This window comes from Micromonospora kangleipakensis (assembly GCF_004217615.1).
Classification (GTDB): Bacteria; Actinomycetota; Actinomycetes; order Mycobacteriales; family Micromonosporaceae; genus Micromonospora; species Micromonospora kangleipakensis.
This window is the reverse complement of sequence record NZ_SHLD01000001.1, coordinates 2,023,924-2,253,083: the sequence shown is the minus strand read 5'-3', so window position 1 is coordinate 2,253,083 and position 229,160 is coordinate 2,023,924. Positions and strand designations below refer to the sequence as shown.

General features: G+C 71.1%; 206 protein-coding genes, 3 tRNA genes, 4 pseudogenes and 1 riboswitch (1 of these 214 running past the window's edge). Of the genes and pseudogenes, 92 read left to right on the top strand and 121 right to left on the bottom strand.

The window, feature by feature from the left end; all coding sequences use genetic code 11:
- The 3 genes and pseudogenes from EV384_RS10950 to EV384_RS10940 form a co-directional block, all read left to right on the top strand.
- Positions 1–1,750 carry the 3' portion of an ABC transporter permease gene (locus EV384_RS10950; RefSeq protein WP_130332585.1) on the top strand. 413 nt of this gene lie to the left of the window's left edge, so 1,750 of the gene's 2,163 nt are visible here — the last part of the coding sequence; the start codon falls outside the window, past its left edge; it ends in the stop codon at positions 1,748–1,750.
- A gap of 481 nt (positions 1,751–2,231) precedes the next feature.
- Positions 2,232–2,900: pseudogene (locus tag EV384_RS37215) on the top strand (transposase); the annotation flags it as partial.
- Between the two features lie 680 nt (positions 2,901–3,580).
- Positions 3,581–4,615: a hypothetical protein gene (locus EV384_RS10940; RefSeq protein WP_130332583.1), complete on the top strand. Its 1,035-nt coding sequence runs from the start codon at positions 3,581–3,583 to the stop codon at positions 4,613–4,615.
- 407 nt (positions 4,616–5,022) lie between these two features.
- On the opposite strand, the gene EV384_RS10935 is transcribed toward EV384_RS10940, so the two are convergent.
- From EV384_RS10935 to EV384_RS10925, 3 genes are all read right to left on the bottom strand, one after another.
- Positions 5,023–5,631 carry a DinB family protein gene (locus tag EV384_RS10935; RefSeq protein WP_130332581.1) on the bottom strand — a complete coding sequence of 203 codons (609 nt, stop codon included), beginning with the start codon at positions 5,629–5,631 and terminating at the stop codon, positions 5,023–5,025.
- A gap of 1,184 nt (positions 5,632–6,815) precedes the next feature.
- Positions 6,816–7,502: a TetR/AcrR family transcriptional regulator gene (locus EV384_RS10930; RefSeq protein ID WP_130332579.1), complete on the bottom strand. Its 687-nt coding sequence runs from the start codon at positions 7,500–7,502 to the stop codon at positions 6,816–6,818.
- Between the two features lie 115 nt (positions 7,503–7,617).
- Positions 7,618–8,400: an SDR family oxidoreductase gene (locus EV384_RS10925; protein WP_130332577.1), complete on the bottom strand. Its 783-nt coding sequence runs from the start codon at positions 8,398–8,400 to the stop codon at positions 7,618–7,620.
- A 276-nt stretch (positions 8,401–8,676) separates the two neighbouring features.
- Here EV384_RS10925 and EV384_RS10920 point away from each other — a divergent pair, with 276 nt between their 5' ends.
- Complete coding sequence (locus EV384_RS10920; RefSeq protein ID WP_130332575.1) at positions 8,677–8,895, top strand: hypothetical protein; 219 nt, start codon at positions 8,677–8,679, stop codon at positions 8,893–8,895.
- A gap of 26 nt (positions 8,896–8,921) precedes the next feature.
- Here the strand turns inward: EV384_RS10920 and EV384_RS10915 are convergent, their stop codons facing one another.
- A complete protein-coding gene (locus EV384_RS10915; RefSeq protein WP_130332573.1) occupies positions 8,922–9,170 on the bottom strand; it encodes a hypothetical protein in 249 nt (82 codons plus the stop codon).
- A gap of 46 nt (positions 9,171–9,216) precedes the next feature.
- Here EV384_RS10915 and EV384_RS10910 point away from each other — a divergent pair, with 46 nt between their 5' ends.
- A complete protein-coding gene (locus EV384_RS10910) occupies positions 9,217–9,783 on the top strand; it encodes a tyrosine-type recombinase/integrase (RefSeq protein ID WP_130332571.1) in 567 nt (188 codons plus the stop codon).
- A 62-nt stretch (positions 9,784–9,845) separates the two neighbouring features.
- Here the strand turns inward: EV384_RS10910 and EV384_RS10905 are convergent.
- Positions 9,846–9,921, bottom strand: a tRNA-Lys gene (locus EV384_RS10905).
- 187 nt (positions 9,922–10,108) lie between these two features.
- Here EV384_RS10905 and EV384_RS10900 point away from each other — a divergent pair.
- Together EV384_RS10900 and EV384_RS10895 are read left to right on the top strand one after the other, a co-directional pair.
- The gene (locus EV384_RS10900; RefSeq protein ID WP_130332569.1) at positions 10,109–11,374 is read left to right on the top strand and encodes a L,D-transpeptidase; all 1,266 of its coding nucleotides are present in this window, start codon (positions 10,109–10,111) and stop codon (positions 11,372–11,374) included.
- Positions 11,375–11,597: 223 nt separating this feature from the next.
- Complete coding sequence (locus EV384_RS10895; RefSeq protein ID WP_130332567.1) at positions 11,598–12,902, top strand: L,D-transpeptidase; 1,305 nt, start codon at positions 11,598–11,600, stop codon at positions 12,900–12,902.
- Positions 12,903–13,053: 151 nt separating this feature from the next.
- Here EV384_RS10895 and EV384_RS10890 read toward each other — a convergent pair.
- Both EV384_RS10890 and orn read right to left on the bottom strand, forming a co-directional pair.
- Positions 13,054–13,126 (bottom strand) — tRNA-His (locus EV384_RS10890).
- 133 nt (positions 13,127–13,259) lie between these two features.
- Positions 13,260–13,850: an oligoribonuclease gene (gene orn / locus EV384_RS10885; protein ID WP_130332565.1), complete on the bottom strand. Its 591-nt coding sequence runs from the start codon at positions 13,848–13,850 to the stop codon at positions 13,260–13,262.
- 175 nt (positions 13,851–14,025) lie between these two features.
- Between orn and EV384_RS10880 the strand changes: the two genes are divergently transcribed.
- Together EV384_RS10880 and EV384_RS10875 are read left to right on the top strand one after the other, a co-directional pair.
- Positions 14,026–15,420, top strand: coding sequence for an RNA-guided endonuclease InsQ/TnpB family protein (locus EV384_RS10880; protein WP_165439916.1), 1,395 nt, complete (start codon positions 14,026–14,028; stop codon positions 15,418–15,420).
- A 9-nt stretch (positions 15,421–15,429) separates the two neighbouring features.
- Complete coding sequence (locus tag EV384_RS10875; RefSeq protein ID WP_130332561.1) at positions 15,430–16,692, top strand: glycosyltransferase 87 family protein; 1,263 nt, start codon at positions 15,430–15,432, stop codon at positions 16,690–16,692.
- A 155-nt stretch (positions 16,693–16,847) separates the two neighbouring features.
- On the opposite strand, the gene EV384_RS37210 is transcribed toward EV384_RS10875, so the two are convergent.
- The 4 genes from EV384_RS37210 to EV384_RS10855 form a co-directional block, all read right to left on the bottom strand.
- Positions 16,848–17,846: a hypothetical protein gene (locus EV384_RS37210; RefSeq protein WP_130332559.1), complete on the bottom strand. Its 999-nt coding sequence runs from the start codon at positions 17,844–17,846 to the stop codon at positions 16,848–16,850.
- Positions 17,847–17,995: 149 nt separating this feature from the next.
- Positions 17,996–18,730, bottom strand: a complete 735-nt coding sequence (locus EV384_RS10865) for a YcnI family copper-binding membrane protein (protein ID WP_130332557.1) — start codon at positions 18,728–18,730, stop codon at positions 17,996–17,998.
- Between the two features lie 18 nt (positions 18,731–18,748).
- Positions 18,749–20,431, bottom strand: coding sequence for a copper resistance CopC/CopD family protein (locus EV384_RS10860; protein ID WP_130332555.1), 1,683 nt, complete (start codon positions 20,429–20,431; stop codon positions 18,749–18,751).
- A gap of 44 nt (positions 20,432–20,475) precedes the next feature.
- Positions 20,476–21,120 carry a zf-HC2 domain-containing protein gene (locus EV384_RS10855; protein ID WP_130332553.1) on the bottom strand — a complete coding sequence of 215 codons (645 nt, stop codon included), beginning with the start codon at positions 21,118–21,120 and terminating at the stop codon, positions 20,476–20,478.
- Between the two features lie 108 nt (positions 21,121–21,228).
- Between EV384_RS10855 and EV384_RS10850 the strand changes: the two genes are divergently transcribed.
- From EV384_RS10850 to EV384_RS10835, 4 genes are read left to right on the top strand one after another with little or no spacing between them, the layout of a single operon-like run.
- A complete protein-coding gene (locus EV384_RS10850) occupies positions 21,229–21,816 on the top strand; it encodes a sigma-70 family RNA polymerase sigma factor (RefSeq protein WP_130332551.1) in 588 nt (195 codons plus the stop codon).
- Between the two features lie 31 nt (positions 21,817–21,847).
- Entirely contained in the window at positions 21,848–22,372 is a 525-nt protein-coding gene (locus EV384_RS10845) for a DoxX family protein (RefSeq protein WP_130332549.1), read from the top strand.
- Entirely contained in the window at positions 22,365–23,081 is a 717-nt protein-coding gene (locus EV384_RS10840; RefSeq protein WP_130332547.1) for a DsbA family protein, read from the top strand. Before EV384_RS10845 ends, EV384_RS10840 begins: the two co-directional genes overlap by 8 nt.
- Positions 23,078–24,163: a hypothetical protein gene (locus EV384_RS10835; RefSeq protein WP_242624010.1), complete on the top strand. Its 1,086-nt coding sequence runs from the start codon at positions 23,078–23,080 to the stop codon at positions 24,161–24,163. Before EV384_RS10840 ends, EV384_RS10835 begins: the two co-directional genes overlap by 4 nt.
- A 125-nt stretch (positions 24,164–24,288) precedes the next feature.
- Here EV384_RS10835 and EV384_RS10830 read toward each other — a convergent pair whose 3' ends face one another.
- The 4 genes from EV384_RS10830 to EV384_RS10815 are packed head-to-tail and all read right to left on the bottom strand — an operon-like array spanning position 24,289 to position 26,991.
- Positions 24,289–25,050, bottom strand: coding sequence for an energy-coupling factor ABC transporter ATP-binding protein (locus EV384_RS10830; protein WP_130332545.1), 762 nt, complete (start codon positions 25,048–25,050; stop codon positions 24,289–24,291).
- A complete protein-coding gene (gene cbiQ, locus EV384_RS10825) occupies positions 25,047–25,817 on the bottom strand; it encodes a cobalt ECF transporter T component CbiQ (protein ID WP_130332543.1) in 771 nt (256 codons plus the stop codon). The genes EV384_RS10830 and cbiQ overlap by 4 nt, the downstream gene beginning before the upstream one ends.
- A 14-nt stretch (positions 25,818–25,831) precedes the next feature.
- Positions 25,832–26,275: a PDGLE domain-containing protein gene (locus EV384_RS10820; protein WP_130332541.1), complete on the bottom strand. Its 444-nt coding sequence runs from the start codon at positions 26,273–26,275 to the stop codon at positions 25,832–25,834.
- Positions 26,272–26,991 carry an energy-coupling factor ABC transporter permease gene (locus tag EV384_RS10815; RefSeq protein WP_130332539.1) on the bottom strand — a complete coding sequence of 240 codons (720 nt, stop codon included), beginning with the start codon at positions 26,989–26,991 and terminating at the stop codon, positions 26,272–26,274. The genes EV384_RS10820 and EV384_RS10815 overlap by 4 nt, the downstream gene beginning before the upstream one ends.
- Before the next feature lie 161 nt (positions 26,992–27,152).
- On the opposite strand from EV384_RS10815, the gene bcp reads away from it, so the two are divergent.
- The 4 genes from bcp (at position 27,153) to EV384_RS10795 (ending at position 29,117) form a co-directional block, all read left to right on the top strand.
- Entirely contained in the window at positions 27,153–27,623 is a 471-nt protein-coding gene (bcp, locus tag EV384_RS10810) for a thioredoxin-dependent thiol peroxidase (RefSeq protein ID WP_130332537.1), read from the top strand.
- 31 nt (positions 27,624–27,654) lie between these two features.
- Positions 27,655–28,317: an HNH endonuclease signature motif containing protein gene (locus tag EV384_RS10805; protein ID WP_207232291.1), complete on the top strand. Its 663-nt coding sequence runs from the start codon at positions 27,655–27,657 to the stop codon at positions 28,315–28,317.
- Positions 28,318–28,435: 118 nt separating this feature from the next.
- Positions 28,436–28,521 (top strand) — tRNA-Leu (locus tag EV384_RS10800).
- 56 nt (positions 28,522–28,577) lie between these two features.
- Positions 28,578–29,117, top strand: coding sequence for a GNAT family N-acetyltransferase (locus tag EV384_RS10795; RefSeq protein WP_130340430.1), 540 nt, complete (start codon positions 28,578–28,580; stop codon positions 29,115–29,117).
- A gap of 352 nt (positions 29,118–29,469) precedes the next feature.
- Here EV384_RS10795 and EV384_RS10790 read toward each other — a convergent pair.
- Both EV384_RS10790 and EV384_RS10785 read right to left on the bottom strand, forming a co-directional pair.
- A pseudogene (locus EV384_RS10790) lies at positions 29,470–30,275 on the bottom strand (MOSC domain-containing protein).
- Positions 30,272–31,105 carry an O-methyltransferase gene (locus EV384_RS10785; RefSeq protein ID WP_130332535.1) on the bottom strand — a complete coding sequence of 278 codons (834 nt, stop codon included), beginning with the start codon at positions 31,103–31,105 and terminating at the stop codon, positions 30,272–30,274. The pseudogene EV384_RS10790 and the gene EV384_RS10785 overlap by 4 nt, the downstream one beginning before the upstream one ends.
- A gap of 111 nt (positions 31,106–31,216) precedes the next feature.
- Here EV384_RS10785 and EV384_RS10780 point away from each other — a divergent pair, with 111 nt between their 5' ends.
- Positions 31,217–32,290, top strand: a complete 1,074-nt coding sequence (locus EV384_RS10780) for an LCP family protein (protein WP_130332533.1) — start codon at positions 31,217–31,219, stop codon at positions 32,288–32,290.
- 72 nt (positions 32,291–32,362) lie between these two features.
- On the opposite strand, the gene EV384_RS10775 is transcribed toward EV384_RS10780, so the two are convergent.
- The 4 genes from EV384_RS10775 to EV384_RS10760 form a co-directional block, all read right to left on the bottom strand.
- Positions 32,363–33,796: a sugar transferase gene (locus tag EV384_RS10775; RefSeq protein WP_242624456.1), complete on the bottom strand. Its 1,434-nt coding sequence runs from the start codon at positions 33,794–33,796 to the stop codon at positions 32,363–32,365.
- A 287-nt stretch (positions 33,797–34,083) separates the two neighbouring features.
- Complete coding sequence (locus EV384_RS10770) at positions 34,084–35,001, bottom strand: glycosyltransferase family 2 protein (protein ID WP_207232290.1); 918 nt, start codon at positions 34,999–35,001, stop codon at positions 34,084–34,086.
- A 259-nt stretch (positions 35,002–35,260) separates the two neighbouring features.
- On the bottom strand, positions 35,261–36,799 hold the full coding sequence (locus tag EV384_RS10765; protein WP_165439915.1) for an O-antigen ligase family protein: 1,539 nt from the start codon (positions 36,797–36,799) through the stop codon (positions 35,261–35,263).
- Positions 36,800–36,891: 92 nt separating this feature from the next.
- Positions 36,892–38,760, bottom strand: coding sequence for a trypsin-like peptidase domain-containing protein (locus tag EV384_RS10760; protein ID WP_130332527.1), 1,869 nt, complete (start codon positions 38,758–38,760; stop codon positions 36,892–36,894).
- A gap of 255 nt (positions 38,761–39,015) precedes the next feature.
- Here EV384_RS10760 and EV384_RS10755 point away from each other — a divergent pair, with 255 nt between their 5' ends.
- The 8 genes from EV384_RS10755 to EV384_RS10720 are packed head-to-tail and all read left to right on the top strand — an operon-like array spanning position 39,016 to position 47,417.
- Positions 39,016–39,870, top strand: a complete 855-nt coding sequence (locus tag EV384_RS10755) for a MurR/RpiR family transcriptional regulator (RefSeq protein ID WP_130332525.1) — start codon at positions 39,016–39,018, stop codon at positions 39,868–39,870.
- A 12-nt stretch (positions 39,871–39,882) separates the two neighbouring features.
- Positions 39,883–41,538: a urocanate hydratase gene (gene hutU / locus EV384_RS10750; protein WP_130332523.1), complete on the top strand. Its 1,656-nt coding sequence runs from the start codon at positions 39,883–39,885 to the stop codon at positions 41,536–41,538.
- Positions 41,535–42,734, top strand: a complete 1,200-nt coding sequence (locus tag EV384_RS10745) for an allantoate amidohydrolase (RefSeq protein WP_130332521.1) — start codon at positions 41,535–41,537, stop codon at positions 42,732–42,734. Before hutU ends, EV384_RS10745 begins: the two co-directional genes overlap by 4 nt.
- Positions 42,731–44,083 (top strand): formimidoylglutamate deiminase, encoded by a 1,353-nt coding sequence (locus EV384_RS10740; RefSeq protein WP_130340425.1) that lies wholly within the window; start codon positions 42,731–42,733, stop codon positions 44,081–44,083. Before EV384_RS10745 ends, EV384_RS10740 begins: the two co-directional genes overlap by 4 nt.
- Positions 44,080–45,258, top strand: coding sequence for an imidazolonepropionase (gene hutI, locus EV384_RS10735; RefSeq protein WP_130332519.1), 1,179 nt, complete (start codon positions 44,080–44,082; stop codon positions 45,256–45,258). Before EV384_RS10740 ends, hutI begins: the two co-directional genes overlap by 4 nt.
- Positions 45,246–46,784: a histidine ammonia-lyase gene (hutH, locus tag EV384_RS10730; protein WP_130332517.1), complete on the top strand. Its 1,539-nt coding sequence runs from the start codon at positions 45,246–45,248 to the stop codon at positions 46,782–46,784. The genes hutI and hutH overlap by 13 nt, the downstream gene beginning before the upstream one ends.
- Positions 46,785–46,818: 34 nt before the next feature.
- The gene (locus EV384_RS10725; protein ID WP_130332515.1) at positions 46,819–47,217 is read left to right on the top strand and encodes a hypothetical protein; all 399 of its coding nucleotides are present in this window, start codon (positions 46,819–46,821) and stop codon (positions 47,215–47,217) included.
- On the top strand, positions 47,214–47,417 hold the full coding sequence (locus EV384_RS10720; RefSeq protein WP_130332513.1) for a DUF6186 family protein: 204 nt from the start codon (positions 47,214–47,216) through the stop codon (positions 47,415–47,417). The genes EV384_RS10725 and EV384_RS10720 overlap by 4 nt, the downstream gene beginning before the upstream one ends.
- 29 nt (positions 47,418–47,446) lie before the next feature.
- On the opposite strand, the gene EV384_RS10715 is transcribed toward EV384_RS10720, so the two are convergent.
- From EV384_RS10715 to EV384_RS10635, 17 genes are all read right to left on the bottom strand, one after another.
- Positions 47,447–48,598: a polysaccharide pyruvyl transferase family protein gene (locus tag EV384_RS10715; RefSeq protein WP_130332511.1), complete on the bottom strand. Its 1,152-nt coding sequence runs from the start codon at positions 48,596–48,598 to the stop codon at positions 47,447–47,449.
- A 2-nt stretch (positions 48,599–48,600) separates the two neighbouring features.
- Positions 48,601–49,977, bottom strand: a complete 1,377-nt coding sequence (locus EV384_RS10710) for an oligosaccharide flippase family protein (RefSeq protein ID WP_165439914.1) — start codon at positions 49,975–49,977, stop codon at positions 48,601–48,603.
- Positions 49,974–50,930 carry a glycosyltransferase gene (locus tag EV384_RS10705; protein WP_130332507.1) on the bottom strand — a complete coding sequence of 319 codons (957 nt, stop codon included), beginning with the start codon at positions 50,928–50,930 and terminating at the stop codon, positions 49,974–49,976. Before EV384_RS10705 ends, EV384_RS10710 begins: the two co-directional genes overlap by 4 nt.
- Positions 50,927–52,336 carry a hypothetical protein gene (locus tag EV384_RS10700; RefSeq protein WP_130332505.1) on the bottom strand — a complete coding sequence of 470 codons (1,410 nt, stop codon included), beginning with the start codon at positions 52,334–52,336 and terminating at the stop codon, positions 50,927–50,929. Before EV384_RS10700 ends, EV384_RS10705 begins: the two co-directional genes overlap by 4 nt.
- A 199-nt stretch (positions 52,337–52,535) precedes the next feature.
- Complete coding sequence (locus EV384_RS10695) at positions 52,536–54,581, bottom strand: acyltransferase family protein (protein WP_165439913.1); 2,046 nt, start codon at positions 54,579–54,581, stop codon at positions 52,536–52,538.
- A gap of 113 nt (positions 54,582–54,694) precedes the next feature.
- A complete protein-coding gene (locus EV384_RS10690) occupies positions 54,695–55,960 on the bottom strand; it encodes an alginate lyase family protein (RefSeq protein WP_130332502.1) in 1,266 nt (421 codons plus the stop codon).
- 214 nt (positions 55,961–56,174) lie between these two features.
- Positions 56,175–56,792, bottom strand: a complete 618-nt coding sequence (gene rdgB / locus EV384_RS10685) for an RdgB/HAM1 family non-canonical purine NTP pyrophosphatase (RefSeq protein ID WP_130332500.1) — start codon at positions 56,790–56,792, stop codon at positions 56,175–56,177.
- Positions 56,789–57,517: a ribonuclease PH gene (rph, locus tag EV384_RS10680; protein WP_130332498.1), complete on the bottom strand. Its 729-nt coding sequence runs from the start codon at positions 57,515–57,517 to the stop codon at positions 56,789–56,791. The genes rdgB and rph overlap by 4 nt, the downstream gene beginning before the upstream one ends.
- 187 nt (positions 57,518–57,704) lie before the next feature.
- The gene (locus EV384_RS10675) at positions 57,705–58,874 is read right to left on the bottom strand and encodes a glycosyltransferase (RefSeq protein WP_130332496.1); all 1,170 of its coding nucleotides are present in this window, start codon (positions 58,872–58,874) and stop codon (positions 57,705–57,707) included.
- Positions 58,871–60,013, bottom strand: a complete 1,143-nt coding sequence (locus EV384_RS10670) for a glycosyltransferase family 4 protein (RefSeq protein WP_130332494.1) — start codon at positions 60,011–60,013, stop codon at positions 58,871–58,873. The genes EV384_RS10675 and EV384_RS10670 overlap by 4 nt, the downstream gene beginning before the upstream one ends.
- A 90-nt stretch (positions 60,014–60,103) precedes the next feature.
- Positions 60,104–60,850: an MBL fold metallo-hydrolase gene (locus EV384_RS10665; protein WP_130332492.1), complete on the bottom strand. Its 747-nt coding sequence runs from the start codon at positions 60,848–60,850 to the stop codon at positions 60,104–60,106.
- A gap of 222 nt (positions 60,851–61,072) precedes the next feature.
- On the bottom strand, positions 61,073–62,038 hold the full coding sequence (locus EV384_RS10660; protein WP_130332490.1) for a PLP-dependent cysteine synthase family protein: 966 nt from the start codon (positions 62,036–62,038) through the stop codon (positions 61,073–61,075).
- Between the two features lie 12 nt (positions 62,039–62,050).
- Positions 62,051–62,386 carry a MoaD family protein gene (locus EV384_RS10655; RefSeq protein ID WP_130332488.1) on the bottom strand — a complete coding sequence of 112 codons (336 nt, stop codon included), beginning with the start codon at positions 62,384–62,386 and terminating at the stop codon, positions 62,051–62,053.
- A 68-nt stretch (positions 62,387–62,454) separates the two neighbouring features.
- Entirely contained in the window at positions 62,455–62,943 is a 489-nt protein-coding gene (locus EV384_RS10650) for a M67 family metallopeptidase (RefSeq protein ID WP_130332486.1), read from the bottom strand.
- A gap of 55 nt (positions 62,944–62,998) precedes the next feature.
- Positions 62,999–63,499: a DUF2017 domain-containing protein gene (locus EV384_RS10645; protein WP_207232576.1), complete on the bottom strand. Its 501-nt coding sequence runs from the start codon at positions 63,497–63,499 to the stop codon at positions 62,999–63,001.
- A gap of 2 nt (positions 63,500–63,501) precedes the next feature.
- A complete protein-coding gene (clpS, locus tag EV384_RS10640) occupies positions 63,502–63,792 on the bottom strand; it encodes an ATP-dependent Clp protease adapter ClpS (RefSeq protein WP_130332482.1) in 291 nt (96 codons plus the stop codon).
- 103 nt (positions 63,793–63,895) lie between these two features.
- Positions 63,896–65,392, bottom strand: coding sequence for a P-loop NTPase family protein (locus tag EV384_RS10635; RefSeq protein ID WP_242624009.1), 1,497 nt, complete (start codon positions 65,390–65,392; stop codon positions 63,896–63,898).
- A gap of 277 nt (positions 65,393–65,669) precedes the next feature.
- On the opposite strand from EV384_RS10635, the gene EV384_RS10630 reads away from it, so the two are divergent.
- From EV384_RS10630 to EV384_RS10615, 4 genes are read left to right on the top strand one after another with little or no spacing between them, the layout of a single operon-like run.
- A complete protein-coding gene (locus EV384_RS10630; RefSeq protein ID WP_130332478.1) occupies positions 65,670–68,348 on the top strand; it encodes a LuxR C-terminal-related transcriptional regulator in 2,679 nt (892 codons plus the stop codon).
- Between the two features lie 16 nt (positions 68,349–68,364).
- The gene (locus EV384_RS10625) at positions 68,365–69,651 is read left to right on the top strand and encodes a nicotinate phosphoribosyltransferase (protein ID WP_130332476.1); all 1,287 of its coding nucleotides are present in this window, start codon (positions 68,365–68,367) and stop codon (positions 69,649–69,651) included.
- A 22-nt stretch (positions 69,652–69,673) separates the two neighbouring features.
- Positions 69,674–70,255 (top strand): isochorismatase family protein, encoded by a 582-nt coding sequence (locus EV384_RS10620; protein WP_130332473.1) that lies wholly within the window; start codon positions 69,674–69,676, stop codon positions 70,253–70,255.
- Positions 70,256–70,294: 39 nt separating this feature from the next.
- Positions 70,295–71,533, top strand: a complete 1,239-nt coding sequence (locus tag EV384_RS10615) for an MFS transporter (protein WP_130340423.1) — start codon at positions 70,295–70,297, stop codon at positions 71,531–71,533.
- Positions 71,534–72,006: 473 nt separating this feature from the next.
- Here EV384_RS10615 and ctaD read toward each other — a convergent pair whose 3' ends face one another.
- The 3 genes from ctaD to EV384_RS10600 form a co-directional block, all read right to left on the bottom strand.
- Positions 72,007–73,764: an aa3-type cytochrome oxidase subunit I gene (ctaD, locus tag EV384_RS10610; protein WP_130332471.1), complete on the bottom strand. Its 1,758-nt coding sequence runs from the start codon at positions 73,762–73,764 to the stop codon at positions 72,007–72,009.
- 138 nt (positions 73,765–73,902) lie between these two features.
- Positions 73,903–75,009, bottom strand: coding sequence for an FAD-dependent monooxygenase (locus tag EV384_RS10605; protein WP_130332469.1), 1,107 nt, complete (start codon positions 75,007–75,009; stop codon positions 73,903–73,905).
- 290 nt (positions 75,010–75,299) lie between these two features.
- Complete coding sequence (locus tag EV384_RS10600; RefSeq protein WP_130332467.1) at positions 75,300–76,085, bottom strand: aldo/keto reductase; 786 nt, start codon at positions 76,083–76,085, stop codon at positions 75,300–75,302.
- A gap of 188 nt (positions 76,086–76,273) precedes the next feature.
- On the opposite strand from EV384_RS10600, the gene EV384_RS10595 reads away from it, so the two are divergent.
- Both EV384_RS10595 and EV384_RS10590 read left to right on the top strand, forming a co-directional pair.
- Complete coding sequence (locus EV384_RS10595) at positions 76,274–77,311, top strand: DNA polymerase ligase N-terminal domain-containing protein (RefSeq protein ID WP_130332465.1); 1,038 nt, start codon at positions 76,274–76,276, stop codon at positions 77,309–77,311.
- 8 nt (positions 77,312–77,319) lie between these two features.
- Positions 77,320–78,507 carry a threonine synthase gene (locus EV384_RS10590; RefSeq protein WP_130332463.1) on the top strand — a complete coding sequence of 396 codons (1,188 nt, stop codon included), beginning with the start codon at positions 77,320–77,322 and terminating at the stop codon, positions 78,505–78,507.
- Between the two features lie 33 nt (positions 78,508–78,540).
- Here EV384_RS10590 and EV384_RS10585 read toward each other — a convergent pair whose 3' ends face one another.
- Both EV384_RS10585 and EV384_RS10580 read right to left on the bottom strand, forming a co-directional pair.
- Positions 78,541–80,325, bottom strand: coding sequence for a glycoside hydrolase family 15 protein (locus EV384_RS10585; protein ID WP_130332461.1), 1,785 nt, complete (start codon positions 80,323–80,325; stop codon positions 78,541–78,543).
- 41 nt (positions 80,326–80,366) lie between these two features.
- Positions 80,367–80,759 (bottom strand): cupin domain-containing protein, encoded by a 393-nt coding sequence (locus tag EV384_RS10580; protein WP_130332459.1) that lies wholly within the window; start codon positions 80,757–80,759, stop codon positions 80,367–80,369.
- 410 nt (positions 80,760–81,169) lie between these two features.
- Between EV384_RS10580 and EV384_RS34760 the strand changes: the two genes are divergently transcribed.
- Positions 81,170–81,310 carry a hypothetical protein gene (locus EV384_RS34760; protein WP_165439912.1) on the top strand — a complete coding sequence of 47 codons (141 nt, stop codon included), beginning with the start codon at positions 81,170–81,172 and terminating at the stop codon, positions 81,308–81,310.
- A gap of 183 nt (positions 81,311–81,493) precedes the next feature.
- The gene (locus EV384_RS10575; RefSeq protein WP_130332457.1) at positions 81,494–82,597 is read left to right on the top strand and encodes a beta family protein; all 1,104 of its coding nucleotides are present in this window, start codon (positions 81,494–81,496) and stop codon (positions 82,595–82,597) included.
- Positions 82,598–82,607: 10 nt separating this feature from the next.
- Here EV384_RS10575 and EV384_RS10570 read toward each other — a convergent pair whose 3' ends face one another.
- Positions 82,608–82,889: an iron-sulfur cluster biosynthesis family protein gene (locus EV384_RS10570; RefSeq protein ID WP_130332455.1), complete on the bottom strand. Its 282-nt coding sequence runs from the start codon at positions 82,887–82,889 to the stop codon at positions 82,608–82,610.
- Positions 82,890–83,319: 430 nt separating this feature from the next.
- On the opposite strand from EV384_RS10570, the gene dacB reads away from it, so the two are divergent.
- The gene (dacB, locus tag EV384_RS10565; RefSeq protein ID WP_130332453.1) at positions 83,320–84,900 is read left to right on the top strand and encodes a D-alanyl-D-alanine carboxypeptidase/D-alanyl-D-alanine endopeptidase; all 1,581 of its coding nucleotides are present in this window, start codon (positions 83,320–83,322) and stop codon (positions 84,898–84,900) included.
- Between the two features lie 48 nt (positions 84,901–84,948).
- On the opposite strand, the gene EV384_RS10560 is transcribed toward dacB, so the two are convergent.
- From EV384_RS10560 to EV384_RS10535, 6 genes are all read right to left on the bottom strand, one after another.
- Positions 84,949–85,173: a hypothetical protein gene (locus tag EV384_RS10560; RefSeq protein ID WP_242624008.1), complete on the bottom strand. Its 225-nt coding sequence runs from the start codon at positions 85,171–85,173 to the stop codon at positions 84,949–84,951.
- A 180-nt stretch (positions 85,174–85,353) separates the two neighbouring features.
- Entirely contained in the window at positions 85,354–85,704 is a 351-nt protein-coding gene (locus EV384_RS10555; RefSeq protein WP_130332449.1) for a DUF1330 domain-containing protein, read from the bottom strand.
- A gap of 103 nt (positions 85,705–85,807) precedes the next feature.
- Positions 85,808–86,245, bottom strand: a complete 438-nt coding sequence (locus EV384_RS10550; protein ID WP_130332447.1) for a nitroreductase family deazaflavin-dependent oxidoreductase — start codon at positions 86,243–86,245, stop codon at positions 85,808–85,810.
- A 78-nt stretch (positions 86,246–86,323) separates the two neighbouring features.
- The gene (locus EV384_RS10545) at positions 86,324–87,217 is read right to left on the bottom strand and encodes a hypothetical protein (protein ID WP_242624007.1); all 894 of its coding nucleotides are present in this window, start codon (positions 87,215–87,217) and stop codon (positions 86,324–86,326) included.
- Between the two features lie 156 nt (positions 87,218–87,373).
- Positions 87,374–87,826, bottom strand: coding sequence for a pyridoxamine 5'-phosphate oxidase family protein (locus tag EV384_RS10540; RefSeq protein ID WP_130332445.1), 453 nt, complete (start codon positions 87,824–87,826; stop codon positions 87,374–87,376).
- Positions 87,827–87,881: 55 nt separating this feature from the next.
- Entirely contained in the window at positions 87,882–88,475 is a 594-nt protein-coding gene (locus EV384_RS10535) for a pentapeptide repeat-containing protein (protein WP_130332443.1), read from the bottom strand.
- Between the two features lie 65 nt (positions 88,476–88,540).
- Between EV384_RS10535 and EV384_RS10530 the strand changes: the two genes are divergently transcribed.
- On the top strand, positions 88,541–89,773 hold the full coding sequence (locus EV384_RS10530; protein ID WP_130332441.1) for a serine hydrolase domain-containing protein: 1,233 nt from the start codon (positions 88,541–88,543) through the stop codon (positions 89,771–89,773).
- Positions 89,774–90,060: 287 nt separating this feature from the next.
- A complete protein-coding gene (locus EV384_RS10525) occupies positions 90,061–90,702 on the top strand; it encodes an NAD(P)-dependent oxidoreductase (RefSeq protein ID WP_130332439.1) in 642 nt (213 codons plus the stop codon).
- Here the strand turns inward: EV384_RS10525 and EV384_RS10520 are convergent.
- On the bottom strand, positions 90,699–91,163 hold the full coding sequence (locus EV384_RS10520) for a PPOX class F420-dependent oxidoreductase (protein ID WP_130332437.1): 465 nt from the start codon (positions 91,161–91,163) through the stop codon (positions 90,699–90,701). The genes EV384_RS10525 and EV384_RS10520 overlap by 4 nt on opposite strands.
- 62 nt (positions 91,164–91,225) lie before the next feature.
- On the bottom strand, positions 91,226–91,867 hold the full coding sequence (locus EV384_RS10515) for a DUF6642 family protein (protein WP_130332435.1): 642 nt from the start codon (positions 91,865–91,867) through the stop codon (positions 91,226–91,228).
- Positions 91,868–92,111: 244 nt separating this feature from the next.
- Here EV384_RS10515 and EV384_RS10510 point away from each other — a divergent pair, with 244 nt between their 5' ends.
- Positions 92,112–92,888 (top strand): M15 family metallopeptidase, encoded by a 777-nt coding sequence (locus EV384_RS10510; protein WP_130332433.1) that lies wholly within the window; start codon positions 92,112–92,114, stop codon positions 92,886–92,888.
- 108 nt (positions 92,889–92,996) lie between these two features.
- Here EV384_RS10510 and EV384_RS10505 read toward each other — a convergent pair whose 3' ends face one another.
- Positions 92,997–93,455, bottom strand: a complete 459-nt coding sequence (locus tag EV384_RS10505) for a hypothetical protein (protein ID WP_130332431.1) — start codon at positions 93,453–93,455, stop codon at positions 92,997–92,999.
- A gap of 158 nt (positions 93,456–93,613) precedes the next feature.
- Here EV384_RS10505 and EV384_RS10500 point away from each other — a divergent pair, with 158 nt between their 5' ends.
- Positions 93,614–94,177 carry an SOUL family heme-binding protein gene (locus tag EV384_RS10500; RefSeq protein WP_130332429.1) on the top strand — a complete coding sequence of 188 codons (564 nt, stop codon included), beginning with the start codon at positions 93,614–93,616 and terminating at the stop codon, positions 94,175–94,177.
- A 74-nt stretch (positions 94,178–94,251) separates the two neighbouring features.
- Positions 94,252–94,749, top strand: a complete 498-nt coding sequence (locus EV384_RS10495) for a hypothetical protein (RefSeq protein WP_130332427.1) — start codon at positions 94,252–94,254, stop codon at positions 94,747–94,749.
- Positions 94,750–94,902: 153 nt separating this feature from the next.
- Here EV384_RS10495 and EV384_RS10490 read toward each other — a convergent pair whose 3' ends face one another.
- Entirely contained in the window at positions 94,903–97,026 is a 2,124-nt protein-coding gene (locus EV384_RS10490; RefSeq protein WP_130332425.1) for a M6 family metallopeptidase, read from the bottom strand.
- Positions 97,027–97,302: 276 nt separating this feature from the next.
- Between EV384_RS10490 and EV384_RS10485 the strand changes: the two genes are divergently transcribed.
- Both EV384_RS10485 and EV384_RS10480 read left to right on the top strand, forming a co-directional pair.
- Positions 97,303–98,235 (top strand): ParA family protein, encoded by a 933-nt coding sequence (locus tag EV384_RS10485; protein ID WP_130332423.1) that lies wholly within the window; start codon positions 97,303–97,305, stop codon positions 98,233–98,235.
- Positions 98,232–98,690, top strand: coding sequence for a hypothetical protein (locus EV384_RS10480; RefSeq protein ID WP_130332421.1), 459 nt, complete (start codon positions 98,232–98,234; stop codon positions 98,688–98,690). The genes EV384_RS10485 and EV384_RS10480 overlap by 4 nt, the downstream gene beginning before the upstream one ends.
- Before the next feature lie 101 nt (positions 98,691–98,791).
- Here the strand turns inward: EV384_RS10480 and EV384_RS10475 are convergent, their stop codons facing one another.
- Positions 98,792–99,805, bottom strand: coding sequence for an acetamidase/formamidase family protein (locus tag EV384_RS10475; RefSeq protein ID WP_130332419.1), 1,014 nt, complete (start codon positions 99,803–99,805; stop codon positions 98,792–98,794).
- Positions 99,802–101,235, bottom strand: a complete 1,434-nt coding sequence (locus EV384_RS10470) for an APC family permease (protein ID WP_165439911.1) — start codon at positions 101,233–101,235, stop codon at positions 99,802–99,804. Before EV384_RS10470 ends, EV384_RS10475 begins: the two co-directional genes overlap by 4 nt.
- A gap of 172 nt (positions 101,236–101,407) precedes the next feature.
- Here EV384_RS10470 and EV384_RS10465 point away from each other — a divergent pair, with 172 nt between their 5' ends.
- Positions 101,408–101,968 (top strand): DUF1697 domain-containing protein, encoded by a 561-nt coding sequence (locus tag EV384_RS10465; RefSeq protein ID WP_242624006.1) that lies wholly within the window; start codon positions 101,408–101,410, stop codon positions 101,966–101,968.
- A 104-nt stretch (positions 101,969–102,072) separates the two neighbouring features.
- The gene (locus EV384_RS10460; RefSeq protein ID WP_130332417.1) at positions 102,073–102,300 is read left to right on the top strand and encodes a TM2 domain-containing protein; all 228 of its coding nucleotides are present in this window, start codon (positions 102,073–102,075) and stop codon (positions 102,298–102,300) included.
- A 51-nt stretch (positions 102,301–102,351) separates the two neighbouring features.
- Here EV384_RS10460 and EV384_RS10455 read toward each other — a convergent pair whose 3' ends face one another.
- The 4 genes from EV384_RS10455 to EV384_RS10440 all read right to left on the bottom strand — a co-directional run bounded on the left by EV384_RS10455 (position 102,352) and on the right by EV384_RS10440 (position 106,419).
- Positions 102,352–103,353: an MBL fold metallo-hydrolase gene (locus EV384_RS10455; protein ID WP_130332415.1), complete on the bottom strand. Its 1,002-nt coding sequence runs from the start codon at positions 103,351–103,353 to the stop codon at positions 102,352–102,354.
- Between the two features lie 152 nt (positions 103,354–103,505).
- Complete coding sequence (locus EV384_RS10450) at positions 103,506–104,396, bottom strand: serine hydrolase (protein WP_130332413.1); 891 nt, start codon at positions 104,394–104,396, stop codon at positions 103,506–103,508.
- A 167-nt stretch (positions 104,397–104,563) separates the two neighbouring features.
- Positions 104,564–105,916, bottom strand: coding sequence for a hypothetical protein (locus EV384_RS10445; RefSeq protein ID WP_130332411.1), 1,353 nt, complete (start codon positions 105,914–105,916; stop codon positions 104,564–104,566).
- On the bottom strand, positions 105,913–106,419 hold the full coding sequence (locus EV384_RS10440; protein ID WP_130332409.1) for a SigE family RNA polymerase sigma factor: 507 nt from the start codon (positions 106,417–106,419) through the stop codon (positions 105,913–105,915). Before EV384_RS10440 ends, EV384_RS10445 begins: the two co-directional genes overlap by 4 nt.
- 74 nt (positions 106,420–106,493) lie before the next feature.
- Between EV384_RS10440 and EV384_RS10435 the strand changes: the two genes are divergently transcribed.
- The 3 genes from EV384_RS10435 to EV384_RS10425 all read left to right on the top strand — a co-directional run bounded on the left by EV384_RS10435 (position 106,494) and on the right by EV384_RS10425 (position 109,258).
- A complete protein-coding gene (locus EV384_RS10435; protein ID WP_130332407.1) occupies positions 106,494–107,462 on the top strand; it encodes a LysR family transcriptional regulator in 969 nt (322 codons plus the stop codon).
- Between the two features lie 153 nt (positions 107,463–107,615).
- A complete protein-coding gene (locus tag EV384_RS10430) occupies positions 107,616–108,467 on the top strand; it encodes an aldo/keto reductase (RefSeq protein WP_130332405.1) in 852 nt (283 codons plus the stop codon).
- 89 nt (positions 108,468–108,556) lie between these two features.
- Positions 108,557–109,258, top strand: coding sequence for a hypothetical protein (locus EV384_RS10425; RefSeq protein WP_130332403.1), 702 nt, complete (start codon positions 108,557–108,559; stop codon positions 109,256–109,258).
- Between the two features lie 43 nt (positions 109,259–109,301).
- Here the strand turns inward: EV384_RS10425 and EV384_RS10420 are convergent, their stop codons facing one another.
- Complete coding sequence (locus tag EV384_RS10420; protein ID WP_130332401.1) at positions 109,302–110,138, bottom strand: helix-turn-helix transcriptional regulator; 837 nt, start codon at positions 110,136–110,138, stop codon at positions 109,302–109,304.
- A gap of 102 nt (positions 110,139–110,240) precedes the next feature.
- Between EV384_RS10420 and EV384_RS10415 the strand changes: the two genes are divergently transcribed.
- Positions 110,241–110,993 (top strand): SDR family oxidoreductase, encoded by a 753-nt coding sequence (locus EV384_RS10415; RefSeq protein WP_130332399.1) that lies wholly within the window; start codon positions 110,241–110,243, stop codon positions 110,991–110,993.
- 72 nt (positions 110,994–111,065) lie between these two features.
- Positions 111,066–112,049, top strand: a complete 984-nt coding sequence (locus EV384_RS10410) for an aldo/keto reductase (protein WP_130332397.1) — start codon at positions 111,066–111,068, stop codon at positions 112,047–112,049.
- 28 nt (positions 112,050–112,077) lie between these two features.
- Here the strand turns inward: EV384_RS10410 and EV384_RS10405 are convergent, their stop codons facing one another.
- The 3 genes from EV384_RS10405 to EV384_RS10395 form a co-directional block, all read right to left on the bottom strand.
- A complete protein-coding gene (locus EV384_RS10405) occupies positions 112,078–112,494 on the bottom strand; it encodes a hypothetical protein (protein WP_130332395.1) in 417 nt (138 codons plus the stop codon).
- 23 nt (positions 112,495–112,517) lie between these two features.
- Positions 112,518–114,287, bottom strand: a complete 1,770-nt coding sequence (locus EV384_RS10400; protein ID WP_130332393.1) for a hypothetical protein — start codon at positions 114,285–114,287, stop codon at positions 112,518–112,520.
- 423 nt (positions 114,288–114,710) lie between these two features.
- Positions 114,711–115,241, bottom strand: a complete 531-nt coding sequence (locus EV384_RS10395) for a GNAT family N-acetyltransferase (RefSeq protein WP_130332391.1) — start codon at positions 115,239–115,241, stop codon at positions 114,711–114,713.
- 165 nt (positions 115,242–115,406) lie between these two features.
- On the opposite strand from EV384_RS10395, the gene EV384_RS10390 reads away from it, so the two are divergent.
- Genes EV384_RS10390 through EV384_RS10380 form a run of 3 tightly spaced genes read left to right on the top strand, consistent with a single transcriptional unit; the run spans position 115,407 to position 117,850 of the window.
- Positions 115,407–115,961, top strand: coding sequence for an NADPH-dependent FMN reductase (locus EV384_RS10390; RefSeq protein ID WP_130332389.1), 555 nt, complete (start codon positions 115,407–115,409; stop codon positions 115,959–115,961).
- Positions 115,962–115,985: 24 nt separating this feature from the next.
- Positions 115,986–116,999: an ATP-binding cassette domain-containing protein gene (locus EV384_RS10385; RefSeq protein ID WP_130332387.1), complete on the top strand. Its 1,014-nt coding sequence runs from the start codon at positions 115,986–115,988 to the stop codon at positions 116,997–116,999.
- A complete protein-coding gene (locus EV384_RS10380) occupies positions 116,996–117,850 on the top strand; it encodes an ABC transporter permease (RefSeq protein ID WP_130332385.1) in 855 nt (284 codons plus the stop codon). Before EV384_RS10385 ends, EV384_RS10380 begins: the two co-directional genes overlap by 4 nt.
- Before the next feature lie 70 nt (positions 117,851–117,920).
- Here EV384_RS10380 and EV384_RS10375 read toward each other — a convergent pair whose 3' ends face one another.
- Positions 117,921–121,193 carry an ATP-binding protein gene (locus EV384_RS10375; protein ID WP_130332383.1) on the bottom strand — a complete coding sequence of 1,091 codons (3,273 nt, stop codon included), beginning with the start codon at positions 121,191–121,193 and terminating at the stop codon, positions 117,921–117,923.
- Between the two features lie 220 nt (positions 121,194–121,413).
- On the opposite strand from EV384_RS10375, the gene EV384_RS10370 reads away from it, so the two are divergent.
- The 6 genes from EV384_RS10370 (at position 121,414) to EV384_RS10345 (ending at position 125,046) form a co-directional block, all read left to right on the top strand.
- Positions 121,414–122,013, top strand: a complete 600-nt coding sequence (locus EV384_RS10370) for an SUKH-3 domain-containing protein (RefSeq protein ID WP_130332381.1) — start codon at positions 121,414–121,416, stop codon at positions 122,011–122,013.
- Positions 122,014–122,172: 159 nt separating this feature from the next.
- Complete coding sequence (locus EV384_RS10365) at positions 122,173–122,511, top strand: ArsR/SmtB family transcription factor (RefSeq protein WP_130332379.1); 339 nt, start codon at positions 122,173–122,175, stop codon at positions 122,509–122,511.
- Entirely contained in the window at positions 122,508–122,963 is a 456-nt protein-coding gene (locus EV384_RS10360; RefSeq protein ID WP_130332377.1) for an SRPBCC family protein, read from the top strand. Before EV384_RS10365 ends, EV384_RS10360 begins: the two co-directional genes overlap by 4 nt.
- Positions 122,960–123,550 carry a dihydrofolate reductase family protein gene (locus EV384_RS10355; RefSeq protein ID WP_207232289.1) on the top strand — a complete coding sequence of 197 codons (591 nt, stop codon included), beginning with the start codon at positions 122,960–122,962 and terminating at the stop codon, positions 123,548–123,550. Before EV384_RS10360 ends, EV384_RS10355 begins: the two co-directional genes overlap by 4 nt.
- A 323-nt stretch (positions 123,551–123,873) precedes the next feature.
- Complete coding sequence (locus tag EV384_RS10350) at positions 123,874–124,239, top strand: GYD domain-containing protein (protein ID WP_242624005.1); 366 nt, start codon at positions 123,874–123,876, stop codon at positions 124,237–124,239.
- A 21-nt stretch (positions 124,240–124,260) separates the two neighbouring features.
- Entirely contained in the window at positions 124,261–125,046 is a 786-nt protein-coding gene (locus EV384_RS10345; protein ID WP_130332375.1) for an SDR family oxidoreductase, read from the top strand.
- Here EV384_RS10345 and EV384_RS10340 read toward each other — a convergent pair.
- Positions 125,039–126,565 carry a hypothetical protein gene (locus EV384_RS10340; protein ID WP_130332373.1) on the bottom strand — a complete coding sequence of 509 codons (1,527 nt, stop codon included), beginning with the start codon at positions 126,563–126,565 and terminating at the stop codon, positions 125,039–125,041. The two genes, EV384_RS10345 and EV384_RS10340, sit on opposite strands and share 8 nt — an antisense overlap.
- A gap of 311 nt (positions 126,566–126,876) precedes the next feature.
- Positions 126,877–127,027: riboswitch (cyclic di-AMP (ydaO/yuaA leader) on the top strand.
- Positions 127,028–127,077: 50 nt separating this feature from the next.
- On the opposite strand from EV384_RS10340, the gene EV384_RS10335 reads away from it, so the two are divergent.
- Positions 127,078–128,178: a C40 family peptidase gene (locus EV384_RS10335; protein WP_242624455.1), complete on the top strand. Its 1,101-nt coding sequence runs from the start codon at positions 127,078–127,080 to the stop codon at positions 128,176–128,178.
- A 316-nt stretch (positions 128,179–128,494) separates the two neighbouring features.
- Here the strand turns inward: EV384_RS10335 and EV384_RS10330 are convergent, their stop codons facing one another.
- Genes EV384_RS10330 through EV384_RS10315 form a run of 4 tightly spaced genes read right to left on the bottom strand, consistent with a single transcriptional unit; the run spans position 128,495 to position 131,300 of the window.
- On the bottom strand, positions 128,495–129,574 hold the full coding sequence (locus EV384_RS10330; protein ID WP_130332369.1) for a sensor histidine kinase: 1,080 nt from the start codon (positions 129,572–129,574) through the stop codon (positions 128,495–128,497).
- Positions 129,567–130,283 (bottom strand): response regulator transcription factor, encoded by a 717-nt coding sequence (locus tag EV384_RS10325; protein ID WP_130332367.1) that lies wholly within the window; start codon positions 130,281–130,283, stop codon positions 129,567–129,569. Before EV384_RS10325 ends, EV384_RS10330 begins: the two co-directional genes overlap by 8 nt.
- Positions 130,284–130,341: 58 nt before the next feature.
- Positions 130,342–131,046 (bottom strand): VanZ family protein, encoded by a 705-nt coding sequence (locus tag EV384_RS10320; RefSeq protein ID WP_130332365.1) that lies wholly within the window; start codon positions 131,044–131,046, stop codon positions 130,342–130,344.
- Positions 131,043–131,300 (bottom strand): hypothetical protein, encoded by a 258-nt coding sequence (locus tag EV384_RS10315; RefSeq protein WP_130332363.1) that lies wholly within the window; start codon positions 131,298–131,300, stop codon positions 131,043–131,045. Before EV384_RS10315 ends, EV384_RS10320 begins: the two co-directional genes overlap by 4 nt.
- A 92-nt stretch (positions 131,301–131,392) precedes the next feature.
- Here EV384_RS10315 and EV384_RS10310 point away from each other — a divergent pair, with 92 nt between their 5' ends.
- The gene (locus EV384_RS10310) at positions 131,393–132,091 is read left to right on the top strand and encodes an NACHT domain-containing protein (RefSeq protein ID WP_341273625.1); all 699 of its coding nucleotides are present in this window, start codon (positions 131,393–131,395) and stop codon (positions 132,089–132,091) included.
- Positions 132,092–132,288: 197 nt separating this feature from the next.
- Here EV384_RS10310 and EV384_RS10305 read toward each other — a convergent pair whose 3' ends face one another.
- A complete protein-coding gene (locus tag EV384_RS10305) occupies positions 132,289–132,843 on the bottom strand; it encodes a hypothetical protein (RefSeq protein ID WP_130332359.1) in 555 nt (184 codons plus the stop codon).
- An 822-nt stretch (positions 132,844–133,665) separates the two neighbouring features.
- Between EV384_RS10305 and EV384_RS10300 the strand changes: the two genes are divergently transcribed.
- Positions 133,666–134,280, top strand: a complete 615-nt coding sequence (locus tag EV384_RS10300; protein WP_130332357.1) for a hypothetical protein — start codon at positions 133,666–133,668, stop codon at positions 134,278–134,280.
- Positions 134,281–134,595: 315 nt separating this feature from the next.
- Entirely contained in the window at positions 134,596–135,459 is an 864-nt protein-coding gene (locus tag EV384_RS10295; protein WP_130332355.1) for a hypothetical protein, read from the top strand.
- A 294-nt stretch (positions 135,460–135,753) separates the two neighbouring features.
- On the opposite strand, the gene EV384_RS10290 is transcribed toward EV384_RS10295, so the two are convergent.
- Together EV384_RS10290 and EV384_RS10285 are read right to left on the bottom strand one after the other, a co-directional pair.
- Positions 135,754–137,118, bottom strand: a complete 1,365-nt coding sequence (locus EV384_RS10290) for an HNH endonuclease (protein ID WP_130332353.1) — start codon at positions 137,116–137,118, stop codon at positions 135,754–135,756.
- A gap of 276 nt (positions 137,119–137,394) precedes the next feature.
- Positions 137,395–138,708, bottom strand: a complete 1,314-nt coding sequence (locus tag EV384_RS10285) for an AAA domain-containing protein (RefSeq protein ID WP_130332351.1) — start codon at positions 138,706–138,708, stop codon at positions 137,395–137,397.
- 174 nt (positions 138,709–138,882) lie between these two features.
- Between EV384_RS10285 and EV384_RS10280 the strand changes: the two genes are divergently transcribed.
- Positions 138,883–142,227 (top strand): NACHT domain-containing protein, encoded by a 3,345-nt coding sequence (locus EV384_RS10280; RefSeq protein ID WP_130332349.1) that lies wholly within the window; start codon positions 138,883–138,885, stop codon positions 142,225–142,227.
- A 203-nt stretch (positions 142,228–142,430) separates the two neighbouring features.
- On the top strand, positions 142,431–142,847 hold the full coding sequence (locus EV384_RS10275) for a DUF5709 domain-containing protein (RefSeq protein WP_242624004.1): 417 nt from the start codon (positions 142,431–142,433) through the stop codon (positions 142,845–142,847).
- Between the two features lie 134 nt (positions 142,848–142,981).
- Here the strand turns inward: EV384_RS10275 and EV384_RS10270 are convergent, their stop codons facing one another.
- Together EV384_RS10270 and EV384_RS10265 are read right to left on the bottom strand one after the other, a co-directional pair.
- Positions 142,982–144,583: a DHA2 family efflux MFS transporter permease subunit gene (locus EV384_RS10270; protein ID WP_130332344.1), complete on the bottom strand. Its 1,602-nt coding sequence runs from the start codon at positions 144,581–144,583 to the stop codon at positions 142,982–142,984.
- 319 nt (positions 144,584–144,902) lie between these two features.
- A complete protein-coding gene (locus tag EV384_RS10265) occupies positions 144,903–145,199 on the bottom strand; it encodes a hypothetical protein (RefSeq protein ID WP_130332342.1) in 297 nt (98 codons plus the stop codon).
- Between the two features lie 29 nt (positions 145,200–145,228).
- On the opposite strand from EV384_RS10265, the gene EV384_RS10260 reads away from it, so the two are divergent.
- Both EV384_RS10260 and EV384_RS10255 read left to right on the top strand, forming a co-directional pair.
- The gene (locus EV384_RS10260) at positions 145,229–145,903 is read left to right on the top strand and encodes an SMI1/KNR4 family protein (protein WP_130332340.1); all 675 of its coding nucleotides are present in this window, start codon (positions 145,229–145,231) and stop codon (positions 145,901–145,903) included.
- A gap of 52 nt (positions 145,904–145,955) precedes the next feature.
- Positions 145,956–146,630 (top strand): hypothetical protein, encoded by a 675-nt coding sequence (locus EV384_RS10255; RefSeq protein ID WP_130332338.1) that lies wholly within the window; start codon positions 145,956–145,958, stop codon positions 146,628–146,630.
- 19 nt (positions 146,631–146,649) lie between these two features.
- On the opposite strand, the gene EV384_RS10250 is transcribed toward EV384_RS10255, so the two are convergent.
- From EV384_RS10250 to EV384_RS10215, 8 genes are all read right to left on the bottom strand, one after another.
- Entirely contained in the window at positions 146,650–147,198 is a 549-nt protein-coding gene (locus EV384_RS10250) for a hypothetical protein (RefSeq protein WP_130332336.1), read from the bottom strand.
- 133 nt (positions 147,199–147,331) lie between these two features.
- Positions 147,332–148,144, bottom strand: a complete 813-nt coding sequence (locus tag EV384_RS10245; protein WP_130332334.1) for a hypothetical protein — start codon at positions 148,142–148,144, stop codon at positions 147,332–147,334.
- Positions 148,141–149,496 (bottom strand): hypothetical protein, encoded by a 1,356-nt coding sequence (locus EV384_RS10240; protein ID WP_130332332.1) that lies wholly within the window; start codon positions 149,494–149,496, stop codon positions 148,141–148,143. Before EV384_RS10240 ends, EV384_RS10245 begins: the two co-directional genes overlap by 4 nt.
- A 12-nt stretch (positions 149,497–149,508) precedes the next feature.
- Positions 149,509–150,927 carry an RNA-guided endonuclease TnpB family protein gene (locus EV384_RS10235; RefSeq protein WP_130332330.1) on the bottom strand — a complete coding sequence of 473 codons (1,419 nt, stop codon included), beginning with the start codon at positions 150,925–150,927 and terminating at the stop codon, positions 149,509–149,511.
- 921 nt (positions 150,928–151,848) lie between these two features.
- The gene (locus EV384_RS10230; protein WP_165439908.1) at positions 151,849–153,024 is read right to left on the bottom strand and encodes a Wadjet anti-phage system protein JetD domain-containing protein; all 1,176 of its coding nucleotides are present in this window, start codon (positions 153,022–153,024) and stop codon (positions 151,849–151,851) included.
- 2 nt (positions 153,025–153,026) lie between these two features.
- Positions 153,027–156,425 carry an ATP-binding protein gene (locus EV384_RS10225; RefSeq protein ID WP_130332326.1) on the bottom strand — a complete coding sequence of 1,133 codons (3,399 nt, stop codon included), beginning with the start codon at positions 156,423–156,425 and terminating at the stop codon, positions 153,027–153,029.
- Positions 156,422–157,021: a DUF4194 domain-containing protein gene (locus tag EV384_RS10220; protein WP_197699041.1), complete on the bottom strand. Its 600-nt coding sequence runs from the start codon at positions 157,019–157,021 to the stop codon at positions 156,422–156,424. Before EV384_RS10220 ends, EV384_RS10225 begins: the two co-directional genes overlap by 4 nt.
- A complete protein-coding gene (locus EV384_RS10215; protein WP_130332324.1) occupies positions 157,021–158,472 on the bottom strand; it encodes a DUF3375 domain-containing protein in 1,452 nt (483 codons plus the stop codon). The genes EV384_RS10220 and EV384_RS10215 overlap by 1 nt, the downstream gene beginning before the upstream one ends.
- Positions 158,473–158,655: 183 nt before the next feature.
- On the opposite strand from EV384_RS10215, the gene EV384_RS10210 reads away from it, so the two are divergent.
- On the top strand, positions 158,656–159,012 hold the full coding sequence (locus EV384_RS10210; protein WP_165439907.1) for an STAS domain-containing protein: 357 nt from the start codon (positions 158,656–158,658) through the stop codon (positions 159,010–159,012).
- Here EV384_RS10210 and EV384_RS10205 read toward each other — a convergent pair.
- The gene (locus EV384_RS10205; protein WP_130332320.1) at positions 158,926–159,903 is read right to left on the bottom strand and encodes a sigma-70 family RNA polymerase sigma factor; all 978 of its coding nucleotides are present in this window, start codon (positions 159,901–159,903) and stop codon (positions 158,926–158,928) included. The genes EV384_RS10210 and EV384_RS10205 overlap by 87 nt on opposite strands.
- Positions 159,904–160,071: 168 nt before the next feature.
- On the opposite strand from EV384_RS10205, the gene EV384_RS10200 reads away from it, so the two are divergent.
- Positions 160,072–160,863, top strand: coding sequence for an alpha/beta fold hydrolase (locus tag EV384_RS10200; protein WP_207232574.1), 792 nt, complete (start codon positions 160,072–160,074; stop codon positions 160,861–160,863).
- Between the two features lie 71 nt (positions 160,864–160,934).
- Here the strand turns inward: EV384_RS10200 and EV384_RS10195 are convergent, their stop codons facing one another.
- A complete protein-coding gene (locus tag EV384_RS10195; RefSeq protein ID WP_423202949.1) occupies positions 160,935–162,179 on the bottom strand; it encodes a phosphodiester glycosidase family protein in 1,245 nt (414 codons plus the stop codon).
- Between the two features lie 145 nt (positions 162,180–162,324).
- Here EV384_RS10195 and EV384_RS10190 point away from each other — a divergent pair, with 145 nt between their 5' ends.
- The gene (locus tag EV384_RS10190) at positions 162,325–162,783 is read left to right on the top strand and encodes a MarR family winged helix-turn-helix transcriptional regulator (RefSeq protein ID WP_130332314.1); all 459 of its coding nucleotides are present in this window, start codon (positions 162,325–162,327) and stop codon (positions 162,781–162,783) included.
- Positions 162,784–162,828: 45 nt separating this feature from the next.
- On the opposite strand, the gene EV384_RS10185 is transcribed toward EV384_RS10190, so the two are convergent.
- The 4 genes from EV384_RS10185 to EV384_RS10170 are packed head-to-tail and all read right to left on the bottom strand — an operon-like array spanning position 162,829 to position 163,999.
- On the bottom strand, positions 162,829–163,212 hold the full coding sequence (locus EV384_RS10185) for a GIY-YIG nuclease family protein (RefSeq protein ID WP_130332312.1): 384 nt from the start codon (positions 163,210–163,212) through the stop codon (positions 162,829–162,831).
- An 18-nt stretch (positions 163,213–163,230) separates the two neighbouring features.
- Complete coding sequence (locus tag EV384_RS10180; RefSeq protein WP_341273624.1) at positions 163,231–163,494, bottom strand: hypothetical protein; 264 nt, start codon at positions 163,492–163,494, stop codon at positions 163,231–163,233.
- Positions 163,482–163,748 (bottom strand): DivIVA domain-containing protein, encoded by a 267-nt coding sequence (locus tag EV384_RS10175; protein ID WP_130332308.1) that lies wholly within the window; start codon positions 163,746–163,748, stop codon positions 163,482–163,484. Before EV384_RS10175 ends, EV384_RS10180 begins: the two co-directional genes overlap by 13 nt.
- Complete coding sequence (locus EV384_RS10170; RefSeq protein ID WP_130332306.1) at positions 163,745–163,999, bottom strand: hypothetical protein; 255 nt, start codon at positions 163,997–163,999, stop codon at positions 163,745–163,747. Before EV384_RS10170 ends, EV384_RS10175 begins: the two co-directional genes overlap by 4 nt.
- 419 nt (positions 164,000–164,418) lie before the next feature.
- Between EV384_RS10170 and EV384_RS10165 the strand changes: the two genes are divergently transcribed.
- Positions 164,419–164,673, top strand: coding sequence for a GntR family transcriptional regulator (locus EV384_RS10165; protein ID WP_130332304.1), 255 nt, complete (start codon positions 164,419–164,421; stop codon positions 164,671–164,673).
- A gap of 127 nt (positions 164,674–164,800) precedes the next feature.
- Here the strand turns inward: EV384_RS10165 and EV384_RS37035 are convergent, their stop codons facing one another.
- On the bottom strand, positions 164,801–165,097 hold the full coding sequence (locus tag EV384_RS37035; protein WP_341273623.1) for a ferredoxin reductase domain-containing protein: 297 nt from the start codon (positions 165,095–165,097) through the stop codon (positions 164,801–164,803).
- Positions 165,098–165,349: 252 nt separating this feature from the next.
- Between EV384_RS37035 and EV384_RS10155 the strand changes: the two genes are divergently transcribed.
- From EV384_RS10155 to EV384_RS10130, 6 genes are all read left to right on the top strand, one after another.
- Positions 165,350–166,873: an ATP-binding protein gene (locus EV384_RS10155; protein ID WP_130332300.1), complete on the top strand. Its 1,524-nt coding sequence runs from the start codon at positions 165,350–165,352 to the stop codon at positions 166,871–166,873.
- The gene (locus EV384_RS10150) at positions 166,870–167,850 is read left to right on the top strand and encodes a PD-(D/E)XK motif protein (protein ID WP_130332298.1); all 981 of its coding nucleotides are present in this window, start codon (positions 166,870–166,872) and stop codon (positions 167,848–167,850) included. The genes EV384_RS10155 and EV384_RS10150 overlap by 4 nt, the downstream gene beginning before the upstream one ends.
- A 2-nt stretch (positions 167,851–167,852) precedes the next feature.
- Complete coding sequence (locus EV384_RS10145) at positions 167,853–170,870, top strand: Z1 domain-containing protein (protein ID WP_130332296.1); 3,018 nt, start codon at positions 167,853–167,855, stop codon at positions 170,868–170,870.
- 199 nt (positions 170,871–171,069) lie between these two features.
- On the top strand, positions 171,070–171,837 hold the full coding sequence (locus tag EV384_RS10140; protein WP_130332294.1) for a hypothetical protein: 768 nt from the start codon (positions 171,070–171,072) through the stop codon (positions 171,835–171,837).
- Between the two features lie 692 nt (positions 171,838–172,529).
- Complete coding sequence (locus tag EV384_RS10135; RefSeq protein ID WP_130330970.1) at positions 172,530–173,423, top strand: IS982 family transposase; 894 nt, start codon at positions 172,530–172,532, stop codon at positions 173,421–173,423.
- A 332-nt stretch (positions 173,424–173,755) separates the two neighbouring features.
- Positions 173,756–174,865, top strand: coding sequence for a DNA cytosine methyltransferase (locus tag EV384_RS10130; RefSeq protein WP_130332292.1), 1,110 nt, complete (start codon positions 173,756–173,758; stop codon positions 174,863–174,865).
- A gap of 5 nt (positions 174,866–174,870) precedes the next feature.
- Here the strand turns inward: EV384_RS10130 and EV384_RS10125 are convergent, their stop codons facing one another.
- The 10 genes and pseudogenes from EV384_RS10125 to EV384_RS10080 form a co-directional block, all read right to left on the bottom strand.
- Complete coding sequence (locus tag EV384_RS10125; protein ID WP_242624454.1) at positions 174,871–175,254, bottom strand: very short patch repair endonuclease; 384 nt, start codon at positions 175,252–175,254, stop codon at positions 174,871–174,873.
- A gap of 196 nt (positions 175,255–175,450) precedes the next feature.
- Positions 175,451–176,113 carry a hypothetical protein gene (locus tag EV384_RS10120; protein ID WP_130332290.1) on the bottom strand — a complete coding sequence of 221 codons (663 nt, stop codon included), beginning with the start codon at positions 176,111–176,113 and terminating at the stop codon, positions 175,451–175,453.
- Positions 176,114–176,152: 39 nt separating this feature from the next.
- Positions 176,153–178,228: a DEAD/DEAH box helicase gene (locus EV384_RS10115; protein WP_130332288.1), complete on the bottom strand. Its 2,076-nt coding sequence runs from the start codon at positions 178,226–178,228 to the stop codon at positions 176,153–176,155.
- Positions 178,225–180,030, bottom strand: coding sequence for a DUF1998 domain-containing protein (drmB, locus tag EV384_RS10110; RefSeq protein ID WP_242624453.1), 1,806 nt, complete (start codon positions 180,028–180,030; stop codon positions 178,225–178,227). The genes EV384_RS10115 and drmB overlap by 4 nt, the downstream gene beginning before the upstream one ends.
- 20 nt (positions 180,031–180,050) lie before the next feature.
- The gene (locus tag EV384_RS10105) at positions 180,051–183,188 is read right to left on the bottom strand and encodes a helicase-related protein (RefSeq protein ID WP_130332284.1); all 3,138 of its coding nucleotides are present in this window, start codon (positions 183,186–183,188) and stop codon (positions 180,051–180,053) included.
- A complete protein-coding gene (locus tag EV384_RS10100) occupies positions 183,188–184,771 on the bottom strand; it encodes a nuclease-related domain-containing DEAD/DEAH box helicase (protein ID WP_130332282.1) in 1,584 nt (527 codons plus the stop codon). The genes EV384_RS10105 and EV384_RS10100 overlap by 1 nt, the downstream gene beginning before the upstream one ends.
- Positions 184,768–189,423: a sacsin N-terminal ATP-binding-like domain-containing protein gene (locus EV384_RS10095; protein WP_130332280.1), complete on the bottom strand. Its 4,656-nt coding sequence runs from the start codon at positions 189,421–189,423 to the stop codon at positions 184,768–184,770. The genes EV384_RS10100 and EV384_RS10095 overlap by 4 nt, the downstream gene beginning before the upstream one ends.
- 129 nt (positions 189,424–189,552) lie before the next feature.
- Positions 189,553–190,410, bottom strand: a pseudogene (locus EV384_RS37205) (hypothetical protein).
- A gap of 425 nt (positions 190,411–190,835) precedes the next feature.
- Positions 190,836–191,480: a LuxR C-terminal-related transcriptional regulator gene (locus EV384_RS10085; RefSeq protein ID WP_130332278.1), complete on the bottom strand. Its 645-nt coding sequence runs from the start codon at positions 191,478–191,480 to the stop codon at positions 190,836–190,838.
- Positions 191,432–192,736: a sensor histidine kinase gene (locus tag EV384_RS10080; RefSeq protein ID WP_242624003.1), complete on the bottom strand. Its 1,305-nt coding sequence runs from the start codon at positions 192,734–192,736 to the stop codon at positions 191,432–191,434. The genes EV384_RS10085 and EV384_RS10080 overlap by 49 nt, the downstream gene beginning before the upstream one ends.
- A gap of 109 nt (positions 192,737–192,845) precedes the next feature.
- On the opposite strand from EV384_RS10080, the gene EV384_RS10075 reads away from it, so the two are divergent.
- Positions 192,846–194,978, top strand: coding sequence for an MMPL family transporter (locus tag EV384_RS10075; RefSeq protein WP_130332274.1), 2,133 nt, complete (start codon positions 192,846–192,848; stop codon positions 194,976–194,978).
- 147 nt (positions 194,979–195,125) lie between these two features.
- Here the strand turns inward: EV384_RS10075 and EV384_RS10070 are convergent, their stop codons facing one another.
- The 4 genes from EV384_RS10070 to EV384_RS34755 all read right to left on the bottom strand — a co-directional run bounded on the left by EV384_RS10070 (position 195,126) and on the right by EV384_RS34755 (position 200,877).
- The gene (locus tag EV384_RS10070) at positions 195,126–197,234 is read right to left on the bottom strand and encodes an MMPL family transporter (protein ID WP_242624002.1); all 2,109 of its coding nucleotides are present in this window, start codon (positions 197,232–197,234) and stop codon (positions 195,126–195,128) included.
- 233 nt (positions 197,235–197,467) lie between these two features.
- Positions 197,468–198,997 (bottom strand): M1 family metallopeptidase, encoded by a 1,530-nt coding sequence (locus EV384_RS10065; RefSeq protein ID WP_130332270.1) that lies wholly within the window; start codon positions 198,995–198,997, stop codon positions 197,468–197,470.
- Positions 198,998–199,160: 163 nt separating this feature from the next.
- The gene (locus EV384_RS10060; protein WP_130332268.1) at positions 199,161–200,489 is read right to left on the bottom strand and encodes a hypothetical protein; all 1,329 of its coding nucleotides are present in this window, start codon (positions 200,487–200,489) and stop codon (positions 199,161–199,163) included.
- Between the two features lie 250 nt (positions 200,490–200,739).
- Complete coding sequence (locus tag EV384_RS34755; RefSeq protein WP_165439905.1) at positions 200,740–200,877, bottom strand: hypothetical protein; 138 nt, start codon at positions 200,875–200,877, stop codon at positions 200,740–200,742.
- Between the two features lie 186 nt (positions 200,878–201,063).
- Here EV384_RS34755 and EV384_RS10055 point away from each other — a divergent pair, with 186 nt between their 5' ends.
- Complete coding sequence (locus EV384_RS10055; protein WP_130332266.1) at positions 201,064–201,417, top strand: nitroreductase/quinone reductase family protein; 354 nt, start codon at positions 201,064–201,066, stop codon at positions 201,415–201,417.
- Positions 201,418–201,434: 17 nt separating this feature from the next.
- Here EV384_RS10055 and EV384_RS10050 read toward each other — a convergent pair whose 3' ends face one another.
- The 5 genes from EV384_RS10050 to EV384_RS10030 all read right to left on the bottom strand — a co-directional run bounded on the left by EV384_RS10050 (position 201,435) and on the right by EV384_RS10030 (position 205,641).
- Entirely contained in the window at positions 201,435–202,328 is an 894-nt protein-coding gene (locus tag EV384_RS10050) for a hypothetical protein (RefSeq protein ID WP_130332264.1), read from the bottom strand.
- Positions 202,329–202,334: 6 nt separating this feature from the next.
- Positions 202,335–203,168, bottom strand: coding sequence for a PPOX class F420-dependent oxidoreductase (locus tag EV384_RS10045; RefSeq protein ID WP_207232287.1), 834 nt, complete (start codon positions 203,166–203,168; stop codon positions 202,335–202,337).
- A 101-nt stretch (positions 203,169–203,269) separates the two neighbouring features.
- Positions 203,270–203,641 carry a YciI family protein gene (locus EV384_RS10040; RefSeq protein WP_130332260.1) on the bottom strand — a complete coding sequence of 124 codons (372 nt, stop codon included), beginning with the start codon at positions 203,639–203,641 and terminating at the stop codon, positions 203,270–203,272.
- Between the two features lies 1 nt (position 203,642).
- Entirely contained in the window at positions 203,643–204,305 is a 663-nt protein-coding gene (locus tag EV384_RS10035) for a DUF998 domain-containing protein (protein ID WP_130332258.1), read from the bottom strand.
- 67 nt (positions 204,306–204,372) lie between these two features.
- Positions 204,373–205,641 (bottom strand): RNA polymerase sigma factor, encoded by a 1,269-nt coding sequence (locus EV384_RS10030; protein WP_130332256.1) that lies wholly within the window; start codon positions 205,639–205,641, stop codon positions 204,373–204,375.
- A 117-nt stretch (positions 205,642–205,758) separates the two neighbouring features.
- Here EV384_RS10030 and EV384_RS10025 point away from each other — a divergent pair, with 117 nt between their 5' ends.
- From EV384_RS10025 to EV384_RS10015, 3 genes are read left to right on the top strand one after another with little or no spacing between them, the layout of a single operon-like run.
- A complete protein-coding gene (locus EV384_RS10025) occupies positions 205,759–206,187 on the top strand; it encodes a hypothetical protein (protein ID WP_130332254.1) in 429 nt (142 codons plus the stop codon).
- On the top strand, positions 206,181–206,405 hold the full coding sequence (locus tag EV384_RS10020; RefSeq protein WP_130332252.1) for a helix-turn-helix transcriptional regulator: 225 nt from the start codon (positions 206,181–206,183) through the stop codon (positions 206,403–206,405). Before EV384_RS10025 ends, EV384_RS10020 begins: the two co-directional genes overlap by 7 nt.
- The gene (locus EV384_RS10015) at positions 206,402–207,367 is read left to right on the top strand and encodes an NAD(P)-dependent alcohol dehydrogenase (protein ID WP_207232286.1); all 966 of its coding nucleotides are present in this window, start codon (positions 206,402–206,404) and stop codon (positions 207,365–207,367) included. Before EV384_RS10020 ends, EV384_RS10015 begins: the two co-directional genes overlap by 4 nt.
- Positions 207,368–207,528: 161 nt before the next feature.
- On the opposite strand, the gene EV384_RS10010 is transcribed toward EV384_RS10015, so the two are convergent.
- Both EV384_RS10010 and EV384_RS10005 read right to left on the bottom strand, forming a co-directional pair.
- Entirely contained in the window at positions 207,529–207,876 is a 348-nt protein-coding gene (locus EV384_RS10010) for an ArsR/SmtB family transcription factor (RefSeq protein ID WP_130332250.1), read from the bottom strand.
- On the bottom strand, positions 207,873–209,057 hold the full coding sequence (locus EV384_RS10005; protein ID WP_130332248.1) for an NAD(P)-dependent malic enzyme: 1,185 nt from the start codon (positions 209,055–209,057) through the stop codon (positions 207,873–207,875). Before EV384_RS10005 ends, EV384_RS10010 begins: the two co-directional genes overlap by 4 nt.
- Before the next feature lie 423 nt (positions 209,058–209,480).
- Between EV384_RS10005 and EV384_RS10000 the strand changes: the two genes are divergently transcribed.
- Positions 209,481–209,690, top strand: a complete 210-nt coding sequence (locus tag EV384_RS10000) for a DUF2795 domain-containing protein (protein ID WP_165439904.1) — start codon at positions 209,481–209,483, stop codon at positions 209,688–209,690.
- Between the two features lie 104 nt (positions 209,691–209,794).
- Here the strand turns inward: EV384_RS10000 and EV384_RS09995 are convergent, their stop codons facing one another.
- From EV384_RS09995 to EV384_RS09975, 4 genes are all read right to left on the bottom strand, one after another.
- Positions 209,795–210,112, bottom strand: coding sequence for a hypothetical protein (locus tag EV384_RS09995; RefSeq protein ID WP_130332244.1), 318 nt, complete (start codon positions 210,110–210,112; stop codon positions 209,795–209,797).
- 30 nt (positions 210,113–210,142) lie between these two features.
- Entirely contained in the window at positions 210,143–211,783 is a 1,641-nt protein-coding gene (locus EV384_RS09990) for a SulP family inorganic anion transporter (RefSeq protein WP_242624452.1), read from the bottom strand.
- 74 nt (positions 211,784–211,857) lie between these two features.
- Positions 211,858–212,223 carry an ArsR/SmtB family transcription factor gene (locus EV384_RS09985; protein ID WP_130332242.1) on the bottom strand — a complete coding sequence of 122 codons (366 nt, stop codon included), beginning with the start codon at positions 212,221–212,223 and terminating at the stop codon, positions 211,858–211,860.
- A 519-nt stretch (positions 212,224–212,742) separates the two neighbouring features.
- Positions 212,743–213,636: an IS982 family transposase gene (locus EV384_RS09975; protein ID WP_130330970.1), complete on the bottom strand. Its 894-nt coding sequence runs from the start codon at positions 213,634–213,636 to the stop codon at positions 212,743–212,745.
- A gap of 262 nt (positions 213,637–213,898) precedes the next feature.
- Here EV384_RS09975 and EV384_RS09970 point away from each other — a divergent pair, with 262 nt between their 5' ends.
- Positions 213,899–214,231, top strand: coding sequence for an NIPSNAP family protein (locus tag EV384_RS09970; RefSeq protein ID WP_130332240.1), 333 nt, complete (start codon positions 213,899–213,901; stop codon positions 214,229–214,231).
- A gap of 691 nt (positions 214,232–214,922) precedes the next feature.
- Here the strand turns inward: EV384_RS09970 and EV384_RS09965 are convergent.
- A complete protein-coding gene (locus EV384_RS09965; RefSeq protein WP_130340404.1) occupies positions 214,923–215,639 on the bottom strand; it encodes an IS6 family transposase in 717 nt (238 codons plus the stop codon).
- Positions 215,640–215,993: 354 nt separating this feature from the next.
- Between EV384_RS09965 and EV384_RS09960 the strand changes: the two genes are divergently transcribed.
- Together EV384_RS09960 and EV384_RS09955 are read left to right on the top strand one after the other, a co-directional pair.
- On the top strand, positions 215,994–216,773 hold the full coding sequence (locus tag EV384_RS09960; RefSeq protein ID WP_130332238.1) for a DUF427 domain-containing protein: 780 nt from the start codon (positions 215,994–215,996) through the stop codon (positions 216,771–216,773).
- Positions 216,774–217,299: 526 nt separating this feature from the next.
- Positions 217,300–219,024 carry a substrate-binding domain-containing protein gene (locus tag EV384_RS09955; RefSeq protein WP_242624000.1) on the top strand — a complete coding sequence of 575 codons (1,725 nt, stop codon included), beginning with the start codon at positions 217,300–217,302 and terminating at the stop codon, positions 219,022–219,024.
- Positions 219,025–219,120: 96 nt separating this feature from the next.
- Here EV384_RS09955 and EV384_RS09950 read toward each other — a convergent pair whose 3' ends face one another.
- Positions 219,121–220,080 carry a VWA domain-containing protein gene (locus tag EV384_RS09950; RefSeq protein ID WP_130332236.1) on the bottom strand — a complete coding sequence of 320 codons (960 nt, stop codon included), beginning with the start codon at positions 220,078–220,080 and terminating at the stop codon, positions 219,121–219,123.
- A gap of 228 nt (positions 220,081–220,308) precedes the next feature.
- Here EV384_RS09950 and EV384_RS09945 point away from each other — a divergent pair, with 228 nt between their 5' ends.
- Positions 220,309–221,121 (top strand): hypothetical protein, encoded by an 813-nt coding sequence (locus EV384_RS09945; RefSeq protein WP_130332234.1) that lies wholly within the window; start codon positions 220,309–220,311, stop codon positions 221,119–221,121.
- Positions 221,122–221,437: 316 nt separating this feature from the next.
- Positions 221,438–222,583, top strand: coding sequence for a magnesium and cobalt transport protein CorA (locus EV384_RS09940; RefSeq protein WP_130332232.1), 1,146 nt, complete (start codon positions 221,438–221,440; stop codon positions 222,581–222,583).
- 61 nt (positions 222,584–222,644) lie between these two features.
- Here the strand turns inward: EV384_RS09940 and EV384_RS09935 are convergent, their stop codons facing one another.
- Complete coding sequence (locus EV384_RS09935; RefSeq protein ID WP_207232572.1) at positions 222,645–223,700, bottom strand: magnesium and cobalt transport protein CorA; 1,056 nt, start codon at positions 223,698–223,700, stop codon at positions 222,645–222,647.
- A gap of 267 nt (positions 223,701–223,967) precedes the next feature.
- Positions 223,968–224,288 (bottom strand): annotated as a pseudogene (locus EV384_RS34750) (cation efflux transmembrane domain-containing protein); the annotation flags it as partial.
- Here EV384_RS34750 and EV384_RS37200 point away from each other — a divergent pair.
- The 3 genes from EV384_RS37200 to EV384_RS09920 all read left to right on the top strand — a co-directional run bounded on the left by EV384_RS37200 (position 224,229) and on the right by EV384_RS09920 (position 225,932).
- Complete coding sequence (locus EV384_RS37200) at positions 224,229–224,543, top strand: ATP-binding protein (RefSeq protein WP_423202948.1); 315 nt, start codon at positions 224,229–224,231, stop codon at positions 224,541–224,543. The pseudogene EV384_RS34750 and the gene EV384_RS37200 overlap by 60 nt on opposite strands.
- A 399-nt stretch (positions 224,544–224,942) precedes the next feature.
- Positions 224,943–225,332 (top strand): heavy metal-responsive transcriptional regulator, encoded by a 390-nt coding sequence (locus EV384_RS09925; protein WP_130332226.1) that lies wholly within the window; start codon positions 224,943–224,945, stop codon positions 225,330–225,332.
- A gap of 27 nt (positions 225,333–225,359) precedes the next feature.
- Positions 225,360–225,932: a bleomycin resistance protein gene (locus tag EV384_RS09920; RefSeq protein WP_165439903.1), complete on the top strand. Its 573-nt coding sequence runs from the start codon at positions 225,360–225,362 to the stop codon at positions 225,930–225,932.
- 141 nt (positions 225,933–226,073) lie between these two features.
- Here EV384_RS09920 and EV384_RS09915 read toward each other — a convergent pair whose 3' ends face one another.
- Positions 226,074–226,886, bottom strand: a complete 813-nt coding sequence (locus tag EV384_RS09915) for an ABC transporter permease (protein ID WP_130332222.1) — start codon at positions 226,884–226,886, stop codon at positions 226,074–226,076.
- Complete coding sequence (locus EV384_RS09910) at positions 226,883–227,872, bottom strand: ATP-binding cassette domain-containing protein (protein ID WP_130332220.1); 990 nt, start codon at positions 227,870–227,872, stop codon at positions 226,883–226,885. Before EV384_RS09910 ends, EV384_RS09915 begins: the two co-directional genes overlap by 4 nt.
- A gap of 90 nt (positions 227,873–227,962) precedes the next feature.
- On the opposite strand from EV384_RS09910, the gene EV384_RS09905 reads away from it, so the two are divergent.
- Both EV384_RS09905 and EV384_RS09900 read left to right on the top strand, forming a co-directional pair.
- Entirely contained in the window at positions 227,963–228,301 is a 339-nt protein-coding gene (locus tag EV384_RS09905) for a PadR family transcriptional regulator (RefSeq protein WP_130340400.1), read from the top strand.
- Positions 228,283–228,858, top strand: coding sequence for a permease prefix domain 1-containing protein (locus EV384_RS09900; protein ID WP_130332218.1), 576 nt, complete (start codon positions 228,283–228,285; stop codon positions 228,856–228,858). Before EV384_RS09905 ends, EV384_RS09900 begins: the two co-directional genes overlap by 19 nt.
- Positions 228,859–229,160 lie beyond the last annotated feature (302 nt).

Below are 229,160 nucleotides of genomic sequence, written 5' to 3'. Positions count from 1 at the left end.
CGGTCGGGCGGCGCTGGCATCGCCGGACACCCTGCTCGTCATCGTCGGCGGAACCCCCGACACGGTCGCGAAGCTGCCTCGGGCACGGCAGATCTCCAGCATCGGCGACAACACTCCGGCACTCCCCGAGACCGTGGTGGACCTGATCCTGGGCGTGATAGCCGGCGGACTGCTGTTCCCCGTACTGATCTTCATCGGCACCGCCACCCGGCTCAGCGCCGCCCGCCGGGAGCAGCGGTTCGCGGCGATGCGCCTGGTCGGCGCGACACCGAAACAGATCTCGCTGATCGCGGCGGTCGAGGCGGCCGCGGCGGCCGTCGCCGGTACCGCGATCGGCTTCATCCTGTTCTTCGCGTTCCGCGGTTGGCTCGCGAACATCCCCTTCACCGGCATGCGGTTCTTCACCAGTGACATGTTCCTCAGACCGCTGGACGTCCTGGTGGTCGCGCTCGGCGTTCCGGCCGGCGCGGCGCTGGCGGCGCGGGTCTCGCTCCGGCGCGTTCGGATCTCCCCGCTCGGCGTCACCCGGCGGGTCACCCCCCGCCCCCCGCGCGCGTACCGCCTGATCCCGCTCGTGCTCGGCGTCGCCGTACTGGCATTCGCCCTGGTCTACCGGCCCCCCACGTCGGACGGCCAGACCGCCATCTTCCTGCCCGGGCTGCTGCTGATCATGACCGGCCTGATCCTCGCCGGTCCCTGGCTCACCATGATCGGCGCCCGGGTCATGGCGCGGCGCGCCAGCCGGCCCGCCACGCTCATCGCCGCGCGGCGCCTCGCCGACAACCCGAAGGCCGGCTTCCGGGCGATCAGCGGCATCATGCTCGCCCTCTTCGTCACAAGCGTGGCCGTCGGCGTGATCACCACGATCGTCGCCAACCGCGGCCCGGCGCCGATCGGATCGACCGGTGCCGGCACGATGTCCACCGTTTTCACCGAGAACCCGCCGTCGGTGCCCGACACGGTGCTGACCGACCTGCGCGCGATCCCCGGCGTGCGCAGCGCGACGGTGGTCCGCGAGAACCCGGTCCGCGGCAACGACCGCGATGGGTGGGTGGTCGCGTGCACCGATCTCCCGGCGGCGTACGGCCGGTGCGCCGACGGCGCCACCGTTGCCGAGGTGCCGATGAGCCTCATGCCCTTCGAGCAACGGGCATCGTCCACGAGGGTCTGGCCCGCCGCATCTGTCACGGTCGGCGACCTCCAGCGGTTGCCGGTGGCATCGATCGTCGTCGGAACCGACGCTTCGGTCGCCGCGCTGGAACGCTCGCGCACCGTCCTCGAGGTTGCCTACCCGACGGATTTCTGGGTGGCCCCGAACGTGCCCGGCGACTTCGAGTCGGACTTCGCCAACACGCTGCGCGGCTGGAAACAGCTGGCCAACGTCATCATCGTCGCCAGCCTCGCACTCGCCGGCTGCAGCCTCGCGGTCAGCGTGGTCGGCGGACTGAGCGAACGCAAGCGCCCGTTCAGCCTGCTGCGACTCAGCGGCGTGCAGGTGCGGGTCCTGCGCCGCGTGGTCGCCCTGGAAAGCGCCGTACCGATGCTCGCCGTCGCCGTTGTCGCGATCGGCATGGGCTTCCTCGCCGCACAGCTGTTCCTCAAGGCGCAGATGGACTACACGCTCACCGCGCCGGGCGTCGGGTTCTACGCGATCGTCATCGTCGGCCTGGCCGCCTGCCTCGCCATCATCGCCTCCACCCTGCCGTTGCTGGAGCGCATCACCGGCCCGGAGACCGCACGCAGCGAATGATTGGGCCATTCCGCGTAACGACCGGTGCTCGGTAACCGATCGCGCTTCGGTGCGGCAACACGCCGGATCCGTTGTAGTCCAACGCAAAGACGCAGAACCCCGGTATCAAGGTGGTCCTCCAACATTGGCCCTGCGCTCATCCTCAACCAGCCCTCGCCCAAAATACCCAAAAAGCTACAAAAACCTCGAAATCCCCATGGATGTGACAGCGCCGATTTCTTCGGGCAGGCGAACAGCTTGGCCGCGGTCAGGGCAGGTGAGGGCGCAGCCCGACGCCGTTCCGTGGGAAGTTCGACGTGTGGGGCCGGATGGGACGGCGCGACACCTGGCTGATGTTTGACGGGGAGCGCTGGATCGTACGTGCCGCCTCGGAGGCGACGAGGGCCAGGAGGTGAGCCATGGGTTCGACGACGAGGACCGCGCGCCATGGTCAAGCGCATGATGGGGTTGTCCGCCGGCAGGTGGAGAAGCATGCTCGACCCCCGACCCCGCGTCGGCGGCCCGGCTGACCACTCCGCAGATCACCGCCGCGCTGAAACGGGCCCGCCGCCGCGACGTGCCGGCCAAGGCCGAGAAGCTGCGGCATTGCGCAGCCAGCAGCTGGGCCAGGCGCCGGTAGTGACTGCGGCTTACGCGGCCACCGTCCGCGCCCAGGTAGCGATCCTGACCACGCTGCACATCCAGATCAAGGCAATGGAAGAGCAGGTCGAGGCGCATTTTGGGCAGCACCCGGACGCTGAGATCTACCTCAGCCAGCCCGGCCTGGGCCGAATCCTCGGCGCCCGGGTGCTTGCCGAGTTCGGCGACGACCCCACCCGATACGCCGAGCCAAAGCCCGCCGCAACTACGCCGGAACCAGCCCCATCACCCGCCAGCCCGGCAAGAAGATCGTGCTGGCCCGCTACGTGCACAACGACCGACTCATCGACGCCCTTGGCCGGCAGGCCTTCGCCGCCCTGAAAGCCTCCCCCGGCGCCCGCGCCTACTACGACCAGCAACGCCACCGCGGCATCGGCCACCACGCCGCACTACGCCAACTCGGCAACCGCCTCGTCGGCATCCTCCACGGCTGCCTCAAAACCGGCACCACTACGACGAAGCCACCGCCTGGCACCACCGCGAAGAGCACCACCAAGACGCCGCCGCTTGACCGCAGCGCTCATGGGATGTCTGTCAGGACCCCCGGAAACGACATCTGGGCACCCACCCGGAAGGGTGAATGCCCAGATGATTGCTGGTGCGCCGCCAGGGACTCGAACCCCGAACCCGCGGATTAAGAGGACACCCGCCTCCCCTTGACCAACCGTCGTCACCTCGGCAGCAGTCCCCGGCTAGTTTGGCTCAGCGTGCTGTTCTAGCGTCGCGTTGGGGTCATGCAGGGGTCATTCTCGGTGCCCGGGATCTGGATCCCTACCACAGCGAGGACCCCTTGTGGAAAGAGCCGGTGACCCCTTCACCCCCAGACCTCGGCAGTGCGGTTGAATGAGATCGAGTACGAGGTCGCGCCGCATTCATCGGGCCTGGTTCGGCCCCTTGCGGTCGGCCGCGTTGCTGTATATCCCTGCTGTACCTACCTACTCCCACGCTGCCAGGCTCCGGCCGGGCAAGCCGGCGGCCTGACCCTGCAGGTCATGGTGGTCGCTGAGGTTGTCCGCGGTCCGCGCGGTTAGGCCCGTTGGCATCCGCCACCCTAGGTGCCCGTCCCGTAGACCTTGCGGCGTACAAGGCTCGTCGATTTTCCAAAATCTTGTCCACCACGCGTCAACTACGACATGAGTCGCTAGCCTTCCGGTCCTTCCCCGCATCGGCGGGTGGTCTTACTTTGGGCATGTGACGGTGCGTCGGCGGGCGCTGCCGATGTGGCTAACCGCCGTGTTGATGTTTGCAGTTGCTGGTTGCGGGACCGGCACGTCGCACAAACACGAGCAGGTTGAGGAGCGCCTCAGCGAGATCGCCGCCGAGGCCGAACGGCCGATCTACTACCTCGGCCCGCGGTTCCGTGATTGGCCGCTGACCGAGGTGGGCGCGGACAACACCGGCCGGGTCGACGCGATCTACGGGACATGTCTCGCGGTCGTCGACGGGTGTTCGCCCCCGCTCGAGGTCATCAATCAGCCGCTCGACTTCTCAGCGTGGAGCATGGCCGTCGGTTGCAGGCGCCTGCCGCCGGTCCGTGGCGTCCCAGCCGTGCATTTCGGCGGTGCGCTCGTCCTGCTCACCGGTGACTCGCTGGTCACCGTCGCCTTCACCAGTGATGACACGGCGACCGCCGCCGCCGCGGCGGAGCAGCTGCGGGAGGTAGGTGCGGAGCTTTCCCGTGCGGCGCTTCCGCCGCCGGACACCGTTGCCCTGCAGGTCATCGAAGCTGCCTGCGGGAAGAACCCGGGCGACACCGGTCGCATGGAACCCGACGAGGGACCGGAACCGGTCGGGGAAATGCAGGTGCCTGACTTCACCGTGGGCCGGCTCGGCGGTGGTGAGCTCCGTTGGGCGGCGTACCTCGGCAAGCCCGTGGTGGTCGTGGTCGGTGACGTGCCGCACGTGCTCACAGGGATTCAGCGCGTCCTCGCGTTGACCACGAATCCCCGGCCGGCCGTCATCGGCCTGGTATGGAAGCCGTTCGGGTCCAAAGACGCCCCGGCACCAATCGCGGAGATCGAGCAGGAGGCCGGCCAAGTTACCGTTCCAGTCGGTTATGCCGCGATCCCCCGGCCGGCAGTCTGGTTCTTCGACATGGCAGAGGTCGACGCGGCGCACTCAGGCGTGATCGCGTTCGTCAACGCCGACGGCACCGTCATCCGCCATGTCCGAACGGACGCGCCCGACGACGCCATTGCCGCCGCTCTGGACAGGCTCGCACGCTGACCGGCGATGCTTGCCCATCGCACATGGGTTGCAAGCCTGTCTTGCCGTAGAGGCCCTGCGACACACGGTCTAGGAACGGGATAGCGCTCGTCGGCCGGACCGGTCTCCTACCAGGACAGATGCCTGATCACTCGCTCGCCTTCCCGCTGATCATTCCGCGCATATTCCGGATCTTGCCCGTCTCGTCCAGCCCCCTCGGAGCTGGTGGGCTCTGCTTGGTTTGAACCAGTGACCCCTTCGGTGTGAACAAGGTCAGGTCGGGGCCCGACATGCATCGACAACTATTTGCGCTGCTTCGAGTGGGGGCAGTCGTCGGCATGCTTGGGTGCGGACGGGTCTCGCTAGCAAGATCGTCTCCCAGATTTCTCCCGACGACCATCGTGGCGCAGCAGCTCTACGATGCGGCACTATGCACCATGCGTGTCGGACAGGCCGGCATGACGCGAGCCGCCCGCCCCTTCCTGCGCAGCCCGCTCGATCTTCGCCCGGTACGCCTCGCGGGCCGCCGTGTCGATCTGCTCCTCGTACTCAGGCCTCACCCCGGTGCGGCCATCGAGTTGCTCACGCAGGATGTCGGCGTGTCCGGCATGCCGGGTGGTCTCCTGAAGGACGTGGATCATGATGGCGAACAGCTTGACGTCCGACCGCGACCACCACGGCACGTGGCCGGGCGCGTCGAGGGGAAGCGCTTGAATCGTCGCGTCCGCATGCCCCCAGGCACGCTGATAGAAGTCGATGATCTGTTCGCGGGTCTCGCCCGGGGTCACCCACAGGTCGCTGCCGTCCGCGTCCTGCCATCGCCCCAGCGCATCCGGGGAAGGGCGGCCGAAGACCTCACCGAAATACCAGGCCTCCAACGTCGCCATGTGCTTCACCAGGCCGAGGAGGTTGGTCCCCGTCGCTGTCAGGGGACGCCGGATGTCGTACTCGGACAGGCCGTCGAGCTTCCAGACCAGTGCCTCCCGGATCCCCTTGAGCCGGCCATGCAGGCAGTCCTTCGCGAAATCATCGATCATGGGACACGAGCTTGCCATCCGACAGCGAGCGGAGCTATTCGGGGACCTCACAGCGCCGTGGTTCGTAACTCGCCGACACGAATCCGACGACGATCTGCAGTGCCAGGCCCGAGGTTCAACTTGTGTCCGAAGCCGCGGAGAACCCCATACGACAGGCATTCGGACAGTCTGCTAACCGACGTCACCACCGAGGAGCTTACGAGGGTGGGTCCCAAAGACATGACCACAGAAATCGGCGAACGAGACCTGGGCCCGAAATCCACGCCCAGACGGGGCCCTCACTCGCGCTCAGAGCCAGGCAACGTATCAACACAAATTTGACACGAACGAGCCGAAGATTGGCACCTCCCAAACGCCGCGCACGTCCCGTCTGCCGTCGACCCGTACCGGCGGGTGGAGCGGGTCCCCGCCCCGCGGGCCACGTCAAGCGGACCTTGACAGTCGGGCGGCGGCTGGCCCGCCGGGCGGGGGTCTGCTCGGCTTGCACGGGTCGGTGGCAGACGGGCCCGGCAGTAACGACTCACGGCCCGGCGGCTGCCGACGGATCTTCCGGCCCGGAGCCCGAGCGTCCCCGCCGGAGGCGCAGTAGCCGCAATCACCCCAGGCGCCGGCACTCGACAACGAACGCCGCGCGCGGCGACCAGGCCGCGCGTCCCGGCCGGCTGCCGGCTCCCGATGAAACACAAACCAACGCTCTCGTTCTTCGGCGGTCCCGACTCCGTAGATGCGCCCCAGCCGCGGGCATTGGCGTGCCCGCCGCGTGCGACAGCTAAGCGGCGGGTGCGCGCCCTGGCGGCGGCGCGAGCGGCCCGTTTTCGGGCCGCCTTGAAGACGTACAGAAGCTTTGAACAACCAGCCGGCAGCGGCAACGCCGGCAGCCGGCTGCCAGGCTCCAGTTTGATGCGTGACACGACGGCTCCACATGATGCGTGACGGCTTCCCGCACGATGGGCTGCCGCTGTTACATCGAGTTACTAGTCAGCCGGGCGTCGGGCGGACTCGACAACCCGTCAGAGGCGCGCGGTCAGCGGCAGATCCGCGCACCGCGTGCTGGCATGGTTGACTCAGCGAGACGCCGACCGCCCATTGCAGCCCAAGCCGTCGCCCGCGCGGTCGCTGGCGGACGACTTGCCTAAACACGCCTACTACCGACGCAGGCTAAGAAGGCATTCTGCGTGTCTATCTCAGAGGGGATCGAACCAGGCACGTAGCGTCGCCATGTCGAGCACGACCGAGCCCGTGGGGAGGCCCAGGATCCGCTCGAAGGCCCCGGTGTAGGCGACGACGGTGCGCTCCATGGCCGCCATGTCCACGGCACCGGCCTGGTAGGCGAAGAAGTGGTCCGCGAGGTCATCGTTGAGGTCTTGGATCAGGGTCGCCAGGACCCGGCTGGTCATGGTCGGGTCGGAGACCTCGAACGCGCCCTCGCGCATGCCTTGGGCGATGATGGTCTGGAGCAGGCGTGTGAGCCGGTCGATGATCCCCACGCGGGCCTTCTGGCGAACCCTGACGTTGCCGTCGGAGTACCAGACCCGCAGTGTGTGTACGAGCATGTCGCGCTGCTGGTCCTTGCGGGCTGCCAGTTCTGCGAAAACCTCACGCAACTTGTCCAGTGCGGACAGGTCGGGATCACTCACGATCGGCTCAAGGACCGACGCCAGGGCCTGCCCGAACCGGTCGACCACGGCTGAAAGCAACTCCTGCTTCGATCCGTAGTAGTGGTAGAAGGCGCCTCTGGACGCGCCCGCCTCGTTCAGCACGTCTTGGATGCTCATCTGCTCGTAACCTTTGGTTTCGATCAGTTGCTGAGCAGCGTCCAGGAACTCGTCACGGCGGCGAGCATGGGCCGCCTCGTCTACCGTTCGCGGCATCCGACCACGACCGCAGTGTTTGTCACCACAGGTTTCACCTTCCTTGCATTCCTTCCCACCTGCCCGGTGGCGGCGCCGCCGCGGCGGCTTCCGGCGCCGTCGACTAGCGGTACGGTTAGCCGAGAACGCCGTCGGAGGCGATACGGGCGTGCAAGTAGTCGGCGAACGTTACCGTGCCGCGGTCACCATCGGTGAGCAGGTGGCCGCCAACGCCGAGCGCGGCGCCCAGCCTGCCCCACAGCGGAAGCCCGATGATCGGGCGGCGGCGCGAAACAGCGACCAGATACGAGCGCATCAGGTCGGCCATGGACTCGACCCTCGGACCGCCGAGCTCGGGAACACGGCCGGCCGCAGGCCCTGTGACAAGCTCCGTCATCCGTTCCGCGACCTCGCCCACGTCAACCGGTTGGAGCAGCGACCTCCGCGCGACCACTGCAACCGGGCCCTTGGAGAGCCGCATCAAGTACATCAGCATCAGATCATGGAACTGCGTGGCCCGCAGGACCGTCCACGGCACCCCGGAGTCTTCGACGAGGCGTTCGGCGTCCAGCTTGGCCTGGTAAAACGCGAACGGTATCCGGTCCACCCCGACGATCGAGACATACACCAGGTGCGGCCGCGCACCGCGTACCGCGTCGAGCAGCTGCCGGGTCTGCGTCACGTCACGCTGCGGCCGCCAGTAGTCGGCCGCGCTCGCACAGTGGGCGATCACATCCACACCTTCCACCGCTGCGGCCAGGCCCTCGCCCGTTTCAAGATCGCCCCGGACGAAGCCAGGCCCCTGGGGTGGACGACGGCTCAACACCCGCACCTCGGCCCGATCCTGTAGCCGACGGACCAGCTCGCGCCCCAGCACACCGGTACCACCAGTGACGAGCACCCGTTCTGGACGTGTCATAGCTCCTTCTTTCCGCTGGCGCTGCTCAAGGGCGAGGCATTCGTCCGGAATGCCTCGCCCTTGAGCCTGCGGCGGTGTGGGATCCCGAGCACGTTGAGGAACGACTTCGTGACCACTTCAACCGTCGGTCGAACCGATGGGTCGAGTCCCTACGCAAGCCATAATTTCTCCGCAATCGAAGCTATCCGGTCGAGATGGCATTCGAGTCCCCTCACCCGCCCGTGCTCGCTCATCGGCTAGAAAGCGGATAGGCCAGCCCTCTCCGGGCGCCCCGCGATGACCGCCCGGCGGGACATCTGGCTGGTCTCCGACGGCCGGCTCTGGCGGGTACGCGGCCGCGTCGGCGGTGACGGAGGCCAGGAGGTCTCGTACGACTTCCCGGACGAAGCATCCGCCCGGTCAATGGTCGACCGGATGATGAAGACCTCGTCCGGCACCTGGCGCGACCTCACGGAGGCGGTCCGGCAGGAGGCCAACCGCAGGCAGACTCACTAACCATGCCGGCCGCTGGCCGGTAGCGCTCAGCGGCAGGCGTCTGCCCTGACGTGCACACCGCACCACTCCGGCAGATCGGCTGCCCACACCCGCCAGCCGCCGGCGTCTCGCCGGGTCTCGAATCGCCAGGGGTGGGCGGTGCCGCTCAAGCTGGTCGGCCCGTTCCACCAGATCGGCCGGACTTGCGCGGTCACCGTCGCGCGGTCATCGCCCTGGTCCTCGACGTCGATCGGTCCCACCGTCTCGAGCTTCGACGGAGCCTTGGCGCGTTCCATCTCGCCGCGGTACTGACGCCACTGCCGAAGCAGCTCGTCGTGACGCCTGGCGACCAGTACCCGCGACAGCCCGAGCTGCTCGCCGCTACTCGGCCTCCGCCGGGGAGAAGCACTCGGGCTCCGATGGGAAGACGTCGACCTGGTCGAGGGCATCATCTTCGTCCGGCAGACGCTTCAACGTCTCGGCGGCCAGCTCGTCTTCGGCCCGGTCAAGTCCGACGAGTCCGAGCGGATCATCGCCCTGCCAGTTCCCTGTCTGACCGCGCTCCGACAACACCGGGTCGCCCAAGACGCTGAACGCAAGATCGCCGGGAAGGACTGGAAGGACTCCGGGTTGATCTTCACCACCGGCATTGGCACTCCGATCGAACCCCGCAACCTCAACCGTCACTTTGGCCGCCTCCTGGACCGAGCAGGCCTACGCAGGATCAGGTCCCATGATCTACGCCACTCCTGCGCCACACTCCTCTACGAGCAGGGCGTGCCCATCGAGAAGATCCAGGACATCCTGGGCCACAGTTCCCCGACCATCACCAAGCTCATCTACGTTGAGGTCACCCGGCAGTCCCAGCGGTCGTCCGTGGACAAGCTCGGCTTTCTCTTCGACGCCTGACGTTGGGGTCGAGAAAAGGGGTCAGGCCCGGTCCATGAGGACCGGGCCTGATGTGTTCCTGCTGGTGCGCCGCCAGGGACTCGAACCCCGAACCCGCGGATTAAGAGTCCGCTGCTCTGCCAGTTGAGCTAGCGGCGCTCGCTGGCAACGGAGAAGACATTAGCACGGCCTCCGACCCGGGCTCCAATCCGATCCCCGGCTCCCCTCTTCGGTCGAGCTTAAGGAGCAAACCATCACAAGCTGCCCGGGCCGCCGAGCGAGGGGACCGAGGTGACGGCGCTCATGGGGCACGATGTCCGCCAGGCATGCGAGAACAGAGGTGGGGATGGGCAGGTTCGCGCGGAGCGGGGCGATGGTGGGCGCCCTGGTCCTCACGGCGTCGCTGGCACTGACCGGGTGCAACGACGACCAGAAGAAGCCGGCGTTCGTCAGCGGCGGTCAGCCGGCCAGCGTCTCGGCGGCCGAGGGAGACTCAAGCGGCGAGGCCTCGCCGCAGCCGGTCGCCGCGGCGCTAAAGGTGAGTCCGGCCGACGGGGCGGACGGCCGACCGGTCAGCACCGAAATCAGCGCCAAGATCCCGGGCGGGGGGAAGGTGTCGAAGGTCGTGCTCACGGCCACGAACGGCGCGACGGTCGAGGGTCGGCTGCGCCGCGACGGCTCGTCGTGGGTGCCGTCCACCCCGCTGAAGTACGCCACCCGGTACACCGCGACCGTCTCCGGAACGGGTACGGACGGTCAGACCCACGAGGGCACCAGTACCTTCACCACGATGGCCAAGCCGAAGGCGATGATCGGCTCGGGCCTGTACATGTTCGACGGCAAGACCTACGGGGTCGGCATGCCGGTGGTGGCCGAGTTCTCCCCGGGCATCCCGAAGAAGGACCGCGCGGCCGTGCAGAAGCGGATGTTCGTCCGCACCGACCCGCCGCAGCCGGGCGCGTGGCACTGGCTCTACAACGGCACCCAGGCGTACTACCGGGCGCCGGAGTACTGGAAGCCGGGCACCACGATCTCCGTACGGCTGGCCCTGGCCGGCATCCCGCTGAGCAATGGCCGCTACGGCAACGTCGACCGGACCGCGACCGCCAAGATCGGCCGCGCCTTCGAGATGAAGGTCGACAACGCCAGCAAGAAGATGAGCGTGTACCAGAACGGCGCGCTGATCCGCACCGTGCCGGTGAGCCTCGGCAAGAAGGACACCCCCTCCTCCAGCGGCACCATGGTGGTGATGGAGAAGAAGGAGTCGACGGTCTTCGACACCCGGGACGAGCCGGACCCGGACAACCAGTACGTCACGAAGATCGACTTCGCCCAGCGGATCACCTGGGGTGGCGAGTACATCCACGCCGCTCCCTGGTCCGAAGGGGTGCAGGGCCGGGTGAACGTCTCGCACGGCTGCGTGAACGTCTCCATGGCGAACGGCAAGTGGCTCTTCGACCGGACCCTGGTCGGTGACCCGATCACGGTCCGCGGGACAACCCGGAAGCTGGTACCGGGCAACGGTTGGACGGCGTGGAGCATGAGCTGGTCGGAGTTCGTCGCGGGGAGCGCGCTCCCGGTGCCGGAGGGCGGTGCGGGCCCGGCCTTCTGAACGGGGATACCGTTGCCCGGCAGATCCGTCGGGCAACGGTCCGTGACGAAGAATGCGCCTGCCGCCGCCGTCGATGGAGACGAGCCTCACTCGCGAAGCGCCATAGCATACCAAATCGGTACATCATGGTCGGGGTGTTCCGGTTCACTAGCGGGAACGGGTACCTGTATTCCTGCGTCAGTAGGGGACGATGGCACCCGGGGACCATGACTGTGAGGGAATCATGCGAGCTAGCCAGGACGAGCTGATCCGGCGCGGGGCCGCCGGGCGCGGCGGTCGGCGCCGGGGGTTCGCGGCGCTGGTGCTCGCCGCCGCCATGGCGCTGACCTCCGCCTGCACGAGCGACGGCGGCAAGCCGTCGAGCTGGCAGGGCGGCGGGGAGAGCAAGCCGAAGGCGGCGGCCACCATCACCGAGCCGCAGGCCGACGCCGCCGACGTGCCGGCCTCCACCGCCATCACCTTCACCACGAAGGACGCCCAGGAGACCACCGTCGAGCTCACGGACTCGGCCGGCAAGACCGTCGAGGGCGAGCTCTCCGCGGACGGGAAGAGCTGGCTCCCCGACGGCGCCCTGGAGTACGGCGAGAAGTACACGGCGACGGTGACCGCGACCGGTGACGACGGCAAGCCGGCGACCGCGACCAGCACCTTCACCACCATGGCCCGGCCCGCCAAGCAGATCCGGGTGAGCAGCTTCCTCGGCGACAACCAGGTGGTCGGCGTGGCCATGCCGCTGATCATCCGGTTCAGTCGGGCCATCCCCGAGGACTACCGGGACGACATCCAGCGCCGGATGACGGTGACCGCGAAGCCGGCCCAGGAGGGCGTCTGGCACTGGGTCAGCCCCACCGAGGTCCGCTACCGGCCGAAGATGTTCTGGCAGGCCAACACCACGGTGTCGTACCGGGTGCAGGCGGGTGGCCTGCCCCTTGGCGACGGCTGGTACGGCCGCTCGGACCTCGCCGTGGACGTAAAGATCGGCCCGTCGTTCGTGATGACCGTCGAAAACCGCACCAAGCGGATGACGGTCACCAAGGACGGCAAGGTGATCAAGACGATCCTGGTCAGCCTGGGCAAGAAGACCACCCCGTCGTCCAGCGGCACCATGGTAGTGATCGAGAAGCTCCGCAAGACGGTCTTCGACACCATGGAGGAGCTGGGGCCCGAGGAGGGCTACCGCACGAAGATCGACTACGCCCAGCGGTTGACCTGGGGCGGCGAGTTCATCCACGCGGCGCCCTGGTCCGAGGGGCAGCAGGGCTCGGTGAACGTCTCGCACGGCTGTGTGAACGTCTCGATGGCCGACGGCGCCTGGCTCTTCGCCAACACCCGGATGGGCGACCCGATCACGGTCAAGGGCACCGAGCGGCGGCTCCAGAACGGCAACGGCTGGACCGACTGGAACCTGAGCTGGGACGAGTACATCAAGGGCAGCGCCCTCCCGTACGAGCCGCCGGCGCAGCCGGCCGACGAGGTCAGCGCCGAGCCCGGCACGGGGGACGACCCGAGCACCGAGCCGACGCCCTGACCGAGCACGCCTGACCGGGCAAGGATCAACCGGAGCCCTCTCCCCCACGGGAGGGGGCTCCGCCATTTCCCGGACGCCGGGCACGGCGGCTGCGGGGCACGGCGGCAGAGTGACGGAAGCCCCCTCCCGAGGGAGGGGGCTTCCGTAACCGGGTGACTGATGGGAATTGAACCCACGACAACCGGGACCACAACCCGGTGCTCTGCCAACTGAGCTACAGCCACCATGCTCTCCGCGCCGGTCGACCCGGGCGGGGCGCGGACTAATAATAGCCACACCCGTGCCGGCCGCGTCCACCGGGTTCCGGCCCGACCGCCGGAAGCGCCCCGCGCGCCGGGGCCGCCGGGGGCGGACCGGTCAGAGCTGGGCGGCGACGGCCTTGGCGCTCTCCACGTCCGGCCCCGGCAGCGGTACGAAGATCGTCCGCCGGTAGTACTCCAGCTCGCGGATGCTCTCCCGGATGTCGGCGAGGGCCCGGTGGGCCAGCCCCTTCTGCGGCTGCCCGAAGTACACCCGCGGGTACCAGCGCCGGCAGAGCTCCTTGATCGAGGAGACGTCGATCATGCGGTAGTGCAGGTGGGCGTCGAGGCGCGGCATGTCCCGGGCGATGAAGCCCCGGTCGGTGGCGATCGAGTTGCCGCAGAGCGGCGCGTTGCGCTGGTCCTTCACGTGCGTGGTGACGTAGTCGAGCACCATGTCCTCGGCCTCGGCCAGGGTGACGGCGGAGCGCCTGACCTCCTCGGTCAGCCCGGACTTGCCGTGCATCGTGCGGACGATCTCCGGCATCCCGTCCAGTGCCGCCTCGTCGGCGTGGATGACCACGTCGACGCCCTCACCCAGCACGTTCAGGTCGGGGTCGGTGACGAGCGCCGCGACCTCGATCAGCGCGTCGCGCCCGAGGTCCAGCCCGGTCATCTCACAGTCGATCCAGACGAGAAGATCAGCCACCGCACTAGACTACGCGCAGCCCATCTGCCCGCGCCTCGGCACCGTGGCCGGAACGGACCGCTCGTGCGGCGTCCGCCAACGTTGGCAGGGCTGGTCGGGGTTTGAGGAAAGTGTCGTACGGGTGGTGTTGGCCACGGTTCGTGCCTCGCCATCGGGTCCCGCCGGCCCGCGCGTCGTGCATCGCACCGCATGCGTCGCGTTGCGGGTGACGCCCGGCCAGCGACGGCCGCGCTTCGGGCTGCTGCGCTCGGCCGGTGATGTGTGGCCGTGTGTGCTGGAGGCCAACGCGTGGCGGCGCCGCCGCCACGACGCGCCGCTGGTCGCCTATCAACAGCTGTGCCGGGAGTTGGCCGCATCCGGGCCGGGCACGTTCGCCGAACTGGACACCACCGGCGCCCGGTCGGTGTTGCGCCGGTTCTCCGATGCGTGGTTCGCGGCGGCGAAACGCCGCAGCGCCGGTGACCTGTCGGCGCGGTTCCCCCGTCGCCGGCGAGGGCTGGTGTCGGTGCGCTGGTATCACGGCACGTTCACGGTCGACGGGTGCCGGGTGCGGATCCCGACCGCCAGAGGCACGTCGCCGTTGTGGGTGCGTCTGGCGCGGGAGGTGCCGTATCCGGCCGAACAGGTCCGCTCGGTCACCCTGCTGTGTGAGGGCGGGCGTCTGTTCCTCGCCGTGACCGCCGAGGTGCCGGTGACCGTCTACCCGCCCGGCGAGGAGCCGGACCCGGCCCGGGTGGCCGGGGTGGACCTGGGGATCATCCACCCGTACGCGGTGGCCGGCCCGGACGGCGAAGGGTTGCTGGTGTCCGGGCGGGCGATCCGCGCCGAGCACCGCATGCACCTGGCCGACACCAAATCCCGCCGCCGTGCCGTCGCCCACAGGGCGCCGAAGCCTGGCCAGAAGGGATCCCGGCGGTGGCGGCAGTACCGCCGCCGGACACGCCTGGTGGAGGGCCGGCACCGGCGCAGGGTCCGTCAGGCCCAGCACGAAGCCGCCCGCACGGTCGTCTCCTGGGCGGTGCGGCAGCGGGTCGGTGTGCTGCACGTCGGTGACCCCCGCGGGGTGCTCGCTATTCCTGCTGGGCGGCACAACCTGCGGCTGCGGCAGTGGCAGATCGGCCGGCTCCTGCAGGTCCTCACCGACAAGGCCACCCTCGCCGGGATCACCGTTCGGCTGGTCGACGAACGCGGCACCTCGTCGACCTGCCCCGCCTGCCGCGGGCGGGTGCCGAAGCCTCGTGGGCGGACCTTGTCCTGCCCGCACTGCGCATTCTCCGGGCACCGCGACCTGGTCGCGGCCGCCAGCATCGCCACCCGTGTTCCGGGCGGCGGATCCACCACCCCGGCAGCCGTTGTGCTGCCGCAGGTGGTCACGCACCGTCGAGCCGGCCGGCACCTGCCCGGTGCCGGCCGGTCCCGACGTGACCCCCGCCGCCCACCCCTGGCGGCGCGAGGGTCAGTTGGCCCGCGGTGGCCCACCCCACCTATCGGTGGGGAGTCGCTCGCCCAACAGGCGAGGATCCGCGACACCTACCGGACACCCGGTGAACGTCAGTGGAAACCGCACTAGGGTTTCTCCGTGCCAGCCGAACCCGTCGCGCCGCCCGCCGTCACCGAGGACGACCCGGGCGGTCGCACGGTCCGCCGGCTCGTCACGGTGGTAGCGCTCGCGGCGGTGCTGCCGGCGCTGTACCTGCCGGGGCTGGTGCACGACTTCTTCGACCTGAAGATCTACATGCGGGCGATGGACTGGTGGGCGGCCGGCCATCCGCTCTACGACTACGTCCAGCCGGACCGGGTGCAGGGCGCGCTCTACTTCACCTACCCGCCGTTGAGCGCGTTGCTGCTGCGGCCGTTCGCGCTGCTGCCGCTCGGCGCAACGGTGGCGATCTTCACGATCCTCACCGGGATCGGCGTGATGGTGACGACGCGCTGGCTGGTGCTGCCGGTCGTGGAGCGGCACCACCTGCCGCGGCTGTTCAGCCTCACGGTCGCCGTCCTGCTGATCTTCGCCGTGGAGAGCACCCGGGAGACGATCACCTTCGGTCAGATCAACATGCTGCTGGTGGTGCTGATCCTGGCCGACCTGCTGTTCGCCGTACCGCAGGGGCGGCGCTGGGCCGGCGTGGGCGTGGGGCTGGCGACGGCGCTGAAGCTCTTCCCGGGCATCTTCATCCTCTACCTGCTGGCCACCCGGCGCTGGCGGGCGGCGGCGGTGGCCGCCGCGACCGCGACGGTTGCCACCCTGCTGGCGGCGGCGGTCGCGCCGGCCGACTCGTGGCGGTTCTGGACCCACGAGCTCTGGGCGACCGACCGGGTGGGGCGCACCGACTACACCGGCAACCAATCGCTCTTCGGCCTGCTCAGCCGGATCACCGCGCCGGAGAAGCCGAGCCAGATCCCGTGGCTGCTGCTGGTCGTTGTGGTCGCCGGGTACGGGCTGTGGCGGGCCGCCCGCGCCGCCCGGGCCGGCGACGCGCTCGCCGGCCTTACCCTGACCGGGCTGGTCGGCGGGCTGGTCAGCCCGATCACCTGGACCCACCACCTGTATTGGTTCATCCCGGCGGTGGTGGTGCTGGTCGGCGCCGCCCTGGACATGGACCGGGGCACGGCCGAGGGGGTCCGGCAGCGCCGCTGGCTGCTCACCCTGGCGATCGGCACCGCGTTCGTGATCATCTACGGGGTGGTGTCCTTCCAGGACTGGGGCGTCGCCCCGGCGCGGACCGACAACCTCGGCGAGTTCGTCGCCCGCAACGCGTATGTGCTGCTCAGCCTGCTGTTGTTGGTGGTGCTGCCGGCTCGGCCCACGCGTCGGTCCGCCGCATCGCCGGCTGCACGCTGAAACTTGCACCAAATGGACAGGACGTACCGACCGGCCGTGTTCGGCGTTAATCTGGTCCCAACTACCTCAAGTTTCTCTTAGGTAGCACCGATCCCCCGGTGACGGTGGCCCTCCGCGTCGGCAGCGCGGAGGGCCATCCGTCGTTCCGGCGGCCCTCAGCCGGCGGCGCCGGGGGCCTTGGGTGGCGCCGGCCGGCCCGGGCGGTCCGCCGGAACCGGGCGTTCCGTCTGCTCGGTGGCGGGCGGCCAGGACCAGGTCGTCGTCATGCCCGGACTGGCCGGCGAGTCGGCGAGGGTCTCCGGCCGGCGGGCGGGGACCGGGCCGATCGCGGCCCGGGAGCGCCCGGCGTGGGCCGGGCCGACCGAGACCAGTTGCCGGTCGGCCAACGGCGGTCGCCCCTCGGCGGTCTTCTGCGCGCCTAGGCCGCTGAGCGAGGTCACGCCGAGCCGGCCGGCGAGCACCGGGACCTGGTCCGGCTCGACCACGAAGACCACCTCGCGCGGGCGGACCGGGCGCAGCAGCAGCGCCACGGCCAGCACCACCAGCAGGATCCCGCCGGCGAGCAGCCCCCACATCGCGCCCGGGAACCACCCCGCGCGCAGCTCGGCGCGCACCTCCAGGGCGAGGTCGGCCCGGCCGTCGGGGCGCATCACCACCAGGCTCAGCGACCGACCGGCCAGCTCGCCGGGGCCCCACTCCAGCGCGCCGATCCCCTCGCGTACCCAGAAGTCCTGGTCGAGCGGGGCGGCGGCGACGGTGCCGGCGGCGGCCGGTCCGGCCGGGTCGAGCCGGACCGGCAGCGGACCCCGGGCCAGCGCGACCCGGCCGACGGTGGCGTGCGGGACGGGGTCGAGCCAACGCCGCACCTGGTCGCTGGGCGCCAGGCCGAGGAAGGCCGGGCCGTCGGCGGTCCGGGCGGTCAGCCGGAGCCGGGCCTGCCCGGTCCGGACGAACGGCGCCTCGGCGCGCAGCAGACCGTCCACGTCGGTGACCACGATCGCCTGGCCGGGGGTGCGGGCCGTCTCGAGGCGGGCGGCGAAGCCACCGTCGGGCTCGGCGTGCCGGGCGACGGTCCAGAGGCCCCCGCCGGCCAGGAGCGCCGGAATTCCCATGGTCAACAGCAGCATGCCGGCGATCGTTCGCACGAATCGCATTCGCGTCGTCCCCCTCGGTAGCCAACTACCCGGCCGACCTTACCGACGCGAACCGCACAATCACCGGATATCCACGGCAAGCATCCCAGGGACCGCAGAAAGGCCGGTGGCCCGCCGGAAGATCCGACGGGCCACCACAACGACGCGGCTCAGGCCTTGGGCGTGGGCTCCCGTCGGGTCCGCAGGAAGGCCAGGCCACCCAGGATCAGACCGGCCAACCCGGCCACCAGACCGGCGACGCCGAGCGCGGTGCCGGCGCCGTCGGAGTCGTCGTCGGAGTCGTCGTCACCGGCCGGGGCGGCCGCGCCCGCGCTTCCGCTCGGCGCTGCGGACGGCGAGGCGGCGGTCAGGGTGAGCACCGGGGCCGGGTTCTCCGGCTCCTCCCCGCCCGGCGTCGGCTCCTCGATCCAGCGGGCGACGTTGCCGTCCGAGTAGGTCTGGAGCACCTTGAACACCATCCGGTCGACCTGCGGCAGCGGGCCCATCGAGACCGGGAACTCCTGGAACTCGCCCGGCTTGACCCCGGCGTTCGCCGCGGCCGTCCAGGTCAGCTTGGCGACGGCCTCGGTGAGCTGGCTGCCGTGCACGTCGATCGGCGGGTCGACCTTGCGCTTCTCCACCGCCACCGTCCAGCCCGGCACCGGCATGGTGGAGACCGAGCCGACCGGGGCGTTCTCCGGCAGCGTCACCTCGACCTTCGTGGTCGAGGCGGTGTCGCTCTCGTTCGGCACCCGGAACGCGAACCGGCCGTAGCCGCCCTGGGGCGCCTCCTTCGGGTTGACCGTGACGTGCGCCGAGGCGGGCCCGGCGAGGCCGAGCACGGCGGTGGCGACGGCGGTGAGCGCGAGCGCGGCGGCGGTTACGGGACGCCGGAGACGGATCATGTGTCTGAGAGCCTTCCGTTACTTGATCGGCACGGTGGCGGTCACCGTGGCCTGGTCGATCTCGGTCGTGCGAACGGTGATGCGGAGCTGCCACTCCCCTGCGGCCGGGAGGTTGATCTCCCCGGTCGTGTGGTTGTCGGTCAGCGGCAGCAGCGGGATCTCGATCGGCTCGATCCCCGCCGACGGCAGGGCGGCGGTCGCCTTCCACTCCTGCACCGGCTGCGGCCGGTTGTCCTTCGTGTACGCGTAGAGGTGTACGGAGTTGTTGCCCCGCTCGGCCGGGTCCAGCTCCACCTGGACCGAGGCGACCGGACTGGACAGGGTGGTGGAGAAGTAGCCGGTGGGCGTACCGGCCACGTCGGTGGCGGCGGTCCGGGCCGGGGTGGTCTGCACCAGGGTCGCCGAGACGCCGAGCACCACCGCCGTGATCGCCAGCTCCACCCAGATCACCCGGCGCATCCGCCCCGGGCGCTGCGCCGCGGTCCGCCGCCGCACCAGCGAGCGGGAGTACGCCGCCACCCCGACCACCAGCGCGAACAGCAGGATCTTGGCGAGCAGCAGCCGCCCGTACGTGGTGTCCACCAGGGCCTTCGGGGTGGCCACCTCGATCAGCCCCTGCACGGTGCCGGCGAGCAGCAGCGCCGCCACGGCGAGGGCCGCCCAGCGGGACCAGATAGGCAGGATCGCCCCGAGCTCGCGTTCGTCGGCCCGGGGCAGCAGGAAGACCGCGAGCATCACCAGGCCGCCCAGCCAGACCGCCATGCTGCCCAGGTGCACCGCGTCCACCACCACGGAGACGGCCGGCGCGGGCGAGGCGGCCGGGTGGCCGGCCAGCGGCCAGGTGAACAGCGCCGCCCCGCCGAGGACGGCCAGGATGATGCCGTCGGTCCGGCCGACCGGCCCGGCGAAGAGCGGCCGGAGCAGGAACGCCGCCGCGGCGAGCAGCCCCAGCCGGACCAGGTGGGCGGTGCCGAAGGCGCTGCCCAGCACGTCGCCCAGGCCCGAACCGGTCACGTCGAAGAGCCCGCCACCCGCCGTGTACGGCACCTGCAGCCACAGGTCGGCGACGGTGGCCAGGACCAGCAGACCCAGCCCCGCCCAGGCCAGCCGGGCCGGTCCGCGCCGGGGCAGCCGACGCGGCCAGAGCGCGGCCAGCACCAGCGCCGGGCCGACCAGCAGCAGCAGCCCCGCGTAGCCGAGGTACTTCGCCACCTTCACCGCGGTCCCCACCACCGGGTCGGCGCGGTTGTCCGAGCCGGTGTCGACGGGCGGCGGCGACGGCGCGCCCACCGAGTAGGTGAACGCTCCGGAGACCGGGTGGCTGTCGGCGGAGATCACCCGGTAGCTCACCAGGTAGGTGCCCCGGGCGCCGGAGGGGTCGACCGGGATCGTCACCACCGCGCCGGAGAAGGACGGCTCACCCCGGTCGGCCCGGGAGCCGTCCGGCGCGATGACCCGGATCTTGCCGGGCACCTTGCGGACCCCCTCGCTGAAGGTCAGCGCCACCTCGGCGGGCCCGCTCGGCACCACCGCCGAGGCCGCCGGGCTGCTGCTGACCAGCACGGCGTGGGCGCTCGCCGGGGTGGCCGGGGCGAGCAGCAGGACGACGAGGGCAACCAGCAGACCGGCGGCGGCACCCACCCGGGCGGCCCATCGACGGTCGGCGACGGCCTTGGGCCGGCGGCGTACGGCAGCAGTCATGACCATCATGCTCGCCGACCGGGCCCGTGCGCGGCGACCCGGCCTCACCCGCGCCCCGGCGCGAGCGAGGTGGGCAGCCGGCGTTGCGGCTCCCCGCTGACCCGGCCCAACGCCCAGAGCAGGCCCGCCTGCACCACGGCGGACAGGTGGCCCAGCTCGTGCACCAGCGCCGTGCTCGACCGGGCGACGTCCACCGCGCTGGTGCCGGCCAGGCAGGCCGCGAGCACCAGCGCCACCGGCAGGAACGCCCGGGCCCGCTCCGGCCGCCAGGCGGCCAGCGCGAACCCGACCGCGAGGGCCGCGTCGAAGGAGGCCATCTCGCGGCTGGTGTGCGGGTCGGCCTCCACACCGAAGCCGGCGAGCAGGATCGGCAGCGCGATGGCGAGCTGCGCCACCGCCGCCACCGCCACGGCCACCCGCAGCACCTGGCGCCGGGCCCGCACGGTGGCGGCGGCGTCGTCCCGCGCCGCGGCCCGGTCCGCCGCGACCGCGGCCAGCACGGGGGCGGTCAGATCGGGTACGTCGACCGCCTGGAGCCGGGTGAGCCGGGTCACCCGTTCGGCGCGCGCCAGCCAGGAGCGGCACCCGGGGCAGGCGTCGGTGTGCGCCTCCAGCGCCGCCGCCGGCGCCTGCGGGTCCTCGCCGTCCAGCCGCGCCGACAGCGCCACGCGTACGTCGTCGCAGTTCATAAGGAGGTAGTCGGGGGCGGGGCCGGAAAAGTTCCCGACGTGGCCCGAGCCATAGAAAGGGCCGAAGGGCCCTGCCCCACCCAGGTACGCCGCGTAACCTCGTCTGTCGTGATCCCCGCCCCGCGCGACACCACCGCCGGCCGCCCCGAGGCGCCCGGCGAGGCCGCGCGGGACGCGGCGACGGAGTGGGCGCTGGCCGCCCGGGAGGGCGACCGGGTCGCGCAGGCCGCCTTCGTCCGGGCCACCCAGGCCGAGGTGTGGCGGTTCGCCGCCGCGCTGGTCGACGCGGACAGCGCCGACGACCTCACCCAGGAGACGTACCTGCGGGCGTTCCGCGCGCTGCCCGGGTTCGAGGGCCGCTCCAGCGCGCGTACCTGGCTGCTGGGCATCGCCCGCCGCGCCTGCGCCGACCACCTGCGTACCGTGGTGCGCCGCCGCCGGCTCGACGAACGGCTCGCCGCGCACGCCCACACCGACCGGCCGTACCCCGACCCGGCCGGGCACCTCGGCGCCACCGACCTGGTCCGCCGCCTCCCCGCCGACCGGCGCGAGGCTTTCGTGCTCACCCAGCTGCTCGGCCTGTCGTACGCCGAGGCCGCCGCCGTGGCGGGAGTGCCGGTGGGCACCATCCGTTCCCGCGTCGCCCGGGCCCGCTGCGACCTGGTCGAGGCCGTCGGCGACGCGCTCGCCGGATGACGCGGAACTTTCCTCGGATCCGGGACGACAAATGACCGTGACCGCACCGAGCACCCGGGCCGCCCGCTGGCCCGCCGTCCGACCCTGGCTCGGCACCGCCGCCCGACTCGGGCTGGCCGCCGTCTGGCTGATCGCCGGCGGCGCGAAGGTCGACGACCTGGCCGCCTCCGGCCGGGCCGTCAACGCCTACCAGGTCATGCCATACGACGCGGCGACCGTGATCGGCGCCGCGCTGCCCTTCGTGGAGCTGGCACTCGGCGTGCTGCTGCTGATCGGGCTGGCCACCCGACTGGCCGCCGGGATCTCCGCGGCGCTGCTGGTGGTCTTCATCACCGGCATCGCCTCGGCCTGGAGCCGCGGCCTGGCCATCGACTGCGGGTGCTTCGGCAGCGGCGGCCAGCTCGCCGCCGGGCGGGCCCCGAGCTACCTCCCGGAGATCCTCCGGGACCTGGGATTCCTGGCGCTGGCCGGATTCCTGCTGATCTGGCCCCGCACCCCCGTCTCGGTCGACGGCTGGCTGGCGGGCGAACCTCCCGTGGAGGACGAGGATGAGTAGTCGCAAGGACCGCAAGGACGCGGCCCGGGTGGTCCGCGAGCAGATCGCCCGGGAGAAGCGACGCCGGCGGACGCTCTGGACGTCGATCGCCGCCGTGGCGGTGCTGGTGATCGCCGGCCTGATCGGCTGGTCGGTCTTCCGGAGCCAGCAGTCCGACACCTTCACCGCCCCGCCCGGCGCCAACGACGCGGGCACCGGCGTCGTCCTCGGCAGCGGGCCGGTCACCATCGACCTCTACGAGGACTACCTCTGCCCGGCCTGCAAGCAGTTCCAGCAGACCAGCGGCCCGACGATCGACCAGCTGATCAGCGAGGGCAAGGCCAAGGTGGTCTTCCACCCGGTGGCCTTCCTGAACCGCTTCTCCACCACCGAGTACTCCACCCGCTCGTCGGCCGCCGCCGGCTGCGCCGCCAAGGGCGGGAAGTTCAAGGAGTTCACCGACGCGCTCTTCGCCAGGCAGCCGGCCGAGGGCAGCGCCGGGCTCAGCAACGACGAGCTGATCGACATCGGCGCGGGCGTCGGGCTGAACCGCGACGACTTCGGCTCCTGCGTGAAGGACGGCACGTACAAGCCGTGGACGGAGCACGTCACCGACGAGGCGAGCAAGGCCGGGGTCACCGGCACCCCGACCATCAAGGTCAACGGTAGGGACGTCGAGGATCGCTCCCCGGAGGGGATCACCGCGGCGGTGGCGGCGGCCGGCAAGTGATCCTCGTACGGCTGCGGCGGGCGGCGGTGGTCGTCATGGCCGCGCTCGCCGCCCTCCTCGCCCTGGCCGCGCCGGCCGCCGCGCACGGCGCGGACGCCCCCGACGGCACGGACTACCGGGCTGCGGCCACCGCGCTCGCCCCCGCCCGGCCCGGGCTCACCGTCCGGGTCGTCGAGGCGGGCGCCCGGCTGGAACTGATCAACCGCACCGGGCGGGACGTCGAGGTGCTCGGCTACTCCGGCGAGCCGTACCTGCGGGTGGGACCGGGCGGGGTGTACGAGAACAGCCGCTCCCCGGCCACGTACCTCAACCGGACCATCGCCGGCGACACCAGCCTCCCGCCCGAGGCCGACCCGGCCGCCACCCCGACCTGGCAGCGGGTCGACCGGGGGCAGTCGGTGCGCTGGCACGACCAGCGGGCGCTCTGGCTCGAGTCGTCGCCGCCCGCGCAGGTGAGGGCCGACCCGGGGCGCCCGCATCGGGTCCGGGACTGGGTGGTCCCGCTGCGCGACGGCGACCAGACCGTCGAGGTCCGCGGCACCCTGGACTGGGTGCCGCCGCCGGACGCGTACCCCTGGTGGGTCGCCACCACCCTCGCTTTCCTCGCCATCGCGGCGGCCGGGCTCGCGCCGGCCGGCACCGCCACCGGCGTACGGGCGCTGCGCGCGGTGGGCGCCCTGCTCGCCCTCGGCGGGCTGGCCACGGTGGCGTTCACCGTCGGCCGGGAACTGGACGCCGGAGCCGACGGGCTCGGCGGGATTCTGCTCGGCCTGGTCAACGGCCAGATCTGGACGCTGCTCACCGGGCTCGGCGCCGTCGCCGCCGGCGGGTACGCGCTGGCCCGCCGGGAGGCCGCCGACTTCGCGCTCGCCCTCGCCGGGGCGTGCCTGACGATCTTCGCCGGCTTCGCCAACGTCGCCGTCCTCTCCCGCTCCGTGGTGCCGGTGGTGTGGCCGGCCACCGCGGCCCGGGTGCTCGTGGTGCTCATCCTCGCCACCGGCGCCGGCGCGCTCGGCGCCGGCATCCTCCGCCTGCACGCCGCCGCCCGCCACGCCCGCACCCCCACCCCCGTCCCCCGCTGACCGATCCCCTCCCCTCCCGCTGCGGCGATCTTGCACTTGGGGCCCACGACATGCGGCTTACGTCCCCGATATCCGGGCACAAAGTGCAAGATCGCGGGAAGGAGACGGGGCAGGGGCGGGCGGGGTCAGGAGGGGCGGGGGGTGAAGCCGTAGGGGAGTTCCAGGCGGTGGCGGGCTAGGAGGGGCTCGTTGGTGAGGAGGTCGATGGTGGGGGCGTCGGCGACGATGCGGCCGGCGTCCAGGATCACCGAGCGGTCGCAGAGCTCCGCCGCGTACGGCAGGTCGTGGGTGACCATCAGGAGGGTCACCGGGAGGGCCCGCAGGATCTCCGCCAGCTCCCGCCGGGCGGCCGGATCGAGGTTGGACGACGGCTCGTCGAGGACCAGGATCTCCGGGCGCATGGCGAGCACGGTGGCCACCGCCACCCGGCGGCGCTGACCGAAGGAGAGGTGGTGCGGCGCCCGGTCCCGGTGCTCGCTCATCCCGACCGCGGCGAGCGCCTCGTCGACCCGGGCGGCCAGCTCCGCCCCGCGCAGCCCCAGGTTGGCCGGGCCGAACGCGACGTCCTCGGCGACCGTGGGCAGGAAGAGCTGGTCGTCCGGGTCCTGGAAGACGATGCCCACCCGGCGGCGGATCTCGGCGAGGGTGTCCCGGTCCCGGCTGACCGTGAGCCCGCCGACGCTGACCGTCCCCTCGGTCGCGGTGAGGATGCCGTTGAGGTGCAGCACCAGGGTGGTCTTGCCGGCGCCGTTCGGGCCGAGCAGCGCCACCCGGTCCCCGCGCGGCACGGTCAGGTCGACCCCGTGCAGGGCGACGTGACCGTCCGGATACGCGTACCGGACGCCGCGCGCGTCCAGGGAGGGAGCCGTCTGCACGTACCCGATCATGTCAGCACGACCGCGGCGGCGGCGATCGCGGCGGCCGCCAGCGGCACCGTCGCGGCGGCCGCCCACTGGCCGGCGGTGGCGGCGCCGGCGCCCTGCCAGACCGCCGGCATCCGGCCCGAGTAGCCGCGCGACACCATGGCCAGGTAGACCCGCTCGCCGCGCTCGAACGCACGCAGGAACAGCGCGCCGATCCCGGCGGCGAAGCCGCGCAGCTGCCAGAGGAAGCGCGGGTCGTCGCCCCGGGAGACCCGGGCCACCCGCATCCGCCGGGCTTCGCCGACCAGCACGTCCAGGTAGCGCAGCATGAAGGTGGCGATCTGGGTGAGGACCTGCGGGCAGCGCAGCCGGTCCAGGCCGACGATCAGGTCCCGCGTCGTCGTGGTCGCGGCGAGCAGGAGCGACGCCAGTACGCCCAGCGTCCCCTTGGCCAGGATGTTCCAGCCGCCCAGCAGGCCGTCCACGGAGAGGCTCAGCCCGGCCACCTCGACCCGCTCCCCCGTCCCGAGGAACGGCAGCGCGAACGCGAAGAGCACGAACGGCAGCTCGATCAGCGCCCGGCCGAGCAGCCAGCGCGGGCCCACCCGGGCCAGCGCCGCCACACCGGCGACCAGCAGCGCGTACCCGCCGAAGGCCCAGTACGCCTCGCGGGGCGTGGCGACCACGGCGATGGTGAAGAGCACCATCGCGGCGATCTTCACCTCGGGCGGGAGGCGGTGCACCGGGGAGGTGGACTCGCGGTAGAGCACGTGCGCGTGTCCCGCGCCCATGTCGACGTACCCCCTCAGCCGGCGCGGGCCGCGCGCTGCCCGGCGTCGGCCGGGTCGGAGTCGCCGGCCGGATCGTCGCCCGACGCTCCGGCGCCGGCGGAGTCCGACCCGGCGGAAGCCGCGGGGGCGTGCCGGCGGGCCAGCCAGAAGAGGCCGCCGCCGAGGGCGAAGGTGAGCAGCACGCCCAGCACGCCGGAGAGGCCGGTGGAGAGGAACCGGTTGTCCACGCCCCGGATGCCGTAGTCGGCCAGCGGGCTGTCGGCGAGCTCGTGGTCCCTCGTTCGCTGGGCCGGGCAGCTGCCGCCGGTGATCTCGCCGTCGGCGTTCACCGTGCAGCCCTTGAGCAGGGACGAGTCCAGCCCGTCCGGGTGCGCCGAGGCGTAGTTGCTGACCACCCCGGCGAGCAGCAGGACGACCAGCAGGCCGCCGAGGACGAAGCCCCAGTTGCGCTTCCTCACCGGGCACCCCCGGCGACCGGGACGGCGGCGGCCGGCGCGGCCGGCTTCAGGGCGCGCAGCGCGTACACCAGGTCGGGGCGGACCTTCGCGACGGTGACCACCGTGGTGGCGGTGATCAGGCCCTCGCCGACGCCGATCAGCAGGTGGACGCCGGCCATCGTGCCGGCCAGCCCGGCGAGGTTGCCGCCCAGATCGGTGGTGCCACCCAGCCAGTACTGCAGGACGAAGCCCTGACTGGCGACGAGCACGCTGACCAGGCCCGACACGAACGCGGTGACACCGAGCCCGGCCGGGGTACGCGGCAGCACCCGCAGCAGCAGCGCGATCAGCAGGTACGCCGCAACGGTGCCGAGGATCGCCATGTTGGTGATGTTGAGGCCGAGCATGGCCACCCCGCCGTCGCCGAAGACCAGCGCCTGCACGACCAGGACCACGGCCACGCAGAGCGCGCCCACCCACGGGCCGACCAGCAGCGCGGCGAGCGCGCCACCGAGCAGGTGACCGCTCACCCCGGCGGTGAAGATCGGGAAGTTGAGCATCTGCACGGCGAAGATGAACGCGGCCACCAGGCCCGCCATCGGGGCCAGCCGATCGTCCAGGTCGCGGCGGGCGCGCAGCACGCAGAGGGTGAGCACGGCGAACGCGAAGGCGGCGAAGACCGCGGCGACGGGACCGTCGATGATCCCGTTCGAGATGTGCATCGCCAGGGTTTCCACTCGACCTCCCAGGGCGCGGCGGGCGGGCCCACACCGACGGGCTCAGCTTATTTGCGCCGACTCTTTGTTGCCAATATCTTGCAACAAGCCATGGTGTTGATCACGGTCGGCCGCGCGTCGCCACCGTCGGCCGGTCGCACGACGGCGGTATCGTCTGCGCCATGACCGACCGCCTCAATCCCGGCGACCCCGCGCCCGAGTTCACCCTCCCCACCGACACCGGCGGGACGCTCTCCCTGGCCGACCTCCGTGGCCGCAAGGTCATCCTGTACGCCTACCCGGCCGCCATGACCCCCGGCTGCACCAAGCAGGCCTGCGACTTCCGCGACTCGCTCGCCTCCCTCCAGACCGCCGGCTACGAGGTGGTCGGCATCTCCCCCGACAAGCCGGAGAAGCTGGCCAAGTTCCGGGAGCGCGACGCCATCACCTTCCCGCTGGTCGCCGACACCGACAAGGCGGTGCTGACCGCGTACGGCGCGTACGGCGAGAAGCAGATGTACGGCAAGACCGTCACCGGCGTGATCCGCTCGACCTTCGTCATCGACGAGGACGGGAAGATCGAGCGCGCGTTCTACAACGTCAAGGCCACGGGGCACGTCGCCAAGCTCCGCCGGGACCTCGGGCTGGACTGATCCTGTCGTACGCCGCCGCTACGGTGCGCGTGTGGTTCGGTACAAGTACACGCCTGAGGTGCTCGCCGAGGCCGCCGCGAGCGAGCACAGCATTGCCGGGGTGATGCGGGCGCTCGGTGTGCGGATCAGCGGCGGGTCGCACGCGCACATCAGCCGACAGTTGAAGCGCTTCGGCATCGACACCTCGCACTTCACCGGCAGTGCGCACAACAAGGGGCAACGCGGCCCACGACGGACCAGCTCGTCGCAGTTGCTGCTACGTCTGCCGACCGGGTTCCGCCGCACACCTGGCACTCGTTTGAGATGGGCACTGCACGACATCGGCGTCCCAGAGGAGTGCGAGGAGTGCGGCGTCGGACCGACCTGGCGTGGGCGGGCACTCACCCTGCACGTGGATCACGTGAATGGCGACTTCCTCGACAACCGGCCACCCAACTTGCGGATACTCTGTCCGAACTGTCACAGCCAGACCGATACCTACGCCGGTCGGAACAAGAGCGGTCGTTCTCCGGGCGACCAAGGCTCAGCCACCCCATCGGACCTCGCCCGCAGTTCGCCCGCCGCTTCCGGTGGACCAGGTGGAGGATCTGATCGCTCCGCAGGCTTTCAGATCAACCTCGAACTTCCCGCACGCCGAGACCGTCATCCGTCATGCCCTGGCGAACCCAGAGCTCGGTCCGCGGAATTTCGCTGACGTCGTCAAGGCAGCCTCCGCCGGGGAGTGCGTCGTCAGCCATGGGACGGTGTCCAACATCCTGCGGCGGGCGGGACTACACACCGCCTCCGCGAGACGCTCTAAACTCATCGCGTCGGCGGGAGTGGCGGAACGGCAGACGCGCAGGCCTTAGGAGCCTGTGTCCGAGAGGACGTGGGGGTTCGAAACCCCTCTCCCGCACCATCGGTGGTGTCATGAACGTCACTGTCGGGGCCGCCCGCCCCCGGTCTTCCAGCAGGATGTCGCAGGTGAGCCTGCGTTTCACACTGGATCCCGATCTCACCCCCGCGCTGCGCGAGCAGATCGTCTCCCTCTGGGTGGACGTCACCAACGCCGGCGGCGCGGTGGGCTTCGTCGCCCCGGTGACCGCGGCCGAGGTACGGCCGATGGCCGAGGCCACCTTCGCCGACATCGCCGACGGGCCGGACCGGCTGCTGGTCGGCTACGAGGGCGACCGGCCGGTCGGCATCCTGGTGATCTGCGACAACCGGTTCCATCTCAAGACGCACTACCGGGTGCTCAAGCGGGTGATGGTCCACCCCGACACCCAGGGCCACGGGTACGGCGCCGCGCTGATGCGCGAGGCCGAGCGGCTCGGTCATGAACTGGGCCTGGCGGGGCTGCACGTGACCGTCCGGGGCGGGCTCGGCCTGGAGTCGTTCTACGACCGGCTCGGCTACCGGGAGGTGGGCCGGCTGCCCGGCGCGCTGCGGCTCGCTCCCGGCGACGACCGGGACGAGGTCTTCATGTGGCTCGACCTGCACCGCCCGGCGGCCTGACGCCCGGGCCCCGGGTTTCCCGGGACGTGATCATCGAGTCCCGGCCGATCCGTCGGTCGCTGGCGTCGTGCGCCTCGGCAGCAGGCGGGCGACGGCCCGCCGGAGGACCTTCTGCCGTGGGGCAAGCCGGCGGGTGGACGCTCCAAAGGTCCTACGAAGCTGATGTCGTGGATGAATCGCCACCGTCGACGGGGGCTCGCCGCCCTGCGTCCCGCTCTGATTCGTTCACGTCATCAGCTTCGTAGCGCGCGACCAGGACACCCCACCGGACATCCGGGCCTCGGTCGCCGGAGCGGGCGCGCGCCAGGTCAACCACCGCAGACGGCCGGGCCGGCGGTGTCACGCGACGTGGTCAGTCGAGCAGGGTCACCGGATCGCCGACGTGCACCTCACCCGGCCCGTCGGGGACCAGGTGGAGGCCGAAGAGGAGCTTCTGGCCGATGTTGCGGTGCCGGGCGAGGGTGCGCAGCGGCTCCTTGCCGCGTACCCCGGTCTCCTGGTCGGTGGTGGTGACCAGGCAGCGGTCGCAGGGCCCGGCGGCGCGGAGGACGGCCGATCCGACGCGGAGCCGGCGGCCGGCCCACCCGTCCTCCGCCCAGGCCTCGGCCCCCTCGACCACCAGGTTGGGGCCATCGGCACCGGCGGCTCGCCCGCCTCGGCCAGCCAGCCGTTGAGCGCGTCGAGCGAGGCCGTGCCGGCCAGCAGCAGCGGGTACTCGTCGGCGAAGCTGACCTGGTCGCCGGTGTCGTGGTCCCGCTCGCCGGGGTTCATGTGCCGGGTGGGCTCGCCCAACCAGACCAGCCGCACCGGCCGGCCGAGCAGCGCGCCGAGCCAGTCGTCCGCGGCCGGCCCGGCGGGCAGCGCGGGCACCGGCAGCCGGCTGCGGAACACCCGCACCAGGACCGGCTCGGCCGTGGCCGGCTCGGGCACGTCCAGGTCGGGGCGGTCCGGGGCGCGCAGCACCAGCCCGCCGTCGCGCGGGACGGCGCGCAGGGTGACCAGCTCGGTGGCCTCCCGCTGGGTGACGCCGACGCCGTGCTCGTCGAGCACCATCCAGCGCCGGTCGCCGGCCAGGCCCCACGGTTCGACCCGGGCGCCGTCGTGGTCGAGCCGGTGGCAGCCCTTGATCGGGTACGTGTGGACGGCGGCGAGCCTCACCAGGCCACCCCGATCCCGTCGCCCGGATACCAGTGCCGGGCCGGTGTCTCGCGGTAGGCGAGGAAGCGTCGCCCGGTCCGTTCGGCGTGCTCGGCGAGGACGTTGGTGACGGTGACGTTGTCGGTGAGCAGCATCGCGCCGGGGGCGAGCTTCGCCTCCACGGCCTCGAACTCGCTCTTCTCGTGCACCCGGCTGTGGTCGCTGTCGTGCAGGAACAGGTCGACCGGGCGGTCCAGCGCGCCGATCGAGGCGACCGAGTCCCCGATCACCAGGTCGACCACGTCGGCCCAGGGCGTCGCCCGGGCCAGGTAGCCGGCCTCGGGGTTGATGTCCAGCGAGGTGAGCCGGCCGGGGTGCCCCTCGGCGGTGTTGCGCAGCAGCGCGGCGGCCAGCACGCAGCTGCCCAGCCCCTTGTCCACGCCGGTCTCGACGACGTGTGCGGGCTTGCGGGCGCGGACGATGGCGTACCAGCCGATCCGACGGGCGTACCGGACGTGCTTGTCGGCCAGGCCGCGGCGGGACGCGGCGGCGGTGGCCCGCTCGATGTGCCCGCGCAGCTCCTCGTCGGTCTCGATCTCGTTGAGGTAGGCCCGGACCTGCTTGACCGGGACGTCGCAGACGACGCTGACGAACCAGGCGAGGTGGTGCCGGCTCAGCTTGGTCAGCTCGTACGTGTAGTTGTGGTGCTCACGCGAGGTGACCAGCCAGCGGGCGGAGGTGCGCAGCACCTTGGCGTCGTGCCGGGCGACCCGGGCCAGCCGCTTCGGGAAGGCGGCGACCGGAGCCAACGGGGTACGGGCGATGGCCCGCCGGAGTTTCGTTGCGTCCACGGGAGGGTTCTATCAGGCGGAGGGGGTCGCTGACGATGAAAAGTTCTTTGCCACCCGGCCGTCCGGCGGAGCGGGTACGCGGGCGGCTCGGGCGCTCAGTAGCATCGCGGCATGTCGTATCGCGGTCAGTACGTCGATCCTCAGCCTTTTCACCATCCGCTGGACCAGGTCGACGGTCCGTCTCAGTTGGAACCGGGTGAGCGGCAACGACCCCGGCGCCGGTGGAAGCGGATCGTCCTGATCACCGCGTTGGTGGTGGCGCTACTTGGAGGCGGCGGCCTGGTCGCCGGAGGGATCTATCTGAAGTCCGTCGAGTCCGGCATCGATCGGGTCGACGCCTTCGCTGGCGTGCCCGAGGAGGGGCGCCCGGTGGCCGGGGCCCAGGGCGCACAGAACATCCTGATGCTGGGCAGCGACTCCCGTGACCCGGAGAAGACCTCGGGGTCGCGGACGGACACGATCATCGTGGCCCACCTTCCCGCCGACCGGAAGAGCGCTCAGCTGATCTCCATCCCCCGGGACACCTGGGTGCCGGTGCCGCGATCGGCGGACGGTCAGCACGGCGGGCGGGACGCGAAGATCAACGCTGCCTTCGCCTGGGCCGGCGTCCCGCTCATGGTGCAGACGGTGGAGAAGTTCACGGGGGTCCGGATCGACCACGTGGCGATGATCGACTTCGCCGGCTTCAAGGACATCATCGACGCCCTCGGCGGCGTGGAGGTCAACGTGGAGAAGTCGTTCACCTCGATCCACCCGCCGTACCGTTCCTTCACGGCCGGGCTGCAGCAGCTCGACGGCGAGGCGGCGCTGGACTACTCCCGCCAGCGCAAGCAGTTCGCGGACGGGGACTTCGCCCGAATCCGGCACCAGCAGCAGGTGATCAAGGCGATCCTGGACAAGGCCGCCTCCGGTGGCATCCTCACCAACCCGGCGAAGCTGAACTCCTTCGTCAAGGCGACGTCGAACTCGGTGTCGGTGGACAAGAACATGTCGTTGCTGGACATGGCGAACCAAATGCGCGGGGTTCGCGGCAGCAACCTGTCCTTCCTCACCAGCCCGACGAAGGGCACCGGCCGGCGGGGCAGCGAGAGCGTGGTGCTGGCCGACCCCGAGCGGGTTGATGCCTGCTACGACGCGGTACGCCGGGACGCGGTCGAGGAGATCAAGCAGTACGCCCGTAAGTGACCCGGGTACGCCGCCCCGGCGGCCGGCAGGTGCCGGCGGCCGGGGCGGCGGGCTGTCCGGGGTCCGACGTGTCTAGTAGGCGCCGCGCCGGGCCAGCACCACGCTCACCGTGCGCCACAGGATCCCGAGGTCGTAGGCCAGGGACCAGTTGTCGACGTAGTGCAGGTCCAGGCGCACCGCGTCGTCCCAGCTGAGGTCGGACCGGCCGGAGATCTGCCAGAGCCCGGTGATGCCGGGGCGGACCAGCAGTCGCCGCCGCACGTCCCCCTGGTAGTCGTCGTCGTCGGTGGGCAGCGGCCGCGGGCCGACCAGCGACATCTGGCCGGTCAGCACGTTGATCAGCTGAGGCAGCTCGTCCAGCGACAGCGCGCGCAGGTGCTTGCCGATCGGGGTGACCCGTGGATCGTCACGGATCTTGAAGAGCAGCCCGTCGCTCTCGTTCTGCTCCTTCAGCGCCTCCAGCCGCTGCTCCGCGTCGGTGTACATGGTGCGGAACTTCCAGACCTTGAATGCCTTGCCCTTGTGCCCGATGCGGGTCTGCCGGAACATCACCGGCCCCGGGTCGGTCAGCTTGATGGTGAGCGCGATGCCGAGCAGCACCGGGCTCAGCAGGATCAGACCGACCAGCGCGGTGATCCGGTCGAGTGTCGCCTTGGCCACCAGCGACAGGCCGGACAGGGTCGGTTCCTCCACGGTCAGCAGCGGCAGGCCGTCGATCGGGCGGACGTGGATGCGGGGACCGGTGACGTCGGTGACCTGGGGCACCACGACCAGGTCCAGGCCCGTGCCCTCGATCTGCCAGGCCAGCTTGCGCAGCTCGTACGACTCCAGGCTGGCCGGCCCGCAGACGGCGATGGTGTCCGCGCCGATCTCCTGCACGAGCGGCACCAGCTCCCAGCCCACATAGACCGGGACGGGCGCGGTGACCGCCTCGCCGGGGCGCGGATGATGCGGCAGGTGGATGGCGATCGGACGCAGCCCGGCCCCGGGGTTGCGGACGGCCACGTCGTAGAGGGCCAGCGCGTCGGAGAGCTTCCCCACCAGCAGGATCTTCTGCGACGCGTGCGGCCCGGTCCGGCGCAAATGGTGCAGCACGCAGCGGGCCACGAACCGACCCAGCAGCGTGTAGAGCAGGGCGGCCAGGACGACGAGGAGCACCGTCAAGCGGGACAGGTCCTTCTTGAAGCCGAGCGCCAGCAGGGACACGGTGGCGGCCATCGCGATGTCGGCCCGCACCACCCGCTTGAGCTCCTCGGTGCCGATGCCCAGCGCCCGGCGGTCGTACGCGCCGCAGGCGGCCAGCAGCAACAGCCATCCAACCGGGATGCCAAGGTTGGCCACCAGCACGAAGACCCCGTCGACCCTGCCGGGTGCGGCCGGGTCACGGAATCCGGCATCGGCCTCTTCGAGCAGGCTGACCGCGGTCCGGCTGGCGGCGAGGGCGGCGAGCAGGTCGAGCAGGAGCAGCCAGAGGACGTACGGCCGGTGCCAGGTCACCCGGGGGATGGCCGGACGCCCGAAGGCGGACCGGGCGAAGCCGTTCGACGGTGTGATGACACCGGCGTCGTGGTGGCCCGCCGCCCCCGGCCGGGCGGAGTGTTGCGCGGGCACCCTGGTGTGCAGAGACACGATCGTCCTTCCTGCGTCAGCCCCCGTGGGAGATCGCGACGTGCACCTTAAGCGGAGAGAGGGCTTCTGACCAGTGGCGTTTCGGTCGGTCGTGCGTCGTGCAGCAGGATGCACGGGCAGGCCAGGCTAGGAACTCCGACCGGAATCGAGCGAGGCGTTCGGCCTCACTTGTCGAGAGCAGTGACCAGCGACTTGCCCAGTTCGCTCACCGCGCGGACCGACACCATGGTCAGCGCCAGGCCTGGGATTCGTGGGCGGCTGTAGGTGTTGATCAGCCGGTACCAGACCGCCAGGCCAGCGAGACGCTTGCGGCTGATGTTGCCGCCGTGCCGGTGGAACTGCACCACGGGGTGCGCCAGGTGGGTCAGGTGGACCCCATTTGCCAGGGCACGCAGTACCAGTTCCACATCCACCTTGATGGGGGTGCCCTCGTCGTACCCGCCGAGCCCGACCAGCAGCTCCCGCTCCATCGTCATCCCCGAGTGCTTGAACGGCAGGCGGGGCCGGATCAGCACCGACCAGAGCATCCGCCGGGGGGACGGGTAGGACGGCAGCCGGATGACCCGGCCGGAGGCGCTGGCGAGCTCCTCGTAGTCGGTGTAGATCCAGCGGGCTCGGGTGCGGGTGAGGAACTCGTGGATCCGGCTCAGGCCGTCCTGGGCAAGCTCGTCGTCGGAGTCGAGAACGGTGACGTACCGGCCACGGGCGACCCTCAGCGCGGTGTTGCGGGCGGCGCTGATGCCCGAGGGCCGCTGCCGTACCAGCCGGATCCGCTCGTCGGCGAGCAGGCCCGCCTCCGCCAGCCCCTCCTGCACCGGCACGGAGGAGCCGTCGTCCACGATGACCACCTCGTAGTCGGCGAACCCGCCAGCGAGGATGCTGCGCACGGACTTGACCAGCAGGGCCGGGCGGTCGCGGACGGCGATGCAGACCGAGATTGCGGGTGCAACGCGGCGGACCGGCTCGGCCAGACCGACGGTGGGCGCGTCGATTCCCGGTAGGGGCGGTATGTGCCCGTACGGCAGGGGACGCCGCACGGCGCCACCCAGCGACTCGGCCGGGATGGCGGGGGGAAGGGCCATCATCGACGGTCGACGCTTGCTCCAGCCGGCGTCAGCACGACCTCGTCGTCCTGGCCCGGCACCTGACCTGGTACTCCCATACCTTCCGCCACCCCCGTGTGCGTCTGCCGCAGCAAGGTCGTACCGACCACCTGCCGCGGACGTGCTCCGCGTGATGCATGCCGGTCACGTGCCGTCGCATGGCAAGACGGATTGTACGCAGCCGGCCGATCGCCGCACTACCACCGAAGAGATGAGCTACCGGTGTGACTTCGGGTGGTCACCGTCCGTCGGTCCGCCGCCGTGCCCGCAGGGCGAGGGCCAGGATCTCGTCGGTGGCGAGGATTCGGGTGTCGATGTCGCTGACGTCCGACCGGTCGCGGACGACCGGCAGCATGGCGGTCTCCGCGGTGTAGACCGACGCCTCCTCCTCCCGGGAACGGCGCCAGGCCCACCAGGCAACACCGAGGATCGTCCAGAACAGGGGCGGCAGAAGTGCCCCCTCGAAGGCGGGCGAGAGGGTGGCGACGATGCAGGCGAAGACCATCGCGGCGACGCCCCACACCGCCGCCACGGGCGGCGTACGGGTGGTACGCCTGGGGCCGCGGGCCGTCCGGGGCAGCAGCGGGCGGACAACGAAGAAAAGCCAGATCACGTACGCGATCAGCCCGATGACGCCGGCCTCCATGACGAGGTGCAGCCAGAACGAGTCAACCTGCGGTGCCGGAACGCCGGCGGGGCTCAGGACGTCCGGGCCGAACTTCGGGTTCCTGTGCCAGTCGGGGTTGCTCTTCTCGGCGACGAGGCCGCCGAACTGGCCGATGCCGAACCCGAGGAGTGGCTGGCGGGGCAGGATGTCGGCGGCCTGCTGCACGTCGAGCACCCGGATCTCCCGCTCCAGGGCCGGGGCTCCACTGGGCATGGGCGCGGACCCGGTCGCCGGCGGGCTCGTCCGGCCTGCGACGCCGAGCTGGTGGTAGCTGCCGGAGAAGGCACTGCCCAGCCGCCGTTCCCATCCGGCGTGGTCGTCCGTGGTCGCGACGATGTGCGCCACGGTACAGAGCACCACGATGAGGCAGACGCCGAGTACCCGGCGCCGGTTCCCCTTCACGAGGACGGCGATCAGCGTCCCTGCGACGAGCACACCCAGCAGCGACTCACCGGACTGGCTGGCCGACAGCGCCAGCGCCACCAGGGCCGCCACCGCCCACCAGCCGAAGCGGACCCGCGGGTGCACCGCCACCCAGGCGACGAAGCCGAGCAGGGCGAGTCCGAGCAGATGTCCGAGGTAGTCCGGGTGGGGTTGCAGGCCCTGGGCCCTGCCCTGGTCCGCCCAGGCCATGTCCGCCACGCCGACGGCGCGGTATGCCGGCTGACCCAGCAGCATCTGCATCAGCGCGAGCAGCACGTTGAGTCCGACGACGAAGGCCGCCACGAGCAGCACCCGACGGATCATGACGCGGTCGAGGTCGGCCGCCCGGAATGCGTAGAAGACCAGCACACCGCGGAAGTAGACGAGGATCCCTTGGCCGATCAGACCCACCGAGGAGTCGTTGACGACACCGGCCAGCACCATCACCAGACCGAGCACGAGCAGAGCGAGGTCCGCCCCGGTACGGAACCGTGCCCACTGCCGGTCCATGGCGACCTTCACCAGCGTGATCACGGCGAGCGCCAGGTAGAGAACGTTCCTGAGCTGCTCGAGCCATGCGGCCCCGCTCTCGACGTGGCCCCGGACGTCCTCGCTGCCCGGTCCGCTGAGGACCTGCACCCAGGTTTCGAGAAGCACCTGCACCAGCAGGACGCCGACGATCGCCACGATGGCGACCGAGAGCGGGCGCGAGACGGACCGTGGCCGGGAGTTTGCGCCTACCGGGCGGCGTCCGGCCGGCGACGCGGTGGCGTCGGCGCTCATCGGTACCGCCGACCCAGTGTCGCGACCAGCAGCACAAGCAAGATCAGCAGGGCACCGCCCGCTCCCGCGAGCAGCCACCAGGCCCAGGCGGGCGCGCTGGCCGGGACGGCCTCCATCTGCTGCCGGTTGAGGGCGTTCTCCCGGTACGCCTGCGCCAGCGGGTTGCCGGGCTCCCGCTCGACGACCGTCCCGAGCTGAGCGACGGCGGTCGGGTACCGGCCGGTGAAGTACGCGTCGAGCCCGCTGCGGTAGAGCCTGTCCGGCTCGCCCAGGGCACCGGTCACCCCGGCGTCGCCCATCACGCCGGTGAAGGCTGACGCCGGTACCACCACTCGGTTCGCTCGGTCGGGTCGCGTCAGGTCCTGGTCGAGCATGCCGATGACGCGGCCGGCCGGGTCTATCGCGATGCCGCCGTGAGAGGCGCGACCGAGATCGTCTCCGATCCGCCACGTCGACAGGCTGCCCCGCCGCCCCACACCGGCGATCTTCGCCATCTTCGCTCGGGGCGTGTAGGTGGCGTTGCGGGACCCGCTGTCGTCCGTGCCGAACCCGGCGATCAGCAGGGAACCGGCGTCGGTGACCGTCGCCGAAGGGTTGAACTCTGCTGCGGGCAGGTTCTGCCGGCCCAGCTTCACCAGCGCGACGTTGCCCGTGTCGGCCGCCTGCGCCTTGACCAGCTCGCCTGGGGCGGCCGGGTCGCCGATGACGTTGCCCTTGGCGTTGTTGAACTGTACGGAGAGCTGGATGCTCGGCTCGGCGGTCGCGTCGATCCCGGTGAATCGGGTCTTCGCGAGGTTGGCCGAGATGTAGCCCGGCACTGCACCGGCATCGAGCTTCCTCTCCCGCACCAGTGCCTGGGCGACCGCGTCGAGGGCGACCTGCCGCGCGACCTCCTCTGACGGCTTCACGCAGGAACTGCTCGTGAGGACGTAGCCGTCCGGGTTTATCACGAACCCAGTACACCGACGGTTGAAGACGGTCGGGGACGTGCGCACGAGGGCGTTGGTCGTCCGGTCGCGCAGGTAGCCGGTGACCACCGCCTCGATGAAAACCAGCGACGGCCCGGCGACTGCGAGTGCGCGCTCCTGCGGGCTCGACGGCGTGAATTGCCCCCAGGGCCGGAGCCCGGCGGCAGCCGGGGCGTCGGTCGGAAAGACCGCGGGCACCGCCGCGGACGGAGTCGTCCCGCCGCGGCCCCCGGCCCAGGCGGAGACGCCACCGAACGCGGCGACTATCCCCAGGACGAGAGCGGTGACCGTGAGCCACAGCCCGGTGCCGCGCCCGGCTGTCCCGGAAGGCTCGATGCGGCGTACCGGCGCTGGGAAGGGGTCGGCCGGCGGGGAGTCGGTGGACTTCGCGGCCGGGGCGGGCGACGTCGGGACGGCCTCCGGGCCCTGTTGCTGCGGGACCACGGCGGCGTGCATCGCCCACGGGACGTGGGGTGGGCCCAAGGTCGGGTCCGGCGGGCCGGAGACCGACAGCGGCGCCCCGGCGACCGGCTGCGACGGCGCGGAAACCGTGCCGGTCGCCGGGATCAGGACGTCGGCGCGCGACTCCAAGGGGTGCAGGTCCATGCCGAGGGTCTGGAAGAGGCGCTGGGCACCTATCCCCTCCTCTGAGGGGTACGCCACCCAGGGGTGGGCGGCGGCGAGGTCGGCGTTGACGTAGCGTTGCCCGCCCGGCGCCTGGGCCATCGCGTTCGCCGCGTTGGCGAACGCCTCCCGCCAGGGCGGGTCGGCCGCCGCGGCGCCCTCGAGCATGGCCACCGTCACCAGCCGATCCTGCCCGTCGACGGCCCACCACGCCGTGCCCACCTGGCAGACGCCGAGCGCCTCGGTGAACCTGTACGGACCAACCGGCTGCATGCCCCAACTCCTCTGCTCACCCGCCGTGCGGATAGTACAGAGAAGCCGCCCGTCGCTCCGCCCGCCGGTCAGCGTCCCGATAGCTGCCGGGACGGTGGCCAACCAGCGGTCAGCCGACGGCGGTGGCCGGGTCCGGATCCGGCGACCAGGTAACCCGCCGGGATTCCCTGTGGACCCCCCTCGCTGCACAGGTCGGCGGGCCGTCCGGCCGAGGTCGTGATTGCCTTTGAAAGTTTTGATGCATAGAGTCACGCCATGAATGAAAGCGCTGTCGTCGCAGCGCCGACCGATCGGGTACTGGACCTCTTCCATGGGGTCCGGCTCACCCCCACCCAGCGCCGGATCGCGCACTGCCTGGTGCAGCACGCCGGGGCGGTGGCGTACCTGTCGGCGGCGGAGGTCGCCGAGCTGGCCGGGGTCAGCCAGCCGTCGGTGACCCGGTTCGCGATGACGCTCGGCCACGACGGCTACCCGGCGCTGCGCCGCCGCCTGCGGGAGCTGACCGCCGCCGCGGCCGTCGACCCGGCCGACGCCGGCAACGAGCTCCAGCGGGCCGTCCGCGCCGAGATCGGCAACCTCGACCGGCTGGCCGGGCAGCTCGCCGACCGGGAGCGGATCGCCGCGGTCGGCCAGCAGCTGGCCGCCAGCCGCCCGCTGCCGGTGCTCGGGCTGCGCGCCGCCGCCCCGCTGGCCGCGTACTTCGCCTACTTCGCCGCGAAGGTGCACCCGGACGTCCGGGTGCTGGACGACGGCGGCAGCCTGCTCACCGACCGCCTCGAGCAGGCCGCGGCGGCCGGCGCGACCGCGCTGCTCGCCTTCGTGCTGCCCCGCTACCCGCGCGAGACCCTCGACGCGCTGCGCGAGGCCCGGGACGCCGGACTGACGGTGGTGGCGATCACCGACTCCCCGGTCAGCCCCGCCACCGAGCACGCCGAGGTGGTGCTCCCCGCCGCCGTCGGCACCGATCTGGTTTTCGACCTGCACACCGCCCCGATGACCCTGGCCATGGTGGTGCTCCAGGCGATCTGCGACGCCGCCCCGGCCGACACCCAGGCCCGGCTCGAGGCGTTCGAGTCGTCCGCCGCCCGTCGTCAGTTGTTCCTCGGCTGAGAGGAGTACGAGATGCACCAGCCCGTCCGCGCCGCCCGCGGCACCGCACGTACCGCGAAGGGGTGGCCGCAGGAGGCCGCCCTGCGGATGCTGATGAACAACCTCGACCCGGAGGTGGCCGAACGCCCCGACGACCTGGTCGTCTACGGCGGCACCGGGAAGGCCGCGCGGGACTGGCCGTCGTACCACGCCCTGGTGCGGACGCTGACCGACCTGCGCGACGACGAGACGATGCTGGTGCAGTCCGGCCGCCCGGTGGGGGTCATGCGGACCCACGAGTGGGCGCCCCGGGTGCTGCTGGCCAACTCGAACCTGGTCGGCGACTGGGCCACCTGGCCGGAGTTCCGCCGCCTGGAGCAGCTCGGCCTGACCATGTACGGGCAGATGACCGCCGGCTCGTGGATCTACATCGGCACCCAGGGCATCCTCCAGGGCACCTACGAGACGTTCGCCGCCGTCGCCGCGAAGCGGTTCGCCGGCACCCTGGCGGGGACGCTGACCCTGACCGCCGGCTGCGGCGGGATGGGCGGGGCGCAGCCCCTGGCGGTCACCATGAACGGTGGCGCCTGTCTGATCGTGGACGTGGACCGGACCCGGCTGGACCGCCGGGTGCACGACCGGTACCTGGACGAGGTCGCCGACTCCCTCGACGACGCCGTCGAGCGGGTGCTGGCCGCGAAGCGGGAGCGCCGGGCGCTGAGCGTCGGCGTGGTCGGCAACGCGGCGACGGTCTTCCCGGAGCTGCTGCGCCGGGGCGTGGAGATCGACATCGTCACCGACCAGACCAGCGCGCACGACCCGCTGTCGTACGTGCCGGAGGGGGTGGAGCTGGCCGACGCCCGGGACTACGCGGCGGCGAAGCCGGCCGACTTCACCGACCGGGCCCGGGCCTCGATGGCGAAGCACGTCGAGGCGATGGTCGGCTTCCTCGACGCGGGCGCGGAGGTCTTCGACTACGGCAACTCGATCCGCGGCGAGGCGAAGCTCGGCGGGTACGAGCGGGCCTTCGACTTCCCCGGCTTCGTGCCGGCGTACATCCGGCCGCTGTTCTGCGAGGGCAAGGGCCCGTTCCGGTGGGCGGCGCTCTCCGGCGACCCGAAGGACATCGCCGCCACCGACCGGGCCATCCTCGACCTGTTCCCGGAGAACGAGTCCCTTGCCCGGTGGATGCGGATGGCCGGCGAGCGGGTCGCCTTCCAGGGCCTGCCGGCGCGGATCTGCTGGCTGGGCTACGGCGAGCGGGACAAGGCGGGGGTGCGGTTCAACGAGATGGTCGCCTCCGGCGAGCTGTCCGCGCCCGTGGTGATCGGCCGCGACCACCTGGACTGCGGCAGCGTGGCCAGCCCCTACCGGGAGACCGAGGCGATGGCCGACGGCTCCGACGCGATCGCCGACTGGCCGCTGCTCAACGCGCTGGTCAACACGGCCAGCGGGGCGTCCTGGGTCTCCATCCACCACGGCGGCGGGGTCGGCATCGGCCGGTCCATCCACGCCGGCCAGGTCTGCGTCGCCGACGGCAGCGCCCTGGCCGGGCAGAAGATCGAGCGGGTGCTCACCAACGACCCGGCGATGGGCGTGATCCGGCACGTCGACGCCGGCTACGACACCGCCCGCGAGGTCGCCGAGCGGACCGGCGTGCGGGTGCCGATGGCGGAGGGCCCGGCGTGACCGACCTGGCCGGCCGGTTCCGCCGGCTCTGGGACGAGATCGCCCCGGTCGGGCGGGACGCCGGCAGCGGCGGCTACCTGCGCTACGCCCTCACCGAACCGGAGGTGTGGCTGCGGGAGTGGTTCCGTGAGCAGGCCGACCGGCGGGGCATGCCGGTGCACTCCGACGGCAACGGCAATCTCTTCGCCTGGTGGGGCGACCCGGCTGCCGGCGAGGCCGTGCTCACCGGCAGCCACTTCGACTCGGTGCCGCACGGCGGAGCGTACGACGGGCCGCTCGGCATCGTCAGCGCGTTCCTCGCCGTCGACGAGCTGCGGGCCGCCGGGGTCACCCCGGTCCGGCCGGTGGTGGTCGGCGCGTTCGTCGAGGAGGAGGGGGCCCGCTTCGGCGTACCGTGCCTGGGGTCGCGGCTGCTCACCGGGGAGATCGCGGTGGAGCGCGCGGCCGGGCTGCGCGACGCGGCCGGGGTGAGCTTCGCCGACGCGCTGGGTGACCGGCCGGCGGGCGCCGACCCGGCGCTGCTCGGCCGCTTCGCGGCCTTCGTGGAACTGCACGTCGAGCAGGGCCGCGCGCTGGTCGAGCAGGATGCGCCGGTCGCGGTGGCGAGCGCGATCTGGCCGCACGGCCGCTGGCGCTTCGACTTCCACGGCGAGGGCAACCACGCCGGTACGACCCGGATGGTCGACCGCCGCGACCCGATGCTCACGTACGCCTTCACCGTGCTGGCGGCGAACAAGGAGGCCCGGCTGCGCGACGCGCACGCCACCGTGGCCCGGGTGGCGGTGGAGCCGAACGCCACCAACGCCATCCCGTCGAGGGTGACCGGCTGGCTGGACGCCCGGGCGGCCGAGCCGGAGACGCTGCACGGCCTGGTCGAGGCGGTCCGCGCCAAGGCCGCCGAGCGGGCGAGGCGGGACGGCACCGAGCTGGCCCTGACCGAGGAGTCGGCGACGCCGCTGGTAGCGTTCGACGGCGGGCTGGCGAAGCGGCTGGCCACGCTGCTCGACGCGCCGGTGCTGCCGACCGGGGCCGGGCACGACGCCGGGGTGCTGGCCGCGCACCTGCCCACCGCGATGCTCTTCGTGCGCAACCCGACCGGGGTGTCGCACTCCCCGGCCGAGTCCGCCACCGACGCCGACTGCGCGGCCGGGGTGACCGCCCTGGCCCGGGTGCTGGAGGAGCTGGCATGCCGCTGACCCGCTGGCTCGCCGAGTACGCCTGGCTGCCCGACCACGCCGAACCCACCGCCGACGTGCTGATCGAGGCGGAGGACGGCCGGATCACCGCCGTGACGCCGCTGGTCGGCGGCGGCGCCCCGGCCACCGGGGTCGAGGTGCTCCGCGACGCGGTCCGGCTGCCCGGGCTCACCCTGCCCGGGCTGGCCAACGCGCACTCGCACGCCTTCCACCGGGCGCTGCGCGGCCGGACCCACGGCGGCCGGGGCGACTTCTGGACCTGGCGGGACCGGATGTACGACGTCGCGGCCCGCCTGGACCCGGACTCCTACCTGGCCCTGGCCCGGGCCGCGTACGCCGAGATGGCGCTCGCCGGGATCACCTGCGTCGGCGAGTTCCACTACCTGCACCACGGCCCCGACGGACAGCCGTACGCCGACCCGAACGCGATGTCCGCCGCGCTGGTCGAGGCGGCCGCCCACGCCGGCATCCGGCTCACCCTGCTCGACGCTTGTTATCTCACCGCCACCGTGGACGGCGCGCCGCTGGCCGGGCCGCAGCGGCGGTTCGGCGACGGGGACGCGCTGCGCTGGGCGGAGCGGGTCGGCGCCTTCCGGCCGGAGAACGACCACACGCGTGTCGGGGCGGCGATCCACTCGGTCCGCGCGGTGCCGGCCGACCAGCTCGCCACCGTCGCCAATCTGGCCGACCGCGCCGGCGTGCCGCTGCACGTGCACCTCTCCGAGCAGCCCGCCGAGAACGACGCCTGCCGCGCGCTGCACGGCTGCACCCCGACCCGGCTGCTCGCGGACCACGGCGTCCTCGGCCCGGGGACCACCGCCGTGCACGCCACCCACCCCACCAGCGCCGACCTGGCGCTGCTCGGGGAGAGCCGGACCGGCATCTGCCTCTGCCCCACCACCGAACGGGACCTGGCCGACGGGATCGGGCCGGCCCGGCAGATGGCCGAGGCGGGCAGCCCGCTCAGCCTGGGCAGCGACAGCCACGCCGTGGTCGACCTCTTCGAGGAGGCCCGCGCGGTGGAGCTGGACGAACGGCTGCGGACCCGGCGGCGCGGCCACTTCAGCCCCGTCGAGCTGCTGACCGCCGCCACCGTCGCCGGGCACGCCGCGCTGGGCTGGGCGGACGCCGGCCGGCTCGCCGTGGGCGACCGCGCCGACCTGGTCACCGTACGGCTGGACAGCGCCCGCACGGCCGGCGTGCCGCCGGTCGGGGCGTTCTTCGCCGCCACCGCGGCCGACGTCAGCCACGTCGTGGTGGACGGGCGCGTGGTGGTCGCCGACGGACGGCACCTGACGGTGGACGTGCCGGCGGAGCTGCGCGCCGCCATCGGGGAGGTCACCGCATGAGCAGCGTGCTGATCGACGACATCGGCGAGCTGGTCACCAACTCCCCCGGCGAGGGTGAGGCCGGCCCGCTGGGCATCCGCCGGAACGTCGCCCTGCTGGTCGAGGAGGGGCGGGTGGCCTGGATCGGGCCGACCCGGGACGCCCCGGCCGCCGACCGGCGGATCGACGCCGAGGGGGCCGCGGTGCTGCCCGGCTTCGTGGACAGCCACGCCCACCTGGTCTTCGCCGGGGACCGGGCCGCGGAGTTCGCCGCCCGGATGGCCGGGCAGCCGTACACCGGCGGCGGCATCCGTACCACGGTCGGCGCCACCCGGGCCGCCTCGGACGACGAGCTGCGGGCCACCGTGCGCCGGCTCCGCGCCGAGGCGATGCGGCAGGGCACCACCACCATGGAGACCAAGAGCGGGTACGGCCTCACCGTCGCCGACGAGGCCCGCTCGCTGCGGATCGCCGCCGAGGTGACCGAGGAGACCACCTTCCTCGGCGCGCACGTCGTACCCGCCGAGTACGCCGACCGCCCCGACGACTACGTCGGCATGGTGTGCGGGCCGATGCTCGCCGCCGCCGCCCCGTACGCGCGCTGGATCGACGTCTTCTGCGAGCGGGGCGCCTTCGGCGTCAACCACGCCCGGGCCATCCTCGCCTGCGGCCAGGCCGTCGGGCTGGGCGTGCGGGTGCACGCCAACCAGCTCGGCCCCGGGCCGGGCGTCCGGCTCGGGGTGGAGCTCGGCGCGGCCAGCGTCGACCACTGCACCCATCTCAGCGACGCCGACGTCAACGCGCTGGCCGGCTCGCCGACCGTCGCCACGCTGCTGCCCGGGGCGGAGTTCTCCACCCGGTCGCCGTACCCGGACGCCCGCCGGCTGCTCGACGCGGGCGTGACCGTGGCGCTGGCCACCGACTGCAACCCTGGGTCGTCGTACACCTCGTCGATGCCGTTCTGCGTCGCGCTCGCCGTACGCGAGATGCGGATGACCCCGGGGGAGGCGGTCTGGGCCGCGACCGCCGGCGGGGCCGCGGCGCTGCGCCGCGACGACATCGGCCGGCTGCGGCCCGGCGCCCGGGCCGACCTGATGATCCTCGACGCCCCGTCCCACCTGCACCTGGCCTACCGGCCCGGTGTGCCACTGATCCGCCAGGTTCTGCACAACGGAGTCCCGCAATGTCGACCGTAACCATCCAGCCCACCGGAATCTCCCCCGCCGACGTGCTCGCCGTCGCGCGCGGCACCGCCAAGGTCGTCCTCGACCCGTCCACGGTGGACGCGATGGCGACCAGCCGCGCGATCGTGGACGGCATCGAGGCCGCCGGCCGCCCCGTCTACGGCGTCTCCACCGGTTTCGGGGCGCTCGCCAACACCTTCGTCGCGCCCGAGCGGCGGGCCGAACTCCAGCACGCGCTGATCCGTTCGCACGCCGCCGGGGTGGGCGCGCCGATGCCCCGCGAGGTGGTCCGGGCGATGATGCTGCTCCGGGTCCGCTCGCTGGCGCTGGGCCGCTCCGGGGTCCGCCCGCTGGTCGCCGAGGCCCTGGTCGACCTGCTCAACCACGAGGTCACCCCGTGGGTGCCGGAGCACGGCTCGCTGGGCGCCTCCGGCGACCTGGCCCCGCTCGCCCACTGCGCGCTGGTGCTGCTCGGCGAGGGCTGGGTGCTCGGGCCGGCCGGCGAGCGGCTCGACGCGGCCGAGGCACTGCGCCGGGTCGGGCTGGCGCCGATCGAGCTGGCCGCCAAGGAGGGGCTGGCGCTGATCAACGGCACCGACGGCATGCTCGGCATGCTGCTGCTGGCCGTCCACGACGCCCGGCACCTGTTCGCCATGGCCGACGTCACCGCCGCCCTGGCCATCGAGGCGATGCTCGGCTCGGAGCGGCCGTTCCTGCCCGAGCTGCACGCCATCCGGCCGCACCCCGGGCAGGCCACGTCGGCGGCGAACATCCACCGGCTGCTCCAGGACTCGCGGGTGATGGACTCGCACCGGGACGACCTGGCGCACGCCGTGCAGGACGCGTACTCGATGCGCTGCGCGCCGCAGGTGGCCGGCGCGGCCCGGGACACCCTCGACTTCGTCGAGACGGTCGCCGGGCGGGAGCTGCGCTCGGTGGTGGACAACCCGGTGGTGCTGCCGGACGGGCGGGTCGAGTCGACCGGGAACTTCCACGGCGCGCCGCTCGGCTTCGCCGCCGACTACCTGGCCATCGCCGCCGCCGAGGTGGGCGCGATCGCCGAACGCCGGGTCGACCGGCTGCTCGACGTCACCCGCAACCGGGAGTTGCCCGCCTTCCTCTCCCCCGACGCCGGGGTCAACTCCGGCCTGATGATCGCCCAGTACACGGCGGCCGGGATCGTCGCGGAGAACCGCCGGCTCGCCGCCCCCGCCTCGGTGGACTCGCTGCCCACCAGCGGCATGCAGGAGGACCACGTCTCCATGGGCTGGGCGGCGGCCAAGAAGCTGCGCACGGTGCTGGACAACCTGACCAGCCTGCTCGCCGTGGAGCTGCTGGCGGCCGTACGCGGGCTCCAGCTCCGTGCCCCGCTGGAGCCCTCGCCGGCCGGCCGGGCCGCGGTGGCGGCGCTGGGCGGGAGCGCCGGCGAGCCGGGCCCGGACGTCTTCCTCGCCCCGGTGATGGAGGCGGCCCGGGCGGTGCTGGCCGGGCCGGAGCTGCGCGCGGCGATCGAACGCGAGGTCGGCCCACTCGGCTGACCGGTTCCGGAGCCGGGCGATCCACACTGGAGGGGTGGAGCCGACGACCCAACCGTTCGACGTGCCGGCGCCCCTCCGGCGGGGCCGGCTGCTCTGGCCCGCCCTCGTGGGATACGTCCTGGTGGCGGCGAGCGCCCGACCGCTCACCGGTCCCGCCGCCGTCGCCGTCCTGCTGCCCGGCTGCGCGCTGCTCGGGGTCGGCCTCCGGCGGACACCGGCCCGGCAGCGGGCCGTGGGCCGGCGGACCGCCGCCACCTGGCTCGGTCTCGGGGTGCTCTTCTGCCTGTGGGAGCTGGGCGCCTTCCTGGCTGGCAACGACGAGGCGCACCCGACGTTCAGCATCCTCGCCGATCCGCTGCTTGCCACCTACCCGGGGCGGGTCGCCGGCTACCTGCTCTGGCTCGGCACCGGCGCCTGGCTGGTGACCCGGTGACCACGCGGGCCGTGATCACCGCCGGCTTCGCGGCGATCATCCTGACGATGGTGGTCGTGGACGCGGCGGGACGGCGGGGTGTCGGCCGGGCCCGCGCGCCGCTGGGCGACGCGCTGACCGCGGCGCTGCGCACCACCGCCGGCCGGGCTGTCGTGCTCGCGGTCTGGCTCTGGCTGGGCTGGCACTTCCTGGCACGCTGACGGCCACCGGCCTCGCCACCGGCGGCCCGTCAGGCGCGGGCCCAGGGTGCCCGGGTGAAGTTGAGCCGGGCACTGTCGGCGAACTCCGCCAGGTCGAGCCGGGGGCTCGCACCGTCGGTGACCAGCCGTCCCAGCAACTTGTGCACCTCGACCGGATCGTCCGGCTCGACCGGGAGCAGCCGGGTGGCCGGCTGCCCGATTTCGTCCAGGAAGTCGGCGCACTTGCGGTGGTACGGCACCAGCGCGAACGGCACGCCCGCCACGTACGAGAAGATCCCGCCGTGCATCCGCATGTGCAGGCCGGCATCGCAGGCCCGCATCTCGCTGAAGACCGCCGTTACCCCGTCGTCGGCGGTGACCACGCGCAGATCGCACCGGTCCTGGAGGCTTGAGCGGAGCCGTTCGCTCGGCGCGACGTCACCCCGCAGGGGGTGAGTGTTGAAGACGAAGATCGTCACATCGACCGGCTCGGCGTCGACGAAGGAGCGGATGCCGGCGATCAGCACCTCCTCCCGCCGGCGCTGCTCCCGCTCGGGCAGGTCGGTGTCGGAGCCGAGCAGGGTGACGCCGAGCCGGATCCGCCCGGGTGTCCGCGCGATCGGCGCTGGGGCGGCATCGCCGAGCGCCTCCGGTAGCAGCCCCGCGAGGTCACCGGCGGGCACCACGAGGCCCGGGTAGTCGAGGTCGCGCAGCCGCTCCACGGAGGCGGCGTCGCGGACCCCGATGTAGTCGATGTGCCGGAACACCTCGCCGAGTCGCTGCGCCGCCGCCGCCGTGACGAACGGGCCCACCGACACACCGACCGCCGCGATAGGCCGGCGGGAAACCCGGGACCAGGCGGCGAATATCTTCTTCTCGCTGAACGGGCCCATGTCCCGGAAGACCGAGCCGCCGCCGAACACGAGCATGGACGCCCCGCCCAGCATGGTGGCCTTTGTGAGCAGCTTGCCGGCCCGGCTCACCGGGTCCGCCGACTCGAACAGCGACTGGCTCATCGCGGCGCGGGCGTCCGGCAGGTCCACCAGCGGCGGCGCCGCGAAGACGGGCTCCTCGGTGTCCCAGTAGCGCTTCATGGCCCAGTCGACGATGACGCAGAACGCGTTGTCGCCGACGTTGCGCATGCCGTAGTAGCCGACGACGAGCGGCCGGCGGGCGGGGTTCCGCTGTTCCTTCGGACTCACCGTCACTCCTTCGTCAGCCGTCGGCCGATCTCCGACCAGGACGGAAGTCGGGCGTCGCCGACTACGTTACGTTTCACGCACGACCAGAACAGCACGAGCAGCAGCGCCTCGGAGAGGACCGTCGCCACGGCCACCCCGTACAGGCCAAACGACGGGATGGCGAAGGCCAGGGTGGCCAGGTACGCCACCGAGCCGATGCCCTGGTAGAGCACCTTTCGGCGGACCAGCCCGCCGCTGGTGAGCAGCGAGGCGACGCTGGCCGAGCCGAAGCGGAGCGGGATCGCGAGCGCCAGCAGGGCCATCACGACGGCGGACTCGTCGTACGCCGAGCCGAACACCAGGGGGATGGCGTACCGGCCGCCGGCCGCGACGACCGCGGCGATCAGCAACCCGACGGCAATCATCCCGACCGTGCCCGCCCGATAGGCGATCAGGACCGCGTCGCGGTCGGACCGGGACCACCGGTGCAGCTTCGCCAGGAAGTACTGCTGGTAGACGACCCGCGGCAGGATGTAGATCGCGGTCAGCAGCGTCATCGGCACGGCGATCACCGCGGCCGCCTCGGCGCTGAGGAACTCGCCGGAGACCACCACGCCCAGGTTCATGCCGAGCAGGTAGAAGAGGCTGCCGAACATGAACGGGGCGGCGCCGGCGACGAGGTGCCGCGGGCGGGGCGGACGGCCCGGCCGGACGGCGGCCCGGCCGTGCCCCTCCAGCGCGGTCCGTCCCCGCCAGAACGGGACGATCAGCCCGGCGCTGAGCAGGACGGTCGCCGCCGCCACCAGCGACCAGCCGCCGGCGGCGGTGGTCGCCGACAGTCCGAACAGCCCGACCAGCACGGCGACGAGCAGCCGCCCGACGTGCGGTGCGAGCTGCACGACCGCCATCTGCCCGTAGGCGCCGCGCAGTTGCAGGACGGAGACCGACAGCGCCATCCCGGCCTGCGCCAGGATCACCGGCGCGAGGATGACCCGCAGGTCGGCGGGGAGGGGGTCGCTCCGGTCGAGCAGCCCCCAGGCCACTATGGCCAGCACCTGCACGGCCGAGCAGACCAGCACCAGCGCCACGGACGGCCGGACCCAGCGCAGGGCACGGGGCCCCTCGCGCCCGAAGCGCTGCAGCCAGAACTCGGCGATGCCGAAGAGGGCGAGCGGGCCGGCGAGCGTCATCAACGACAGCACCGACATGAAAGCGCCGAAGTGCGCCTGCGGCAGGCTCCGCGCCAGCAGCACCTGGGCGAGGAAGGCGAGCAGGGTGAGGCCGACCTGGCTGACCCCGAGCAGGCCCAGCTGTCGGAGCCGACGGCCGAGTCCCCCGGCGCTCCGCTTCGGTGCCGGGGCGCCAGCGGGCGTCCCCACCGTCGTGCCGGCGGCCGTCACCGCGTCGCCCCGGTCGGCAGGAACGACGCCAGCTCCGCCAGTTCGGCCGCGGTCCGGACGCTCCATTGAGCTCGGGCGGCCGCGATCCGTGCGGGCCTGCCCCGGTCGTCGGCCAGCGCCTCGCGTACGCCGGCGGCGAGCGCCGCCGACTCGTTCGGGACCAGCGTGGCGAAGCTGCCGAACAGTTCCTCGGTGGTGCCGGTCCGGGACAGGACCAGCGGCCGGGCGGCGCTGAGCGCCTCGCAGGCCCCGCTCGGCTGGCAGCCCTCCCGGTCGGTCAGGACCACCACGGCGCGGGCACCGGCCAGCGCCGCCTCGTAGTCCGGCAGGTCGAGGAAGCCCAGTGTCCGCAGGTTGGGCAGCCGCGCCGCCCGTTCGCGCAGCGGCTCAGGAAGCTTGTGCAGCGGGGCGGTGGTGGCGAAGGTGACGCTCGGCATGGCCTCGATCACGTCGACGAGGACGTCCATCGGCTCGTCCGGGGCGGCGGTGGCCACCACGAAGACCCAGTCGCGCGGTGCTGCCGGCGCCATTTCCCGGAGGGGATCATGCACCACCAGAGTCCGCAGGCCGGGGAACGCCTCGCGGGCCATCGCGTCGGCCTCCCGATTGTGGGTCAGCACGAGCTGCGCCCCACGCAGGATCCGCTCGGTGCCGGGCACCTTGCGCCACCAGGACTGGAACTGCCCGTTGTGCGCGTCGATGACGTACGGAACCTTGGCCAGGTACGGCGCCAGCCCGGGCAGGTGCGGCTGGGTCTGCGCTATGACGAACGAGGGCCGCCGGGACCGGATCAGGGCCAGGTCCTCCCGGCTGTGCGCGAGGTAGTCCGAGGGGCGCAACACCTTCGACGTCGCCCGGTGCGGACGCCACACCATCTCCGCACCGAGCGCCTCGGCCAGCACGTCCGAGCGCCGCTGATAACGCTTCCAGGAGATGAACAGGGGCTGGTTCATGGGTGATCACCATTTCTGACGGCGCTGGGCACCAACGCGTCGCGTGGGTGGACCGCGACGACCAACATGTGCGAAAACAGGAACAACCACATGAAGTACGAGTAGGACGTCGGCTTCTGCGTCGCCGCGAAGACTGCCGCGGTGAAGTACAGCGCCACCAGCGCCCACTGCCCCTCGAAGGTGATGAGCTCGCTGGTGGTACGCCACAGGACGGTGCAGATGGCCCCGATGCAGACAAGGCCGAGTAGCCCCCACACCACGAACACCCGGATCGGATCGCTGTGGGTGTTCCACGGCTCGTAGCCCAGCCCGATGAGCCAGACGTCCACGGGCGCGTCCCGCCACGCCTGGGCGATCTCGAACCAGATCTCACCCCGGCCACGGATGAAGTCCTTGGAGTGTGGGTCGAGCGAACCGATCTGGGTCAACAGGAACCGAGCGCGGCCCCACAGGAAGGGGCCCCACCGGACCAGCAGGACGACCACGCCGGCGAGCAGCAGCAGACCGGCCGGGACCGTGACCCGCAGGGGCCGGCCCCGGATCCACCGGACCAGCCCGGGGAGACGCCGCAGCTCCATGGCCACGACGAGGATCGCCACGCAGAGGATGGTCAGGCGGTGCGTGGTGACGACTGCGGTGGCGACCATGAGTGCCAGGAGGGCGAAGCGGAGCAGCGGCTTCAATCGCAGCCGGTCACCGGCGGCGTACAGGATGAAGACCGAGAAGATCAGCAGTCGGCCGAGCGAGGCCGGGTGAAAGTACCCACCTGAGGCGCGCCCGATGTTTCCCCCGGGCAGCTTGAAGTAGAAGGTGTAGTCGACGACGCCGGCGACCTGAAGCCAGGCGATCGCGGAGTGCACCACGGCACCGAACAGCACGAGCAGCAGCACCCAGCGGATCCGCTCCAGCGTGAACCACTGCGGCTTGGCGAGCATCACCGCGAGCAGCGTGATCGGCGCGAAGCCGACGGCGAGCTGCGCCGCCTGGGTCAGGGTCCCCCTGGTCGGATCAACGTAGGGGCCGAAGATGTCCCGCAGGCCGGTCACCGCGAACTGGTCGAGGAAGCCCTCCCGAGCGGGCACGAGAAGCAGGCTGACCACCGACAACAGACCCAGGACCAGCAACGCGACCAGCGCGAGGGTCAGCTTCCCGGGCAGTCGCCGGGTCACCGCGAGGACGAGGACGAAGGCGGCGACCATGAGCGCGGCACCTGCCGTGCTCGCCACGAAGCCGAGGTCAACGGTGTCCTGGGCGGTCTTCTCCCCGGGGATGTCGAACAGCGGCTTCAGACCGATCAGGGCCAGCGCGGCGACGACCAGAAACCAGCTCGGCGACTCCAGGCGGCGCCGCCGCTCGGGGGTTCGGGTCGAATCCGGCTCGGCGCGCAGGGACGCCGGGCGGCTCATCCGGATGCGGCCGACGGTCGCGGCTCGGACGACCGCTCTTGTCCGAGGTAGCTGTCCACGTCCCGATTCCTCCCCGCCAGCTTCCTGTCCGGGGGCACTATACGCGAGCCCTGTTCCTTCGAGTGGCGGCGGTGCGACGACCGGAAGTCGTGCGGCGGCCGTGGTTCGCGACGCCGGCGACGGCGGGCGGAGGGGCGGGTCACGGGGCGAGGTTCCCGGCGATCCGCTCGACCAGATGGGTGCCGAGGGTGCGCGCGTAGGTCGCCGTGATGTGGTGGGTGTCCCGGTAGACGATGACGTTCCCGATCACCAGCGGGCACTCGGTCGCACTGCAGAAGAGGTCGGTGAGGTCCACGACGTGCACCATTCCCTTGGTACGCCGCGCGGCGTCCTCGAGGGCGTCGCCGGTCCTGAAGGCGGCTCCCCGGTCGATGGCGCACCGCCTCGGATCGCCACCGTTCGCCAGGCAGCCGAGGCCATCCGTGCCGAGCGTGGGATTGTCCACCACCACGACGATCCTGGTCCCCCGCTCCAGCACCGGGCGCCAGGCCTCGACGTACCGCCGGATCTGCGCCTCGGCCGCCCGCCGGTCGCCGCCGGCGCTCCGCTTTCCGGTGAGGATGACGAGGTCGTACTTCGGGCCGCTGCCGAGCCTGTCCGCCATCGCCCGTCGCCGCGCATGGCACGGGTCGAGCTGGTCGGACGGCCCCACCTTCGCCCAGATGCAGCCGCGGGCTACGTAGGTGTCGACGGCCCAGTTCTGCGCGTCGAGGTGGTCCTCGAGCGCCGGGATGAGCATCGCGGCGTGCGAGTCTCCGATCAGCGCGATCTTCGTCGCGTCGGCCCGCTGTGAACCGATGTGACACGACGTGAGCTCGGCGCCCGGCTCCTGGTCGTAACACTGGTACGCCGGGCCGGTGTCCTTGGTCAACATCGACATCTCGGGGAACAGTTGCCCGCCCGGGCCGTCGTCGCAGTGTTCACCGGCGGACCAGGCGCCGGCCCCGAGGCACGGGGTACGGGCCGCCAGGAGTTGCTCGAGTCGGGACGTATTCGCCTCGCTGGTCCGCTCGAGCCACTGGTTCCCGACGGCGACGAGCGACATCACCAGCGCCATCGCCACGGCTCCGGCCGCGTACTGCGGCCACAGCCGCCGTCCGGCCGAGAACGCGCCGAACCGTACCGGATCCTCGACCAACCGCTTGGTCGCCGCCGCCAGCAGGACGACGCCTGCGATGACGACGAGCTTCACCGGCCACGTCATCTTCTCGCCGGTCGCGAGACCGAAGATCACGATGGGCGGCCAGTGCCACAGGTAGACGGAGTAGGACCAGTCGCCGAGCCTCTGCACCGGCGCGCGCTCCATCAGCATGAGGGGGGACCAGCGCGCGCTCGGCGCGCCCGCCCGGATGACGCACACCGTGCCGACGATCGGCAGCAGCGCGGCGTAGCCAGGGAAGGGCGTACCGGTGGTGAGGAAGAGCGCGGCCACACCGATCAGGAGCAGTCCCAGCCACGAGAGCGCCGCCTGGATCCGATCGTCGACCGACCGGCCCCAGGCCGGCCACGTCGCCAGCATCGCGCCGGCCCCGAACTCCCATGCTCGGGTTGGCGTGACGAAGTAGGCGGCGGCGCCGTTCGTGGACGTCTCATAGACGGAGTAGGCGAAGGAGGACAGTACGACCACGGCGAGGACCCCGCGGATCGCGACGATGGGCTCGACTCGTCGGACCCGGCGGGCCACCAGGACCGCCGTCACGATCAGCAGCGGCCAGACCAGGTAGAACTGCTCTTCGGCCGAGAGCGACCAGTAGTGCTGAACCGGTGACTGGACGTTCTCGGCGGCGAGGTAATCGACCGAGTCATGCGCCAGTTGCCAGTTCTCGACGTAGAAGGTCGCCGCCGCGATCTCGCGGAGGATCTGCGGCCAGTAGAGCGTAGGTACCCAGACGAAGACGGCCGCCGCGGTGACGACGAGCACCAACACGGCAGCGGGAAGCAGCCGACGGATCCGGCGGGCCCAGAAGGAGCCCAGCCGGACGGTGCCGAGCCTTTGCACGTCCTTGAGCAGGTGTGCGGTGATGAGGAAGCCACTGATCGCGAAGAAGACGTCGACACCGACGTATCCGCCCGGAATGCGGTGCGGCCAGAAGTGGAACAGCAGCACGAGGAGGACAGCGAGCGCCCGCAGTGCCTGGATCTCCGGTCGCAGCACCCCACGACGTGCTTTCGTCGAGTCGCTCACTGCTTCCTCATCATGATGTGGACAGGTGCGGACGCCGGCCCGACCGGCGCCGGTGAGCGTATAGGGTCGGACGCCCGCCCGGGTGCCCGGGACCGCGGGGGCAAAGGTCGCGATCAGCGCGGGTTCTCGGCGTGCGTCAAGGTCTCCCAGGCGAAGAAAACTCCCGGTGCGGCGGGGCGCGCCGCGACCACAGCCTGTCCGGTCCTGGGCAGGGTCAGTCCCGTCCTGGTCGTGTAGTGGTTGTAGGCGACCTCGAATGACGGCAGGAGACCTGTCTTCAGACGGCCGCCGCACAGCCAGGGCGGCACCGGTTCACCGAGTTCGTAGGCGGCGTGGAACTCCATCGCTCGGGTGAGGCGGACACGTGCCTCGGCGTAGAGGTCCAGGCCCTGTATCCACGCGGTCTCCGCGACGTGCGCCGCGGCCGCGACGCCCCAACCGGTGTGGAGGAAGTCCCGGCAGGTCTCCTGGGCGAACCCGTCCACGAAACTGGTCTGCCCTCCCCAGTATTCGATTGTCTGCCGCCTGTTCAAGGCCTCACCCGGGGGTGACTTCGGGGCCGGCCCGTCGCTAGTGAGATAGATGTACGCCGGCAGCCGCAACCGCCACCTCGCGACCGCCTTCGAAAAGGAGGCGCGGTCGTCGAGGAAGACCGAGATGCCGATCGCCGCGTCAAGCATGATCAGCTCCCAGTTGCCGGCCCGGTAACGGCCGACTCCCGCGATCACCAGGGGCAGGTAGACGTCGCGGAACATCCGCTCCGCCCGCGCGAGCCGGTCCGGAGACCAACCAGGGTAGGTGTACCGCAGCAGTTCCGCGGCCCGGACGAAGGACGCTCCGGACCAGCCGGCCTGCACCGGCGCGTTGGAGTTGGTGTGCCGTTTCAGCACGCCCGACCAGGCGTCGATGATCTCGATCGACTTCTCGGCGTAGTGGCGGTCCCCGGTGAAGTACCACAGCAACGCCAAGGTGTACGCGGCGACGCCGTCCTCGGTCTCGTTCGTGCATCCGTTGTCGGGGCTGGAGTAGAAGCCGCAGTCCACAGTGGCGACCGGCCTGGGCTGCCACGCCAACTGGCCGTAGCGGCTCCGCTGCATGGCGAGCCACGCCGACTGCCAGGGCTCTTCGCGGGCTCGGATCTTCCCGGCGGCGAAGTCGAGCTGGTCAATGCTCACCAGCACCCCGGGGTGGAGGAAGCCGCTGCGGGCGTCCCGCACCGGGTTCACCGCCGGCCTGGGCGTTTCGGAGGTCCAGATGCCCGCCACCTCATCCTCGGTGGGCGCGGTGGCGGCCTCGGCGGCCAACAGGCCCGCGCTCACCACCAGCAGAACGCCCGCGACCAGTGCCGCGATGCCGCCCCGCGTCCGTGTCCACGCCATCCCGTCTCCCTGCTAGACAGCCCATCCGGGCCGGCCGGACCGACACGCTTAAGACAGTAGGTCTTCCGGCGACGCCGCCGGAGCGCGGCCTCCTCCGCTCGCGGCCAGCCGGGATCCGTCGGAGACCGGGCCGTCCGGACGATGCTGCCAGCAGCCATGTGTTGCCCGGGGCAGTGATGCCGGACGGCGGCGGGCACCGGCTGGTGTACGGGGGTCAGGCCGCCTGCGGCAGCACTTTGGCAGCCAGCTTGGCCAGCTCGCGCAGCGCCTTGCCGCGGTGGCTGACCGCGTCCTTCTCCTCGGGCGTCAGCTCCGCGTTGGTCCGCTGCTGCCCGTCGCCGAGGAAGATCGGGTCGTACCCGAAGCCGCCCTCGCCGCGCGGGGCGCGCAGCAGCCGGCCGGACTGGCGGCCGTCGACCAGGTGCTCCTTGCCGCCCGGCAGCACCAGGGCCACCGTGCAGACGAAGGCGGCGGCCCGGTGCTCGTCCGGCAGGTCGGCGATCTGGTCCAGCACCAGCTGGAGGTTGGCCTGGTCGTTGCCGTGCCGGCCGGCCCAGCGGGCGCTGAACACCCCGGGCATGCCGTTGAGCGCGTCCACGGCCAGCCCGGAGTCGTCGGCGATCGTCGGCAGGCCGGTCCGCCGGACGCCCTCGCGCGCCTTGATCAGCGCGTTCTCGCCGAAGGTCAGGCCCGTCTCCGGCAGCTCCGGGTACTCCTCGACGTCGTCGAGTCCGAGCAGGGCGATCCGGTGCGCGCCGAGCGCGCCGTCGAGGATCCGCTGCAGCTCGACGAGCTTCTTCCGGTTCCGGGTGGCGAGGAGGACCTTGTTCATGAGGCGAGCGCCTTCCGCTGTGCGTCGGCCAGTTCCAGACAGCCCGCCACACCGAGGTCGAGCAGGGCGTCGAGCTGGTCGCGGGCGAAGATCCCGGCCTCGCCCGTCCCCTGCACCTCGACGAAGTCGCCGGCGCCGGTGCAGACCACGTTCATGTCGACCTCGGCCGCCACGTCCTCGGTGTAGCACAGGTCCAGCCGCGGCTCGCCGTCGATGATGCCCACGCTGACCGCGGCCACCGACCGGTGCATCACCTTCTCCGGCTTGCCGGCGAGGGCCTTGCGCTCGCCCAGCCAGCTCACCGCGTCGTGCAGCGCCACGTACGCGCCGGTGATCGCGGCGGTCCGCGTGCCGCCGTCGGCCTGGAGCACGTCGCAGTCGAGCACGACCGAGTTCTCGCCGAGCGCCTTCAGGTCGATGGAGGCGCGCAGGCTCCGGCCGATCAGCCGGGAGATCTCATGGGTACGACCGCCGACACGCCCCTTCACGCTCTCCCGGTCGGACCGGGTGTTCGTGGCCCGGGGCAGCATCGCGTACTCGGCGGTCACCCAGCCGAGGCCGGAACCCTTCCGCCAGCGGGGCACCCCCTCGGTCACGCTCGCGGTGCAGAGCACCCGGGTGTCGCCGAACTCGACGAGCACCGAGCCCTCCGGGTGGGTGCTCCAGCCCCTGGTCAGGGTCACCGGTCGGAGTTGGTCGGGCCGCCGCCCGTCAGGTCGCGCCATGCCTGCACCTTATGCGGTGCCGTGATCGAACCGTCCCGCGGTGTACCCGGGAAGTCGGCGGAGTCGGCCGGGCCGCCCGCGCTGTCCCGGTGCGCAGGGGGTCGCGGGTCGCCTGTGCTCTGCTGCAGTCCACGCAACACTCGTCGCCGTCCGGTGTTGCCTCCGCTGCGGCAGAGCAAAGGGCGGGTCAGGAGACGGCGGTGACGTCGGACCGCGCAGGCCCGGGTTCGGCGCCGTGTGCCCGGAGGAAACCGGCGACCGCCGCGGGCCAGCCGAACTCCTCGGCCCGGCGGCGGGCCGCCGCCCGCCGGTCCGCCGTCGGACGCGCCAGCAACCGGACGACCGCCGCGGCGATGGCAGCCGGGGTGCCGTAGGCGGCCAGCCCGGCCGGCCCGATCACCTCGGGCAGCGCGCTGGCCGCGTTGGCCACCACCGGCGTACCGCAGGCCAGCGCCTCCAGCCCGGCCAGCCCGAAGGTCTCCACCGGGCCGGGCGCGAGCACCACGTCCGCGGCGGCCAGCAGCGCCGCCAACGCGGTCCGGTCGGGCAGGAAGCCGGCGAAGTGCACCGGCAGGCCCGCCGACCGCCGCACCAGCGCGGACCGCAGCGGCCCGTCGCCGACCATCACCAGCACCGCCGGTACGCCGGCCCGGCGCAACCGGGCCAGCGCGTCGACCGCCAGCTCGGGCCGCTTCTCCACGGAGAGCCGGGCGCAGTGCACCAGCAGCACCTCGGTCGCGTCGGCGTACCGCTCGCGCAGCACGGGGTCGGCGCGGTCCGGGTGGAACGTGGTGAGGTCGACGCCGAGCGGCACCAGGTCGACCCGGGGCGCGCCGAGCCGTTCGAACTCCTCGGCCGCCCAGCGGGTGGTGCAGACGATCCGGTCGTACCGCCGGGCAGTCTCCCGGTTCAGCCGGTCCGCGATCCGGCGGGCCGGGCCGGCGGGCAGCCGCCACTGGCCGAGCAGACCGGTCAGGCTCTCGTGGGAGACCATCACCGACGGCACGCCGCGCTCCCGCGCCCAGCGGCCCGTCCAGCGCAGGGTGCTCCGGTCGGAGACCTCCAGCCGGTCGGGGGCGAGGTCGGCCAGCACCCCGGCCAGCCGTCGCCGGTCGGTCAGCAGCCGGTAGCCGCCGCTGCCGGGCACGACCGGCCCGGGCAGGGTGACCACCCGCCCCCAGGGCCGCCGGGTGTCGCCGTGCCGCTCGCCGGGGACCACCAGCACCGGCTCGTGGCCGGCGGCGAGGTAGCCCTCGCCGAGGTGCCGCAGCGCGGTACGCAGGCCGCCGGAGCGGCCGGTCACGAAGTTGGCCACCCGGACGATCCGCAGCGCCCGGCGACCCGCCTGCCCGGTCATCCCCGCGCGGGCAGGCCGGTGGCCGGCGCGCCGGCCACCGCCGCCCGGTAGTGGCCGATCAGCTCGTCCCCCACCGCGCTCCAGCTCCGCCGGCTGACCGCGGCACGGGCGGCGCGGCCGTACGCCGTCCGGCGGGCGGGGTCGGCGGCGAGCTCCGCCACGGCGGCGGCCAGCGCGCCGCCGTCGCCGGGCGGGACCAGCAGCCCGGTCACCCCGGACTCGACCAGGTCCACCGGCCCGCCACTGGCCGGCGCGACCACCGGCACCCCGCTGGCGGCGGCCTCCTGGAGGGTCTGGCCGAAGGTCTCGTGCGGGCCGGTGTGCACGAAGACGTCGAGGCTGGCGTAGAGCCGGGCCAGCGCCTCGCCGTGCTGGACGCCGAGGAAACGCACCGCCGGCAGGGCCCGTTCGAGTTGCCGCCGGACCGGCCCGTCACCGGCCACCACGACCCGCACGCCGGGCAGCGCGGCGGTCGCCGCCAGCAGCTCGACCCGCTTCTCCGGGGCCAGCCGTCCCACGTAGCCGACCAGCACCGCGCCGTCCGGTGCCAGCGCCCGTCGCAGCGACTCGCAGCGGCGGGTCGGGTGGAACCGCTCGGCGTCGACGCCCCGGCGCCACAGCCAGATCCGCTGCACCCCGTTGGCGATCAGGTCGGCGGCGGCCCGGGTGGAGGGTGCGAGCGTCCGCTGCGCCGAGTTGTGGATCTCGCGCAGCCGCCGCCAGGCGGCCGCCTCACCCCACCCCACCCGGTACGCCCGGGCGTAGGCGGCGACGTCGGTCTGGTACACGGCGACGGTGGGCAGCCCGTACCGGGTGGCCAGCGACGCGCCGGCCGCGCCGAGGACGAACGGGCTGGCCAGGTGCACGACGTCCGGCTCGTGGCCGAGCAGTGCGCCGGCCAGCCGGGCGCTGGGCACGCCGAGCCGGAAGCCCTGGTACCGCGGGAGCGGCACGCTGGGGATGCGCACCACCGGGTACGGCAGCCGGTCGGCCGCCCGACCCCGCGCGCCGGCCGGCGCCGGCGCGATGACCAGCGGCTCGTGCCCCCGCGCCGTCAGGTGCTCCGCGGTCCGGACGACGGAGTGCGCCACGCCGTTGACGTCGGGCGGGAACGACTCGGTCACGATGGCGATCCGCATGGCCCGAGGGTGGAGGCCGCACCGGAGCGGCAGGCGACCGGCCGCTGACCGGGCGGCGAACAGTACGGCAACCCGGCGCGCCGGGCGGCGTCAGACGTCGTAGCAGGCGCCGGCGCGGACCACCTCGAGCGGACCGGTGTACGCGGCGGCCGCCGACTCCAGGGTGTGCGCCTCGCTGCCCCAGGCCGCCACCAGGTGGGTGAGCAGCAGCCGGCCGGCGCCCGCCTTGGTCGCCACCTCGCCCGCCTCCCGGCCGGTGAGGTGCAGGTCCGGCGGGTTCTCCACGCCGTCGAGGTAGCTGGCCTCGCAGAGGAAGAGGTCGGCGCCCTGGGCCAGCCGCAGCAACGAGTCGCAGGGGGCGGTGTCCGACGAGTAGCAGAGCACCCGGCCGTCGTGCTCCAACCGCACGCCGTACGTCTCCACCGGGTGGTTCATCCGGTCCACGGTGACGGTGAACGGGCCGATCGGGAACGTGCCCGGCTGGAGGCCGTAGAACTGGTAGACGTCCTCGACCGTGCCGCCCTCCTGGCCGTACGCGGCGGCCAGCCGGTCCGGTGCGCCGGAGGGCGCGTAGACCGGCAGGGGCGGGTACGGGCCGTCGGGGGCGTACCGGCGCACCACCACGTACGTCACCGCGTCGAGCATGTGATCGCAGTGCAGGTGGGTGAGGAGGATGGCGTCGGGGGCGTGCAGCCCGACGTAGCGCTGGAGCGTGGAGAGCGACCCCGAGCCGAAGTCGATCAGGAGCCGGAAGCCCTCCGCCTCCACCAGGTAGGCGGAGCAGGGGGATTCGGGGCCGGGGAAGCTGCCCGCGCAGCCGAGGACGGTCAGTCGCATCCGGTCGTCCTGATGTCACGCCGCGTAGTCGACGCGCCGGCAACCGCCCCGCCGATGATCTCTACCGACGCGTACGCCACGCTGCGCAGCCTACGCGCCGCCACTGCGGCCCAAGAATCATCTGCCGGAAGATGTCATCAACGTGACACCCGTACGCGAATCGCCGCGAGCCGGCGCCGACGGGCCGGCCGGCGTCTCCGCCGACCGGCCCGGACCGGCGCGTCAGGCCCAGAGCTGCCCCTCCAGGGCGTCCTCGGCGTCCGCGAGGGTGCCGCCGTACGCCCCGGTCGAGAGGTACTTCCAGCCGCCGTCGCAGACCACGAACGCGACGTCGGCCCGGCGGCCGTCCCGGACCGCCTCGTGCGCCACGGCCAGGGCGGCGTGCAGGATCGCGCCGGTGGAGAACCCGGCGAAGATGCCCTCCACCTCGACGAGCTGACGGGTGCGCAGCACCGCGTCGCGGGTGCCCACCGAGAAGCGGCGCGACAGCACGGTGGCGTCGTACAGCTCCGGGACGTACCCCTCGTCGATGTTGCGCAGGCCGTAGACCAGCTCGCCGTAGCGGGGCTCGGCGGCGACGACCTGGATGCCGTCGACCTTCTCCCGCAGGTAGCGCCCGGTGCCCATCAGGGTCCCGGTGGTGCCCAGACCGGCCACGAAGTGGGTGATCGTGGGCAGGTCGTGCAGCAGCTCCGGCCCGGTCGTCTCGTAGTGCGCCCGGGCGTTCGCCTCGTTGCCGTACTGGTAGAGCATCACCCAGTCGGGGTGCTCGGCGGAGATCTGCTTCGCGGTGGCGACGGCCTGGTTGGAGCCGCCGGCGGCCGGCGAGAAGATGATCTCCGCGCCGTACATCCGGAGCAGCTGGACCCGCTCGGTGGAGACGTTCTCCGGCATCACGCAGACCAGCCGGTAACCCCGCAGCTTGGCCACCATGGCCAGCGAGATGCCGGTGTTGCCGCTGGTCGGCTCCAGGATGGTGTCACCCGGGCGGAGCCGGCCGGCCTCCTCGGCCGCGCGGACCATGAACAGGGCAGCGCGGTCCTTGATGCTGCCGGTCGGGTTCCGGTCCTCCAACTTCGCCCAGAGCCGCACCGACGGCGCCCCCTCGGGCACCGTCGGCGAGAGCCGGGGCAGCCCCACCAGGGGTGTGCCGCCGCAGGCGTCGAGCAGGCTGTCGTACCGCGACATGGAAGACCGCCCTCAGCGGGCGGCGACGGCCGCGCGGTGGCCGGCGATCGCGGCAGCCGCCGCGAAGCCGAACGCGCCACCGGCCACGGCCGGCAGGATGGTCACGCTGTCGCCGTCGTTGAGCTTGGCGTCGAGCGCGCCGAGGAAGCGGACGTCCTCGTCGTTGACGTAGACGTTGACGAACCGGTGCAGCGCGCCGGCGTCGGTGACCAGCCGGGCCTTCAGGCCGGCGTGCCGGGAGTCCAGGTCGGTGAGCAGGTCGCTCAGGGTGTCCCCGGCGCCCTCGACGACCTTCGCGCCGCCGGTGTAGCTGCGCAGGATGGTGGGGATGCGAACCTCGATGGCCATGATGTCGTGCTCCTTGATCGGGTGTGCCGCGGTGACGGGACGGAAGGGAATGGGCCGGCGCTGAGAGGTCAGCGGCCGGAACACTCGTAGTCGACCGTCGCCGGGCTCTGCCCGAACATGTAGGACTGGACGGCGTGCGGGTCCACGGCGGCATCCACGATCCGGACCGGCTCCTCGGTCACCACGCCGTCGACGATCCGAAAGGAGCGGATCTCCTCGGTGTCGGGCTCACGGGTCGAGACGAGCAGGTAGTGCGCTCCCGGCTCACCGGCGAAGGAGACGTCCGTGCGGGACGGGTAGGCCTCGGTCGCGGTGTGCGAGTGGTAGATGACGACCGGCTCCTCGTCGCGGTCGTCCATCTCCCGCCAGACCCGCAGCTGCTCCATCGAGTCGAACTCGTAGAACGTCATGGACCGGGCGGAATTCTCCATCCGAATGTGCCGGGTCGGGGTGTCGCTGCCGACGCGACCGGCGACCACGCCGCACGCCTCGTCGGGGTGGTCCCGGCGCGCGTGGGCGACGATCGCGTCGACGATCGACCGGTCGATGCTCAGCACGCCGACCAGCCTAGCGCCTGCCGCTCACGCCCGGCGAGGTGGCGACCGTCACGACTCAGTCGATCAGGGCGTTGAGCAGGGACTCCTGCAGATAGCCCAGGTACGCGTAGACCGACAGCTGGAACACCCGGGAGGAGGTCGGGTCCTCGGCGACCGCGTCGTCGAGCTCCTCCCCCAGGTCCGTGCCGTCCTTGATCTCCAGGCGGACTCCCATCGCGAGCCGGGCGTCGTTGAGCGCGCGCAGCCACGCCTCGGCCGCCTCGGCGTCGAGACGCACCTCGCCGCCGGCCTCGCCGGAGTCGGGCAGGGCGGCGAGGATCGCGCCGGCCTGGTCGATCTTGGCGGTCTTCAGGTCACCCTCGGTGTACCGGCGGAACTCGGCGGTGCTCGCCGAGTCGTCCGGGTAGACCTCGGGGAAGAGTCGGCTCACCACCGGGTCGCTGTGGTCGAAACCGTCGGTGAGCAGGCCGACCACCTCGGAGGCGACCTTCCGCAGCACCCGGACCTCGTCCAGGGCGAGGTTGGCGACGTACCGGTCGCCGTGGCGACGGAACATACTCACGACCGGTCCACCGTCGCCCAGAGCCCGTACGCGTGCAGCTGCGACGCGTCGTGCTCCATCCGCTCCCGGGCGCCGGTGGACACCACGGCCCGACCCTTGTGGTGCACGTCCAGCATGAGCTGCTCGGCCTTCTCCCGGCTGTATCCGAAAAGCTTCTGGAAGACCCAGGTCACGTACGTCATCAGATTGACCGGGTCGTCCCACACGATCGTCACCCATGGCCGGTCGGAGACCGGCACCTCGTCGGTGTCCGGCGTCTCGACCGGTGCAACCTGTGGAGCCGCCATGCCCCCCATCGTGCCACCGGATTCGGCGAAGCGATGAACCGGAACGCCGGGCCGGCCCGGATCACCCTCCCGGGCGGCCGGCGACGGGTCGGCGCAGCCGACCTCAGGCGAGCAGGATGCCGTGGTCGACAGCATCGGTGAGCACCGCGCCCAACGAGAGACGGATCACCTCGAAACGGCGGGAAACCTCGCTGGAGAGCTCCAGCTCCACCTCGCGCAGCGCCCGCTGCGCCCAGGAGCGGGCACCGTTCGGGTCGTCGGTGCCGGGCCCGCGCCAGTGCTGCCAGCAGCCCCCGGAGAGGGCCACCCCGACCGGCGGCAGGGCCTCGACGCGCTCCGCACCGGGAAAGCCGGCCAGCGCGTCGATGGCGCCCGCGCCGCTCAACCCGGCCACCCCGGCGGTGCTGGTGACCAGGAGGACCCGGTCCAGCTCCCGACCGGCCGGGGGGTCGGCGAGTCCCCAGCGCACCGCCTTGACGATCCGGCGACGCACCCCCTCGGCGAGGGGCGCGCCGAAGACCCGGGCGGCCGCCTCGTCGAGGACGGTCCGGACGGCCTGGTCGCACTGGGCGGTGGCGAGCAGCGACAGGGCCTCCAACTCCCGGTCGAGCAGCTCCGGCAGGCCGGCGGGGCCGACCCCGAAGACGATCTCCTGCACCACCCGGAGGTGGATGTTGGCCAGCTCCAGGGCCAGGTGCTGGCGGATCCGCTGAGCGCAGGAGCGGATCTGGCGGTCCAGCCCGTCGCCGAGGTCACCCGGGTCGAAGCCCGGCACCACGTTCACCCGGCCGTGCTCGCCCGGCAGCACGGGCGGCTGCACGCTGGCGCGGCGCAGCCCCTCGTCGGCGGCCCAGCCGACCAGGGCCCGGCGCAGCGCCGCGTCCTCGCCCTGGCGAACCGGGTACCAGCGGGCGGCGGCGAGCCCGGGCACGGCGGCGAGCAGGGCGGCCCGGTGGGCCGCGACGGAGACCGCGGCCGGGTCGACCGGAACCCGGGCCCGGCCCTGGACCGGGGCCCCGATGCGGACGGGCAGCGGGACGGACGCTCCCGTGTCCTCCGTCGAGCCGCCGTCCCGGACCGGGCCCCAGCCGGTCGCCCCCGGGGTGACCACGAAGAAGACCTCAACCGGTGCCCGGGCAACCTCGGCCAGCAGGTGCAGTTCAGCGGCGGTGAACGCCTGGTCGGCGGAGATCACGAAGAGCAGCGCGCCAGCCCGTCCGATCGCGTCGAGCAGCACCCGTCCCCCGGCCACGCCGAGCGGGCCGGTGTCGGGGGTGTCGAGCACGGCGAAGTGCCGAAGCAGCGGATCGGGAACGCTCAGCTCCACCCGGCGCGGCGGACGGGCCAGCGCCGGGCCGGCCGCCGCCGGGTCGGCGCCGTAGGAGTGCGGCTGGCGGTAGCCCGGCACGTACGCCGCGCGGGTCGGCACCCGTGCGTGGTTGACCAGCAGGCAGCTGCCGGCCGGCACGGCGAGCATCGCGGGCTCCAGCCCGAGCAGGGCGGCGAGCACCGCGCGCCGGCCGGCGCCGGCCGGACCGGCGGCCACCACGGCCAGCGGCTCGTCCGGGCCCGGGGCGGTCACCCCGAGCCGGGTGGGCATCGGCCCGCGGCACAGCCGCTGTGTCGACTCACCCGCGTCCTCGGGGACATGGGCCGAGCGGAGGCGACCCGGCTTCATCAGACGGCCTCCCAGGGCGGGCGACCGGGTTGCGGGCCGGTCGCGAGGAAATCCGGCGGTGGCATCCGGATGCCGGAAGAGTACGGGCGCAGGCCCACCCCGCCGAACACATCGGATACTCACCAGTAATCAACAGACTACTCAACTTCGCTCCGTGACGGAGCAGGCGCGGACGGATTACCGTCGATATGCTGCTGCGATGAGTCGGTGGGACTTCGTCGGCCGCACGGATGAGCTCAACCGTCTGCTGTCGGCGGTCGGCAGTCCGGAGGGGCGTGGACTGCTCTTCAGCGGCAGCGCGGGGGTCGGCAAGAGCCGACTGCTGCGGGAGGGAGTCGCCGCCCTGCCCACCGACCGGTACGCGATCTGGTCGGTCTCGGCCAGCGCCACCACCGCCGCGCTGCCCTTCGGCGGGCTGGTCCAGGTGCTCCCGGCCGACCAGCCCCAGGGCCTCTCCCCCGCCGGCATCCTGCGCTGGGCCGTGGACCTGCTGCAGGAGCAGGCGGCGGGGCGCACCATCGTGCTGGCGATCGACGACGCGCACCTGCTCGACTCGCCCTCGGCGGCGCTGGTGCACCTGATCTCCCGGGCCGAGAACGCCACCGTGCTCGGGACGCTGCGCAACGGCGAGCAGATCCCGCTGCCGATCCGTGCCCTCTGGACCGACGACCTGGTCGACCTGGTCGAGCTGGGCCCGCTGAGTTCCGCCGAGACCACCGGGCTGCTCGCCGCGATCCTCGACGGGCCGGTCGACGCCGGCTCGGCCGACCGGCTGTTCCGGCTCTCCGCGGGCAACCCGCTGCTGCTGCGCGAGCTGGTGCTGGCCGCCGCCGGTGGCGCCGAGCTGACCCGCACGTACGGCATCTGGAAGTGGACCGGCCGGCTGGAGCTGGCGCCGAGCCTGACCGACCTGATCGACACCCGGATCGGCCAGCTCACCCCCGGCGTCCGGTCGGTGGTCGAGCTGGTCGCGTTCGGTGAGCCGCTCGGCCTGCAGCTCCTGGAGCGGGCGGTGGAACCGACCGACGTGGAGACCGCCGAGGAACGCGGCCTGATCAGCCTCGTACACGACGACCGGCGGCTGAACGTGCGGCTCGCCCACCCGCTCTACGGCGAGGTGATGCGCCGGCAGTGCCCGGTGAGCCGGACCCGCCGGCTCCAGGCGACCCTGGCCGACCTGCTGGAACAGGTCGGCAAGCGACGTCGTGACGACCTGCTCCGGGTGGCGGTGTGGCGACTGGACTCAGGCACCGCGCAGGACCCGGCCCTGCTCCTCGACGCGGCGGCCCAGGCCTTCGGCCGGTACGACGTGCCGCTGGCGACCCGGCTGGCCCGGGCGGCGCTGGAGGCCGAGGGCGGGTTCGACGCCGCCGAGCTGCTCGCCACCATCCTGATGTTCGCCGACCGGCCGGACGAGGCGATCGAGGTGCTCGACTCGGTCGCGGGGGACGTCCGCTCCGACCGGCGGCGCAGCCGCTGGCTGACGGTGCGCGGCATGGTCAGCTACTGGGGGCTGAGCCGGGAGTCCACGGTGGAGGAGATCGCCGCCCGCAGCGAGGAGCTGACCGACCTGGCCGACCTGGCCCGGGTCCGCGCCTTCGAGGCCATCATGCGGCTGCACCGGCTGGACACCACCGCCGCGCTGCGGCTGGCCCAGGGCGTGCTGGACCGCCCGGCCGCCTCGGTGGCCGCCCGGGAGCTGGCCCGGTGCACCATCGCCCACCTCCAGGCCGCCCAGGGCCGGTTCCGGCGCAGCGCGACCGCGGTCGCCCGGGTGCAGGCCGAGGCGGCGCGCTGGCGGGGCGACATGCCGTACCTCCAGCTCGCCATGGAGCTGGCGCGGGGCACCCGGCTCGCGCTCTCCGGGGACCTGGCCGGCATCGACGCGATCGTGGCGGACGAGTTCGCCGACCTCGCGGGCGCCGGCGACTTCCGGCTCGGCAGCGGCTACCTGGCCATCCTCCAGGCGTACGCGGCGCGGCTGCGCGGGCAGAGCGACGAGGCGCTGAAGACCAGCCTGGGCGCCTGCGCGGTACTCGCCACCAGCCGGGTGTACGCCGGGCTGGCGCACGCCGAGCGCGCCCAGGCGGCGGCGCTGCGCGGCGACCCGTTACACGCCGCGGAGGCGATGGCCGAGGCGGACCGCACCCACGCCCCGGGGATGGCGGTGCTCTACCCCTGGCTGGAGCAGGCCCGGGGCGCGGTGCTCGCGGCGAGCGGCGACCTGCCCGGCGCGGCCAAGCACCTCGGCCAGCTCGCCGACCGGCTCCGCGCCGACGGGCTCACCGGCCACGAGGTGCTGGTCCTGCTCGACCTGGTCCGGCTGGACCAGGCCGCCGCCCCGGTCGGCCCGACCTGCACCGACGGCAGCCGGCGCACGGTGGCGCAACGCCTGACCGAGCTCTGCGAGCAGGTCGACGGGGTGCTGCCGCCGCTGCTCGCCCGATACGCCCGCGCCGCCGTGGCGGACTCCCCCACCGACCTGCTCGCCGTCGCCGAGGGCCTGGCCGGGCTCGGCCTGACCGTGTACGCCGCCGACGCGGTCGCGATGGCGCTGCACCGGCTGCGGCAGAGCCGCTCCGCCACCACCGGCCCGGCGCGGGAGCGGCTCGCCGCCCTGCTCGGCGGCTGCGACCGGATCTCCACGCCGGCGCTGCGACAGCTCCGGCCGGCGTTGAGCGACCGCGAGTGGGAGGTGGCCCGCCTCGCCGCCGACGGGGTGACCAGCCGGGCCATCGCGGAGCGGCTCTACCTCTCCAGCCGGACGGTGGAGAACCACCTCCAGCGCGTCTACAGCAAGCTGGGTGTGGCCGGGCGGGCCGAGCTGAGGGCGGTGCTCCGGTCGATGCCGGGCCACGACGGCGGGGATCTCGCCTGAACTCTAGGCTGGACCGGTGAGCACCCTTCGCCCCGCGCTGCTGACCGACCACTACGAGCTGACCATGGTCAGCGCCGCCCTGCGGGACGGCACGGCCGACCGCCGCTGCGTCTTCGAGGTGTTCAGCCGGCGGCTGCCGGCGGGCCGCCGCTACGGGGTGGTCGCCGGCACCGGGCGGCTGGTCGAGATGATCCGGGACTTCCGGTTCGACGACGACGAGGTCGACTTCCTGCGCCGCACCGGGGTGGTGGACGACCGCGCCGCCGACTGGCTGGCCAACTACCGCTTCACCGGCGACGTCGACGGGTACGCCGAGGGCGAGCTCTTCTTCCCCAACTCCCCGATCCTCACCGTCTCCGGCGGCTTCGCCGAGTGTGTGGTGCTGGAGACGCTGGTGCTGTCGGTGCTCAACCACGACTGCGCGGTCGCCGCGGCGGCCGCCCGGATGGTGACCGCCGCCCGGGGCCGGGCCCTGATCGAGATGGGGTCCCGGCGGGCGCACGAGGAGGCGGCGGTGGCCGCGGCCCGGGCCGCGTACCTGGCCGGTTTCCGGTTCACCTCGAACCTGGCCGCCGGCCAGCGGTACGGCATCCCCACCGCCGGCACCGCCGCGCACGCGTTCACCCTGCTGCACGACGATGAGAAGGCGGCGTTCGCCTCGCAGGTCGCCACGCTGGGCAAGGACACGACGCTGCTGGTCGACACGTACGACATCAGCCAGGGCATCCGCAACGCGATCGAGGTGGCCGGGCCGGAGCTGCGGGCGATCCGGATCGACTCCGGCGACCTGGCGGTGATCGCCCAGCAGTCCCGGGAACTGCTCGACTCGCTCGGCGCCACCGAAACCAAGATCATCGTCTCGGGCGACCTCGACGAGTACTCGATCGCCTCGCTCGCCGCCGAGCCGGTCGACATGTACGGCGCCGGCACCGCCGTGGTGACCGGCTCCGGCGCGCCCACCGCCGGCCTGGTCTACAAACTGGTCGAGGTGGACGGGCGGCCGGTGGTCAAGCGCTCCGAGCACAAGGCCACCATCGGCGGCCGGAAGGTGGCGGTACGCCGGCACAAGCCCACCGGCACCGCCACCGACGAGATAATCGTCCCGCAGGGCGTACCGGACCGGCAGCCCAACGACCGGCTCCTCCAGCGCTCGTTCGTGGTCGACGGCGAGCCCGTGGCGCTGCCGACGCTGGACGAGTCGCGGGAGCACCTGCGGCAGTGCCTGATCTCCATCCCGTGGGAGGGCCTGAAGCTCTCCGGCGGCGACCCCGCCGTACCGGTGACCGTCGTACCCGCGACCTGAACGCTCGGAAGGAGCCACGCCGATGGCGAACGCGCTGATCATCGTGGACGTGCAGAACGACTTCTGCGAGGGCGGGTCCCTCGCGGTGGCCGGCGGGGCAGACGTGGCGGCCGGCATCTCCCGGCTGCTCGCCGGCGAGCCGGACCGGTGGGACCACGTGGTCGCCACCAAGGACTACCACGTCGACCCCGGTGCGCACTTCGGTGAGCCGCCGAACTACGTCGACTCCTGGCCCCGGCACTGCGTGGTCGGCACCGCCGGCTCCGAGTTCCACCAGAACCTGGAGACCGGGCGGGTGGAGGCGATCTTCCACAAGGGCGAGCACGCGGCCGCGTACTCGGGCTTCGAGGGGCACGCGGACGACGGCGAGTGCCTGGCCGACTGGCTGCGGGCGCGGGGGGTGGACCGGGTGGAGGTGGTCGGCATCGCCACCGACCACTGCGTCCGGGCCACCGCACTGGACGCCGTCCAGGAGGGCTTCGGCACCACGGTGCTGCTGGATCTCACCGCCGCGGTCGCGCCGGCGACCCTCGACGTGGCGCTGCGGGCGATGGACGGCGCCGGGGTCTCCACGGTCGGCGAGCCTGTGATCAGGACCGCTTGAGGAGGTAATCGCTTGCGGCTGTCGTACCCCCGGTCGAGGATGGCGCCGGAGGTACGGACCGTCGTGAACTTGAAGCCTTACCGGCAGGCACTCGCCCTGCCCGGTCTCCGGTCGCTGCTGCTGGTGTCGGTGCTGGCGCGCATCCCGCTCACCGCGACCGGGGTGACGCTCACCTTCTACGTCGTGCTCGACCTCGGCCGGGGATACGGCGCGGCCGGCCTGGTCGGCGCAGCATCGACCATCGGCGCCGCGCTGGGCTCGCCCCTGCTCGGCCGGCTGGTGGACCGGCGCGGACTGCGACCGGTCCTCGTCCTGACCACCGTCGCCGAGGCGGTCTTCTGGGCCAGCGCCCCCGCGCTGTCGTACCCGGTGCTGCTGCCGGCCGCGTTCCTGGCCGGGCTGCTCGCCCTGCCGGTCTTCTCGGTCGTCCGTCAGTCGGTGGCCGCGCTGGTCCCGGTCGAGCGCCGCCGCCCGGCGTACGCGCTGGACTCGATGTCGGTCGAGCTGTCGTTCATGGTCGGTCCGGCGCTCGCCGTGGCGCTGGCCACCGCCATCTCCCCCCGCACCACCCTCTGGGCGGTCGGTGCCGGGATCGTCGCCTCCGGCGTCGCGTTCTGGCTGTTGAACCCGCCCACCCGCAGCGCCGACGAGCCGGCGGGCCCGCACCGGAAGGTGCCCCGCCGCGAATGGCTCACGCCCCGGCTGCTCGCCGTGCTGGCGGTGAGCCTCGCCGCCACCCTGGTGCTCGGCGGCACCGACGTCGCGGTGGTCGCCGTGCTGCGGTCCAGCGGCGAGGTCGGCTGGACCGGAGCCGTGCTGGCCATGTGGGCGGTCGCGTCGCTGGTCGGCGGGTTCGCGTACGGGGCGGTCAGCCGGTCCTTCTCGCCGCTGGCGCTGATGGCCGCGCTCAGCCTCTGCACCATCCCGGTCGGGCTGGGCGGGTCGCACTGGTGGCTGCTCTGCCTGGCACTCGTCCCGGCCGGGGCGCTCTGCGCCCCCACCATCGCCGCGACCTCCGACGCGGTGAGCCGGCTCGCCCCCGCCGGCGTACGCGGCGAGGCGATGGGCCTGCACGGCTCCGCGGTCACCGTCGGCATCGCCGTCGGCGCCCCGCTCGCCGGCGCGGTGATCGACGCCTCGGCGCCCCTCTGGGGCTTCGCGGTCACCGGCGCCATCGGGGTGCTGGTCGCCCTCGTCGTGCTCCCCGTCGAGCTGCGCCACCGCCGGGAGACCGCCGGCGAGGCCGTCCCCGCCGAGCTGGTCACCGTCACCACCTGACCCCCGCCGCGCCGGCGCAGCCCCTCACTGCCGCCCGCCGGCCGGCTGTCGAACGCCCGCCGCCGCTCGGGCCCCGAGACCCTGCCCCTGCTGCACGCAACTTCCGGGATATCGCGGCTTCCCAGCACCGCGGAGACCCCCAACCTCCCGGGAGTTGCTGTCAGCCACGGGCGGCAGCCGCCGCTACCCACCCCCGGGTGCCGGGTGAGCGATATACCTGAGAGTCATAAATATGCCTGAGAGTCATATCGCTCGTGACGAGCGCCGCCCCCACAGGCACTACCGTCCGTAGCCGTTCCTGCCCCGCGCTGCCGATCGTCGAGGCGGCCGCCGCACCCGGCGACCGGCGAGCCTGGCCGGCGGACCGTCACTCGGCAAAGGGGCCGAGCGGGAGCCGGGACCCGGCAGAAACGGCGCCGGGCGCCGCACCCCTGTTCAGGGGTACGGCGCCCGGGGCGCGGTGTCGCAGCGGGTCAGCGCTGGTCGAGGTTGCCGGCGGTGTCCTCCTGGTAGCTGGCGCCACCGTTGGACTCGCTGGTCAGCGGCTTGGCGCCGCCCTCCGGCGGGCCGGCCAGGCTCTGGCCGGCGGCCAGCTCCGGGAACTTCAGGTCGAACGCCGGCCGCTCGGAGCGGATCCGCGGCATCCGGTCGAAGTTGCGCAGCGGCGGCGGCGAGCTGGTCGCCCACTCGAGCGAGTTGCCGTGACCCCACGGGTCGTCGACCTCGACCACCGGGCCGGTCTTGTACGACTTCCAGCAGTTCCAGATGAACGGCAGGGTCGAGATACCGGTGATGAAGGCGCCGATCGTGGAGATCGTGTTCAGCGTGGTGAAGCCGTCGCCGGGCAGGTAGTCGGCGTACCGGCGCGGCATGCCCTCGGCGCCGAGCCAGTGCTGCACCAGGAAGGTGGTGTGGAAGCCGATCATGGTCAGCCAGAAGTGCACCTTGCCCAGGCGCTCGTCGAGCATCCGGCCGAACATCTTCGGGAACCAGAAGTAGATGCCGGCGAACACGGCGAACACGATCGTGCCGAAGAGCACGTAGTGGAAGTGCGCCACCACGAAGTACGAGTCGGTGATGTGGAAGTCGAGCGGCGGGCTGGCGAGCAGCACACCGGTCAGACCGCCGAAGAGGAAGGTCACCAGGAAGCCGACCGCCCAGAGCATCGGGGTCTCGAAGGTGATCTGGCCCCGCCACATGGTGCCGATCCAGTTGAAGAACTTCATGCCGGTCGGCACGGCGATCAGGTAGCTCAGGAAGCTGAAGAACGGCAGCAGCACCTGACCGGTGGCGAACATGTGGTGCGCCCAGACGCTCATCGACAGGGCGGCGATCGAGATGGTGGCGGCGACCAGGCCCTTGTAACCGAAGATCGGCTTCCGCGAGAAGACCGGGATGATCTCGGTGATGATGCCGAAGAACGGCAGCGCCACGATGTAGACCTCAGGGTGCCCGAAGAACCAGAACAGGTGCTGCCAGAGCATCGGGCCGCCGGTGGCGGGGTCGTACACGTGAGCGCCGATCAGGCGGTCCGCGGCGAGCGCGAAGAGCGCGGCGGCGAGCAGCGGGAAGACCAGGATCGCCAGCAGGCTGGTGACCAGCATGTTCCAGGTGAAGATCGGCATCCGGAACATGGTCATGCCGGGGGCGCGCAGGGTCAGGATCGTGGTGATCAGGTTGACCGCGCCGAGGATGGTGCCCAGACCCGAGATGGCCAGGCCGACCACCCACATGTTCGCGCCGACGCCCGGCGAGTGCTCGACGGTGCTCAGCGGGGTGTACGCCGTCCAGCCGAAGTCGGCCGCGCCACCGGGGCTGATGAAGCCCGCCACGGCCAGCGTGCCGCCGAACAGGTAGAGCCAGTAGGCGAAGGCGTTCAGCCGGGGGAACGACACGTCCGGTGCGCCGATCTGCAGCGGCACCACGTAGTTCGCGAAGGCGAACACGATCGGCGTCGCGAAGAACAGCAGCATGATCGTGCCGTGCATGGTGAAGAGCTGGTTGTACTGCTCGGGCGAGAGGAACTGCAGGCCCGGCTGCGCCAGCTCGGCGCGCATGATCAGGGCCATCAGGCCACCGATCATGAAGAACGCGAACGCGGTGACCATGTACATGATCCCGATCTGCTTCGCGTCCGTGGTGCGCAGCAGCCGCGCGATTGCCGACCCCTTGACCGGCTCTCGGACCGGCCAGGGCCGGGTCACGACCGGCTTGGGTGCGACGGTGGTCACGAGTGGCCTCCGGTTCTCGGTTGTCCCGCTCGGCGCGCACTGTGTCTGCGAGCCGTCATCCGCAAGGAGGATAGTCCGTGTGAGGTGGCCTCGCCGCGTGGGGTGGCCGGCTACGATCATCGCCCGCCCGGGCGACCGTCAGAGCGGGTCGACCAGCAACCGGTAGTGCTCCTGGAAGATCCGTCCGCCGCGCCCGCGCAGCAGCGGGTCGCGCAGCGCCGGCGGCACGTCGCGGGTCCGGTTGCGGTCCCGGGTCCGGTCCCGCACCCATCGGGTACGCGGTCGCCGCCGGCTCTCGTACGCCAGCAGCGCGGCCTCGACGCTGCCGGCGGCCTTCAGCGACTCGGCGAGCACGACGGCGTCCTCCAGGGCCATGGCGGCACCCTGGGAGAGGGTCGGCGCGGTGGCGTGGGCCGCATCACCGACGAGCAGCACCCGGCCGTGGAACCAGCGGCCCAGCTCCACCTCCTCGGTGATGCCGACGTGCACCTGGTCCAGGGCGGCCAGGACCTCGGGCACCGGTCCGCCGTAGCCGGCGAAGAGCTCCCGCAGCCGGGCCAGCGGGTCGGCCGGCGGGACGGTGCCGGCCTCGTCGGCGTAGCAGTACAGCCGCCCGGCGCCGATCGGTACCAGCAGGAAGCCGGACCGCTGGCCGAGCAGGGCGGTCCAGTCGGCGATCCGGGGCCCGCCGCGCACCACGCCGCGGTAGACCACCTGCCCGGCGGGTCGGGGCGGGCCGCCGAGGGCGGCGAGGGTGCGGACCGCCGAGCGCGGCCCGTCGGCGCCGATCACCAGGTCGTACTCCCCGGAGGTGCCGTCGGTGAAGCCGACGGCGACCCGGCCCGGGCCCGGTTCGACGGTGCTGACCTCGGCGCCGTGCCGGACGGCGCCGCCGGCCCCGGTGAGCAGCACCCGGTGCAGTTCGGCGCGGGGCAGCGCCCGGCACTCCCCCACCGCGGCCCAGAGGGCGTCGAGGTCGACCTCGCAGAGCGGCGCGCCGGCGGCGTCCAGGAAGCGCTGGCGGTGGATCACCTGGCCAAGTGGGCGGACCGGTCCGTCGAGGTCGAGCCGGCGCAGCGCCCTGGCCGCGTTGCCGGGCAGGTAGAGGCCGGTGTCTGCCAGTTCGGTGGGGGGCAGCTTCTCGGTGACGTCGGGCCGGAACCCCGCGAGGCGCAGCGCCCGGGCCACAGCCAGACCGGCGATGCCCGCGCCGACGACGAGGATGCGCAGGGGGGAGCCACCCATCGTGGTGTACGCCTCCGGAGGGGTTCGGCACGCGTTGGAGGCAAGACATTACTCGCCGCGATCGACGGGGGGTAGGGCCCATCGGCCCTGCCGCGGCCACTCGTCGGCGCGCCGCGACGACACCACCGCCGCGGCTTCCACCCCGCCCGGCGACGACGTGCGGCAGGTCGGCCAGGGTGCGGCCGGCCGGACGGCCGTGCAGGCCCGAGCCGCGCGCGAACGGCCCCGGCCCGACCAAGGCGGCCTGCCGGCGGCGGAACGATCCATCTCGCTGCCCCTTTCCGCCGCGGTCAGCGCCCCAGGGCGTCGATGTCGCGCATCTCCTCCGCGGTCAGCGAGAACCCGAAGATGTCGGCGTTGGCCCGGATCCGGTCCGCGGTGACCGACTTCGGAATCACCACGATCTCGTGGTCGATGTGCCAGCGGAGCACCACCTGTGCCGGGGAGACGTCGTGCGCCTGGGCGATCCGCACCAGCACCGGGTGGGAGAGGTCGCTGGTCTTGAACGGGCTGTAGCCCTCCAGCACCACGCCGCGGTCCCGGTGGGCGGCGTGCGTCTGCCGGTCGTACAGCGACGGGCTCCAGCGGATCTGGTTGACCGCCGGGGTCTCCTCGGTGGACTGGATCAGCTCGTCGATCTGGCTGATGCTGTAGTTGCTCACCCCGACGGTGCGGGTCAGCCCCTCGTTTCGGGCGGCGAGCAGCTCCCGCCAGGCCGGGATGCTGTCGCCCGGCGCGGACGGCGGCCAGTGGATCAGCCACAGGTCGAGGTATTCGGTGTCGAGGGCGCGCAGGCTCGTCTCGATGGTCTCCCGTTCCCGGCCCACCCGGTCCGGCGGCAGCTTCGTGGTGAGGAAGACGTCCTCCCGGCGCAGCCCGCTCTCCTGGATCGCCCGGCCGACGTCCTCCTCGTTGCCGTACATCGTGGCGGTGTCGATGTGCCGGTAGCCGGCGTCGAGGGCAGCGAGCACGGCCATGTAGCCGGCCTCGCCGGTGGCCTGCCAGGTGCCGAAGCCGAGCAGCGGCATCCGGACGTCGCCGGCGAGCGGGACGGTGGGCTGTTCAGCACTGGTCATGGCGGCTGTTCTACCCCTGATCAGGCCCGCCATGCCGGCGCCCCGCCGACACCTCCGGAACCGGTCGGAGCGGGACGACAGCGGCGGCTGCGGCCGGAAGGGCGCGGCGGGGCGGCTTTCCGGGGAACGGGGACGAATCGTCCGGGCGGCGCCCTGCGAGCGGCCCCGGGGTGCCGCAGAATGCGGGGGTGGCGGACCGGCTGGAGGAGTACCGGCGGCGGAGGGACGCGAAGCGTACCCCCGAACCGGTGCCGGAACGGACCCCGGAGCCGGCGCGGGCGGGCCGCGCGAAGGCCCGGTTCGTCATCCAGCAGCACCACGCCCGCCGGCTGCACTGGGACCTGCGGCTGGAACACGAGGGGGTGCTCGCCTCCTGGGCGGTGCCGCGCGGCCTGCCCCGCGAGCCCGGCCGCAACCACCTGGCCGTGCACACCGAGGACCACCCGATGGAGTACCTCACCTTCCACGGCGAGATCCCGGCGGGCGAGTACGGCGGCGGGAAGATGACCATCCACGACACCGGGACGTACCGCGCGGAGAAGTGGCGCGACGACGAGGTGATCGTGGTGCTCGACGGGAAGCGGACGAAGGGCCGCTACGTGCTCTTCGCCACCGGCGGCCGGGACTGGATGGTCCGCCGGACCGATCCGCCGCCGCCCGGCTGGACCAGCGGGCCGGAGCTGGTCCGGCCGATGCACCCGACGAAGGCCGGTCGGCTGCCGAAGGACGAGTCCGCGTGGGGGTACGAGCTGCGCTGGGACGGGGTCCGGGCGATGGCGTACGTCTCCGGCGGCCGACTGCGGCTGCTGGCGGAGACCGACGAGGAGATCACCGGGACGTACCCGTGGCTGCGGGCGCTGGCGGAGGAGCTGGCGCCGACGGAGGCGGTGCTGGACGGCGTGCTGGTCCGGATCGACGGCGCGGGCCGGGTCCGGCCGCCGACCGGCCGGGGCGGCCCGGAGGCCCAGTTCCTGATCTTCGACCTGCTCTGGCTGGAGGGCGTGACCAGCATCGACGTGCCGTACGCGGAGCGCCGGGAGCTGCTCGACGGTCTGGCGCTCGCCGGCCCGCACTGGCAGACTCCGCCGTGGTTCCCGGGGGTCGGTGCGGACGCCCTGCGGACCGCCGGTGAGCAGGCGCTCCCGGGGGTGGTGGCCAAGCGGCTCGACTCCCCGTACGAGCCGGGTCGGCGCAGCCGACGCTGGCTGAGCATCGACACGAGCTGAGGAGCATCGTGCACCTGACGCACCTGGAGTGCCCGTGCTGCGGTACGGAGCGCCCGGCGGACAAGTTGCAGAACCTCTGCGACTGCGGCTCCCCGCTGCTGGCCCGCTACGACCTGGCCGCGGTGGCCGCCGCGGTGACCCCGGAGCAGTTCGGGCTCCGCCCGGCGAACCTCTGGCGCTACCGGGAGCTGCTGCCGGTGGCCGACGCCCGGTTCGTCACCACGCTGGGCGAGGGCTGGACGCCGCTGCTGCGCGCCCCGGCGTACGGCGCGGAGATCGGCATCCCGGACCTGATCGTCAAGGACGAGGGGCTCACCCCGACCGGGTCGTTCAAGGCGCGCGGCGCGGCGGTGGGGGTGAGCCGGGCCCGGGAGCTGGGCGTCGAGCGGATCGCCATGCCGACCAACGGCAACGCGGGAGCGGCCTGGGCGACGTACGCGGCCCGGGCCGGGATCGGCGCGACCATCGCCATGCCGCTGGACGCGCCGACCATCTGCCGTCGGGAGTGCCTGGCCGCCGGGGCCGACCTGCGCCTGGTCAACGGCCTGATCAGCGACGCCGGCCGGTGGGTCGCCGGCCTGGTCGCGGAGTCGGGCGGGCGGATCTTCGACGCGGGCACGCTGCGCGAGCCGTACCGCCTGGAAGGCAAGAAGACCATGGGGTACGAGATCGTCGAGCAGCTCGGCTGGCAGGTGCCCGACGTGATCATCTATCCGACCGGCGGCGGGGTCGGGCTGATCGGCATCCACAAGGCGCTGCACGAGCTGCGCGAGCTGGGCTGGGTGGAGGAGAAGCTGCCCCGGCTGGTGGCGGTGCAGTCCACCGGCTGCGCGCCGATCGTGCGGGCGTTCGCCGCCGGGGAGCCGCGGGCGACCCCGTGGGCGAACGCGCACACCGTGGCCTTCGGCATCACCGTGCCGTCGCCGCTGGGCGACGAGCTGATCCTGGACGCGCTGCGGGAGAGCAGCGGGACCGCGATCGCGGTGGACGACGCGGAGATCCTGGCCGACCTGCGGGACTTCGCCGCCCGGGAGGGGCTGCTGCTCTGCCCGGAGGGGGCGGCCTGCCTGTCGGCGGCCCGGCACCTGCGGGCCGGGGGCTGGATCCGGGCCGGCGAGCGGGTGGTGGTGCTGAACACCGGCGCGGGGCTGAAGTATCCGGAGACGGTGGACGTGTCGGGCGTACCGGTGCTGTGAGACGCCGACCAGGCCGGGCAGGATCCCGCCCGCTCAGTCGGTGGCGGGATCGGTCAGCCGCCAGGCGGCGTTGACCAGCCCGATGTGCGACAGCGCCTGCGGGGTGTTGCCGAGCTGGGCACCGGTGCTCAGGTCTACCTGCTCGGCGAAGAGGCCCAGGTCGTTCGCGTGCCCGAGCACCTTCTCGAACAACGCCCGGGCCCGGTCCCGCTCGCCCGCCATCACCAGGCACTCCACCAGCCAGAACGAGCAGAGCACGAAGCCGGCCGGGTCGGTGTTCCAGCGCCGCACCAGCCCGCTCTCGGTGCCCAGCTCACGCTCCACCACCTCGATGGTGGAGCGCATCCGCGGGTCGGTCGCCGGCAGGAACTGCACCACCGGCAGGAAGAGCGCCGAGGCGTCCAGCTCCACCGAGCCGAAGGACCCGGTGTACGCGCCGATCCGCTCGTTCCAGCCCTCCCGCAGCACGGTCGCCCGGATCTCGTCCCGGATCGCCGCCCAGCGGCGCGGGTCGGCCCGGTCACCGAGCTGGGGCGCCAGCTTCACCGCCCCGTCCAGCGCCACCCAGCAGAGCACCTTCGACGACAGGTAGTGCCGCTCGATGTCCCGGGTCTCCCACATCCCCCGGTCCGGCAGCTGCCAGGTGTTGGCGACCTGCTCGGCCAGGCTCACCACCATCTCCCGCAGCTCCATCTCGAAGGTGTCACCGAGGTAGTCGTGCAGCCGCCAGACCGCCGCGATCACCTCGCCGGGCACGTCGAGCTGCCGTTGCCGCCAGGCGTCGTTGCCGATCCGCACCGGACGGCTGTCCGCGTACCCGCGCAGGTGCGGGCACTCGTGCTCGGAGATGTCCCGCTCCCCCTGCAGCCCGAACAGCACCGGCACCGGCTGGTCCCCGACCCGGCCGATCGAGCGGGCCGCCCAGGCGAAGAGGCGGGTCGCCTCGTTGGGGCAGGCCGCCACCCAGAGCGCGCGCATCGTCATCGAGAAGTCGCGCAGCCAGGAGTAGCGGTAGTCGTAGTTGCGGTCGCCGCCCATGCATTCGGGCAGCGAGGTGGTCAGGGCCGCGGCGACCGCGCCGCTGCGGGCGTACGTCAGGCCGGTGAGCACGGTGGCGCTGTGCCGGACCTGCGCGCGGTACTCGCCGTCGTAATGGTGGGCCTCCCGGTACGCCTCCCACGCCCGCACCGTCTCGGCGAGCGTGGCGACCGGGTCCAACCGCGCCGGCGGCGGGCCGTAGACCGGGGCGTACGCCAGGTCGAAGCCGACCGTCTGGCCGGCGGCGACCTCGAACGTGCACCCGACCCGGTCCCCGTCCACGCGCAGCGGCTGCCCGCCCCCGCGCAGCACCAGCGCCACCGGCCCGGCGGTGGCCAGCACCCCGCCGTCCGGCTGCTCGTGCAGGTACGGGGTGAGCAGCCCGTACTCCGGGCGCGGGGCGAAGTCGAGGTGCATCCGTACCCGCCCGCTCAGCCCCTCGACCACCCGCAGCAGCACCGCCGGCGAGTTCATCCCCAGCTCGTGGCTGCGGGCGCCCAGCTCGGCGGCGAGCGCGTCGGTGACCGCGACGCTCCCCTCGGGGGTGTGGTGGACGGTCCGCAGCACCAGGGTGTCCGGCTGGTACGCCCGCTCCACCCGGCTCGTGGCCAGCGGCGCGATCCGCCAGTGGCCGGCGTCCGGGTCGAGGAGCCGGCCGAAGACCGAGGTCGTGTCGAAGCGGTCCGGGCACCACCAGTCGACCGACCCGTCCCGGGCGACCAGGGCGCCGGAGCGGCAGTCGGAGATGAATCCGTAGTCGGAGATCGCCGGCTGGTCCACCCGCCCGGGGTACCCGGACGCGGCGTTTTCAGGCCGGGCCGTCAGGCGGTCGGCGGCTCGTCCTGGCCGGCCGCCTCCGCCGCGTCGGCCTCCTCCTTGGTCCGGTGCACGGCCTGGTCGGCGTGCTCGGGCGGGCCGTAGACGGTGTAGAGGACCAGCGGGTTGGGGCCGGTGTTGACGAAGTTGTGCTTCGTGCCGGCCGGTACGACCACCAGGTCGCCGGAGACGACCTCCTTCTTCTCGCCGGCCACCCGGGCTTCGCCGGTGCCGCTGACGAAGGTCAGGATCTGGTCGATGCCCTCGTGGACCTCCTCGCCGATCTCCCCGCCCGGCGGGATCGTCATGATCACCAGCTGGGTGTGCTCCCCGGTCCAGAGCACCCGGCGGAAGTCCGGGCTCTTCTCGGCGACGGTCGCGATCGTGAAATGCTCCATGGCGCGCACATACCCGGTCGGGCCCGCGGTCACGCCGGGACTCACAGATGGTGGAATTCCCCACTGCTCCGTGGTTTGGATCCCCTCAGGACGGGCATCTGGAGCGCCAAGACCGGTGCACGGCCGGCCGGTCGAGCCAGGTCCCCGCTGTCGTACCGCCGTACGGCTGCGGTGGTGGGAGACGGCCAGAGCGCGGCGACGTTACGACTTCTGTCGAGCGGCGCCGTGCGCTCGTCTGTGCGGCCGCCCGCGCCCCGCCGCCCCGCTCTGGCGAGGACGGCCAGGTGGAAGGGGCGGTCCGCGTGGCCGGCGGCGCCGAACCGTACATGCCGGTGGCCAGCCGGGTCGACGAGGTGACGTGGCGGCGGCCGGTTCGTGGAGATCGAGGCCGAGGGGGAGCACCGCATCCGGTGTGGAGCTTCACGGTTGTCAAGGGCGGCGCCGGGCTCGAGGTCAAGGTCGACCGGGGCAACGGCACCGTGGTCGAGATCGAGCGGAAGTGGGCCGACGACCACGGCGGCGACCGCACCGACGAGCGGGACGACGACTGAGTGACCGATCACCTGCCGGGGTCGGGGGGCCACGTCCGCCCCGACCCCCCGGAGCGGGTCGGCGCGCGGTGCGGCGCAGCCCGGTCGCTGGCCGGACCGCTGGCCGGACCGCTGGCCGGACCGCTGGCCGGACCGCTGGCCGGAAAGCCTGTGATCGGCGCCGATGTCTCGCTACCCTGAAGTATGGTGCCCGCCCACGGGGGTCGGGCGGCGGAACCGGTCTACCGCCCCCTTCTGGCCGGTCGTCGGGGTGAGCTCGAGGCACTGGCCCATTTCGACGACGCCGCCGTTGCGCTGCTCGCTCCGGTTCTCGACGTCTGCGTGGTCGATCCGTGCACGGTGGACCTCGTCGGCCGGTTGCCGGCCGGGCTGCTGCCGGCCGTCGACGTCTCCGCGCTGCCGGACGCTCCGGAGAGCGAGCTGGTCCGCTGGGGCGTACCCCTGGTGCCGGTGGTCGGGCTGGCGGAGAGCGACCGGCGGCTGGTGGCGCACGGGGTGGCCGCGCGGGCGTACGCCCGGCGGGCCGTGGTCCGGCTGCGGACCGGGCAGGACCGGGCGGGCCCGGACGCGACGACGACCGCGGTCGAGCGGGTCTGGCGGCTCGCCCGGCTGGTCCCGGAGCAGTGCGACCTGCTCGTCGACGCGGGCGACGTCTGCTGCCCGGCGGACGTGCGGCTGGCCGAGCCCCGGGTCCGGCGGCTGTTGGACTGGGCCCGGCGGCACGCCTGGCGCTCGGTCACCGTGGCGGCCGGCGGGATGCCGCCGACCCTGGCCCGCCTCCCCACCGACGAACCGGTACGCCTCGACCGCTTCGACTGGCAGCTCTGGCAGCGCCTGGCCGACCTCGGCGTGGGGTACGGCGACTACGGCGTCGGCTCCGCGGTGCCGGGCGCGGACGGCCCCGGCGACCGGCTGCCGACGCTGCGCTACACGGCCGACGGGGCCTGGTGGGTCTACCGCTGGTCGCGGCGGGGCGGTCGGGGCGACGACCGCTTCGCCGACCTGTGCCGGACGCTGGTGGCGGCCCCGCACTGGCCGACGGCCGGGGCGGCGTTCTCCTGGGGCGACCACGAGATCCTGCGCCGCGCCCGGCGCGGGGCGGGCGCCGGGTCGGCGAGCAACTGGGCGGCGTGGACCACGTCGCACCATCTGGCGTACGTGCTGGGCACGCTGCTCCGGCCGGACCGCGGGCAGCGGCCCGGGCCCTGGGGCGCCGGCCAGGACGCCCCCGAGCGGGGACGGTCCGGCCGGCCGCACCGGGGCGGGGAGACCCGCCGCGCGGGCTGAGCCGAGCCGGTCACTCCCTCTCGGTGAAGCCGAACTGCACGATCCCCTCGTCGTCGACGGTCGCGTCGACGGAGGTGTCGTTGAGCAGCTCGGCGGCGTCGGCGTCGAGGAAGATCCGGGCACCCTCGTTGTCGACCACCTGGTCGCCCTGCGCCGGCTGCGGCACCAGCTCGATGGAGAGCGAGCCGGCGTCGGTGTCGGCGGCGATGCGCAGGCCGCCGTCCTCGCCGACGTCCTCCTGGACGGCGAGGTCGCGGATCACCATCATGGCGTTGTCGGTCATGGTCAGCATGGCGGAACTCCTCGTGGCTGTTCGGGATCGCGGTGGTTCGGCGCGACCGCGCGGGCCGGGCCCGGGCCCAGGAAGGCGAATCGGTCTTCGCCGTGCAAACCAGGGCAGCTTGAACGCCCCTCATGGCCTACGTTGCCCCCTGGTCGGGCATCCGTCAAATAGAGCGGGATCAGTCGACACCGTGCCGGCCGGTGCCGGGCGTGACCCGCCCCGAAACGGGTAATCGGGGCGGCGACCAGGGGTTTCCCGGCCCGGACCGACCCGGATGTCCATAAGCTCGACGGCATGGAGGACGCCCGCCGGCACACCGTCGGATCGGTCGGCCGCCGGGCCGCCGATCGTCCGGCCGCACCGCCGCACCCACCCTGATCGGAAATAACTTTCGGGGCAGAGGCTTCTCTGGAAGAAACCTCCATGGCAGCATCGACGCATGGATCGTCGTCTCTTCCCCCGGACGCTCGCGGTGCTGACGCTGGTCGCCACCGCGGCCACCGCCGGCGCCCCCACCGCCACAGCCGAGTCGCCCACCCCCGCGCAGACCCGGCTGAACGCCACCATCGACGCCGTCCTCGCCGACTCCCGCCTGGCCGGGGCGCAGGCCGGTGTGGTTGTCGTGGACACCACCACCGGCCAGACCCTCTACCAGCGCAACGGGGACCGCCGGCTGGTGCCGGCCTCCAACACCAAGCTGCTCACCTCGACCGCGGCGCTGGAACTGCTCGGCCCCGGCCACCGGTTCACCACCGACGTCGCCGGCAGCGGCGCGCGGCGCGCCGGGCTGCTCTCCGGCAACCTGTACCTGCGCGGCGGCGGCGACCCGACCATGCTGGCCGGGGACTACGACGAGCTGGCCGCCCAGGTCGCGGCCGAGGGCGTCCGGGTGGTCACCGGGAACCTGGTCGCCGACGACACCCGGTACGACCGCACCCGGCTGGGTCCCGACTGGACCTGGGACGACGAGTCCTACTACTACGCCGCCCAGGTCTCGGCGCTGACCGTGGCGCCGGACACCGACTACGACGCCGGCACGGTGATCGTGCAAGCCGCCCCGGCGGCCGGCGCGGGCGCGCCGCCGGTGGTGACGATGACCCCGCCCAACGGCTACCTCCGGATCGACAACCGGGCCGAGACGGTCGCCGACGGGGAGACGACGATCTCCTTCGAGCGCGACCACGGGAGCAACACCATCGTGGTGACCGGACAGATCGCGGTCGGCGAGGCGCCGGAGAGCGACTGGATGACCGTCTGGGAGCCGACCGGCTACGCCGCCGACATCTTCCGGGCCGCGCTGCTGCGGCACGGCGTCCGGGTGCTCGGCCGGACCGTGCTCGGGCAGGCCACCCCGGACGACGCGAAGCCGGTCGCGCGGCACGACTCGATGCCGCTGGCCGACCTGATGGTGCCGTTCCTCAAGCTCTCCAACAACGGCCACGCCGAGGTGCTGACCAAGGAGCTCGGCCGGGTCATCTCCGGCTCCGGGACCTGGTCGGCCGGGCTCGCCGCGATCGGCGAGTACGTCGGCGACAGCGGCGTGAACACCGGGACGCTGCGCCAGCGTGACGGCTCTGGCCTCTCCCGGCGCAACCTGATCCCGCCGGCGGAGTTCGTCGCGCTGCTCGCCGCGGTCCGTGCCGAGCCCTGGTTCGACACCTGGTACGCCGCCCTGCCGGTCGCCGGCAACGCCGAACGCTTCGTCGGCGGGACGCTGCGCAGCCGGATGCGCGGGACGGTCGCGGCGAACAACGTGCACGCCAAGACCGGCAGCCTGACCGGCGTGTCCAGCCTCTCCGGCTACGTCACCGACGCCGACGGCCACCTGCTGGCCTTCTCGATCGTGCTCAACAACTACCTGACCTCCTCGGTGAAGGGGCTGGAGGACCAGATCGCCATCGCGCTCGCCTCGTACACCGAGAAGGCGACCACGGCGCGGCTGGCGGTGCCGACGGAGCCGGACGCACCGCGGGTGCCGGAGGGCCTGGAGTGCTCCTGGGTGAAGCCGATCGCCTGCTGACCCGGCGCGGGCCCCGTCCCCCAAAGGGGCGGGGCCCGCGGCGACGGGTCAGGCGCCGGGCCGGTGTGGGGGCTCGGTCGGGTCGCCACGCTCGATCAGCGCGTCGATCTCGGCGGCTGGCAGCCCGCGCAGCGTGAGCACCCGCTGGCCCCACCGGTGCAGCCGGCACGGGTGCGGGCTGGCGTCGTTGCGGCAGACCGTCCCGCCGGACCAGCGCCGCGGCGCGTGCACCACCACCGCCCGCACCGCGAACTGGGCGTCCTCGCCGGTCACGTACGGCGGCAGCGGAATCTCCCGCAGCCACCCACCGGACGGGTCACCCGCCCCGCGGGACGGCGGGACGGACGCGGGCGGTGCTGCTCATCGGTGGAGCCTCCACACAGGATGGTCGGACCCGGACATCCGGACGCTACGACGCCACCGTCGCGGCGCGACGGACAGACTGTCCCCGGCTCAGCCGGCGGTCGCGGCGTCCGCGCGGAGCCGGGCGGCCGTCCGGCCGGCATCGTAGTCCGGCCCGACACCCTGCACGATGATCGCCGAGCCCTCGATGTGCCGCAGCCGCAGCGGCAGGATGTCCTGGTAGGCCAGGGAGGCGTACCAGGCGCGGGCCCGCTCGACGTCCGGGAACTCGATGATCACCACGGTGCCCGGCCACTCCCCCTCGATCACCTCGGGCTGGACGCCGTGCACCCGGAACCGACCCGCGTACGGGTCGAGGGTCGCCTGGATCCGCTCCAGGTACTCGATGACGTCGTCGTTGACCTGCGGGGTACGCAGGTGGGCGAGCGCGAACGCGGGCATGGCACCTCCCTGAGCAGGTGCGCCGGCTCTCCGGCGCGGGGTCCGGCACCGATTCTCCGGCCGACGCGCCCCCAGGTCGATTACCCGCGAGGTAAGGGCGGGGTCAGACCCGTTCGAGCACCACCACCGGGATCTCCCGGTCGGTCCTGGTCTGGTACCCGTCGTACGCCGGCCAGATCGCGCTCATGGTCCGCCACATCCGGGGCTTCTCCTCGGGCGTGGCGAGGCGTGCCCGGGCGGTGAACTTCTCCGCGCCGACCTGCACCTGCACCTCCGGCTCGGCGAGCAGGTTGAGATACCAGGCGGGGTGCTCGGGGGCGCCGCCCTGGGAGCCGACCACCAGGTAGGCGTCGCCGTCCCGGCCGTAGATCAGCGCGGTGCGCCGCAGCTTGCCGCTGCGCCGGCCCCGGGTGGTCAGCAGCAGGGTCCAGACGCCGGGACGCCACTCGTGGCCCTCCGCGCCGTCGGTCTCGACATACCGGCGGATGTGCTCGGCGACCCACCCCTCCGGGCTGTCCAGCACCTGCTCGCTCGCCGTCATGGATCCCCTCCCGGGTCGTCGGCCGGCCATCGCGCCCACGCTACTCCCGGCCGGCGGGCGGCACCGCGCGAACAGCGGTCAGCGCAGCCCGACCGCCTGCACGCTGACGTTGCCGCAGTCCCCGAAGGACTCCTCCACCGTCCAGTTCACCAGCAGCTTCGCCCCGCGGGGCGCCCGGAACCGGACCGTGAACTCGGCGGTGTGCTGGGTGTGCGGGTCCTCCATCCGCAACGTGCTGGTCGGCCCCCCGGTGGAGAGCCGCACGTCGAGGCGGCCCCGGGCCATCCAGAGGCCGGCGAAGAGCCGTACCGTGCGCGCCTCGCCGTCGGCGGTCACGGCGAGCGCGAAGCCGCTGCCCCGGCCGCAGGTGTAGAGCCCGGAAGTGGTGCCGCTGGCGGACCCGACCGGTGCGCCGTCCCGCCAGGTGTACTCCTCGGGGTTGTTGCTGTAGCTCTCCCGCTGGCCGCGCCCGCCCTCGTCGCGGATCGCCCCGGAGCCGTTCCGCTTGCGCACGGGTTGGTCCGCGCCGAGCAGTCCCCAGTGGACCCAGTCGACCGGGCCGGCCGCGCTGAGGTCGACGCGGGCCGGCACGTCCGCCTGGGTGACGGTGAGGACCGGCTCCACGGCCGGCCGGGACGGCGACGGGGACGGCGACGGCGGCCGCTGCCGGGGACGCAGCCCGGGCGAGGCGGCGTCGACCCCGGGCCGCTGGGGCGACGGTACGCCCGACCGCCCGGCCCCGGGCGCCGGTCCCGGCCCGACGGCCCTCTCCTCCTGGCCGGGCCCCGCGTGCTGCTCGGTGCCGAGGTACGCGACGACGGCGGCCAGGCAGGCGAACGCGGCCAGCCCCTCCACGATCCAGCGGCGGCGTCGCCGGGCCCGCGCGATCCGGCGCAGCGCCGACCGGGGCTGCCGGTACCCGTACGGGGATGACGCCCGGCCGCCGACCCGAGTGCGGTCTTCCTCCGCCACGGAACCTCCGCTCCCCACCCACGCACCGGCCGGCGGACGGGCGGGGCGTGGCGCTTCACGTTTCCATCGGGCGGGCGAATGCGCCATGTGGGACGGCGCTGCGTTTCCGGTTTGTTACCAAGCGGTAACCGGACGACTCCGGACGACGGCCGCCGCTCAACGGCGCTCCCGGCGGTGCAGCCCGCGCCCCGGATGCCAACTTTCGATCACCAGATGGTCGGGCGGGTCACCGACCCGGGTCAGCACCACCTCGGTCAGCTCGACCCGGAACCGGTGCGAACCGTCCTCGGCCGGCGGCTCCTCGTGCGCCACCCCGGCGATCTTCGCGTCGCCGGCCCAGGAGCCCGGATCGTCCTCCGGGGTGTCCTCGGTCGGGCAGTGCAGCGCCACCCGGGGGTCGCGCCGCAGGTCGAGCGCCTTCAGCGCGCCCGCCATGCTGCCCAGCCGGAGCTGCCCGTCGGCGGCGAAGTCGACTTCGGTGCCGCTGATCCGTGGCGAGCCGTCCCGCCGCAGGGTCGCCATCGTGCCGTGCTTGCGTACCTGGAACCGGGCGCGGACCCGCGCCGCGAATTCGGGTTCGGACTCCACCAGGTCGGACCACCATGCCATGGCCCCGAGCCTGGCAGGAAAACCTGACAGGAGGCGGCGTCTTTACCCGCGGCCGTCAGCGGATCTCGAAGCCGAGCGCCTGCGCCAGCACGATCGCCTGCTCGGCGTCGACGATCGCGCCGGCCCGCTCCACCACCGTCGGGTCCAGCGCGGTCAGGTCGCTGCCCCGCAGGTCCGCGCCGGACAGCCGGGAGCTGTGCAGCTGGGCGCCGGACAGGTCGACGCCGGTGACCGTCGCGCCGGTCAGGTTGGCGCCGGTCAGGTCCACCTCGCGCATCCGGACGTCGGTGATGCTCACCCCGCGCAGGTCCGCGCCCGGCAGCGCGACGAACGACCAGTCGCCGCCGCTGATCCGCAGCGGGCGCAGGTCGCACTGCTCGAAGCTGCTGCCGACCAGCTTGCAGCCGGTGAACTCGGCCTCGAAGAGGTTGCACCGCTTGAAGGTGCAGCGGGTGAAGGCCGAGTCGGTGTGCCGGGACGCGTTGAAGGCCACATTGCCGAAGACGCAGTCGGTGAAGACGGACCCCTGGCTGACCGCCTCGGTGAGGTCGACGTGGAAGAACGAGCAGCGGACGAAGTGCCGGTCGACCAGCTCCTCGGCGTACCAGTCCTCGTGACGGTAGGTGCCGTCCTCGGTGAGCTCAGCCATCGGGCCAGATTAGTGGCGGAGGCCGACACTTCCCGACCGGCGTACCGACGAGTAGGTTCGGCGGCGTGAGCGTGGCAGTGAGCACCGACCCGGACCGTATCGGCTTCGACCCCGCCCGGCTGGCGCGGATCGACGGGCACTTCGGGAGGTACGTCGACGACGGCCGGCTCGCCGGCTGGCAGATCGTCGTCACCCGCCGGGGCGAGATCGCCCACTCGTCGACCTACGGCCTGCGGGACCGGGAGGCCGGCGCCCCGGTCGAGGCCGACACCCTCTGGCGCATCTACTCGATGACCAAGCCGATCACCTCGGTCGCGGCGATGATGCTCTGGGAGGAGGGCCGGTTCGAGCTGAACGACCCGATCAGCCGCTGGCTGCCGGAGTTCGCCGACGTCCGGGTCTACGACAAGGGTTCGGTGCTCAAGCCGTACACGGTGCCGGCGGTCGAGCCGATCCGGGTCTGGCACCTGCTCACCCACACCGCCGGGCTGACGTACGGCTTCGCGCAGAGCACCGTGGTCGACGGCCTCTACCGGGCGGCGGGCTTCGACCTGGGCGTGCCGGCCGGCGCGGACCTGGCGACGGCCTCGGCGGGGCTGGCCCGGCTGCCGTTGCTCTTCCAGCCCGGCACGAGCTGGAACTACAGCGTCGCCACCGACGTGCTGGGCCGGCTGGTCGAGGTGGTCTCCGGGCAGCGGCTGGACGAGTTCTTCACCGAGCGGATCCTCCGGCCGCTCGGCATGACCGACACCCGCTGGTGGGTCGACGAGCCGGACGCCAAGCGGCTGGCCGCCCTCTACACCCCGCACCCGGCGACCGGGCAGGCGGTCCGCGCCGACGGCGTCGGCCGGTGGGCGCTGGCCGAGCCGAGCTGGCTCTCCGGCGGCGGCGGGCTGGTCTCCACGGCCGCCGACTACCACCGCTTCACCCAGTTCCTGCTCCGCGGCGGCGAGCTGGACGGGGTTCGCCTGCTCGCGCCGCGGACGCTGCGCTTCATGACCCGCAACCACCTGCCCGGCGACCGCGACCTGGCCTCGTTCGAGCCGGAGGGCTTCGCCGAGACGGTGCTCGACGGCATCGGCTTCGGCCTCGGCTTCGCCGTGGTGCTCGACCCGGTCCCGGCGCGGGTGCCGAGCAGCGTCGGCGAGTTCTACTGGGGCGGCCTGGCCAGCACCGCGTTCTGGGTGGACCCGGCGGAGGAGGTCACCGCGCTGCTCTTCACCCAGCTCATGCCGTCGAGCACGTACCCGCTGCGCTCGCAGCTGCGCCAGCTCGTCTACTCCGCGCTGATCGACTGACCGGCCGGGGCGCGTCGCCGGGTGGCGGCGCGCCCCGGCGTCGGTCAGGCCAGCCGCTGCGCGCGGGTCACCGTCACCGTCGCGGTGCCGCGATGGGACGACGACTCATGTGGTTCCCCCGCAGTGGAGCGGATCTTGCGGTTGGACGGTAGTCGATAGCCGCCACGTCCACCGGCCCGCTCCGCGCCGACCGGGGGCGCGTCCGGGATCGGCGGAACGGCACCGGCCGGGCGGTCCGCTCCATAGCCTGGGAGGCGAGGCAGGTCGGGGCGGGAGGTGGTCAGGCCATGAGCAACATCGTCGTGTTCGGCGCCGGTGGCACCGCGGGGTCGCGGATCACCGCCGAGGCGGTGGAGCGGGGTCACCGGGTCACCGCGGCGGTACGCCGCCCGGAGGCGACCAGCTACCTGCCGGCCGGGGTACGTACGGTCACCGGCGACGCCACGTCGGTGCGGAGCGTACGGAACCTGGCCGAGGACGCCGACGTGTTCGTGGTGGCGATCGGCGGCGGTGACCGGACGCTGTGGCGGGACGCCGCGCAGACCCTGGTGAACACCCTGCGCGAGCTGCCCGACCCGCCGCGGGTGATCCACGTCGGCGGCGGCGCGACGCTGCTGACCCCGAAGGACACCCCGTACCTGAACGAGCCGGACTTCCCGGCCGAGTACCGGGATTCGGCCCAGGGTCAGGCCGACGCGCTGGCCGTCTACCGCTCCGCGGCCGACGGGGTGACCTGGACGTACGTCTCCCCGCCGCCGCTGGAGTTCCACCCCGGCGAGCGGACCGGCCACTACCGCACCGGCACCGACCACCCGGTGACCGACGCCCAGGGCCGCTCGGTGCTGACCTACGAGGACCTGGCGGTGGCGATCGTGGACGAGATCGAGAGCCCGCGGTTCCCGAACGCCCGCTTCACCGCCGCATACTAGGCGGCGAGCCGGGCGGGGAAGCCGCCGGTGGCGATCGGTCCCCAGCTGTCGATGCTGACCCGGATCAGCGACTTGCCCTGCTTGACCATGGCCGCCCGGTACTCGTCCCAGTCCGGGTGCTCGCCGGAGATGCTGCGGAAGTACTCCACCAGCGGTTCCAGGGCCTCGGGCAGGTCGAGCACCTCGGCGGTGCCGTCGACCTGCACCCAGGGCCCGTTCCAGTCGTCGGAGAGCACGCAGGCGGAGACCCGGGGGTCGCGCCGGATGTTGGTCACCTTCGCCCGCTCCGGGTAGGTGGAGATCACCAGCCGGCCCGCGCCGTCCACCCCGCAGGAGACCGGGGAGGACTGCGGCCGGCCGTCGGCTCGGGTGGTCATCAGCACGACCTTGTGCCGGGGGCGGAGGAACTCGAGGAGGGCGTCCCGGTCGACCCGGGTGTTGCTCGCGATGCTGCGTGCCATGCCACGGTTCTACCAGGCCGCCGGCCCGCGGGCCGGGTGTGCCCCGGCCGGGTGGCGCGGCGTCACTGGGGGCGGCCGGCTTCGCGGCGCGGGGAGGGCTGGGCCGGCACCCGGGGGCGGAGGGTCGGCCGCCAGGCCCGGCCGTTGGCGTAGATCACCCGGAACCCGAGGTACGACGCCAGCGGCGCCCAGTGCGCCGAGCCCATCCGCAGCTCGGCGGCGTTGTGCCGCTGACCGTTGGCGAGCACGTCGAGCAGCACGGTCTCGAAAGCGGCCGACTCGACCCAGTCGACCTCGCGGGTGAAACCGCAGATCAGGGCCGCTCCGGTGACGTCGAGGAACTCGCGCAGCACGGCGTCCGAGGCGCGTAGCACCGAGCAGCTGCCGAAGTAGAGCCGCCGCCCCTCGCACCGGCCGGCCATCCGTTCGGCGACGTCGGCCAGCTCGACGGAGTCCCAGTCGGTGAGGCAGAGCCGGCTCGGTTCGCCGTGCATCGCGAAGAAGCCGACCCGGTAGTCGGCGTACTGCTTGAGCAGCCAGCGGTCGAGGAAGTAGAAGAGCTCGTCGCGGGTGGCGGCGTCCTTGTGGATGAACCGGATCCGGCCGAGCCGTTCGAGCAGTTCGAGCGTGGGCAGGACGGACCCGCGTTCGTTGAGGTCCCGGTGCCACTGGCCCTCGATGCAGAAGACGCCACCGCGCGCCACGCCCACCTCCCCGTTCGCGGAGCCCGGCGCAGACGTTACCGGCCCCGGGTCACGAGCGGGCATCACCCTCGGTGTCCCCGAACGGCCGTTTCCGTTCACAGCCAACCCTCAGGAACAACCAGTTATGAGGACAATTCTGGTTAATGGCCGACAATCTTCCTAGAAGCTGTCACCGTGTAAGGGACCGGACGTCCCCGTCGATGCCCTGGTCACCCACCCATTCGCCTTCTACCGGAGGACTTCTGTGCGCGCTAACACCTTGAAGCGGGCGCTGGTCGCGCTCGCCCTGGCGTTGCCCGGGGCCGCGATCGCCACGTTGGTCGCCGCGCCGGCGGCCCACGCCGACGGCTGCTACACCTGGCAGCGCACCCTGTACCAGGGGCGATCCGGTAGCGACGTCCGCCAGCTGCAGATCCGGGTGGCGGGCTGGGCCGCTTACCGGAGCATTGTCCACGTCGACGGGGTCTACGGACCGGAGACCACCGCGGCGGTGAAGCGCTTCCAGGCCGCGTACGGGCTGCGCGCCGACGGGATCGCCGGCCCGCAGACGTTCAACAAGCTCTACCAGTTGCAGGACAACGACTGCTCGCCCGCGCACTTCAGCTACAGCGAGCTGGACGGCGGCTGCGGCCAGGGCGGGTTCAGCGGGGGCCCGCTGTCGGCCGCCAGCACCCGGGCCAACGTGACGCGCACCATGTGGAAGCTGGAGGCCTTGCGCCGAAAACTCGGCGACGAGCCGCTCCGGGTCACCAGCGGCTTCCGCAGCACGGCCTGCAACCGCCAGGTCGGGGGCGCGTCCAAGAGCCAGCACCTCTACGGCACCGCCGCCGACGTCGTCCCCAGCACCGCCACGCTCTGCCAGGTTGCCAGGGAAGCCCGGAGCCACGGCTTCAGCGGCATCCTCGGCCCCGGCTACCCCGGCCACAGCAACCACGTGCACGTGGACTCCCGCCGGGAGAACAACAGCGACGGTCTGACGAACACCACCGCCTGGTCCGCGCCGAACTGCGGGGTCAGCTGAGGCAGCTGGACCGGACATCGACGGCGGCCCGGCGCAGGGGTGGGGAACCCTGCGACCGGGCCGCCGTCGTGCCACCCCGGGTCGCGGGCTGTCGGGCGTGCCCCCGAATCAGCTCGCCTGGGGCCAGCGCGGCGTGGTGGCGGGGGGCGCCACCGGCCGACCGGTACCGCCGGGCCGGATGGCGGGCCGCACCCCAGGTGCGACGATCCGGCCGGCCTGGCCGCGCGGGGACTGGGTGACCGGGGCCGGCGGACGTGCGGACGCCGGCCCGGTCAGCACGAACGGGAAGGGCACGTGCACGAACGGGTTGCCGTGCCGCACCAGCGCGTCGATCTGCCGCTCGTTGAGCCCGTGGGTCGCCAGCACCCGCCGGCCCCAGCGGTGCAGCCGGCACGGGTACGCCGCCCCGTCGTTGCGACACTTCGGTCCGGCGGGCCACTCCTCGGCGGCGTGCACCACCACCGCCCGGACCGCGAGCCGGACATCCTCGGGGGTCAGCGGCGCCGGCACCGGCACCTCGCCCAGGATCTGATCGATGGGATCCGTCGACTGCTCACCAACTCGCACGGCAGGCCTCCCGCAGCTCGGCAGCGGTGCGGCTGACCCGCCGCACCACATCCTCGCCCAGTGGTACGGCCCCGGGCCGGCAGGAGTTCAATCCCCAGGTCCGTGACCATGGGAGCCCGGTAGCGTTTCCGGCAGGACAGCGAGGCCGGGAGCGTGCGATGACCGAGCGGCAGCCGTACCGGGTGGTGGCCCGCCATCCGGGCTTCGAGCTGCGCCGCTACCTGCCGCACCTGGCGGCCGAGGTGCGCGTCGAGGGCGACTTCGCCACGGCCGGCAGCGAGGCGTTCCGACTGCTGGCCCGGTACATCGGCGGGGCCAACCGGTCCCGGCGGCCGATCGGGATGACCGCGCCGGTGGGGCAGGAGCCGGCCGGGGCGGAGAAGATCGAGGTGACCGCCCCGATGGTGCAGGAGGAGGGCGACCGGCCCGGCAGCTGGCTGGTGCGGTTCGCCATGCCGGCGACCTTCACCGCGGCGACGCTGCCCGAGCCGGAGGATCCCCGGATCACCACCCGGGAGATCCCCGCACAGCTCGTCGCCGCGACGCGGTTCTCCGGCCGGTGGACCACCCGGGCGTTCGAGGAGCGGGCCACCGCGCTGGGCCGGGCCGTCGCCGCCGCCGGGTTCCAGCCGGCCGGCGCGGTCCGGTACGCCCGCTTCGACCCGCCGTGGAAGCCGTCGTTCCTGCGCCGTAACGAGGTCGCGCTTCCCGTCGGCGAATAGGTCGGCGGCCGGCGCGGTCGCCGCGTCACCCCTAGACTCCCGGTGTCCCGCCCCCCGCCCAGATGGGAAGTCCCGTGCGTCGCTGGCCCGCCGCCCTGGCCCTGGTCCTGCTGCTCGCCGGCTGCGGCGGAGGCACCGAACGGACGGCGCAGCCGCCGGCCTGGCAGACCCCCTCGCCGACCGCCCCGGCCCCGCTGACCGCGCAGGAGGCCAAGGGCCGCTACCTGGCCATCGTGGCGCCGTACAACACGGCGCTGGAGGAGCTGCAGGAGGCGCTGAAGGCGGGCCGGCCGTGGCGTACGGTCCGCGCCCTGGCCCGGACGGTGGCCGCCACCAACGCCGCCCACGCGGAGCAGCTGCGGACGACCGTCTGGCCGGCGAAGGCGCAGGCCCCGGTGGCGGCGCTGCTCAAGGAGAACGACCTGGCGCTGCGGCACTGGAAGCTGGCCGGCGAAGCGACGAGCGCCGAAGCGCTGATGCGGGAGATCCGCGCGGCCGCCGCGCACGACGGCGGCGAGGAGGCGACCAAGGTACGCGCCACCCTCGGCCTGCCGGTCTACCAGAAGCCCTGAGCTCGGCCTTTGCGGCTGCGCGGTGCTCACGGCGAGCGAGGCCGAGGGGGCGTACGGATCGCATTCCGGCGTGGTAGCCCCTGGCGCCCGACCCCGACGCGGCGGTGGGCCCGTGCCGCCGCGCGGCACGGGCCCAGCCGGTGGTGGTGCGTCTTAGTTCTTGTTGCCCGTGTTGCTGACCCGGAAGGTGTAGTCCGCGTCCAGGAAGGTGAGGTCGCCGGTCGGCAGGTTGGAGACCAGGACCGCGAAGTCGTCCTGGTTGCCGCTGGCGCACTTCGTCTGGAGGCCGCTACGGGTGAACTGGTCCCCGGTGAACCGGTAGACCCAGTTGCCCACGCCGTCGGTGGTCTCCCCCGCCGAGGTCGTGCCCGGCGTGAGGTCGCAGTGGCTGACCACCTGGACGGTCCAGTGGTTGTCCTGGGTGCCGGTGGTGGTGAACCAGTCGCCGGCCGGCGAGGAGAGGGTCGCCTCGGCGCCGTTGACCCGGACGTCGTCGATGAACCAGCCGGTGTCCAGGTAGGCGGCGTCGGTGGAGTACCGGAACCGCACGTCGCTGGCGCCGGCCGGCAGGTCGGCGGTGAGGTGCACGTAGACCGGGTCGTCCACGAAGTACTCGCCGCCGGAGGTGCCGGTCAGGCCGTTGCCCTCGGTGTTGTTGCCGTGCGGGTCGTCGTTGGTGGTGACGACCTGTTCGGCGTCGTTCTTCAGCGGGACGGTGACCCAGTCGCCGCCGACCAGGGCCTCGACGAAGCCGTAGTCCCAGCCCTCCTCGATGAAGTTCCAGCTCCAGAAGTCCAGCGAGGTGACCGGGCCGGAGGCGGCTACGTCGAGGATGTTGTCGGACTGGCTCTCGTAGCCGGCGTACCAGTGGGTGGTGCCGGTGTGCGGGGCGACGACCGTCTCGTCGTCGCCGTCGAAGGCGACCGCGACGGTCGGGCCGGGGTTGCGGAACCGCTCGACCGACATGCCGAACGGCACGGCGGTGGTGTCCGGGCGGTTCTTCAGCCGCGCCCACTTGGCCTCCGGTGTCGCGCCGGTGTAGCTGCCCCGGCCCGCCCAGAAGACGTCGTCGGCGATGTCGATGGTCCACGACGTGTCGGCCGGGTTCCCGAAGTCGAAGGCCTTGATGTCGTAGATCGGCGACTGCTCGTCGTCGAGGTAGACCGCCACGGACCAGTCGCGGAACAGGTCCGCCGCGCTGCGCAGGTGCGCGCCGGTCGCGGCGTTGAAGTCGTCGATGGCGTTCTGCACGCCGGTCATGCCGTCGGCCTGCTCCTCGAAGATGGTCTTGATGAGCAGGTCACCGGCCTTGCCGTCGTACTGCTTGTCCGGGGTGTAGGTGCCGTCGCCGTTGCCGCCGGCCTGTTCCCACAGGTACTGGAAGTAGGTGAACGACGCGCCGTAGTTGGCCAGCGTGCCACCCCAGCGGGTCAGCGAGGTCTCCTCGTAGAAGACCTGGTGGTTGCTCAGGTGCGAGCCGCCGGCGTCCAGGCCGTTGAGGAAGATGGCGAAGTCGGCCAGCCCCTCGTCCACCCAGGAGAGCTCGCCCGGGTCGCTGTAGTTGTGCAGCAGGTGCTGCAGCTCGTGGGCGACCGTGCCCTCGTACAGCTCGGGGCGGTCGTTGGCCGGGTTGGCGTCGCGCCACGGCGAGTCGTTCGGCCCGACCCGGTTGGCCCAGTCGAGGGCGTCGACCACGATCACGTTCATGCCGACGCTGTCGATGAAGTCCGGCGCGAAGTAGCCGGCGGTGTAGGACCCGACGGCGCAGTCGTAGTAGGCGTCGTCCTGGATGTTGTAGAGCACCATCACCAGCGAGTCGCTGGCCGGCTCGTCGGGATCCGCGGCCTGCATGGGGCCGAAGTGCTCCTCGTCGACCGCGACGATCTGGTCGGCGAGCTTGTCGCCGACGTAGTTGATCTCCGCCTGGGTGAGGGTGAACTGGGCCGCCGTGGCGGTGGCGCAGGGGGTGAACTCGTCGGCCGGGTTGTGGTCGAACTGCGGGTCGAGGCTGGCCACGCCGGTCGGCGCGGTGCCGTCGAGCGGGGTCCCCTTCGGTACGTAGATGTAGACCGGGGTGCCGTCGGGGGTGGTGTTGGCGTACACCCGGGTGAAGTCCTGGTCGTACGTGCCGCCCGCGGCGCTGTCGTTGATCGGCAGCGTGATGGTCGGTTCGCCGGGAAGGTTCTCGTGATCGTCGGCCTGGGCCGGGGCCGAGACCGTGAAGGCGAGCGCGGTCGCGCTCGCCGTCAGGGCCGCGATCCGACTCCATCGTGTCATTCGCAACGCGGATGCCTCCTGCCGGTGGGGCGGTGGACAGCTCCGGCCACCGCCATCGGTGTAACGCTTCCGGACCCCGAGCGCTGCGACGGCATCGCAGCCGACCTGGGGATATGGTCCCAGCAGACCACTTGCGACGGTGAATCCGAAGCCTTGTCAGGTTACAGAAATGTCACGAACGTGAGACAGGCTCGTCCGCTCGGGTGAGCGGTCCGAGGTGGGCGGCCTGAGGTCGACCGCCGCCGCCCGTTACCGTTCCCGGTCGGGGAGGTGCCGGTGTACGTCGTATCGGTGATCAATTACAAGGGCGGGGTGGGCAAGACCACCATGACCGCCAACCTCGGGGCCGAGCTGGCCAACCGGGGGATGAAGGTGCTGCTGATCGACCTCGATCCGCAGGCCAGCCTCACGTTCAGCTTCTACGACCCGGACGACTGGCGGGACCGGCTGCGGGACGACCGCACGGTGAAACGCTGGTACGACGGGCTGCGCGGGGACACCCCGAAGGTCACCCTCGGCGAGCTGGTGGTCTCCCCCGGCCCGGCGAACGCGCACCTCAAGGGCGCCGGCCGGCTCGACCTTATCGCGTCCCACCTCCAGCTCGTCGACATCGACCTGGCGCTGGCCCGGGGCGTCGCCGACGGCGACGAGTACGACGCCGAGCTGTTCCGGGTGCGGGGCTCGCTCGCCGAAGGGCTGCACGACGCGGCGCTGGACCCGTACGACCTGGTGCTGATCGACTGCCCGCCGAACTTCAACGTGGTCACCCAGTCGGCGATCATCGCCAGCGACCACCTGCTCATCCCGGCGAAGGCCGACTACCTCTCCACGCTCGGCATCGACTACCTGCACGGCAACGTGCGGGAGCTGGTCGACCGGTACAACGCGGACTCCCGCCGGTTCGCCACCATCCGCCGGCACCACAAGGTGGCGCCGGGGATCGCCGGCGTCGTGTTCACGATGATCCAGCTGATGGCGCAGCGGCCGATCGCCGCCCACCAGGGCTACATGGACCAGGTGCGGGCACTCGGCGTGCCGGTCTTCCCGACCGCGCTACGGGAGAACGTCACGCTCTTCGCCACGAACACCCCGCGCGGGGTGCCGGTGGTGCTGCGGGACCGGGTCACCGCCCCGCCGGTCCGCGACGAGCTGCGGCAGATCACCACCGAGTTCCTCGCCCACCTTCAGCCCGCCCGAGCGACCGCATGACCGACCCGACGCGCGCCGCGCTGGCCCGGGTCGCCGAGTTCCTGACCGGCCTCTCGACGGCGGACCTGACCGAGCTGGCCGCCGGGCGGGCCCGCCTCGCGCTGCTCCCGACCGACGAGCCTCCGCGGGCGACGGCCGCCACGCCGACGGATGCGCACTCGGCGGACACGTCGACTGCGGGACCGGCCTCCCCGGCCGCCCCCGGTACCGCATCGTTGCCGGTCTCTGCGTCCGCCATGGACACCGAGCGTGCGCACGCCGCGCTCGCGGCCATGTCACGGCGCGAGGACGGTACGACGTACCTGTCGTCGTGGACGGCGCGGGACCTGCGGGCGCTGGCCGCGCGAGCGGGGCTGCGCGGGGTGACCGGACTGCGGAAGGTGGAGCTGGTCGAGCGGATCGTCGACCGCACCATCGGCTTCCGGCTCGACTCCACCGCCATCCGCCAGCGCTGAGGCGTGACGCCGCTGGGTCAGGTCTTCGCCGAGCCGTGGCCCTCGGCACGCTGCTGACTGCCGTGGGGGCGCCCGCCGACGTGCGAACGTCCCCCGGCGGCTCAGCGGTGGGTCAGGTAGTCACGGGCGATCGCCCGCAGCCGGGCGTGCGTCCCCTCGTAGGCGCTCGCCCCGCCGAGGTAGCGCTTGGCCACCTTGGCGACCATCGTGTAGTTCGGGTCGCAGACGTTGCCGACCGGGGCCTCGCCGGCCTGGCTGATCAGCTGGTACGCGTCGAGCTGGTCCAGGCCGACCAGCTCGGCCGTCCAGGTGACCAGGTCGTGCTGGCTGATCCGGTACGCGTCCTCCAGCGGCCGGGCCGAGCCGGTGCACATCAGCGCGTCGTCGGACTCCAGGCGCGGCCACGGCGTACCGGCGCCCTTGACGACGTCGACCACGACGGTGGTGTTCATGGCCGCCTCCACCGCGGTGCCGCAGACCTCACCGTGGCCCTGCCGGCAGTGCCCGTCGCCGAGCGCGAACAGGGCTCCCGGCACGTTGACGCCGAAGTACGCGGTGACCCCGGCCCGCAGCTCGGGGGTGTCCATGTTCCCGCCGTGGGCGTCCGGGGTGATCGTCATGCGCGCCTCGAAGGCGGCCGGCGCCACCCCGACAGTGCCGTGCATCGGGTCCAGCGGCAGATCGACGGTGAAGTCGCCGCGCCGGGCGCGGTAGGTGACCGTGCCGGCGGCCACGTCGACGTCGTACCGCCAGACGAGCTCGTCGAGCGGGGGATGCAGGGTGGCGGTGGCGTGGGTGCCGGTGAGCGCTCCGAAGTGCGGGAAGGTGGTGGAGACCGCCCAGTCCCGGGCCGGTTCGATGGCGATGAAGTGGACGGCGAGGGTGTCCCCGGGTTCGGCGCCCTCGACGTGAATCGGGCCGGTGACCGGGTTGAGGTACGGGAACTCGCACACCCGCGACGGCAGGTCGTCCACCCCGCGGACCCGCCCGCCGAAGCAGTCCTCGGTGTACAGCTCCAGGATCGTGCCCGGCCGTACCCGGCGCACCGGCTCCCGCCCCCCGAAGGTGTACGACAGCTCGTCCGGCTCGGGCCGGTACTTCACGACCTCGGTCATCCTGGCTCCTTCACGGGCTCGTCGGTGGGCTCGTGCGCGGCCTCGGTCAGGGCGGGGAGTTCGGGCCGCCGGCCGGTGGCGTAGAAGGTCAGCAGGACCAGCACCCCGACGCCCAGCCAGACGAAGCCGAGCACCTGGGCGGCGACCTTGGCGTTGATCACTACGAAGAGCAGGATGACGAAGCCGACCACCGGCACGAGCAGGTGGCGCACCCAGTCCCGGCTGCCGTTGCGGATCACATAGTGCACCACCACGGAGACGTGCAGCGCCAGGAAGGCCGTCATCGCGCCGAAGTTGACCAGCGTGGAGAGCAGGGAGATCCCGTCGTCCCGGCTCGCCATCCAGAGCCCGAGCGCCAGGGAAATGCCGGCGACCAGCAGGGTGGCGTTGGCCGGCACCCGGTGGCGGGCGTTGACCCGGGCCAGCAGGCGGGGCATCTGCCCGTCCCGGGCCATCGCATAGAGCAGGCGGGAGGTGGCGGCCTGGGCCACCAGCGAGTTGGCGAAGCCCCACGCGATCGCGGTGGCGAGGGCGGTGAGGCCGGCCAGCCAGCCGCCGCCGGCGACGCGGGCGGCGTCGTAGAACGCCGTGCCCTCCGGGTCGCCGTCGGCCAGCAGGGCGCCGGTGTCGGGCACGAGCAGCGCGGCGACCCAGGTCTGCACGATGAAGAGGGTGCCGGCGAGCAGCAGCGCCGCCACCATGGCCCGGCCGATCTGGCGGGCCTCCTCCCGGCTCTCCTCGGCGAGCATGGAGATGCCGTCGAAGCCGAGGAAGGAGAGCACGGCGATCGACACCGCGCCGAACACCAGCGGCCAGGAGAACGTCCCGGAGTCGAAGAGCGGGCGCAGGCTGAACCCGTCTCCCTTGCCCTGGGCGAGCGCGACCACGCCGACCACCAGGAAGATCGCCAGGATGATCAGTTCGGCCGCCAGCATGACCCGGTTGACCCGGGCGGTCATTCGGATGCCGAGGTAGTTGACCACGGTGTTGAGCACGACGAAGGCGGCCAGCCACGCCCACACCGGCACGGCTGGCACGAGCGAGTGCATGGCCACGCTGGCCACCAGGTAGAGCAGCCCGGGTACCAGGATGTAGTCGAGCAGGATCACCCAGCCGGCGAGGAAGCCGACGGGTGGGGCGATGCCGCGGCCGGCGTAGCTGTAGACCGAGCCGGCCATCGGGAAGGCCCGGACCATCTGCGCGTACGACAGGGCGGTGAACATCATCGCGATCATGCCGATGAGGTACGCCAGCGCCACCATGCCGCCGGAGCCGGCGTAGACGCTGCCGAAGATGCCGAATGGGGCGATCGGCACCATGAAGATCAGGCCGTAGACCAGGAGGTCCGTGAAGCTCAGTGAGCGGCTCAGCTCCTGCCGGTAGCCGAAGCGCTCGATGGGTGTGGCGGCCTCGCCGGGGGGTCGGGTCACCGCCGGTCTCCTCTCTGCTCGGGGCTGGAAAGGATCACCAGGTGACCCACGTCACCATTGATTAACTTCTACGCCCTGCCAGCCGCTTGGTCAACCACTGGCGACGGGCGCTGCCGACTCGGCGGCGACTGCCTAGGCTGGACCAGGACGCACTTCGGCGCGAGGAGGCGGGATGGCTGACCGGAAGACCGGCGTGAGCCGGTACGTGGCCCTGCTGCGCGGGGTCAACGTCGGCACCACCCGGATCGCGATGGCCGACCTGCGCCGGCTGGTCGCCGACCTCGGCCACGAGGAGGTGAAGACCTACCTCCAGAGCGGCAACGTGGTCTTCACCAGCAGGACGGCGGAGACCGCGAAGGTGGCGCGGGGCCTCGAGCGGGCGCTCGCCGACGAGCTGGGGCTCGACGTGCCGGTGCTGGTCCGCACCGGCGCCGAGCTGACGGCGGTGACCGCGGGCAGCCCGTACGCCGATCGGCAGGACGATCCGACCCGGCTGCTGGTGGCCTTCCTGTCGGCGCCGCCCGCGAAGACCCGGGTGCGCGCGCTGACCGTGCCGGCCGGGGAGAACGTCGAGTACACGGTGGCCGGTCGGGAGATCCACCTGCACTTCCCCGACGGCGGGTACGGCCGGTCGAAGTTCACCAACGCGTACCTGGAGAAGCAGCTCGGCGTGGTGGCGACCACCCGCAACTGGAAGTCGGTCTGCGCGCTGCGCGACCTGGCGGCTGGCTGACCGGCGGATCCAACGTCCGGCTGGACTTCATCTTCTCGATCTTGTCGGGTGGTCCACGGCCCCGTTACGCTCCCGGCCGCAACGTCATCCGTGAAAGGACCACCGTGACCGCTCCTGTCTCCGCCACCGCCCAGAAGTCCTGGGTGGTCGCCCTTCTGCTCTGCTTCTTCGTCGGCGTGCTCGGCGTGCACCGCTTCTACGTCGGCAAGGTCGGCACCGGCGTGCTGCAGCTGATCACCTTCGGTGGTCTGGGCATCTGGACGCTGATCGACTTCATCCTGATCCTGGTCGGGTCGTTCAAGGACAAGCAGGGCCAGCCGCTCGCCAAGTGAGCACCGCGTGCAGGGGCCGGGATCGTCCGATCCCGGCCCCTGCGTGTACGCCTAGAAGCGGTACGCCGTGTGGTACTCCGGCACCACCACCCGGCTACGCGGGGACGCCTTTCGCACCGCCGCGATGAGAGCGTCGAGACGCTCGCGGTCGCTCGGCGCGACGGTCGGCGGATTGGTCAGCGGGGTCTCGAAGTTGTCCCAGTGCACCGGCACCACGACCTTCGGGTGGTCGAGCGCCGCCATCAGCCGGGGCACGTAGTCGGCGGTCGACCTGGTCGCCGCCGAGGCCACCATCGCCACGTCCGGGGAGAGCCCGGTCAGGTTGCGCTCGTCGAGGTCGCTGGCCCCCATGAAGAAGACCGCCGGGCCGTCGGCGACCCGGATCTGGTACGCCAGGGTGTCGCCCTCGGGCAGGTCCGCGATGCTGGTCGGCTTCGGCGGCGGGGTCACCCGCACCCCCGGGAAGGCCAGCGAGTACGCCCCGTTGCGGCTGTGCAGCGAGCTGACCACCTCCACGGTGTAGTCGCCGAAGTCGAGCACCTCGCCGCCCTTCACCGGGCTGAGCTGCCCGGCCGGCACCCCGTACGCCAGGCCCAGCTGGTATGCGGTCAGGGTGCCGAAGACCCGGGCGCCGGTCCGGCCGGCGATGTGCGGCACGTCGTTGAAGTGGTCCCAGTGGGTGTGCGTGACCAGCACGTTCTCGGCCCGGTCCACGTGCCGGTCGATGACGGCGGTGTCCACCCGGAGCGGAGTGGCCGGGTCGAAGGCGCCCCGGAACAGGCCGGTGTCGTAGCGGCTCAGGTAGGGGTCGACCAGGACGGTCCGGTCGCCGATGTCGATCCGCCAGCCGGACGTACCCCACCAGCGGAAACTGACCGGGCTGCGGCGCCGGCCGGTGGTGGCGCCGAGCGGCGCGGTGGCCGGCGGCGCGGCGTGGGCCGGCGCGGTCAGCGCGGCGGCGGTGAGCCCGCCGGCGGAGACGGCGGCGGTGCCGACGGCGGCGTCGCGAAGCAGGCGGCGACGGTCGATGCCGGGCGTGCGGTTCTCGGGCATGGTGGTCCTCCCCGTGAGGTTCGGTGATCGGTAGATCCACCCCACCATCGAGACGAGCCGCACGTCCAAGATCGACCAGCCGCACCGGCGATATCCGGTCGCATATCGCAGCAGCTCACGCCGGGTGCCGGCGGCCCCGGCCGGTCGGAAACTCAGGCGGCGCGCAGCGCCTCGACGGCCACCCGGGCGGCCTCGCCCATCGCCAGGTCCACGTCGATCCGGCGGGTGTCGAGCCGCTCGGTGCGGGCGGAGACCGCGATCGCGTACCGGCCGCCGTCGGGGTATTCGGCGACGCCGGCCTCCAGGTGCAGGCCGGGCAGGGTGCCGCTCTTCGCGGCGACCCGCACCCCGGGTGGGAAGCCGGAGGCGAGCCGGGTCCAGAGGAGCTGGCGGCCCATCAACTCCCGGACCGTCGCGCAGGCGGCGGGCGGTCCGGCCTCGTCGCGCCAGATCAGGCCGAGCAGCCGGGTCAGCTCGCGGGCGGTGCTGGACGTGGTGTGCGCCGGGTCGAAGACCCGCATCGCCCGGACCCGCTCCGCCGGCAGCGTCGGGAAGATCCGGGCGAAGTCCGCCTCGGTGCGGGCGCCGACGTCGGCGAGCATCGTCTCCACCAGCTGCCGGGGGCCACCCACGATCCGGGTACGCGACAGCCCCAGCTCGGCGGCGAGCATCGGCACCACGTCCGGGCCGACCCGGCGCAGCAGCAGGTCGGCGGCGGTGTTGTCGCTGACCGACATGGCGAAGTAGGCCAGGTCGCGCAGGGAGACCTCGGCGTCGTCGGCGCAGCCGGCGATCCCCCACCCGCCGAGCCGGTCGTCGGCCCGCACGAGCACCCGCTCGGTCGGGTCGAGCTGGCCGGCGGCGGCCTGCCGGGCGAACTCCAGCACCAGCAGGATCTTGAAGACGGAGGCGATCACCACCTGCTCGTCCGCCCGAACCTCCACCTCCCGCCCCGCACCCCCGCCATCCACCTCGACGACGTGCAGGTTCCCCCGAATCCCCACCCGCCCGAAGATCTCCCCGATCCGCTCCCCCACACCCATCCCACCACGCTAATCCGCCCCCGCCCCGCCGATCTTGCACGTCGGGCCCGCGTCTCCCGGGTGTCAGTGGTGGCTGGCTCTGGCCGCGCCGTAGGTGTGCCGCCGGCAACCGCCACGGGATCCGATCGAGCTGCTGCCAATCAGCCGCCGACTCCAGGCGTGGGTCGTCAGGTCCGCCGCACCCCGCGCCACAGCAGGAGGGCGGCGATGAGGACGACGGTGGCGACGGGGATCGTCAGGGCGGCCGGCCAGGGGCCGCGTTGCGGGCGGCCGGCGTGCCGGACGGTCAGGTCGGGCAGCAGGCCGGTGGCGAGCTGCAGGTCGAACACCTGGCAGGTCTGGGTGCCCAGTTCGCAGGTGTCGCCCGTGTCGAAGCGGGACAGTGTCCGGCGGGTGCCGGCACCGAGCTGCACCTCGGTCAGCGACAGCTGCCCCGCGGCGTTCGTGGTCGCGATGACTACGCTGCCCGCCGAGCGCCAGCCCAGGAGCTGCACGACGTCCTGGACCGGGGTCGGCGGCGGCGTGCCGCCGTCGGTGATGGCGATGAAGTCGACGTTGCGGGCGATCGACAGGAACACGCCGTGGTTGGTGTTGCCGCCGACGGTACCGTCGAATGGCCCGTCCGCGGCCCACGGCACGGTGGCGAGGAACCTGCCGTCCGGCGACCAGCCGACGTTGGCGGCCAGCTCGCGCCCGGCCGTGATGTGGACGCTGCCGGACTCGCGGCCGTCGAGGTCGATGAGGTGGGCCTCCTGACCGACCTGCACGGCGAGCCGGCGACTGTCCGGCGCGAACGCCGCCGTCCACGCCGGTTTGACGGCCGGCACCTCGGTGCTCCGCCCGGTCGACAGGTCGAGCAGCCGCAGCGTGCCGGTGCGGCCCACCTCGGGATCGACGAAGTTGACGCTGCCGAACTCGCCGGAGCCGGTGAGGGGCGCGGCGCTGTAGGCCACGTAGCGGCCGTCGGGGGACCAGGCCAGCAGCCGCACGCCGACCGGGCCGCCGAGCGGGATCGACCGGCGCTTGCCGGTGGTCAGGTCGACGAGGACCAGGTCGCCGGTCGCGCCGCGGTCGTCGCCGAGCAGCACGCGGGTGCCGTCCGGGGCGAGCAGCGCGGACGGGCGGTTGCGCTCCTGCATGGCGTCGACCTGCCGGTACGTCTCCCGGTCGGCCCCGACGACCAGCGGCTGGAACATGTTGAACAGTTCCCCGTTGCCGTAGCCGTAGAGGGCGATGGCGCGGCCGGGCGGGGCCTTGGTGACGGTGCTGGTGAGCAGCGAGTACCCGGCGAAGCGGTCCGGCAGCCCGGGCTTCTTCGACGGGGCGCCTGGCTGGGCGGGAAGCTGCACGCCGGGCACGACCAGGACGGCGAGGGCGAGCACGACGACCGCCCACACCGCGGCGGTGCCGATCCGCCGGCGGCGGGCTGAGCGGCGGCCCAGGGTGAGCACGGTGTCCAGGTAGCCGGCCGGCATCGGCGGCGCCGGCTCGTCCGGCAGGGTGGCGAACAGGTCTCTCATGGAATGTCCGACCCTCCCGGCACGTAGTTCGGCAGCAGGCGTCGCAGCGCCGCGATGGCGTACGACGTCTGGCTCTTGACGGTCCCGGTCGAGCAGCCCAGCGCCGCCGCGGTCCGGGCGACGTCGAGGTCCTCCCAGTAGCGTAGGACCAGCACTGCGCGCTGCCCGCGGGACAGCTTGCCGAGCGCGGCCAGCAGGTCGATGCGGTCTTCCGCGCCGGTCAGCGGCGTAGCCGAGGGCCCGGCCACGTCGGCGGCGGGGCGGACCCGGCGGGTCCAGGTGCGCTCCCGCTCGGCCAGGTAGGCGTGGACCAGCATCGCCCGCACGTAGGCGTCGATCGAGTCCGCCGCCGACGCCTTCCGCCAGTGCCGGTACAGCGCGACAAGACACTCCTGCACCAGATCGTCAGCGGCCGACCACTCTCCGCACAGCCGGTGTGCAAGCCGCCGCAGCGACGGCGTGCGCGCCTGCACGTAGTCGACGTATTCCCGTTCATCCCGCAACCCGGCCTCCCCGCAACACTATGAGTGGTCCGGGACCCGATTCGGTTGTGGCTTCCGAGGACTAGGGTGCGGGAGTGGATCTGCTGCGGCATCTGCGGCACTTCGTGGTGGTCGCGCGGGAGCTGCACTTCGGGCGGGCGGCGGAGGAGCTGGGGATGGCGCAGCCGCCGCTGAGCCAGTCGATCCAGCGGCTGGAGCGGGAACTCCAGGTCGAGCTCTTCGACCGGTCCCGGCGGCAGGTCCGGCTCACCACCGCCGGTCAGCTGCTGCTCGGCGAGGCCGACGAACTGCTCGCCGGGGAGCAGCGGCTACGCAACCTCATCCACCAGGTACGCCGCGGCGCGCTCGGCGTGCTGCGGGCCGGCGTACCGCCGGAGACGCCGGCGGTGACGCTGCGGGCACTGCTGGACCGGCTCGCCGCCGAGGCGCCCGGGCTGGAGGTCGACCTGCACGAGCTGACCAGCGCCGAGCAGGTCCGGATGCTCGCCGAGGGCGGGCTCGACGCGGGGCTGCTGCACCACCCGGTGGACTCGGCCGGGCTGCGGTTCGGCCCGGCGGTGGACGTACCGCTGGGGGTGCTGCTGCCGCGGGCCTCGCCGCTGGCCCGCGGCCGGCAGGTCGACCTGGCCGAACTGGCCGGGCTGGATCTGGTCACCGCGCCCCCGGCGACCGCGCCCGGCCTGCACGACCACGTCCTGGCGGTGTGCCGGCGGCACGGCTTCACGCCCGGCCGGGTCCGGCACGCCCGCAACTCGGAGTTCCTCTTCGGGCTGGTGCTGGCGGGCGGCGCGGTGGCCGTCGAGCCGGCGGCGCTGGCCCGCCGGGAGCCCCGGATCGCGTGGCGGCCGGTGGTCGGGGCGCCGCTGGTGAAGCGGACGTCGGCGGCCTGGCCGGACCGTTCGCCGCACCCGGCCGCGCCGATGTTCGGGCAGCTCGCGGCCGAGGTGCTGGCGGTCGCCGAGCCGACGCTCGCCTCGCCGATCCCGCCGGTGGCCCGGCCGTGGCCGGTCCTCTTCGAGGCCGGTCAGGCGCCGACCGGCTGAGCGGCCGGAGGAGACCCTTGTCGCAGATCACCCTCAAACCGCTGTGACGAAGCGGCACCGTCGGGTACGACAAGGATGTGACAGGCGCGCCCGGCGGGCCGTGGCAGCGCTCCCGCGCCGGACGGGCACCTTGACGATGGGAGAGACAGCCGCATGGCGAACACGATTCCCGACATCTCACTCAACGACGGCAACACCATCCCGCAGCTCGGCTTCGGGGTCTTCCAGATCGAGCCGAAGGACACCGTGGCGGCGGTCGGCAAGGCCCTGGAGGTCGGCTACCGGCACATCGACACCGCCGAGATGTACGGCAACGAGGCCGAGGTGGGCCAGGCGGTCCGCACCTCCGGGCTGGACCGCGGCGAGGTCTTCGTCACCAGCAAGCTGAACAACGGCTTCCACCGGCCCGACGACGCCCGCAAGGCGTTCGAGTCGACGCTGCAGGCGCTGAAGTTCGACTACCTGGACCTGTTCCTGATCCACTGGCCGCTGCCGACCCTCTACGACGGCGACTTCGTCTCCACCTGGAAGGTGCTGGAGGAGTTGCGGCGCGACGGCCGGGTCCGGTCGATCGGAGTGTCGAACTTCCAGGTGGCGCACCTGGAGCGGCTGGCCGCCGAGGCGGACGTGGTGCCGGCGGTGAACCAGATCGAGGCGCACCCGTACTTCGGCAACGAAGAGGTGCGCGCGTACGACAAGGCGCACAACATCCTGACCGAGGCGTGGTCACCGATCGCCCAGGGCAAGGTGCTCGACGACCCGACGATCGTCGACATCGCCCAGCAGGCCGGCCGCACCCCCGCCCAGGTGGTGCTGCGCTGGCACGTGCAGCGCGGCGACATCGTCTTCCCCAAGTCGACCACCCCGAAGCGGATCGAGGAGAACTTCCACATCTTCGACTTCGAGCTGGACGACGCGGCGATGGACCGGATCAATGGGCTGAACAAGGGCGAGGCCGGACGTCAGGGCCCGAACCCGGACACCTTCGACTACGTACCGAGCTGACGTAACGCGGCTGAACAGCGCGACGCAGGTAAGGAGGGGGCCGGAAGCGCCTCCTCCTCGTCGCGTTCGGAAGGACTGCGCCGCCGCTCATGATGCGCCGTACCCCGCTGCTCCTGTTGTCCCTGCTCGCCTGCGCCGCGCTCGCCGCATGCGGCACCTCGGAGGCCGACGAGGCCGCCGCCTGGTCCGTGCCGGCCGTACCGAGCGCGAAGCCGTCGCCGACCACACCGTCGCCGCGACCCGCGCCGGCTTCCGCCGCCGAGATACGCCGGCAGGTGAAGGCGGCCATGGTGGACCTCGCCGGGCTGCGGCCGGAGACGGCCGACATCAGCAAGGAGGACACCGAGGGGTACAAGCTCGCCCACCCCTGCCGGGACACCCTGCCCACCGACCGGAAGCGGACCGGCTACCGGGGCCGCGAGTGGGGTGCCGACAGCGACATCTGGATCCGTCAGTACGTGGTGGGCTACCTGAAGGTGCCCGGGCGCACGTTGATCGCCGAGCTGCGGTCGGCGCTGAAGGGCTGCAAGAAGTACCGGGAGCCCGACGGCCGGACCACCACGGTGCTGCCGATGGCGACTCCGTTGGCGGGAGCCGGCAGCGAGACGGTGGCCTGGTGCGAGAAGCTGGTCGGCGACAACGGCACCGGCTACCTGTGCACGGCGCTGACCGCCCGGGGCAACTACGTCATGGAGATCAACGCCGGTGAGGCCGCGGACCACCGGAAGTCCGAGGCGCTGCTTCGCACGGTCCACCCGGAGGCCCTCGCCGCGTTCGCCAAGGCCACCTGACGGCACACTTCCCGCGTGATCGACGATCCCATCGTGCGCCCGTTCAGCTCCCGACTCGCTCGGCGATCCGGTGGAACGCCGCCTGGGTCGCCGAGCCCGGTCCGGGGACGTAGACGATCAGCCGCTGGTCGGTCTCCGGGACGTGCAGCACCCGGCACTCGAACTCCAACGGCCCCAGCACGGGGTGGTCGATCCGCTTGACGGTCGGGCGGCGCTCGCCGACCTCGTGCTCCGCCCAGAGCGCGGCGAACCGGGGGGAGACCCCCAGCAGCTCGGTGACGAGCGCGGCGATCGCCGGGTCGCTCGGGTAGCGGCCGTACGCGGCCCGCAGGTCGGCCACCGAGGTACGGGCGAACCGCAGCACCTCCGGGTCGTCCCAGTACGACCCGGGGAGCACGCGACTGAACATCCAGCGGATCATGTTCCGCTCCTCGGCCGGCACCGCCGACAGCTCGCCGACGAACCAGGTGGCCAGCCGGTTCCAGGCCAGCACCTCGTAGCTCGCGTCGACCAGGTACGCCGGGGTCCCGGTCATCGAGTCGATCAGGTGCCGCAGCCCGTCGGAGACCACCCGGCTGGGCCCCGCGGACTCCGGGGCGCTCTCCCCCGCGACCCGGAACAGGTACGCCCGCTCGTCGCGGGTGAGCAGCAGCGCCCGGGCCAGCGCGGCGAGCACCTGCCGGGACGGGTGCGGCCCGCGCCCCTGTTCGAGGCGGATGTAGTAGTCGATCGACATGCCGGCGAGCTGAGCGACCTCCTGGCGGCGCAGGCCCGGCGTGCGGCGGCGTACCCCGTCGGGGAGGCCGACCTCGGCGGGGCGCAGCCGGGCGCGGCGGCTGCGCAGGAAGGCGGCCAGCTCGTCACGGCGCAGGGTGGTCATGCCTCCAGCTTGCCGCACCCGGCGCCGCCGAGGGTGGTACCGCCGGTCCCAGCCTCCGCCGGCCTCTCCCGGCCGGCCGGGAGAGGCGGCAGGCTCGACGGCATGACGACATCGACGATCGCCCTGATCACCGGGGCCAACAAGGGAATCGGCCTGGCCACCGCCCGGCAGCTCGGCGCGCGCGGGTGGACCGTGCTGGTCGGCGCGCGGGACGCGGCGCGCGGCCGGGAGGCGGAGCGGGCGCTGCGCGACGGCGGCGCGGACGCCCGGTTCGTGCCACTCGACGTCACCGACGGGGAGTCGATCGCCGCCGCGGCCAAGCTGGTCGAGCAGGAGTACGGCCACCTGGACGTGCTGGTCAACAACGCCGGCATCGTCCGGGCCGACGGTTCGGCGCTGCCCAGCGAGACCACCCTCGCCACGCTGCGCGAGGTGTACGAGACGAACGTGTTCGGGGTGGTGGCGGTGACGAACGCGCTGCTGCCGCTGCTGCGCCGGGCCCCGGCCGCCCGGATCGTGAACGTCTCCAGCGAGGTCGGCTCGATCGCGGTGATGACCGACCCGCAGGGCGCCCTGTTCGAGCTCACCTCGGTGCCGTACCCGTCGTCGAAGGCGGCGCTGAACATGGTCACCGCGATGTACGCCAAGGAGCTGCGGGACACCCCGATCAAGGTGAACGCCGCGAACCCCGGCTACTGCGCCACCGACCTCAACGGCAACTCCGGTTTCCGTACGCCGGAGCAGGGCGCCGAGGTCAGCGTGCACCTGGCGACGCTGCCGGCGGACGGGCCGAGCGGCCTGCTGTGGGGGTTCCAGATGGACGCCGGCGGCGGCTACGGGGTGCTGCCCTGGTGACCGCTTGACTTCGCGCGCACTCGAAGGTCGAGGGTGGTCGGCGTCGGCTCTCATCCCACGGGGAGGACACCCATGAGATACCGCACGATCGGCACCGACCCGGCCACCCGCCGCGAGGTCAGCGTGCTCAGCCTCGGCGCGATGCTCTTCGGCACCGCCACCGACGAGGCCACCTCGTACGCCATCCTCGACCGGTACGTCGAGGCCGGCGGCACCTTCATCGACACCTCCGACAACTACGCGTTCTGGATGAACGGCGGCCAGGGCGGGGAGAGCGAGGAGTTGCTCGGCCGGTGGCGGCGCAGCCGGGGCGTCGGCGACGAGATCGTCATCGCCACCAAGCTCGGCGCGCGTCCCCTGGCACCCGGCACCAGCTACGTCGACAACCCGGAGGGGCTGTCGGCGAAGGTGATCCGGGAGTCGTCCGAGCGGAGCCGGGAACGGCTCGGCGTGGCGAAAATCGACCTGCTCTACGCGCACATCGAGGACCGGACCGTGCCGGCGGAGGAGACCGTCACGGCCTTCGCCGAGCTGGTCGCCGAGGGCACGGTGGGCCTGCTGGGGGCGAGCAACCACCGGGCCTGGCGGGTGGAGCGGGCCCGCGCGCTCGCCGCCGCGGCCGGCCTGCCCGGGTACGAGGTGCTCCAGTACCACCACACCTACCTGCAGCGGCGGTTCGACGTGCCCAGCGAGCTGGACCCGGACGGCGACGTCGGCGCGGTCGGCCCGGACCTGGCCAGCTACCTGCGGGCCGAGCCGGAGCTGGCGCTGGTGGCGTACTCGCCGCTGATCCGGGGCGGCTACACCCGGGCCGACCGGCTCGGTCCCGCGTACGACCTGCCGAGCACGCCGGGCCGGCTGGCCGCGCTGCGGGAGGTGGCGGCGCAGACCGGGGCGACGGTGAACCAGGTGGTGCTGGCCTGGCTGATGGGCGGCGACGTGCCGGCGATCCCCCTGGTGGGGGCGTCGTCGGTGGCGCAGCTCGACGAGAGCCTGGCCGCGGTGGACCTGGCGCTGACCGCGGAGCAGCGGGCCCGGCTGGACGCGGCCCGCTGAGCTAGCTGCCGGCGCCTCGATCGGTCGGTCAGGTGGTGTGCCCGGGAACCACTCTCCTGGTCGCCCTGAACAGCCGGTCGAGGCGTCGGACCACGGCGACGGCCGACTCGCCCTTCGCCTCGGCAATCGGCTGCCCGGCCTCGCCCGACAGATCCGGCTGCGGGTCGCTCACCGGAGCGACCGCACGGTCGGCCTCATCGATGTACGTACGCGCCTGTTCCTCGATCTGCTGCTTCTTCTCGACAGATTCCCGCGCCTCCGCCTGGAGAGTGGTGATGGCGAGATGCCACGCCTTGTTCAGCCGCTGAGGATCGTCGAAGAGGCTCTTCTCCAACGGTGGCCCCGAATCCACATAGTTGCTGGACGGGACCACCCAGAGGGCATCGTCCACCACGTACCGCTCCTCGGGCTGCTCCGCCGAGGGCTCCGGCTTGTCAGATGCCACCACAACTCCTCCGGATCTCGTCTTCATCGGTACGCGAACTCCCCCGCGCCAAGGTCTTTCCGCTTGATCAGGTCGTTGTAGTGCATCAGCTTCAGGGTGAACCGGTAGGAGACGTAGATCAGGTTCACCGCGGAAATGACACAGAGGGCAATCCACCGCCAGTCGGTGATTCCAACGAAGGTGACGGGATCCCCGATACTCCCTACCGAGGTGGCGGCCGGAGGCGGTGAGGTGAGGTAGAGGATCACGCCGGCGATCGAGGCGCCGCCGCTGACGATGAGGGAAATTCGGGCGAGCAGGGAGCCGCCGACCAGCGCCTCCTTGTCGGAGGACATGCCGAACCAGGAGGCGGCGACCGCGGGCAGCGCGAGCATGAGGGCCGGCAGGCCGCCCACCTGGGCGCCCTGAGGCCGGGTGATGAGATTTCCGGCGACCGCGATCAACAGGGTCGTGGCGAGAGCGGTGACCGCCGCCCGCCCGCGGGCGCCCGGCGGCACCTCCTTGAAGCCCGCGAGTAGTTGCAGGTCACGCATCTTCGGCGATTGCCGGGCGTACCCGCGCATGTAGACGTGGACGAAGCTCTGCCCCCGCCTGCGGCGTACCCGGAAGTGGTGGTCGAGGTGGAACGGTGCATTTCCGTCCGCCAGGGCCGGATCGACCTCGTGCCTGCACTCGCTGCCATTCTCCGGCGCCTTCCCGCGCCACTGACGGGTCGCCAGAAGTCGACAGTGCCGGCACTGGAGGTACTGCTTGAGGACGTATTTGTTCGAGGGTGCATTGACCCGTAGATGGTAGCTGTCCGCGGTGAGCGCCAGTTCGACCGGAACTGCCACCTGGTCGGGATTCAGGCCGAGACCGAGTCGAAGAAGACCCTTCCAGCCCTTCGTGAAGGATGACGGGATGAAGGTCCGGTCGTATTTGATCAGAAGGCGCCGGCTGATGGCATCGGTGGCAGGGATGACGGCGATGATGGGATAGGAAGAACTCAGCGCGGCCACGTACTTGCGGACCCGCTCGCGGCTCTGGTCGTCCGGGAATTTGATCTTTTCGAGGATGACAGCCATCCGCTGCTCGGTGAGGTGGCTGCTGATCGGTCCACGGACGGCGACGATGTGCAGCAGAGCGAGTTCGGCGGCGCGAACCGTCTCGTCCAGCGTGGTGAGGTTGGCGGACGTCTCGGGACCGGCGAAGATCTCGGTGAGCAGGAGCCGCAGACCGGCCGACGCCAGCCGGATCGACTCCTCGTAGGACATGGTCGTGAGCGAGTCACCGGCGGCGGAACGCAGGTGGAAGTTGTCCACCAGCTCGCCCTTCATGGGTTGCAGGACCGGCACGTACAACGCCTGGCCGCCGTCCTCCGCGGTGGGCAGCGAGAAGGAGATCGTCACCTGCTGGGTGACCGCACGGTGGTCGAGATCGATGACCTCAGTGAGCCGGGAACGGCTTCGGGCCGGGTCGACGATGAGCTCGACGAACAGTGCGATCGCTTTTCGGTCGTGCTCGGTGAGCCGCTCGATCGCTGACGTCTGAAGTCCTTGGAGCCAAGCGACGTCGGGCTGCGTGGGCTGCTCAGGCATAGGGGTGTCGTGGCTCAGGCGTTCCCGCAACCGGGCGAAGATCCACATTGCGAGAGCGATGGCGGGAAGTAGCAGGAGCATGCGGGCAGCGGCTTCGAGCAGATCGCCATGATCATGCAACCAACCGTCATACCCGTCGAAGCGGTGTCGGAGCCATCCGGTAGCGCCGGCCAGCACCGCCAGCGGGACCGCCACGACACAGATGGCGAGATTCATCATCGTCTTCCGAGCGTTACGCTGGTTCCCCACGGACCCCACGCTCCCCGCCGCCGACAGCTAAGCGTACTCAGAGGAGTACACCCTGCTACAGAGTGCGGGGCGTGTCGAGCTTCGATTTGCGCCACATTTGTCCACCGACTACGTCCACCCCGACGGAATAACCGCACGTCACACACCGACGGCAAGTATCGCCAATCGCTGTTTCAAATCATCGATCGGAAATCGTCGTTACGCTATCGTTATAGCGAATGCCGATCCACTCCCCCGTTCGGGTCTCGCCTGCCAACCCTGCGGACAGCGGCCCCGGTACGTCCGCGACACCGCGGAAACGGTCAGCCACATTGATCACGACCGACCCGTCTGATCCAGCGATCCACACAGGCGTCATGTCCTGAGGTACGCAGAGGCCGCCCGCCGCGATCAATCCGGCTTGGACATCGTCGTCGATCTCCAGACGTTCAGGTCGATGCGCCAGTCGTTGGAGCGCATCAGGCGGCCCGGCGGGTACTCGAACTCGGTCTCGCCGAGCAGCGTGAAGCCGGCCTTGCGACACACCGCGTTCGACGGCGGGTTGTCCACCGACGGGTAGGCGTGCGCCCACCGCCGGTCGCCGCGCGCCGCGGCCTCCGCGATGACGGCGCGCACCGCGGCGGTCGCCAGCCCCCGACCCTGGTACGCGGGCAGGATCGCCCAGCCCATCTCGTAGACCGGTTCGCCGCGCCACTCCCGGGCCCAGTAACCGACGCTGCCGACCTTCACCCCGTCGGGCAGCACGATGGTGAACATGTGGCCGTTGCGCGGGCCGGGCCCGCGAACGTACCGCTCGTGCCGGGCGATCACCTGCTCGTCGGTCTCCGGGCCCCCGGTGTGCGCGCGCACCTCGTGCGTGTTGAGCCGTCGCAGCAGCTCCAGGTCGCCCTCGTGCCACGGCTCGATGCGCACCTCGGCCATTTCGCCCCCGTTCTCGCGACGGCTCATTGAAACAGCCGCCACCGACGATTCGTGCACCTCACCCTCGATCGCGCCCGTTGCGCCTTGCCGCTAGGTCAGATCTCGCGGGTGCCGGCCATCGTCTCGCGCCTGACGGGTGAGGCCCGACAGAAGCGGGAGGGAAGCATGACGCCGCTGAGGCTTGCCGTGATCATCGGCAGCACCCGTGAGGGACGGATGGGCGACCGGATCGGTCGCTGGTTCGTCCACCAGGCGCAGCAGCGCGACGAGATGACGGTGACCGTCGTCGACCTCGCCGCGTACGACTTCCCCGCCAGCTATCCGGCGGTGCCGACCGCGACGATGCGGTCGTTCGCGCAGCAGGTGAGCCGGGCGGAGGCGTTCGTCGTGGTCACCCCCGAGTACAACCACAGCTTTCCGGCCTCGTTGAAACAGGCGATCGACTACGCGTACGACGAGTGGCAGGCCAAGCCGGTCGGCTTCGTGTCGTACGGCTGCCGTTCGGTCGGCCTGCACGCGGTCGACCAGCTCCGGACGGTCTTCACCGCCCTGCACGCCGTGACGGTACGCGACATGGTCGGCGTCGACCTGCTCTGCGGCGAGCCGACGCCACAGGCCGAGGACCAGCTGCGCCAGGACTCCCGGGTCCTGCTCGACCAGCTCTGCTGGTGGGGTCTGACATTGCGCGACGGTCGCGCGGCGCGCCCGTACGTCTCCTGAAGGTGGAAGAGGAAGGTTGCGATCATGAGTAAGCGCACCACCGGCCTGGCCGTCGAGGCCGACGGCCTGACCCGGTCGTTCGGGGAGACCCGCGCGCTGGACGGCATCGATCTCCAAGTCCCCGCCGGCACCGTCTACGGGCTGCTCGGCCCGAACGGCGCCGGCAAGACCACGGCGGTACGGGTGCTGGCGACGCTGCTGCGCCCCGACGGCGGCCGGGCGCGGGTCTTCGGGCATGACGTCGTGAAGGAGGCTGACGCCGTTCGCGCCCGGGTCAGCCTGACCGGCCAGTACGCCTCGGTCGACGAGGACCTGACCGGCATGGAGAACCTGGTGCTCCTCGGCCGGCTGCTGGGGCTGGGCAAGCCGGCCGCCCGCCAACGGGCCGAGAGCCTGCTGGCCGTGTTCGGTCTGACCGAGGCGGCCGGCCGCCAGGTCAAGAAGTACTCGGGTGGCATGCGGCGGCGCATCGACATCGCGGCGAGCATCCTCAGCACTCCCGACCTGCTGTTCCTCGACGAGCCGACGACGGGTCTGGACCCGCGCAGCCGCAACCAGGTGTGGGAGATCGTCCGGGCGGTGGTGGCGCACGGCACGACGGTGCTGCTGACCACGCAGTACCTGGACGAGGCGGACCAGCTCGCCGGGCGGATCGCGGTGGTCGACCACGGCAAGGTGATCGCGGAGGGCACGCCGGGCGAGCTGAAGTCGTCGGTCGGTTCCGGCACGGTCCACCTGCGACTGCGCGACCCGGGGCAGCGGCCGGAGGCCGAGAAGGTGCTCCAGGCCGCACTCGGCGTGCCGGTGCAGCTCGAACCGGATCCGGTGGCGATGACGGCCCGGGTCGGCGGCGACGGCTCCGACCTCGACGCCAGCGTGCAGGCGGCCCGGGCGCTCGGGGAGCTGGCCCGCGCCGGCATCGTCGTCGACGACTTCTCCCTCGGCCAGCCGAGCCTGGACGAGGTTTTCCTGGCCCTGACCGATCACCCCGCCGTCGAGGCCGACGAGCGGGACGACCAGCTGGAGGCAGCCCGATGAGCAACGTCGCTACCACGACCGGGCGGGCCCCGTCCGTCTACGTACCGTCCGCCGAGGCGCTGGCGACCGTCCTCGCGCCCGGCGCGCGACCGCCCCGGCCGAGCGCACTGTCGGCGTCGTTCACCTTCGGCTGGCGCGCGCTGCTGAAGATCAAGCACGTGCCGGAGCAGCTGTTCGACGTGACCGCGTTCCCGATCATCATGGTGCTGATGTTCACCTACCTGTTCGGCGGTGCCCTCGCCGACAGCCCGCGGGACTACCTGCAGTTCTTCCTGCCCGGCATCATGGTGACCAGCGTTGTGATGATCACCATGTACACCGGCGTCGGCCTGAACACCGACATCGAGAAGGGGGTCTTCGACCGGTTCCGGACGCTGCCGGTCTGGCGGCCGGCCGCGCTGGTCGGCATGATCTTCGGCGACGTGCTGCGCTACGTCCTCGCCGCCCTGGTCATCCTCGGCGTCGGGCTGGTGCTCGGGTTCCGGCCCGACGGTGGGCTGCTCGGCGTGCTGGCCGGGATCGGTCTGCTGGTGGTCTTCTCGTTCGCGTTCTCCTGGGTCTGGACGTTCTTCGGGCTGATCCTGCGCAGCGAAAAGTCGGTGATGGGGGTCAGCATGATGGTGCTGTTCCCGCTGACCTTCCTGAGCAACGTGTTCGTCGACCCGGGCACCATGCCGGGCTGGCTCCAGGCGTTCGTCAAGGTCAACCCGATCACCCACCTGGTGGCGGCGGTGCGGGCGGCGATGGCGGGATCGTCCGACCCGACGAACACCATGTGGCTGCTGCTGTGGAGCGCCGGCTTCGTGGTGGTCTTCGGCACGCTGACGATGTACCGCTACAACCGCCGCTGATTCTCGTGACCACGACGGGCGCCGCCACGGACTCCCCCGCCGGCGCCCGTCGCCGTTGCCCGCCCGCAGGTCACAGGTGCCAGGGCAGCGGTTCAGCGGGGAGATAGCGGCAGGTGCTGCCGGTGGAGACGGTGTCGCGCAGGTGGGCAGCGAGCGCGGGGTGGCGGTCGTCGAGCCGGCGCAGCGTGTCCCGGATGCGGGCGGTCACGGTCTTGCGGGCCCGCTCGGCCTCGTCGCCGAGGCGGCGGCTGCGGCCCGCAAGCCCGGCCGCGGCGCGCAGCTGGTCGAGCAGCGCCGCGCGCTCGGCGTCGAGGGCGGCCAGCTTCGACTCGTCGCCCCGTGCGGCGGCCCGGTCGATCTCGTCGTCGAGGCGTTGCAGGTGGCGCCGGTAGCGGGCCTTCGCCTCGTCGTCGAGGACCGGGTCGCCGCCGAGCCGGCGGGCGGCGGCGAGTTCCGGGCCGGCGGCAGGGTCCAGCAGCTCGACCGCGGGCACGTCGACGCCGGGCCGGCTCAGCAGCAGGCGCAGGTCGTGCAGGCCCTTGGCGTCGGGCAGGTGCGCGACCGCGCCGGCGTACGCGAACTGCCAGACCGGGCCGTCGCAGCGGAACTCGTAGTCGACGACGGGAGTGGCGACAGATGTCGCTACCGCGGCGACAGCCTCGGCGGATCGCCGCCCGTCCGCGGGCGCGGCAGCTGCGTCGCCCGGTCCGGCCGTTGGCGGCGCTGGCGCCGGCCTGCCCGTGGCGCCGGGTTCCGCGCCCACGACGCCCAGCCGGTGCAGCACCTGCGCCATGCCGAGCGCACTCGCCTCGTCTGCGGTGGCGGCGCGCAGCTCGGCTGCTGCGGCCGCGTCGCCCAGGCGACCGCGCCCCGTCAGGGCGTCCACCAGGCCGGTGCGGGCGATCACCGACCAGGGGCGGGCGCCCATCCGGTCGGCGGCGTCGCGGGCCGCCTCGAATCCGGCGATCGCGTCGTCCCAGCGCTGCTGCGCGGCGTCGACGAGGGCGAGCCAGTGGTCGACCGGGCCGCTGATGTCGCAGCCGAAGAGCGCCGCCATCCACTGCCCGCGGTACGGCAGCAGCGCCTCCCGCGCCTGCGCGCAGCGGTGCGGGTCACGGGTGGCGGCGGCGACCTGCGCCCGCACCCGCAGCCACAGCGGCGACACCGGCCGGGGGTACCGCGTGCCCGCCGCCTCGATGCCGGCGGTCAGGCGTACGGCAGCCTCGTCATCGCCGCGCTCGGCGGCGGTGATCGCCTGGACCAGCTCGAGGTAGTGGTGATCGGTCGGGTCCAGCCCGGCGAGCAGCGTGTCGATCTCGTCGAACCGGCCCTGCAGCAACAGCAAGGACCAGCGCAGGTGGTGGCCCATGAAGGCGTGGTCGGAGTGCTCCCACTCGCCGAACCCGGCCAGCTCGCCGAACAGCTCGTCGGCCTTGGCGAAGTCGCCCCGGAAGGCGGCGATGATGCCGCCGTCGATGGTGCCCGCCATCCGGTGCCGGGCGACGTCGCCTTCCCGGCCGGCCGTCACGAACGCGGTGAGCTCCTGGTGGTAGCGCGGGTCGCCGAGTTCCAGCAGCGCGACCCAGCGCAGCGAGGTCGCCCACAGCTCGGTCTCCCGGTCGCCGGTCCGGCGGGCCACGTCGCGGATCTCGGCGGTGAGCGCCGCCCGGTCGGCAGCTGTGCCCAGCCCCCAAGTGGTGTCGTGCCGGGCCCAGAGGCTGAAGGTGAGAGCCTCGTCGTCCTGCCCGCGGCGGGCGAGCGTCTCGGTGGCGGTGATCAGGTCGGCCACCACGGTGGTCACCGGCACGGCGTCGTCGGGCTCGCCGATGAGCCGCCGGTGCGCCTCCCGCAACAGCCCCTCCGAGTCCGTCGAGTGACCTGAGGGGGCCCAGAGGTGCCGGTGGACGGTGAGCGCGACGCGGGCCAGCAGCGCCGGGTCGTCGAGCCTGAACGCCAGCTCCGCCGCTTCGGTGAGGAGTCGCCCAGACTCCTCCCGGCCACCCAGGTGCGACAGCAGTTGGGCCAGCTCGACCATGGTCTTGACGCGCTGCGCCGGGTCCTCGTCGACCTCCAGCGCCCGCCGGAAGTGGACCGCCGACTCCTCCATGGCCAGCCGCCCACCGGCATCCCGCGCGGCGGCGACCAGCAACTCGGCGGCCCGGGACGGGTCGAGATCGGTGCCCGCGAGCCAGGCATGGCGGGCCAGGTCGGCGGGGATCAGCCGCTCGGCGAGCGCCGCCGAGCGGTCGACGGCCCGGACGACCAAGGCGTGTCGGGCCCGCCGGTCGTCGTCGGCCAGCCCGTCGTAGAGGGTCTCGCGGACCAGATCGTGGGCGAAGGCGAACCGGCCGCCGCCGCGGGCCACCACGAGCCGGGCGGTCACCGCGCGATCCAGGAGCCGGTCGACCTGCGCGGCCGGGGCGGGTACGCAGGCGGCGAGGACCTGGCGGTGGAAGTCGCGGCCCAGCACGGCGGCGACGGTGAGCGCATCGACCACCGGGGCGGGCAGTTGGGCGAGGCGCCGACGCACGGCTTCCCGGACCCCGGGGGCGATCGTGGTGACCAGGCCGTCGGCGCGCCACAGCCGGGCGGTCTGCTCGACGAAGAACGGGTTGCCGCCGGTACGCCGGTGCACCTCGTCGAGGAGGCCCGGATCGGGCTTCCGTCCGGCCGTGCGGATCATCAGCGCGCCCACCTCGTCGCGGGACAGGCCGGTGAGGGTGACGGTGGTCGCCTTCGCCGTCAGTGGCATCAGCAGCGGGCGCAGCCGGTGGTCGCCCGACTCGACCTCCGCATCCCGGTAGGTGCCGATCAGCAGCAGCCGCTCGAACCAGGTGTGCTGGGCGGCGAACTGCAGCAGCCGCATCGAGGCGGGGTCGGCCCAGTGCAGGTCGTCGAGGACGACCACGACCGGCCGCCGCTGGGCGACCGCGACCAGCGCGGTGGTCACCGCGTCGTAGAGCGCGAACGCCTCCTGGTCGCCGTCGTCCTCGTCGCTCGTGCCGTCGGTCGCCTCGCCGAGCAGGGCCCCGAGGCCAGGCTCGGCGGCCTCCCGCGCGAGCGCCCAGTCGTCAGGCGAGCGGCGCAGGGCGCGCAGCACCTGCACCCAGGGCCAGTAGCCGGGCGCGCTGTCGGAATCCCAGCAGGCGGCGCCGAGCACCAGCGCGCCCCGCTGCCGGGCCTCCTCGGCCACGGCCGTGACGAGCGTCGTCTTGCCGATGCCGGGCTCACCGGTGACGAGCACCAGGCCGCCGTGGCTCGCGGTCGCGCGGTCCACCTCGGCGCGCAGCAGGCCCGCGGGATGCTCCCGCCCGATGATGGTCTCGCCGAACCGCGGCTGCATGGCCCCCCGACCGTAACGGAACGGGCCGACATGATGCGGGCAGCGGCCGCCTGGCCGGTCACGAGGTGCGGGTCGGGCGGGCGGCGGTCCGCCGGCGAACCGTGGGCGCATGACCGGTGGCTGGGTCCCGGATGCCGGTACCGCACCGACAAGCCTCGATGCGCTTACGGCGGTCGCTTAAGATCACGCTGACGTAGTCACAACGGAAACGGGGGCTGACGTGGCGCCTACCGACCCGTCCGGCATCGACAAGGCGCTCACCGACACGTTGCGCAGCCTTGCCGCCTACCAGTCCACAACGGACGGCGCCGATGCGCCGCCGCCCGAGGGGTACGGCGAGGCGGCGGACGGCCTGGTCCGGGTCCGCATGCGCGGCGACGAGCGCGACCTGCCGGCGCGGGCGGCACAGGAGCTCAAGGCGGCGGGCTGGTCGCCGCGCCGCCGGGCGGACGTGTCCGGGTGGGAGAGCGCGCTCGCCCCGGAGGGGTTCACGATGCACCCCGCCGCGCGCGCGTTCCTGACCGAGTTCGGCGGCCTGGCCGTGCCGGTCAGCGGTCCCGGACGGGACTACGCCCGCATCGGCGTACGACTCGACCCGACCCTGTGCCTGGGGCAGAAGACGTGGTTCGACAGCCTCGACGCGCCGGCGGCCGGCCAGCTCTATCCGGTCGGCGAAGAGTACGACGGGCACGCCAGCCTGGCGATCGACGCGGCCGGCACCGTCCACATGCTCTTCAACGACCAGATCAAACGGGTCGGCCGCGGCGCGACCGGCCTGGCCCGGCTGCTGGAGGGCGAGGAGGCCCCGAGCGAGCCGTGAGCCGCCGCGCTCCACGAAAGCCCTCGACCCGCTGGCACGGCGCCGTCGGGGGCTTCCTCGTATCCGCCGCCCGACGAGTCCCGGCCGGCGGCCCGGCGAGACCGAGAAAATTCAACTGATCGGTTTACGAACGGCCCGGCGCCAGCTATCGTCAACCACATGGTTGAGGATCCGGTGGGGATGGACGCGGTGTTCCACGCCCTCGCGCACGGGGCGCGGCGCACCATGCTGCGCCGGCTCGCCGAGCGGGAGCTGACCGTTGGCGAGCTGGCCGAGCCCCTGGACATGTCTCTGGCGGCGGCCTCCAAGCACCTGCAGGTGCTGGAACGCGCCGGCCTGGTGCGGCGCACCATCACCGGCCGCCGGCACGTCTGCGCGCTGGAACCGGCCCCGCTCGCCACCGCCTCCGCCTGGCTGGACTTCTACCGGCGCCACTGGACCGACCGCCTCGACGCCCTGGAGGCGCTCCTCACCGACGACGAAGGGACCGACCGATGACCACCGCCGTACGGCTGCACCGCGACCTGCCCGCCCCACCCGAGAAGGTATACCGGGCCTGGCTCGACCCCGACCTGCTGCGCCGCTGGCTCGCCCCCGGCGGCCTGGAGGTGACCCGCGCCGAGGTCGAGCCCCGGATCGGCGGCCGGTACCGGATCTGGCACACCGACGCCGGCGCCGACGTCGGCGGCTTCGACTGCGAGCTGGTCGAGCTGGAGCAGGACCGGCGCATCGTCTGGCGCTGGGGCTTCGTCGGTCCGCAACGCGCCGCCGGCCCGACCTTCGACTCGCTGCTGACCGTCACCCTCGCCGGGAAACCGGAGGGCGGGACGGCGCTCACCCTCGTACACGAAAGGTTGGACGACCTGGCGGCGGCGATGCCGCAGGTGGCCGACGGCGTCGCGGCCGGCTGGACGTCGGTGCTGGAGAAGCTCGCGGAGGTGGCGGCGTGAAGGTCGTGGTGGTCGAGTGGATGAGCCTGGACGGGGTGGTGCAGGCGCCCGGCGCGCCCGACGAGGACCCCAGCGGCGGCTTCGCGCACGGCGGCTGGCACCTGCGCTGGTTCGACGACACCTCCCGACAGTGGGTGGTGGACAACCTGAACCAGGCCGCTGGGTTCCTTTTCGGACGGTTGACCTACGAGCGGTTCGCCGCGCACTGGCCGCACGTCACCGGGCCGGAGAAGGTGGTCGCGGACCCGCTGAACAGCAAGCCGAAGTACGTCGTGTCGTCGACGCTGTCGTCCCCCACCTGGGCGCCCACCTCGGTGCTGTCCGACGTGCCCGCGGTTCGCGCGCTCAAGGAGTCCGGCGACGGTGAGCTGCACGTGATCGGCAGCGCCCGGCTGGCCACGTCCCTGCTGGTGCACGACCTGGTGGACGAGCTGCGGCTGATGCTCGACCCGGTGCTGCTGGGCGGCGGCAAGCGCATCTGGCCGGAGGGTGGGCGGCTCGCGTCGTTCCGCCTGACGAGCAACGAGCCAACCAGCACCGGCGCGCTGCTGCTGACGTACGCCCGGGAGCCGGCACTCGCCGGCTGACCGGTGCGGCCGTGGTCGTCGCGGGATGACTAGCGCCCGACGTAGCGGGTACGCGCGGTGCATGGGTAGCCACAAGCCAAACAAGCACGACCCCGGCGGCGAGTCGGCACGTGCGGGGCGGAATCCGGGCAGCGGGAGACGGGGCCGGCAGGGCTCCGAGGTCGAACACTCGCCAGACCGCCGGCACCTGCGGGCCGCGACCGGGACATCGGGCACAGAACGCGACCAGGGCCGGGCGAAGGTCGAGGGCCGCGAGCGGATCCAACGCCAAGGGACGCGCTGAGCGCGACCTGATCCACGCGGGTTGAACCGAGCAGGCGCTGGTGGCCGTCGAGCGGCTGCCACCACATCTGGGAGTTGATGCCGAGGTGCCCAAATTTCTGTTGCAGTCGACCTACACCATCGACGGGATCAAGGGGCTGATCACTGACGGTGGTACCAAGCGCGTCGAGGTCGTCCGAAACATGATCGAGGCTAGCGGCGGCCGGCTGGAGTCGATGTACTTCTCATTCGGTAAGAACGACACCTATGTGTTGTGTGAAATGCCGGACCACAAGGCCGCGGCCGCACTGGCCATCGCCATCCGGGCGGCGGGCGGTGTGGACTCGCGGATCACACCGGTGCTCACAGCCGAGGAAGTCGACGAGGCGGTCCGGGTGAAAGAGGCCTACCAGCCGCCGGGTAGATGACCTGTGTCCGGTGAGCGAGCGATGACGCCGCCCATCCTGGTCACGGGCGGGACGGGGACACTCGGCCGCCACGTCGTGTCACGTCTGCGCGACGCCGGCCGCGACGTACGCGTCCTGACCCGGCGCGGCCGACCGGCCGAGGGCGGAGTCGAGTTCGTCACCGGCGATCTGGCCAGCGGCCAGGGCGTCGAACGGGCCGTGGCGGGTGCCGAGACGATCGTGCACTGCGCCAGCAGCTACCGGGGCGACCCCGACGCCGCTCGGCATCTCGTCCGGGCGGCGTCGCGGGCGGGTAGGCCGCACCTGGTGTACATCTCCATCGTCGGAGTCGACCGGATCCCGATCAGCAGCCCGCTCGACCGCACCATGTTCGGCTACTACGAATCCAAGCGAGTGACCGAACGGGTGGTGACCGACTCGGGTCTGCCATGGACGACGCTGCGGTCGACCCAGTTCCACGACCTGATCCTGAAGGTCGCGCAGGTGCTGGCCAGGTCACCGGTCGTGCCCGTGCCCGCCGGCTTCCGGGCCCAGCCCATCGAGGCCGACGAGGTGGCGGCCCGGCTCGTCGAGCTAGCGCTCGCCACGCCGGCCGGCCGGGTGCCGGACATGGCCGGGCCGAGGGTGTACGCCGCGGCGGACCTGTTCCACGGTTACCTGCGCGCTGCTCGGCGGCGCGGGATCGTCGTGCCGTTGCCGGTGCCGGGTAAGGCGGCCCGGGCGTTCCGGGACGGGGCGAACCTGGCGCCGGAGCAGGCCGTGGGCCGCCGGACCTGGGAGGAGTTCCTCACCGACCGGGTCAGGTAAGGCGGTTCAACGGCGCTGTCGCCGCCAGGGCGAGCCGGCGATGCTCGGGGTCGTCGGTGCGCTCGGCCAGTGCGCGCAACTGGATCGAGCCGGCGGGGTTGCGTGCGCACCAGTCGTGCATGAGGGCGGCGGCGGTCTCCGGCGGGCTCCCGGTGGCGGTGGCGACCACCACCTCCGCGGTCTCGTCCAGCAGCTCGTCGATGGTCGGCAGGGTCACGCCCAGCTCACGCAGGTGCCCGGCGAACAGCCCGACACCCAAGGGCGTCAGTGAGGCAACAGTGCCGTCCCGCTCGATCGCGCCGAGCCCGGCCAGCTGGTCGAGCAGGCGGTCCGTGTCGTTGTCGGCCAGCTGGCGCCAGCCCCGCTCCTGCTCGTCGCTGCCCGGGCCGAATCCCAGGCCGTCGCATGCCGCCTGGTACGCGAGCTGCCGCAGCTCGTCGGTTTCGACCGGGTCGGGTGCGATGAGCAGCGCCATGGGCACGGCGAACACCGCATCGTCGAACCGCCACCGCAGCACCGACTCGGCCCACCCGGCGCCGCAGACCGCCTCGCCGAGCTCGAACAGTCCGCTGAAGGCCCGCCGGGCCAGGGCGAGCGGGTCTGCCAGCACCTTCGCCGCGCTCTTGACCGGCACCAGCCGCCCCTTCACCATCCGTACGACGCGGGCCGCCCGGGCCCAGGCGACGAGCACGGTGAGCCCGTACAGCTCGTCGCTGGTGCGGGTCTTGAAGACCCGGTCGCCGATCACGGGGTCAATGACGTCGCCGGTTTCCAGCAGCGCGACGAGTTCCCGCGCGTCGGCCAGCCGCAGGCGACCGGTGGTGGTGAGGGTCCGCCCGTCACCGAGCCACCGCACGAGTTCCTGCAGCCGGAGTACGACGAGGGACTCGGCGGCCAGTCCGCGCAGGGTGTCGTCGTCGGGCACGGCCACCAGCGGCATTGGCGGGTGCCGGTCGGGATCCTCGCCGAGCAGATGGTTGGCCATCACCTGGTGCAGCAGGTTCTCGTCGACGGCGATCCGGCCGGCGTGCAGGTCGGCGATGAACCGCTCGGCGGCCACCTGATCGGTCGGGTCGACCCCCTCGTGGAGCATCCGGGTGGCCCAGAACTTCGCCAGCCCGTACCGGCTCTGGTCCGCCATCGCGTCGGCGAACGGCGCGGCGAGCTTGTCCAGGGCGACGTGCAGCAGGTGCCGGTCGGCGCAGCGTCGGTCGGCGAGGTCCTGGTCGAAGAGGAAGTCGACGAACACGCGTACGGTCGGAGTGACGGCGGCCCACTGCTCCGGCGACAGCGTCACCTGGCGGGGAAACCAGTCGAGCAGCGCCTCTTCCAGGTCCTCGGGCTGCCACCGCCCGAGCAGGCCGTCACCGTCGGCCCAGCGGTAGTCGAGCAGCGACTCGAGGACGAACTCGTCGACCGGCTGGTGGTGCCGCCGCGCCCAACGGCCGAAGCGTCGCAGCAGCCGCTGGCGGGCGGGAATGAACACGTGGTCCGGTGCTGAGGTGTAGACCATCCGCATGACGGCCGACCCTACCGGCAGAGGCGGCCCGGGCTGTCGCAACGTCGGCTGGAGCCGCCATGACGTTGGGAAAACGGTTAAGCGTCACCTGAGGGTTGCCGAAGAAAAATAGCGCGCAGGTTGAAGGTCAAGATTAGGGGAGATTAAGAATCCGATTAGCGGAACCTTACGTACGCATAATTCCGGCACCCAATGTGCCCGCTTGACAGCGCAGCGAATTGGCGTCACCGGCTCGTTGATTTCTTCTGGCCGTCCTCACTAATGTTGGTCAGCGTCCGTTCCGGATGTCGGTCTCCACCTGGAGTGCCCCGGGACGGCCACCGCCGAGTCGCTGGACGTCACTGGCGTCGCCAGGCGAGCCGGGGAACCACCGCAGGTTTCGGGGTGAATCCGCATCAGCGGTAGGGCGCCTTCCACGCCCGAACCCGTCAGCTAACCCGGTAGGCGGTCGAGGTCGGTGCACCGTGCGGTGCGTCGGCCTCGAGTGGAAGGAGCCGAGGCCGTTGTCACCCGTGCGCACCCGGCCTGCCGGATCGCGTCTGCTCACCAGAATCCTCGCGGCCGCGGCCGCGGCCGCGGCGGCGGCCATGGTGGCCGTCGGGCCGGCGGCCCCCGCCCATGCGGCACCGTCCGCCGCCGATGTACAGCAGCAGATCGACGCGGCGTGGCAAAAGCTCGAACCCGTCATCGAGCAATACAACAAGGTCCGGTCGGACCTGGCCGCGAACCAGCGGAGATCGGCCGAACTGAGCCGGAGGATCGAGCCACTCGGCAAGTCGGTGGAGGCCAGCAGGACCCGGGTCCAGGAGATTCTGGCGGGGTACTACAAGCAGGAAAGGTCGCTTTCCACATTCAACGCCCTGCTGTCCCGCGGCTCGTCGCCGGCAGCGTTGGGAGATCAGCTCGCGCTCGTGAATCGGGTGGCAGATTCGGAGCAGCGACAGATCACCCGGCTGTCGGCCCAGCAGGCGAGCTACGACGCCGACAAGGAGAAGGTTGACGCGCTGATCGCGATACAGCAGCGCCAGCAGGCCCAGTTGGCGGCTCGCAAGAAGGCCATCGACGCCGAGATCAAGCGGCTGGATGCGCTACACCGACAGATCGCCGCCACGGAGGCGGCCGCAGCGGCCAAGGCGGCCGCGGACGCCGCGGCGGCCAGAGCCGCAGCCGCCGCGCAGACAGCCGCCACCGCGAGCAGCACCTCGCCCATCACGTCGACCAGTTCGCTGTTCATCGGTGGGCAGTGTCCCGCCGTCCCCATCACGGGAAGCGGCGGCGTCGCGGCGAAGACCGCGTGCAAGCAGATCGGCAAGCCGTACGTGTGGGCGGCCAACGGTCCGGACTCGTTCGACTGCTCCGGCCTGACCCAGTACGCGTGGGCTTCCGCCGGGGTGCAGCTGGACCATTACACAGGCTCTCAATGGACCGCGGGTGTGGCGGTGAGCAGAGCAAACCTTCGCACGGGTGACCTCGTCTTCTTCTATTCCGATCACCATCACATGGGTATCTACGTCGGCAATGGACTGATCGTCCACGCCCCGCATACCGGGGACGTGGTCCGAATGGCCCAGCTGGCGAATATGTCTTACAGCGGTGCTCGCCGCCCCGGGTGACCGTCCGGTCCCGAGCCGCTGTAGGTTCTCAACCTCGATGACGCTTTCTCAAGGTCATGTCGCCGTGGATGTCGGTCGGCATCCATGACGGTGAAGCGGTCGACGGGTGGTTGTTGCGCCTGGCACAGCGCAACCAGATCCCCGCCCGGTGGATGGCGGCAGCGCTCGGCGCCCCGGCCGCCCTCGACGCCGGGTCCTGTCCCGCTACGCGCCGGCAGGCTGGGCCGCCCTGCCCGGCTCCCGATTCTGGGCCGCCTGTCTGCGCGAGCCGGACGCCCGCTGGCAGATCCGCTGGCAGCCCGATCGGGGACGATGCCTAGGGCGTGCTGGGCAGCCGGACCGTGACGAAAAGACCGCCGTTGGGGCTGGGGACGAGGTCGAGGGTCCCGTCGTGGGCGCGGACGATGCTGTGCACGATGGCCAGGCCGAGGCCGACGCCGGGGTGTTCGTCGGTGCGTACGCGTTCCGTTCCGCGCTGGAAGGGTTCGGTGAGGGTCGGTACCAGTTCCGGTGGGAGCCGGCGACCCGTGTTCCCGAGCCGCAGCACGCTTGTGTCGCCGTGCGCCTCGGTGTGGACCGTTACGGTGCCGTCGGCGGGGAGGTTGTGGACGATGGCGTTCTGGACAAGGTTCGTCACCATCCGCAACAGGAGCTCGGCGGAGCCGCTGGTCCGGGCCGCCCCGCCGGTGACGTCCAGCGTGATCCGGCGCTGTTCGGCGAGGGGAAGCAGCGTTTCGGCGGCTTCTTCGGCGATGAGGGAGAGGTCGACGCTCTCGCAAGTGAAGTTTCCGCGGTCGCCGCGGCTGAGCAGCAGGAGGGCCTCGGTGAGATCGATCGCCCGCTGATTGACGGTGTGCAGGCGTTCGATGAGTTCGTCCCGGTCCCGCGTGGGGTCCTGGCGGGCGACGTCGAGGAGCGTCCGCGAGATCGCCAGCGGGGTGCGCAGTTCGTGGGAGGCGTTCGCGGCGAACCTCTGCTGCTCGGCGACGTGGGACTCGAGTTGTTCGAGCATCGAGTCGAACGCGTCGGAGAGCTCACGGAATTCGTCCTGGCGGCCCTTCATACGGATCCGGTGGGACAGCGACCCCCTCCCGGCCATCCGTGCCGCATCCGTGATCTGTGTGAGTGGTGCGAGCATCCGGCCGGCGAGGATCCATCCCCCGACGAGCCCGAACATGAGCAGGAAGACCATCGCTACGGCCGCGGCGGGGGCGAAGGTGTGCACAAGAAGGTAGCGGTTGGGCGAGATCCCGAGAAGGCCCTGGGAGGTGTCGGGTACGTAGCGCAGCAGGAACCCCCACACCACGGCGAGCAGGAGGGCGCCGGCGACGGCGAGGAACCCGGCGTAGCTGAGGGTGAGTTTCAGTCGGGCGCTGAGCCCTGGGCGTCTATGCATGCGTACTGCCGGGGGCGGTGGTGTCCCTGCCAGGGGCGATGGTGTTCATACCCGTGTCGATCCGGTAGCCGACGCCGGGCACGGTGGCGATGATCCACGGTTCGCCGAGCCGTTTGCGCAGTGCGGAGACGGTGATGCGCACGGCGTTGGTGAGGGGGTTGACGTTCTCGTCCCAGGCTCGTTCCAGCAACTCTTCGGCGCTGACGATCCCGCCCTCGGCGGCGACGAGGACTTCCAGCACGGCGAACTGTTTGCGGGTGAGTGCGACGTAGCGTTCGTCGCGGAAGACCTCCCGGCGGAAGGGGTCGAGCCGCAGGCCCGCGATCTCGCGGACCGGGGGCCGGGCGTACGCGCGTCTGCGGTCGAGCGCCCTCAGCCGCAGGACGAGTTCCCGCAGCTCGAACGGTTTGGTGAGGTAGTCGTCGGCGCCGAGCTCGAACCCGGAAGCCTTGTCGTCGATCCGGTCGGCAGCGGTGAGCATGAGGATCGGGATGCCGCTGCCGGAGGCGACGATGCGCCGGGCGACCTCGTCGCCGGAGGGGCCGGGAATGTCGCGGTCGAGGACCGCGAGGTCGTAGGAGTTGACGCTGAGCAGTTCCAAGGCGGAGTCGCCGTCGCCGGCGATGTCGGCGGCAATCGCCTCCAGCCGCAGACCGTCACGGACGGCTTCGGCCAGGTAGGGCTCGTCCTCCACGATCAGTACGCGCATGCCTGAAGCCTATTGTCAGCACAAAATATCGCCGACCTATGCACACCGGACACGCGACTCAGTCTGCCGGTGCCAGCGCGGGGCGAGGCTGGTCCGAAGGCACCTCCGCCGTAGTGCGCCACCAGTGGCGCGACGCCAGCGCGGCCAGCACGGCGCCGGCGGCGTTGACCAGTACGTCATCCACGGAGGACACCCGGTCCAGCCGCAGGACGTACTGTGCGGTTTCGACCAGGACCGAGCAGCCTGCCCCGAGCGCCAGGATCCGCGGCACGGACGCCAGCGCCGCGAAACGCATCGGAGCGAAGAACCCCAGCGCCGCGAAGATCAGCAGGTTGCCGACGATCCCGACCGGCCCCATCGTGACCAGGTCCCGCAGCGGGACCAGGCTCACCCGACCGGGGACGATGCCGGCCCCCGGGCCCGACATCATGGTCATCCATACGAACGGCACCGTCCCGTAGACCATGCCGACCTCGGCCAGCGACATCCGCCACGCCGATGTGACGCCAGCGGCACGCCGCAGGCGAGCCAGAGCCCACACCACCAGAGCGGCCAACGGCAGCGCAACCAGCATCATGAGCAGCACACCGTTGAACGTATCGACGCATCCGTGCCACCGCCCGGCCATGCACCTCGGAGCGGACATCATGAGCGGTCGCCGCACGGCGAACGCGACGCTCGCCACGCCCAGGATCGCCAGGCTGACAAGCACGATCCTGCGCGTGCGGCGAGGCGGTGCTGACAGGGATGCGCTGTGGTTCATGCCCCCATTAGAAACGGAGGGCCGTTGCGGTGGCGTATGGAATTTTTGATACGTCCGCGATACACGGAATCCCCGGCGTCGTCGCCCGGCACCTCTGCCGCGACCAGAGCCCGCAGCCGGCTGTCGACATCGACGAGCAACCGGTCCACGACCCGGACGGTCAGCGCCTGCTCGACCCGGTGCAGCGCGGAGCGCACGATCCGGTCGATCCGCCCGGCCACCGGCGGCTCGATCCGCTCCGTCCGGCGGCGCACCAGCAGCTCGTCGCGAACCGACTTCGGGCGCCGTTCGGCATGGGGGTGTCCATGGGCAGGCCGAGACGTGGCCCGGTCTGGGCGGCCGAGCTGTGGCTACGTCAGCGGCGGCACAGGTGGCGCACCCGTCGGGAACGCCAGGCCGAGCGGAGCCTCCGCTGGCGGACGAACGAGCGGCCCGACCATCGGATGGGCCGGCGGCACCACCGCGGGCTGCGGTGGGCGATCATCGCCACCGCCGGGACACTCGTCGCCTGGACCATCTACTCGCTGTTCCTTCCAGCGCCCCATCGACACCCAACGCCACGGGCGACGCCGACAAGGTGTGGCGGCGGCTCTGGCTGGAGAACCGCATCATGGTGCTCGCCGACGGCCTGGAGGAGGTGCTCGCCGACACCGCCCAGCCCGCCGACCGGGACAGCCTGCTCCGGGAGGCCGTCCGGGCCGCGGTCCGCGAGCGTCTCCCCCTGCTGGTCGCGTCGCGCCCCGACGCCCCGCTGCGCGGGTTGGACGCGCTGCTGCTGCAACTGGAGCCGTTCGCCCCGGGCGCCGCCCTGGAGTACGTGCAGACCCGCAGCCACCGGTCGGACCCGGGACAGTGGCGGGACCACATCGCTCAGATGATCAAGGCCGCCGGCGTGGCCGACTCACCGTTCCATCTGCGGGTCATCGGCCAGCTCCACGAGGTCGACCGCCTCGACCGGATGGCCGGGGACCGTGGGCGCTTCACCGTGGGTGGGTGGTTGCGCACAGCATCCCGCTCGCCACCGACCCGGTGCGCGGGTCGATAGCGGGCGGGATGGCGACGGGTGTTCTGGTCGAGCCACCAAAAGCGACCGCGCTCTTCCAGAAGCAGGAACGCCTGTTCCGCCTCTGCGCTCACCGGCGGTGCAGCAGAATCCTTACCGGATCGAGCGAGACCATGGTGAATCAATGAGTAAGGAACGACGGCGGGTCAGGTGCCCGGACAGCTCGGCCGTTCTGTGGTCTACTCCTGCGAGGTCGCCTTTCCGGAGAAATTCGCGATCGCCGAGGCGCAGCCGACGCCCTGAATCCAGACGTTCTGGATCCCGGTGATGTCGGGTGCGATGTCGTCGGCGGAGACGATCATCTGCGCGGTGAAGGACTCGTCGTTACCGTCACCGGCGCGGTAGAAGTCGGCGAGGAGCACGATCGTGTTCGCATCGGTGATCGCGGTCTTGAGGGGCTCCGTCGCTGCCCCGGTGCACTTGAAGGTCGTGCTCGCAAGCAGTTCGACCGTGTCCCAGCGAACGCCCTCGCCGGCGAGACAGCCGGCCAGTGGGCCCTGGCCGACGTCGCTGGTGCACCGGAAGCCGCCAGCGGACTTGACGAAACCTGTCCCCGGGTTGTGGGCACCGCCGCCGGTGAGCCTGGCGGCACCGCTTGGGAAGCCGCTGATGTCGGTCGCGTTGAAGCCGAAGCCGATGTTGCCGGGCGCGGCCGACGCGGGCGCCGCAATCAGCAGAATGGCCGCTGCCAGCACCGCCGGCACGAGCGCAATGGTCTTCATCTTCATCTTCATCTTCCAGTCCCCTTGCTTGTCACATGGCAGAAGAACCGTAACAGCCTGATTGCGCCGTTTCGTGTCAATGGTCCATTAAGGGTGAATTTGACCGAGGCAACCCGCTACAGTGCACACCGTGGTGTCGCGGAGGCGGGTTACGCCGAGGGCAGCGTCAGCGCGGCGTACAGCAGCGAAGACAGCAACCGTGCAGGCCACAGCGGGCCGTTCCTACCTAGCTGTCTCGCCTCCCGCCAACGCCACTCTGGAAGAGCTGGAGGCATGGCTGCGGGAACAGCCGACAGTCATCCATCCAGGATCACCAAGCCCAGTGCAGTGGCCGTGCTAGGCAGCACGGAACAGCAACGGAAAGCACCTATCGGTGCGTCGCACCCGCGTTCGGGACGAAGAGGTCAGATGTGCCGTATGTCGAGAGCTTGGCTTGGCTTAGACCACGTCTGCCAGTAGGCGCGCGCGGGGCACGACACTTCTAGCGAAGCAGTCTCGCTGTCGCCCAACTGCATGGTCAGGGCTTCGCTGCGGATCCAGTCCAGCGTCGCCTGGACGACACGCTGACCTCCCTCGACGGTGACGCTGACGGACTGACCTGGCCGTAGCCCGGCAACTCGGCACCCGTCTACCGTCACCCAGATCCGCCTAAGCATGGCGCCCGAGTCATGCGGTCGAGTCAGAAGGAGTGTTGCCATGGGACCCCCGCTCACATGTTTCTATGTTCGCCAGGGTCGCATGGCAGACCACCGAGCGCTTGGCTGCCGGTTGCGCCCTTAGGCCCGCCCGTTAGCTACGGTGCGTGCCCGATGCAGCGGCAAGTATCGGCCAACGGTGGCGGGTGACCAGGCGTTGGCCTCACTGCTCTGCGTCGAGCCGGCGGGCCAGGGCAGATCCGCGCTGCGCTGGAGTCTGCTGGAGGAGTGGTGTGACGCCATCGTCACGGGGGACCTGTACGAGGACTACGGCATGCCGCAGACCGAACGGTCCGACGCCATCGAGGTGCTCTCCGCGCTCGCCTGCATCGGGTTGCGCGACAACCAGCTGTCGGTGCGCACCACCGACCTCACCGGCGCCGACGGCACGACCGAGGCCTGCCGGCGGTGGATCCTGGCCGAGCTCCGGGCCCGGCTGCACAAGCTCAGCGCCGACAACCCGCAGGACATCGGGCTCGCCGAGACCACCGGAGACGCTCAGCATCGTCGTGAAGCGGCAGGACGGGGTGCGCTTCCAGCACGGGGTGATCCAGGCGTACCTCGGCTCGCGCTTCCTCACCGCCGCCATGCGCGACGAGGCTTTCCTCGAGCGGGCCTTCACCCACAACCACGGGCCCGGACGGGAAATGCTCTCCGCCCTCACCCTCTACACCCGCAGCGGCGGGGCGTTCGAACGGCTGGACGGGCGGCGCAAGCCTCCCTCCCCACAAGGAAAGCTGCACCGCCTCGGTGACGCCGTCCGGCAGACCGTGGGAATCCGCCCGGACGTAGCGGTAGGGCCCACCCGCTCGTCCTCGAGGTCGCGGACCTGTGCGTCGAGGCGCTCATCGAGCGCCACCCGGAGCGGCACTGCTGGGCGGACGAGCGGGAGATCGTCGGGCGGGTGGGGTCGGTCAGCCCCCGGCCGGGCCATCCGCCGGCTCCCATCGCTGGCGCGGGTCCATCCCGGGTTGAGGGTCCACATTGGTGGCCGCGCCCCGACAAGATGTGGGGCATGGCGACTCCTGGAATTTTCCGCGCCGACCTCTCACGCTCTCAGGTCATCTGGTTGACGGTCGGACTGGCCGACCTTGTGTTCATCGCCGTCGTCGCGTCCTCGAACCTCCGGACCATCTACGACTCACAGAAGGACTTCCTGGTCGGAACGCTCTTCTCAGTCGCCGGCTTCTGCTTCGGCCGGGCCTTCAGCCGCACCCAGGAGCAGCGAGCCCTCGAAATGATCAGTACGCCCACCGAGGCGGTGGACCGAGTGCTCCGGAGGAAGATGGAGGAACGCCTGCACGACGAAGGCGCGTTCCGGACGTTGTCCGTCCTCGATCGCGACATCGAAGCCGCAGTCGGTCGACTGTCGGAGTACTACGACTCGCAGGCGCGACGCCTGCAGTTCTACCGACACGCCCCACTGCTGCGGGTCGCCCTCGACGACCTGGACAAGGCAGCGGCGAACGTGTCGACCCTACGCGCCACCCTCGACGGCGGCAGGCAGGCGAGGCCCGACGAGAGCATCCCCGTGTCCATCCGGCTCGATCTGATGCGCACCCGACGAGACCTGCACGAGGCCATCGGACGGCGGGACCAGGCGTACGAGTGGCTGGCCGACCGGATGGGCACGGACGCGCACGAGGCCTGGGACCTGTTCGCCGTCATGACCGCCGACATGCTGAAGGGTGACCGCATGCTGGAGGCGCTGGGCGGCCAGCGCATCGCGTACCCGGTGCCCGAGTACCTGCGCACCGTGCACGGGTATCTGGCCGCCGCCCCGCTCCGAGCCGAGGAGTTCGAACGCGTTCTCGCGCAGCACGAAATCACCAAGCCCACGATCTACAACGTGATGATCGCCGATCTCACCAGTGCGTGCACCATCCTCAGCGAGCTGGTGCCGAAGGTGATCGGGACGAAGGAGCCGGAATGAGGTCGGCCGGCCGGGTCGGTAGGGTGCGGCGCGTGACGGGCACGGACTGCTCCGCCGCCTACGAACGAGGCGAGGAGAACTGGGGCAACCCGGACGAGCTGAAGGAGGCGTTCCCGGGCGCCTGCGCGCAGGTCGTTGGGCTCCGGCCGCTGTGGCACAGCCGGAAGTGGCGGATGTACGACCGGACGCCCCATCCCGACGTGGGTCGACGGGCCGACTTGCCCACAGGCCGCGAAACGATGCCCGCGGTCTACTGTCACCACTGGGCATCCGGATGCGCCGACCACCGTAAGGTCACTCGATCCCCTGATCCTGCCGGTGGCGCTGCAGCGCTCGTCGGTCCGGGCGGTGCGCGGGATCGACCGTCGGCCGCAGCCTGCGGCCGTTCCATTCGTCGTAGTGGTCCAGTCCCTCCGCCATCCGCACCCGGTAGGAGTCGTCGATCCAGAGCCGCCCGGCGTCGAAGAGGTTGTGCAGGTCAGCTCGGAGCAACAGGCCGTTGGTGATCCGGTTCGTGGATGGCCCGTCGTACGGATCGATGTGCGCCGCCTGGAGCACTTCCGGCACGTCGCAGCCGCTGATCGCGCACTTGCCGTCGTACGCCTCCAACAGGCGACGCCGGAACTCGGCCTGGCCCTGACGGGCGGTGACCTGGGCGAGCCGGCGGCGGCGCCCTTCGGGCAGGCCCTCCGGTTCGGGGGCACGACCGCCGTCTAGGATTTTGGCCAACCGCTCGGACTCCGACGGCTGCAGGGCACGGACGGTCTGCACCAGCTTGTCGAGCACGTCGGCCCCGGCCACGGGGTGCGTCAGCAGGAAGCGGGTCAGCGGCAGGTCCCACCGGATCTCCAACTGCCACTCGGAGCCGCCGTCGGCCTCGGCCCAGACGTAGGGATCGTCCCAGGCGGTACCGACGGCGACGATCCGCTGGTACGGCCTCGTGGCGTAAATCCAGATCCGGTCGCCGGCCTTGATCTGGTGGAAGCAGGAGCCGAGTTCCCAGTTGGCGAACGGCTCCCCGGGCGTGAAGGCGCGGAAGGTCTCCAGCACGCCCTGGTCGTAGCCCCAACTCTCGCTCTGGTCGTTGACCGGGTAGACCCACTCCGCCGTCCGGGCGTCATGGCCCAGGACCTCGTCCACGAGGGCCACGCTGTGGCCGGCTCCCTGCATCGTTCCCGCAGTGAGCAGCGACGAAGTCAGGTCGCGTACCGCTTCGGCGAAGCGGTCGTCGGCGAGCGCGGCCACCAGCTGGTCGTACCGACCGCGCACCCGGGCCTGGTCCGGGCCGGCGTCGCGGTAGTCGGACGGTTCCTCGGTGAGCCCCGGGAATGCCCTGCTGAGCGCACGTCCCGTCGCCCAGTGCCGTTTCAGGATGGATCGCCGGATCACGACGAATCCCTCGGCCACCCCCTCATCCGTCGGATCGAGGGGCTCATGCAGGACGAAGGTCTCCATCGTCCGCATGCAGACCGCCGAGAGCCGCTGCGGGTTTCTTGTGGTGCTCGGCAGGCAGGAGAGCGTCCAGTAATCGCGTTCGGTTGCGGCCGCGTCTGGCACGGCCACGGCGAGGTAGGCACGGTTCGCGGCCACGACTGCCGCGTAGTACCGACTCTTGCTCAGCCGCGCGAACTGGGCGCTGCCATCGGACCCGACACGCATCGCGGACTCCTCGTCACGACCTCACGGCCCACCTCATCTCGCCCGCCGGCCACCCTTGGTGGCCGACGGAAGAACGCTGATGCTAGTGAGCCTCCTGAGAGGACGGTGCCCCGATGCAGGCTCCTGGAGGGGAAAGGACCCAACACCCGACGGAGGATGGCCCGCCCGGTCGGCCGTGACCGGCCAGGCGCGGAAGCGAGGCGACTGCCCGGAGGTTGCCGCGACGGTCGCCTCGAAGGTGACGTGCTCGCCGTGGATGGGCAGCAGGATCAGCGGCTACCTCGCGCCCAGGTGGGCGATCATCGCCTGGTTGGCGGCCCAGCCGTCGGGGAACTTGACCGGCACGTCGAGGTGCACAGTCTCGGTCGACGGGTGGGCGTCCAGCAGCTCGCCGATGCCCGCCCGCGCCACCACGATGCAGGCGTGCCGGTGCCGGGACGCCAGCACGCAGAGCCGCCCCGACTCCAGGTGGAACGTCGTCGCGTCCCGCCGTCCAGAGAGCGGATGCAGCACGATCGTCACGTCGTACTCGCGGCCCTGGAGCCGGTTGGCGGTGTCGACGGTGATGCCCGCGCCGGCCTCGCCGAGATGGGCGCGGATGGCCGAGACCTGGTCGCGGTGCGCCGCCCCGACGGCGATCCGGTCCGCGGTGACCGGCGTACCGGCCGGCGCGTGCTCGGAGACGGCGACCGCTCCCCGTGCCAGCATCCGCAGGGCGAGAGCCGCGCAGGCCGCGGCCGCCTCCCCGTCGGTGCGCACGGTGTGCCGGGCCGGCAGCTCGTAGAGCGCCCACCCGGAGGTGGCCGCCAGCTCCACCGCCGCGTCGACCCCGTCGCCGGGCCCCGATTCGGTGAACGTCAAGGCCCGGTCGTCGAGCCCGGTGCCGGCACGGAACCCGGTGAACGGGTAGAACGCCGCCGCGACGACCGGCGCCGCCGACGCGGGCAGCCGCCACGACACGGGCAGGCGGTGCACCGGCAGGTCGGGGTTGTGCCGCAGCAGCACCGCCACCGCGGCCTGCATCGGATCCCAGGTCAGGCCCGTCCAGCGCGCGGTCTCGACGGTGGAGAACGGGTCGAGCTGCCCGGGGTCACCGACGAACAGGGCCCGCTCGAACCTGCCGGCCACGCGCAGCAGGGCGTCCGACCGCATCTGGTACGCCTCGTCGACGATCGCCCACGGCCAGGAGCCCTCGGTGACGGTGGCCCACTTCGCGGCCGTACCGACGATGACGGCCGGACCGCCGAGGTCCGCGACCTTGGCGGCCACCCGGACCGTCTCGTGGTCCTTGACCCGGTCCGAGGGCCGGTAGTCGGCGGCCGAGAGCCGGCCGATGCGCAGCTCGGGGGCCTTGCGGGCGAGCCGGTCGATGAGGTCGTCGACCTGCTCGTTGGTCTGCGCGATGATGATCAGCGGCTCGCCGGCGGCGGCCAGCTCGACGGCGGCGCGGACCACGAGGGTCGACTTGCCGGCACCTGGCGGGGAGTCGACCACGACGCCCCGGTGCGCGCCGGAGCGCAGGTCCGCCAGCACGGCCGTGATCACCCGCTCCGCCTCGACCGCGGGCGGCACCTCCAGCCCAGCAAGCATCGACCACACCTCCCGACAAGGGTCTTCGGGACCCTACCGGCAATCCTTCGGCTCTTGTTCCCGGCACGGCGCCGTCCGGAGCTCTACGGCGGCTGATCCCGCCCGCTGCCGACGCCCCGCCGCGAGAATGCCGGAACCGAGCACTGACCTGCGGGAACCGGCACTAGCCTGGGCGTGAGCGAGGAGGTATGGCGCGCCTCCGTCCGGTGGCCGACCATGCCGATCATGGGGGTGTCCATGGGCGGGCCGAGACGTGGTCCGGTCTGGGCGGCCGAACTGTGGCTACGCCAGCGCCGGCGCAGGTGGCGCACCCGACGCGAACGCCACGCCGAGCGGAACCTCCGCCGACAGACGGACCAGCGATCCGACCACCGGATGAACTGGCGGCACCACCGCGGGCTGCGGTGGGCGATCATCGCGACCGCCTCGATCCTCGTGGTGTGGACCAGCTACTCGCTGGTCCTGATGGTCCTCAACACCGAGCCCGGTTTCCTCCCTGTGTCGCAATGGTGCGCGGGACAGCCGCCGAGGTCGTACTACTGCGGGGAGGTGGAGGGCTTCGTCAAGGGCCCGCTGATCCTGGCGCTGGGCCTCGCGGTCTTCCTCTTCTGGCGGTATCTGCGGGTCCGCCGCTGGTACGGCCGGAACGCTCTGCGCAATCGCCGGATGGTGATACCCACCGCCGAACGCGACGTCAGCGCCGTCGACGTCGTCGGTCGGGACGAACTGTGCGAACTGATGATCCAGCGGCTCCGCGACGAGCACAGCCGCCGTCCACTGCTGCTCGTGGGCGGCATCGGCACCGGCAAGACGACCACGCTGGTCCGCCTCGCGGAGATGCTGATGGCCACCAACGTCGTACCGATCGGCATCGACCTACGCACCATCACGGATCCGGAGAAGCTCAACTTCCACCAGCTCGCTCAGGCACAGTTCGAGCGCACCATCGACACCCAGCTGCACGCCGCGGGCGAGGCCGACAAGATGTGGCGGCGGCTCTGGCTGGAGAACCGCATCGTGGTGCTCGCCGACGGCCTGGAGGAGGTGCTCGCCGACACCGCCCAGCCCGCCGACCGGGACAGCCTGCTCCGGGAGGCCGTCCGGGCCGCGATCCGCGAGCGTCTCCCCCTGGTGGTCGCGTCGCGCCCCGCCGATCCGCTGCGCGGGCTGGATGCGCTGCTGCTGCAACTGGAGCCGCTCGCCCAGGGCTCCGCCCTGGAGTACGTGCAGAGCCGCAGCCGCCGCTCGGACGCGGGACAGCGGTCGGACCGCATCGCCGGGCTGGTCAAGGACGCCGACGTCGCCGACTCACCGTTCTACCTGCGGGTCATCGGCCAGCTCCACGAGGTCGACCGCCTCGACCGCGTGGAGCCGGCGAGCAAGGGCAGATCCGCGCTGCGGTGGAGTCTGCTGGAGGAGTGGTACGACGCCACCGTCGCCGGGGATCTGTACGAGGACTACGGCATGCCGCAAACCGAACGAGCCGATGCGATCGAGGTGCTCTCCGCGCTCGCCTGCATCGGGTTGCGCGACAACACGCCGTCGGTTCGCACCACCGACCTCACCGGCGCCGACGGCAAGGAGGACGCCGGCCGCCAGTGGATCATGGCCGAGCTCCGAGTCCGGCTGCACAAGCTCAGCGCCGACAACCCGCAGGACATCGGGCTCGCCGAGACCACCGGGGACGCGCTCAACATCGTGGTGAAGCGGCAGGACGGGGTGCGCTTCCAGAACGGGGTGATCCAGGCGTACCTCGGCTCGCGCTTCCTCACCGCCGCCCTGCGCGACGACGCCTTCCTCGAGCGGGCCTTCACCCGCAACCACGGGCCCGGACGGGAGATGCTCTCCGCTCTCACCCTCTACAGCCGCAGCGGCGGGGTGTTCGAACGGCTGGACGGGCGTCGCAAGCCTCCCTCCACCCAAGCAAAGCTGCACCGCCTCTGTGACGCCGTCCGGCAGGCCGCGCGGCTCCGCACCGGCGTCCAGGACGCGGAGGTCGCCCGGAACCGGTCGATCGCCCTGGTACACCGGCTCTGTGACGCGGCGACCGGCACGCGGGACCGCACCCGGGCGCTGGAAATGTTCGCCGCCGCGCTGGAGATGGACGCCGCCACCGGGCACACGGTCCACCGGAAACTGGCCGACGCCATCCGGGACGCCTGGCCCAACCACCAGGGGGACGGCTCGGTCACCGACCGCCCCCTCGAAGACGCCAAGATCGCCCTCGTGCACCGGTACGGCGACGCCGCCCGGCAGCTCAGGGACCAGCCCCCGGTGGCCACCAGGCCCCGGGGGCAGCAGCCGGAGCCGCAGTACCGGCAGCTGTTCCAGATGATGGCTGACGAGTCCTCGTACCTGCCCCGGCTGGGCGCGGCCCGCGAGATCGCCAGCGGCGGCAACGCCGTCGTCCGCGCGCTGCGCGACCTGCTCGACGAGCCGCCCGAGGCGGCCGACACCACGGGCCGGGAGCGCCTGGAGGAGCTGCGGACCTGGATCGCGCCGTCGCTGTTCCTCTTCACCGAGGCCGAGCACGACCCCGGCGAACCGGACTGGCAGGGCGTGGCCCGGGAAACCCTGCGGCGCTGGGTGCACCGCCTCGCCACCGACGCCTCGGACGGGGCCCGCGTCTACGAACTCACACTCGCGCAGGGGTTTCGGCTGGCGGCCAACTGCCGCGCGTACCCGGCGCACCGCAGCCTCCTCATCGAGGAAGCCGAGAAGGCACTGCGGCACTCCCGATTCTGGTACTCGCATCTGGTGCTCATCCAGGCGCTCACCCTGCTGGCCCTGCCCCGGGATCCCGGCGAGACACTGCGCGAGCGGGGTCACGGTTCGGACCCGCGCGGGCTGGTCGGCTTCTGGATCTCGATCGCCGGGGGCGGGCACCGCGCCCCGCAGCCCGGCAGCGGTACGGCCCACCCGCTCGTCCTCGAGGTCGCGGACCTGTGCGTCGAGGCGCTCATCGACCGCCATCCGGAGCGGCACTGCTGGGCGGACGAGCGGGCGATCGTCGGGCAGGTGGGGGCGGTCAGCCCTCAGCCCGCCGTCCGCCGGCTCCAGAACTCCTGGCTACCGCCGGCGCACGGCTGGGGTGTGCTGCAACCACGGGCCCAACGGCTGCTGGCCGACGTGATGCTGCTGCTCAACCTCGCCGACCGCGGACAGGACAACTCCGAGCGAGCGCGTCGGCTCAGCCGGGCCAGCCGGGCCGAACTGCCCCCGTGCCTCACCATCGACCGCAGCGCCATGCGGGTCACCCTGAGCCGCCGCCAGGCCCACGACGTCCAACCCGGCTCCACCTGCATCGACGACTGCCCGTTCCGACTGTGCCCACTGCCGCCGAAGGGGGACGAGTTGCCGTACCAGATGGACGAGGCCTTCTGCGCCCACCAGATCGACCTCGTCGGGCGCTGGTTCCGCTCGCCGGGGCGGGCGGACTGGCAGGCGGTCAACCGGAACGACCTGCGGACGTTCTGGCGGGAGATGTCCGAGCGAATGGCCCCCGCCTGGCGGAAGTAACCAGATCAGTCAACAACGAGCGAGTCTGACAGGGCCCGGACCCGGCGATCTGTGCCGACCGCAGGTCTGGGTGACCGCGACCCCATGGTTCGCCGCTGTCTGGATCGTGGGACGAATCCTAGGCTGGATCCGAGCGTAGGAATGAGACGAGGGAGGCCGCCGTAAGCCAGACCGAGAGGATTGACCCCGTCGAGGAGTGGAACGTGGCCGAGGACGACGGTGTCCTGGACGCCTCGGACACCCTGGACGACCGGGTCCGCGATCCCCTCGACACCGGAATCGTCGCCGGAGAACGCTGGACGGGTGCGAACCGGTTCGGCACGACGCCCGCGGAGGAGCGGGCGGGCGAGTCCCTGGAGCAGCTGTTGGCCCAGGAAGAGTCGGACATCGACCCGTACGCCGAGGCCGCCGAGGACGAGGACGAGCTGACCCGGCGTGGGTCCGAGCGCGAGACGCGCGCGGGACGCCTGGTCGCCTACGACGAGGGCCTCGGCGAGGACGAGGAAGCCGACTCCGTGGCGTGGGATGCCGGGATCGACGGGGGTGCGGCCAGCGCGGAGGAGGCCGCGATGCACCTGGTCGACGACCCCAACGGCCCGGGCGACGGCCCGTTGCGGTGAGGCGGACCAGCTCAGCACCGCGCGGCGCTCAGTGGCGGGAGCTGGCCTGTCACGGCCGGGCGCAGGCACCCGGCCCCGGTCAGGATGAGGAGAGCGGGACCGCCGGGACGTACCCGACGGCCCCGACGGTCGACTCAGTGGACGACGACAGGCGTCTTCGGCTGCTCCCCCGGCTGGTCGTCGAGCAGGTGCGACCGCTCACGCCGGCGGGGCAGGAACGCGGCCGGGATGAACGTCAGCAGCACCAGCGCGAACGCCACCCAGAACGTCGTGGCGAAGGAGTTGGCGGCGAAGTCGAGCCCGCGCTCGATGAGCGACGGGTCGACCGGGAACTGCTGGGTCAGTTCCGGCCGCTGCTGGGCGGCGATGGCCAGCCCGGCCTGGGTGATCGGCTTGCCGCTCGGGTCGGTCACACCGGGGATCGGCTGGGAGCCGTTCAGCTCGTTGGTGAGGATCACCGACATCACCGCGGCACCGACGGAGCCGCCGATCTGCTGGAGGATGTTCACCAGCGTGGAGCCGCGGGCGACCTCTTGCGCGTGCAGGGTCTTCAGCGCGGACGTCATGATCGGCATCATCGTGCCGCCCATGCCCAGACCCATCACGAACAGCGAGCCGCAGAGCAGCACGTACGAGGTGTTCGGGTCGACCTGGGTGAAGGCGAAGAACCCGAGGACGATGAGCGCCAGCGCGAACGGCACCGTACGGCCGATGGGCACCCGGTCGGCCAGCGTCCCGGCGATCGGCATGGTGATCATCGCGCCGATGCCCTGTGGCGCCATCAGCAGGCCGGCGGCCAGCGTCGACTCGCCGCGTACCTGCAGGAAGTAGCTCGGGAAGAGCAGGCCGGCGCCCATGAACGCGATGATGAAGACGAACATGGTCACCGCAGCGATGGTCAGGCTGCGGTTGCGGAACAGCCGCAGGTCGAGCAGCGGGTGCCGCGGCTTGAAGGAGTAGAGGACGAACGCCACCACCAGCGCGGCGCCGATGAGCATGGGCGCCCACACCTCGGGGTCGGCGAACGTGCCGGCCTCGGGCAGCGAGGAGACGCCGTAGAGGAACAGGGCGAGCCCCGGCGAGAGCATCAGCATGCCGAGGAAGTCGAACGACTCCGACGGCTGGGGGTTGTCCTTCGGCAGGGCCAGGTGCGCGTAGATCAGCGCGATGACGCCGATCGGCAGGTTGATCAGGAAGATCCAGTGCCAGCTCGCCACGTCGATCAGCCAGCCGCCGAGGATCGGGCCGCCGATCGGGCCGAGCAGCATCGGGATGCCGAGCACGGCCATCAACCGGCCGATCCGGTGCGGCCCCGCCGCTCGGGTCATGATCGTCATGCCGATCGGCATGAGCATGCCGCCGCCGAGGCCCTGCAGCACGCGGTACCCGATCAACTCCCCGATGGTGTCGGCGGTGGCGCACAGACCGGACCCGATCGTGAACAGCGCCAGGGCGACCATGTAGAGGCGTTTGGTGCCGAACCGGTCGGCGGCCCACCCGCTGAGCGGGATGACCGTGGCCAGCGCGAGCGTGTAGGCGGTCATTGTCCACGCGACGCGGGCGTAGGACGCGTCGAACTCGCTCTGGAACGTCGGCAGCGCGACGCTGACCACCGTCACGTCCAGGATCGACATGATCGCACCGAGCACGACGACGCCGGCCACCTTGAGAACCGCGGCGTCGAGCTTGTCCGATGTCGGGACAGGCTGCGGTGCCGCGACAGCTTGCTGTGTCACGAAGTCTCCTGAAGTCGGATCTGACCGAACGGGTGAGCGGTGGTGGCGGCGCGGCGCCGGCCGATGGGCGGGCGCGACGTGCGGAGGGGTGACGCTCGCAGGCAGATTAGCCGCCGCCGCCGACACTTCGCCGTTGGATTAGCTCCCAGCGCCTCGACGTGTGACGACGATTACGGCCGGCCCATTCACCACCGACCCGGTCAGCGGCTACCCACCCGGGACCCCGGACGCGCCGACCTGACACGGCGTCACCGGGGCTCTGCAAGACGTGGCCGCATGATCGCGTTCCCCGCGTTGGTGGCGGTCTGCCCTGGCCGGTTCAGGCGTACGCCAGGGCGAGCCTGCGATGTTCGGGGTCGTCGGTGCGCTCGGCCAGTGCACGCAACTCGGACGATGCGGTGGCGAGGTTGCGGGCGCGCCAGGCGTGCATGAGGGCGGCGGCGGTTTCCGCCGGGCTGCCGGTGGCGGTGGCGACCACCACCTCCGCGGTCTCATCCGTCAGCTGGTCGATGGTCGGCACGGTGACGTCCTGCTCACGCAGGTGCCCGGCGAGCAGGCCGACACCCAAGGGGGTCAGTGCGACAACAGCTTCGCCCTTCTCGATCGCATGCGACATCAGGGCCGCCGCCGCGTAGCGTGCCGGGCGTGACGGGCACCGACTGGTCGGACATACGCGAGCGGCTCGCCGCCCTCGCCGCGGAGCGGAACGCGGCCGACGGCGGCCGGCGGATGGTGCCGCCGCCGCTGAGCCCGGCGGAGCTGGCCGAGGCGGAGGCGCAGCTCGGGGTCGAACTGCCGGAGGAGTACCGGTCCTTCCTGCTCAAGGTGAACCGGGGCGGGTGGAAGCCGGTGCCGGAGCTCTGGCAGGTGGACGGGCGGTGGCAGTGGAAGGGCCGCGAGCACGACAACGCCCTCGACCTGCTCGACCAGCCGTTTCCGCACACCGACGCCTGGAACCTCGAGGACTTCATCGAGCCCGAGCCGCTCCGGGAGGACTTCGCCTCGCAGAAGGAGTTCGACGCCGCACTGCGGGACTGGTGGCGGCGCGGCGTCGAGATCGAGGATGATCCGGCGCTCACCCAGGGTGCGCTCTTCCTGGACGACCGGGGTTGCGGCTTCTCGACGTTGCTGGTGGTGAGCGGGCCGGCGCGCGGCAGCATGTGGTTCGACGACCGGTGCGTCGACGGCGGGCTCCGACCGGTGCTGGATGACGCGGGCGAGCGGGTCGGATTCGCCCACTGGTACCGACGGTTCCTGGCCCAGCGCTACCCGGTCGCGGGGAAGACCGAGGATGGCGAACGCTGGTCCACTTCAGGGTGATCCGTCGGCCACGTTCCAAGCCGCCGGCAGCTGCGCTTCGCAGACCGCGCAGGTGAAATCGTCGTCGCGGACCACGTTGCGCTGCGGCGGGCACCGCACCCCACAGGCCGGCAGCGGTACGGCCCACCCGCTCGTCCTCGAGGTCGCGGACCTGTGCGTCGAGGCGCTCATCGACCGCCACCCGGAACGGCACTGCTGGGTCGACGAGCGGGCGATCGTCGGGCAGGTGGGGGCGGTCAGCCCCCAGCCCGGCGTCCGCCGGCTCCAGAACTCCTGGCTGCCGCCATCGCACGGCTGGGCAGTTCTGACGCCGCGGGCCCAACGGCTGCTGGCCGACGTGATGCTGCTGCTCAACCTCGCCGACCGCGGACAGGACAATTCCGAGCGGGCGCGCCGGCTCAGCCGGGCCAGCCGGGCCGAACTGCCCCCGTGCCTCACCATCGACCGCAGCGCCATGCGGGTCACCCTGAGCCGCCGCCAAGCCCACGACGTCCAACCGGGCTCCACCTGCATCGACGACTGCCCGTTCCGGCTGTGCCCGCTACCGCCGAAGGGAGACGAGTTGCCGTACCAGATGGACGAGGCCTTCTGCGCCCACCAGATCGACCTCGTCGGGCGCTGGTTCCGCTCGCCCGGGCGGGCGGACTGGCAGGCGGTCAACCGGGAGGACCTGCGGACGTTCTGGCGCGAGATGTCCGAACGCATGGCCCCCGCCTGGCGGAAATGACGATCAGGCGGCTCGGTCGTCAGCGCGAACGCTGGTCGGTCGACGGCCGGGCCGTCAGCCGAGGTTCCACATCCTCCGGCAGCTCAGCACCGCAGAGCGCGCAGATGTAGTCGTCGTCGCGGACCACGTTGCGCTCACCGCAGTCAAGGCAGCGCCGAAAGACGATGGTCGCGGTGAAGCCTTCCGGGCGGCCGATACCCGCCCGGTCGAGGGCGCCCGCCACCGCCGCCCACGAGGTGGGATCGGGGCAGTAGCCGGTGGACTGGTTGCTCACCTCGGTCACGACCGAGCCGTCCCGCTCGCCAGCGAAGGCGATCTCCCCCGCGCCGAGGACCTCCCCACCGCCGGCGCAGGCGACGTGCTCGCTGCGTCTCGGGGCGAGCCGCAGCGTGCCGCCAGGGTCGATGACGTAGGTGAACGGCTCGTCACGGTCGCGCGGATCTGCGGCCGCCAGGTAGGTGTCGAGATCGACCGATGATCGGATGGGCCAGCCTGCGGGAGAGTCGGCGACCGACGCCCGCACGTCCGCCGGGCCGACGTACCGGTATCGACGCCCCGCCCCTACCACGGCACCGACCCTACGCCCGCGCGTCCGCCGCCATGGACAACCACACCCGTCCGGCAGCCCAGACCTGGCCCCCGGCCGATCCCAGCATCGCGAGCAGCCGGTGGGCGGTCGACACCGAGACGCCGAGCCCGCGTCAGCGGGTTACCGTCACCTGCTGCTCCGGGGTCGGCCTGCCGGCGCCCGGGAAGTGCACCTCGGTCTCGAAGGCGAGCACGCCGTAGTGTCCGCCCGAGGTGTATCCGGTGAATCGGATCGTGTAGGCGTCGCTGCCCGTCGTCGGGGTGACCGCGTGCGGCACCAGCCGGCCGCAGGACGCGGTGCGGCCAGGCCCGTTCCCGCTCGGTGAGGTGGCGGTGAGGGAGTAGTCCTGTTCGCCGGCGTGGCTGACCCGGCAGGTGATGGTCAGGCTCAGCGGCTCACGCGAGTCCGGCAGCCATCGGCCGCCGTCGAGGAAGAAGGGCTCGACGAAGACGTACGGGTTGATGTAGTAGCCGCCCGTGTCGTTCTTGCGCAGCCGTTGCGTGCAGAAGCGGAAGTTTCCCTTCGTCTTGCCACTGCGCGAGACGTACACCTGCTGGCCGGCCTGGAGGGTGCAGGTCTGCGACAGCAGGGTGTAGCCGCGGGGGAATTCCGGGGCCGGGGTGGCCCTGGCGGCCGGGGCCGGCGGCGGGGCGGCGGCCGAGCCGGCCCGCGCTGCCGCCGACGGGCGCGGTTTGGATGTCGGGGAGGCGCTCGCGGCCAGGTTGCTCGGCGTGGGGGCCGCCACCGCGCCGCCACTCGTCGCCGCCGCCCCAGTGGGCGCCGCCGCCCCGACGGTGGGTGCCGAGGTGGCCCAGACGGCGCCGGCAGCACCCGGTCGGGCGCAGCCGGCAACACCGGTGGTCAGCAGCAGCGCCAGTACGCCGCAGCGGACGAGCGGACGGCGCCGCCGGGTCGGTGCGTTCATCGCTGCAGCGTCGCGGTCGCGTAGCCGTCCGGGTAGAACTGGTAGTAGTCGCGGTACCGGACCGTGAAGGTGGTGGTGCCGCGGGGCAGCGAGTAGGTGAGGGTGTACCTGCCGCTGGCGTCCAGCTTGCCGCGCCAGAACTCCCGCTCGGCCCCGCCGTTGGTAGACGCGGTGATCCACCAGTAGTTGTCGTCGCCGATCGGCGAGCTCCAGGTCACGGTGAGCTGCGCGGTGCCCTTTTCCTTGCCGGTCCCCACCTGGGCGGTGACGGCGAGGTCGGTGACCGGCGGCGTCGGCGGGTGTGCCGGCCCGAAGGAGTGCAGCAGCTGAGTCTCCTGGTAGGGGTCGGTCGAGGTGACCGCCCAGGCCCGGGTGCCGGCCTGGTTGACCAGCAGGGTGCCCTCCCAGAGGCTGTCGCCGCTGCGGAAGTCGACGGCGTACGTCGGGACCGTGCTGCCCTTGGCATACAGGTAGACATCGGCGTCACCGGAGGCGGTCGAGGCGCGGCCGATGGCGACGGTCGAGCCGTCCCCGGACCAGGCGGCGTCCTGCGGGTAGACGCCGCTGGGATAGACGGTGGCGTCGCCGAGATCCGGCAGCCGGTACGAGTGGTGCTCGTACGGGTGGCCGACCGTCTCCACCACCTCGGTGCCGTCCGGGCTCACGGCGTAGTCGATCAGGTTGCTGCCGGTGTTGTCCCGCCGGGCGAGGATCCTCGGGCTGTCACCAGAGACGTCGATGGCGTACGTGGTGACCGGCGAATAGCCGGTGTCGCCGGCGACGAGGAGGCCCGGCGCGCCGGGGCTGGCGTCGATGATCGGGTGGTAGTTGGGGCCCGCGGTGTAGACCACCGGCGGGGTGCCGGGGGCGGACCAGATCAGCAGACCGCCGGAGCCGATGCCCGCGTCGATGAACCCGCCGACGACCTTCTCACCGGTCGGTTCGACGGTGTACAGCCAGGCGCCGGGGGGTGCGGGGTAGCTGGCGACCATGGTGAGCGTATCGGCGTCCAACGCGACGATCCGGTTGAAGCCCTGGGCCGCGTACAGGATGCGCCCGTCGTCGCTGAGGACGAGGTCGGAGATGCCGCCGACGGCCGTGACCCGGTTCAGCAGCCGGCCGTCGAGGTCGGTCACCACCAGCGGCAGCCCGCCACCGACCCCCTGGGCGATGTAGAGGCGGCCGCGCGCCTCGTCGAGTTCGATCGCCCGCAGGTCGTCCACCGGCAGCTGGGTGCCGACGCTCTTCAGCGGGACCGTCTCGGCGGCGGCCGGCGCTGTTGTTAGCAGCTCGCCGGCGCTGAGCCCGATCGCCGTGAACATCCCGGACGCCAGCAGTTGACGACGCCGCATGACACCTGCTTCCTACTCGTTGCTCATAGCTGAGCAGTTCGGATAATTCGCTCTCCGCCCAGCGGTGGTTGGGCTGGAGTCCTGGACCGGCAGTCTGGTCCGGTGGCGATCGTTCCGGTCCTGCAGGATCTGCTTCACCACGTGGTGTGGGGTGTGCAGGGCGATGTCGGGGTCGCCGGCTCGGTGCAGGATGTTGATCGCGGCGTTCACGTCGGCCTGCCACGCCACCCCGCACGAGGTGCAGTGAAACCGGTCCCCGCTGCGGCGGCCGAACCGGCCGCAGTGGTGACAGGTTTGTGAGGTGTAGGCGGCATTGACGAGAACGAGCGCAGAACCTCTGCGCTCCGACACGCTTTTCAGGGCCTCGGCGGTGACTCCCTTGGTCCACGTGGCGAGACGCCGGTTGATGTTCTTAGGAAGCTTTTTGCGGCCGGTGAAGCGCTTGGTGAGATCCTCGGCGATCACGGTACCGGCCTCGTCCACGACCTCGTGCACCGCGGTGAAAATCTCCGTCCGTACCCGCGCCCGATGCCGTGCCGCCTGCCGATCCCGCTTCACCGCGCCGAGATTGTTGACCGTTATCCGGTGCGCTTTCGCGTGATCCCCACGCAGGGCGGCGCTGTTCGCGATCGAACGCAGCTTCGCCCGCCGCCGGTTACGTTCCTTCAACCGGTCCGACTCACTGGACAGCATCACGCCGAGCCCTACACCATGGGGCTGGCTGTCGGAGTCGGTCAGGGCTTCCGTGTAGCCCTTGTCCACACCGAGCCTTCGGTCGCCGCACGGCCGCTGCGACGACCGCATCTGCGCCGCGTCGATCTGGTAGTGCACCTCAACCCGGCCGCTGCGCAGGATCAGCCGCAACGTACCCGTCGGCGCCACGGTCGTGGACAGCGGAATCCTAACCATCTTGCGGGGCTCGAGACCGGGAACCGCCAGCCACAATAGGCCCCTCCGATCGACGGCGGTGTTGTACTTGTCGGCGCGCACCACGATCTGATGATGCGTGCGGTTGCGGCCGCGCTTCCAGTGCTTGCGCATCTGCCGGGCCAGGAACGGGTCACTGGCCCACTGGTCGGCCTTCAAGGCGGTGAACATCCGCTTACGCTCGGCCGGATCGTTGGTGCGTCGGCTTATCGCTCGCCGGACGTCGACCTTGGCCGCCTCGAGGTTCGCGGCGATGTCGGCCATGGCGTCGCGGAGGGTTTCCTTCCACGCGTTCGCCAGCACGCCAAACCGGATGTGCGTGCCGTCGACCAGCCACCGGTCCCGTACCTGCCGATCTGCCAACCCAGACCCAACCCCAGCGATCGAGCCGTAGCGCTGCCACACCTCGCTGCGCACCCGGCCCAACCGGCGAGCCTGCTCCACCAGGGCGGCGTACTTGCCCGGATTCAGTCGGGCCGAATAGGCGATCCGGGTGACCTTCACCGGTCACCGTCCATGGTCAAGTCCGTCCTTTTCAGCTCCTTCTCGTAGCGGCGCAGACCGTACAGGGAGGCAGAACTGTTGCATCGCCGCCACCTGCAAGGCCAAGTCGAACTTCTGACCCGGCGACGAGACCCGGCAATACACCACAACCTTCCGCCGGTCGGCGTCGAAGCCCGGCTGTAGCGCCCTGGCACATCCGATTCGTCGAAATACCGCTGCCCGGGCGGCAAACGACGGCCCGTGATCCGGCCCCCGCCTCCCACCGACGCACCGTGCTCACCGAACGGCCCACCCACTTGGCAACCTCGCCGATAGATGCTTTTCACAACAGTCGATTATGGACAGCTCTCGAAAGGAAAGCGACCGCTAGTAGCTGCTCCTCTGTCGGCCAGCCGCCGTACCGACGGCAGCCGCCGCGGCGGCCGGCGGGCAACGCGACGACCCGTGCGAGCGGTTGAGAGGGACTGTTGAGGGCTCTCGTCGCGGCCGATCCGGCCCTGTTGTTGTCAGCGCGCATGAGGGCTCGGCTGAGTGCGGCATTGAGGGCTCGGTTGGGGGCGTCGGCGATTCGAGGCCCCAGACGAGTCTTGTCGAACTGCTCTGTCAGGTGTCTGAGCTGCGGAAACCCGGCCAGACAGGAACCGACCTGCAAGATCAACCTATCCCGACTCCCTAATGTTTCTTAGGACCCCAGGGGTTCTTACGCCGGGCGGGAAAGGTCGAGAACGGGGGCGGCCGGATCTACATCAACGAGGCCTGCGAGTTCTTCGCGCCGCTCGGCAGAGGCGGCAGTAGTGTCCTCTACGTCTACCTCGGGTCGCTCGGCGACGACGCTTGGTTCCCCGCCCCGGAAGTTCCAGGCAGGGAGTAGCTGACGCGTTCAGCCGAGCGGGTGCTCTCATCGATGCAAAAGGGCCAACGTCAGCCGGTCAACGTTCGTTCTACGGCACTGAACCGGATTCGTTCCTGCTCCAGGCGCAGCGCGGGCGCATACCGGTTGGCGACCAGATCGCGGTACAGCTGCAGCTCCTCTGCGGTCAGGTGGGCGAGTTCGGTCGTGACCGGGGCGGCCTCGCGGCCCCAGTGCGCCCGGTGGCCCAGCAGCGTCTCGGAATCCATCAGCACCGACGTCGTGTGGGGAAACACCTGCCGGAGCCGGTCGAGGATGGCGAACCCGTGGGTGTCGATGTCGCCCCAGTAGGTCAGCTCCCGATCGTGCAGCCAGGTGAGCGGCGCCAGCGCGCGCACCGCGTAGCCGCCGCCGAAGACCGCGACCGTGCCGGGCATCGAGGGAAGGGCGAGGTGCGTCGTCTCGTTCTCCACGACGAGCACCCGGGCGACGTCGAGCGGGGTCCGGGCCAGCTCGTCGACGCGGACCGTCACCTCGCTGAACGGGCCGAGCGCCGCGGGGGCGGGGCGGTCCAGTGCACGCAGCCGTACGTACGTGGGCTTGGTGCGGAACCGGTACCGCTCGGCGAACCGGGCCGGCGGCTGTGCCGGGTCGATCCGCTCGGGTGCCAGCTGCCGGTCCAGCAACTGGGCCAGGACGGTGCGGTGCTGCTCGATGAACTTGGTGTCGACGCCGGGAACGTCGATCTGCCGCAGGTACCGCCCGGTCGTGGGGTGCCGGTCGATCCAGCGCACGACCTCGACCAGGCGGGCCCAGCTGTCCGCGTTGTCCAGGACCTTCATCGGCTCGGCGGTCATCCACTCGACGAGTGCGGGCGCGGCCTGCCGCGTCAGATCCAGCAGCCGCGTGAACGTCTCCACGTTCCGCCGTACGCGCAGCAGGGCCCACGCCTGGTCGGGAGTGTCGATGGAGGCCCGGTGCGGCACCTCGTTGCTGCCGACGAGGCGCCCTCCGACGCGCTTCCAGTCGAGCCGGATCAGGGCCGGATCGACGGTCTTCCACTCCGCGAGCCAGTCCTGGGCCGCGCCGAAGCGCTCAGCCACCTCGGCCGCGGTCGGCGCGCGCAACGGGACGACAACCGGTTCCCAGCGCTGCCGCGCGTACGCGGTGAGCAGTTCCCCGGAACTCCACCGCCGGCGCACTTTCGTCAGCAGCTCGGACGGGGTGGACCAGCGCGATGCCGCCACGGTCACTCCTCGACGCTGATCAGATGGGCGAGCTGGTGCACGTCGCGCTTCTGGTGGTACTCCTCAATGGTGAGGCTGCGCAGCCGCGAGTTGCTGCCGGTGGGGTTGTCCACGAAGCCGACGGCGGAGACGTACGGCTCGATCACGTGGATCTTCTGCAGCGGAGTGACGATGAGCAGCTGCAGCCCGAGCCGCTGGAACAGCGCGAGCGCGAACCGGGTCGACTCGTCGGAGCCACGGCCGAACGCCTCGTCGATGACGACGAAGCGGAAGGTCTGGCCGCGGTCGGTGGGCAAATCGAGCTTGAACTGGTAAGCCAGGGACGCGGCAAGGATCGTGTAGGCGAGCTTCTCCTTCTGCCCGCCGGACTTGCCGCCGGAGTCGCTGTAGGTTTCGTGCTCGCTGTCGTCCTCCCGCCACCGCTCCGAGGCCGAGAACACGAACCAGTTGCGCACGTCGGTCACCCGCCGCGCCCACGCCTTGTCGATCTCGGTGAAGCCCGGGCGGCCCCGGAACCGTTCGATGAGCTGCTTGACCTGCATGAACTTCTGTTCGGAGTACTGGTCGCTGTCATCGCGGGCAAGCGAATTGTCGGTGCAGGCCCGCAGGTCGTTGATGAAGTCGCGGATCTCCACGTTGGGTGTGCGGTTCCCCTCCAGCCGGATGTAGCGGCCGGGGTTGTAGTCGATGCCCACGAGAGACCGGTTGATCGTGTCGATCCGTTCCCGGATGAGGTCGGCCTGCTTGTGCAACTGCGAGTGGAAGCCTGCGATGTCGCGGATGGTGTTGGTGTTGAGGTACGTCTTGAACTCGCTCTCGAAGCGCGGCAGGTCGTCGCGCACCAGCCGGTCGTCCATCGCCCGGTATTCCGGCGCGGACTGGATCGAGCTGTCTAGCTCGGCGGCCTCGACCGGGTAGGTGTTGCGGAAGTCCTCCATGGCACGCACCGCCCGGTTGCTGGCCAGTGTCTGCCGGTGGGCCGCCTCGTTGCGGTCTTTGGTGAGCTGCCCCTCGACGGCGTTCCGCAACTGGTCGTAGTCCTCCGGGCTCGGCAGCGCGGTGTCCCCGACCAGCTCGGCCATCGCCGCGAACCAGGGTTCCGCGTCCCGCACCGCCGGCTCCCGCAGCAGCGCCTCGGCGTCGCGCTGGCCGTGCGCGGCCTGTTCCAGATGTACGTCGGCCTGGGCGATGCGGCGCTGCAGGTCGTCGCGCTCGATGCTGCCGCCGTCGATCGCCTCGAGCACCGACTTCAGCTGCGCGGTGACCCGCTCCAGTTCCCGGGACGAGCGTTCGAGCTGCTGCTTCTCCTGGCGCAGCCGCCGCACCCGCTGTGCCGAGGACTGCCAGTCGATGTCGGTGAAGTCGGTGAACTCGACGAGCTTGCCCAGCACGCCGAGCCGGCGGTTGAGCGCGCCGAGCCGATCGCCGGCAGCGTCCCGCGCCTTCGTTGCCTGCGCCTTGTCGGCGGTCAGTACGCGCGCCTTGGTCAGCAGCGCATCGATCTTCAGCTCGATGCTCCAGCCCAGCACGTAGGTGCTGCGGTCGTCGATGCGGCTGCGGTCGTCCTTCTCGTGCCGGCCGCCGGTGTCCTTAACCTGGCCGGCCCTGGTGATCGCCCGTTCGGCGCGGCGGAACTCGTCGATCGTCTGCAGGCACTCGTAGCCGGCTCGGCGGCGCAGCTGGCGCTCCAGCCAAGGCTGGAACGGCGATTCCCGCATTTCCAGCTTGGCGAACAACTGCCGGTCGGCGTCGGCCGGCAGCGGCTCCGCCTGCCGGGGCAGCGTCGCCGGTACCCGGTAGTAGACGAGACGGCCGCCGAGATGGTGGCGGTCGACCCAGCCGGCCACGGCCGGGTAATGCTCGTCCGGCACCAAGATCGACAGCGCGAACCCGCGCAGCAGCCGCTCCGCCGCTCCCTCCCAGTCGGCGGCGTCGGCCCGGACCTGGATCAGCTCGCCCACGAACGGCAACGCCGCCTCCGGCAAATCCAGCTCGGCGCAGATGCGCGCCCGCATGTCCAGGTTTCGCCGGGGAATGTTGCTGCGCCGCTCCTGCAGGCTGCGCAGCTCGGCATTCACCTCCGTCTCCTGCTGCTCCAGCTCCCGCACCCGCACCGCGGCGTCGGTCAGGTCGTTCTGCAGGGCAGCGCGCTGCTCCTCGGCGCCGGTCAGCTCGTCGGCGACCTCCCGTTGCCGGGCGGTGAACTGCTCGATCGCCTCCACCGCCGGTAAGTCAGCGTTGGCCAGCAGCCCGCTGAATCGCTCGAAGCGGCGCCATCGTTCGTCGCGGGTGCTCTCGGCGTCGGCGATCTGCCGTTCCAGTTCGGCGATCCGGTCACCGCCGTGCCCGGCGCGCTCAAGCTCCAGGCGCTGCCGCTCGCCGTCCAGGTCGGCCAGCCTGGCCCTGGTGGCGGACAACTGCGCACGCAGCTCCGCGAGCTCGGCGGTGTGCGCGGCGACCCGGGCGGCATACAGCTCGGCCTTGCCCCGCGCGCAGAAGTACGGCAGCGCCTCCCTCTTGGCGTCCAGCTCGCCGATCGTCTGGCCGTACGCGTCGTAGGCGTCGCACGCGTCGAGCAGCGGCTTCAGCGCGGCCAGCTGTTGGCGGGCCTTGACCACCGCCTCGTGCGCCTTGGTCAGGTCCTGGAAGTGCTCGACGAGGCGGCGGATCCAGTCGCCGGTGTCGAACGGCTCCAGCATGTGGTGGCGGACGAAGTCGTTGAGATCACCGACCGCCTTCATCGACACGGTCTGGTGGAACAGCTCCATCGCCTGGTCCGAGGCAATGCCGAGGCGGCGACGGAAGTCCTTGCCATACTCCGGGAAGTGGTCGTACACCTTGGCGCCGGACTGGCGCAGCCGCCGCTTCAGCTGGCCGATCTCCGAGCCGAAGTCGGCGAAGTCGCCGGCAATGCTCAGCTCCTGACCGGAGGTCACGTAGAAGCGCTCCGGCTGGCCCGGGTTGCCGTCGTGCAGCCAGAACACCTGCGCCAGGCTGACCGTCGCCCCGCTGACCGGCTCCGCGAAGACGCCGAGCAGCACCGAGTAACACGAGCCGCGGCGCAGGCCGACCGGCTCGGACGCGCCGGTCTTCTCGTTTCGCTCCGACTTGTAGTGGCCCTGCACATAGGAGCGCAGCGAGCGTTCCCGAATGTCGGCGCCGGCCGCCTTGTTGTACGAGATCCGGTTGGCCGGCAGCAGCAGCGTGGTGATGGCGTCGACGACGGTGGACTTGCCGGAGCCGATGTCCCCCGTGAGCAGGGCGTTGGCGCCGTCGAGGCGCAGCATCCAGACCCGGCCGTCGAACGTGCCCCAGTTGTGCAGCTCCAGCCGTTTCAGGCGAAACCCGGCGAGGGTCGACGGCACCTCGAGCGCGCTCACTTCGGTCAGGGTTTCGGTCATCTGGTCGCCTCCAGCTCGGCGGCGTACTCCGCCAGCCGCGCGTCGAAGTCCGCCAGCCACTGCGCGTCGACGAAGGCCTTGATGATGCGGCGTACCTCGTACGTCGCCTCGGCGTCGTTGATGCGCCGCAGGAACCCCAGCTCCACCACTTTGCCGATGTGCGTGTCGATCTGGTCGATCAGTCGGGCCTCGCTGGTCGACGCGGGCAGGAAAACCGCGCACTGGTCCACGATCTGTTGCCGGGTCAGCACGAGCCGGGTGTCGGCGTTGCTGGCGTCGAATTCGGCGAGCTTCTTGCGCAGCAGCGCCAGCAGCAGGCTGACGTGGAACGACAGCGCCCGGCGAGGGATGAGCCGGCGGATCGCCTGCTGCCCGTCCGCCTCGTCGTCGCCCGGCTGGGAGCGCAGGAACGCGTACCCCTCCGCTTCGTCGATGACGACGGTGAGGCCGAGCACGGCGACATAGTCGCGGACCTGCGCCTGCAACCGCATCAGGTGATGCCACGGCACCGGGTGCGTGTCGCGGTAGACGACCCCTTTCATCAGGTGGACAGCCGCCACCGACAGGCTCGGCTCCTCCCTTCTGGTTGCGGCCATCACACACGATCCAATGCCGGAACCCTGCGCAGGAACGAGACGGCGGGCAGGAGCGCGGTCCGAGTCCGCCCGTCCGGGTCGTACCACCGCACCTGGTCTCGCCGGTCCTCGTCGAAGACGACGTCGAAACCCGGGTCGCGCAGCGACAGGTATGTCACCAGCTCGGCCAGGCCCTGCTCCAACGGGCGGTTGGCCAGGACCTCTGGCAGGGAAACCTGCGAGCTGCGCCGCAGCGCGGCGCGCACGGCATCGGTCAGCGGGACCGGGTCGACATGCACCTGCTCGAACAGGCGGGAAACGTCGACGTCGGGCTCCCCGGTGTCGACCGTGCTGTCCAGCGGCTGCTTCGCCCGAGGCCGGTACAGCGGACGCTCCATCGGCAGCACGACCTGCGGGGCGGCCGCATCGAGCTCGAAGACCAGCCCGTCCGTCCGCTGGTCGCGCAGCGCCAGCGCGTGCGTCTCGATGCCGCGCAGGAGGTCCATCACCCGCCGGTTCTCCAGCCATACCTGGTCGTCGAGGAACCGGCGCAGCTGCTCCGACAGCAGCCGTACGGTTGCCTGGGTGCGCTCTGCGGCGTCGAGCCAGTCGTAGTGGATGCGCCGCATGCGCGGATCGGATGCCCCGATGACGTCGAGCGACTGCACCCGGGCAAGCAGGTCGCTGAACTCCTGCTGGCGTTGCGGAGACAGCAGGAAGTCGTAGAAGGCATGGAAGCTGCGGCCCTGGTCGGAGTCGGCGATCGCGTGCCGGCTGCCGACGACCTCGTCGAGCAGCTCGCCCTTCGAGCCGCTCCACGTGGCGATCTTCTCGCGCAGCGCCCGATCGAGCGCCCGGAAGTTCGCCTCAACCTCACGGAAGTCGGCGAGCAGCCCCCGCGCGGTTGCCACGAACTGCTGGTACCGATCGCGCTGCGCCGCTCCGTCGAGCACCTCCACCTGACCGGCACGCACCTTGGCGATCTCGGCGTCGATCGCCTCACGACGCGCTTGCAGCTCCGCCAGCCGGGCGTCCGGGTCGGTCTCCGCGCCGTAGACCATCTGACGCAGCAGCTCGAGCACGATGTTGAGCCGGGACTCGGTACCGACGAACGACCGGGCCTGCAGCGACTGCACCCACGACAGTGCCCGCTCCACGGCCGGAGTCGCGTCGAAATGCACCTGGTCCGAGTCGGGCGGATAGTACTTGCGCAACCAGCCGACTTCCGGCTGCGCCCAGTCGTCGAGGTACGACTTGGCGGCGCGCGGGAAGGTGCCCGCGCCGAGACGCTCATTGAGTGCGAACAGCTCGTCCTCCAGTCGCGCGGTCAGCTCGACGCCAGAAATGGAGCGCACGTTCTCCTCGACGAACACCCGCCCGAGGAAGCTCAGCACCAGAGCGGCGTGGTCGGCGCGCAACAGCCGCCACGCTGCGTTGTTGCGGCGCAGCCACTCGACCTCGTCGAACTCCATCGTCACCGCCGTATGCCCGTCCCTAACCGCTCAGCCAACTGTCGCCCATGTTAGAGACCGGGAGTGACATCCGGCTCTGGCCAGTGGCCGGTGGCCCGGACGGCGAACGCCAGACCGCGGGGTCGGACGGGATTCATCGGTCCGGGTGCGGTGAGTTTCCCGGCGCCCGACGGTCCTACCGGGGTGAGGACCTCCGCGATCTCCTTCGCCGTCGGCGGGACGCTGGCCCGCGCGGACATCCCCGCCCTCTGCGCTGAGCTGGCCGAGGTGCTGCGCGGCCGGGACCGTGGCGTGGTGGTCTGCGACGTGACCGGGGCACGCCCCGACGTGGTCACCGTCGAGGCGCTGGCCCGGCTGGGCCTGACCGCGCGGCGGCACGGCTGGCGGCTCGTGGTGAGCGGCGGCAGCGCCGATCTGCTGGGACTTGCCGACCTGCTCGGCCTGACCGACGCGTTATGGGAGCCGGTCGGGCAGCCCGAACAGCGGGAACAGGCGGGCGGTGTCGAGGAAGTTGTTGACCGCCGCGATCCGTCCCCCTGAGATCTCCAGCACGATCAGCGCCCAGGGGTCGTGGCCCGAGCCGTCGAGGCTGGGGCGGTACTGCCCGAACGCCGGCAGGCCGTTGGCCACCACTGGCACCAGGCGGGAGCCCCGGCAACCGCTGCCCGTTCCGGCCATCCAGGCGAGGATGTCGTCGTGGCCGCGCAGCCACAGCGGCAGCGGCGGCATGGACAGCGTGGCGTCCTCGTGCAGCAGCGTGGTGAGAGCCTTCAGGTCGTACGCCTCGAATGCGCGCACGTACCGCGCGAGCAGCGCCTTCTGCTCGTCGTCCAGCGGCCGGTAGACCTCGGCGGCGGTGTCGGTGGTGGCGAGGGTGGCCCGGGCCCGCTGCAGGGCGCTGTTGACGCTCGCCACCGTGGTGTCGAGCAGGTCGGCCACCTCCTGGGCCGACCAGGCCAGCACCTCGCGCAGGATGAGCACAGCCCGCTGCCGCGGCGGCAGGTGCTGCAGCGCGGCGACGAACGCCAACCGGACGGACTCGCGGCCGGCGACCACCTCGGCCGGGTCGCTGCCCTCCGGCAGGACCCGGCTGTCCGGGGCCGGGCCGACCCAGATCTCGTCGGGACGCGGCTCGCCCGGGTGGGTGGCGCCGCCGGACCCGGCGGGACCGAGGTCCATCGAGCGGACCCGACGCTGCGCGCTGGCGAGCATGTTGAGGCAGACGTTCGTCGCGATCCGGTACAGCCAGGTCCGCACTGCCGACCGCCCTTCGAACCGCTCGAAGCTGCGCCACGCCCGCACGAAGGTGTCCTGTACGGCGTCCTCGGCCTCGAAGGCGGAGCCCAGCATCCGGTAGCAGTAGCCGGTCAGCTCCGGCCGGTACGCCTCCAGCTGTGACTCGATCGGGGCGCTGGTCGCCACGTCACTCACGCCGACAAATCTAGCCGGTACCCCGCTGGTCCGGGCCCGGCGAAAATCCGTGCCGCCCACGGCGATGAGTCTCCGGCGTTCGCCCGGTCACTAGGGCATCGGATGCCGACACGACACGAGGAGCACCTCATGACCACCACGCAGCGGACCGCCGAACCCACCACCTCCGTGCAGTACGCCGAGGTCAACGGCGTCAACCTGTACTACGAGACGCACGGGGCCGGCCGCCCGATGATCCTTCTGCACGGTGGGCTCGGCTCGGGTGAGATGTTCGGGCCGATCCTGCCCACGCTCGCCGACGGGCACCAGGTCATCCTGGTCGACCTGCAGGGGCACGGCCGGACCGCCGATGTCGACCGGCCGCTCGACATCACGCTGATGGCCGACGACGTCGCGGCCCTCATCGACCACCTCGGTTTGGAGAAGCCGGACGTCGTCGGCTTCTCCCTCGGCGGCGGCGTCGCGCTCCAGGTCGCCATCCGCCACCCGGAGAAGGTGGGCCGCCTGGTTTCGGCGTCGGCGAACATCCGCCGCAGCGCCATCTACCCCGAGATGCTCCAGCAGCAGGGCCAGGTCTCCGGCGCGGCCGCCGAGTTCATGAAGGACACCCCGATGTACGAGCTGTACCAGCGGGTGGCGCCTCGCCCGGAGGACTTCCCGCGGCTGCTGGACAAGATCGGCGAGGCGATGGCGAAGGACTTCGACTACACCGAGCAGGTCCGCGGCCTGCAGGTGCCGACGCTGGTGGTCGCCGCCGACGCCGACATGGCGCCGCCGAGCCACTTCGTCGAGGTCTTCAACCTGCTCGACGGCGGGCTGCGCGACGGCGGCTGGGCGGGCGAGGGGCGGCCGAAGGGCGGGCACGCGCTGGCCATCCTGCCCGGGCTGACCCACTACGACCTCGTCGACTCCCCGCTGTTCGCCGCGGTCACGCTCGCTTTTCTCGACCAGGAGAGCTGACCCTGGTCCTGTCGCCGGGCGCGGCGGCCAGCCGGTTGGCCGGCCGCCGCGGCTCGCGTCGGTGGCGGCGGTCAGTTCCCGCTGCGGTACGGGCCGTCCACATAGACGAGCGCGTCGCCGACGGCTCGTTCGGTCGACCCGCTCGGCCGGTTGACCAGGGCTCCCTCGACGGACATCGCGGTGGAGCCGCCGCCGTCGAGGTTGATCGCATCGTCCATGCCGAGCGCCTGGGCGACGGCGGCCGTCTCGTCCATGGTGGTGCCGACGCTGGTGGTCTGGCGGCCGTCGATGGTCGCGAGCACGATCTTGCCGTCGCGGGTGGTGCCGGCGATGGTACGGGGGTTGCGGTCGAAGAAGCTGCCGGAGCCGTCCGGCACGACGACCTGGCCGTCCGCCGTCAACGGGTACCGCCCGGTCACCCCGAACAGGCCGGGCCGCACGGGAAGCTCCTCACCGTTCTGGTCGGCCAGGGTCGAGGTGCTGCTCACGCAGCCCTGCCCGGTCACGTCCAACAGGGCCACGGTGTCCCGCCCGGTGGCCTGCAGCGAGGTCTGGCCGGCGGCCAGCATGGTGCCCCGGGTGGTCGAGGTGCGCACCACGCAGCCGAGCCGGTCGAGCACGACCTCCACGCCGGCACCGGACGGGGTGGCCGAGGCGAACTCGGGGGTGAAGTCGACGACGTCGCCGGGGAGGCTGCACTGCGTCTGGTCGGCGAGCGCGGCGCAGCCGGCGGGCACGACCGGTGGGTGGTTGATGAACTCCAGCGGCAGGGTGGCGTCGGTCTGCCGGTTCCGTACGCTGCCCGACCAGGTCAGCTTCCCGGTCAGGGCCCGGTTGCTGTTGGCGTCGACGACGAAGTTGACCTCGGCCGGGTCGGTGGTGGGCTCGCTGAGCAGCTTCCCGCCGAACAGCCCGAGCCCGACCGGGTCGCCGGGGTAGAGCTGGCTGGCGGTGAAGGTGAAGAAGGAGGCGTTGACCCCGGCCAGGGCGCCGGAGGCGCGGACGAGTTCGGTGGTCTTCTCGACCTGGCTCAGGTTGGGGCCGTACGTCGCCTGCAGGTGCCCGCGGGCCTGGCTCGGGTCGATGGTGAGCACGTTCACCACCCACGGGCCCCGCGTGGTGGTGTTGAGCTGGTCGGCCGGCGCCGGCTCGGTCCCCCGCACGATCCGGGTGAGGGTGACGCCGTCGGCCAGGGCGCGATCGGTACGTACCTCGGTCAGGTCGCTGTCGCCGAGCGGAAGGGTGCCGGCGGCGGCCTCGGCACGGGCCCCCGGAACGACACCGAGAGCCACCGCGGCGAGGGTGGCCGCCGCGATCGCCCCGGCCCGGCGGAAGCGGGACAGGTCAGGAGTGGAAACTGTCATGTCCGTGACCCTGGCGGCGCCACGGAACCAGGTACCCGACACTATCTGACAACCAGTCGAACTCTGGTGTAAAGAATTTACGCGGGAGGAGGCGGTCGTGAGCGGCACCGACAAGCCGATCGGCTACTGGCTCAAGCACCTGCACAACCTGATCGAGGAGCAGTTCGACGCGACGCTGGGCGACCTGGGCCTCGATCGCCGGCAGTGGCAGATCCTGAACCTGCTCTCTCGCGGGGCGCGCAGCCGCGGCGAAGTAGAGCAGGCGCTCGCACCGTTCTGGCCGGATGGCGTACCCGAACTCGACGCCGCCCTCAACGGCGCCGACGGCCTGGTCACGCGCGGATGGGTGGGGTACGACGCCGACGCGCTCACCCTGACGGAGCAGGGCCGCGCGGCACACCGCACGGCGGCTGACCGCGTCGGCGAGACGCGGCGGCTGCTGCTGCGCGGGCTCACCCCGGAGCAGTACGCCGAGACCGTCCGGATCCTGTCGGTGATGGCCGGCAACCTCGAGGCGGCCTTGGCCGGCCGCGCGGCGGGCGGCAAACAGGACTGATGGGCCTGCGGCCCGTACCTCGGCCGGCAGGAAGTCGCCGCGTTTTCAATGACGCGGCTTCGGCACCTGCCGGTTGAAGCGGGGCTTGAGGGCCAGGACCAGGGTTTCCTTCGTACCCTCCGGGTTGTCGGTCTCCTGCCAGCGGACCTCGCGCTGGCCCAGCCAGTCGGCGATCTCAGCCGCGGAGGCCTCGTGGCCGAGCTTGTCGAGGAGGTGGCCGACCTGCTCGTGCAGTACCGACGAGTCCCGACTACCCGTCAGGTGCTGCCGCAGGCGATTGCGCAGGTTTCCGGTATAGCCGACGTAGACGACCGTACCGCGGTCGAGGACCGCGTGCACGCCGGACGAGCGGGGAGCGCCGGCGGCGGCTTCCATCGTGTACGGCTGGGGAGGCGTGAAGGTGGCCAGAAGATCCTCGGCGTCGAGCATCCCCGGACGCTACCGGTGTCAGCCCTCCCCCGGGGTCCCGCACGTTCCGGGGTGCCCGTCCCGAAGCCGGCAGCGGCGGCCGCCATCGAGCCGAGCGTCGCACCAGACTCGGTGGCGGAGATGCTGCCTGTCCTCCTCGCTGAGGGTGGTCTCGCCGAAGTCGAGAGCGGCGACATGGCCGAGGGAGTCGCGCAGTGCGGCGGCCAGGTCAGCGGCGGCGGCGAGGCTGGTCAGGGTGGTGGGCAGGTGGATGATCCAGCGGGGTGCGGTCATGGGCGCCACCGGTTGTTGAGTGACCAGTCGGGGTCGGTGTTGCGGCAGCCGGTGTGGCGGGACTGCCACTGGCGCAGCGCCTGGCGGATGCGTTCGGCCTCGGAGTTCGCGGTGGTCAGCTCGCGGCGCAGGCGGTCGAGTTCGTCGGCGAGCTGGTTGAGGTAGGCGTGCACCTGGTCGGGGTCGAGGCCGCGCCATCGGGTGTCGAAGGCGGCGACCCGGACCTGGTGCGGTTGCAGGCGTTCCCCGGTCACGTAGATCACGGCTGCCTCGCGGTCTGTTCGGCGACCAGGGCCTCGATTTCGCGCTCGCTCAGGCCACGGCGGGTCAGGACGCGGCGGCCCCAGCGGTGTAGGCGGCAGGGGTGTGGGGCGCGGTCGTTGCGGCAGCGCGGGCCGTCGGGCCACTGCTCCGCGGCGTGCACGGTGACGGCCTTGACGGCGAAGGTGACGTCTTCGGCGGTGACGTAGGGCGGTAGGGGTAGTTCGCCGAGGATGTCGTCGATCGAGTCCATGTTCCTCCCTGGTCGGTGCTCACACCATCGTTGGTGATGGTGGGGGCATGGTTGCGGCGCCGAGGCGGGCGGGGTCGACCGGTACGACCGCGCGTTCCTACCGACCGGAGCCCAGCACCCACCCCGGGCCTGCTTGGTACTCCGCTGCAGTAACCGGAGAGGCTGGGTGAACAGCCGCACCCGGGTGCGAGCGGCTTGGTGAGCTTCTTGGCGTCGGAGCAGCGCGCTGGCCAGCGGAGATTCGAGTAATCCGACTGGCCGAGGCGGATGCTGCTCCGACGAAGGATCCACCGCAGTGCCTAGCCGGGGTGTTTCCTCGCCTTCGCACCTTACCGTCATTACTGGTAAAGTCAACGTTGCCCTTGAAGTCCTCCCGGCTCCCGTGATCAGATGTGTGGGCCTAGCTGGGAGTACTTCGCATGCCCGCACCACGGAAGTTTGAGCCGCACTACCGGCGAATCATCGCCGACGTCAGGGAGCGCATCGCCTCAGGCGAGTGGCCCCCGGGCCACAAGCTGCCGTCCACAAAGGCGCTCGCCGAGATGTACGAGGTCGGAAGCCAGTCGACTGTCCGCCAGGCCATCACGATTCTCATCGAGACGGGTGAGCTGTACGGCCACCAAGGCTTGGGCGTCTTCGTCGCCGAACGAGCCACCGACCCGTCCAGAGAATGAGCGAGGGCAGACCCCTAGCCATCGACGGAACTTGAGCGCCGCCGGGTCAGGGGCAGCGCAGTGCGAGAAAACGGTCCGGGGTGAGCGGGGCCGCGCAGGGCAGTGCGGCTGCGGTAGACGGTCATCGTCACGGGATCCATTCCAGCAGGTGGATCCGTTCGGCGAGCACCCCGGCGGCGAGCAGCCGCAGCCGCGACCCGGCCAGCATCAGCGGCGGCCCGCAGAGATACACCGCCTGGTCGGGGTGCAGACGGTCGAGGGCGAAGGCGAAGGTGAGCGCGTCGCCCCGCTCCCCCCCGGCTGGGCGAGGGATCGCGGGAGAACACCGGGGCGGTCCGCAGCCAGCCTTGGCGCGTTGGAGCTTGTCAAGGCTGACCGCGTCGCACAGGTTGGCGACCGTGCGGGCCACGATGACCAGGGTCACCCGCAGCCGTCCGGCGCGGTGGCGACCTGCTCGACCAGAGCGCCGCGGCGCGAGTCCGGTCCCGCCAGCCACCAGCAGCAGGCCCCGCTCGTCGCCCAGATGCAGCCCGGTGTGGCCGGGGGGCGGAGGCGGAGCAGTCCGACATGGCGGGCAAGGCGACCCACCGGACATAAGTCAGAGGACGTTCGGTGCCTGCCGTCCGACCTTCAACACGTGAAAGATGTTGCCATTGGGGGGTAAGGGGTGGGCCTGGTGAGTGACGACCACGACGTAGTCGAACGCAAGATTCTCGAGCCCGATCCCGGGTTGATCAAGAGCTTAGGGATGCACCACACGCTCGAGTCGGCGATCGCCGATCTGGTCGACAACAGCATCGACGCGTTGGCGTCTCATGTCTTGATCCGGTTCGAGACAGACAGTGGCCGACCGACCGGACTGACCGTTGTCGACGACGGTCACGGGATGAATGGCAATCAGATCGATGAGGCGATGCGTCTGGGCCGCCAGAGAGACTACGGCTCTGGCGACCAAGGGCACTTTGGCATCGGCTTGAAGGCCGCCTCGTTCAGCCACTCAGATACGCTCACCGTGTGCTCGACGCCTGACCGCAACGAATACCACGGTCGGCGCCTGCGCCGAGGAGACGTCCAACGGGATTACGGCTGCGATGTGCTCGACCCCGCATCGGTTTGCGACGACGTCGACTATCTTCTCGACCGGTTAGACGCGAAGTCGGGGACCGTCGTCAGATGGTCAGACACCCGTTTCCCCAGGGTCACAGGTCTGGCCAAGGGCGACTGGCTGGAAGACTCGAAGACTCGACTGCGGATGCACCTCGGCTTGATCTATCACCGGCTGCTGGGTGGGGGACGCCTGCGGATCGACATCGAGATCTTCGACCTCGGCATGGGCGAGGCGGGCTCGCCCGAGCCGGTCGCGGCGATCAACCCACTCGGCTTCGCCGCCTCCGCCGTGTCCGGGTACCCGAGGACATTGGTCGCCACGGTTGGGGACGAAACCGTACGACTCGAATGCCACATCGTGCCTCCAAAGTCGAGTGGGCCTTCGTTCCGCCTCTACGGGCGAGATGGCGCCGAGTTCCAGGGACTCTATATCTACCGAAGCGACCGACTGCTGCAGATCGGCGGTTGGAACGAGGTGATCACCAAGGACAAGAATCGAGCGCTGGCGCGCGTGGTGATCGATGACTTCGCCTCTCTGAACAGGTTCGTTCGCATGAACCCGGAGAAGAGCGGGATCATCTTCTCCCACGACCTCGGCGCTGGCATCGCCGATGCGACGACAGCGTCCGGCGACGACAACTCGGTCTCGTTCAGGGACTACATCGCGCGGGCCGAGGCCGTTCTGGTCGAGTCGCGGCGCAGGCGGCGTGCACGCCCTCCCGTCGCGGAACCGTCCAAGGGACTGCACGAGGAGATCCGGCGGGTGATCCGGGCCGAGATACCGCTACGCCAGCATGAGGATCCGATCGAGATCCGGTGGCGCCGCATACCGCGTGACAGGTTTCTCGAGCTCGACCTCAACGAACGGGTCATCTACCTGAACCAGCACTACCGGCAGATGCTGACCGGCGGGAAGACCGGACTCAGCGATGCGCCATTGCTGAAGACCCTCGTCTTCCTCCTCACCGAGAGGGTCTTCGAAGGCCATCACTGGGGACCGCGGGATAGGGACCTCGTCGACATGTGGAATGCCGTTCTCGGCGCCGCGGTGCAGACAGAGTTTGGCTACCGGGAGGACGGGCGACAGCCGTGACGGCGGCGTCGAGGCAGCGTCACCTTGCGCGTTCTGCGCTGGAGGAGTATCTGGCACATGCGGTGCCAGCGACGATCGTCGTGCCGGGTGAACCCGCCTGCCGCATCATGTTCGACCCGCCGCGCTGTGAGATGACCTTGCGGACACCCCACAGCGACGAGGACCTGCCGGACCTCGCCAGCTACGAGCACGTCGAGACCCGCGTCGCCATCACCGGCGGGATCGCGTGGTCGGAGATCACCATCCGCTACGGCGCCAACGGGCACGAGGCGTACCTGCTGCTGAGCGACATCGCGGACATGATCCAGCAGAACCGGCTTCCGTTCCCGGCCGCGGTGCTGTCGGCTCTGAACACCTTCCAGGATCTACTCGCACGCACGGGGACGCTCAGCCCCGAGAAACAGACCGGGCTCTACGGAGAGCTGCTGTTCTTGGAGTCATGCCTGACCACGATGGCCGCCGAGTCGGCGATCGGGGCCTGGAAGGGGTGTGCACCCAATGAGCACGACTTGGTCCTCCCCGGCGTGTGCTTCGAGATTAAGACCACCAGGACGGAGAAGCGTCGCCACAAGATTGGCAGCCTGGAACAACTCGAGCCCCTACCTGGCGTGCCGTTGTGGCTGCTGTCTGTCCAGCTCACCTCCGCCGGCCCGGGAAGTGGCCGAACCCTCACCGAACTCGTCGACGACGTGTGCGAGGCGGCCGGCCCTGCACGGGCGACCGTCGAATCGATGCTCGCCCATGCGGGATGGCGCGACCGAGATCGTGCCCTGTACCGAGAACACCAGACCCTGCGAACCGTACCCGCGGCCTATCTCGTCGACCACGACTTCCCTGTGTTGAACCGCAGGAGCCTACAGCACGGCTGCGCGCAGCCCGGTCTCATCGTCGATGCCGTCTACACGATCGACCTCACCTCGCTGCAACACGGTGAACCACCCGCTCCCGCCGACCGCTTCGTCCAAGGAAACGACTAAACATGCCGAAGCCGCCCATCCAATGGGAGTCCGACCTGGTCGCAGCCGTGGCCGCACTCGGACCCAAGGGTCCTGCCAACCTCTTGAAGTACGTCAACATCGACCGCGAGGACGACGAGGTCGTAACGGCAGACGACCTACAGGCGCTCCTCGACACCCATAACCAACAGGACAGTCACGGGGTGCGCCAGCTCGCTCTGGCGCTGGCCGAATGGGACTTCGCCGAGGAACCGGGATGGGATTCCGGTGGCGACCCGACTGCGCCGCGAACCACGGAACGACGTACTCTGGTCTACAGTCTGCTACGGCTGCCGCTGGCCGCGGCGACCAGGTTGGACGAGATCGCACCGGTCGCGACGATGCGAACGGCGGTCATCAGTACCCGGTGGGAGCCCTGGTACGACGAGAAGCGGCGAGCACACTCGGCGTTCTACTGGCCGCACTACCGCGACTACCTGTTGAACCAGAGGCATTGGTCCGCCGAGTCGGTGGCCGCTCTGAACAAGGCGACCAACGAAGTGATCGAGCGCATCTCCGATCCCAGTTCCGAAGACACCTACCAGTCCAAAGGCCTCGTGGTCGGTTACGTGCAGAGCGGTAAGACGGCCAACTTCACCGGCGTCATCGCCAAGGCGATTGATGCCGGATACCGGCTCATCATCGTCATGACCGGAACCATCGAGCTGTTGCGCTCGCAGACCCAGCGTCGCCTGGACCGTGAACTCGTCGGCGTCGAGAACCTCACCCGGGGACTGGACGACGGAGAGGCTGCCGAGGAGTTCGACTACGCCGACGATGACGACTGGCTAGCCGGCAGGTTCATCCGCCACGGAGACAATTTTATTGCACGGGGCTATCCGGGTATCGAACGGATGACGCTGCTCCATGACGACTACAAGCGCCTCAAACAAGGCCTCAGCCGCATGCAGTTCCACCTGCGAGACCGCTCGAAGCCGTTCTGGGATCCCGAGAACCTGATGCCCGCGGACGCCCGACTAGTCGTCGTCAAGAAGAACAGCAGTGTGCTGAAGAAGCTAGCTCAAGATCTGAAGCCGCTGAAGCACAAACTCGCGGAGATCCCAGCGCTGATCATTGATGACGAATCAGACCTTGCTTCGATCAACACCAAGAACCCGCAGAAGAGCAAGGACCGCACCGCCATCAACAAAGCCATCACCGACCTACTCGGTCATCTGAAGCGTGGACAGCTGGTGATGTACACGGCAACGCCGTTCGCCAACTTCTTTGTCGACCCGGACGACAGCAGCGACATCTTCCCCAAAAACTTTATTCTGGCGCTCGACCGGCCTCCGGGCTACATGGGGGTCGAAGACTTCCACGACGTCGGCTGGAACAGCGAGGACGACAAGACCGACCCGGCCACATCCAACGAATGCGCGTACATCCGCCGAGTCGGTCCACCCCCGGATGCGCAGGACGACGCGCAGCGCGACAAGCGTAAGGCGGAGATGCAGGCCGCTCTGGACTCCTTCGTCCTCGCTGGTGCGATCAAGGTGTACCGCGAGAATAACGGCGCCACGCGCTACCGGCACCACACGATGCTTGTCCACGAAGCCACGGACACCGACGCGCACCGCGACCAAGCCGACCTAGTACGCGAGGTGTGGCGCGAGGCCAAATACGGCACCCCCGAGGCGCTGGCGCGACTCCGGCAACTCTGGCACGCGGACTATAAGCCCGTCTGCGACGCCCGCGCCGACGGCTTCGCCGTCCCAGACGATTTCGATCTGCTTAGGGAGCCGCTCGGCGAGGCCTGCCGCCGCATCAAGGAAGTCGGCGACCCCATCCTCATCGTCAACAGTGACACCGATGTCCAGAAGAACCAGCAGGCCCTGGACTTCGACCGCAACAGCGTCTGGCGGATCCTCATCGGCGGTGCCAAGCTCAGCCGAGGCTTCACTGTCGAGGGACTGACCATCTCCTTCTACACCCGCAAAGCCCTTCAGGGTGACACGCTCATGCAGGCTGGCCGCTGGTTCGGGTTTCGGCACGGATACCGGGACCTGGTCCGCCTGTTCATCCGCCGCGACCCTGACGACGCATTCAATCGCATCGACCTGTACGAAGCCTTCGAAGGTCTCATGCGCGACGAGATGTCGATGCGCGAAAGACTGCGGGACTACGAGGGCTTCAACGACGACGGGACACCCATCCTGGAGCCGTGGCAGGTACCGCCCATCGTCAGCCAACACCTGCCCTATCTTAGGCCGACGGGCCGCACCAAGATGTTCAACGCCGAAATCACCAGCTCGGGAGACGCCGGCAGCTTGAAGGACTATTACGGCCTCCCCCTGCGCAAGGACAGCCAGGCCAAGAAGGCCAACTACGAGCTCGTTCTTCCCCTGCTGCAAGCGGCGCGCGAGCGCATGACCCTCACCGCCAGCAGAAGAAGACCCGAAGACTCGATCACAAGGTTCGACGCCCTCGTCGGTGTCGTGCTGGCCAAGGATTTCCTACAAGCGCTCGGCGCCATGGAATGGCATCCAGACTATCGGGAGAAGGTCTTCAAGCCAACACTGCGCTTCTACGAAAAGCTGGTCGCGGGTGGGCGCCTGGACGAGGTCGTGGTCATCTGGCCGCAACTCACCAAGTCAATCGAGGTCCGCGACCTCCCCGGCCTCGGCCACGCACAGATCATCACTCGTGGCAGAAGGACCGCGCCGAGGATCGACTTCGTCGGTAGCGACGCGAAGCACCGTGACGCGCCCGAGCGTATCGCGGGTGCGCGGAAGACAATAGTCGACGCTGAATCCGACGCTCTGCGCGATCCCGCTGGCCGGCGAGGCGCGGCTCTGCTCTACCTAGCAGCGGACATCGCATCCTATGGTGAAGGCAAGTGCCGCGCCGCCGACCTCCCGAGCAATCCGCACACGGGCGACTTGGCGACATTGGTGTCAATCGCAGCACCCGCCACTGCGACACCGCATGGCCGATCCGTCATCGAGTGGACCGTACGGCGGAAAGACCAGAAGGGGACGCCGACGATTCCTCAGTCGTAGGACTGCGCCCGGTCGGGCAGCAGATCCACCTCGCCACCGGGCCACGACTCGAGAGCTGGCTGCGGCGGGCCTCTGCATGACCTTCGGGCGGTTCGCCGACGGCTGGGTTACGAGCCGGTAGCGTGCGCGCTAACTGCATTCAGCCGGAGGCGTTAGTCGGGGCTGTTCACGCAGAGTCCGAAGGTGGCAGGATGTGATCATGAAGCCCCGCATCGTCCGGACGCACGACATCCTTCGCTATGCGCGCGATGCAAGCCCGCATGAAGAGACGCTGGACGGCTACCTCAACTACTACTTCGTGACGTCGTCGCCAGACGGTAGTCTGCCCCGCATCCAGCTGGAACGAGGAATCAATGCGCCCGCAAACGTCCACGGGCCGGACGGGGTACGACGGCCTGTCGTTGCGCTACGATCCAGCCCTTGGAAGGCTGGGCACGCAACCAATCCTTGGTACGACGAGTTCGACCTGAACCACGGCCGGGTTCGCTACTACGGAGACCACAAGGCAACCACCCCAGGCTCGCTCGGCACCACCGCCGGCAACAAGGCCCTGATCGAGGCCTGGCCCCTCTTTGCAGCTACCAGCATCAAGGACCGGCTGCTCGCCCCGCCACTCTTACTATTCCGCTCGGTGACGGTCGAGCGGGACGGGCAGGCCCTGGTGAAAGGCCACGTGGAGTTCTGCGGGGTCGGCATCATCCAGAGTCTCGAGCAGGTCGTACAGCAGGACGGAAACACGGGCGGCAGCTTCCCGAACCTTGCCCTGGATATCGCCGTTGTAGACGCCTCCGACCGCGGCGACGCATTCGACATGCGCTGGATCGACGACCGCCGCAATCCCGATCTGGACAGCCTTCAGGCGAACCGATACGCCCCGCTCTCGTGGAGTCGCTGGGTCAGGGAGGGTAACCACGCCTTTCCGCAGATCCAACGCTCCGTCATTCCCCCACCCCGAACAGGCTCCTGAGAAGCCTTGCCATCGATAAAGACCGCAACTAATGGGAACGTTCGGCAACTGCGGTGGTGGTCCATGGCAGACGATGGTCCGGTGTAGGTGATCACGCGCGGCGGCTGGAGTGGATCTTCACGTTCAGTGGTGCGGCCAGCTCACTTCGGTCGGCTGGTCCCGCCTGATCGCCAAGCCGGAGGCCGCAATCGCTGACGACTGCCGGGCCGCCAGTGGGAAGTCGACCGGCCCGCTCAGGCGCTGCTGGTCGTCGCTTGGTGGCGCAGGAACCGGAACATGCGGCAGGTCCGCCGGTGTATGGTGCGTCGCGCTCCCCCTCGGACCGGTTTATCGACGCCCTCAGACCACTCCTGGCCCTCGCGCCAGATCGGCGCCGCCCGATCGACCAGACCGCCAGCGTCGACGGCATCCTCATCCCCACCCCGGACCCACCGACACCTGGCCACGCGAAGCAAGAACTACCGCTCCTCGGCCAACCCCCCTGTCGTCATTGACGCCAGCAACCGCTTCCTCACGGACACCCTTGGCGACCCGCAGCCCGGCAATCGCAACGGACAACAGTTCAAAACCGGACCTAGACTTGATTGCTGCAATGTCGCGGACACCAACCTGCAACGCGGCGGGTGCTAGACGAGTAAGTCCGAAGTCCTTCGGGTCTGTGCAGACAGGCGAAGGGTGTTGAAGATCAGTTTGTGACGACCGACCTCAACACCCTTCTGACCGCACTGTACGTGAAGATCGATGACTGGCTGGGACGGCCGCCCCGGGCCGGACGGCCACCGCGGTTGTCCGACGCTGAGCTGCTGACCCTGGCAGTGGCGCAGGTCCTGCTCGGGGTCCGTTCCGAGGCCCGCTGGCTGCGGTTCGTCCCCGGTCACCTACCTGGCGCGTTTCCGTACCTGCCGGGCCAGTCCGGGTACAACAAACGCCTCCGGGCCGCGCTGCCGCTACTCAAACGCGCCATCCGAGCCGTCGCCGAGGACACCGACCTGTGGACCGACGGCGCCTGGGTCGTCGACTCGACCCCGGTGGAGTGCGGCCGGTCCCGGCCGACGGTGAAACGCTCGGGCCTGGCCGGGTGGGCCGGCTACGGCTACTGCGCCTCGCACTCGAGGTTCTTCTGGGGCCTGCGCCTGCATCTGGTCTGCACCCCGTCCGGCCTGCCGATCACCTGGGCCCTGGCCAACCCGAAAATCGATGAACGGCAGGTGTTGACCGCGATCCTTGAAGACGACCCGGACCTGATCTCGCAACGTCCCGGGCTGCTGATCATCGCGGACAAGGGCTACGTGTCCGCCGAGTTGGACCGCTGGCTGGCTGAGCGCGGAGTCCGGATGCTCCGCCCGTCCTACCGCAACCGCACACCACGACCCGGCGAACACCTCCTGAAACCGATCCGGCAACTCATCGAGTCGGTCAACGACACGCTCAAGGGCCAACTCGACCTCGAACTACACGGCGGACGCAGCATCGAAGGCGTCGCCGTCCGCGTCGCGCAACGCCTCCTCGCGATGACCGCCGCAATCTGGCACAACCGCACCACCGGCCAAGCCGTCACCAGGTCCCTGATCGCCTACGACCACTAACCAAGGAGTTCGGACTTACTCGTCTAGGAGACCCAAAGAAGCACCCGCCCCTCGCTTTCGGCTCTCCGAAGCACCCGATTTGCAACTTTTCATGGAATATTATTCATTGTATGGCTGTTTCCCATCCCGTCGCGGCCGCCGCAGCCGATCGTCAGACCGGATGGCCAGTTCGAACCGATTGCTGGCCCGAACGGCTACTTCTTGACTGCCGCCGGACGCCGTAACCCGCCGGCGCGTCCCCTTGCGCCCACCCAGCCAGCGCCAGCTATCGTCTACCTTCAAGCCGATCATGGCCTAAGGGTGGCTCGGAAGCACGGAGCGGAGCGGAAAACATGCATACCGTTGTCGACCTGTTCGCGGGCTGCGGCGGCGGATCCATGGGATTCGAGAAGGCCGGCTTCAAGACCCTCGCCGCGATCGAGATCGACGCAGACGCCGCGGCGGCCTTCGCCTTGAACGTAGGCGTGAAGCCGATCGTCAAAGACATCCGCGACGTGTCTGTCGAGGAGCTCCAGGCCGTCGGCGTCCAGACGGGGGAGCTGACTCTACTGTTTGGCTGCCCTCCATGTCAGAGCTTCACCGTGCTTCGCAGGGGAAGCGCCGCCAGTGATCATGACTTGCGGCGAAACTCTCTGATCTTCGAATATCTCCGACTGGTTGAAGTCCTCCGGCCACGCCACATCGCATTCGAGAACGTCCCCGGCCTTGTAAACGGCCGGTGGTCGGAGTACTTCGAAATCTTTCGCGAGGAACTCGATGCGATGGGATACCGGATCGCCTGGGACGTGATCGACGCCGCGGACTACGGCGTGCCGCAACGACGCAAGCGGGTTCTCGTCATCGGCAGTCGCGTCACCGAACCGCAGCTTCCTGAGCCCACGCACGGCCCCAAAGGGGCTAAAAAGCCGTACGTCACGGTGCGGCAGGCGATTTACGGCCTGCCGGAGTTAGCGCCAGGTGAAGCTGATTCGCACGATCCCTTCCACAAGGCCCGTCGCCACAGCCAGCTCGCCCTACGCAGGTTGGCCCACATCCCCGAGGGCGGCGGGCGGGCAGATTTGCCCGAGGAGCTCGTGCTCAAGTGCCACAAGAATCACAACGGCCATTACGACATTTACGGCCGGATGTGGTGGGACCGCGTAGCACCTACCCTCACCTCTGGCTGCACCAACGTGACCAGGGGACGTTTTGCGCATCCCGAACAGGACCGCGCAATCACCCTTCGCGAGGCGATGCTGCTGCAGACGTTCCCGCGGAGAGCGGAGCTGCGCGGCACCCACGATGCAATGGCACTGCAAGTAGGCAACGCGGTCCCTAGCCTGCTTGCAGAACGCATCGCCGAAAAAATCGCTCAGATGGAACGCCAGTCCGTGCCGGCTCTCAACGAGGACAGCAAGCTGGCGAAGTCCGTGGATGAGATTGGTAAGGTCCTCGTCCCATAGCGGTGTCAGACTGGCGTTGCGGGCATACGCACGGCTCGTGTGACCGCTACAACCATGTCAGAAACATCGTCATGGGACCAGAAACGAAGGACCCTCCAGCCGCGGGATTGGAGGTGTGCGGTCGTCTCCGCGTCCCGGCGTCGGTTTGCTTCGAGCTTGGACGCCCACCACGCCTGATTACTCCGTGGAACCATGCCGTGTTCGGGGCAGCCGTGCCAAAAGCAACCGTCGACGAAGACAGCGACCTTCACGCGGGTGAAGGCGATGTCGATCGTTCGGCGTCGCCAATCCGGTACCGGCAGCTGCACCCGATAGCGAAGTCCCTGGGCATGCAATAGCCGGCGTAGCTGAACCTCCGGCCCGGTGTCCCGACGCGGAAGGCGACTCATCTGCGCCGAAACCATGGGCGACGAGGGCACCATCGGAGGTGCCGGCGCCGCAACTTGCTCGGCCGACATCATGCTCAACCCGCCCGTCCGCAGCCTGGACCCCCGATGACCAACCGTACCTAGGAACTCTATGCCGCCCGCCTCGTGGTCGGCCCGGCCACACAGGCATGGGCGGGTCCGACCACGAGCGCCCGGCTCAATATTCGTCGTCGACGTCCGGCTGCGGGAACCAGCTATCGAGCGGGACGCGTCCGAGATAGGTGTACGCGACGACGTCCGTGCCGACCGGCGCGAACAGCTCACGCGCCTCGTTGATGTAGATGCTGCCCCCTGCCCTCTTGTACTTGGACCAGCGGCGCACGACTTCGCTGGCCGAGGCCAGGTAGTCCGACAGGTACTCGTCCCGCTGCCGCCCAGGCCGGATCTGTCGGCGGCAGCAAATGTCGTCTCCGGACGCCTTTAGGGTGTACTTGACGCCGACGCGCGGACCGACCCAGCGGTCACCCGGAGATAGGTTGCCGGGCGCGACCGGGGAGATCCTCGTCCCGTCCAGATCGAACTCCAAGAGCCGGTCGTAGCGCCCCGCGTACAAGGTCCCTCCACCGGCCTTGACGAGCACGTGCCGCCACTCGTTGATGTAGAACACGCCGGAAGGGGGCTCTCCGTGCTCTCCTTTCACTTCGGCCACCATCTCGACAAGTCGCGAATGCTGGTCCGTGGTCAGGAGAGCCCGTTCTCGCCTGTCCACTACGTAGACGAGTCGGATGTGCCCATCGGCGGTTACCCGGTACTTGGCATCGGTCTTGGCCGACGATGGCTCGATCCAGGGGTATGCCCGCCGTTGCTTGGGTACCGTCACTTTCACCCTCGGTTGTAGTTGGATTCAAAAAATTTCGGGCTAATTTGGCCACGCGAAGCCGCCGGGCACGCGGGCAAGGAAGCGGATTTGTCCGCCGCTCACGTAATAGGCGTCCCCGGCCTGGTTGAGGTGAAACTGCAGGCCGCTCTCACCCGTTCGGCGCCAGGCATGCAGCAGGCGAACGGCGTTGTCGACCAGATCGGCAGGGCCGTCGGACGGGTCGACCGCCGCCCACTCCCGACCGCTGGCGACCCGCCGCTCGATGACGCCGCCAGCCTTCTGCCTGATGTGGTAACTGCCGCCCTTCCGGTCGTTCGGACCGCAATAGGGAGCTCCGGGTTCGGGCTCTTCGGCAGGAGCAACCGACTGGGTCTCGGCGCCCGCCGGTGCGATGAGTTCGAACGGCTCGGCGAGCCGCCCGACCAGCCAGGCTCGCACCTCCCCGCCCTCGAAGTCAGGCACCACGATCAGTCGGTGCCGGTTCGAAACACGGAACCTTCCACCGCCACTTTTGATCAGGGCGACCCGCGGGGCCACGTCCTGGGCGTTGGCCACCAGCCTGTCGGTGACCGTGGTGACGGAGCCGCGGGAGTCAAGGCTCCATTCCGAGACCGGCAGATCGGGTGTCCACAACACCGGCTCCGAGGGCACCTTGCGGCCGAGGCTGTCCCAAAACTGATCCTCGGTGGGTCTGGGCGTCCTCGGCGGCCCCTGGCGATCGTCCGGCTCTGCAGCTCCGACCCGCCATAGCCGGTACCGGTTGACGGCCTCCCCGGTCAGGTCGGACCAGTCCTCCTTGGCATAGATAGCCTCGTCGACGGTGTCGTGGACGTAGATGATGTGCATCTCGGCGTGTTTGCTGCCGCCGTCGAAACGCCGGCGCAAGACCCGACCGAGGGCCTGCACCCGCTGTCTGACGCTCGATGAAGAAGCGACGGATATGCCGACGTCGGCGTCCGGCACGTCAATGCCCTCGATAAGCGACTTGACGCTGACGAGGACGGGTGTCGAGCCCTGGGCGAAGCGTGCGAGGGCATCCCGTCGCTGCGCCTCGGGCAGTCCGGAGTGCTCTAAACCGATCGGAAATCCCAGGCCGGCTTCCGTCAACCGGCGGTGCAAGTCGACCGCCTCGTCGATGCGTTCGTGGAAAAACAAGGCGCGCGGTTTGTCCGCCCGGTCGACCAAGCCGCACAGAATTTCTGTCACGACACGCGTGCGCTCGCCCGCCCGGTACAGCAGGTCCTTCCGCTGCGCCACCGTCCCGACGTAGCTACGGGCCAGCGCCCCCATCTCACCAGGCCGCCCTGTCGCCTGGCGCACCAGTGAGCTTGGCACACCGAAGTCGTCCAGCCGCTCCGACAGGTCGTCGATACGTCGGGTCAGCTGTTCGTAGCGGCGGCGCTCCTCCGGCGTCAGCTCCACCGCGTGGTGATGCACGGTGTACTCCGGGAGCCACCCGACTTTCCGGGCCGCGCGGAGATCGAAGCGGTAAACCAGGGGGCCGAGCTTCTCACCGAGTATGTGGTCGTCGTACTGGATCGGCAGGCCTTGCTCGTCGACGTCGTCACGCTCTGCGGTCGCGCTGAGGCCGAGCCGGAAGGGCGCTCTGGTTTCCAGCACGCGCGAGAAGCGAGGCGCTCCCGCTCGGTGGCACTCGTCGACGACGAGCATCAGCGGGGCTGCGGCAGCTACCGCCAGCTCGGGTAGCCGCTCGGCGGCCGTGTTGAGCACACTGATCAGAATCCTCTTGGACTTCAGGTCGTCCTTGTGCTCCCCGTCGAGCCGGCCCACGTCCCGCGGATCCAGCATCGTGTGGCGGAGCACCACGTCGTGCCACTGCCGCGCGAGGGCGAGTGTCGGCACGACGATGGCGACGCGGAGTTGCGGTTCGAGGAATGCGGCCCGACGGATGCACTCCAACGCGATCAGCGATTTGCCCCCACCCGTAAAGATCTCCAGCGTCCCGCGGTACGCCGGCCGATCGCTGCCGCTGACCCACGTCTCGACAGCGTCGAGCTGCCAGGGCGCCAGGTCGACATGTCGAGGGTCGGCCAGTCGATTCGCCGAGGCGTCCGTCCGATAGCCCTCACCAGCTGGCCCTTCTGCCGCGCTCATATCCGCTCCACGGAGGCAGCTCGAAGGGCTTCGACCACATCGCCGAAGAACCCCGGTGTCTTGTCGTCACCGACCACCAGGACACGGTCGAGCAGCACATTCGATCGTTCGCACGACGTCTCCCCGACGAGGCAGCAGCCGTGGCAGCCGGCGAGGTTCAGGCTGTTCAACCCCTGCCCCCGGCTCTCGCGGCATACCGGGTCGGCGGAACACCAGGCCGCTTCCTCAAGTGCGGCTAGCAGCGTCTGCGCAAGGCGGGGGTCTTCGCCCTGCCGGACGAGCCCGCCAAGGGTCCCCTCGGCATCGCCAGCCGCCGTATAGATCAAAAACCCGGCTTCCGGGTCCGGCCCGACGCCAGCGTAAATGCGCTCACGCAGAGAGGCCGCCGAGTAGCCGCAGGAGAAGGCCAAACGACGGATCTGCAGGTGTGCGAGGGTGTGAAGAAGAACCGACCTCGGCGAGACCTCCGCGAAGCGTGATCCGATGTGGCTGTCGCGGCGGCGTCGTTCGAGGATTTCCGTACGGTCGATGACGGCTTCGATCTGCTCCCAGGAGGCCAACCGTTGCTGGTCCAATGACAGGAAAATGCCCTCTCCGAACGACTCGGTCGCCGGAAGCCAGCGCTCCCGCCCGCGAGGACCGAGGTCGACCGGAACGACGTCCGCGGCAAGGTCGTATCGACGGAACCCGTGCAGGACCCGGACCTCCCGTAGGCGGTGAACCAACACTACGTCCTGGACCTTCTCGGCGAGCAAGCTGTGCACGTGACTGCCCGCGCCCGCCACGAGCTCTGCGGACGACACGATGAAGTTAGGGTTCCCGGTCGGCTCACCGTCGGCGTCGGTGGCCTGCATGAACGCCCGCCACTCACCGTTGAGCAACCCTGCTCGGGTTTCGCGCAAGCCCTCCGCCGAGTCCGTGCCCCCGTCACCTCTGGCGACGCGCAGCACGAGATCCTTGGACACCCCCAGATCCTCGGCGATCAATTCGACCAGCACCGTGGCCCGCGGCCCGTCGGGAGCGGTACGAACATCGTCGAAGTTGCGGTGCTGCCGGATTTCAGCCTCGAGGTCCCGGGCCGGAACGGTCGGTTCCGGGATATCCAGGGCCGTAGTCGTCTCTGGAAGAGTGACGTTGGTAGCCCCACGCTGGAGGACTTCGATCCGTTCGTCGCACGAAAAGCTGCCCCGCTGCCACGGCTGCGTTCCGGAGCACCGCACGCCGATCCTCTTCAGAGAGTCCCGGCTCGGAAGCTCGCCGAGGTGCCGCGACGCCTTGCAGGTCATGCAGTGTACGACCAGGCTGGACAGCCCCTCAGATCCGCCGCTCCTCGTTTCGAAGCGCAGCTCCTGCTTGCGGCATCGCCTCTGGTCCTCGGTTCCCGGCTGCGAGTGCGCCCACCGGTCCCAGGGAACGTCCATCACGTGCCCGCGTTTCGCACACACCGCGATGAATCGCATGGGCACCATGTGCGCCGTGCAGTGCGCGCATTTCGGCGCCTCACCGGTCTCCTCGAGGCTCCGTACGTAGCGCATACGTCGGCAGTCCTGGCAGAAGAGCCAGCGCGGGAAGCGCTGGTAGGGGATCCCGGGAGTGTGCTTGGACGGGTAGGACGGGACGCTCGGCGGCGAGCGCAGCTCCTTCACGCCGAGAGCCTGCTCCAGCCGCCGTGACTCGACCCTTGTGCTCTTGTTGTACGCCCACTCGCTGATGTCGACGCCCATCAGGGATTCTCCGAGGACATCGAAGACAGCCCCCACCCCGAACGGAGACACGACCTGGCTGAGCCTGACGGTTCTCATGTTGGACCGGCCCTTTTTCGTCACAGCGACTCCCCCACGGCCACCACGCGGACCTGCCGGTCGACCGATCGCATCGAGTGCATCAGGGCCCATCCATCGCGCTGCTCCCCGAAGTCCTTGAGCAGTGCCGGGCCGTTCTTCGAGTCGTACCTCAGCCGCTCGCCCAATTCCTCGGCCCGCCGGCTACGGTGTTCCCAGTCGTCGACGAGCTGCCGCAAGTCAGTTTCGACCTGTTGCGCTTCGTCAGGGTCGGCCTTGCGGGCAATGGCGCAGAGCTTCTCGACGGCCGCCCTCACCAGAGGATCGCCGGCCCGGAAGTCACCGGCTTCATCGTTGGCGCGCAAGCCCGCGCCATGCCTGACAAGGAGAACAAGCGCAGCCGGAAGCGACCTGCGGCGCGAGGCCAGCGACCAGGGCGTTACGCTCGTCGGCTCCACATAACGGTAGAGCGCCTGGTGGTACGCGCGAAACGCCTCGTAGTGAGAGCGATCGCGAGGCTTACTTGCTCTAAGCAACGTCACGACGAGTCCGGGCACGTTCGCCCGCCCCACGCGGCTGGTCGCCTGGATGTACTCGGACGTGGTCTTGGGTTGCCCGTTCATCAGCATCAGCCCCAGCCGGCTGATGTCGATACCGACCGACAGCATGTTGGTCGTCGCGACGAGGTCGATCGCCTCGGGGTGCTGGACCGGCCGCTCCAGCCGCGCCAGAAGCTTAGGCAACTGGTTGGCCGACACGTTGCTCGTGAGCTCGACGACCCCGTCCCGTCGCAGGCTACGCGACGGGCGGTCTCTGTTGTCCCGGGCACGAAGCATGCTCTCGACGTCGTCCCGGGCGATGGTCACGGTACGGCCGAGCTCGCGCAGGCTGTTGTGATAAGCCACGACGGTCCAGTACGCGTCAAGCGCGTCACCCTCCAGACCGAGATAGCGCGGTGCCTGCAGCAACGCGACGCAGGTGAGAACGGTCGCGAAGGCCTGTGTGTGAGCCTGCGGCATGAGACCCAGGTAGAGCCTGCCCGGGGCGTCGTGATCCGTCTCGGCGAAGAAGCTGTTGTCGGCGGTGAGGCCGCTAGGCGGGAAAAGAGCAACCTTCGAGCCGAAGAGCCCACGCACCTGATGATCTGCCGCCCGAATCGTTGCGGTGGATGCCACGACCTTGGGGCGTGAACCTTGCCATCCGATCAAGTTCTGAACGGCGGCTTCGTAGAGCGCCACCGTCGTGCCCAGCGGGCCGGACAGCAGGTGCAACTCGTCTTGAATCACCAGGCTGGGCGGGTCGTAGGGCACGTTACCGAGACCGAACAGCGATCCAGCGTCCGTCACCCAGGGGAGCCGTGCCAGCTTGTCCACCGTCGCGACGAGCAGCGTCGGAGGATCCTGGAACATCTGCTCGTCGACGACGCACACAGGCAACAGAGAATGGAAAGGGCATTCGGCGTGAGGGCAGAACAGCTCGAAGCTGTGCTTGGTCGTTCGAACGCCGTACGCACCCGAGTCCTGCTGTTTAGTGCTCGGCAGGAGCGGGGTGCCGCACCACGGACAGGACTGGATCTGGAAGGGGCTTTCCGGTTCCTGAGCCTTTCTCAGCTCAGTCGTGAGCTGGTGGGCGTCCTGGAAGCTGTTGGGCGTGGTCTCGCCGCCCACCCAGAGGCCGATGCTGAAGGGCGGTGTGTTCCGAAGTTCCGGCCTCGTCTCCCGCAGCTGCTCCAAGGCGCAGATCAGCGTCGCAGCGCGTTGGAACTGCTGGGCGGTCAGCAGCCGCAGGGTGTACCGGGTTAGGACGGCGGTGCCCCCGCCGTGGATCCCCCGATACAGACGGCGCCGGATCATCTCGAATGCAGCGAGGCCGAGGTAAGCCTCCGTCTTGCCGCCACCCGTAGGGAACCAGATCAAGTCGACGGTTTCCCGGTCGTCGTGCGTGTCGAGGGCCGTGGAAGCAAGAGACAGCAGCTGGAACCCGAGTTGGAACGGGTGCCAGGCAGGTTCCGCGGCGGGCAGCTGCCGCGCCGGCAGCGGAGCGCCACGACTGCCGGGCGACTTCCTCACGTGGCTGCTCTGCAGGATCTGCTCGCGCATGGCGGCGTTCGCGAGCCTGAAGGCAAGCAATGGACGTTGGTCTTTGTCGTCGCCCAGCAGCTGGATGCCCTCCCTCATGCGGTGGGCAGCGCGCCGCATCCGTTCCAACAAGCGCTCGGCGGCCGGCTGGTATCGCTCCTCGAGCCCCTTCGCCTCCGTTTCCCGTTTGCCGATCCACTCCTCGTAGGCGAGGACAAATTCGCTCAGTTCGGCGCACAGGCGTTCGACCGGCAAGGTCTCGTCGGCCAGACGGGCGAGATTGAGGATCGGGAGGCTGAGCCCCTTCGCCCTGACCGCGGGAACGATGCTCGCTGGAAGCATGTCCGTCGACACGACGGTGACGGTGCCGTCTGGCCCGGACTCCCAGGTCACCGAGCATCCGTGGCCCACGCCGTACGCGCGGCGCTCGCGATAGAGCAGGCGGAGTTCCTCGTCTTCCTCGTCGGCGCTGAGCTCCTGGCTGCTCGGATAGGGCAAGATGCTGCCTCCCACGGCCTCGCACCGCACGTCGACCTGGAAAAGGCACTGCTCGGTAGGCGGCGGGGAGTCCGCCTCGTCATGTTCCGCGAGGTTCTCCAACGCCACGGTCACGAGCCACCGTTCGCCGACGGGCCTCCACACCGACACGAGCCGGGCACGGTCTTCCAAGACGTTCTGTCTCTTGACCGGAGCACCGGTGTCGGCCGAGAACTCGACCGGTTCCTGCACCAACCTTCGTCGCCGCCAGCGATCCCTGCCACCGTCGCCACCGTCGGAGGCTTCCGGCTCGTAGACCGCTGCTGTGACGGTGCATCGCAGAGTGACAGCGTCGTGGAGAAACGAGATGGCCGCGGAGGCGGGGTGCCAGGCGTTGGCGAGCTCGACGGGCTCGTCCAGCTCCTCGTCGTGTGACACGTCGCCCAAGACACTGCCGTCGAGTCGCTCGGCCGACCGACCACGGGGGTAAAGGGTACCGACGAGGTAGATCCTGTCCGGCCGCCCTTGAACGACTTCCTCCCCACCGCTCGCCGGCCCGAGGTACTGCTCTCGGAGGTACTGCACCAGGTCGTCCCGGACTGCAACGGGGTCGTACGCATGCATCAGTTTGCTCCTCCAGCGGTCGGGCCCTGTGCAATCTGTCGCCAAGCTTGATCCGCCAGCGCGAGCCAGAGGCTGATTCGTGGTCGGGTCATCGCGACGTACAGCCGTGCCCTGGACACGGGCTCGTAGACGTCGTCCACGTCGACGACGCAAACATGAGCGGCTTCCAGCCCCTTGATCTCGGCAGCGGTGACCAGACGCGCGGCGTTTGCGGCCGGCCCGGAGCCTCCCGCCGCCGCGACGAGTCGCCCGGTCCGGTATGCCTTCGTAGCCGTCGCCGCACTGTCGGAGACCTTGTCACACATGGTCACGACGACGACCTCAGCCAGGTCGACCTCGTCCTTCCGCAGGCGCTTGAGCTGTGCGTCGAGCACAGCTGCAACGGCACTCTTGTCCGAACACCGCTTGTACTCCACGGGCGGGCCCTCGCCCGCCCGGGCGACCCCCAGGTCGGCGGCCGTAACCATCTGCGTCTGGTGAACGACGGTCGCGGTGTTCCGGCAGTTGAACGGCAGGTCGACGACCGACGAGAGCGCTGCCAGCTCGTCGAAGCAGCCGCGGTCGAACGCCCCGTCCACGTTCGCCTGGTTGTTCGGGTCGCAGAACACGCGCCATCGTCCGCCGGACCAGCCGCCGACGACCAGTTCATCCAGCTCCAGCAGAGACTCGACGTTCAGGATGTCCTGCGCCTCGTCGACGACGAGCACATCGACGGTGCCGCTGCCGAGTGCGCTGTTGAAAGGAACGCAGACGACGTCCGTGTCGCGAAGCTGTTCCCTGAGCATCCGCGCGAGTGGTTCGGAGCGGCAGGTAAGCATCACGCGATGGCCCTGCCGCGCCGCACGCCGGGCCGTCTCGACCGCGAGCAAAGTCTTGCCCGAGCCCGCCCCGCCGATGCACAATACCCGCGGATTGCGCTCGGCGCCCAACAATAGGTCGTACTGCCGATCGGCCAGCCGGACGTACTCGCTCTCGAGGTTGACCATGCTGCTTCCGAGAGTCGGGACACGGTCGAAGTCGGGCCGCAGCATTCTCAGCAGTTCCCGGTACGCTCCCCCGCGGACCGGCCTACCGGTCCGCGACTTCCAGAAGCGGCGCGCTTCCTCGAGAGCCTTCTCGATGCCCGAGACGGTCATCGACCGGAAATCCACGTGCTGCTGAGGCTCCCACTCGAGATCGTCCCCAAGTTCCTGATCCGGTGTGACGACCAGGTACCCGAACGCGACGTCCAAGGCGGGGATCCGCTCTTGCAACCGTGCTTCGAGCGCGAACATCGCCGAACGTGCTTGCCCAAACGGCCCTTCGCGTTTCTCCGTTATCTCGCCGTAGCGATCCGTCACGGTCCACGTCCCGCCGTATCGCCCCAGCCGGCCGCCCTTGACCTCGATCACCAGGACCGTGTCGTCCCACACGGCCAGAAAGTCCACCTCCGACATCCGCTTGTATTCATGCGCAGGCAGATGCACGGAGTACAGGCACGTCGCTGGCTCCGGCAGCTCGGCCTGTGCGAGCAGCTTTGCAACGCGAAGCTCGGCGGTACTTCCGACGCTGCCAAGCCGGCCGAGGTCGGGAATCAGTCTCACCTGAGCCGGCCCCCTTGCCGCTTCCAGAGGTAGTCGAACTTCTGGTAGGCCAGGCGTTCACCGAACTGGCCGAAGGTGTCTTCGACGTTGACGATCAAGCATTCCTCTTTGCCGCCGTTTGCAGGGCCCCGCAAGCCGCGGCCGACCATCTGAAGGTAGGCGTTCGGGCTGAAGGTGGGTCGGGCGATGTATAGGGCTCGCACGCCGGGCGCGTCGAAGCCCTGGGTGAGCACGTTGCAGTTGGTCAGGACTTTGATATCACCAGCGCGGAAGGCCTCGATGCTGCGGCGTCGCGCCTGAATTCGGGTCGCCCCACTGACGGCTGCCGCGGCAACACCGCGCACGCGGAGCAGTGCGGCGAGTACCTGTGCCGACAGCACGGACGAGGTGAACACGAGGACCGGCCAGTCGCCGGGCAACGAGGCGATGTCTTCCAGCAACCGGTCTGTGCGGGCCTCGTCCCTGCCCAAGCGATCCAACGCACCCTGCGGCAGCAACCGGGTTTTGCGGGCGTACTCCCTCTCGTGCGCCTCGAGCTCCACGTTCGCACCGTCAAGGACACGGTGCTCGACTCGCGAGAGGACGCCTTGAGCTTGCAGGAGTCCGTACGGGTCGTCTCCCAAAGCGTCCATCAGACGGTTGTTGAAGCGCGCTGCGAGCCGCCTGTTCGCTTCCTCGCCGGTCCCCTTGAAGGGGGTCGCGGTAAGACCGAGGAGCGGACGAGATGTCTTGCGGGAGTCCAGGCCCAGCCATCTCAAGGTGGCCGTGTAGTCCTTCGAGGTTGCCTCGTGGGCCTCGTCGATGACTACCATCGACGGATCGCTCAACCAGTCGTAGTCGTCCTTTTCCCGGCAAACGTCGAGCTTGGCGTCGGTCGCGACCACCACCATCACCTCGTCGTCACTGGACGCGACCTCGTTTCGGCCCCACAGACGGCAAAGCCGAAGCGGCCTGCGGGGGTCGCCGAATTGCCTCCAGACCTCGCTCCAGGTCTGGACGGCCTGCTCGCAGAGCTCCTCGCTCTGCGCGATCCACAGCAGCGGTCCCGTCAGGCCATCCTCGACGAACGCGTGCACCAGTGCCTGCACGGTAACCCGTGTCTTCCCGGCGCCCGTCGGCAGGAACAGCAGAGCGCGCTCCGGGCGCTTGATCAGCTCCCGAATATCTGTTGCAAGTTTTTCCTGGTAGGAGTGCAACGGCTTTAGATCGGGCGGCCCGGGGACGCTGACGTCGGCCTCAAGCTGCTGCCCACGCTCGCCAGCGTACTCAGCGGGAAAGCCAAGCTGCCTGACGAAGCTGACCGCCGGAGCGGATCCCGCCCATTGCGTGGGAACTTCGAACCCGGCTTCCTGCAGTTCGTGGCGGAGCTCCCGCAGGACGTCATACCCGTGAACGTGAAGCAGGAGCTCCGCCAGTTGGTAATCCCCTCCGTCGTCTCCGAGGCGCCGGACGGCTAGGAGCAGACCGGCGGGAAGCTTCGACTCGAGGGTGCGCGGGCCGACAAGCGTCAAGAGCTTCTTGGCGTGATCGCGCTCGACGCGGCATGCCGCCATGCGGGACTTGATCTGCTCGTCCTGCGCGTCGTTGACGATGCGGTCGATGCTCGCGGTCGAGAGTTGTAGGCCGAACTCCTCCGCGAGCCGCTCCAGAAGCTCTTCGTCATCGAAGCTTGCCAGGTAGTACACAGTTTTTCCGTCTTGCGCGAGGTCGACCGGTTCCCGATCGATGCCATCAGTAGCGGTAATCTCCCTAGCCAGTCCTTGACACTCAACGAGTTCGAGCCCGTCCAGGCGCCCGTCGGTGAGGGCACGCAAAGCCCTGAACCGGTCGAGGAGGATCACGGGTTCGCCCGGCGTTTCCGGAACGATCTCGACCCGAAGCTGCGTCGAAGCGTCCCGACAACCCCACTTGTCGGCGAGCAGGTTGGCAGCCTCTTCTTCAGCTACGGCGACGTAGGGCAGGCGACGCCCCGACACAGCTCGAAGTTCCTCCTCCGTACGGGCAAGGAGGACTTCATCCGGTGCCACCAACACCCCTGACGCTTCAGCTAGCGCAGGTACCTGCAAGGGCGTTTCCCCGACAAGGCAGCGCGCGGCCTCGGTCAGCAACCGACCGAGACGCCATGGGTCAGGCTGGACGGGTACGCGGGTGAGGAACTCGCGCCAGACAACGGCCGGCACATCAGCGAGCGCCTTGGGCAGCGAAAGCTTTTCCGTCGACTCCCACTGTGCGATGGGAAGCAGAGACGAGTACTCGGCGAGCCCTCTACCGAGGGTCTCCTCCGCCCGCCGAGGTCCCCAGCCCGTAGCGAACAGACCGTACATTCGCGCAGCCCAGAGATGAGGCGCCAGTACCTCTCGAACATTCGGGAAGAGGCGGTGGTTACGGTGCCTCAACCGTGCACGCTCCGGCGCGTCTGCCTTCAGCAGCTCACGCGTCCATGCCTGCTGGGACGCCGGATCGTCCGTATCCGCGAAGCGTCGAAGCAGGTGAAGCGGGCCGACCGCCTCATCGTCGAAGTGAAGCAGCCCTGGGTCAGGACGTCCCAGAGGCGGCAAGTCACGCAAATGCAGCTCTCGAACGACGCGCAAGTACTCCATGTACGTCGGGTCTTGCAGAGCCGCACGAGTAACGGTTGGCTGAGCATCCACGCCTACCGACCGGAGAAGGGATGTGTGCAGTTCGTGGAACTGGGTGTCAAGCGTGAGCGAAGCGCTACGGGGCTCGACGACGCCCGCCACGACCACGTTTCCCACCGTGCGCCACGACTTATCCAAGCAACGGACACAGAGGCGACCGCCGACGGCGACGTGCTCCTCGACCAGGCTCTGCCCCTCGCTCGCCGCAACCTCGTCAACCAGCTTCCAGAACGCGGTCCATTCGTGGTCGCCCCATTCCCGCCCTGCTTTTTTAAGGAGTTTTCTCAGCTCCAGCGCCGGGTCGACGTCGCGGAACCCGAGGTTGCGCAAGGCGTCCTCTACGCCCCGGCCGTTCAAGAACGACCCGCGGACCAGGCTGAGGCCGGCGGTGGAACTCAGAACATGGCCTCGCAGGAACACCTCGCCCGTCTCGTTGAGTCGCCGTAGGTGACCTGCGGTATCCGGCAGGACGCGCGCAGCTTGCATGTCTCCGCGGGTCATGTCGTCCCTGACGGTCGCCAGAATCTGGAGTGCGGACCTACACTGCTCGTCCGCGCCGTCCTGCACCACCATCTCAAGCCATTGCGCTGCGCCGATCTCCGAGTCGGAAGCCTTCACGTCCTCCGTTCGTACGAGCGAGCGCAGGCGTGCGCGGCGGGTCGCCGTCTGGTAGCAGGACCAATGCGGCACCTGCGCCGGTCGGCCCGGAGCCTCCTGCCAGGTGCGATGTGTAGCGAGCTCCAGACGCAGATCGAAGTGCGGCACACGCAGGGTTCTCGGCAGTTGTAGCAGCCCGTCGGCGTCCGGAACACACCGCGTTCGGGCGGCTATGCGCGGTACTCGCTCGGTCAGGTAACGGTCGGCGTGATTGTGGGCCTCCCGCCCTCGTGCAGGGAGGTAGTCGAAGTGTCCGGCCGGGTCCTCGGATGTCGTCAGAGTGATTACTCCGGCGACGATCATCTCTGCGGCGACCTCGAACAGCTCGTTGTTGAAGACTCCGGTGAGCAGGTTTGTGCGGTCGTCGTTGACCCGCCACGGCGCGTTGAGGATGCCGCGGGCTGAAGTTTCGTCCGCCAGTGGGAAGTAGGCCCAAAAGCGTCCCAGTTGCTGCGCGTCCGCCAACGGAACGGCGTACGAGACAGGGACCTCCTCGCGCCGCACGGCCTCGCCGACCTCAGCCAACGCCTGCTCCGATGGACGGTGGGTGCGGTGCCACACCCGCCAGTCGGCTTGCTGACCGGCCTCGCCTTCAAGACGCAGGTCACCGGATGGCAGTTCCACACATCTGTGCTCGACTTCGAACCGCGAGTCGACATCTCCCTCGATCACCAGGTGCAGGACTGACACATTGGGCACGAAGAGCAGAAACTCGCGTGGAAAGTCGCGCATCTCCTGCTCGAGGCGAGGGCGGTCGCTCGACAGCGGGAGGCGGATCACTGTCTGTGCCCAGGAGGCGAGGTCCCGCAGAGTCTCGTCCGTCTTCATCTCGTGCTCGGCGTCAAGGAGCGACGGAAGGCGTAGCACAGGGAACCGCCGGGCGAGCGGCGCGATGGCGAGAAGCTCGGTTCGCGACCTCTCCGCATCGAAGTCGAAGCAGATCGATCGGCTGAAGACGGCCGGGCGTTGGCAGACGCCGAGGACGGACTTGAAACCCAGGCCGAACCGGCCGATCTCCTCGCCCCGCTTGGAGCTCAGGAAGGCGTGACAAACGGCCTCGAGCCCGGCCTGCGTGAAGGGCTCGCCTTCGTTGGCGCAATAAAGCGCATCGCCCGTCAGGCGCAGCTCGACGCGCCCCCGTACGCCGCTGCGATGCAGGGCATCCGCAGCGTTCTGAACCAGCTCCAACAGCTGCCGCTGCGCGTACCCACCGGTCCGGTAGCTGTCCTCCTGGTTGGCGTGCTCCGTGACCAGGAGCGGGTCGGCGAGGTACGCCCCCATGACGCTCCGGCGGTGGTCGTCGAGCCACCGCTCGAGGCTCGGATCGAAATTTCCCCAGTCTTGGCTCTCAGTCATTGTCCACCCGCCCGAGGATTTGCGCGGCGGCGATGAGGGAGCACGAGCCGGTAACGAGCGTGAGCCAACCGGTGTATGGCGGTGGGTGAACCGTTACTGGAGTCAGAGGTGAGGGGTTCATCTTTCCGCCTATACGAAGAGTCTGTGCTTGGAGAGGTGAGCAAGGACAGGTTGGCTTCTCAGCCATCGGGAAACTTGACCGGCGCGTTGAGGTGCACCGGTTCGATGGACGGGTGCGCATCGAGCAGCTCGACAATTCCCTCGCGTGCCACGACAATGCAGACGTGCCGGTGCCGTGAGGTCAGCACACAGAGCCCGCCCGACTCCAAGTGAAAGGCTGTCGCATCGCGGCATCCGGACAGTGGGTGAAGCACGATCGTCATGTCGTACTCGCCACCCTGTAGCCGATTGAAGGTGTCGACGGTGATGGCCGCTCCGGCCTTCCCTAGCTCGGCGCGGATGGCCGCGACTTGGTCGCGGTGCGCGGCACTGATGGTGATCCGCTTCGCGGTGACCGGCGCACCCGCAGGCGTGTGCTCGGAGACCGCAACCGCTCCCGCTCCAACACCCACAGCGCGGAAGCCGCACAAGCCGAGGACGCCTCCCCATCTGTACGCCGTACCGATGACGACCGCCGGCCCGGCCCAGGTCAGCGACCTTGGCACCAAGCCGCGCCGTCTCGTATGCCTTGACCCACTCCGACGGCTTGTAGTCCCTGCCGGAGAGCCGGCCGATACCCACCCCGGGCGCCTTCTGCGTTAGGCGGTGGACCAGATCGTCGACCCGCTCGTTCGCCTGCGCGATGACGGTCAACGGCTCGCCGCTGACGGCGAGTTCGACGGCGGCGCGAACGACGAGGGTCGATTTGGCAGCCCCGGGCGGCGAGTCGACCACGACGGCCCGGTGTTTCCCGGAACGCAGGTCAGCAAGGACCCAGAACGCACACTCTGCCGCCACCCCTGGCGGCAGTGCCAGCTCGGTAAGCACCGTCACCCCACTTTCCACTGACGGTTCCCGGACCCTACCGCCCGGAGTCCTGCCGGCGGGACCCCCGAGTATTCAGCCGTTCAGCCGGTCCCCGATGCCCTGTTTGCACTGTCAATAGCCTCGGAAGTTGATATTGGGCGGGGCAATCAGTGATGGGGCGGAGGCCGTCTGCGCTGGTCATCGCTAGGGGCCGCCCGCCCGCGCTAGGGAGTCTGGGCCACGACCAGAGTTGGATAGCAGGGGCCCCGCCCGGCCGCTCGGCTATGCGACGGCGCCGGTCCGCCTGTCCGAGATCTGACAATCGCGGGATCAGACGTGGCGGGCCGGACGACGGGCGGTTCGCCTCGTCCCTGGCCCGCTCATCGGCTCAAACCGGTGCCGGCAGGGCGTCGACCGTCTGGCCGCGAACGATGCCGGTAGCGGCCTCAGCCGTTCAGGTACGCGAGCACCGCGAGCACCCGGCGGTTGTCGTCATCGGACGGCGGCATCCCCAGCTTGCTGAAGATGTTGTTGATGTGCTTGCTGACCGCCTTCTCGGTGACGAACAGCCGCCCGGCAATCGCCGCGTTCGACCGCCCCTCGGCCATCAGCCCCAACACCTCCCGCTCCCGGGCGGTGAGGTCCCCCAGCCGCTGCGCGCCGGTGTTGCGGGCCAGCAACTGGGAGACCACCTCGGGGTCCATCACCATGCCGCCGTCGGCCACCCGGCGCACCGCGTCGATGAACTGGCCGACGTTCGACACCCGGTCCTTGAGCAGGTAGCCGACTCCCCCACCCCGGTCGGCGAGCAGTTCCCGCGCGTACAGCTGCTCGACGTGCTGGGACAGCACGAGGATCGGCAGCCCGGGAAGCTGCGTCCGGGCCGCGAGCGCCGCCTGCAGGCCCTCGTCGGTGAAGGTCGGCGGCAGCCGTACGTCGAGGACGGCGACGTCGGGGCGGTGTCGGGTGAGCGCCGGCAGCACGGACGGCCCGTCCGCGACGGCCTCGACCACCTTGAATCCGTACGCGTCGAGAATGCGCGTCAGCCCGTCCCGGAGGAGGGCGAGGTCCTCCGCGATGACAACTCGCACGGCAGCTCCATGGTCACGACGGTGGGTCCGCCGGGCGGACTCGTCACGCTCATCGTGCCATCGAACGCTGCCAGCCGGCGTCGCACGCCCGCCAGGCCGGTCCCCGCGTCCGGGGTCGCGCCGCCGTGACCGTCGTCGCCGACCACCATGGTCAGTGAGCCGTCGTGGTGCCTCAGTCGGATCCAGGCGCGGGCCGCGCCGCTGTGCTTGGTGACGTTCGTCAGCGCCTCGGCCACCGCGAAGTACGCCGCGGATTCGACCGCCGCCGGCGGGCTGCCGGGTAGCCGCACGTCGACGTCCACGGGCAGCGGTACGGCCAGGGCGAGGGCCTGCACCGCGCCGTCCAGGCCACGCTCGGCGAGCACGGGCGGGTAGATGCCGCGGACGAGATGGCGCAGCTCGGCGAGGGCGTGGCCGCTGGCCTCCTGTGCCTCGGTCAGCAGCCGCTGCGCCGCGGCCGGGTCGTCGGCCAGGAGCTGCTCGGCCAGGCCGATGCTCATCCGCAGCGCGACCAGCCGGGCCTGCGCCCCGTCGTGCAGGTCGCGTTCGATCCGGCGCAGCTCGGCGGCCTGCGTGTCGATGGTGTCGGCGCGGGTGGCTGCGAGGTGCCGGACGCGCAGCGCCAGCTCCTGCGCCCGGGTCGGCGTCAGAAAGAAGCCGGCGAAGCGGAAGTGCAGCCACACCAGCCACGGCGCGACGGCCAGCCCGCCGAACAGGATCAACCACCCCTGCGGCGCGGAGAGCAGCGCCTTCAGGATGTTGTCCATCGGCCAGAACAGGCCGTAGCCGTACCAGTCGACGTTGAGGTACAGCACCAGCGGCACGAACAGGACGCCCTCCAGCCCGTATGCCACCAGCACGAACCCGAACAGGCACGCCCCGCCGGTGAATGCCCCAGGGATCAGCCAGGCGAAGTCCCGCCAGGTCGCCGAGTCCCCCACCACCCACCGGAACCGCTTCCAGGTGCCGAGCTGAGCGTCGGCCGGCACCGGTCGGTACGGCGTCGCGATCGGCAGCCCGCACCACCGGCTCAGCCGCCGTTGCAGCCGCAGCGACAGCCGCACCAGCACGGTCACCGCCGGGAAGAGCGCGAACCCGATGCCGAACACGGGAATGAGCGCGAGCGAGACCACCGACAGCGCGAACAGCACCGCGTTGGTGGTCAGGCTCAGCAGGGCCACAGCCAGGCCCTGCACGGCGGCGAGCGCGCCCGGCCGGATCTGCTGCCGGACGACCGCACGTACGGAGCTGTCCACGGCGCCATTCTCCGCCTGCCGCGCCACCGGATTCGGTGGTGCTACCACCACCTCCGTTCGGGACCTGGCACTCCTGTCTTCGCCCCATGCCCGCCGAAGGATCGAGGGCATGACCACAAGACTGCAAGAAAAGCACCGGCTGGCCGGCCTGGCGTCCGGCCGCCGCAGCAAGTACGCCATGCTCGTCTTCTGGCTCGTCCTCGTCGCGGCGGCCGGGCCGCTGGCGATCAAGCTGACCGAGGTGCAGAACAACGACACCCTCGGCGCGTTGCCCGCCACCGCGGAAGCCAGCCGGGCCGTGCAGCGGGCGGAGGCCGCGTTCCCGGACTCCCAGAAGCCCCTGGCCGTCGCCGTCTACGTCCGCGAGGGCGGGCTCACCGATGCCGACCGCGCGAAGGTCGACGGCGACCGCACGGCGTTCGCCCGGTACGCCGACGGCGGCCAGGTGCCCGCGCCGGTGGCCAGCGATGACGGGCAGGCGCTGCTGCTCTCCTTCCCGGTCGCCGGCGACGCCGACCAACGGGCCGACGCGGTGGCCGACGTCAAGGAGCAGCTGAGCACGGACGCACCGGCCGGCCTGCGGACCGCGTTGACCGGTCCGGCGGGCGGCGAGGACGACGTCTTCGACGCGTTCGCCGGCATGGACACCACGCTGCTGCTGGCGACCGCGGCCACCGTCGCGTTGCTGCTCCTCGTCACGTACCGCAGCCCGGTCCTCTGGTTGATCCCGCTCATCACAGTCGCGGTGGCCAACCAGCTCGCCAGCGCGGTGGTGTACCTGCTGGCCCGGCACGCCGGGCTGGCCGTGGACTTCCAGAGCCAGAGCATCCTGACCGTGCTGGTCTTCGGCGTCGGCGTGGACTACGCCCTGCTGCTCATCGCCCGCTACCGGGAGGAACTGCGCCGGCACGCCGACCGGCACGCGGCGATGGCCGTCGCGCTGCGGCGGTCGATCGGCGCGATCGGCGCCTCGGCGGCGACCGTCGCGATCGGCCTGCTGTGCCTGCTCGCCGCGCAGCTGCCGTCCACCCGGGGGCTCGGGCCGGTCGGCGCGGTCGGGATCGCCGCGGCGTTCCTCGCCATGACCACGCTGCTGCCGGCCGTGCTGGTCATCTTCGGGCGGTGGCTGTTCTGGCCGTTCGTGCCGCGGTACTCGCCGGACGCGGTCGGGCTCGACGTGGCGGCCGAGCACGGCGTGTGGCGCCGGATCGCCGGTTTCGTCGGGCGCCGGCCCCGCGCGGTGTGGCTGGGAACGGCGGCGGCGCTGGTCGCCCTGAGCTTCGGCATCGGCAACCTCAGCATCGGCATGCCGCATGACGAGTCCTTCACCAAGGAGGTCGGCTCGGTCGCCGGCCAGCGGATGATCGAGGCGCACTACCCGAGGGGAGCCGTCGCACCCGCCGAGATCCTGGCCGCCGCCGGCCCGGCCGACCAGGTGGTGGCCGCCGCCCGTACCGTGCCGGGGGTTGCCGAGGTGGGCGAGCCGGAGCGCTCGCCGGACGGGCGCTGGGTTCGCATCGCGGCGGTCCTGGCCCACACGCCGGACAGCGACGCGGCGCTGGACACCGTCGACCGGCTCCGCACCGCGGTGCACGCCGTGCCGGGTGCGCAGGCGCTGGTCGGCGGGGACACCGCGTACCTGCTCGACGAGGAGCGGACGGTCGGCCGGGACAACCGGGTCGTGGTGCCGCTGGTGCTGGCGGTCGTCTTCGTCATCCTGGTGCTGCTGTTGCGCGCGCTGGTCGCACCGCTGCTGTTGCTGGCGAGCGTGGTCCTGTCCTACGTCGCCGCGATGGGCGCGGCTGGGCTGGTCCTCGACGCGATGGGCTACCCGAAGCTCTTCGTCGGGATCCCGCTGCAGACGTTCCTGTTCCTCGTCGCCCTCGGCGTGGACTACACCATCTTCCTCGCCACCCGGGCCCGGGAGGAGGCGGCGCGGCTCGGGCACCGGCAGGGCGTGCTGCATGCGCTGACCGTGACCGGCGGGGTGATCACCAGCGCGGGCGTGGTGCTGGCCGCCACGTTCGGCGCGCTCAGCGTGCTGCCCCTGGTGCCGTCCGTGCAGTCGGCGGTCATCATCGGCGTCGGGGTGCTGCTCGACACATTCCTCGTCCGCAGCCTGCTCGTACCGGCGCTGGCGCTGCACATCGGCCCCCGTGTTTGGTGGCCGAGCGCCCTGGCGCGGCCGGTGTTCCGGCCGGTCGCGGCCTCGCCGGTCGAGCGGATACCGGCGCGGTCCTAACAACCTGGCGGGCGACGCCCACCTCGGGAGTGCTCACGGGCGCCGGCCGTACCGCGAAGGAACGGCCGGCGCCCGGTACACGGAGTGGCGGCGGGCAGGGCGACCGGTCAGCCGGCGGCGGGCTGACAGGCGTACACGCGCCGCCCGCTACACCTTCGCCACGCTCGCCGGCTCCGGCGGGACGTGCCGCGCGCTGGCCGGCCGCTCGTCGCCGTGGCCCGGCCACCACGCCCGGTGCCCGATCAGAGCGGTCAGGGCGGGGACGAAGAACATCGACATGACGAACGCCGACAGCACGATGCCGATCGCCACCGCGAAGCCCATCTGTTGCAGGAACGAGATCGGCGCGAGCATCAGCACCCCGAACGTCCCGGCAAGGATCAGCCCGGCCGCCGCGACCGTCGGGCCGGCGTGTTCCACTCCGATAGCGGCGGCCTCGTGCGGCTCGTTGCCCTCCCGGGCCTCCTCACGCAGTCGGGCGATCATCAGGATGTTGTAGTCCGTCCCGATCGCCACCACGAAGAGGTAGAGGATGATCGGCAGCTGGAAGGTGACCCCGGGCTTGTCCTGCAGCCCTTGGAAGAGATAGACCGTGGCACCCAGCGTGGCGGCGAAGTTGAGCAGCACCGCTATCACGAGGTAGATCGGCGCGACCAGGCTGCGCAGCAGCAGCGCGAGGATGAGCGCGATCAGGACGGCCGCCACCGGCAGGATCACTGACAGGTCGCGGTTGTTCGCCGAGTTGATGTCCGCGAAGATCGCGGTGGGTCCGCCGACCACTGCCCGGGTGCCGGGCGGGGCCGCCGCATGCAGGGCGCCGCGCAGTTCGTCGCGGACGAGCGTGATCGCCTCGTTGGAGACCGGGTTTTCGTTGAGCAACAGGTTCACCCGGGCCACACTCGGGTCGCTGCTGCGCTCCGGGGGCTGCACCCGGCCCACTCCCGGGGCGCCCGCCGCGGCCGCCGCGAAGTCGCTGACCTGTCGCTCGGTCAGCGGCGACCCGTTGCCGGTGGTCAGGTAGACCTCGGTCGGGGCGAGCGCACCGGCGGCGAAGCCGCGCTGCAGGTCCGCGGCGGCCTTCGCCGACTCGGTGTCCTGTGGGAAGCCGGCGCTGAAGTCGTAGTCGGCCTTGTAGGTCAACACGCCTGCGGCGAGCGCGACCAGCAGGGCGCCGGATGCTGCCGCGACGAGCGCCGGCCGGCGCCCGATGGCGGTCCCGAGACGGCGCGACATGGTGGCCTTGGGGGCACGCTGCCACGCCTTGGACGGCCAGAAGACGTACCGGCCGAGCAGCGAGACGACCGCCGGGATGAGCGTGAGCGAGGTGACCAGCATGACGCCGACGGCGATCGCGAGCGCCGGGCCGAGTGAGCCGAAGAAGCCGAGGGAGGCGAGGAGCAGCACGAGGAACGCGACGATGACCGCTCCCGCGGCCGACGTGATGACCTCGCCGACCCGCTCGACGGAGACCATCATCGCGGTGCGCTTGTCGTCACCGGCCCGCAGCCGCTCGCGATAGCGGAAGAGCAGGAACAGGATGTAGTCGGTGCCGATGCCGAACAGCACGATCAGCAGCACCGTCTGCAGATCCTGACTCACATTGAGATCGAACGCCTTGCCCGCTGCGGCGACAAGCCCGCTCGTGACGGCCAGGACAACGCCGATGACCGCTACGGGCAGCAGCGCGGCGATGGGGCTGCGGAAGATGATCAGGATCAGTCCGATGATCAGGATGATCGTCGCGATGCCGACCACGGCAAATGCGTTGTTGAAGGTGTCCTCGTTGTCGACGAAGGTCGCTACGTCGCCGGCCACGCCCGCGCTCAGCCCGCTGCCCGTCAGCTCCGGACCGATGGCCGCCCGCAGATCGCGTACGGCGTCGAGCAGCGCCGGGTCGTCCGGGGCGACCGCGTCGAGCCCGACGTTCACCGCCTGCACCGACTTGTCCGGCGCCACCGCCTGCGGGCCGGTCAGATAGCCGGACGTGCGCGAGATGTTCCTGGCCTTGAGCGACTGGGCGAGCTGGCCCACCCTCGCCTCGTCGGCCGGCGTGAGCGACTGCCCGTCGGCGCGCTTGACCACGATGGTCGCTGTCGCTGTGGCCTGCTGCGGAAACGCCTTCTTTCCGAGTTCAATGGCCTGCACGGACTCGTACGAGCGGGGCAGGAAGCTGCTCTGATCGGCGGAGGTGATGTCGCTCAGCGACGGTGTGGTGAGGACGATGACGGCTGCCGCGAGCACCCAGCCGGCAATCACCCACCACGCCCTGCGTACAACGAATCTGCCCAGCCGCTCGAACATGGTTTTCCCCCCGTGTGTCCGGCACAACCGACGTCTGGAGCCTGGGGCGTCCTCGGGTGCCCGCCCGTCACGCTGCCGGGCAGCCTTGGCTACCCCCTGTGCATCGTACCGTCGACCAGCAATCCTTTTCGGACGTCTCGACGTGCGAGGGCGCCCGGCCGACTCGGCCGGGCGCCCGATCCGTTGCGTCAGCGATTGCCGATCGCCAGGCGCTCCTGTAGGGCCCGTACCGCTGGCGGGACCTTCGTCGATGCCTCGGCACGCTTGGCGGCCAGAACAGAACTGCCCGGGTACGGCGGCTTGCCCCCCTGGAACAGCCAGGCGTCGAAGAGCGCGTCGAGCTGCTCACCGGAGATCCGCTCGGCCAGCGCGATGAACTCCGGCGTGGAGCCGTTGCCGCCCCGCTTGCTCGCGGCCCACGTGCGCATGATGGTCCAGAAGGCCGAGTCGCCCACGGTCATCCGGAGGGCCTGCAACGTCATCGCGCCCCGCACGTAGACGCTCCCGCCGAACAGGTCGTTGACGCCCGGTTCGCCCGGCGGCGGGCTCCAGTAACCGGCGTCCAGCGGCTGCGCGTACAGGAAGTCGAAGATCTCCTTTGGCGTGCCCTCGCCCAACCGGTCGCTCCACAACCACTCGGCGTATGTCGCGAAGCCCTCGTTGAGCCAGATGTCGCGCCAGAAGTGCACTGCGACGCTGTCGCCGTACCACTGGTGGGCCAGCTCGTGGGCGACCACGTACGTCTCCCAGGTGTTGACGCCCGGCGCGAAGAAGTACTTCGAGTAGATGGTCCGGGTCTGGTTCTCCAGTGCGAAGAACAGGTTGTCGTAGTCGTCGACGATCGCGCCGTTGGCCTCGAACGGGTACGGGCCGAACTGCGTCGCCAGGAAGTCGGTGATCTCGCCCGTACGACCAACCGCATCGTCGGCGAGGCCGGGAGGAAGGTCCGGGTCCACCGCGATGACCATCGGCTTCCCGTTGTGCGTGGTCTCGCTTATCCGGAACCGGCCGATCGTCGCCGTCGCCAGGTAGCTGATCATCGGCGTGGTCTGCTGCCACCGCCACGTGGACCAGCCGTTGCGGGTGGTGGTGCCCAGGTGGATGCCGTTGCTGATGGCGGCCAGGCCCGCCGGCACGGTGATGGCGAACGTGTAGCTGGCCTTGTCGAGCGGGTGGTCGTTGACGGGATACCAGGCGGCGGCCACCTCCGGCTGACCGGCCACCACGGCCCCGTCGTCGGTGTGCATCCACCCGGTCTCGATATCCGTGCCGGGCAACGTGAACGGTTGAGGCACGCCGTGGTAGCGGACGTCCACCGTGAACGGACGCGACGCGTGCAGCTTGCGCTGCGGCGTGACGGTCAGCTCCTGGCCGGACCGTGACCACCGCGCCCGCTTGCCGTCCACGGTGATCGCATCGACCGTCAGCCCGACCAGGTCGAGGTTGAAGCTGGACAGGTTCTGGGTCGCGGTCGCCCGGATCACCGCATGGCCGTCCAGGAGGTCGGTCGCCGGGTTGTAACGGATCGCCAGGTCGTAGTGCGCAACGTCGTAGCCGCCGTTGCCGTAGGTGGGGAAGTACGGATCACCGACTCCTGGCGCGCCGGGCCGGAAATGCCCGCCGCCGCCGGGGTCTGCACTGGCGGTCGCGCCGGTCAGCAGGGCCATGGTCAGCCCGGCCGCCAGTGTCGTCGAGAGTCTTGTCCTCAGTGTCCTCATGGAACCCCCCATGATTCGACAGCAGTCCTCCGACCCTCTCACAGCCGGCTCTCAGCGAGCACCGAAAGTTACCCAGGCGTTACGGCGGCTGCGGGCTGCCCAGCGCAGGTCGGCGGAGTTGCTCGGGGAGACCGTGACCTCCGGCAGCCTGCAGGGTGAGCGCTCAGCCTCCGGCCGGCTGATACGCGTACACCGGCTCTTTCCTGCCGGCGCGCTCCGGGCACGTCCCGGTCGTGCCGCCCACCATGCCGACCCTGCCGTCCTCGCACACGGTCAGGTAACCCCTGCCCTGCCAGAAGCCGTCCACGCAGACGAACCAACTGCACACGCCGGGAGCCGGGTCACGGACGAGGGAACCCCCGCAGTAGTTGTAGCCGTACGGGTTCTCCGGGGCCCCGCACCGGTCCGCCGGCATCGGCTTGCCCGGCGAGCCGGTAGGGGCCGGTGCCGGGTCGATGAGGCCCCGGGTCGGGAGGGGCCGGGGCGCGCCCAGGTCGACCGGACCGGGGGCCGGCGCGCCGGTGCTCACATCAGGATCCGCCGCGCGGGTAGCGGTGGTGCCGGGCGTCCGCGGGTCGGTGGCGGGAGCGGCGCTGGGCGCCGGCGGGTCGGGTGCGGGAGCGGCGCTGGGTGCCGGCGGGTCGGGGGTGGGAGCGGCGCTGGGCGCTGTCTCGGTGCCGGGGAGGGCACCCGGCGTGATGGGTGCGCCCCCATTGTGGAAGGCACCCTGCGGGCGGTCGGGCGAGGCGACCGTCATGGCGTACGTGGGCAGGGCGATGAGCGCGACGGCGGCCGCAACGACCGCGGGGTAGGCGAGGCGGGCCGCCGCCGGGGCGTGCTCCGCCGTGGCGACCACCGGCGCCGGCGGCCGCGACCGCCGGTTGGCGGCCACCGCCTCGTCCAGCCGGGCGAGGACGACGCGGCGCTGACCGATGAAATCGGCGTGCGCCATGGTCAGCCTCAGTCGGAAGCGGGCAGCGGCGGCCAGGGGGACGCGGAGCCCGGCAACCGGCCGGCCGCCGATGGTGTGCAACAGCGTGATGGGCGCCCTCGTGTGGTGCGCGAGGTCGCTCACCTGCGCGTACGTCCACTCGCGGTGTTTCTCGCGGCCCAGGAGGATCAGGCGGCGGTCGGTGACCACCGCGGTGCCGGCGTCGGTTACTCGCAGGCCCTTGGGCAACCGGTTCGCCCGCTTCGGCCAACGGACGGGGATGACGGCGAGTTCGGGTACGGGCAGGTCCGCGTCGTGGCCGTCGTCGACCTCCACCAGTTCCGCCTTCGGCTGCACAGCGACGACGACCTCGCCGTCGGCGAGGCCCACCGGCAGACCGGCCGCCGATTCGACCGGCAACTCCTCGGCCGCGGCTCTCAGGCGTTGCAGACGAGCCCCCCGCAGGCACCAGGCCTCGACGTGGTCCTCGTAGGTGCGCCGCCGCCGCTTGTTCTCGCGGGCCGCCCAGCGGGCACGCCAACCGGAATCGGTCCTGTCCACCTCCGTCACCGGGGCCGCCTCTCGTGAAGATGATTCGGCATGGCGTGGGGTATAACTCCGCAGGTTCGCCCAGGACACGCCCTCACCTCCTCACCGCAGCCGATCGATCACTGTTCGTGTACCCACGAGGCGGTTCGCCACTCCTGGATGGACCGACGGGCCGGATGCAGCCGGTGGGCGCGGTGTCGGCGGCGGTGGCCGGCAGCGGCCACATCGGACGAGGGGCACCCGCGATGCCCCCGGCCTGCTCCTATGCTGCGCACCCGGCCGGGATCTCCCAGTCGGCGGGTGCGCCGCTGAGACAGGCGTCGTGCGCCGCGGCGGCGGCGAGCACCGCCTCGGCGTCGGCTTCGGTGCGCCCGGTGAAGCGGACCCGGGGTCGTCCCATGATGGCGATCGATCGTCGGCGTGCCACAAAGCCGGGCGGGACCAGTCGTGCACACGATCGCTCCTGCGCCCCTTGATGTGCCCGTGACGGGTGCTGCTGCCGGGGTCACGGAACCTGCGGCGAGTTCCCGCGAAGGTCCATAGCCTGGCAAGCGGGAGCACGTCGGGGAAACTCTCGGAGGACACCGTGACCAAGGCCGTGAGAGAAGCGCTTGACGGCGCCAGCGAGGTAGAGATCACCGTGACCGGCCGGAAGACCGGACGGCAGATCTCGCACCCCGTGTGGTTCGTGCAGGAAGAAGAGAGCGTCTTCCTGGTTCCGATAACCGGCTCGGACAGCCAGTGGTACAAGAACGTCCGACAGACACCGATGATCCAGGTGTCCTCGAACGGAATGGCGTTGAGCTCGACCGCCACCCCGATCACCGAACCCGACCGGGTCAGCCACGTCGTGGAGATGTTCCGCGACAAGTACGGCGCGGATCAGGTGGAGGCGCACTACCCGAAGCACGACGTCGCCGTCCAGGTCTCGCTCATGTAGCCAGTCCGTCAAGAGGGTCAGCCGGTGAGCGTCAGCGCGACCGGCAGGCCCTGCTGCACCTCGAGGACCGCCCGCTCCCCCAACGGCTGCGCCAGGTCGACGGTGGCGGTGCGGCGCGCTCCGATATCCCCGCACGCCGGGCCGTCGGCGGGGCGGTGCTCGATGACGATCACGACGACGGCGTTGACCGACTCGACGGCCTCCGCGCTGTAGTCGGCGCCGCACGGATGGCTCGCGGGACCCGGGGAGCCGGTGAAGGCGACGGTCAGCCGCCGGCTCGTCGTGGTCCCGGTTGCCGACTCGATCGCCAGGCCGCCGTGCGGCTGCTCGGGACCCCACCGCGGCGGCGTCACCACGATGGCAGCCGAGGGGGCGACCGCGATCCGGGTCAGCCGCACCGCCGTGCCCTTGAGGGTGTACTCCCAGGCCGGGGCCGTGGCGGGGCCACGGGTGGTGGGGATCCGCACCGTGGTCAGGCGCGCGGCGGTGACCTCGAGGGGTACGCACCCGCAGTCCTCGCTGCCCGCCGCTCTCAGCTGCGCGAGCGTCTCCTCGGCCGACATCAGGGGAACCGGCTGCGTTCTGCCGTTCTCCCAGACCACCTTCCCCGTCGGTTGCCCGGCGGTGGGCAGCGCCGTGGCGGGGAAGACCCGACCGGCGAGCAATGCCTGCTTGTTGGTGTCCCCGTTTGCCGGTTCCCAGTCGCCGAGCTGGCCGGTCAGCTCCCCGACCGGCACGAAGCTCTGCGCCCCACCGGCGTCGAGGACCGCCTGGTCATACCGGGTCAGGGCATCGTGGGCCTGCTGGCGCAACCTGTCCAGGTCATCCCCGCCGGGGCCGCTGCCGGTCGCGCCGCAGCCACCGAGCACGGCCACCACGGTGACCCATACCAACCAGCGCCGTCCGCCCATCCCCGCTCACCTCCGCACCCCTTCGACGTCCGCCGACCCCGTCAGGGTTCCGGAAAGTCCGGTCGGTGTCACCGGGGTCAGCTCGAAGTGGACGGTACGGCCGGTTTTGCGTCGCCCGAGTCGGTGCATCAGTGGCACGAGCACCCCGTGCAGCATCGGATGCTTGCGTACCAGCGCCCGGCCGGCGCGGTCGTACTCCGCTCCGGTCAGCCGGCGGGCGGTGGCCTCGATGGCCGGGCCGGTCGGCGTGCCGCGCGTGGTCGACGGCGCCACGGCGACCCGGGGGTTGTTGCGGAGGCGCCGGGTCTTCCAGGCCAGCTCGAAGCTGCGCACGTACGCCCGCTCGCCCGCGACCGCGATGCTCACCGGCGTGCCGACCGGGGTGCCGTCGCGGCGGAACGTGGTCACCACGACGGTCTTCTGCCGGGTGAACGGTGCCCAGGCCGGCGACGGCGCGGGATCGACGGTGCCCACCACCCAGCCCAGCTCCCGGCAGCGGATTGCCAGCGCCACGGCGGCCAGCAGCGACGACAACCCGACCAGCCAGGTCTGCGTCGCACTGCCGCCAAGGTCGGCATCAACAACGTGCGACACCGTGTGCGCCACCCCGCCGACCAGGTACCCGGCGAGCGCCACGGCGAGTGCGTCCGCCCAGATCAGCGCCAGCAGCAGGGTCACCCCGATGCCGAGCTGGAACGCCCCCACGTCGTGCACGAAGTGCTCCTGCGGCGGAAACCCCACCGCCGAGCTGAAGGAGGAGGGCCAGCCCAGCGCCCAGACGCCGACGGTCACCGCCGCCAGGCCGAGCAGACCTGCGACGACGCGAACGATGCTTCTCATACCTGGATGACGAGTCATCCGTCATCGGTGTGACGCGGCGGAAGCCGGCGAGCGGAGCGGGCGGGTGCCCCGTCGGGAGCACCCGCCCGCGCTCGGTTCGGTCAGCCGAGGTCGGACTGCTCGTGGACCCGCCGCACGTCCACCTCGACGTCGATCCCGTGCTGAGTGAAGACGTCGGTGAACCGCTTGCCCCACTCCACCGCCTCTTCCCGGGACCGCACGTCGACCAGCGCGAACCCGGCGATGAGTTCCTTGGTCTCGGTGAACGGCCCGTCGGTGACGGTGGTCTTGCCCTTCTCCACGGTGATCCGGGCCGCCTCCTCCTTGCTCGAGCAGAGGCCCTCCGCGGCGAGCAGCACCCCGGACTGGACGACCTCCTCGATGAAGGCACCCATCGTCTTGATGAACTCGGGGCTCGGGTCGAAGTTGCCCGGGACTTCCTCGTCCAGCTTGTGCATGATCATGTAGCGCATCTCAGTGATTCCTCTCGGTGCGGGTCTGGGCGGACACGGCGGTGAGCCACCCGAAGATGAAGACCGAGCCCAGCGCCATCCGGACGCTGATGCTGTCCTGGTCGGGCCAGGCCATGACGACGACGGTCGCCAGGGCGCAGGCCAGGGAGAACACCGCCCAGCCGCGCCGGCCGGTGCGCAGGTACCGGCGGGCGAAGACCAGGCAGGCGATGGTGAGGGACCCGAAGGCCAGCATGGCCCCGACGCCGTGACCGACGGCGTGCCAGCTCAGCGAGTCGGGCGAGCCTTCGGGCGCGCCGGCCGGCCAGCCCATGCTCGGGTCGGAGGGCATCGCCCCGGCGACGACCAGGCCGACGCCGAAGACGGCCACCAGCGCCGGGCCCCACTTCCCGGCCACCGTGCCCCGCAGCGCCCGTCGCAGCCCGGCGGCGCCGGCGAGCGCCAGCAACCCGGTGAGTACGAAGTTGGCGACCTGGATCCAGCCGTGCTCACCGAGGGCGAGCAGGCTGAGCGGCTGCCGGCTCAGGTCGAACCCGTCCCGGGTGAGCACCTGGGCCGTCGCCACCACCCCGAACAGCGGCCCGGTGGCGATTCCGGCCGCGAGCAGGGTCCGCGTCGACAGGGCGCCGGCGACCCCGCTTCGCGGCATCGTCGTACTGGTCATCTCGATCTCCTCGTCATCGGCTCTCACTGACGCGTCGATCGGGTCGGTCGGGATCCGACATCACCTCTCAAGATTTTTTCTGGCGGTCGCAGGCGGCGGCGCGGTCGAGCAGCAGCGCCCGTTCCCGTTCGTTGCCTGTCAGGGAAGCGGCGCGCTCGAATTCCAACCGGGCCTCGTCGTGGCGGCCGAGCTTGGCGAGCAGGTCGCCGAGCACGCTCGGCAGCAGGTGGTAGGTGGCCAGCGCCGGTTCGTCGGCCAGAGCGCGGGCCAGTTCCAGCCCAGCGGCGGGGCCGTCGGCGAAGGAGACGGCGACGGCCCGGTTGAGTTCCACCACGGGCGAGGGCACGAGCCGAGCCAAGGTCGCGTAAAGGGCGGCGATCCGCGCCCAGTCGGTCTGGTCGGGGGTACGCGCCCGCGCGTGGCAGGCGGCGATCTCGGCCTGGACGGCGTACGGGCCGGGGGTGCCGCCGAGTGCCCGGGCCCGGTCGAGGGCGGCGAGCCCGCGGCGGATGAGCAGCTGGTCCCAGCGGCTGCGGTCCTGGTCGTTGAGGAGGACCGGCTCCCCGTCGGGGCCGGTGCGGGCGGCGGTGCGGGACGCCTGGATCTCCAGCAGCGCGGCCAGGCCGTGCACCTCGGGCTCCTCGGGCATCAGCCCCTGCAGGATGCGGGCCAGGCGCAGCGCCTCCTCGGTGAGCGTCGGGCGCATCCAGTCGTCGCCGGCGGTGGCCGAGTAGCCCTCGTTGAAGATCAGGTAGATGACCTCCAGCACGGAGCCGATCCGTTCGGCGCGTTCGGCGGGGCCGGGGACCTCGAACGGCACCCGGGCGGTGGCGAGGGTCTGCTTGGCGCGGGTGATCCGCTGGCCGACGGTGGCCTCGGTGGTGAGGAAGGCGCGGGCGATCTCGGCGGTGGTGAGGCCGCCGATCAGACGGAGGGTGAGCGCGGCCCGGGCGATCGGGGAGAGGACCGGGTGGCAGGCGACGAAGATCAGCCGGAGCAGGTCGTCCTCGATGCGTTCCTCGACGGCGGCGTCGAAGTCGGGGGTGAACTCCTCGCCGTCGAGGTCGCGGCCGAGTTCGGCGACCTTGCGCTCCTCGGTCTGCCGTCGGCGCAGCGCGTCGATGGCCCGGCGCTTGCCGACGGTCATCAGCCAGGCGCCCGGGTTGGCCGGTACGCCGTCGCGCGGCCACGACTCCAGCGCGGCGACGAGCGCGTCCTGGGCCAGCTCCTCGGCCTGACCGACGTCGCGGACCAGCGCGGCCAGTCCGGCGACCACCCGACCGGACTCCATCCGCCAGACCGCCTCGACGGTGTGCCGCGCCTCGGACTCCCCCATGGCCACTCATCAGAGCAGCCGGGTCCGACCTTTCCAAGTACGTAAAGAATTCTTGACATCGTGTCGGCTGTGCTTGACACTCGTGATGTCAAAGATTCTTTACCTGGGGAGAGTTCGGTGGCCTTCGAAGAGAAGCGCGCCTGGATCATGGCGCTGGTGGCGGTCGCCGGCTATGCCGCGTACGTGATGGTGGTCCTCGGCCGCGCGGACGGTGACCCGCTCGCGGACGTCTCCTACGCGGGCCCGCTGCTGGCGACGGTGGCCGCCGCGATCGTCGCGTCGATCGCGCTGAACATCGTGGTCTCGATCGTGTCGCCCGAGGGGGCGAACGAGAAGGACCAGCGGGACCGGGAGATCCACCGGCTCGGCGAGTACATCGGCCAGTCCTTCGTGATCGTCGGCGGAGTCGCGGCCCTGGCGATGGCGCTCGCCGACTGGGACCAGTTCTGGATCGCCAACGTCATCTACCTCTGCTTCGTGCTGTCGGCGGTGGTCGGCTCGGTCGCGAAGATCGTCGCCTACCGGCGGGGGTTCCAGTCGTGGTGAAGCCGACCCGGATCACCAACACCATCCGGGCGCTGCGCTTCGCCCACGACGAGATGACCCAGGCCGAGCTGGCCCGCCGGATCGGCGTCACCCGACAGACCGTCATCGCCATCGAACAGGGCCGCTACTCCCCCTCGCTGGAAATGGCCTTCCAGATCGCCGCCGTCTTCGCCGTGCCCCTCACCGACGTGTTCCAGTACCCGCAGGAGGAATCGTGAAGGCCATCGTCCAGGACCGGTACGGCCCGGCCGACATGCTCCGCCTCGCCGACGTCGACCCGCCGACCGCCGGCCCCGGCCAGGTGCTCGTGCGGGTCCGCGCCGCCGGCGTCGACCCCGGCGTCTGGCACCTGATGACCGGCCTGCCCTACGCGCTGCGCCTCGGCTTCGGGCTGCGCCGCCCCCGCAACCGGGTCCCCGGCCTGGACCTGGCCGGCCTCGTCACCGCCGTCGGCCCCGGCGTCACCGGGTTCACCCCCGGCGACGCGGTCTACGGCACCGGCGCCGGCAGCTTCGCCGAGTACGCCCTCGCCCCCGCCGACCGGCTCGCCCAGAAACCCGCCAACCTCACCTACGCCGAGGCCGCGGCCGTCCCCGTCTCCGGGCAGACCGCGCTCACCGCCGTCCGCGACGCCGCCCGGGTACGCCCCGGCCAGCGGGTCCTGGTCATCGGCGCCGGCGGCGGCGTCGGCTCGTACGCCGTCCAGCTCGCCCGCGCGGCCGGCGCGCACGTCACCGGCGTCTGCGGGCCCGGCAAGCTCGACCTGGTCCGCTCCCTCGGCGCGGCGGAGGTGGTCGACTACACCCGCGAGGACCTCCCCGACCAGCGGTACGACGTCGTCATCGACACCGGCGGCAACCGGCCGCTGTCCCGGCTGCGCCGGGCGCTCACGCCGAAGGGGGCGCTCGTCCTGGTAGGTGGGGAGGCGAGCGACGGGAAGTGGTTGCAGGGCTTCGACCGGCAACTCCGGGCGCTGGCGGTGTCACCCCTCGTCGGTCAACGGCTGGTGCCGCTGGTGGCCAAGGAGAGCACGGCGAACCTGGTGGCGTTGACGGAGTTCATCGAGGCCGGGCAGGTTCGGCCGGTGGTCGACCGGACCTTCTCCCTGGCCGAGGCCCCCGACGCGATCCGGCACGTCGAGGGCGGTCACGCCACCGGCAAGGTGGTCATCGCCATCTGACTACGGATCAGAAGGTTAGGGGTTCGAGTCCCTTCGGCCACCCGACCCACGCTGCGGATCTTGCCTATCAGCCCCAACGTCCACTCCCTGTCACCGACGCCATTCCGCCCGTCTTCGTGAGGGGCAACAACGCGACCCTGCTGCTGGCCTTGACCGCTCGCTCACGAGGGTTCAGCCCGCTCGGTCGCGGCACGCAGATCACCCAGCAACTCGGCCTGACTGGTCAACACCTCGGTCAGGATCCGCCGCGCCACCGCCAGCAACTCGGCCACGTGTGGGCTGACCAGCGAGTAGTACACGGTCGAACCGTCCCGGCGGGTCACCACCAGGTTCGCCCTGCGCAGCACCGCCAACTGCTGCGACAGGTGCGCGGCCTCGATACCCACCTGCGGCAGCAGCTCCGACACCGCGTGCTCCCGCTCGGCGAGGAGTTCGAGGATCCGGATCCGCGCCGGATGCCCCAAAATTTTGAAAAACTCAGCTTTGGCCTGATACAACGGCGTGCTCACGGGCCCACCCCTTCCTGCGGGGACACGTTACGAGCCGCGTCCTGCCGGGGCACGCCACCGGCCGCCGGATCGACACGGCGCCGCCGCTCGGCCGCGACCGCGGCCACCGCCCCCGCCACCGTGGGCACCACCTGCCCGTCGAGCACCTCGGGCAGCAGCCGGGTGGTCGACAGCGCCTCCCGGGGCACCAGCCCGGCCAGCACATCAGCGGCGGCCAGCCGCATCGGCATCGTGATCCGCGGCGCCCGCGCATCCAACGCACCCCGGAACACCCCCGGGAACGCCAGCGCGTTGTCGACCCGGTTCGGGTAGTCGACGTGCCCGGTGGCCACCACCGCGGCGATGTCACTCACCCGTTCGGGACGGATCTCCGGCTCCGGGGCGGCCAACGCGAACACCACCGGCGCCTCGCCCATCGACGCCACCAACTCCCGGGTTAGCACCCCCGCCCGAGACAACCCCACCACCGCGTCCGCCCCCGCCAGGGCATCGGCCAGCCCACCACGCACCCGCCGCCGGTTGGTCAACCCGGCCAGCCGCGCCTCGTGCAGCGGCAACCGGGGCATGTCGTCGTGGTGCAGCACCCCGCCCCGGACGACCACCACCACGTCGGTGGCGCCGCCCGCCACCAGCAACCTCGCCGTCGCCGTCCCCGCCGGCCCGGCCCCGACCACCACCAGCCGCGCCAACTCCACACGCTTGCCCACCACCCGCAACGCGTTGCGCAGCGCGGCCAGCACCACGATCGCGGTGCCGTGCTGGTCGTCGTGGAACACCGGAATGTCCAGCGCCTCCTGCAATCGCCGCTCCACCTCGAAACAGGCCGGCGGGGCAATCGCCTCCAGGTCGATCCCCCCGAACGAGGGGGCCAGAGCCCGCACCGCCGACACGAACTCGTCCGGGTGCTTGGTGGCCAGGCAGATCGGCACCGCGTCAATCCCGGCCAGGTGGACGAATAGGGCCGCCTTGCCCTCCATCACCGGCAACGCCGCCGCCGGCCCCACATCACCCAGGCCCAGCACCGCCGTGCCGTCAGTCACCACCGCCACGCGGTTACGCCGCCCGGTCACCTCGTCCGCCGCCCGGTCAGCTCGTCCGCCTTCGTTCGGCGGCCTGCCTGCGGCCGTCAACTGGTCCGGCCGCCGTTGCACCCGTGCCCGGCCTCCGCTGTCGGCATCCATCCGTGACGTCGCCTACTCACCGGCGATCCGCGACGTCAAGGCGTCGGTCACCCGGACCGTCGGTCACCCGGACCGGCGCGGCGTAAGCCAGCTCCCGGCCCCGGCGCCCTTCGGCCCAAGCTAATCTCATGACTTGCTAAAGTTAGCAAGTCATGAGGGCGTCAGGAAGCCGATCCCGCAAAGGCGTGACTGGTGACCCCGCTCTTGGCAAAGCTCGGCGATCGACCGCCCGCAACCCCTGTCGGGCGTAACCGACGCCCCGTGCACAGTTACCTCGCCGCGCCGTAGCGGCGCCCTGACCCGGCATGGCCCGCCGATCCTTCTCTCGTACGGCGGGCCATGCCGCCTCAAAGCAACCGAACTACCCGCGGCCGGCAACCCCCTCGGCGCCGATGGGCGGCCGGCAACCAACGAGGAGAAGTCGTGCCCTCAGTCACCCGCACCGAACTCGCCGGCCACATCGCAACGGCGTTCGACGCCGGCCGCGCCAGCCGTGCTGAGCTGCTTGCCGCCGCCGCGAGCAGCCATGCCCGGCCGCAGGTGATCGCGGTGCTACAGCGGCTGCCTGACCAGCAATACGTGAGCATCCGCGACTTGTGGCACCACCTGGCCGATGTACCCATCGATGGTTGATCGCGCCACACACCGCTCCCGATGCCCGGGCGTGCCTGTCCGTCGGCGTCGTCTCTAGCGGCCACCTACGCAGGGACAAGCCTCCAATGTCACACCCCGGTCGGCTATTGCTGGGCGCCGGGCAGTCGGACTGCACCCCGGGAGAGTCTGAACAGCCACAGGACCATGACCCGCAGCACGGCGGTGAGGCCGGCACGGTCGCCGGCGCGCTGCAGTTTCCGGGCACGACTGACCACGGTGACGAGCCTGCTGCCGTAGTCGGCCCACAGCGGAGCGTGCCGGTGGATGCGGACCGCGAGCCCGGTCAGCTTCGCCGCGACCCTACGGTCCTCCACCGGTAGCGCGTCAAGGTCAGGTAGCAGGCCGACTCGCAAGGTCAGATAGGCGTCCCACGCCGCCCGCCGGGCCGGTTCCATCGCCACGTCCGCCTTCCTGGCGCGGTATCGCCACCGTCATGACTGTCCGGCCGGGTCGAGTACGTTCCGCTCTGCGGTGGCCAGGACGCCGGTGTGGCGCAGATGGCCTCGGGCCGCGGCGATCGCCTCTGGCGTGTCGGGAAAAACGCGGCCTGCGGCGCGGAGCCGATCGAGGACGCCGACCGCGTCGAGGGTCTTCTCGTGTCCCGCCGGTACGCCGGAGACGTAGACGGTGATGCCACGGTGTTCGAGACGTTCAATGGCGTCGCGCAGCACGAGCGCCCCGGTGCCGTCGATCGTCGACACCCTCGACATGCGCAGGATGATCACCCGCACGTCCGCCACCTCGGACAGTTCGAGCAGGAACCGGTGGGCGGCGGCGAAGAACAATGGCCCGTCGAAGCGATAGGCCACGATGTGCTCGCTGAGCAGGGCGGCCTCCTCGACGTGATGATCGGCGATGTCGAGGGGGACCTCCTCCAGCCGAGCCGCCCGCGCGATCTTGCGGATCGCCAGGGCGGCAGCGAGGACGAGGCCGATCCCGACGGCGGCGATCAGGTCCAGGGCGAGGGTGGCGATCGCGGTCAGGGCCATGATGAGAGCGTCGGAGCGGGTCGAGCGGGCCAGCGCGGCCAGCGAACCCACCTCGACCATGCGGACAGCCGTGGCCAGCAGCACCCCGGCCAGCGCGGCGAGCGGAATGTAGGCCACCAGCGGGGCGGCCACCAACATGATCACCGCCAGCGCAATCGCGTGGGTAAGCGAGGCGAGCCGCGACTGGGCCCCGGAGCGGACGTTGACCGCGGTACGGGCGATCGCCGCCGTCGCCGGTACGCCGCCGAACAGCGGGGTCACCACGTTCGCCACCCCCTGACCGAAAAGTTCCCGATCCGGGTCGTGGCGCTGGTTCACGGTCATGCCGTCGGCGACGGTCGCCGACAGCAGACTCTCCAACGCCGCCAGGGCGGCGACCGCCAACGCCGAGGTGAACAGCGTCGGCACGGCGGCCAGGTCCAGAAAGCCCAGCGAGGGGGCGGGAAGAGTGGCCGGCAGGACACCGATGCGGGTGACATCGAGCGACAACAGTTGCCCGACCACGGTAGCCACGGCCACCGTGATCAGCGAGAACGGCACTGTGGGGCGCCAGCGCGCCCCGGCCAGCATCACCGCCGCCACACCGAGCGCCAATATCAGCGCGGGCCAGTTCGGATGGCCGGCGAACTCGACCAGCGCCCGCCAGGCCACCGACAAGACGTTCTCGCCGTCCGGGTTCGGCATACCCAACGCCGCAGGCACCTGTTGCAGGAAGATCACCGCAGCGATACCCACGGTGAATCCCTCCACCACCGGCGCCGGTACGTAACGCACATATCGACCGGCTCGCAGCAGGGCCAGAGCCAGCAGAATCAGGCCCGCCAGCACACCGACGGTGAGCACACCGCCGGGCCCGTACCGCGCCACGATCGGCACCAGCACCACCGTCATCGCCCCGGTAGGCCCAGACACCTGCAGGTTCGACCCGCCGAACAGCGCGGCGAGGATCCCCGCCACGATCGCGGTCGCCAAACCAGCGGCCGCCCCCATGCCGGACGACACCCCGAACCCCAAGGCGAGGGGCAGCGCGACCACTGCAACCGTGAGCCCAGCGACGAGGTCACGGCGGGGCTGCCGCCGCATCATCGTGAGATCTGCCCTCGTCGGCAGGAGGCCAGCCACCCGGCGCCAGGCCGAGCGGGCGAGCGCGGCGGCGCTCACCGCGGCACCGGGAGCGGCTCGTCGTCGGCGTTGGCCTGATCCTCACGGAGCGCCTCAAGCAGCTCGGCCTGACCTGCCAGCATCTCGGTGAGGAAGCGGCGGGCCGCCCGCATCAGATCAGCCACGTCCGGACCCGCAAGGGCGTAAATAACCGCCGACCCGTCCCGCCTGGAAGTGACGATCCCCGCCCGACGCAGCACCGACAGCTGCTGCGACAGGCTCGACGCCTCGATCTCCACATCGGCCAGCAGATCCCGCACCGCCATCGGCCCATCACCGAGCAGCTCCAGCACCCGGATACGCACCGGATGCCCGAGCGTCCGGAAGAACTCCGCCTTCCTCTGGTACAGCGGCAGCGCCACGCGCCCTCCCAGCCAACTAGCAGTTAGGCAATTGAAGACCTCTTCATGTAGTCGTAGTCGGCGGCCCCGGCCGGAGTGATCCTCGACACCCCGGCGACAACCCACGCGCATGGTGCGGGCGTGACACTTCTCCAGGACGGCGCGCAACGGCCGGGCCCAGCTCAGCTGATGGTCTTGATACCCGAATATCCCCGCCATCCGCCGTGGGATTTGCAGAGCTCAGTAACGCCAGATAGGCCCGGGCCCGCCCCCGGTAAGGCCTGGCAGGCTGAGCCCGCGCCCGTTGATCAGTTGCCCACGTTGCTGGCGGCCTCGGCTGCGGTGTTCGGCTTGGCGGTGCTCTCCGCGGTAGCCGGGTTCGGCGGCCCGCTGACCGAGGCCCGAAGTGATCGCGCATTGCGCCGCCCGGCTCGACTCGCACACCGGCCCCAAAGTCGTTGTCTTCGGCGAAGTCCCCTACGCCGCCATCGGCATGGCCAAACGGCTGACGACCTAGACGAGTAAGTCCGAACTCCTTGGTTAGTGGTCGTAGGCGATCAGGGACCTGGTGACGGCTTGGCCGGTGGTGCGGTTGTGCCAGATTGCGGCGGTCATCGCGAGGAGGCGTTGCGCGACGCGGACGGCGACGCCTTCGATGCTGCGTCCGCCGTGTAGTTCGAGGTCGAGTTGGCCCTTGAGCGTGTCGTTGACCGACTCGATGAGTTGCCGGATCGGTTTCAGGAGGTGTTCGCCGGGTCGTGGTGTGCGGTTGCGGTAGGACGGGCGGAGCATCCGGACTCCGCGCTCAGCCAGCCAGCGGTCCAACTCGGCGGACACGTAGCCCTTGTCCGCGATGATCAGCAGCCCGGGACGTTGCGAGATCAGGTCCGGGTCGTCTTCAAGGATCGCGGTCAACACCTGCCGTTCATCGATTTTCGGGTTGGCCAGGGCCCAGGTGATCGGCAGGCCGGACGGGGTGCAGACCAGATGCAGGCGCAGGCCCCAGAAGAACCTCGAGTGCGAGGCGCAGTAGCCGTAGCCGGCCCACCCGGCCAGGCCCGAGCGTTTCACCGTCGGCCGGGACCGGCCGCACTCCACCGGGGTCGAGTCGACGACCCAGGCGCCGTCGGTCCACAGGTCGGTGTCCTCGGCGACGGCTCGGATGGCGCGTTTGAGTAGCGGCAGCGCGGCCCGGAGGCGTTTGTTGTACCCGGACTGGCCCGGCAGGTACGGAAACGCGCCAGGTAGGTGACCGGGGACGAACCGCAGCCAGCGGGCCTCGGAACGGACCCCGAGCAGGACCTGCGCCACTGCCAGGGTCAGCAGCTCAGCGTCGGACAACCGCGGTGGCCGTCCGGCCCGGGGCGGCCGTCCCAGCCAGTCATCGATCTTCACGTACAGTGCGGTCAGAAGGGTGTTGAGGTCGGTCGTCACAAACTGATCTTCAACACCCTTCGCCTGTCTGCACAGACCCGAAGGACTTCGGACTTACTCGTCTAGTGCGCGGTTGAGTTGAGGCGTGCCGGGATGGCGGGCGGCTGGTAACCCGGGACGGGCCGGTGTCGGTCGAAACCCGTTGATCATGAGGTGATCGCCGGCATCCCTGACACAACGTGTCAGGGATGCCGGCTAGCGTCGAGGCGTTACCCGCGAGCCAACATCATCTGGCGCACCGGATGCCGTAGAAAGGCTGCCCGTGATTCTTGAGATCCGCACGTATCGGTTGAAGCCAGGCACCGGCGGCGAGTTTGTTCGTGTCATGCGGGAGGAGTCCGTGCCGCTGCTGGAGGAGTCCGGTATCTGGGTGGTGGACTGCGGCGCGTCACTGGTAGCCGAGGACGACGAGGAGGCCTACCTGATTCGCGCGTTCGCGTCCCTTGAGGCGCACCGCGAGCAGGAGGAAAGGTTCTACGGCAGCGACGCCTGGCGGCTCGGCCCCCGCGAGGCGATCGTGTCCCGGATCGACAGCTATCACACGATAGTCCTCGAGACTTCGGAACAGATCGTGCAGGCACTCCAGCGGCGATGACACCCGCCGCCGAAGCGACTGCGGAAGACACTTCTACGCCGTTCACATGGCCAGCGACCTGGCTAAACGGCGGCGCTGTTGCATTAAGCCATCGCGCCGTCTCGGCGCCGCAGATCTTCCCGTCACGAGGTTCCAGACGGGCGGCTGGTCCGCACCGACCGCACACCGACCAGGCCGCGACACGAGCGTGCGCGCCGGGAAACGCCGAGTCGACCTGGTCACCGTCGTCCTTCTCACCTGATCGGGTTCCGTCGCCCCGACCCGGTCCAGCAGACCCCACTCCGCCGGCCCTGGACAAGGTCCTTGACGCCGCCTATGCGCTCTCCCGCCCCGTTTTCACGCCGGCGATACGCCGTGGAAGGTCCCGCCGGGGTCCTCGGGATGGGCCGGTGTCCGCCGACGAGCACGGGCTGGTGCTGCTGCTGGTCGTCGCGGCCCGGCTGCCGCCCCGGTTGCCGGGGCCGGTCAGCTCCGGACGGCGCGCCGGGTAGCCCGAAGGACGCGAAGCGGGCGGGATCGCGTAGTGAGGTGCTCTCGCTGGTCTGCGACGACGGCGATCGTCGCGAGTGGATTGCCCCGGTCGGGGCCGAGGGTTCCCCCGTTCTCCGTTTCTGTCGTGGATTCGACCGAACGGACCGGCGCTGTTGCTTTGTGGGATCGACGGACGTGTCGCCCCGTACTGGGTCCGGGGTCAGATCGCCTGGGCGAGGTCGGTGAACGCCATTGCTACCCGCAGAGCCGGTGGGGCGTCGAGTCCGAGTTCGTAGTGGCCGCGTCGTAGGTTCTGCATGAAGGCGTGTCCGGCGATGATCACCTGCGCTGTTCGGTCGGTCCGTAGCCCGCGCATCGGTTTCAACCGGTGTTTCAGCTGGCTGTGGTCAGCCTCGATCGGATTGTTGGCGTACTGCTCAACGTGGTGCCATGCCGAGGGGATGACCTCGTCCAGCACCCTGGGGTAGACCGCGGCGGCGTCGGTGACCACCTCGCGGGGTGTCACCTTCAAAGTCGACAGCGCCCGTCGGAAGAACCGCCGGGCCGCGTCGGCGTCCCGGCGGGCCGACACGAGCACGTCGATGACCTGCCCGTACTGGTCAACTGCCCGGTACACGTACCGCCAGACCCCGTTGACTCTGACGTACGTTTCGTCAACGAACCACCGATCGCCGGGCGAGTGTCGGCGGAACCGGGCGGCGTCGGCCAGCAGCGGAGTGAACCGCTGCACCCACCGGTACACGGTGACGTGGTCGACCTCCACGCCACGCTCGACCAGCAACTCCTCAACATCCCGGTAGGACAGGCAGTAGCGCAGGTTCCAGTGGACCGCGATGACGATCACCTCGGACGGGAACCGGAAGCCGGCGAACGCCGACTCCGGCGGCAGCCACGGACGAGCGGGGGTCGATGACATCACCGCTCAAGCCTGCCTCGATCGTGCCAAACGCCCAATGCAACAGCGCCCGTGGAGCCAAGTGGCCCCGTCGAGTTCGCTGGTCTTGCCCTTCAGCACCCTGTTCGAGGCCCGTACCCGGCTGCGACTGGACGTACTCGGCAGCGACGTCACTCGTTGTCCCCTTCAAGCACGGCCGCACCGTCAACCGGGGCCGCCACAGCTTCCACACCGGTGGCCGCTACGGCTCCCGGCTACTCACCCCCGGTCGCGGCCCAGGTGGCACGGGCGGCCTGGGTTTCGTCGCCGGTGCACCGCCGGCGCCCCCGGACCGGCCACCGCCGGCCGCGCCGTCGCGAGGAGAAAGGTATCCCCATGTCCCTGACCTTCGGATACGCCCCGTTCGCGCGCCAGCGCGGCTCGTTCGACTTCCCGGTACCGGCGCACGTGCGCTACTGGGAGCCCTGGCCCCGGCGGCTGCGGGCGGTGTTCGCCGGAGCGACCGTGTTGGACACTGAACGCGCGGTCGTCGTGCACGAGACCGGCCGGCTGCCGCAGCACTTCTACCCCCTCGACGACCTCGCCCAAGACCGGCTGTCCGTGACCGAGCCGGGGGGCCGCGGTGAGGTGCGGTGGAGCGTCCAGGTCGGGGCGCGGACCGCACCCGGTGCCGTCACCGCCTACCAGCACACCGGCGAGGACGGGCCGCCGCTGGACGGTTTCGTCACCGTGGACTTCTCCGCCATGGATCGCTGGTTCGAGGAGGACGAACCGGTCTACGGCCACCTCCGTGACCCGTACCACCGGGTCGACGTTCGGTCCTCTTCGCGGCGGGTGCTCGTGCGCCACGGTGGGCGGGTGTTGGCCGAGTCGACCCGGTCGAAGCTGCTGTTCGAGACCAGTACCCCAATCCGCTACTACCTGCCGTTCGCCGACGTGGACCTTGGCCTGCTGGAGCACAGCGACACCGTCTCCGAGTGCCCGTACAAGGGCGACGGGCAGCACTGGCACTTGGACGTCAACGGCGACCGGGTGCCGGACGCGGCGTGGAGCCTGCCGCACCCACTGCCCGAGGGCATCGCGGCTGCCGAACACATCTGCTTCTATCCCGACAAGGTCCACGTCGAGGTCGACGGCCGGCACATCACGGTTTGAACCCGAGGTCGGCCCGGGGCGGTCATGGGCAGGACTGGCCGACGAGAATCAGGTTGGCCTCGTCCAGGAATCCGCTGGTGCCGGTGCGCTCCACAGCTCCGAAGTAGCGGTGCGGGTACCGGTCCGTGCGCCAGCGTCCGTACCTCGCCCGGCGGTGCTGGCGGGTCCGGCCCGCACGGCCATCTCGGGGTAGGTGACGGCATTCAGGGGAGACGCGCCAGCGTCGCCCGGGATGATCAGCTCTGGTGATCGGGGTCCTACCACCTCTGAAGGAGTGGCACCGGTCCGTCCAGGACTGAGGCCTGCCAACACGAAGGCAAGTCCGGTCGCCTCGCTGCCATGGATGACGCAGCGGCGACGATGATCGCCGCGAGTGGGAATGGCCCGGGTAGGAGCCGGGGCGTCCGCCGTTGTCCGTACTCACGAGAATGGATTGACCGCAGGAGGTGACGGGGTTGGGGCGCTTTTCGTGGATTCGACCGAACGGACCTGGCAGCTTGGCGTGTGGATGGTCAGGATGTAGCCCGTGCCGGGCCGTCATCGCAACGTCAGACGTTTTCCGAAGTTGGGTGCCATTGCTGCGGCGGTGGCGCTGACCGTCGTGGTGAGTGGAGTGTCGATCGGTCTGCGGCAGGTGGTCGCGTCGGGCTGTACCGGCCAGACGCCCTTGACGGTGGCCGTCGCACCGGAGATCGCCCCCGCAGTCCTGTCAGTCGCTGGCGCCCTGGCGGAACGCGCACGAGACGGTGACGGCGCCTGCGTGCAGGTCTCCGTGAGCGCTGTCAATCCGGTCGACGTGGCGGCGGTGCTCGCCGCCCGCCACGGCGCGAGCCTGGCCGGGGTGGGCCAGGGAAGTGGGGCCACGCCCGTGCCGGACGTGTGGATTCCGGATTCCTCGACCTGGCTGTCTCGGCTGCGGTCGGCCGCCTCCGGGTTCGCGCCGACCAACGATGCGTCAATCGCCCGTAGCCCGATTGTGGTGGCCGTGCCGGAGCCGGTGGCGGGACGGTTCGGCTGGCCGGAGAAGAAATTAACCTGGGCGGATCTTCGGGCGCGGATCACCAGCGGGGCCGGATTGAACGCGGGCCTCGTGGAGCCGACCCGCGACGCCGCCGGGCTGTCCGGCCTGCTGTCGCTGAGCGCGGCTGCGGGTTCGGCCACACCGCAGGCGACGATGGCGGCGCTGCGCGCGCTGGCCAATGGCCGTTCCGAGGTACGCGAGGACCTGACGGCCCGGTTCCCGCGGTCGGCCGACCCGGCGGCGCTGGGCTCGGGGCTGGCTCTGGCGGTGCTGTCGGAGGAGGACGTGATCGCGTTCAATTCGGCCAAACCGCTGGTCCCCATGGCGGCGTTGTACGTGGAACCGGCGCCGGTGTCGCTGGACTATCCCTTCGCGGTGATGCCCGGCATCGACCCGACCCGGGCATCTGCCGCTGAGGCGTTGTACCGGGCGCTGGACAGTCGTGGATTCCGTGACCGGCTCGGCCCGCTGGGGATTCGCCCCGCCGACGGGGCCGCGGGTGCGGGGTTCGCCGCGCCTGACGGGGCACCCACCTCGTCCCCGGGAGGTGCGGAACGGGTCGTCGTCCCCCCGGCGTCGGTGGACCGGGTGTTGTCCACCTGGTCGGCTGTTGTCGCTCCGGCGCAGATGCTCGCGGTGATCGACGTGTCCGGCACCATGGGCGGCAAGGTCCCGACGGCGGGCAACGCCACCCGGATGCAGGTCACCCTGGAAGCGGCCAAACGAGGACTGGGGCTGTTCAACGACGACTGGGCGGTCGGTCTGTGGATCTTCTCCACGCGGTTGGACGGGGAGAGGGACTACCGCCAGCTGGTGCCCATCGGCCCCTTGTCGACCCAGCGGGAGCGGATGGTTGGCGCGCTCGGTCAGATCCGCCCGAAGCCGCGGGGTGACACTGGCCTGTACGACACGATCCTTGCTGCCTACCAGCAGATGCAGGCTGACTGGCAGCCGGGCCGGGTGAACTCGGTGGTGGTCCTCACCGACGGCATCGGCAACGACGACCCGGACGGCATCTCGTTGCAGGCACTGACAGGCCAGCTCACCACCCTCAAGGACGCCACCCGGCCGGTGCAATTGATCATCCTGGGTATGGGTGACGCGGTGAACCGTGCCCCCCTGGACAAGATCACCGCGGTCACCGGTGGCGGGGTGCTCATTGCCAAAGACCCGGCGATGATCGGTGATGTCTTCCTCAAGGCGATCTCGCTCCGTCCCGCGACGGGCTGACACCAACCGATCCCTCCGTCAGGGCGGTCGGGTGACCTGCCGGAGCGACTGTTGGCCGGCCGGACCCGCGACTGGTTTGGCCGGTCGCCGGCCGGTTCAGGGCACGCGGCGGAACCAGATCATCGAACCTGTGGCGGCGGCCATGGCGGCCAGCAGTCCGCAGCCGATGAACCGGGCGGAGATGTCCTGACGTTCGGTGCGGTACCCGACGGACGTGCCGATGCTGCCGTAGACGCCGCGTAGCTCACGGGTGGTGGCCGCTTCGTGGAATTCGCCGCCGGTCTGCTTGGCCACCGCCTGCAGTGTCTGGCCGTCGGCGGGCACCTGGACTGCCCGCCCGCCGAACTCCACGGTGCCTTCCGCGGTGCCGAACACGATCGTGTGCACGGGCACCTTCGCCGCCACCGCCCGGGTGGACGCCTCCATGGGGTCGAGTCCGGCGGTGTTCGCCCCGTCGGAGAGCAGCACGATCCGCGCCGGTGGTGGGTCCTTGGCCGCCGCGGCGTCGAGCGCTTTCACCGCCTGCAGGCTGGTGTCGATGGCATCGCCGATCGCGGTGCCCGGCACGCCGGTGCTGCCCTCGCCGAGCCGTTGGATCCCGGCGTGCAGGGCCGCCCGGTCCGTGCCGGGTGGTATGAGCACGGCGGCGCTGCCGGCGAAGGCGACCAGGCCCACGTTGAAGCTGTCCGGGAGGGCGTCGGCGAAGTCGTGGGCCGCCGCTTTCGCCGCGCTCAGCCGGTTGGGCCCGACGTCGGTGGACAGCATCGAGGTGGACACGTCCACGGCGATCATGACGGTGGCTCGTTCCTTGGGTACCCGCACCTCGGCGGTGGGTCGGGCGAAGCCGAGCACCAGTAATGCCAGCATCATCAGGAACAGCCCGGCGGGTAGGTGCCGGCGCCATCCCGGCCGGTGTGGTGCCACCCGGTCGAGTAGCCGCAGGTTCGTGTACCGCGCCACATACCGGGACCTGCGCCGCTGCATGACCAGGTAATAGGCCGCGAGGCCGACCATGCCGAGCAGCAGCCACAGCCTGCCGGGGGACTCCCACGTCACGAGCCACCGCCGGACGGTTCCGGCGTCGGTGAGAGGCGACGCGGACCGCGACGGCGAGGGCCGGTTGCGCCCCGATCGCCGTGGGTGGCCATGGTGTCCGGCGTGTCCGTCACGGCGGCGGCATCCCCGTCCCGGCGTCAACCAAACCCGGCACTGCCCCGGATCCGGCCGATGGGAGCCGGCGCAGCACGACCCGTCCCGCAGAGGGAGTGAGGCAGAATTCGGGGCATGGCCCTGCGTGCCCGTCTGCTGCTGTTCGTGGCGCTGCCCCTGGCGGCGGTCACTGCGCTGGCCGGAGCGGGCATCGCGTGGTGGCGATGGGACAGCGCCCGCCAGCCGACGGTCTCCGACGACATTCCCGCGATGGACCAGGCGATCGCGGTGACCATGACCGCCGCCGGGGACCAGGCGGCCGTGGCGATCAGTGGCGTGCTCCGCGCCGCCACCTGCCGGATCTCCCCCGTGCGTAAAGGTGGGGAGTTCACCCGCAGCGCCGACCTCTACACCGACCCCGGCGGTGAGGACGACCTGATCAGCCGCATCGCCGGCAGCCTGCCGGCCGGCTGGCAACCGCGCCGGGGCGCCGCGGCGGGCGGGAACGCCGGACCGTTGACGGCCACCATCGGGACGGGGGTGAGGCTGTCGGTGAGGCAACTCGGCCCGGGCTGGGTGACCGCCCGAGCGCGGACCGGCTGCACCGGCGGGAAGCAACCCGCCGACGGCGCACCGGACGCCACCGGCGGCCCCGCCACAGAGGTGGTCAACGGGCTGCTGTCGGCCATCGCCGCCCGGCCTGGCGAGGTACGCCAGCACCGCGTGACCTGCCCGCAGGGTGGGAGCCTGGCGACCCTCGCCGTGCTCAGCCAGCCCACGGACAGCGCGGACCTGGCCGGTCGGCTGCGGGCCCGGTTGCCTGGCGGGGCCCGGCTGTTTACCTCCGCGTCCAACCGCGTCTCCTACCGCGACGGCCCCGTCTCGGTCATCGTCGCGGCCTCCGACGACAACACCGCCGTCACCGTCCGGTACACCACCACCTGCTGAACACGGCCCACCCTTGCCCCGACCCGGAGTGTCGCCGGCCACCGGCAGGGTAAACCCTGCTCGGTGCACAGGGCGTCGCGGCGGCGTGGCCTTCGATCATGTGAGGACGGGTTACGGGGGCCGGAGCGGACCGTCGCAGCGTCGGTAGACTCGCGGCGCGCGTAGGCACTCGTCGGAGGGAGGTGGTCACCGCGATGGGCAGCGAACCTCCCAGTACCGCCACCACACCCGTCACGACCGCCCCTCCGGCCACCGCACGCTGACCAGCCGCCGGTGCAGGGGCGCTGTCCGCTCGCCCCCTCGCCGAGGAGCTCCCATGCCCGCGAAGCGCCGCAATTTTCCCCTTAGTACCGCGCTCGGGCGCCGGCTGAGCAGGAACGGCACCGACACGGCCGAGCCCGCCGCCGTGCAGCCGGTCGTACCCGCCCCGCAGCCCGCCGCCAGCCGCCTCGTCGACAGCGCCGTCTACACCCGGGGGCACCGCTACGCCTCCCCGGCCACCCTGGCCGAGACCTACCAGTGCCTGCACGAGCAGGACGACGCGATGGCCTGGATCGGGCTGTACCGGCCCGACGCCGACCAGATCACGTCCCTGGCGCAGGAGTTCAAGCTGCACGACCTGGCCGTCGAGGACGCCATCACCGCCCATCAGCGGCCCAAGCTGGAGCGCTACGGCGACACCCTGTTCGTCGTGCTCCGCGCCGCCCGCTACGTCGACGCTCTCGAAGAGGTCGAGTTCAGCGAGCTGCACCTGTTCGTCGGCCCCGGCTTCGTCATCACCGTGCGCCACGGCGAGGCCCCCGACCTCGCCGCGGTCCGGCAGCGGATGGAATCCGACCCCCAGATGCTGGCCCGCGGCCCCGAAGCGGTCCTGTACGCGATCCTCGACCAGGTCGTCGACGGCTACGCCCCCGTCGTCGCCGGCCTGGAGAACGACATCGACGAGATCGAGACGGAGGTCTTCGGGGGCGACCCGAAGGTCAGCCGGCGCATCTACGAACTCAGCCGCGAGGTCATCGACTTCCAGCGCGCCGCCCGCCCGATGCTCGGCGTCCTCGACGCCCTAGCTGCCGGGTTCGTCAAGTACGGCACCGACGAGGAACTGCAACGCTACCTACGTGACGTGGCCGACCACCTGACCCAGGTGGTGGAACGCGTCGACGGGTTCCGGCACCTGCTGCAGAACATCCTCACCGTCAACGCCACCCTCGTCTCCCAGCAGCAGAACGAGGAGATGCGCAGCCTCACGGCCGCCAGCTACGAACAGAACGAGGAGATCAAACGAATCTCCTCGTGGGCGGCAATCCTGTTCGCCCCGACTCTCATCGGCACTGTCTACGGCATGAACTTCGACCACATGCCCGAACTGCACTGGCGCTTCGGCTACCTGTTCGCCGTCGTCCTCATGGCCCTGGTCTGCGGCGGCCTCTACCTCATCTTCAAACGCCGCAACTGGCTGTGACACCCAGCAAGGGCGGTCCTGCCATTGCCGGTGGCGGGGCCGACCTTGCCATTCACGCTCTTCACAGCCAGCCGGAACGGCGGAACAACCGGTGCAGGGTCAGGCCCGCCGCGGCCATGACGCCGAGCGCGGCCGCATAGCCGTACGTCCAGTGCAACTCCGGCATGTGATCGAAGTTCATCCCGTAGATCCCGGCGATCGCGGTCTGCACCGCCGCGATCGCCGCCCACGATGCGATCTTGCGCATGTCGTTGTTCTGGTCCACGGTCACCTGCGCCAGCCGGGCCTGCAGGATCGAGTTCAGCAGGTCGTCGAAGGCGTTGAGCCGGTCGACCGCCCGCGCCAGCCGACCGGTGACGTCGACGAAGTAGTGCCCGAGCCCGTCCGGGATGTCGCCGCGGTGCTGCTCGACCAGCTGCCGCAGCGGATCCTGCAACGGCAGCACCGCCCGCTTGAATTCCACCAGTTCCCGTTTCAGCTGGTAGATCTGCTGCACGTCGGCGCCGCTGCCGCGGGCGAACGCCGTCTCCTCCAGCCCTTCCAGGTCCTTCTCGACGTGCCCGGCCACCTCGAGGTAGACGTCCACCATCCGGGCGCAGACCGCGTACGCGACAGCCCACGGTCCGTGGGCCATCAGCGTTTGCCGCTGCTGCAGGTCGGCGCGGACGGCGGTCAACGCTCCCGCCGCCCCGTGCCGGACCGTGATCACGAAACGCGGCCCGACCAGCACCATCACATCCCCGGTGTCCACCACCTCGGAGGTGTCGGTCAACTCCGCGTGCTCGACATACCGGGCGGTGCGCAACACCAGCAACGTGACATCGCCGTGCCGCTCCACGGCCGGCCGGTGGCCCTGCGCCAACGCCTGCCCCACGGTCAACTCGTGCAGACCGAACGTCCGTCCCACCTCACCCATCAGGGCGGCACCCGGCTCGTGCAACCCGAGCCACACGAAACCGTCCCGCCGGCGGCGGGCCCGGGCGAACGCCTCCGCGTAGTGCCCGTTACCCGGCTGACGCTGCCCACCCACATACACGGCGCAGTCGACCACCGCATCTAGGCCCCGCCGCCGCTCGGTACCCTCCGGGTACGCATCCACGGGCACGCTCGGCGCCATGCGGCCCAGGGCGCCGGCCAGCAGACCGGACAGGGAACCGCCCACGCCGTCGCCGCCTCGCCACCGATAGGCCATCCGTCGTCCTTTTCGTTGATGCGCCACCGGTTCGATACGGTACGGCCCGCTTGCCACCGCGTCAGTGCCCCCCATGTGACCGCCCGGGTTCGAGGCCGTCCACACCTGCCGGCCCGACGATCTCACCGGCGTGGCTCGGCCGTGGGCGTGCCGACCACACCAACCGGACCTACGCCAGCATCCGCCGGAACATCACGTCGGCTCCTTCGAGCAGCAGGAACAGCCCGGCTGGCAGCCGCAGGCGTCGCCACCCGCGTCGGTATCCGCGGCGGTGAAGGGTGTAGTGGGTGGCGGGGCGCAGCAGGTACCGTCCCGCCACGCCTCGCGGCCTTCCTTCACCGCGACGGCGGCGATGACCAACGCCGCGAGCGGGTCGGCCCAGGACCAGCCGAAGAGGCCGTTGAGGCCGAGTCCGACCAGGACGACCGCGGACAGGTAGGTGCACAGCAGGGTCTGCTTGGAATCGGCCACCGCCGAGCGGGAGCCGAGTTCCCGGCCGGCGCGGCGCTGCGCGCCGACACCGCCCGCACCTCCCCCGGCACCGGACTCGGCCTCTCCCTCGTCGAGGCCACCGTCCGCGCCCACCGCGGCGAACTGTGGATCTGCTCCGTCAGCGCACACCACCGCACCATGACTCGATTCGACGTGCCCTGCGACCACCCGACCCACGGCACGACGATCACCGTGCTGCTGCCAGCGGCACCGCCGACGGCGGGCGTCCATCCCAGCAGCCATCCCCGCACCCGCCCGAGCAGCCATCGGGGCTGACGCAACCACCCATCTCGCCCACAGCACCACCACGGCAGCAGCCCGAACTGCACGCCGGCCTGGTCGGCGTGGCGGATCGGGTCTGCACACCGAGCCGGCTGGCCAATCCTTCGACGGTGACCGGCGCCCCCTCGGCCAGCAGCCGCCACAGCCCGACGGCGATGCGTGCCTGCACCACATCGAGGACCGGCATCATCTCGACGCGCCAGCAGCTGCCGCAGGGCCGTTGTCTGTGCTCCTTCGCCAGGCCGGTCTGCGATCGCTGTCATCCAGACTCCTCCACGCGCCGGCCACACCCTTCGACCCCCGACCGCCGCTAGTCGTCGGGATGGTGCCTGCGCCAGACTGAACCTTCCAGTACAGGGGAAGGTCAAGGCCCGACAACCGGAGGCGAACGAATTGCGAATCGGGGAACTCGCCGCAGCGACCGGCACCACCACGAAGACACTGCGCTTCTACGAGGACAGCGGCCTGCTACATCCGGCCGGACACACCGCCACCGGGTACCGGGACTACACCGAGGAGGCGGTCGCACGGCTGGACTTCATCCGCCGCGGCCGCGCCGCCGGGCTGACCCTGGCCCAGATCCGCGAGGTCCTCGACGTCCGCGACCGCGGCGGCGCGCCATGCCAACACGTGGAGGACCTGCTCGCGGCCCGCCTACGCGACCTCGACGCCCAGATCGCCAACCTACGAGCCCTGCGCGACACCGTCGCCGAGCTGCACGAGGCCGCCAGCACGCCCGATCCCGGCAGCTGCCACCCCGAGCAGGTCTGCCGCTACCTGTAACCCACACCCTGCCGAAGGGGGATCGCCGTGACCGCCGCCACCGAAACCGTCCGAGAATCCGACCACGAACACTGCGGCTGCTGCGGCCGCCAACTACCCCAAAACGAAGTCGTCGAGCTGGGCAGCACCCCCGGAGTGTTCATCTGCGTCGGCTGCGCGATCTGGGCCGCCCGGCGCGCCGGCCCGGCCGCGGCGCTGCGTCAGCTGCGGTTCACCTCACTGGGGGCACTGGTACGCCGGCTCGCCGGCAGCAGCACCGACGCCGGGCCGCGGGCCGCGATCCCGATCCTGCCCACCACCGACCTGGACCGCACCGCGGCGTTCTACACCGCAGCCGGGTTCACCGAGACCGACCGCCACGAGCGCTACCTGCTGATGCACAACAACGGCGTGGAACTTCACTTCTCCCTTGAACCGGACGCTCCGGCACCCGGCCAGTGCTTCATCCACGTCACCGACGCGCTCAAGCTGTGGAAGCAGCTGCGCCACCGGGCCACCGCCGGGGTAGGCCCGATCGCCGACCAGGACTACGGGCTGCGCGAGTTCGTCCTGACCGACCCCGACGGCAACCGGGTCCGGTTCGGCAGTCCTGCCCCCTGACAGCGGGGCCGCTGCAGACCAGACGGATCCGGGCCAGCCGCTGGAATCAGGTCGGTGGGCCCGGCGCCGACCATCAGCACCTCGACCATGGGGTTCGTCGTGATCTGCCGAGTACCGTCGGCCGCCGCGGCGGCTGGGTGTTCATGTGGCGGTGCTATGCCGGTAGCGGATGACGGCTGCGGGTATGGCCGCGGCGAGCAGCCCGCCGATCCAGATCAGGGCCTGCCACACGTTGGTGGCGGTTGGGCCGCCCAGGCACAGCGCCCGCAGCGCGTCGACGGTCACGGTGATCGGGTTGACGTTGGCGAAGGCTTGCAACCAGCCGGGGAAGGTGGCTACCGGGACGAACGTGGAGCTGGTGAAGATCAGCGGGATGACGGCCAGGAGTCCGCCGATGCCGGCCGACTCGGGGTCGCGGACGAGCAGTCCGAGCAGCGCGAAGATCCACGAGAAGGCTACCCCGACCGCCAGGGCGAGCACGATCGCGGCCAGCGCGGCGGCGGGGCCGGCGTGGAAGCGGAACCCGATCGCGTAGCCGACGCCGGTCATCAGGGCGAGGACGAACAGGTTGCGGGCGGCGTCAGCGGCGACGCGGCCGGCCAGGACGGCGGAGCGGGCCATCGGCAGTGCCCGGAACCGGTCGATCATGCCGGTGGCCAGGTCGTCGGCGAGGGCGACCCCGGTCTGGGAGGCGCCGAACGCGATAGCGAGGACCCAGATACCGGGCAGCGCGTAGTCGATGTAGCGGGTGACGCCGGGCGGGTGGATGGCGCCGCCCCACGCGTAGGTAAACAAGAGCACGAACAGCACCGGCTGCACGGTGGCGAACGCGATCAGGGTCGGTACCCGCACCAGGCGGTGCAGGTTGCGGGCGGTGACGGTGGCAACGTTCGCCAGCAGCCAGCCGGGTCCGCCCATTCGCACGGCGTCGCCGGGCGCGATGGTCGCGGTCATCGGACGCTCCCGGCCGTAGTGGTGTCCGATGCGGACGGTGCAGTTGTGGGTTGCCCGGTGAGGGTGAGGAACACGTCGTCGAGCGTGGGGCGGCGCAGAGCGAGGTCCGATACCCGCAGCCCGCTCGTGGCGAGGCGAGCGGCGACGTCAGGCAGGATGCCCGGCCCGTCGGCGACCGGAACGACGACGCGGCCGGCCTCGACGTCAACGGTTGGCGGCGCCGGGCCGAGGCCGGCCATCGCTGCGGCGAGCGGGTGCGGGTTGGCGCCGGGGGGTGCCTGCAACTCCAATCGGTCACCGCCGACCCGGGTCTTCAGCTCGTCGGCGGTGCCGGTGGCGATGACCCGGCCGTGGTCGAGGACGCCGATGGTGTCGGCGAGGCGGTCGGCCTCCTCCAGGTACTGGGTGGTCAACACGATGCTGGTGCCCTGCGTGGTCAGCTCACCGAGCAGTCGCCACAGCCCGAGGCGCCCGCGTGGGTCCAGACCGGTGGTGGGCTCGTCCAGGAACAGCACGGCAGGCGCGGCGACCAGGCTCGCGGCAACGTCGAGGCGGCGGCGCATCCCGCCGGAGTAGGTTCGGGCGGTGCGGCCGGCAGCGTCGGTGAGGTCGAACAGCTCCAGCAGGTCATCGGCCCGCCGCCGCGCGGCGGCCCGGCGCAGTCCGGACAGCTGACCCATCATGCGCAGGTTCTCCCGACCGGTCAGGTACGCGTCCACGGCGGTGTACTGGCCCGACAGGCCGATGACCCGTCGCACCGCGTCCGCCTGACGCACCACGTCCAAGCCCATCACCCTGGCCCGCCCGGCGTCCGGGGGCAGCAGCGTGGTCAGGATCCGCACCGCAGTGGTTTTTCCCGCCCCGTTCGGGCCCAGCAGCCCGAGCACCCCGCCGGCCGGCACCTGCAGGTCCACGCCGGCCAGGGCGGGCACCTCACCGAACCGTTTGACCAGGCCCTGCGCCTCGACCGCTGGTCGTTCACCCATCTGGACCACCCCGCCAATAGCTAGGATTACTACCTATCGGCCGGACAGTAGCATAACTACCTATGCAGGGGATAGGCTCCGCTCATGAAGGTGGGTGCGCAGGAGCTCAAGGGCCATCTGGACGTGCTGCTCCTCGCCGCGTTGGAGGACGGCCCGCGGCACGGGTACGCGGTCAAGGAGGCCCTGCGGGAGGGCAGCGGCGGCCGGTTCGACCTGCCCACCGGCACCATCTACCCGGCCCTGCACCGCCTGGAAAGCGCCGGTCTGATCGCCGGGTCCTGGTCGAGCGTGGACGGCCGGCGCCGGCGCACCTACCAGCTCACCCCGGCCGGCGCGCGGCGGCTGCACGCCGACCGCAACAACTGGCGCGAGTTCGCCACCGCGATCACCACACTGCTGGAGACCAGACCATGGCCAGCCACCAGCTGATCGACGCCCACCTCGGCGTCCTTGCCCGCCGCCTGCCTGCCGACGCGGTCGACGAACTCGCCGACGGGCTGACCGAGACCTGGCAGCACCACCTCGCCGCCGGGCTGCCGCCGGCGGACGCCGCCCGCGCCGCCATCGCCGAATTCGGCACGGTCGACCAGATCACCGACGCGTTCGTCGTGCACTCCCCGAGCCGGCGGACCGCTCGGATGCTGCTGGCCACCGGCCCCCTTGTCGGTGCCTGCTGGGGCGCTGCCCTCGTCGCCGCCCACGTCTGGAGCTGGCCAGTTCCCGCTCCGGCTGCGGCCGTGTTCGGGCTCGCGCTGCTGGTCGTCGTCGCCGCGTTGATCCTCTCGGCGACCAGCCGGCGTAGCTATCGGCGCGCTCGCCTCGGGGACGCCGGCGGGCTCGGCCTTGTCGCCCTGGACGTGGCGATGGTGGCCGCCGCTGTGCTTGTCGCCCCAACCCTGGTGTGGCCAATGCTCGTGGCGGTTCCCGTCAGCCTGGCCCGCATCGGCCTGACCCTGCGATCTCTGCCGACAGCACGCGCACACTGACCGGCTTGTCGCGAGCCTGGCCGTTCGTCGCGGCCGATCGGCGAGGCGTCGCGGCGATGGCCCCCACCGCCCGCGGGTGCCCGACTCCACCGGACCGAGGACCGCCGCGGCCGGGAAGCGCTCGGCCACTTGGTCGGCAAGCACCAGGGTGGCTCTGACGGCCTGAGTTGGCCCCACCAGGACGGCTACAACTGGCCCCACCACGAAGACGATCGGAACTGCCTTCAACACGGTGAGTCACCGCAGCGGACGGGGCCCACCCCATGCCGGCCAACACCGCCGCCGGTGCGAACCCATCCTCA

Bases quoted from the DNA above. Each gene is read 5' to 3' on its own strand.
- EV384_RS10535 (WP_130332443.1), bottom strand. From the start codon at position 88,475: ATGGCTGAGCTCACCGAGGACGGCACCTACCGTCACGAGGACTGGTAC.
- EV384_RS10420 (WP_130332401.1), bottom strand. From the start codon at position 110,138: ATGACCACCCTGCGCCGTGACGAGCTGGCCGCCTTCCTGCGCAGCCGC.
- EV384_RS10215 (WP_130332324.1), bottom strand. From the start codon at position 158,472: ATGGAGTTCGACGAGGTCGAGTGGCTGCGCCGCAACAACGCAGCGTGG.
- drmB (WP_242624453.1), bottom strand. From the start codon at position 180,030: ATGAGAACCGTCAGGCTCAGCCAGGTCGTGTCTCCGTTCGGGGTGGGG.
- EV384_RS10185 (WP_130332312.1), bottom strand. From the start codon at position 163,212: ATGCTCGACGCCGAGGATCTTCTGGCCACCTTCACGCCTCCCCAGCCG.
- EV384_RS10615 (WP_130340423.1), top strand. From the start codon at position 70,295: ATGGCGCCGGAGGTACGGACCGTCGTGAACTTGAAGCCTTACCGGCAG.
- hutH (WP_130332517.1), top strand. From the start codon at position 45,246: ATGTCGACCGTAACCATCCAGCCCACCGGAATCTCCCCCGCCGACGTG.
- EV384_RS10340 (WP_130332373.1), bottom strand. From the start codon at position 126,565: ATGCGGATGGTCTACACCTCAGCACCGGACCACGTGTTCATTCCCGCC.
- EV384_RS10480 (WP_130332421.1), top strand. From the start codon at position 98,232: ATGACCGACCCGACGCGCGCCGCGCTGGCCCGGGTCGCCGAGTTCCTG.
- EV384_RS10900 (WP_130332569.1), top strand. From the start codon at position 10,109: ATGGGCAGGTTCGCGCGGAGCGGGGCGATGGTGGGCGCCCTGGTCCTC.
- EV384_RS10285 (WP_130332351.1), bottom strand. From the start codon at position 138,708: ATGCTTGCTGGGCTGGAGGTGCCGCCCGCGGTCGAGGCGGAGCGGGTG.
- EV384_RS10430 (WP_130332405.1), top strand. From the start codon at position 107,616: ATGGCGAACACGATTCCCGACATCTCACTCAACGACGGCAACACCATC.
- EV384_RS10345 (WP_130332375.1), top strand. From the start codon at position 124,261: ATGACGCCGCCCATCCTGGTCACGGGCGGGACGGGGACACTCGGCCGC.
- EV384_RS10225 (WP_130332326.1), bottom strand. From the start codon at position 156,425: ATGACCGAAACCCTGACCGAAGTGAGCGCGCTCGAGGTGCCGTCGACC.
- EV384_RS10670 (WP_130332494.1), bottom strand. From the start codon at position 60,013: ATGCGGATCGCCATCGTGACCGAGTCGTTCCCGCCCGACGTCAACGGC.
- EV384_RS10555 (WP_130332449.1), bottom strand. From the start codon at position 85,704: ATGCCCGCGTTCGCGCTCGCCCACCTGCGTACCCCGCAGGTCAACGAC.
- EV384_RS10400 (WP_130332393.1), bottom strand. From the start codon at position 114,287: ATGAATCTCGCCATCTGTGTCGTGGCGGTCCCGCTGGCGGTGCTGGCC.
- EV384_RS10375 (WP_130332383.1), bottom strand. From the start codon at position 121,193: ATGCAGCCGCGGTTCGGCGAGACCATCATCGGGCGGGAGCATCCCGCG.
- EV384_RS10145 (WP_130332296.1), top strand. From the start codon at position 167,853: ATGCCGAAGCCGCCCATCCAATGGGAGTCCGACCTGGTCGCAGCCGTG.
- EV384_RS10575 (WP_130332457.1), top strand. From the start codon at position 81,494: ATGGTGCCCGCCCACGGGGGTCGGGCGGCGGAACCGGTCTACCGCCCC.
- EV384_RS10935 (WP_130332581.1), bottom strand. From the start codon at position 5,631: ATGATCGATGATTTCGCGAAGGACTGCCTGCATGGCCGGCTCAAGGGG.
- EV384_RS10540 (WP_130332445.1), bottom strand. From the start codon at position 87,826: ATGGCATGGTGGTCCGACCTGGTGGAGTCCGAACCCGAATTCGCGGCG.
- hutU (WP_130332523.1), top strand. From the start codon at position 39,883: ATGCACCAGCCCGTCCGCGCCGCCCGCGGCACCGCACGTACCGCGAAG.
- EV384_RS10770 (WP_207232290.1), bottom strand. From the start codon at position 35,001: ATGGCCCTTCCCCCCGCCATCCCGGCCGAGTCGCTGGGTGGCGCCGTG.
- EV384_RS34755 (WP_165439905.1), bottom strand. From the start codon at position 200,877: ATGGGACGACCCCGGGTCCGCTTCACCGGGCGCACCGAAGCCGACGCC.
- EV384_RS10220 (WP_197699041.1), bottom strand. From the start codon at position 157,021: ATGGCCGCAACCAGAAGGGAGGAGCCGAGCCTGTCGGTGGCGGCTGTC.
- EV384_RS10385 (WP_130332387.1), top strand. From the start codon at position 115,986: ATGAGTAAGCGCACCACCGGCCTGGCCGTCGAGGCCGACGGCCTGACC.
- EV384_RS10445 (WP_130332411.1), bottom strand. From the start codon at position 105,916: ATGAGAGACCTGTTCGCCACCCTGCCGGACGAGCCGGCGCCGCCGATG.
- EV384_RS10040 (WP_130332260.1), bottom strand. From the start codon at position 203,641: ATGCGCTACATGATCATGCACAAGCTGGACGAGGAAGTCCCGGGCAAC.
- EV384_RS10795 (WP_130340430.1), top strand. From the start codon at position 28,578: ATGTCGCAGGTGAGCCTGCGTTTCACACTGGATCCCGATCTCACCCCC.
- EV384_RS10130 (WP_130332292.1), top strand. From the start codon at position 173,756: ATGCATACCGTTGTCGACCTGTTCGCGGGCTGCGGCGGCGGATCCATG.
- EV384_RS10005 (WP_130332248.1), bottom strand. From the start codon at position 209,057: ATGGATGCCGACAGCGGAGGCCGGGCACGGGTGCAACGGCGGCCGGAC.
- clpS (WP_130332482.1), bottom strand. From the start codon at position 63,792: ATGGCGGCTCCACAGGTTGCACCGGTCGAGACGCCGGACACCGACGAG.
- EV384_RS10705 (WP_130332507.1), bottom strand. From the start codon at position 50,930: ATGAACCAGCCCCTGTTCATCTCCTGGAAGCGTTATCAGCGGCGCTCG.
- EV384_RS10620 (WP_130332473.1), top strand. From the start codon at position 69,674: ATGGCGAACGCGCTGATCATCGTGGACGTGCAGAACGACTTCTGCGAG.
- bcp (WP_130332537.1), top strand. From the start codon at position 27,153: ATGACCGACCGCCTCAATCCCGGCGACCCCGCGCCCGAGTTCACCCTC.
- EV384_RS10605 (WP_130332469.1), bottom strand. From the start codon at position 75,009: ATGGGTGGCTCCCCCCTGCGCATCCTCGTCGTCGGCGCGGGCATCGCC.
- EV384_RS10140 (WP_130332294.1), top strand. From the start codon at position 171,070: ATGAAGCCCCGCATCGTCCGGACGCACGACATCCTTCGCTATGCGCGC.
- EV384_RS10365 (WP_130332379.1), top strand. From the start codon at position 122,173: ATGGTTGAGGATCCGGTGGGGATGGACGCGGTGTTCCACGCCCTCGCG.
- EV384_RS09945 (WP_130332234.1), top strand. From the start codon at position 220,309: ATGGCCCTGCGTGCCCGTCTGCTGCTGTTCGTGGCGCTGCCCCTGGCG.
- EV384_RS10095 (WP_130332280.1), bottom strand. From the start codon at position 189,423: ATGACTGAGAGCCAAGACTGGGGAAATTTCGATCCGAGCCTCGAGCGG.
- EV384_RS10550 (WP_130332447.1), bottom strand. From the start codon at position 86,245: ATGACGGCGAGCGAGCAGGTGCTGGACAGCCCGGAGGGGTGGGTCGCC.
- EV384_RS10930 (WP_130332579.1), bottom strand. From the start codon at position 7,502: ATGCCGCGAACGGTAGACGAGGCGGCCCATGCTCGCCGCCGTGACGAG.
- EV384_RS09900 (WP_130332218.1), top strand. From the start codon at position 228,283: ATGGCCAGCCACCAGCTGATCGACGCCCACCTCGGCGTCCTTGCCCGC.
- EV384_RS10760 (WP_130332527.1), bottom strand. From the start codon at position 38,760: ATGCAGCCGGTTGGTCCGTACAGGTTCACCGAGGCGCTCGGCGTCTGC.
- EV384_RS10415 (WP_130332399.1), top strand. From the start codon at position 110,241: ATGACGACATCGACGATCGCCCTGATCACCGGGGCCAACAAGGGAATC.
- EV384_RS10455 (WP_130332415.1), bottom strand. From the start codon at position 103,353: ATGCCCGAGAACCGCACGCCCGGCATCGACCGTCGCCGCCTGCTTCGC.
- EV384_RS10390 (WP_130332389.1), top strand. From the start codon at position 115,407: ATGACGCCGCTGAGGCTTGCCGTGATCATCGGCAGCACCCGTGAGGGA.
- EV384_RS10655 (WP_130332488.1), bottom strand. From the start codon at position 62,386: ATGGCCATCGAGGTTCGCATCCCCACCATCCTGCGCAGCTACACCGGC.
- EV384_RS10475 (WP_130332419.1), bottom strand. From the start codon at position 99,805: ATGACCGAGGTCGTGAAGTACCGGCCCGAGCCGGACGAGCTGTCGTAC.
- EV384_RS10630 (WP_130332478.1), top strand. From the start codon at position 65,670: ATGAGTCGGTGGGACTTCGTCGGCCGCACGGATGAGCTCAACCGTCTG.
- EV384_RS10305 (WP_130332359.1), bottom strand. From the start codon at position 132,843: ATGAAGATGAAGATGAAGACCATTGCGCTCGTGCCGGCGGTGCTGGCA.
- EV384_RS10265 (WP_130332342.1), bottom strand. From the start codon at position 145,199: ATGTCGCATGCGATCGAGAAGGGCGAAGCTGTTGTCGCACTGACCCCC.
- EV384_RS10665 (WP_130332492.1), bottom strand. From the start codon at position 60,850: ATGCGACTGACCGTCCTCGGCTGCGCGGGCAGCTTCCCCGGCCCCGAA.
- EV384_RS10570 (WP_130332455.1), bottom strand. From the start codon at position 82,889: ATGCTGACCATGACCGACAACGCCATGATGGTGATCCGCGACCTCGCC.
- EV384_RS10030 (WP_130332256.1), bottom strand. From the start codon at position 205,641: ATGGGGGAGTCCGAGGCGCGGCACACCGTCGAGGCGGTCTGGCGGATG.
- EV384_RS10410 (WP_130332397.1), top strand. From the start codon at position 111,066: ATGAGATACCGCACGATCGGCACCGACCCGGCCACCCGCCGCGAGGTC.
- EV384_RS10105 (WP_130332284.1), bottom strand. From the start codon at position 183,188: ATGCATGCGTACGACCCCGTTGCAGTCCGGGACGACCTGGTGCAGTAC.
- EV384_RS10865 (WP_130332557.1), bottom strand. From the start codon at position 18,730: ATGATCCGTCTCCGGCGTCCCGTAACCGCCGCCGCGCTCGCGCTCACC.
- EV384_RS09910 (WP_130332220.1), bottom strand. From the start codon at position 227,872: ATGGGTGAACGACCAGCGGTCGAGGCGCAGGGCCTGGTCAAACGGTTC.
- EV384_RS10580 (WP_130332459.1), bottom strand. From the start codon at position 80,759: ATGGAGCATTTCACGATCGCGACCGTCGCCGAGAAGAGCCCGGACTTC.
- EV384_RS10490 (WP_130332425.1), bottom strand. From the start codon at position 97,026: ATGACACGATGGAGTCGGATCGCGGCCCTGACGGCGAGCGCGACCGCG.
- EV384_RS10125 (WP_242624454.1), bottom strand. From the start codon at position 175,254: ATGAGTCGCCTTCCGCGTCGGGACACCGGGCCGGAGGTTCAGCTACGC.
- EV384_RS37210 (WP_130332559.1), bottom strand. From the start codon at position 17,846: ATGCGATTCGTGCGAACGATCGCCGGCATGCTGCTGTTGACCATGGGA.
- EV384_RS10845 (WP_130332549.1), top strand. From the start codon at position 21,848: ATGACCGTGACCGCACCGAGCACCCGGGCCGCCCGCTGGCCCGCCGTC.
- EV384_RS10830 (WP_130332545.1), bottom strand. From the start codon at position 25,050: ATGATCGGGTACGTGCAGACGGCTCCCTCCCTGGACGCGCGCGGCGTC.
- EV384_RS10525 (WP_130332439.1), top strand. From the start codon at position 90,061: ATGAGCAACATCGTCGTGTTCGGCGCCGGTGGCACCGCGGGGTCGCGG.
- EV384_RS09960 (WP_130332238.1), top strand. From the start codon at position 215,994: ATGTCCCTGACCTTCGGATACGCCCCGTTCGCGCGCCAGCGCGGCTCG.
- rdgB (WP_130332500.1), bottom strand. From the start codon at position 56,792: ATGAACAAGGTCCTCCTCGCCACCCGGAACCGGAAGAAGCTCGTCGAG.
- EV384_RS10320 (WP_130332365.1), bottom strand. From the start codon at position 131,046: ATGAACCACAGCGCATCCCTGTCAGCACCGCCTCGCCGCACGCGCAGG.
- EV384_RS10360 (WP_130332377.1), top strand. From the start codon at position 122,508: ATGACCACCGCCGTACGGCTGCACCGCGACCTGCCCGCCCCACCCGAG.
- EV384_RS10050 (WP_130332264.1), bottom strand. From the start codon at position 202,328: ATGGGCGGACGGCGCTGGTTGGTATGGGTCACCGTGGTGGCCGTGCTC.
- hutI (WP_130332519.1), top strand. From the start codon at position 44,080: ATGAGCAGCGTGCTGATCGACGACATCGGCGAGCTGGTCACCAACTCC.
- EV384_RS10645 (WP_207232576.1), bottom strand. From the start codon at position 63,499: ATGTTCCGTCGCCACGGCGACCGGTACGTCGCCAACCTCGCCCTGGAC.
- EV384_RS10325 (WP_130332367.1), bottom strand. From the start codon at position 130,283: ATGCGCGTACTGATCGTGGAGGACGAGCCCTACCTGGCCGAAGCCGTC.
- EV384_RS10465 (WP_242624006.1), top strand. From the start codon at position 101,408: ATGGCTGACCGGAAGACCGGCGTGAGCCGGTACGTGGCCCTGCTGCGC.
- EV384_RS10395 (WP_130332391.1), bottom strand. From the start codon at position 115,241: ATGGCCGAGGTGCGCATCGAGCCGTGGCACGAGGGCGACCTGGAGCTG.
- EV384_RS09915 (WP_130332222.1), bottom strand. From the start codon at position 226,886: ATGACCGCGACCATCGCGCCCGGCGACGCCGTGCGAATGGGCGGACCC.
- EV384_RS10170 (WP_130332306.1), bottom strand. From the start codon at position 163,999: ATGGACTCGATCGACGACATCCTCGGCGAACTACCCCTACCGCCCTAC.
- EV384_RS09990 (WP_242624452.1), bottom strand. From the start codon at position 211,783: ATGCGGCGGCAGCCCCGCCGTGACCTCGTCGCTGGGCTCACGGTTGCA.
- EV384_RS10245 (WP_130332334.1), bottom strand. From the start codon at position 148,144: ATGAACGCACCGACCCGGCGGCGCCGTCCGCTCGTCCGCTGCGGCGTA.
- EV384_RS10860 (WP_130332555.1), bottom strand. From the start codon at position 20,431: ATGACTGCTGCCGTACGCCGCCGGCCCAAGGCCGTCGCCGACCGTCGA.
- EV384_RS10925 (WP_130332577.1), bottom strand. From the start codon at position 8,400: ATGACACGTCCAGAACGGGTGCTCGTCACTGGTGGTACCGGTGTGCTG.
- EV384_RS09965 (WP_130340404.1), bottom strand. From the start codon at position 215,639: ATGTCATCGACCCCCGCTCGTCCGTGGCTGCCGCCGGAGTCGGCGTTC.
- EV384_RS10330 (WP_130332369.1), bottom strand. From the start codon at position 129,574: ATGCATAGACGCCCAGGGCTCAGCGCCCGACTGAAACTCACCCTCAGC.
- EV384_RS10840 (WP_130332547.1), top strand. From the start codon at position 22,365: ATGAGTAGTCGCAAGGACCGCAAGGACGCGGCCCGGGTGGTCCGCGAG.
- EV384_RS10600 (WP_130332467.1), bottom strand. From the start codon at position 76,085: ATGACCAGTGCTGAACAGCCCACCGTCCCGCTCGCCGGCGACGTCCGG.
- EV384_RS09935 (WP_207232572.1), bottom strand. From the start codon at position 223,700: ATGGCGCCGAGCGTGCCCGTGGATGCGTACCCGGAGGGTACCGAGCGG.
- EV384_RS10700 (WP_130332505.1), bottom strand. From the start codon at position 52,336: ATGAGCCGCCCGGCGTCCCTGCGCGCCGAGCCGGATTCGACCCGAACC.
- EV384_RS10380 (WP_130332385.1), top strand. From the start codon at position 116,996: ATGAGCAACGTCGCTACCACGACCGGGCGGGCCCCGTCCGTCTACGTA.
- EV384_RS09940 (WP_130332232.1), top strand. From the start codon at position 221,438: ATGCCCGCGAAGCGCCGCAATTTTCCCCTTAGTACCGCGCTCGGGCGC.
- dacB (WP_130332453.1), top strand. From the start codon at position 83,320: ATGGATCGTCGTCTCTTCCCCCGGACGCTCGCGGTGCTGACGCTGGTC.
- EV384_RS10755 (WP_130332525.1), top strand. From the start codon at position 39,016: ATGAATGAAAGCGCTGTCGTCGCAGCGCCGACCGATCGGGTACTGGAC.
- EV384_RS10520 (WP_130332437.1), bottom strand. From the start codon at position 91,163: ATGGCACGCAGCATCGCGAGCAACACCCGGGTCGACCGGGACGCCCTC.
- EV384_RS10855 (WP_130332553.1), bottom strand. From the start codon at position 21,120: ATGAACTGCGACGACGTACGCGTGGCGCTGTCGGCGCGGCTGGACGGC.
- EV384_RS10045 (WP_207232287.1), bottom strand. From the start codon at position 203,168: ATGAGAAGCATCGTTCGCGTCGTCGCAGGTCTGCTCGGCCTGGCGGCG.
- EV384_RS10075 (WP_130332274.1), top strand. From the start codon at position 192,846: ATGACCACAAGACTGCAAGAAAAGCACCGGCTGGCCGGCCTGGCGTCC.
- EV384_RS10915 (WP_130332573.1), bottom strand. From the start codon at position 9,170: ATGGAACGCGCCAAGGCTCCGTCGAAGCTCGAGACGGTGGGACCGATC.
- EV384_RS10065 (WP_130332270.1), bottom strand. From the start codon at position 198,997: ATGAGGACACTGAGGACAAGACTCTCGACGACACTGGCGGCCGGGCTG.
- rph (WP_130332498.1), bottom strand. From the start codon at position 57,517: ATGGCGCGACCTGACGGGCGGCGGCCCGACCAACTCCGACCGGTGACC.
- EV384_RS10675 (WP_130332496.1), bottom strand. From the start codon at position 58,874: ATGACCGGGCAGGCGGGTCGCCGGGCGCTGCGGATCGTCCGGGTGGCC.
- EV384_RS10115 (WP_130332288.1), bottom strand. From the start codon at position 178,228: ATGAGCGCGGCAGAAGGGCCAGCTGGTGAGGGCTATCGGACGGACGCC.
- EV384_RS10035 (WP_130332258.1), bottom strand. From the start codon at position 204,305: ATGACCAGTACGACGATGCCGCGAAGCGGGGTCGCCGGCGCCCTGTCG.
- EV384_RS10780 (WP_130332533.1), top strand. From the start codon at position 31,217: ATGTCGTATCGCGGTCAGTACGTCGATCCTCAGCCTTTTCACCATCCG.
- EV384_RS10450 (WP_130332413.1), bottom strand. From the start codon at position 104,396: ATGGGTGTGGGGGAGCGGATCGGGGAGATCTTCGGGCGGGTGGGGATT.
- EV384_RS10500 (WP_130332429.1), top strand. From the start codon at position 93,614: ATGACCGAGCGGCAGCCGTACCGGGTGGTGGCCCGCCATCCGGGCTTC.
- EV384_RS10240 (WP_130332332.1), bottom strand. From the start codon at position 149,496: ATGCGGCGTCGTCAACTGCTGGCGTCCGGGATGTTCACGGCGATCGGG.
- cbiQ (WP_130332543.1), bottom strand. From the start codon at position 25,817: ATGGGCGCGGGACACGCGCACGTGCTCTACCGCGAGTCCACCTCCCCG.
- EV384_RS10895 (WP_130332567.1), top strand. From the start codon at position 11,598: ATGCGAGCTAGCCAGGACGAGCTGATCCGGCGCGGGGCCGCCGGGCGC.
- EV384_RS10660 (WP_130332490.1), bottom strand. From the start codon at position 62,038: ATGTCGCGGTACGACAGCCTGCTCGACGCCTGCGGCGGCACACCCCTG.
- EV384_RS10690 (WP_130332502.1), bottom strand. From the start codon at position 55,960: ATGGCGTGGACACGGACGCGGGGCGGCATCGCGGCACTGGTCGCGGGC.
- EV384_RS10165 (WP_130332304.1), top strand. From the start codon at position 164,419: ATGCCCGCACCACGGAAGTTTGAGCCGCACTACCGGCGAATCATCGCC.
- EV384_RS10920 (WP_130332575.1), top strand. From the start codon at position 8,677: ATGACCGCCCGGCGGGACATCTGGCTGGTCTCCGACGGCCGGCTCTGG.
- EV384_RS10290 (WP_130332353.1), bottom strand. From the start codon at position 137,118: ATGCGTGTCGGGTCCGATGGCAGCGCCCAGTTCGCGCGGCTGAGCAAG.
- EV384_RS10425 (WP_130332403.1), top strand. From the start codon at position 108,557: ATGATGCGCCGTACCCCGCTGCTCCTGTTGTCCCTGCTCGCCTGCGCC.
- EV384_RS10635 (WP_242624009.1), bottom strand. From the start codon at position 65,392: ATGCCCACCCGGCTCGGGGTGACCGCCCCGGGCCCGGACGAGCCGCTG.